Raw genomic sequence first — 230686 nt, 5'->3', positions numbered from 1 at the left:
AATGGTGCCTCCTGGTTGCAATGGAATGCAAATCCTACCTCCTCAAGTTTTTATGAAAAGATTGGCTATCAGCCAATTCCAGAGGAAGAAGAAGGGTATCCGTTTTATGAGATTACATTTACAAGTTAAACCCTTTCTGTAGACAAGCCGAATGTGGTCCTAGCAACTATAGAATGAAAAACATGCTTGGATGAGTACCCAAGCATGTATTCATTCCATTATCGCACCAATTTTCTAGCCTTCTCCGTATTAGCAAAATGGACTTTTGCAATCTCAGGAAGAATTCCTTCACCCTTCGTTTTAATTAATTGAGCGGCTATTTTATCGACTCCAGCCCCTGCCCCTTTCTGCAAGGTCATGCCTGCTTTTTCACTCAATTTATCGAATTCTGTAACGAATACGTATCTTGCTATAATAGAGGCAGCAGCAACAGCTAGGTGAACACCTTCTGCTTTTGTACTAAAGTAAACTCGCTCTTTAATAATTCGTTTCTCATTTTTAACATGATTAAAATAAACACCCGGTTCAGCAAATTGATCGATTAAAATTCCATCGGGTTGTTCAGGTTCAATTTTATCAAGAACATGTGCGAGGGCTTTATTATGGAGTAATGCTTTCATTTTTCCCTGAGTCATGCCCTTTGCCTGAAGATTGTTATATTTTTCATTATGTAAAATCAGGATACTATGTGGGATGACCTGTCTAATATCTCTAGCAATCTTTATGATTTGGTCATCTTTTAACCCTTTTGAGTCCTTTACACCTAATTCCTTTAACAAGGGCATATGAGAAGGTTTGACATAAGCCGCCACGACCGTAATAGGTCCGAAATAATCGCCTGTTCCTACTTCATCTGAACCAATAATCGCCATATTCTCAATTCCTTTTGGGACAGAATATTGGTCTGTTCGTACTTTAGGCTGAGTACTTTTAGCTTTAGACTGCACCTCACTTGATTGGCTTTCCCAAACACTGGCTTCTTTATCAGCTTGACCACCTTGAAACATCACTTTTCCTGATTTATAGGCTGTTACCATACAAGAAGAGAGTTTGGCAGCAAAAACCCCACCTGGTGGAACCTTCTCTAATAAGCTAGCCTTATAATGAGCTTGCATTTGATTCATCGTTTCTTGTGTGACTTTAATAACTTTTGTCGACAAGTTACTCCCTCCTATAATCTAGTAATATTTCTTCAATAGAACCATCTATACATAATCCCCAAATATATGTAATTCCATAATTACTCTATCATACCGTAATTATACTAGTTCTTTCCAATCAATACTGTTCATGTTATCATATTATGTAGGATTGTAAGTTACAGGAGGCCACTATTATGTCTGAACAGAAAAAAACAAGGACAACAGTAGATATATATGGTCAACAGTACTCGATAGTAGGAAGCGAGAGTACTAGTTATATCAGATTGGTTGCCTCAATCGTTGATGATAAAATGAGAGAGATTAGTGAGAAGAATCCTAATTTAGATAGTAGTAAGCTTGCTGTATTAACAGCTGTTAATGTGGTGAATGACTATTTAAAGGTAAAGGATGAACTAGAATCTCTACAGCAAAAAATCAAGAATGAAGAGGGTTGACAGAAAATGCTAGACCTAGCAATTATACTTATTCTAGGAATCGGTTTTTTAATCGGTTTAAGACGTGGCTTTATCCTTCAAATGGTACATTTAACAGGGTTCATAGCTGCTTTTGTAGTGTCCTATTTATATTTTGATGATCTAGCCCCAAAGCTGGAGTTATGGGTGCCATACCCTGTTATAAATGAAGGCGGAATGATGTCACTTATATTTAATCATGAGGACCTCGAAATGGCTTATTATCGTGCCATCGCATTCGCTATGCTATTCTTTGGAACGAAAATTATGATGCAAATCTTAGGTTCCATGCTAGATTTTCTTGCCCATTTACCAATCTTAAAGCAAATTAATGGCTGGGCTGGAGCAGTATTAGGATTTGTCGAAGTGTACTTAATCGTATTTATTCTACTTTATATAGGTGCCCTTGTGCCAGTAGAAATGGTTCAATCACATATGCAGGATTCATTTATGGCAATGACGATTGTTCAGCATACACCTGTTTTTTCAGGGACAATCTATGATTTATGGATTGAAAATATGAATTTATAAGAAATGTACCTCTCATTACCTGGTAGTGAGGGGTTTTTAATTGGTATTGGTATGTTTATTGTACTTTTTCTGATTTTCTTAGTATCATTTTTATAGAATGAAATAGGACGGTGTCTATCATTGAATAAAAAAGATGTCATTAGACTTTTGGAAACCATTGCAATCTACATGGAGCTTAAAGGTGAAAATACATTTAAAATCTCTGCTTATCGGAAAGCAGCACTAGCCATTGAACAGGATGAACGTCCTTTAGAGGGAATTACTGATATCACAAGCCTCCCAGGTGTTGGAAAAGGAACTGCAGCAGTGATCCAGGAATACCTTGACCATGGCTATTCTACAGTTTTAAAGGAATTACAGGAAAGTGTACCGCAAGGATTAATTCCTTTATTAAAACTTCAAGGTTTAGGTGGCAAAAAAATTGCTAAGCTCTATCAGGAATTAGGCGTAACAGATTTAGCAAGCTTACAGAAAGTATGTGAAGAAGGAAAAGTAAGAGCACTTGCTGGTTTTGGCGAAAAATCAGAGCAAAAAATATTACAATCGGTGAAAGAAGCAGGAACAAGACCAGAGCGCCTACCTATTGCTTTCATGCTGGATATTGCTGAAGAGATTGAACAACAATTAGCAACCATGAAAGATATCACCTCCTATTCACGAGCTGGTAGTCTAAGAAGAATGAGAGAGACGATTAAGGATTTAGACTTTATTATTGCAACAGAACAACCAGAGTCAATAAAGGAACAATTACTAAACATTAATCGAATTAAAGATATTATCGCTAGTGGAAATACAAAGGTTTCTTTACTCCTAGATTATGAGTATGAAGTTTCTGTTGATTTTCGGATCGTAGAGCCAAAGGCTTTTGCAACCACACTCCACCACTTTACGGGTTCAAAAGAACATAACGTTAAAATGAGACAGCTTGCAAAGGAACGCGGCTTGAAAATCAGTGAGTATGGAGTAGAAAACACGGAGACGGGTGAAATGATTACCTTTGACTCGGAGGAACAGTTTTTTCAATACTTCGGTAGAACGTTTATCCCTCCTGAGCTTAGAGAAGGAGAGCGAGAGGTTGAGCAATTTCAGGAGTCTATTCACTTAATCCAACGACATGATATTGTCGGAGATCTTCATATGCACTCTACATGGAGTGATGGTGCCCATACGATTGAACAGATGGCTAAAGCTTGTATGGAAAAAGGGTATTCGTATATGGCTATCACAGATCATTCAAGATATTTACGAGTAGCAAATGGTCTAACGGTGGACCAGTTAAAGCGGCAGCATGAAGAAATAAGAAAATTAAATGAGCAATTTGATAACTTTACCATCTTGACTGGGGTAGAAATGGATATATTACCAGATGGTTCGTTAGACTATGATGATGAATTGTTAGAAGGAATGGATATTGTGATTGCTTCCATCCATTCAAGTTTCTCTCAAGATCAAGCAACCATCATGAAAAGGCTAAAAACGGCATTAGATAGTTTTCATGTGGATATTATTGCTCATCCTACGGGAAGAATTATCGGTTCAAGGGAAGGATATGACGTAGATATCGATCTTCTTATTCAATTGGCAAAGGAAACGAATACCGCTCTTGAATTAAATGCAAATCCGCATCGTCTTGATTTAGCATCACATTATATTCAAAAAGCACAAGACGCAGGAGTGAAAATCGTCATTAATACAGATGCGCATCACACACAACAGCTTGACTATATGGATATAGGAATTGCAGCTGCGCGAAAAGGATGGATTAGAAAAGAAAATGTCATTAATACGTTTGAACTTCCGAAGTTAATGGAGTTTTTACGTCGACATCATGAGTAAGGTCTTAAAGGATAGGAGTGAACAAGTTATGCTAGCACGGACCTTAAAGGTATTAGAATATGGAAAAGTAAAAGAGCAGTTAGAAAAACATGCGTCTTCATCACTTGGGAAAGAAAAGGTACAACAATTGCTTCCGACTACGAACTTTGAAGAGGCAGTAGAATGGCAGGAAATGACTGATGAGGCAGCTACAGTACTTAGGTTAAAAGGAAATGTACCATTAGGTGGAATTTACGATGTTCGCCCATATGCGAAACGTGCCAAGATCGGTAGCGTACTAAGTCCACATGAACTTCTAAGTATTACGAGTACTTTATATGCAAGCAGGCAAATCAAGAAATTTATTGAAGATTTACTTGAAGAGGAGTTAGATATCCCGTTTCTTCAAGCCTATTCAGAAAGACTGTTTCTTTTAATAGAACTTGAAAGAAAAATAAATTTCTGTATTGGTGACAATGGAGAAGTGTTAGATGGGGCTAGTGAAAAACTGAAGTCATTAAGAAATCAGTTGAAAACATTAGAGTCTAGAGCGAGAGAAAAGTTGGAGAATATCATCCGCTCTACATCGATGCAGAAGATGTTATCTGATGCCATTATTACGATACGAAATGAGAGATTTGTCATTCCAGTTAAACAAGAATACAGAGCTTCATTTGGTGGAATGGTACATGACCAATCTGCATCAGGTGCAACATTATTTATTGAGCCACAATCTGTAGTGGATATTAATAACTCTTTAAATGAGACACGCTTAAAGGAAAGGCAGGAAGTAGAACGAATTTTGGCCGAACTGTCTAACCAAGTAGCGGAGGAAGCCGATTCAATCTTAGAAAATGTCGTTGTGCTAACTGAAATTGATTTTATGTTTGCAAAAGGGTCATACAGCCAGAAAATCAAAGCATCCAAACCCAACCTAAATAATAAAGGCTATATTAAGCTTCTAAAAGCTAGGCACCCTTTAATCCCTAAGGATGAAGTAGTTCCAAACGATGTGGAACTTGGACGTGATTTTACGAGCATCGTCATTACAGGTCCGAATACAGGTGGTAAGACGGTGACGTTAAAGCTTGTCGGATTATTTACGTTAATGGCTCAATCTGGCTTACAGCTCCCAGTACTTGATGGTTCAGAAATGGGTGTGTTTGATGCGGTATATGCAGATATCGGAGACGAACAATCAATTGAACAAAGCTTGAGTACCTTTTCCTCTCATATGGTCAATATCGTAGATATATTAAAAAAGGTGGATGGCAACAGTCTAGTTCTTTTTGATGAGCTTGGTGCTGGTACAGATCCTCAAGAAGGAGCAGCTCTTGCTATATCCATACTGGATGAAGTGTATAGACGCGGTGCAAGAGTCATAGCAACGACACACTATCCTGAGCTTAAAGCATATGGATATAATCGTAAAGGTGTCATTAATGCAAGTGTGGAATTTGATGTTGAAACATTAAGTCCTACATATAAGCTACTTATCGGTGTACCAGGTAGAAGTAATGCATTTGAAATTTCGAAGCGTCTCGGTCTAAATCATGATGTCATTGAAAACGCAAAACTTCATATTAGTGCCGAAAGTAATCAGGTGGAAAATATGATTGCGTCTCTCGAGGATAATCGTCGTAAGGCAGAAAAAGACCTAGAGGAAGCAGAAATTACTCGGAAGGATGCGGAAGAACTTCATAAGGAACTTCAACGCCAGATTATTGAGTTTAATGAAAAACGTGAGAAAATGTTTGAAAAAGCGGAGCAAAAAGCTGCTGCCTCTATAGAGAAAGCGAAGCAGGAAGCAGAAGAGATTATTCGCGATTTACGAAAGATGCAAAAGCAGCAGTATGCAACGATTAAGGATCATGAGTTAATTGAAGCTAGAAAACGACTAGAAGGAGCAACACCCCAGCTAGCAACAAATAAGCAAGCATCTGTCGCAAAAGCCGCTACTAAACAAAAGCTTCATCCTGGTGACGAAGTAAAGGTCCTGTCCTTAGATCAAAAAGGACATCTCATTGAACAGGTGGGCTCGGGAGAATGGCAAGTCCAAATTGGGATTATGAAAATGAAAGTGAAAGAGAAAAATCTTGAGTATATCAGTAGGCCGAAACCTGTTGAAACAAAGCCACTAGCGACAATAAGAGGAACAGACTCTCATGTTAAACTTGAGCTTGATTTAAGAGGCGAAAGGTATGAAGATGCGTTACTTAGAGTCGAGAAATACATTGATGATGCATTGCTTGCGGGATACCCACGTGTATCCATCATCCATGGAAAAGGGACAGGTGCTCTTCGAAAGGGAGTTCAAGAGTATGTAAAAAACCATCGTTCAATTAAGAAGGTTCGATATGGTGAAGCCTCTGAAGGAGGAACTGGAGTAACCATTATTGAGCTAAAATAAGGGGAGAATGAATAATGAACGGTTTTTGGGAAAATGCTTATGTCCAAACTGCCGCATACTATAGTGTAGCTGTTTTATGTGCTGTCGTCTTTCTAACCATTTTTGAGCTTGTCACGAAATATAAGAATTGGGAACAAATTCAGAGGGGAAATCTCGCAGTAGCAATGGCAACAGGTGGAAAAATCTTTGGAATCGCCAATATTTTTCGCTACTCCATTGAAGATCACGATACACTACTTACGATGATCGGTTGGGGAGTCTGTGGATTTGTACTACTTTTAATCGGTTATTTTATATTTGAGTTTCTTACTCCAAAGTTTAAAATAGATGATGAAATTGAAAAAGATAATCGTGCAGTCGGATTGATATCCATGATGATCTCAATTGGATTATCTTATGTAATTGGTGCGGGGATTGGATATTAAGGAGAGAATAGATGGAAACATTAGCAAAAGTGTTACTTGTACTTTGTGGATTGTTTTTTACAATAGGAATTGTTTATATGTTGTTTTTTGCATAGGGGACAAATTTGTCTCCTATTTTATTTTAACTCTGTTTTTGCTGCATGAGTCTCGCTTTGTCGCGGTCTTCCTTACCATGCTCTGCCGCTGGAGTCCCTCAAAAAATTAACAATGTTCTATAACAGAGCTTTCAATAGGGAATAAGAAAAAGTTCTTTAGAAACATGGACAACCATATTTCAGAATATTAAAATTTATTATAATTGTCATGAAAATGATTGTGTACTATAATAAAGGAAATGAAGTTTGAAGGAGGAATATCAGATGGATATGCCTTGGAAAAAGAACTACCCCTCAGCAGTCCCACAATCAATCCCATATGAAGGAAAGACCATTCATCAGTTTTTAGTTGAAACCGCAAAATCTTACCCTAAAAAGAAAGCGCTTAACTTTTTAGGGAAGGAAATGACATTTGAACAACTTTATAATGAATCCATGCAATTAGCCAATTATTTCAAGGAATTAGGATTACAAAAAGGCGAGAGAGTATCAATTATGCTTCCTAACTGTCCACAAGCTGTCATTGGCTATTATGCAACACTCTTTGCGGGTGGTGTAGTTGTACAAACGAATCCGTTGTACACGGAAAGAGAATTAGAATACCAACTTAATGATTCAGAATCAAAGATTATTATCTGTCTAGATTTGTTATACCCACGTGTTCGAAAGGTTAAGGCTGTAACAAAAGTTGAACACATCATTGTAACCGGTATCAAAGATTATTTACCTTTTCCGAAAAGTGTAATCTATCCTTTCATTCAAAAGAAGCAACACGGAGTAGTTGTGAATGTGGAACACAAAGGTAGAAACCATTTGTTCAAAAAGGCTTTACAAAATAGTAGTACTGAGAACATTGAGGTTGAAATAGATCCTAAAGAGGATTTAGCGTTACTACAATATACCGGAGGGACGACTGGTTTCCCTAAAGGTGTCATGCTTACCCATGAAAATCTAGTAGCGAATACATTAATGTGTGCAAGTTGGATGTATAAGTGTAAAAAAGGTGAGGAGAAAGTATTAGGAATCCTGCCATTCTTCCATGTTTACGGCATGACGACAGTTATGAATCTATCAATCATGCAAGCTTTTGAAATGATACTTCTTCCTAAGTTTGATGCCGAAACGACACTAAAAACAATTGAAAAACATAAACCGTCCTTATTTCCAGGAGCTCCAACGATCTATATTGGGCTTTTAAACCATCCTGACATAAAAAAATATGATCTCTCTTCCATTGAGTGCTGTATTAGTGGTTCCGCTCCGCTTCCATTAGAAGTACAACAGAAATTTGAAGAAGTAACAGGTGGAAAGTTGGTTGAAGGATACGGATTAACAGAAGCTTCTCCAGTCACTCACTCCAATAACCTCTGGGACAAGAGAGTAAATGGAAGTATTGGACTACCGTGGCCAGACACAGAGGCTAGAATTGTTTCAATGGAAACAGGAGGAGAAGCGGAAATTGGTGAGATTGGGGAATTGGTTGTAAAGGGTCCTCAAGTGATGAAAGGTTACTGGAATAAGCCTGAGGAAACAGAAGCCGTTCTGAGAGATGGTTGGCTTTATACAGGAGATTTAGGCTATATGGATGAAGAAGGCTATTTTTATATTGTAGATCGTAAGAAAGATATGATTATCGCGGGTGGCTTTAATATTTATCCACGAGAAATAGAAGAAATACTATATGAAAATGAAAAAATTCAAGAAGCAGTAGTAGCAGGTATACCAGATCCTTATCGCGGTGAAACGGTAAAAGCATTTATCGTCCTTAAAGAAGGGGAACAATGTTCAGAGGAAGAACTAGATGCATTTGCAAGAAAGCACCTTGCTGCTTATAAAGTGCCGAGAATTTATGAATTTAGAAAAGAACTACCAAAAACAGCAGTTGGTAAAATCCTACGAAGAACATTAATTGATGAGGAAAAAGAAAAACTCTCAAAAATTCAGTAAATAAGTGCCTTTCGAGGGAAGTGTTATTCCTTTGAAGGGCTACTATTTACTGAAATACATCTCTTGACAGCTAAACATATGTCATTTAAAATAAAACCATGAATGAATAATCATTCATTTTTAGCTTTATTTGCATAAAGCTATTAAAGGGAGATCATTACATTGAAAAGAAATAAACCAAAGTATATGCAAATTATTGATGCGGCAGTTATTGTTATTGCCGAGAACGGATACCATCAAGCACAGGTATCTAAAATAGCCAAGGCAGCCGGAGTTGCAGATGGGACAATCTATCTGTACTTCAAGAATAAAGAAGATATTCTTGTCTCACTCTTTGAAGAGAAAATGGGTTCCTTTGTCGAAAGGTTAGAGGAAGAAATAAAGGAAGTTCCGAATGCTGCGGATAAACTTTTACACTTAGTGAAACTACACTTTGAAAATTTAGCATCTGATCGATATCTGGCAATCGTTACACAATTGGAATTAAGACAATCCAATAAAGAACTTAGGTACCGCATTAATGACGTTCTAAAGGGGTACTTAGCCGTAATAGATCACATTGTAAACACTGGAATGGAAAGTGGAGAGTTCCGACCTAATCTTGATGTTAGGTTAGCAAGACAAATGATATTTGGAACGATTGATGAGACTATTACTAGCTGGGTTATGAACGATCAAAAGTACAGTTTAACACAGCTTGTTGAACCGGTTCATCAATTACTTATACACGGATGTGGATTCTCTCATTCTAAACAATAGGATGAGAGAATATAATAATCATCATGCAGGAGGTGGATGGTTTGGGAGTTTTTAAAGTTGACATTAAGGACTTTGTTGCAGTACTTACACTACATAGTCCTCCAGCAAATGCTTTATCATCTACTATTTTGAAAGAGCTTTCAACAGTATTAGATGAGTTAGAACAATCAAACGATGTAAGAGTATTAGTCATTCATGGAGAAGGTCGATTCTTTTCTGCAGGTGCTGACATTAAAGAATTTACTACAGTACCTGACGGAGAAGCTTTTGAACAACTTTCTTCATATGGTCAAGAGTTGTTTGAAAGGATGGAAAACTTCCCTAAGCCAATTATTGCAGCGATTCATGGTGCAGCTCTAGGGGGAGGACTTGAGCTTGCAATGGGATGTCACATCCGTATTGTAACGGAAAATGCAAAGCTTGGTCTTCCAGAACTACAGCTTGGTCTTATTCCCGGATTTGCTGGTACACAGCGTCTAACCCGTTTTGTAGGAGCAGCTAAAGCTGCCGAACTGTTGTTAACAAGTGATCCTATAAGTGGTATAGAGGCTGTTACATTAGGACTTGCTAATCGAGCAGTTGAAGAGGACAGACTACTAGAGGAAACTCTTAAACTAGCAAACAAAATAGCGAAAAAGAGTCCTGTATCAGTAAAATCAACCATAAAACTTCTAAACTATGCTAAAACGGAGAAGTTTTATGAGGGAGTTAAGCTTGAAGCAAAATTGTTTGGTGAAGCATTTACTTCTGAAGATGGAAAAGAAGGAATCACTGCTTTTATAGAAAAACGTCAACCAGAGTTCAAGGGAAGATAATAGTTGAGTAATAGCTAAAAAATAGAACAATAAATCTACTAATTGCTAATTCTAAGGAGGTTTAACCATGAACATTTATGTAATTATGAAAAGAACTTTCGATACTGAAGAAAAAATCACATTGTCTAACGGCAGAATTGCTGAGGATGGTGCAGAATTTATTATCAATCCTTATGATGAGTATGCAATTGAAGAAGCCATCCAACTTCGCGACGCGAATGATGGAGAAGTTACGGTTGTGACAGTTGGTGGAGAAGAATCCGAGAAAGAACTTCGTACAGCTTTAGCTATGGGTGCGGATAAAGCAGTCCTAATTAATATTGAAGACGATGTAGAAAATGGTGATCAGTTTACTACAGCGACAATTTTGGCTAAATTCTTCGAAGATAAAGAAGTAGATATTATTTTAGGTGGAAATGTTGCAATTGACGGTGGATCAGGTCAAGTAGGACCACGTCTAGCTGAGTTATTAAACATTCCATATGTGACAACTATTACAAAGTTAGAAGTGAATGGAACATCAGTTAGAATTGAGCGCGATGTAGAAGGTGACTCAGAAGTAATCGAAACTTCATTGCCAGTACTTGTAACAGCTCAACAAGGACTTAATGAGCCTAGATATCCATCCTTACCAGGTATTATGAAGGCAAAGAAAAAACCTCTTGAAGAATTAGAATTAGATGACCTTGATTTAGATGAAGATGATGTTGAAGCAAAGACAAAGACAATTGAAATTTTCCTACCTCCAAAGAAGGAAGCTGGGAAAGTACTAGAAGGCGAACTAGAAGAACAAGTTAGAGAGCTTGTCTCACTTCTTCATACTGAAGCAAAAGTAGTTTAATAGACTGTAAAAATACTTACTCATAATTGTTCAAGGAGGTAATTATAATGGCTAGAAAAGTTCTTGTTTTAGGAGAAGTTCGTGACGGTGGATTAAGAAATGTTTCGTTTGAAGCAATTGGAGCGGCAACACAAATTGCTGAGGGCGGAGAAGTCGTTGCGCTATTAGTTGGAGATCAAGTTACCACTTTAGCTGAAAAACTAATTCATTTCGGAGCAAACCGCGTTGTAACGATTGAAGCTGAGAAGCTACAATCTTACACTCCAGATGGATATGCTCAAGCAGTTTTAGCTGCTGTTGACGCAGAGCAACCAGATGGAATTGTGTTTGGACATACCGCATTAGGAAAAGATTTATCACCTAAAATTGCAGCAAGACTACAATCAGGTTTAGTTTCCGATGTTACTGATGTAGAAGTTGCTGGTGGAAATATCGTCTTTACACGCCCAATCTATTCAGGGAAAGCGTTTGAAAAGAAGGTTGTAACAGATGGTTTAATCTTTGCTACGATCCGTCCAAATAATATTGCACCTTTAGCAGAGGATACTTCTCGTACAGGTGATGTGACTTCACTTTCTGTTGATATTAAGGACTTACGTACAATAGTAAAAGAAGTTGTCCGTAAGGCTTCTGAAGGTGTCGATCTATCTGAAGCGAAAGTAGTAATAGCTGGTGGACGTGGAGTAAAGAGTTCAGATGGGTTTAACCCACTAAAAGAATTAGCAGATGTTCTAGGAGGAGCGGTTGGTGCTTCCCGTGGAGCATGTGATGCTGAATACTGTGATTATTCATTACAAATCGGGCAAACAGGTAAGGTAGTAACACCAGATTTATATATTGCTTGTGGTATTTCTGGAGCTATTCAACACTTAGCTGGGATGTCTAACTCAAAAGTTATTGTGGCAATTAACAAGGATCCAGAAGCAAACATCTTTAAGGTTGCAGACTACGGTATTGTTGGTGACTTGTTTGAAGTTGTTCCACTATTAACGGAAGAGTTCAAGAAGTTAAAGGTACATTCCTAATTGTAGCTATTGATTGTTAGTAACGTGAGCCACTGATCTCAGTGGCTTTTACTATTATGTATGACAGGCTAAAACTCAGTTGCTTTTTAGACTACTTTATCTGAAGGTACGCTTATACTAAACAATAAAATGACATATTTATCGTTTAGAGAAGAGCGGCTTTCTAGATAAGAAGTAGAAGACATTATACATACTATAAAGTAACAATCTTTACGAAATAAGCACTTAGGTTAAAAGTAATATATACACCTCTTGTTCTATACAGGATGAAAAAGTGAAACTGTGGATATTATAAGAGTGAGCAAAAAGTTAGCCAGTCATATACTGTGATGGTATACTTTGGTTATAATTAAGACCCTACAAGAAGGGTTTTACATTATGGCAGTAGATTATATAGGAGGAATCACAATGGCAATTTCAAATGTTAATGACCAAAACTTTTCAACTGAAACAAGTGAAGGTGTTGTTTTAGCTGACTTCTGGGCACCTTGGTGCGGGCCTTGTAAAATGATTGCACCTGTTCTTGAAGAACTTGATGGAGAAATGGGCGAAAAAGTAAAAATCGTTAAATTAGATATCGACCAAAATCCAGAAACTGCAAGCAAATATGGTGTTATGAGTATCCCAACACTATTAGTAATGAAAAATGGTGAAGTAGTAGATAAAGTAATTGGCTTCCAACCTAAAGATGCACTTGCGGAAGTATTAGAAAAGCACGTTTAATAAACGGAAAAAATGACATCCCAACGGGGTGTCTTTTTTTAAGCCTCTTTTCTAAAGGTTGTTTTCATAAAGATTGTTGCTTTCGTGAAAATCCCAAAGGCTAGATTTTTACTCGGTAGTAGAGTGTTCAGTGTTTTAAAAACAGAGAGTTGCTCTTCTCTAACAATGATCACTTAGGTTTTACGTATTATATAGTTTAGTTTTTTTAGAATAAGTAGCTTGAAAAACAACAAAGTGTTAGAAAAGAGCCTTTCTAGTACTTTCTTGCTTTTTACCCTACTTTTCCCGAAGTAAAAGTAGATGCATTGTACTTGAAAGCTACAATTTATAAGATCTCGCTTAGAAAAATGAAAAGCAATAAAGCGCGAATATTTTTAATTCCATGTAATTTTTTTTAAAGAAAATGACAAGAAGAAACAAAAACTTTTAATATTTCTTGGGAAATGATGTCGAAGTCTTGTTTGAACAGGCAAGTTTTGCTAATAGAAGTTTAAAAATAAAAATCATGGTACAATACAATAAGAATGTTGTCTGTTTTTCCTAGACAATAGTTAATTCATATATTTCTTCGATATAGAAGGGAGGTCGTACTTGATGAATTCTTTGCTAAAAGAAAAGTTAGCGATTTTGCCAGATCAACCTGGTTGTTACTTAATGAAGGATCGGCAAGGTACTATTATTTATGTTGGAAAAGCTAAAATACTAAAAAATCGAGTGCGATCTTATTTTACAGGTTCTCATGATGGAAAAACATTACGTTTAGTAAGTGAAATAGATGATTTTGAATACATTGTTACATCATCTGATATTGAAGCACTAATTTTAGAAATAAACCTAATTAAAAAGCATAATCCCAAATATAATATAAATTTAAAGGATGATAAGACCTATCCTTTTATAAAGATTACGAACGAAAAACATCCAAGACTTCTTATTACTAGACAAGTAAAAAAGGATAAAGGGAAATATTTTGGACCTTATCCTAATGTATACTCGGCCAACGAAACAAAGAAGGTATTAGATCGTATCTATCCATTAAGAAAATGTGTGACTATACCTACTAAGGTTTGTTTGTATTATCATATAGGTCAATGCTTAGCCCCTTGTGTCTATCCTGTAACGGATGAACAGAATAAAGGAATGGTTGAAGAAATCATCCGATTCTTAAACGGCGGTTACAAGGAAGTTAAAGAGGACTTAACCAGTAAGATGCTTCAGGCGTCAGAGAATATGGACTTTGAGAGAGCGAAGGAATATCGCGATCAAATTGCTCATATAGAAGCGATTATGGAAAAACAAAAAATGATGATGACAGACCTCATAGATCGAGATGTATTTGGCTATTCATATGATAAAGGGTGGATGTGTGTACAGGTATTTTTTATTAGACAGGGGAAACTAATTGAAAGAGATGTTTCCTTATTCCCTGTATATGCAGATCCAGCGGAGGAATTCACTACATTTTTAGGTCAATTTTATGCAGAAAACCATCACTTCAAACCAAAGGAAGTACTAGTTCCAGATGAAGTAGAAAAAGAGTTAGTTGAGCAATTATTAGAAGTAACAGTTCATCAACCGAAAAAAGGTAAAAAGAAAGAATTACTAGAATTAGCTAGTAAAAATGCTGCAATCGCCTTGCAAGAAAAATTCTCTTTAATCGAACGTGATGAAGAAAGAACAATTAAAGCAGTAGAAAACTTAGGCAAAAAACTCGGAATTGCCACTCCGTATAGAATTGAAGCATTCGATAACTCCAATATACAAGGGACAAATCCAGTGTCTGCCATGGTCACATTTATTGACGGTAAGGCAGATAAAAGAGAATACCGTAAATATAAAATTAAAAGTGTAGATGGACCAGATGATTATGCATCTATGAGAGAAGTAGTTAGAAGAAGATATTCAAGAATTCTAAAAGAAGAGTTACCATTACCAGATCTAATTATTATTGATGGTGGAAAAGGTCATCTTGCCTCTGCCCGAGATGTTCTTGAAAATGAGTTAGGTCTTGAAATTCCTATCGTTGGCCTTGTAAAAGATGATAAGCATAAAACGTCAGAATTAATTATTGGAGATCCGATTGAATTTGTTCATCTAGATCGAAACAGCCAGGAATTTTATCTTCTGCAAAGAATACAAGATGAAGTTCATCGGTTCGCGATTACCTTTCATCGTCAACTACGAAGTAAAAATGTTTTCCAATCTATTTTAGATGATATTCCAGGTATTGGAGAAAAAAGAAAAAAAGCCTTACTAAAGCATTTTGGCTCTGTTAAAAAGATGAAAGAAGCTTCAATAGATGATTTTATTAAGGCTGGTATTCCTAAACCGACCGCACATCTAATCGTAGCGAAGATGGAAGAACATTAATAGGCATCAAGATTTTCATTGTATTGCGAAACAAGGTCTGCTAAAATAGGGATTAATTTAATACACACTTCAAAATGTTGAAGTGAAGGTAGAGGTGCGAACTTCAAAAGTACGTAATCAGAAGAGTATGAGCTCTTATGAAGATTATCGAAAGGGGAGCGTCGCCGAAGTATAGGGAAGTCTCATAACTCCTTTGCTGGTCTTGCGTTTAATAGATGTAAGATTGTCAAACAGGTCACTGTTTGGAGAGCTATCTCACTCGCGCGAACGTTACCATATTCGTTCAAGCAATGAGATACTCTCATTGCTTTTTTTTATTATATTTATCAAATATATTATTAAAATAAAAAGGATGAGATGTGTGGGAATCATTGTACAAAAGTTTGGTGGAACATCTGTAGGTTCTGTGGAAAGAATCCAAAATGTAGCTAACCGTGTTATTCAAGAAGTTGCTAGAGGGAATCAGGTTGTCGTAGTTGTATCTGCAATGGGAAAGACAACAGACGAATTAGTAAAATTAGCTAACCAACTCTCCAAAAATCCGAGTAAACGTGAGATGGACATGCTACTTACAACTGGTGAGCAGATATCAATTGCACTACTCACAATGGCACTTCAATCAAGCGGGCATGACGCCGTTTCTTTAACGGGTTGGCAAGCAGGAATTAAAACAGAGGCCATTCACGGTAATGCAAGAATAGTAGATATTGATCAAGAAAAAATGCTGAAACACTTAAATGAAGGAAAAATAGTTGTGGTTGCCGGATTCCAAGGACTTGCTGTAGAGTCAGAAATTACGACTTTAGGTAGAGGCGGCTCTGATACGACTGCTGTTGCTATTGCGGCTGCATTAAAGGCAGATAAATGTGATATTTACACTGATGTAACAGGTGTCTTTACAACTGATCCACGTTATGTGAAAAATGCTAGAAAACTTCAATCGGTTTCTTACGATGAGATGTTAGAACTTGCTAATTTAGGTGCTGGAGTATTACATCCGAGAGCCGTAGAATTCGCTAAAAACTTTGCAATACCACTAGAAGTTCGGTCAAGTATGGAGATAGAAAATGGAACAAGAGTTGAGGAGGAAGTATCAATGGAAAATAATTTAGTAGTAAGAGGAATTGCTTTTGATAAAGAAGTTACAAGAGTTACAGTTATTGGGGTAACGAATGGACTTCACTCGTTATCAACCATTTTTACGACTCTTGCCAAGAACGGAATTAATGTTGATATTATCATTCAAAGTATGACTAGTGCAGATCAAACGAATATTTCATTTTCAATTCAATCAGTAGATCTCGATGAAACTTTATCGGTACTTGAAGAAAACAAGGAAAGTCTTGGTTTTGTATCGGTTGAACATGAAAGTGGCCTAGCGAAAGTTTCAATTGTAGGATCTGGCATGATTTCAAATCCTGGGGTAGCAGCTCAAATGTTTGAAGTGTTAGCTCAACATGGGATTCAAGTCAAAATGGTAAGTACTTCTGAGATAAAGGTATCAACTGTTGTGGAAGATGCTCACATGTTAAAAGCAGTTGAGGCATTACACGCAGCTTTTGAACTAGAGATAAATGTAGAACAACCAGTTTAAATAATGTGAGACATAAGTGTGCTAGCAAATAATAAACCCGAACTATTAGGCGATACATAGATGTATCATTCATCTAGTAGTTCGGGTCTTTATTTATTGTTTTTATAAACTTTAGCTGTTTCTTCTTTTAATGTTTAACTACCTAAGGTTTAACTACCTAAGAAAACGTCTATATACTTAGATAGAAAATTAAAATTAATATCTTTCTTACCTAAACGATTGGGTCCTTTTTGTCCCACCGTGCAATAAAGATTACCTTGTTGTTTCGTTTCTTTTGTTCTTCAAATGCTTCTGTAACCAATTGATGAATAAATTCAAGTTGCTGAGCAATAAAGCCTGCCTCAAGCTGATAACTTGTAGGTTTTCTTGATTGATTGCGTGCAGTGATAAATTCACCTGAAAGTTCAAAGTGTATTTCAGATGATTTCTGTTCTAGTATGGATAAACTGCCCCATCCGGCATATTCAAAAAATGAAATAATCTCGTCAACAGAAGTTAAAGGATATTTTCTTGCCATATTTTTTCCTGACCAATAAAGAATAGATGGGAGTTCTTGACCTAACAGATCAGGTAATAAAACTTCCCTTATTAATTCATAGGCTAATCCAGATGTATGTAAATGTTCAAATTGTGATAATTGTTCTTTAATGGAAGTTTGTTTCATCCTATCCTCACTCTTTCTTTTTATCTATTTTATAAAGCTCTTTTCTAAAGCATACATTCCTCTTATAAAGTTATATGGCAATCTACATGGATTATTATATTACATAAATTGGAGCAATACTCAACAATTTCAACTATTAGCTATAGAAAGAAAGTGCTAAAATTATACGTAAGTAACAAGTTATTAAATAGTAATTGTTTCCGTTTTCTTGACTCCATTATGGGCGAGGAGTAAAATAAACACTGTGAAATTCTTTCATTCTATTGATATAATTTGCAAGGGGTTTCAATTTTTAGTATTTTTAATGTTTTCTACTTAGTTGTAACACTTTGAGGGGGGTAAAACATGGCTGGAAATCGTGAGTTTTTTAATCGCAGATTGCATTCACTACTTGGTGTTATTCCTGTAGGAATATTCCTAATTCAACACTTAGTGGTCAATCATTTTGCAACAAAAGGTGCGGAATCCTTTAATAAGGCTGCACACTTTATGGAACAACTACCGTTCCGTTATGCATTAGAAATTTTAGTTATCTTTCTACCATTAATTTATCATGCAGTTTATGGGCTATATATAGCTTTTACTGCTAAAAACAATGTGAGTAATTACGGGTATCTTAGAAACTGGTTGTTCTTAGTTCAACGTGTTACTGGTGTAATCACGCTGATTTTCGTAGCTTGGCACGTATGGGAAACAAGAATTGCAGCAGCATTTGGGCAAGAAGTAAATTATGAAATGATGGAAGCCATTTTAAGTAATCCATTCATGTTAGTGTTTTACATTGTTGGTGTTGTTTCAACTACATTCCACTTTGCTAATGGTTTATGGTCTTTCTTTGTTAGCTGGGGTATTACGGTTACACCTCGCTCACAAGTTATTTCAACATATGTGACACTTGGAGTGTTCGTAGTTTTAACAGTTGTCGGACTTAGAGCTATTTTCGCATTCGTATAATCGTACATGATAGGTTTATAGGTTACAGGAGCTAATAGAATTATATTTTAACAATTTAATCTCTTTTGGTTTGATCAAACACCAAAAGGATTCCATAAAAGGAAGTGAGTCAAAATGAGTAAGGGGAAAATTATAGTTGTAGGTGGAGGCCTTGCAGGTCTAATGGCAACTATTAAAGCAGCAGAGGCTGGCGTATCAGTAGATTTATTTTCACTTGTACCAGTAAAACGTTCTCACTCAGTTTGTGCGCAGGGTGGTATTAATGGAGCTGTTAATACGAAAGGTGAAGGAGATTCACCTTGGGAACACTTTGATGACACGGTTTATGGTGGAGACTTCTTAGCTAATCAACCTCCTGCTAAGGCTATGGCTGAAGCAGCACCTGGAATTATTCACCTTATGGACCGTATGGGAGTAATGTTCAACCGTACTCCAGAAGGATTGCTTGATTTCCGTCGCTTTGGTGGAACACAGCATCACCGTACTGCATTCGCTGGTGCAACAACTGGTCAACAGTTATTATATGCACTTGATGAACAGGTTCGTCGCTATGAGGTAGCAGGTCTTGTGCAAAAGTACGAAGGCTGGGAGTTCTTAGGATCTGTTTTAGATGATGAAGGTGTTTGTCGTGGGGTAGTAGCACAGAACTTAACTTCAATGGAGATAAAGTCATTCCCTGCTGACGCTGTCATTATGGCTAGTGGTGGTCCTGGTATCATCTTCGGAAAATCAACAAACTCTGTCATTAACACTGGTTCTGCTGCGGCAATCGTATACAGACAAGGTGCTTATTACGCAAACGGAGAATTCATTCAAATTCACCCAACGGCAATTCCTGGAGATGACAAGCTTCGTTTAATGAGTGAGTCTGCTCGTGGTGAAGGTGGACGAGTATGGACGTACAAGGATGGTAAGCCATGGTATTTCCTTGAAGAGAAGTACCCAGCATACGGAAACCTTGTTCCACGTGATATTGCAACTCGTGAAATTTTTGATGTATGTGTTGAGCAGAAGCTTGGAATCAATGGGGAAAACATGGTGTATCTTGACCTTTCTCATAAGGATCCAAAAGAGCTTGACATTAAGCTTGGTGGAATCATTGAAATTTATGAAAAGTTCATGGGTGATGACCCACGTAAAGTTCCAATGAAAATCTTCCCTGCTGTTCACTATTCAATGGGTGGATTATGGGTAGATTACGATCAAATGACGAACATTCCTGGTTTATTTGCAGCTGGTGAATGTGATTACTCTATGCACGGTGCAAACCGTTTAGGTGCTAACTCATTACTTTCTGCCATTTACGGTGGTATGGTAGCAGGGCCTAAAGCTGTTGAATATATGAATGGTTTATCTAAATCTGCTGATGACATTAGTTCTTCTGTATTTGACCGTTATGTAAAGCAAGAAGAAGAAAGAATCCAAAACATCATGTCGATGGATGGAAAAGAAAATGCATACGTTCTTCATAAAGAGCTTGGAGAGTGGATGACAGATAATGTAACGGTTGTTCGTACAAACTCTAAACTTCAAAAGACAGACGAGAAAATTCAAGAACTATTAGAGCGCTATAAGAATATTAACATTAATGATACAGCGAAATGGAGTAACCAAGGTGCTTCATTTACTCGTCAATTAGAAAACATGCTACAATTAGCGCGTGTTATTACAATTGGTGCTCTTAACCGTAATGAGAGCCGTGGGGCTCACTATAAGCCTGAATTCCCTGAAAGAAACGACGAAGAATTCTTAAAGACGACAATGGCTAAGTTCGATGAAAGTGCACCACAATTCCATTACGAGGACGTAGACACTTCATTAATTGCACCACGTAAGCGTGACTATTCAAAGAAAAAAGAGGGGGAAAAATAAAATGACCGAAACTAAAAAAGTCCGTTTTATTGTTAGCCGTCAGGATAGTCCTGAATCTACCCCTTATACACAAGAGTTTGAATTAGATTATCGCCCAAATATGAATGTAATTTCAGCTCTTATGGAGATTCGTAGAAATCCTGTTGATGTGAATGGTAAAGAAACATCACCAATCACTTGGGATATGAACTGTCTTGAGGAAGTTTGTGGAGCCTGTTCTATGGTCATTAACGGAAAGCCAAGACAATCCTGTACAGCTTTAGTTGATCAATTAGAACAGCCGATCCGTCTTGAGCCAATGAAGACTTTCCCGGTTGTGCGTGACCTTCAGGTTGATCGTAGCCGTATGTTCGACTCACTAAAGAAAGTGAAAGCATGGATTCCTATCGATGGTACGTACGATTTAGGACCAGGACCACGTATGCCGGAGAAAAAGCGTCAGTGGGCATATGAACTTTCTAAGTGTATGACTTGTGGTGTTTGTTTAGAGGCATGTCCAAATGTAAACAGTAACTCTGATTTCATTGGACCGGCTCCATTATCACAAGTACGATTATTCAACGCTCATCCAACTGGTGCCATGAATAAGTCAGAGCGCCTAGAAGCAATTATGGGGGATGGAGGACTTGCAAACTGTGGTAACTCACAGAACTGTGTTCAATCCTGTCCGAAGGGTATCCCATTAACTACATCAATTGCAGCATTAAACCGCGATACAACTGTACAGATGTTCAGGAACTTCTTTGGTAGTGACGAAGTCTAATAAACAAAGGCTCTTTTCGTATAGATTGTTGCTTCCGTAAAAATCCCTAAATCCGGATTTTTACTCGGTAGTTCAGTGGTCAGTGCTTTAAATAGAGACAGTTGCTCATTTCTAACAATTATTACTTCGATTTAAAGGTATTCGAAAGGAAACTTATTTGAAAATTAGTTTGAAGAGCAACAAAGTTTTAGAAAAGAGCCTAAACAAATAACAAATGCCTCTTCATGTGATGACATGAAGAGGCATTTTTATGTTTGGCTGTTTTCGTATAAATTGTTGCTTTCGTAAAAATCTCAGGAAGCCGGATTTTTACTTGGTAGTACAAAGTCTATGCATTAAATCTAGAGAGTTGCTATTTTCTAACCTTAAATAAACAGTTTAAACGTATTATATAATGGCGAAATTGCTGAAAAATAATATTGAAAAGCAACAAAGTTTTAGAAAAGAGCCTTATGTTTAAACAAGCTTTGGCCGAGTTGGCACACAATTGATACAGATGACATATAGTAAATACTTCAAAGAGTAAGAGTATTACGCAATAAGCCATAAACTTGGGATGAAGAGTGGATTTGCTGATCATACTAGATAAAATAATTTTTGTAGACTATTCCCTGATTGTGTAACAGCTTTTGAAGCTCCTACATAGTATATGGTGACTAATATATAACCATCCCAACATCCAGCTCGAACCTAGCAAGGAGGGTTACAACAATTGAAGGAGAAAGACTTTCAACCAAAGCCATTGCTCACCAAAAGAGAAAGAGAAGTTTTCGAACTGTTAGTTCAAGATAAAACAACGAAGGATATCGCCGGAGAGTTGTTTATAAGCGAAAAAACGGTCAGAAATCATATTTCCAACGCTATGCAAAAGCTTGGAGTTAAGGGGCGTTCACAAGCGGTTGTAGAGCTCCTTCGTATGGGGGAACTAGAGCTTTGAAAATGTCCGGCTTTCCGTTAACACAGGAAGCCGGTTTTCCTACATAAGGTCACGGTGTCTACCCATTCATTTTCAATAAATAATCAACATTTATCCCCTCAATGAAGCATAAAACTGAGTAATCATATTGATTTTCTGCATAACAACCAAAGCTTTCTCTTGAAATTTTGTCAAAAAAAGTAGAAAATAAAACTAATAGACTATTTCTGAGGAGGAGAGTGTTATGGAACCAAAACAAGAGAATGAAATTGACATCCTAGTAGGAGAAACCGAGAAATCGTTAAGATATATTGCAGCAATTATTAAACAAAAAGGTAGAGAGATACTTAACCAATATACAATTACCCCTCCACAATTTGTGGCACTTCAATGGCTACTTGAAAATGGAGATATGACAATTGGTGAATTATCAAATAAAATGTACCTTGCTTGTAGTACAACAACAGATTTAATTGACCGTATGGAAAAAAATCAGCTAGTTGTTCGAGTAAAGGATGAAAATGATCGACGTGTTGTTCGTATTCATTTACTTGAAGAAGGTGCAAGAATTATCGAGGATGTAATTGATAAGCGCCAAGGCTACTTAGCAGAAGTACTTTCTTCATTCACGAAGGATGAAATTGTCGTTCTTGAAAAACTTTTAAGCAAACTACATCATGAAATGAAATAGAGAAGGCTCTTTTGGTATAAATTGTTGCTTTCGTACAAGTATAATGTCTTCTACTTTTATCTAGAAAGCCGATTTTCTCTAACGATAAATACGTTTTCTTATCGTATTGAATAAGCTTAACTTCAGATAAAGTAGTCTAAAAAGCAACAAAGTTTTTAGAAAAGAGCCTAAAAGAATGAGGCGATTTTTTGAATAATCCGATTGCTGTCATTGACTCAGGTGTTGGTGGACTTACAGTTGCCAAGGAAATTATGAGGCAGCTGCCAAAGGAGAAAATTGTTTACTTAGGCGATACCGCTAGATGTCCTTATGGACCTAGACCGCTAGAGGAAGTAAAGAAATTCACTTGGGAAATGACGAACTATTTGCAGGCTTTTGATATCAAAATGCTTGTTATTGCCTGTAATACAGCGACAGCAGCTGTATTGGAGGAAATTCAACAAAGCTTGAGTATCCCGGTCCTTGGAGTCATTCATCCAGGAGCTAGATCAGCAGTGAAGGTGACTAAAAATAAGCAAATTGGAGTAATCGGTACGGTCGGGACCATAAAGAGTCAAGCATATGAAACAGCGTTACACTCTATTAGTAGTCAACTAGATGTAAGCGTGTTAGCTTGTCCGCGATTTGTTCCCATTGTCGAATCCGGGGAATATGAAACCGAGGAAGTCTTTCAAATCGTGAAGGATGAGCTTAAACCTTTAATGGGAGAAAGCATTGATACACTGATTCTTGGTTGTACACACTATCCTCTTCTAAGTCCAATTATACAAGAAGTGATGGGAAACCAAGTACAACTAATCTCTTCTGGTACTGAAACGGCTAGAGAGGTCAGTACCATTCTTCATTACAATAAAATGCTAAATAATAGTAATGGCCCCTGTCAAGATCATCTGTTTCTAACTACAGGTACGAAGGAAGCTTTCCAAAAGGTAGCTAATAAGCTATTTCAACAAGAAATAGAAAAAATTGAAGTTATACAATTAACGTGATTCCCATTGGGTATCACGTTTTTTAGTATCTTAGCTAATGCTCTGCATTCATTCTATAACTTTGTCCAAAAAAAATGCTGACAAGCGGTATAAATGTTTAGATGGGCTCGTATACATGATAGTACAAACCATCTTGGGAGGGATAATAATGTCTAGATTACCAAAAGCAAAAATTGCTACAACCGTACTTGCATCCACTGTATTGCTTTCTGGTTGTGGATTATTCGGAGGGGATCAAGCAGCAAAGGAGATTGATCCGCCTCAAGTCGTATCATATGAGGATGATGTGACATCAGTAGAAGAAGGAACAGAAACAGAAAATACAGCAACTGATAATCAAGAGGATGCTACAACAGAAACAGTTACAAGAGAATTATATTTAATTGATTCAAAAGGGCTAGTCGTGCCACAAACATTTGAATTACCAAAATCACAAAGTGCAGCACAGCAAGTACTTGAGTATTTAGTCGATGGTGGCCCAGTTAACAACATGCTACCTGATGGATTTAGAGCCGTTTTACCACCAGACACTCAAATGTCAACTAATCTTTTAGAGGATGGAACATTAGTTGTTGACTTCTCACCGGAGTTTGCTCAATATCAGGCAGCAGATGAATCTAAAATCCTTCAATCTATTACATGGACACTTACTCAATTTGATTCTGTGAAAAATGTAAAGATTAAGATTAATGGTCATGAGCAGGATGTAATGCCTGTGAACAATACTCCAATTCATGACGGATTAAGTCGTGCAGACGGAATCAACATTGATAACTCAGAGGTTGTTGATGTGATGAAGAGTGAGTTAATGACACTATACTTCTTAGCACAAGAAGGAGAAAATACGTACTATGTTCCAATTACGCGCCGTGTAAGTGAAATTAGCGGTGACAAGATTGCAGCAACTGTAGATGAACTGATTGAAGGACCAAGCTTAATATCTGGACTTTTAACTGAGTTTAATCCAGAAGCGAAATTACTTTCTGAACCAGTTTACAGTAATGGAGTACTAACATTAAACTTTAACGAATCCATCTTCTCTAACTTAGACAAGACTGAGATTTCTAATCATGTATTAAAATCACTTGTTTTATCTCTAACAGAGCAAGAGGGGATTGAAAGTGTAGCCATTCAGGTAAATGGTAAAGGTGAATTAATTACAGACTCTGGCGAAAAAGTGACTGAGCCAGTAACAAGACCAGAAACGGTTAACACTGGAGAATTCTAGAATTATTGGCTTCTACCCCAAAATAACATATACTAGAAAAGAGGATAGGCAGATGTTGCCTCCTCTTTTCTTGCTTTTTAGCACTCTTTTTAAGTGGAGTTCATTTAATCAACAATCTATAAGTAAACAAGAAATTCATCTGAAGTTTTACATCAAGATGGGCAATACTAGTGATGAATCATACATATGAGGAGGAAATAGTTGATGCGATATGATGGTCGGGAGCACCAACAGTTAAGAAATGTACATATTGAAACAAATTATATCAAGCACGCTGAAGGATCCGTGCTTATTGCAGTTGGAGATACGAAAGTCATCTGTACAGCAACGATAGAAGAAAAGGTCCCACCATTCATGCGAGGGGAAGGTAAAGGGTGGATCACAGCCGAATACTCTATGCTGCCAAGAGCAACGGAATCTCGTAATATTAGAGAGTCAAGCAGAGGTAAGGTCTCAGGTAGAACGATGGAGATTCAAAGACTGATTGGAAGAGCACTACGTTCTGTTGTTGATTTAGAAAAAGTCGGAGAGCGTACGGTGTGGATTGATTGTGACGTAATCCAAGCAGATGGTGGAACGAGAACTGCATCCATTACAGGTGCTTATGTTGCAATGGTTTTAGCTTTTTCGAAGCTCATTGAAAGAAAAGCAATGAGCAAATATCCTTTAAAAGACTTTTTAGCTGCTACTTCTGTAGGAATTGATGAAGAACATGGTCCGATTTTAGATTTAAATTATGTAGAAGATTCAAAGGCAAATGTTGATATGAATGTTGTGATGACTGGCAAGGGTGAGTTTGTAGAATTACAGGGCACAGGAGAAGAATCAACATTCACAAGAAGTCAACTAAATGACTTACTTGAGCTAGCTGAAAAAGGTATTAATGAACTGATACAATATCAAAAAGAAGTACTCGGAGAACAAATCAGTAATCAAATAATGAATAGGTAAGAGGAGTAAAAGGTGAAACGTATTGTAGTGGCAACTAAAAATAAAGGTAAGGTAAGAGAGTTTCAAGATCTTTTTCAAGAAAAAGGGTATAAGGTTGTGTCTTTGTTAGATCTTATCAATGCACCCGATATTGAAGAAACCGGCACAACCTTTAAACAGAATGCTATTTTAAAAGCTGAAGGCATAAGCTCTATAATAAATGAGCTTGTTATTGCAGATGATTCAGGGTTGTCTATTGATTATTTAGGTGGTAAGCCTGGAGTTTACTCTGCGAGATATGCTGGTGAGGAAAAAGATGATAATAAAAACGTAGAAAAAGTACTACATGAAATGGTAGGAGTTCCAGCTGAAGAGCGGACTGCTAGATTTCATTGTGCCCTTGCACTCGCCATTCCAAATCAGCCAACTGTTGTGGTTGAAGGTACTTGTGAAGGTAGGATAACAGAAGAAGCAAAAGGAAGTAACGGGTTTGGGTACGACCCTATTTTCTTTGTTGAAGAACAACAAAAGACGATGGCTCAATTAACAAAAGAAGAGAAAAATAAAATTAGCCATAGAGCAAATGCTCTTGCTTTATTAGAGAAAGAGATTCATTCTTTGGATATTTTATAGGGGAAATACGATGAAAATTTTAATTATTAGTGACTCACACGGGTATGAGCAAGAACTTGCTGAAATAAAGGAACGATATGCAAATGAAGTACAATTAATGATACATTGCGGAGATTCGGAACTTCCATCTGATCATGAGGCTCTTCAAGGTTTTTCTGTTGTGAGAGGAAACTGTGACTTTGATGTAAAGTTTCCGAATGAGGTTGAGCATAATGTAAATGGATGTAAACTCTTTGCCACACACGGGCATTTATTTAATGTTAAAATGAATGTAATGAGTATCGGGTATCGAGCAGAAGAAGTAGGGGCGCAGATTGTTTGTTTTGGTCATTCTCATCTAGCGGGAAGTGAGCAAATTAATGGGAGATTGTTTATTAATCCAGGTAGTATCCGATTGCCAAGAGGCAGAAAAGATGCCACGTATTGTATCCTAGACGTATACAATCAGGGAGCACATGTGTTATTTTATAATAAGAATCACGAAATGCTAGATGATCTAAGTACAAAATATTCAATGTAGAATTTTTCTGCATTGAATATTTTTTATAAAAGTGTTGACTTCTGATTTGAATCTATATATAATAAAAAAGTCGCTAATAAAGAAACACATAAAAAACACATAAAAACATTCAAATGCGGGTGTAGTTTAATGGTAAAACCTCAGCCTTCCAAGCTGATGTCGTGAGTTCGATTCTCATCACCCGCTCCATAAATATGTCCCAGTAGCTCAGCCGGATAGAGCATACGCCTTCTAAGCGTACGGTCGGGAGTTCGAATCTCTCCTGGGACGCCATTACATATAAATTAAACCTTTTCTACTTTGAAAAGGTTATTTTTTATTTTCTTCTGAAAACAAGAAATTCTTCATAAGCTTGTATTGCTAAAAAGTTGCTGATACACTGTATCTAAAAAATGAGATAAGTTAAAACAGTCACAGGTTCATTTGAGGAGATATATATGAAACAGCCGAATCCGAATCAACCAGGTAATCTTGTGCCCTTTCCTAATTTAAAACAGCGTTTGTTGGATAAAGGCATGGATGCTCTAAAACATAAGAAATACCAAGAAGCTCTAGATTTATTACAGCAAACCATTGAGATGGACCCGGATTTAGAAGAAGTCCAGCTTGGTATTGTTGTCTGTTTATTTGAGCTTGGTCAATTAGAGGAAGCAAAGGAAAAGTGCCAGGTGATGCTAAAGCAGGATATTGGTGATTATTTTGAGGTGCTTCAAATCTACTTGACGATTCTCGTGCAGCTTGGCCAGTATAAAGAGGTCGAGTCTACAATAGAAGCGGTCTTACAGGAAGGGGATTTTCCTTCTCAAACGGTAGAAACTTTTTATAGACTTTTAGATTTTAGCCGGAAAATGAATGTAAATAAAGAGGTAGAACAGACGCAGCCAGAGTTTGAAGTTGAACAGTTATTAGAAGATATATCCATAGCCGATCAATTAAGTATCATTCAAGCGTTACGAAGTGAAAGTCACGGAATTTCTTTCTCGTATGCAGTCATCGATTCATTTCTGTTAGATGAAACGAAGCATCCTTTAGTGAAAACGGCCATTCTCCATATGTTTATGGAGAAGGAAATTAGTCGAAGCTTAGAGATAGAGAAATTTGGCAGAAGGATGACAATACAGACAGGGGAGTTGCAAGAAGTTTCGCAACATCCATTTACTTTAGCGGTATTAACTTTGCTAGATGATACTCTAGGAAATGAAAATCCTAGCCTGTTTGAGGTCGTTAAAGAGATATGGTATCGCCAATTGTCCGTCTTGTATCCATTTTTGCCGTACCCTGAAGAAGAAGTGATTTGGGCTGCAGGTCTCCATAAAGTAGGATATGATTTTCATGGAATTGATATTGAATCTGAAGAAATAGCTGAACTTTACCAAATCGCAGCTAGAGACCTACGCTTTGCTAGCAGTCAGATTCGAGAAATAGAAGAAATTTCATTTTTGCCCCTGTAAAAAAGTGTAGTAAGTTTTTATACAAGAATATTAGCGAACAATCAGTAAGTTTTTTATCCGTTAAGGGTTCCATTATTGAAAGGAATTTATTCTATGGTATAATGGAATGGTTGTAATCAAGATAACTGCTTTGCCATTACATATTCGAGGGATCGTAATAACATAGTTACTACATATGGACAAGTTTCACATATCCTTGAGGTGGCTTAGAGAAATAGATGATGGAGGGAAAGTATAAATGTCAGTAAAATGGGAAAAGTTAGAAGGTAACGAAGGAGTTTTAACAGTTGAGGTTGATGCGGAAACTGTTAACCAAGGTTTAGACGCTGCATTCAAAAAAGTTGTAACGAAGGTAAATGTGCCGGGCTTCCGTAAAGGGAAAATTCCTCGTGGTATGTTTGAAAAGCGCTTTGGTGTTGAATCACTTTATCAAGATGCTCTAGACATTTTATTACCAACTGCTTATGAAAATGCTGTAAAAGAAACGGGTATTGAGCCAGTAGATCGTCCTGAAATTGACATCGAGCAAATCGAAAAAGGGCAAAACTTAATCTTTACTGCAAAGGTTACTGTTAAGCCAGAAGTTCAATTAGGTGATTACAAAGGCTTAGAAGTAGAAAGCATTGATACGAATGTAACAGATGAAGATGTTGAGCAAGAACTTAAGCAATTACAAGAGCGTCAAGCTGAGCTTGTTGTAAAAGAAGAAGGAGCAGTTGCAGAAGGTGATACAGCTGTAATCGACTTCGAAGGATTTGTTGATGGAGTTGCTTTTGAAGGTGGAAAAGGTGAAAACTACTCATTAACAATCGGTTCTGGCACGTTCATCCCAGGCTTTGAAGAACAATTAATTGGTGTTGAAGCTGGTGGAGAAAAGGATGTTGAGGTTACATTCCCAGAAGAGTACCACTCTGAAGATTTAGCTGGAAAGCCTGCTACATTTAAAGTAAAAGTACATGAAATTAAAGCTAAAGAACTTCCAGCTCTAGATGATGAGTTTGCAAAAGATGTTGATGAAGAAGTTGAAACATTAGAAGCTTTAAAGGCAAAAACAAAAGAACGCTTAGAAACTGCTAAAAAGCAAGAAGCTGAAAACACAGTAAGAAATGCACTTGTTGATCAAGCAACTGCTAACGCAACGATTGATTTACCAGAAGCAATGGTGAAGTCTGAGCAAGACCGTATGATTCGTGAATTCGAACAACGTCTTCAATCTCAAGGTATGAACCTTGATTTATACTTCCAATTCTCAGGTACTGACGAAAATGCGTTACGTGAGCAAATGGCAGAAGATGCACAACAACGTGTACGTATGAACCTTACTCTAGAAGCAATTGCAAATGCAGAGAACATTGAAGTTACAGATGAGGAGCTTAACGAAGAGCTTGAAAACATGGCTTCTATGTACCAAACAACAGCTGAAAATATCAAGAACATGCTTGGAAATGTAGATCTTCTTAAAGAAGATATAAAAATCCGCAAAGCAATTGATTTCTTAGTTGATAACAGTAAGGCTACTGCATAACATAGTAGTAATAAGATAAAAGGCGCGACTTAGTTCGTGCCTTGTTTTTACTCTGATTCATGGAGTCGAAACAATATACATACATATCATAAGTAGATTATTGGTAATACGTTTAGCGCAAAATGCACTAATAAAAAAGGCATTTTTGACAAATACATACTTAATAAAGGGTTATCATTACCTCTCTTATCCGCTAATATGTTAAAATGCTAATACATAACAAGAAGTTAGAAAAATCTCAAAGTTTTGAATGAAGAGATTTAATTTAAGGCTCTTTTCTAAAACCTTGTTGCTTTTTAACCAAAATTATTTGAAGGTAAGCTTATTCTAAACGAAAAAATGAAGTATTTATCGTATAGAAAAGAGCGACTATCTAGCTAAAAAGCCAGAAGTATACTAGTTATAAAAATCCGGATTTTGGGATTTTTCCTAAAGCAACAATCTATATGAAAAGAGTCTAGTTTACAAAGACATACAGTAGTAATGTAAGGGGTGAGATAGTTGTTTAAATTTAACGACGAAAAAGGTCAATTAAAATGTTCTTTCTGTGGAAAAACGCAGGATCAAGTTCGAAAACTTGTTGCTGGACCTGGTGTTTATATATGTGATGAATGTATTGAGCTTTGTACGGAAATCGTAGAAGAGGAGCTTGGAACGGAAGAGGAAGTAGAGTTTAAGGACGTTCCAAAGCCAATGGAAATTCGCGATATTTTAGACGAATATGTCATTGGTCAGGATAGTGCTAAAAAGTCTTTAGCTGTTGCCGTTTATAATCATTACAAGCGTATTAACTCCAATAGTAAAATCGATGATGTAGAGCTATCTAAGAGTAATATTGCTATGATTGGTCCAACTGGTAGTGGTAAAACATTATTAGCTCAAACATTAGCAAGAATTTTAAACGTTCCGTTTGCCATTGCCGATGCAACTTCTCTAACAGAAGCTGGTTATGTAGGGGAAGATGTTGAAAACATCCTTCTTAAGTTAATTCAAGCTGCTGACTACGATGTAGAGAAAGCTGAAAAAGGAATTATTTATATTGATGAAATTGATAAAGTAGCTCGTAAATCTGAAAATCCATCCATTACGCGTGATGTTTCAGGTGAAGGGGTACAGCAAGCTCTATTAAAAATTCTTGAAGGTACGGTTGCAAGTGTTCCTCCTCAAGGTGGAAGAAAGCATCCACATCAAGAGTTTATCCAAATTGATACAACGAATATCTTATTTATCTGTGGTGGAGCGTTTGATGGAATTGAACAAATTATTAAACGCCGCCTTGGTAAAAAAGTAATTGGATTCGGTGCTGGTACGGTTAAAGAAGAGGGCGATGAAGTGTCACTTCTTTCAAAAGTACTACCAGAAGATTTATTACGATTTGGTTTAATTCCAGAATTCATCGGTCGTCTACCGGTAATTGCTAATTTAGAGCCATTAGATGAAGCAGCGCTAGTAGAAATTTTAACAAAGCCTAAGAATGCTCTAATTAAGCAATATCAAAAATTATTAGAGCTTGACGATGTGGAGTTAGATTTTGAAGATACTGCTTTACTCGAAATCGCGAAAAAGGCAATTGAACGTAAAACAGGTGCTCGTGGTCTTCGTTCAATTATTGAAGGAATTATGCTTGATGTTATGTATGATCTGCCTTCACGTGAAGATATCGAAAAATGTATTATCACATTGGAGACAGTAAAAGGTGAGAGTACGCCTAAGCTTGTCTTAAAAGATGGTACAGTAGTGACTGGTCAAGATAAAAAGGATTCGGCATAAAAATCGTGGATAGAGGATTTTCCTCTATCCATTTTTTTATGATTGGAGTAGAGTAACTTTATATAGATACTTTTTTGATTTTTAGATAAAATCAGGAATTTCGTTGATAAGATGTATAAATTCGTTGATAACCATTCCGGCTTGTTCGATAATAGTTAAATTTCGTTGATAAATCTTTAGAACTTGTTGATACAAAAGCGGTTCTCAAGTATCCTTTCCTCAAGTATACCTCCCCGAATAACACCTTCCCCAAAAAAGAAAATCAATCCCAGTAAAAGTACACAAGCAAATACTAATTTTTGGTTTACTTGAACTATTAGAGGGAGATACTAATGTGTAACAGACAACATTGGATCTCAGGAGGGTAAAACATGAGTTGGACTGGTATTGCTTTATTTGTACAATTATTCTTTGGGGTAATTATTGGATTATATTTTTGGAATTTACTCCGAAACCAGCGTACACAAAAGGTGTCAATTGATAGAGAGTCCAGAAAAGAGATGGAACAGCTACGCAAATTGAGAGCTGTGTCTTTAACGGAGCCACTAGCTGAAAAGGTTAGACCAACTAGTTTTGATGATATTGTAGGACAAGAGGATGGTATCCGTGCCTTAAAAGCTGCATTATGTGGACCGAATCCTCAGCACGTAATCGTATATGGACCACCGGGAGTCGGAAAAACAGCCGCAGCCCGTCTAGTTCTAGAAGAAGCAAAGCGAAATTCAAAATCTCCATTCAAAAAGGATGCCGTATTTGTAGAGCTAGATGCTACAACAGCTAGATTTGATGAGCGTGGAATTGCCGACCCTTTAATCGGTTCTGTTCATGATCCAATCTATCAAGGAGCGGGAGCAATGGGCCAAGCAGGGATACCACAGCCTAAGCAAGGTGCGGTTACACATGCCCACGGTGGAGTGTTATTTATTGATGAGATTGGAGAGCTACATCCTATTCAAATGAACAAGATGTTAAAAGTACTAGAAGATCGAAAAGTATTTTTAGAGAGTGCGTATTACAATGAAGAAAATACTCAAATTCCAACCCATATTCATGATATTTTCCAAAATGGCTTACCGGCTGACTTTAGAATGATTGGGGCAACAACTCGAACACCTAATGAGCTGCCACCAGCCATTAGATCTAGATGCTTAGAAGTCTTTTTTAGAGAGTTGGAGCCTGAAGAGCTTGCAACGGTTGCTAGAAAAGCAGCTGCTAAGATTAATATGAATGTGACTGAAGAAGGAATTACATTCCTGTCTACCTATGCAAGAAATGGGCGTGAGGCTGTTAATATGGTCCAAATCGCAGCGGGACTTGCGATCTCAGAGGACAGAAATCATATTAAAACAGATGATATAGAATGGGTCATCCATTCAAGCCAGCTTTCTCCGCGACATGAAAAGAAAATAAATGAAGCACCAAAGGTTGGGCTCGTAAATGGACTTGCTGTGTATGGTCCAAATACAGGAGCATTATTAGAAATTGAAGTAACTGTTATGCCTACTACTGAAAAAGGTTCTATAAATATCACAGGTATCGTTGAAGAAGAAAGTATTGGTGACCGAGGTAAATCCGTTCGAAGAAAAAGTATGGCAAAAGGCTCTATTGAGAATGTGCTCACGGTGTTACGTTCGTTAGGAGTTCCAGCATCTGACTATGATATTCATGTAAACTTCCCAGGTGGAATTCCAGTAGATGGGCCATCGGCAGGTATTGCAATGGCAACTGGGATCTATTCTGCCATTTATAATATTCCGGTTAAACACACCCTAGCAATGACAGGGGAAATTAGTATTCACGGATTTGTTAAGCCAATTGGCGGGGTTTTTGCAAAAGTTAAGGCTGCCAAACAAGCAGGAGCAACGAAGGTAATCATTCCAAAAGATAATGTTCAATCCATTCTAAATGAAATTAATGGAATTGATATTATTCCGGTGACACATCTATCAGAGGTTTTTGACATTGTCTTTGAAAATAATGAGATGAAGCATGGTTTATCTCATGAAGCAATCCCAGCTTCCTCGCCTATTATTGATATCAAGACAGAATCAGTTTAATAAGGTAACTCCGGTTTAGGGAGACTAAATCGGAGTCTTTTTTTGAGTCTTTATTTAAGCGAATTAAAAGTCAACTCCTATAGTGCTAACTGTCTGACGAAGCTCATTCCTCAGCGTCATGCGGTGAAATGTAAAGAATATCAGAGCTTTTCTAATAAAATGTCCATGGAAAACGCACCTTAATAGACAAAGGTAAAACAAATACGATAGAATTGAACAATACTCTAAACCGATAATAAATGACACTGCTATCACGTGGAGGTGCAACAGAGTGGCAAAAAATCAAGAAATGACCGTCCCTCTCTTACCTTTAAGGGGATTATTAGTCTATCCAACAATGGTGCTTCATTTGGATGTAGGCCGTGAAAAATCAGTACAGGCTCTTGAAAGAGCGATGATTGATGAGCACCTTATCTTTTTAGCAACACAAATTGATGCAGGAATTGATACTCCTGAAGAAGACGATATTTATCATGTTGGGACATTATCAAAGGTAAAGCAAATGCTAAAGCTCCCAAATGGAACCATTCGTGTCTTAGTTGAAGGATTAAGCCGTGGTGAAATTCTATCCGTTATTGACCAGGACGAATATGTATCAGTACAAGTAAATATCTTTGATGACCCGAATACAAAAGATATAGAAGAAGAAGCCTTAATGCGTTCCTTACTGGACTATTTTGAACAGTACATAAAACTATCTAAAAAAGTGTCTGCTGAAACCTATGCGACGATCTCGGATATTGAAGAACCAGGGCGTATGGCAGACCTAATTGCGTCTCATCTTCCATTAAAGATGAAGGATAAGCAAGATATTTTAGAAACGTTTGAAGTGAAGGAAAGACTTAATAAGCTAATCAGCATCATTCATAATGAAAAAGAAGTCTTAAACCTTGAAAAGAAAATTGGTCAACGAGTAAAGCGTTCCATGGAGCGTACACAAAAGGAATATTACCTCCGAGAACAAATGAAGGCTATACAAAAAGAACTTGGTGATAAAGAAGGGAAAACAGGAGAAGTTTCTACTCTTAAAGATAAGATTGAAGAAGCCGGAATGCCTGATTCCGTTAAAGAAACAGCACTAAAAGAGTTAGATCGCTTTGAAAAGATTCCTGCAAGCTCTGCAGAAAGTGCTGTCATTCGTAACTATATTGAATGGCTGATTTCATTACCTTGGACAAAGGCGACTGAAGATCAAATTAATTTAAAACACTCAGAGGAAATACTAAACGCTGATCATTATGGTCTAGATAAAGTAAAAGAACGTGTACTTGAGTACTTATCTGTTCAAAAACTTACTCAATCACTAAAAGGACCTATTTTATGTTTAGTAGGACCACCTGGTGTTGGTAAAACGTCACTTGCGAAATCTGTTGCAAAGTCACTAAATCGTCATTTTGTTCGTGTTTCTTTAGGTGGTGTACGTGATGAGTCTGAAATTAGAGGTCACCGTAGAACCTATGTTGGGGCGATGCCAGGGCGAATTATTCAAGGGATGAAAAAAGCAGGCACCATTAACCCTGTGTTTCTTCTTGATGAAATTGACAAGATGTCAAGTGACTTTAGGGGAGATCCTTCTGCAGCAATGCTTGAGGTATTAGACCCAGAGCAAAATCATAATTTTAGTGACCACTATATTGAAGAACCTTATGATTTATCCAAGGTTATGTTTATAGCGACAGCAAATAATCTTTCTACCATTCCAGGACCTCTTCTAGATCGAATGGAGATTATATCAATTGCTGGTTATACAGAGCTTGAAAAGCTTCACATTGCGAAAGAACATCTACTTCATAAACAAATGAAGGAACACGGTCTTTCTAAGAGTAATTTACAACTACGAGAAGATGCTTTATTAAAGCTAATTCGTATGTACACAAGAGAAGCGGGTGTACGTAACTTAGAGCGACAAATCGCAACGATTTGTAGAAAATCAGCAAGAATAATTGTAGCAGAAGAGCAATCTAAAATTATTCTGACAGAAAAGAAGCTTGAGGAATTTTTAGGGAAGCCGAAGTTCCGTTATGGTCAAGCTGAATTTGAGGATCAGATTGGTGTGGCTACTGGACTAGCTTATACGGCCTTTGGAGGAGATATTTTATCCATTGAAGTGTCAATTAATCCTGGTAAAGGTAAGCTCATTCTAACTGGTAAGCTTGGCGATGTGATGAAAGAATCGGCTCAGGCTGCCTTTAGTTATATCCGTTCACGAGCGGAAGAATTGAAAATTGATCCTGAATTTAATGAAAAGAATGATATTCATATCCACGTACCTGAAGGAGCAGTTCCAAAGGATGGACCTTCTGCTGGAATTACGATGGCGACTGCGCTCGTGTCGGCATTAACAGGTAGGGCGGTAAGAAGAGAAGTTGGAATGACAGGTGAAATAACGCTACGTGGGCGAGTGCTACCAATTGGTGGCCTAAAGGAAAAATCACTAAGTGCTCATCGGGCAGGTCTAAAAACGATTATTATTCCGAAAGAAAATGAGAAGGACTTAGATGATATTCCGGAAAGTGTGAGAGAAGATTTAAACTATATTCTTGTTTCGCATTTGGACGAAGTATTAAAGCATGCATTAGTAGGGGAGTAAACATGAAAGTAAATACTGCTGATATCGTAATCAGTGCTGTAAAGCCTGAGCAATACCCAAATGATGGGTTACCACACATTGCCCTTGCAGGTAGGTCAAATGTGGGGAAGTCTTCATTTATTAATAAGATGATTCAACGTAAGGCTCTTGCCAGAACATCATCTAAACCGGGAAAAACCCAAACCTTAAATTTTTATATCATTAATGAAATGCTATATTTTGTGGACGTCCCAGGATACGGCTATGCGAAGGTATCAAAATCAGAGCGTGCTGCGTGGGGGAAAATGATTGAAACGTATTTGACAAAAGGAGAGCACCTGAAGCTTGTTCTTCTTATTGTAGACTTACGTCATGCTCCTTCTAATGATGATGTCATGATGTATGATTTCTTAAAACATCATAATATCCCGACCATGGTGGTTGCGACAAAAGCTGATAAGATTCCAAAGGGGAAATGGCAAAAGCATTTAAAAGTTGTAAAAGAAACGTTAGATATGGTAAAAGGAGATCCACTTGTTATGTTTTCTTCAGAAACTGGCATAGGTAAAGACGAAGCATGGTCAACCATATTTAAATATATCGGAGAAAAAGGAGAGCAGTAAATCTGCTCTCCTATTTCTTTTTTATAAATAATAAGTAGATTCCCGCTGCAATCAGTACAATCGGCCAGTACTTTTCAACGATTGACACAACTGAACTTACCCAGCTTAGCCACCCTACAACTTCCTGATAAAATAAGGCAACAATGGATAATACTAATAGTACTAGACCAGGGAGCAGTCCTGACTTTGTTTGCTGATAACGCAATAAGAAAGCTAGACCAATAATTAATGTGAACATTGCCCAATGATCAGGCCATATTGAGAAGAGAGTGATGAGATGAAAATGAACACCAATTCCTGTAAGAATTACTCCAGGTATAATATTTTGGTAATCTCTTGATGTATATGCTTGAGCAAGAAAAGCAACACCTATAATCACTAAGAGGGTTGGCCAGGAATAAAATACCTGCAGTGCAGTAAAATGTAGTTGATCTAGTAAAAAATATAGACCAATCCCAATAAGGACAATGCCTGGGAACACGCTTTGCTTTTTCATAAGCTCTCCTTTCTAAAATTGATAGCTTGATTAACCTCTGTCTTTTTGATATTGTGTTTTTTGGAGCTATTTTAAATTAGCATAATAATAGCGTTATGTATGTTAAGAGCATTTATCTTATATTATCATAGGATTTCATACTCTGTTCACAAATTTGAGCAGGAATTCATAAAAGACATGTTATAATGAAACTACAATATTTATGGGGGTGAACATACAAATGCATATGATCGTAGTAGGCGTCAATTACAAAACTGCCCCTGTTGAGATTCGTGAGAAGTTAACGTTTAATTCAACTGAGTTGCCTTTGGCTATGAAAAGATTAAAAGAGCAAAAGAGCATACTTGAAAATATCATTGTATCAACCTGCAACCGTACGGAGATTTATGCAGTTGTAGATCAACTTCATACAGGACGTTATTATATTAAAGCATTTTTAGCAGAATGGTTTGGAGTTACGAAGGAAGAGATTTCTCCTTTCTTGACTATTCATGAGGGCGAGATGGCTGTTGAGCATTTATACAAAGTGTCAGCTGGATTAGATTCAATGATACTTGGAGAAACACAAATTCTCGGTCAAGTTCGCTCAAGCTTCTTACTAGCACAAGAAGAACAAACTATTGGTACGGTGTTTAATCACTTATTTAAGCAAGCTATTACGACAGCTAAGCGTGCCCACTCTGAGACAGAGATTGGAGCAAACGCTGTATCTGTTAGTTATGCGGCCGTTGAGCTTGCGAAGAAGATCTTCGGCAGTTTAGCAAATAAGCACGTTGTGATCCTTGGTGCAGGTAAGATGGGAGAGCTTGCTGTTCAGAACCTGCATAGTAACGGTGTACAAAAGGTGACGGTGTTAAACCGTACACTTGAAAAAGCAGATACTCTGGCATCTCGTTTTTCAGGTGTTGCTAGACCGATGGAAGAACTAGAAACGGTGCTATCAGAAGCTGATATTGTCATTAGTTCTACAGGTGCCAAGCATTATGTGATTACAGAGTCAATGATGTCAAAGGTTGAGAAAAAGCGTAAAGGCCGCCCTATCTTCATGGTGGATATCGCAGTACCACGTGATCTTGACCCAGCACTTTCAAACGTTGATAGTGTGTTTTTATATGACATAGATGACTTGCAAGGTATTGTAGAAGCGAATATACTAGAGCGCCAAGCTGAAGCGGAAAAGATTGAACTCATGATTGAACAAGAGATTGTTGAGTTTAATCATTGGTTACGCACTTTAGGTGTGGTGCCTGTTATTTCGGCTCTTCGTCAAAAAGCTCTTTCTGTTCAAGAAGAAACGATGCAAAGTATCGAGCGCAAATTGCCTAACTTAACTGACCGAGAAAAGAAGGTATTAAGTAAGCATACAAAGAGTATTATTAATCAGTTGTTACGTGATCCGATTCTAAAGGCGAAGGAGATGGCTGGAGAGCCAAATGCCGAAGAATCACTAAAGTTATTTATGAAGATTTTTGACATTGAAGAAGATGTTGAAATTCAAAAGGCAAATGAAGCTTTAAAAGCAACTGTCGGTAAAGCTGACGGAAAAAAAGTAAACTGGCAGGTTTCGACGACTGCACAAGAAGTTTAAGGATGAGGACTATTATATTATGAGTTGGATTTATGATCTAACAGTATTAATATATGCACTGAGTGTGCTCTTATATTTCATTGACTTTTTACACAACAACCGGAAGGCGAATCGCATAGCCTTCTGGTTGCTTTCTATTGTCTGGATTTTGCAAACCTTCTTTTTAATTCATAGAACGATTAATACAGGACAAATCCCGTTACTCACCATATTTGAGAGTTTATATTTCTATACTTGGGTTTTAATTACTCTCTCATTGGTTATCAATAGACTTGTAAGGGTTGACTTTATTGTGTTCTTTACAAATGTGCTTGGGTTCTTCATTATGTCCCTTCATACCTTTGCACCGACCCAACATCAGTCCACTATTCTTGCTGAGCAATTAGTATCAGAGTTGCTGATCATACATATTACAATGGCTATCCTCTCTTACGGAGCCTTCTCCATTTCTTTTATATTTTCTATTCTCTATGTGTTGCAATATAATCTGCTTAAAAAGAAACGATGGGGTAAGCGTCTGATCCGGATTGGGGATTTGTCAAAGCTTGATCATATGTCTTACGTGTTAAACGTTATTGGAGTACCTATGCTACTGTTATCGCTAATACTTGGAGTCTTATGGGGGTATATCACGCTAGACCCATTCCACTGGTATGATGTAAAGGTTATAGGCTCATTCATCGTATTACTCACTTATAGTTATTATTTGTACTTACGTGTTGGTCGAAATATTGAAGGCAAAGCCGTTGCAATGTGGAATATTGCAGCATTTTTAGTACTATTAATTAATTTCTTTTTATTTGGAAGCCTATCCCGTTTTCATATATGGTATTCATAATACTTAAACACATCTGTGTTTTAAGGAGGATTTTATTAAATGAGAAAAATCGTTGTTGGATCAAGACGAAGTAAGCTAGCCATAACTCAAACAAACTGGGTTATTGAGCAGCTAAAGGCGCTTGGTGCTCCTTTTGAGTTTGAAGTGAAGGAAATTGTGACAAAGGGAGATATCATCCTTGATGTTACGTTGTCTAAAGTCGGAGGAAAAGGCCTATTTGTTAAGGAAATCGAACAGGCAATGTTAGATAAGGAAATTGATATGGCTGTTCATAGTATGAAAGACATGCCAGCCGTTCTTCCAGAAGGACTAATGGTAGGTTGTATGCCAAAGCGTGTGGATTATCGAGATGCACTTATTTCCAAAGATCATGTTCCTTTAATGGAGCTAAAAAAAGGTGCTATCGTCGGAACAAGTAGCTTAAGAAGAAGTGCGCAACTACTGGCCGTTCGACCGGACTTAGAAATTAAGTGGATTAGAGGAAATATTGATACTAGATTATCAAAACTTCAAAATGAAGAGTATGATGCCATTATTTTAGCAGCGGCAGGATTAAAGCGTATGGGCTGGGATGATGATGTCGTAACGGAATACTTAGAAGCAGATCTTTGTTTACCTGCGGTAGGTCAGGGTGCACTTTCTATTGAATGTAGGGAAGAGGATCATGAGTTACTAGAGCTTCTACAGAAACTAAATGATGAGACAACTGAAAAAACGGTTCGTGCCGAGAGAGTATTCCTTCATGATCTAGAAGGAGGCTGTCAGGTACCGATTGCAGGATTAGCGACATTACTAGAAGATGGAAATGTAGAGCTAACTGGTTTAGTTGGTTCACCAGATGGGAAAACGATACTTAAAGAAACCGTTACAGGTGCCGATTACGAAGAAGTCGGAAGACAGGTAGCAACGATATTACGTAATCAAGGGGCTTCTGAATTAATACAAAAAGTAAAACAGGAGCTTGATTCTCAGTGATCACTTCTCCATTACTGGATAAGAAAATTGTTCTAACTCGTAATGAAGAGAAAAGTAACGAGCTGGCAACGAAAATCAAGGAGCAGGGCGGAATACCCATTATTATGCCTCTTATTGATTTTCGGCCAGCTACACTTACAAATGTAGAAAAAAAGATGTTAACTCAATTAGAACAAGTTGATTGGTTAATCTTTACAAGTGCCAACGGAATACACTACTTCTTTAAGGCTTTAAAAAACTTACATATTCAACTTAATAACAACATTAAAATAGCAGTTGTTGGGACTAAAACTGAAGCTGCTTTACATAATATGGGCTATCATCCAACATTACTACCCAAGGCCTTTTCAGCTGAGGGGATTGTTGAGGCGTTTCAGGGGAGAAAAGTTTACAATCAATCTTTTATCTATGTGAAAGGAAATCTAGCGAGAGATGTAATTTCAACGGAATTAACGAAGCTAGGTGCCAGCATTCAAGAGTTAACTGTTTATGAAACATATTGCCCAACAAAACAGGATGATATCCTACGTTTGTTGCATGATAAAATAGATGCCATCACGTTTACCAGTCCTTCTACTGTTCGTCATTTTGTTCAGTTATTGGAAGGAAGGGAATGGAGAAATTGGCTTAATGACTCTGTTGTTTGCTGTATTGGTCCAATAACAGAAAAAGCTGCACGTGACGCGGGTATGTTTCCTGCTATTGTTCCATCTACATATACCATGACTCATCTCATGAATGAATTAAGTTCATACTTTCAGAAAGAAGGGGAATCAGATGACTTATTTTAATCGCCATCGTCGTTTAAGACAGTCTGCTAATCTTCGCACTATGGTTAGAGAGACACACTTACATAAAGAAGATTTCATTTATCCAATCTTTGTTGTCGAACAGGAAAATGTAAAACATGAAGTGCCTTCTATGCCGGGAGTTTACCATTTTTCACTTGACCTTCTGCTAGAAGAAGTAAAAGAAGTGGTGAATCTTGGTATCAAGTCTATTATTTTATTCGGTGTACCGAATGAAAAAGACGAAGTAGGTTCTTGTGCTTATGATGAGAACGGTATTGTTCAACAGGCAATTCGTCTAGTAAAAGCAGAATACCCTGAGTTAGTTGTGGTAGCGGATACATGTTTATGTCAATATACCTCTCACGGACACTGTGGTGTTGTAGAGAATGGATATGTCCAAAATGATGTAAGTCTTGAGCTACTTGCCAAAACAGCTGTAAGCCAAGCGAGAGCAGGCGCTGACATTATTGCCCCTTCAAACATGATGGATGGCTTTGTAGCCGCAATACGTCAAGGATTAGATGAAGCAGGCTTTGTCGACACACCCATCATGTCTTACGCGGTGAAATATGCTTCTTCTTTCTATGGTCCATTCCGTGACGCAGCACATAGTACGCCACAGTTTGGAGATCGTAAAACCTATCAAATGGACCCTGCTAATCGTTTAGAGGCTTTACGTGAAGCTGAATCTGATCTAGCTGAAGGTGCTGATTTCTTAATTGTTAAGCCGGCACTGTCCTATTTAGATATTATTCGAGATGTAAAAAACAATTTTAATGCACCTATTGTTGCTTATAACGTAAGTGGAGAATATTCCATGATAAAAGCAGCTGCTCAAAATGGATGGATTTCTGAAAAGGAAATTGTGCTAGAAAAACTAACAAGTATGAAGCGTGCGGGTGTTGATTTAATCATTACCTATTTTGCAAAAGATGCTGCCGCGTGGTTATCTGAGAACGATTAACGGGAGGCTATACAAATGAAGCAATTTACAAAATCAATCGAAGCTTTCAAAGAAGCAAAAGAGCTTTTACCAGGTGGAGTAAATAGCCCGGTTCGTGCTTTTAAGTCTGTAAAAATGGATCCTCTTTTCATGGAAAGAGGAAAGGGCTCAAAAATTTATGATATCGATGGAAATGAATATATTGACTATGTGCTCTCTTGGGGTCCACTTATCCATGGTCATGCTGACGATGAAGTGGTAGAAGCGATCAAAAAGGTAACCGAATCTGGAACAAGCTTTGGAGCTCCTACCCTGATTGAAACAGAACTGGCACGATTAGTACTTGAAAGAATTCCTTCTATTGAGATGGTCCGTATGGTTAGCTCAGGAACGGAAGCTACAATGAGTGCTCTTCGTCTTGCTCGTGGATATACAGGCCGTAATAAGATTATGAAATTCGAAGGTTGTTATCATGGACATGGTGACTCTTTATTAATTAAAGCAGGTTCTGGAGTAGCCACATTAGGCTTGCCTGATAGCCCTGGTGTGCCTGAAGGAATTGCCCAAAATACAATTACTGTTCCTTACAATGATCTTGAAAGCGTTAAGTATGCGTTTGAGCAGTTTGGTGATGATATTGCGGGTATTATTATTGAGCCAGTTGCTGGGAATATGGGAGTAGTGACGCCACTACCAGGATATTTAGAGCAATTAAGGGAAATCACATCACAGTACGGAGCGTTATTAATTTTTGATGAAGTAATGACAGGATTTAGAGTAGGGTATCATTCTGCTCAAGGTAAATATAACGTAATACCAGATCTAACCTGTCTTGGAAAGGTTATAGGTGGAGGCTTACCTGTTGGTGCCTATGGTGGAAGAAGAGAGATTATGGAACAGATTGCCCCTGCTGGACCTATTTATCAAGCAGGAACGTTATCAGGTAATCCACTTGCTATGACAGCAGGTTTGGAAACACTAAGAAAACTAACGCCGGCTTCATATGAAGAGTTCGAAAGAAAAGCTGACCGACTAGTCGAAGGATTAACAGCGGCAGCGAAGAAACATGGAATTCCTCACTCTTTAACAAGAGCGGGTTCTATGGTAGGATTCTTCTTTAAAGATGGAGAAGTAACTAATTATGACCAAGCAAAAGAAGCAAACTTAGATATGTTTGCAGATTATTATCAGTTAATGCTCCAAGAAGGTGTTTTCCTGCCACCTTCTCAATTTGAAGGAATGTTCTTATCAACTGCACACTCTGATGAAGACATTGAACATACGATTCAAGCAGCAGAAACAGCATTTTCTAAACTTACAAAATAAAGTAAGGCTCTTTAAAAACTTTGTTCCTAGTACTGGACATTGTACTACCGAGTTAAAATCCGGCTTTTGGGATTTTAACGAATATAATCTTTACAAGAGCCTGAAGAAAAAGACATTGCAAAATTCGCAATGTCTTTTTTTATGTTACAAAAGATTCAGTAGACTAACTAAATGTTTTTCCCCTTACATAAATTTGTTGCATATAGGCAAAATGATAGAAACAAATCAAATTGGAGAAAAACATCTATGATCTTTCTTGCTATAACGTTAATGTTAGCCGGGTTATTTGTAATCAATGCTATATACGCGTATCACACGAAGCATGTTGACGCTCATTTCTTATCTACTTTATGGTACTATGTTAAAGTTTCGCCTTTTTTCCTATCAGCGAGTTTAATGATAGGATATGGAGTAAAATTCTTAACCAAAATAGTGGATCATTTAACCTTCTCTCTGATTGTATCTAAAGGACTGGAGATTTTAGTGAGTGTGGCAATTGGATATATCTTTTTGAAAGAAGTTCCAAGCTGGAGGACAATTCTTGGAATCACGATTATAATAACGGGTTTTTGGATAGTAAAAGGTAAATAGAATTTACTTAGTTATACATGTAGAAAAACTTCTTCATAATTGAAAGGGTCCTAATCGTCTTAATGATTAGGACCCTCAATTTTTTAACCTTTTCTCCATTCTATCCCTCTCATAATAAATCCACTTTCAGGCAGAGTGGCATTCAAGATGAATAAATGATGTCAAATGTTGTACACATTGTCTTTATAGTATTCTTCTGTAATAAGTTTGTAATGGATTAGATACCAAAATTTCACACTAAGCTACTAATTAATCTGCTATATTAAACGGGGAGATTAAGAGTCTCTCAAATAATAATAAAGGATGGATCTTATGAAATTGAGGAGTACAATGATTGGTCAAAAGATACTGTCGAGTACACTTGCACTAACTCTTCTGGTAACACCTTTTATGTCAACTAATGTAAGCGCTACAAAAACGTCTGTGAGTAAAGTGCAATCAGAGGTTGAACTTCGTATCATGGAAACAACAGACATACATACGAATCTAGTAAACTTTGATTACTACAAGAATGCTGAAGCACCAAAGCTTGGACTTGCGAAGACTGCCACTTTAATTAAACAAGCTAGGGCAGAAGTAAAAAACACTGTGTTAGTAGACAACGGTGATCTCATACAAGGTACTCCACTTGGCACATACAAAGCTAAAATAGATCCTTTAGAGGATGGGGAGTTACATCCTGTTATAAAGGCTATGAATTTAATGGGCTATGATATGGCGACTTTAGGAAATCATGAGTTTAATTATGGACTAGAATTTCTAGACGAAGTATATGATGATGCCAACTTTCCATTCGTCAATGCAAATGTATATGTTGATGACCGAGATCAAGACCCAACTAATGATGTAAACAAATATGCTCCTTATAAGATCGTAAATAAAAAAGTAACTGATAAATCTGGGAAAACAAATGTAATTAAAATTGGATACATTGGTTTTGTTCCACCTCAAATCAATGAATGGGACAAAGCTCATCTTGATGGAAAAGTCATTACAAAAAATATCGTAGAAACAGCTAATAAATTTATTCCGCAGATGAAAGAAGAAGGAGCGGATGTCATTATTGCTCTAGCTCATTCTGGATTTAGTGGAAATGAAGCTAATACAGAAGATACTGTTTATGCACTTAGTAAGGTAGAAGGAATTGATGCTATTACTTTCTCTCATACTCATAAAACGTTTCCTGGCATTAATTTAGATCCTTTATTTAAAGATGCTTCAGGACAACTATTACCAGGAGTAGACAACAATAAGGGAACCATTAATGGTGTGGCAGCAGTACAAGCTGGATTTGGAGGTAGATCGTTAGGAATTATCGATCTAACACTTCAAAAAGTAAAGGGAAAATGGTCGGTAGCCAATTCTCAATCTTTTACTAAAGAAATTGACAAGGTGCAGCCTGATCAAGCAATATTGGATGCTGTGCAAGCTGATCATGCGGCAACAATTAAATATGTAAATACACCGATCGGTACGACAACTGATGATATCTACAGCTACTTTGCTTTAGTTCAAGATGATCCATCCATTCAAGTAGTTACGAACGCTCAAAAGTGGTATGTTGAGAAATACATTGAATTGAACAAGCCAGAGTATAAACATCTCCCTATTTTATCAGTTGGTGCTCCTTTTAAAGCGGGGCGTAATGGTGTTGATGAGTACACTGAAATTAAAAAAGGTGATTTGACAATCCGAAGTGCTGGAGATTTATATTTATACGATAATACCTTAAAAGCTATTAAGGTTAAAGGTTCAACTGTTAAAGAGTGGCTGGAAATGTCAGCAGGAAAGTTTAATCAAATTGACGTTTCAAAAACAGATACTCAAGAGTTATTAAATCCAGCTTTTCCAGTCTATAATTTTGATGTGATAGATGGAGTAGAGTATCAAATTGATGTTACACAACCTGCTAAGTATGGTTTAAAAGGTGAATTATTAAATCCTGACTCAAGCCGTGTCGTGAACTTAGAATATAATGGAGAATCTTTAGATTTAGATCAGGATTTTATTGTGGTTACAAATAATTACCGTGCTGGTGGTGGTGGGAACTTCCCAGGTGTGAAGGTCAGTGAAATGGTTGTAGATTCTGCAGATGAAAATCGCCAAATCTTAATGGATTATATTTCTGAAGTTAAGGAAATTACTCCAACAGCCGATAACAATTGGGCTATTGCACCGATCTCAGAAGAGGTAAATGTCACATTTACAACTTCTCCAAAAGCAGAGCAATATATTACTGAGAGAAGTCCATTTACTTTTACCGGTACTACAGATGCAAAAGGTTTTGGAATCTTTACGATTGACTTAAACCGAGGTGTAAAAGTTCAAATCTTAGGTTTAAATGATTTACATGGACAGCTAGATACGACTAGTTTAATAGGAAAAGATAAAATTCCTGCTGGTAAAATTGAATATACAGCAGCAGCATTAAAAGAAAGAGAAGCAACGAATCCAAACACTTTACTTGTTCATGCAGGTGATATGATTGGTGGAAGTCCATTAATTTCTGCTTTATTCCAAGATGAGCCAACTATTGAAGTACTAGAAGCAATGGGCTTTGATGCAGGAACGCTTGGAAATCATGAATTTGATGAGGGAATCGATGAGCTTCGTCGCATTCTTTACGGTGGAGATCATCCAAATGGAAATCCAGGTTATGATGGTACCGATTTCCCTATGGTTGCAGCAAATGCATTTGATACAAGAGATGGTCAACTAATTACAGCACCTTATACAGTTCACACTCTTGGTGGACAGAAAATTGGATTTATCGGAGTGGTCACACAAGAAACACCAGATATGATCGTTCGTAAAGGAAACGAGACATTAAAAATCACGGACGAAGTGCAAGCGATTAACAAGTATACGGCAGAACTAAAGAGCCAAGGTGTTGAGGCAATCATTGTATTAGCCCATAATCCAGCAGCTCAAACGGGATATACAGATGCATTTGATGCGAGTCGAATTGCTGAACAAATTAATGATGAAGTGGATGTCATTTTTGCTGCACATAACCATGTAAAAGTTAATAGAATCGTAGATAATAAATTAATTGTTCAAGCTTATTCTTATGGATCTGCATTCTCAGATGTTGATATTGAAATAGATCCATTTACTGGTGATATCTATCATAAGGTAGCTGACATAGTTACTGTATACCAAAGTGATTACACACCAGACCCAACAGTTGCTGCTATTATGGCAAAGTACGCTGCTAAGGTTGAGCCAATTAAAGCAGCAGTAGTAGGTGAATCTTTATATACTCTTGAAAAGAGTTATCCTACTGTTACACGCGAATTTGGTGATTTTGGTCTTGGTAATCTAATTGCAGATGGTATGAGAGCTGCTATGAATGCTGACTTTGCTTTAATGAATGGTGGAGGAGTTCGTGCACCAATGGAAGCAGGAGAAGTAACGTTTGGAGATGTGTTTGCTGTCCAACCATTCGGTAATGTCCTTAATAAGATTAGTTTAAGTGGACAGGATTTATATGAGATTATGAATTTACAGATTTCTGCAAAGGGACTTGATTATTTCGTTTCTGGGTTCACGTATACGTATACGTATAATGACGCCACAAAGACTGGAAAAGTAGGAGATCTTTTCTTACCAGATGGAAGTAAGATTGACTTAGAAAAAGAATATACCGTGGTTATCAATAGTTTTATGTATGGTAAAACGGAATTTAGTTCAAGAGCTACAAACATGGAAGTGGGTCCTGGAGATTTAGAGGCGACAATGGAATTTATAAAATCCCTCCCTAAGCCTTTTGAATATAAGAGTGAGGGACGAATCAAAAGAATATATGAATAATAAAAAAGCTGTAGTGGTCCAACAGGGCTCCTACAGCTTTTGTTATACATATTCTTAAATTTCCGTCATACAAAGTGAAAGTAAACCAGTTAAAGTAAAAAAACGTTAAGAAGTTTCTCTTGAATATAAAATTTTTCTCATAAACAAGCGTAGACTATCATAAATTCATAATGACATCGTAAATATTTAGGAGGGTTTGAAAGGAGGAACGGACTTTGACAGTTGAAAAGCAATCGGCGATACGATTTTCTGTAGAAGAGTCCATTTGGTTTGAAAGAGGACAGGAAGTAGCAGAATTGTTGTCAATGTCACTTGATCCTGAAATCATCATCCAAGAGCATGATCAATATATATCTGTTAGAGGTGGGCTAATGTTAACAGGGGAGTATCATGCAGATGATTCAGAGAGAGAAGGCTCGTCTTTACCAACTGGTGCCAGAACGGTCCAAGAGGTTGCGACGAACGAAGAAGGATTATCTATCTTAAAACACAAGTTTCCAATTGATATCACTATCCCTAAAAACAGAATTCAAAGCTTAAACGATGTATATGTGACCATTGAGAGCTTTGATTATGAATTGCCACAAAGAGGAAATCTCTTACTGGAGGCAGAGCTTTCTATCACTGGAATTTATGAGGATGTAGATCGAAGTGAGGCTGCACCAGAGCAACCACAACCACTTCAACCAATTGAAAGCGTGATAGAGGATGTGGAAGAAGAAGTAGAAGATAAAGTAGCAGAAGTAGCAGAAGTCGTTGAAGAGAAAGTAGCAGAAGTAGCAGAAGAGGTTAAAGAGAAAGCACCTGCAACACCAGAGGTTCCTGTAGCAGTAGAGGAAGAAGAAGAAGAGCTTGTACAACCTCTTATGAGAGGATCTCTGTATAAGGAGAATGATGTGGAGGAGGCTGAGGAACAAGATCCATACACTCCTTTCGTTGTTGAGGCAAAGAGAGATCCTGAGTTAGATGCTGCTGAGGATCAGGCTGAAGAAACAGTTGAAGCTATTGCGGAACAGATAGAAGAGGAAGTAGAAGAAGAGGAAGTGCCTGTACTAGCAAGAAATGCAGGCCCACAATTAGAGTTTAAGAGTCGTGTCGAAACACCTGCTGTGAAAGCTTCGGATGATCAAGAAGAAGGTACAACAAAGCGTGATGAAAATGCGTTATACCTAACTAAGATCTTTGCTAAGGAAGAAGAAGCAGAAACGACGCGATTAAAGATGTGTATTGTTCAAAAGGATGAGACTCTTGAAATTATTGCGGAGAGATACGATGTACAGGCGCAAACATTAATAAGAGTCAATCATTTAGACCGAGAGCATCTTGCAGAAGGACAGATTCTATATATCCCTGTGGCTGTAGGTAACTTAAGATAGTACAAGAAAACGTGAGAGAGTGTTAGCTCCTCACGTCTTTCTTTAGTATAAAGCAGCTTTTAGAAATTAAGAGGATAATAGTTTGTTAATGTACTAACTGGTAAAAAGGAGGTGCAGACATGACCACTAAATTAGACTTTGCGATTCAAGCTTTATTAAATGAATATGGAATAAAGGCCGATTATGTAGAGGATAGGGGCTCAATAAAGAAGGTGTATTCCCAACATGGCACACTAGCTGTGAAGAAAACAACTCTGTCTCCTACTGAACTTCAACAATATGAACGTACATTGAAGTTTTTACATTATAAAGGTTATGGTATGGCGGTACCTGTTTATCGAACAACAGCGGGTTCTTATTTTGTGTTTGACCAACAACAGTCAGCTTATTATGTAATGCCTTGGTTGTCAGCTAACCAAGAGGAAGAACGAAATGATCATGCGTTTAAGCTTTTTAAGCAGCTCGGAGAACTTCATGCTAAAACTTCTAAAGATGAACAAGTCTCAGAAGAGGAAATTGAAAAGCTTGTTGAAACGGAGAAAGATAAGTGGAAGAAGAGAAAAATAAACTTAGAGAGATATGTGGAACAATGCGAGGAAAAGACGTATATGTCTCCTTTTGAGTTGTATTTTTGTACGTACTACCATGAACTAACTCGTGCAAGTGACTTTGCTTCACGGAAATTAGACGAATGGCATGAACAAATGAAGGAAAAAAAGAATTATAGAACGGCGTTTACCCATGGAAAGCCATCTTTTCAGCATTACTTATATAATGTTGAAGGAAACGGGTATTTGATCAATTTTGAGCGCGCTAAGAGAACACCAGCTATTTATGACCTTCTGTATTTCTTCTATCGTTCTTGTAAGACTTTTCCGTTTCAAAATGACGACAGGTTTCAATGGTTTCAAGCCTATCAAAAGCAATATCCACTTCGAGAAGATGAACTTACACTCTTCATGGCTCAACTTGCCTATCCCGAAAGCCTATATAAAGCTGTACAAGAATATCGAAAAAATAAAAAAGGGAAATCGGAAAGAGAGCATGTCCAACATTTACAAAGAGCATATTGGCAAATGAAGAATATTGAATACTTCCTGACGAATGTGATGATGCATGAGGAAAAAAGAAAGCAGCAAGAAGCGCAGGAGGCACAAATAACTTGATAGAGTTAATCTTGTAGTGAAACGCATGGATATTTTTATATCTATGCGTTTTTTATTGCAGATTAAGAATCCAAAGCCACAATAAAAAACCAAATCATTACGCGATTTGGTTTAGGTGACTTGCATGCAGGGTATTATAGTTGGCCTTATATTAAGGCTGTTTTCGTATAGATTGTTGCTTTCGTAAAAATCCCAAAAGCCGGATTTTTACTTGGTAGTACAAAGCTTCTGCTTTAAATTTAGATAGTTGCTCTTTTCTGTGAAAATAATTATAGGGTTTAAACTTCACCCGAACTGTTTATCCTAATACTAATTAAATTTTACAATAGGAAAGTAGAGCTACCTTAATTTAAGGTTTCTCGTATAACTTTTTTATTGTTTGTCTATACTGCTAGTTTACGGGTGTCTCGTGGTAGGGTTCCTTGTTTAAAAGCATGTGATAGACAATCGTAAGCATTCGGTGTGCTATCGCAACGAGTGCTTTTTTCTTTCCTCTTCTTGCAGCCAATGACCAATATTTAGTTGATAATCTTTTATTTCGACTTCGTGAAACAGCCCAGGCAGCTTCACATAAAGCAGATTTTATGTGTGGATTTCCATTCATCGTTCGTGAACTCTTTCGTTTCCCTGCACTTTCATGATTACCGGGTGACAAACCTGCCCAAGAGGCGAGGTGTTTAGAGGTTGGAAATTGAATCATATCCACACCTATTTCAGCCAAGATAACCGCAGCTGTGTCTTTCTTAATACCTGGCATTGTAATAAGAAGATTTACTTCTTTTTGATACTTTACTAAAACGTCATCGATTCTTTTCTCAATTTCAGCTATTAATTCTTCCAGGTTTACAATGTGCATCCAAGATTGCTTGATAAGAAAAATCTGATGATCATTCAATGTTCCAAATAATGAATCGGTAATTAATTGTCTCTTATGTGCCATCTTTCCGTGGATTCTCTGTTCAACTTCTTCCGAATCTATATAACCTTCCGTCATTAGTTTTTCTAAGAGCTTTCTTCCTGAAACTCCAAATACATCTGAAATAACGGTTCCCAATTTGATGTTTGAAGCCTCGAGTACTTTCTGAATCCGATTCTTTTCAGATGTCATATGACCAATCCACTTCTTTCTAAGACGTGTTAAATCACGAAGATTACGAAAGTCTTCAGGAGGAACAAAGCTTTTTTCAATCAAGCCATGTCTTAATAATTTGGCGATCCATTCTGCATCTGAAACATCTGTTTTTCTACCTGGAACGTTCTTAATTCTTTGTGCATTAGCTAAGGTAATATCAAAGAAATCTTCTAAAATATTGTAAACAGGTTTCCAATAAATCCCGGTGCTTTCCATCGCAATATGGGTAACCTGTTTTTCCTCTAGCCACTTTAATAGGCGAAATAAATCTTTCGTTAAAGTAGGAAAGGTTTCAATCTCCTTTTCCATGTCAGTTTCAGATTCACCCAACAATACACAAGCTACAATTGTTTCTGCATGAACATCTAAACCCGCACACCGTTTGTATAATAGTTCCATTCCACTCTTCCTTCATAAAGTATTCCACAAACAGTGGAACGAATTTGAAATTGAACATTTTTCTGTTCGTAGTCATCTCTCATAAAAGAGAGAGCTAACAATGGGTTGTGCACCAAATTCATTCCAACAGTTTTCTAAACAGGGTCAAACCACCATTAAGAGCCACGTTATATACTCACTGTTTGTAGTATCTACATTATGGTAAAGAGAACCTATTTTCATTCCCGGGTTGAGAGCGAGAGATCATGAGATGTTTTCTAACCTTAAAAAGTTAGTTTACTCGTATTAAATATGGTGAAATTGCTGAAATATAAGATTGAAAAGCAACAAAGTTTTAGAAAAGAGCCTATATTAAAGCCATTCCAAGTGAAAACTAACTGCCAATAAGATGAAAATAGCTAAAAGCATGACATCAAAGGTTGTCGGTAAAAATATCGTACGAATCCCTTGAAATATTGTGATAGGAATAATAAACTGTACCGTTATCGATCGACAATATCGTAGCCAAGGGGGAAGAGAATAGGGATTATAACGTCTTCTCATCATATACCCTCCTAACGCATTTATAATTAGGCTTTTTACATATAGTTTGTTGCGTAACAAGTTTAGAAAGAGCCTATATCTACTATTAAGCTTATGTTGGTACCCAGAGGATGGTGAGAACTTTTAGAGCAGTTATCCTCCTCATTTTCCAATTAATGAATAGAGTGTTGTTGAACGATTAATACGGCATTTTTCGTTGGCTCTGTTAAACCTTGTTGTTGATTTTCGTTCCAGAACACTCGCTTTCCGTGGGCAGTAAATGAAGGATATTTTCTCTATCGCGAAAAATCCCACTCCTCGGCGATAACCGTGCCTGTGGGGTCTACAAGGACAAAGTGAACTTCCTTTGTCCGCGACCCGCTCTCCCACAGGAGTCTCGCGTCCTTCCACTTCAATCAACTCTACTAAAAATCAACACTGTACTTTAACACAGCATTTTTGTAAAAGTGAGCTTAACTATTAGATATAGTGGGTGAAAGTAACAAAGGTTTAAAAAAGAGCCAAAGAATAAGAGTTAAAAAATATGGCAATACTTATTGACGATTTAGTGGCAATTTCGTAGACTATGTTATATATTAAATAAACTGAACTACGTTTATATTCGTTACATGCAAAGATAGGGAAGAGTACAGTTAAGCTCCTTCAGAGAGAGAAACCAGTGAGGACAAAGATTTTGGCCACTGCTGTGAGGTTTCTTAGGTAAGTGAGACTGGAATGTCGCCCTTAAGCAGCTCTTTTGAACAAAAGTAGGAAGAGCCGGTTCACAGCCGTTACCTGTTTGAGTGTGCAGACTAATAAAGCAAACATTTGCTTATTGCTCTGCAAAAAAAGGTGGTACCGCGAAAATTCAGCTCCTTTCGTCCTTTTATTGGATGAAGGGAGCTTTTTATTTTTTTTAGGGGAATAGGTGCCTGTCACTTGTCGAATTCGACAAGTGACAGGCACCACCCGAATTTTGTCGATAGGAGGAATTAGAATGGAAGCAAATGGGCAATTATCAACAAAGTATGATCCAAAGTCGATTGAAGCCGGAAGGTATGACTATTGGTTAAATGGAAAGTTTTTTGAGGCAAAGCCGGAGGAAGGGAAGGAACCATATACGATTGTCATACCACCACCGAACGTTACAGGTCGCCTTCATTTAGGTCATGCTTGGGATACAACGCTACAAGACATTATCACGAGAATGAAGAGAATGCAGGGATATGATGTGTTATGGCTTCCTGGAATGGACCATGCCGGAATTGCTACTCAAGCTAAGGTAGAGGCAAAGCTTCGTGAGGAAGGGAAGTCACGCTATGATTTAGGGCGTGAGAAATTCCTAGAGGAAACATGGAAGTGGAAAGAGGAGTATGCTGGCCATATTCGTGAGCAATGGTCAAAGCTTGGACTTGGCCTTGATTATTCTCGTGAGCGCTTCACAATGGATGAAGGACTTTCTAAGGCAGTTCGCGAAGTATTCGTTTCATTATATGAAAAAGGACTTATCTACCGTGGTGAGCGAATCATTAACTGGGACCCTGCTACAAAGACCGCTTTATCCGATATTGAGGTAATTTATAAAGATGTTCAGGGTGCTTTCTATCATATGTCTTATCCTTTAACAGATGGATCTGGGTCTATTGAAGTAGCGACAACAAGACCAGAAACAATGCTAGGTGATACAGCCGTAGCGGTTCATCCTGAGGATGAGCGTTATAAGCACTTAATCGGAAAGACAGTTACATTACCAATCGTTGGCCGTGAGATTCCAATCGTTGGTGATGATTATGTAGATATGGAATTTGGATCTGGTGCTGTAAAGATTACACCTGCACATGATCCAAACGATTTTGAAATTGGAAACCGTCATCATTTAGAGAGAATTCTTGTGATGAACGAAGATGGTACTATGAACGGGAATGCTGGTAAGTATCAAGGCTTAGATCGCTTTGTATGTAGAAAGCAAATCGTTAAGGACCTTCAAGAAGATGGAATCCTCTTCAAAATTGAGGAGCATACTCATTCAGTTGGACATAGTGAGCGTAGCGACGCAGTCGTAGAACCATATTTATCTACACAGTGGTTTGTTGATATGCAGCCGCTTGCTAATAAAGCAGTTGAATTACAATCTTCAGATGAAAAAGTAAACTTTGTGCCAGATCGTTTTGAAAATACGTACCTACGTTGGATGGAAAACATTCGCGACTGGTGTATTTCTCGTCAGCTTTGGTGGGGCCATAGAATCCCAGCTTGGTATCATAAAGAAACAGGTGAGGTTTACGTTGGACGTGAAGAACCAAAGGACGCTGAAAATTGGGAACAAGACAATGATGTTCTTGATACATGGTTCAGTTCAGCCTTATGGCCGTTTTCAACAATGGGTTGGCCAAATGAAGAGGCAGAAGACTACAAGCGTTATTATCCTACAAACGTGTTAGTAACAGGATATGATATCATCTTCTTCTGGGTGTCTAGAATGATATTCCAAGGCTTAGAATTTACTGGTAAGCGTCCGTTTAATGATGTATTAATTCACGGATTAGTTCGAGCAGCAGACGGCAGAAAGATGAGTAAATCACTTGGTAACGGTGTGGATCCGATGGATGTTATTGATGAATACGGAGCAGATTCACTTCGTTACTTCCTATCAACGGGCAGTTCACCAGGTCAAGATTTACGATTCAGTATGGAAAAGGTAGAAGCAACATGGAACTTTGCCAATAAGATTTGGAATGCTTCTAGATTCGCGTTAATGAATATGGATGGATTAACATACGAAGAGATCGACCTATCTGGTGAAAAATCAGTAGCGGATAAATGGATTTTAACCCGTTTAAATGAGACCATTCGCGAAGTAACAAAACTTGCGGATCGATACGAGTTTGGAGAAGTTGGTCGAATTCTTTATAACTTCATTTGGGATGATTTCTGTGACTGGTACATTGAAATGGCAAAGCTTCCTCTATACGGTGAGAATGAAGCAGCTAAACTTACGACACGCTCTATATTAGCGTATGTACTAGACAATACAATGAGATTACTTCATCCATTTATGCCTTTTATTACAGAAGAAATTTGGCAGGCTCTACCTCATCAAGGAGAATCTATTACAGTTTCCGATTGGCCAACGGTTCGCCCAGAGCTTACAGATGATCAGGCTGCAAATGAAATGAAGTTACTCGTTGATATTATTCGCGCTGTTCGTAATATAAGAGCTGAAGTGAATACTCCAATGAGTAAGCAAATTAAGCTCCAAATTAAGGCGAAGGATGAGCAAATAAGTGCAACTCTAGAAAAAAATCGCTCTTATATAGAAAAGTTCTGTAACCCTAGTGAGCTTGAAGTTGGAACGACGATTCATACTTCTGAAAAAGCGATGACAGCCATTGTAACAGGGGCTGAGCTGTCACTACCATTAGAAGGTTTAATCAATATTGAGGAAGAAGTTAAGCGACTAGAAAAAGAACTCGACAAGCTTGAAAAAGAAGTAGAGCGCGTTCAAAAGAAATTAAGTAATGAAGGATTCGTTAAAAAAGCACCTGAAAAAGTAATTGAAGAAGAGCGACAAAAGGAAAAAGATTATACGGATAAACGCGATACGGTTCGATTACGTATAGAAGAACTGAAGCAACTTTAATCTAAGGTGGGGGCGAATTTCGCCTCCACTTTCTATAGGTTACAGAGATGGAGGCAATGGACATGTTTACTTCCTATGAAGACACATTGGATTGGATACATTCACGTTTAAAATTTGGGATTAAACCAGGGTTAAAAAGAATGGAATGGATGATGGAACGTCTTGGCCATCCTGAACGTACGATTCGAGGAATTCACGTGGCAGGTACCAATGGTAAAGGTTCAACGGTTAGCTACATTCGTTCCATTTTACAAGAAGCCGGATACTTAGTGGGGACGTTCACCTCACCTTATATTGAAGTATTTAACGAAAGAATCAGTATGAATGGTGTACCTATTTCAAATGAAGAGATGATTACACTGGCAAATAAAATTAAACCTCTAGTAGAGGAGCTTGAAAGTACTGAACTGGGCTCTCCGACTGAATTTGAGGTCATTACAGCCATGTCATTTTACTATTTCGGAAAGATTCGTCCTGCTGATTTTGTTATATATGAAGTAGGGCTGGGTGGCAGGTTTGATTCAACTAATATTATTAAACCGATTGTTACGGTGATTACGACGATTGGAATGGATCACACTGCTATTCTAGGTGACACAATCGAACAGATTACTTTCGAGAAGGCAGGAATCATTAAATCAGGTGTACCGGTCATATCAGGAGTCCATCAACCGCAAGCAATTACTGTTATTGAAGGAATAGCAAAGGATCATAAAGCAAAGCTTTATCTAGCTGAGCGAGACTTCTTTGTGTCAAAACACCTTTCCACGCCACAAGGCGAGTTCTTTACTTATCAATCAGAGCGAAACCATTATAAGGAATTATTTATCACGATGAAAGGCTCTCATCAGGTGTTAAATGCCTCTCTTGCTGTAAAAACAGTAGAGTACTTAAACACGTATCTATCAGTTTTAGTTGACGAGCAGCACATTCGAAGTGGACTAGAGAAAATGCGTTGGATTGGAAGGTTCGAAACGATTGCGGAAGATCCAACGATTATTGTTGATGGAGCTCATAACCCTGAGGGAATCAAAGAGCTAGTGAAAACAGTAAAAGCTCATCTATCAAATCAGCCTATTACTGTTATTTTTAGTGCACTAGAGGACAAAAAACTAGATGAGATGATAAAGCAATTGAGTGAAATCGCAGCAAACATCACTTATACGTCGTTTGACTTTCCACGTGCTTCATCAGCTGAAAAGTTACTGGCAATATATCCAGCTGAACATGCAAGTGCTGTGGAGGATTTTAAACAAGCTATAGACCTTGCGAAAACAAAGGAAGGTCATGTCATATTAATTACGGGTTCTCTTTATTTCATCTCTCAAGTAAGACAATATGTGAAAGAAAATGTATAAAATTCGTAAAGTTTTTATGACAGGTATCTGAATATTTGATAAAATAAAGTATAATTTTACAATCGATGTAGGAAGAAGGGGGACTATGGAAGTAACGAGACAAGCTAGACTAGTTATTTGGATGACGTGGTTACTACTATTTCCTGTTGTAAGCTGGTACATCTACTATCAATATCCCCCTGTCATAGCCGGATATGAAATAGATATATTTGTATTATTAGTATTAATGTGTATTGTGGCAACTTTACCAATTATAGTAAACGATACACCTATTTTCTTTACACATGGAGTATCGTTAGCTGTATTCCTTGTATTTGGGTTATTTGTGGAACTAGTTTTAGTGCAAATTGCTATTCTAGTTTTACTTCTAAAAGTTCATATAACTAGAAATAATTTATATAGAATTCCATTAAATTCATTGATGTTTATGTTGGTATCAATCATAGGGGCTCTTGTTTATTATTCTTTGGGTGGAGAAAATGGGATTATTGAACTTCAGTCGTTTGAAAGTTTTGTTCCCATTTTAGGTTATATTATCGCGACATTCCTGTCAAATAATGTAATTATCTATTTAATTAGAAAAATACTTCATCGTTCTAATGAAAGATTTTTCACAAAAGATCTCTTATGGGAAGCGATGACAAGCTTGTTGATCTATCCTGTTGGGATTGTATTATATTTACTTTACGTTGAAATTGGACTAGTTAGTACATTCTATCTTGGTATACCGTTTTTAAGTATTGCACTCATTCTTAAGCTTTATCATTCTAGCCAACAGGTGAATTCTTACCTGCAGAAGGTCAGTGAAATAGGTCATCAACTGACAGAAAGGCTGCAAGTGAATGAGGTATTATCTCTGTTTCTGGACAAGTTAACTAAAACGTTAAACGTGGATTATGCGTATATTGTTGACGTAAGAAAAGATCAAAAGTTTGAAGTGCTTCGTTATTCCGAGCTAGGCGAAGAAAAAGACGGAAACAAATACACATTTGATACAGAAAAAGGTATTAGTGGATATGTGTATTTAAAAAATAAACCAGTCCTTTTTAAAACGAGTCAAGAGTGGATTCATATGGCTCATCCAGATGTGCCAAAGGGCGTAGAAAGTTTAATCGGGGTTCCCATTAAACGAAATCAGCGTACGGTAGGAATTATGATCCTACTTTCCAAGAAGAAACGAGCTTACGAAAGCTTTCATCTAATGATCGTTGATATATTAGCAAACTATTTCGCAGTTGCGATTGAAAATGCAAGGCATTATGAAGAAACTAGAAAAACTAGCGAGCGCTGTGCCCTTACTAAGTTATATAATTATCGATATTTTGAAAATACGCTCGAAGAAGAGTTTACGAAGTTGATGACAACAAGAGTGAAGCTAGAACTTTCACTAATCTTGTTAGATATTGATCATTTTAAATCGATTAATGACACCTATGGTCATCAAGCTGGTAATGAGGTACTCTACGAATTAGCAAGAAGACTAGAGAAGATTCTTGGTTCAGAAGGAGTTCTTGCTAGATATGGAGGAGAGGAATTTGCCATACTTCTTCCAAATTTTGATCGTGAATCAAGCTACCGTCTAGCAGAATCAATACGTCAAGGTATATCCAACGCTCCATTTGTCATTAACCACCACTTGGCTGATATGCCTAAAAGAGTAGAAGTAACGATTACAGCTAGTATAGGAGTTGCAACAGCACCAGATGATGCAGAAGACCCAATGACACTCATTCGCCACGCTGACCGTGCAATGTATACGGGTGCGAAGCAGAAGGGTCGTAATAAAGTTGCGCAGTATGTAAAATAGAGACAGAGACCTAATTAGGATCTCTGTCTTTTTTAATATTGGCTGTTTTCGTAAAGATTGTTGCTTTCGTAAAAATCCCAATTGCCGGATTTTTACTCGGTAGTACAACGTCCAGTGATTTAAAAAGAGAGAGTTGCTCTTTTCTAACAATTATCACTTTGGTTTTGAGTACAAAATAGGGTGGGTTTTAGAAAAATTAGCATGAAAAACAACAAAGTTTTAGAAAAGAGCCTTTATATTTACTAGATTTTACAAAGAAATACTTCTAAAAGCATATTGATTCTATCGAATAATTGATATAATAGAGAGAATAAGTGTAACGATAGAATTATTGGTCGATATACTAACTGGAGGTGTCTGTTTTGAAACGAAAGTCCTTAATTTCTCTCTTTTTAACGATCGTTATTTTAGTTTCTCAAAGCATGTTTTATCAACCATTAGTGTTTGCAGACGAATCAGATGAATTTCAACTCCTAGTTATTATTGACCAAGAGAATGATCAATCAAGTTTACCAGATTTTCCAGATTACATAGAGCCAACTGTTATTAGAATGAAGGCATTTGTAGCATCAAGAGAAGAGCTTGATGGAAAGTATGATGGAATCTATATTCACAATGGTAGTTATTCCTCTGACGTACCGACGATAGACCCACCATTGGGACAAGATACACTTCTTATAACTAGAACAGAAGATAGGCGAAGTCATTATCAAACTACTAACAAAATGAATGATATTACTAGTCTAAAAGCTAACGAAATTATTAATGACTTTATAAAAAAAGGTCAGCCAGTAATACTACATTCAAACATCTTCAATCAGTCATGTTCAAGTACAACATTGCCTGCTGAAGGAACATGTGTCTTAAAGAAATCATTTGAACCTTATCGAAACAACAGCACGTATCCAAACGTAAAGGTCTACAATAACAATAGCAGCATCTTCTCTAACTTGGTAAATACAAGACCTATAGTAAACTTAGTCACATCACCTATTCCGTATGAAAACGGAGAAAGTAATAAGAAGTATGTGGCAGGAGAAGAAATTAACTTTACATTCACAGTAGATTCACAGAATACAAGTAGTTTAAAAGCGCAATTATATATAGATACAGATTATAACAGTAGATTTGATAATCACGATCTTATTGTTGAAAAGAATTTGAGTGCCTTACCTAAAAACGATAATGAATACACATTAACTTATAAAGTACCTAAGGGTTTTTCCGGAATACGTATTTGGAAGTTAGAAATTATTGATCCTGTCCATAAAAACTTAAAAGATTATGAAACGGGTGTTTTTCGATTTGATGGGGAAAAAGTAGAAGTGCGCGTTCTGCAAATTACTCAGGATAGTAATAATGCAGGTAGTTTAAAGAATGTGCTAAAAGAAAACATCATCTCTGGTAAGAATGGTAATGTCATAGAAACAGATTTTATGAAGATTACGATAGACGTGACGGACCTATATAAGTTTAATACTGGTGGGTATAGAAATATTAATGGTGCCTATAATATGCTCATCTTCGGATTTCAAGACGAGTATGGGAAGGTAGATATTAGTTCAGAAGCAGCTAATGAAGTTAAAAAATTTATTGAAACAAAACAAAGTGTATTCTTCACCCATGATACACTCCGTCGTGACAGAAGAAATGGAGGAAATACCCTACTAGATTCGAATAACTGGTTCAGGGTATTTATGGACATCTCAGGTCAAACTGTTCCTGTCAATAACAATTCAAAATCAAGAAATGATACACCAACTGAGAAACCGGCAGCCTTTTACTTAGAAACAAACCTTGGACGAGGTGGATCTGGTGTATATAGTGTGACTAAAGCAAACCAAGTAAACAATGGATTACGAACAGAATTTCCATACGATATTGGAGATATCTCAATTGTTTCCACCCATGCGCAATATTTTGCCCTAAATCTAAATGATAAAGATGTCATGACTTGGTATAATCTGGACCATTCTGGATTAGATAAAGAAGATAGTTGGAACCTTTACTATGCTTATTCAATTGGATCGTTAACTTATTCAGGTGCTGGTCATACAAATAGTAGCTTTAGTGCAGAGGAACAGAAGTTATTTGTTAACTTAATGTATCAGTCATTCTTAGGTTCTAATCATGCGCCAGCGATTACTTTATATACTCCACTTGAAAACGGTGCTGCAGTAAAGCCTACTAAAAATTTAGATGTGGTGTATAAGTTAGAAGACCTTGACTTAAATGATTTCAACTTACAAACGAGAGTTTATGTTAAAGGGCAGCAGGATCCCAATAAAATCCCTTTTGAGCAAGCCTACACGGGTGCAGTCATTAATAAGACGATTGATAAGTCTTTATTAAAAGGAGACTCTATTACAATAGTAATTGAAGCGACTGATGAATCGGGTGCTAGAGTGGTAAAAGAAGTAGTGGTTAAAATTGACCGAAGTACGCCGACTGTATCTGCAGACCGAGTTTTTGCTCAGAATAATGGAACATATCTTAAAACAGCTACTTCATCACAAGCTGTCATTAATTATTCAGTTCAGTCACAGAACTTTAGTATGGAGGGATTTGTAGGAGAGGTTCTTTATCCCTTTGCGCTTGATTCTTTTAACAAGCCAGTCGGTTCTACGATTACGTTGCCTGACGAGCCTTTTGGTGGCTGGAATAAGGCCATACTCGATCTTGATGAGAGAGCAATAGATTTAGAGGTCTTAAATGGTTATCGTGGACCTGAGTTCAAAAAAGATCAAAAAGTTAAGTTTGAGCAGGGATATCATACAGGTGATTGGCATAAAAACTTGGATAAATTAATTGGTAAGGAACTCATTATTCCAGTTATAAATACACTTACTGATAAAATTATTAAATTTGCTAAAGTAAAGGTTACTGAAACGATTAAAAACGGCTCGAACACAAGAGCGAGAGCAACCGTAATTGGCTATCAGGATGCCTATTACTCTTCACCAAGATTATCAAATGTAACCATAAAAGAAGTGTTTCCAGAAGGTATTGAGGTTGTCAACATCCCTAACGGATTTACAAAAACAATACAAAATAAACAAACTGTCGTTACAGGTAACATTAATCCGTTTACTTTTGACCTAGAAGGTCGACCTACTGGGGTGACCACTCAGACATTTTCAATTACAGTGAAACCAACGAAGGATCAGGTTTACTTATTAAATAACTCAAATGTGACATTTACGAATCCTAGTGGTGAAAGTACAAGTTCCGCTTTTGATACATTAACACTAGAGTCATATACAGCTGTAGAATCCGTAACGATACTAGACGGTGATCAAAGTTTAAGAGCTACTGATCCAGCTAAATTACTAACTGTAGAGGTTAAGCCTACGAATGCTGCTCAAGGTGTTATTTGGTCATCATCTGCTCCAGATATCGTAAGTGTTGATCAAAATGGTAGTATTAAAGCTTTAAAGCCTGGACAAGCTACGATTACGGTAAAATCTGTTGAATATGATCCGATTTTAAGGCCAAATTTACTAGACTCTATTCAAGTATCAGTTGATATCCCTGTTGAAAGCATTAGCATTCAGCCAGGAGAATTAAAACTGAAACAAGGAGATACAGAATCTATTCAAGCCATTATTAACCCATCCAATGCAACCAATCAAAATGTAAGATGGAGTGTACAAGATACTAATATTGTTTCAATTAATCCTTCAGGAAAAACTGCGAATTTAACTGGTAAGGAATTAGGAGAAACAACGATTACTGTCACGTCAGATGATGGAAATAAGCAAGCTCAAATAAAAGTTACGGTAGTCCCAAACATCGTCATCTCTCCTGATGTGATGCGATTACAGGTTGATGAAACCAAGAGTTTTAGTGTAAATCTTTCAGACAAATCACTTGTTACTTGGTCTATAGTAGATTCAAGTAAGGCAACGATTGACTCTAAAACTGGAGCCGTGAAAGGATTAAAGGTAGGAGAGACGAAAGTCCGTGCTACCTACACTAAAGATTCATCTGTGTATGATGAAGTCACGCTCATTGTTGAAGCTAACTTAGAAAGTATTAGGTTACCACAGAATGTAAATATTCTAGTTGGTGAAACGGTTACACTAGTACCTGAAGTGAACCCAGGAAGACCAAGTGATTATGAATTAATCTGGAGTTCGGGCAATACTAACATTGCCACGATATCAAATAATTCAGGGGTATTGACTGGAGTTTCATTAGGTAAAACGATTGTAACTGTAAGAGAAAAAATTACTGGCAAAACGGCACAAACTCAAGTAACAGTAGTAGAAGAATATACAGAAGAACACCCTCCTTTAGATGATCGTTCTGTAAGGTGGTAAAAAATGAAGCCATAACAACTTTGTTATGGCTTCAAGTTTGAACTGAATAGGTGATAATACATGCGCAAATCCAAATACGGTGTGAGAATAAAATGGGTAGTCGGTTTTGCTTTACTACTTAGTGTAACTGGTGTTCTTGCTTGGTATCTTGTTAGTGGACAGTCCATGTCCATACAGAGTAATCAACTTGAACAAGACTCTCATTTAATCCAAGCCGTTGTAGAAAACAATATAGAAAAAGTCAGAAGCTTACTAGAAGAAGAGGCTAGTCTAAATGTACAAATGGACGAAGGGTTCTCCGTTCTCACATATAGTATAAAGAGTAATTATGTTGAAATAGCTACTCTATTAATTGAAAGTGGTGCCGACCTTAACGAAATAGTCTTTGAAGGGAATACGCTTTTAATGGAGGCAGCCTATGTAGGAAATGATGTCCTTGTCTCACTTCTCATTGAAAAAGGGCTGGACAGCAATCAAGCAAATGATTATGGGTGGACTCCCTTACATGCTTCTATTTCTACAGGTTCTCAATCAGTTCTTTCACTTTTACTAGAAGCTGGTGCTGACATCAACGCTGCTGATGAAGATGGCTGGACCCCATTTATGGAAGCTCTATATTATGATTATGATGATATTTCGAATTATCTATTACAAAATGGTGCAGATATTCATGCAGTAGAAAGTAATAATCGTTCCCCGTTAATGATTGCTGCTATGGCGTCCAATAATGAGAATATCCTAGAAAAGCTGTTATCATTAGGAGCTGACTTGAATTTACAAGATCAGGATGGAAAAACAGCCCTCATGTGGGCTGTGGAATTTGGTCATGAGGAAAATGTTCAGTATCTTGTAGATGCAGGAGCAGATCAAACATTACAAACGACAGAAGGTAGTACTGCGTTGGATTTAGCCAAAGCAACAAGTAATATTAGTATTCTAGCTATATTGGAACAATAAAAGACAAGTGGGCTTCCACTTGTCTTTATTGTTAATTGATATAGAGATTATCTGGAACGACCTGAAGTCTTTCAACCCTAGGTAAAGCATCAAGCTGATCAATAATTACATTTTTATCATATAGGACATTAAAACGTGACGGCCTATTTAACTGCTCGACAATATCTGGCACAGATATCTTTTTATCTGTTAGTTGTGTTGTATTCCAGCGAGTGGCGTTAATCACGAGTTTATCGCGGGCGAATACCCCTCCATTAATATAGAATAATGAACCTACTCCATACAGCTCAGCGTCTGCATCTGTATAGAAGAAGGCTTTTAATGGCTTAATATTCGTAGCTTCTTCAAGAGCTAACACATGCTGTTCAAAATCGGTAAACTCATTAATTCTAGTAATCGTTAAGGTACCCAATGAAAGCAAAACTAACTGTTTATCATTAAACCCTTCTATGTTAGTGTTCAAAATCGTTGATGTACCTAAAGAGTAAATAGTAGAGTCAAAGGAAACAACATCGTTTTCCTTTTCATTAATCGATTCTTCATTACCCGCAATGATGACATTCCCAGTCACAAGAATATTTCCATCAATTGTTAATGGTTGGTCTTTATTATCAAAAGGAAAGATAGTTAAATCGCCATGGACTACAAGCCATTTATCTTCTGGAATCGTTATATCTTCAGTCAAAGTTAGACCGTTACCACTAGAATACACGACATAATCTGGCACTGATGCAAGTTTCTGATATAAATTTGCTTTTGACCTAGCAAGATGGGTTGAGTCGGAAACGTACTTATTTATAAGACTTTCTATCTTACCGTTGCGATTAGGATCATTTATGGCAGGAATTTGTTCTTCAGTAATGGGAGTTACCGTGTTTGTGATTTCATTTAACTTCTCAGCGAATGATTTTCGGAAATTCACATCAATAAATTCTTTTTGTTCGGTTTTTATGGTAGGTGCTTGCTGTTGATAGAATAGATTTCTAATATCATCTGTATCGTATTCTTCTAGATTTAAGCCGTTCCAAAAACGTTGTACATATACATTTCCATTAATAGCAGGAAACATCGTGTCCGCTTCTTGTTGTTTTATACTATCTGTATAGTTCGCAATACTTCGCAGGTAAATGTCATTTGCATATACGTTTCCATAAGTATAAGACGACCCATTAAGGAACAGCCCTTGATTATTGTCCATACCTATACTTCCAACTGCATACTCTAAAAAACTTGGTGTCGGTGATAAGATAATATTTTGATGAACCTTCCTTCCATTTGCATCTACAGCTAACTCAAGGACCCTTGTAAAATAACGATCTGTTTTAATATAATCATAGCTTCGACCCGCTATTGTTAAATCGGTTATTTGAATTTGTGGACCATTGTACTTCTGCTCCATACTATTAATAAATTCTTCAATTTTGGGATTAAAGTCACTTGTTATTTCATCGTCTAGTAACGGGTATTTTTCTTTATTTTGCATTTCTACTCTAAATTCTGCAATAACTTGTTCAATCGTATTAATTGCATCCTGTGTAGACACGATCTCAGCATTTCTATACGCAGTTCTCTTAGAACCTCCTACACTTGCTGAAATAATGGAAAGACCAAGTACCATAAAGACGAGGCTAACTAATAAAACTATTAATAAACTTGAACCTCTCTCGTTCGTCATTTTCCTCGCCTCCTTAATATCCAAACTTACTTGTTAAAGTAAGGGGCTTTACATATAAATCGTTATTTGGTCCATAATCTTTATTTTCTAGAGTTAATTGAATGTCAAAGATACCATTAATACAGCGTTTTTCGTTAGAACTCAAATCTATTTCATAATTGGTGCAAGAAAATTGAATATAAGAATCATCTATGCTACTTGAATCACCATCCGTTATGGAAATGTTGGTGACGTTTAAAGGTTCATTGTTTAACAGAATTTGTTCACTCTCTAGCTTTAATTCATTTACTGTTACTTCATCATTGGATTTTTGAACTTCTTCTACTAACTGATTATCACTCGATGAAACCGTAAGCTTCTGATCATTAATAAATCGATAGCAGTTGTCTATTTCGACTCCGGCTTCTGTTGTACATGGTCTAATTGTATCAGGTGATAACTCATAAATAGAGTTCATGATTCTGGCAATAACATAATCCGCCTCGTCTCTTATCTGGCCCTCTACCCCAATTACTTTATAGGCTTTTATCCCAGTAAAATAAACCCCATAAATAGAAGTGATAACAATAGAAGAGATTGCTAGTGCAGCAAGTAGTTCTATTAAGGAAAACCCTTTTTGGTCTATGAAGAGAAGTTTTATTTGGTTAATTAATTTCATTAGAGACGACCCCTTTAATTAGAATCGGTGCTGAACTTCCCCAATTCACCTCTACATCAAAATGTAAAAGATAATCAGTTAAAGGATCCCGATCACCAGAAGGCAGTAACGGTGTGGGTCGGAGTTTGACAGTAACAAAATATTCATCCGAATTATAAGTACGACCGTTAATTGTCGGAGTCAACACAAGCTCACAGCTGGAGGTCTCCTGAAAAAGTGAGAAATTGTATGTCTGACCATTTTTATTAATATTGATTCGATTGTCACAGGATTCGCCGTTTATCCGAACGAATGCTCCTTTTTCGTCATTTTCCGTATTACTAGCGGTTACCTGTTCTTCAAGAAAAGTTTGTAAGTATTGAAAGTTTTGCTTTTCTATATAAGTCACAACACTTCTAGCAATGTTTAACGCGACTGTTTTATCTTTGTTTATGTTAGTAAAAGAGTAAGCTTGTGTAAAGAAGGCCAGAAGGGTAATTAACACAATACTCAATATGGTAATGGAGACAAGAACTTCAAGCAGCGTAAACCCCTTTGAATTACTTTTGACAATATTAAGCATAATATGACACCTTCTTTCAAATTCCATAAGTTTATTATACAATAAGATTAAGTGAAAAATAGTAAAATAGTTTGATGTTACTTACTAGTTTAATTGGAAAATTGAGGTGTAGTTATGAGTGAAATAATGTTCTTCTTTGCAGGAGCTTTATTACTTGGTATTATTCTGTTTCTTGTCCCCAATAAATATAGTACGCATGGAAAAACGGTAATCCTTGTAATAGCACTTTTATTGTCTGGCTTTGGCCTGATAGCGAAAAGTTTAATTCCGATTTGGCAGGCTGTGCTAATAATGATTGTCCTTGCCTTGCTTGTAAGTTATTTAGTAGAGCAAAAAATAGGTGGAAAAATACGTAAACAAGAAGAAAAAACGAAAGTAAAAGGCAAACTGCAGCCGTTAAAGAATGTAGCAGAGGAAGAAGAGCAATCATCTTCAATTGTTGATGAAGATGTTTTAGTTGAGAAGGAAAACTTCGGTGAAGAAAAAGAGAGTGTAACTACAATCATTAACCCTATCATGGAAGAAGAGGTCGAACTGCCTCATATTGAATTCGAAGAAGAGTTTTTACAAGCGAGAGCAGAAGCGGCAGTTAGTATAAGTGAAGAGGTAATAGATTCAAAATATGATGAAGAATCTATACCTGAGTTAACGGAATTCCCGGAGGTAAGAACTGAAAAAGTAACCGAAACTTTAAACGAAGATGTAGCTGATTCCGAACTCGATGATGAAGAACTTCGTTTGTACAAGGAATTATATAAAGAAGCTGTAAATCAACAGATAGAAAGTAAAGATACAGAAGTTGAAATAGAAGAGTTAATTTTTACTGATAGTAATAAAAGGTAGATTAGCTCTTAGGAGGAGTATAGGTGGATACCTCAAGTTTTCTAAAACTATTTAGTAGTATGGCAATAAGCACCCTGTTTTTATTTTCAATATCACAAGTTGGTCATGCTGTGTATACAACCGTTTCAACACAAGGAAAATTCTATGAAGAAAACACATATGTAGGGCCGGTTAATATTTCCGGACTGACGGATGTGGAAGCTCTTCAAACCCTTACAGAGAAGACCAACGTTTGGAAGGAACAAGAGGAACTGATCCTTTCTTACAATGGAAAAAGTTATACCGTTCAACCTGACTTCTTTACGTTCCTTATCGATCAAAGCTTGGTTACTATTGAACAAGGAAAACAAAACAAGCTCATCGTAGCTGTCTCACGTCAAGAATTAGAGTTTGAAATAGTAGATTTACTAAATCCTTTAAGCATAGAAGAAATTAATATAGAAGGCTTACTTCAAGACCTAGAAGATGCAGCTTCAAACTTAGAGGATGTCAAAACTCTAAAGATAGAGGACTTTTTCCATTCAGATACTCTTGCTACTACGACAGTATCTGAAGCAAGCGTGAAGAATATCCCTAGTGAAATTGACACTAACACGTTTTTAAGCTCTTTCTCAAAAATCAGCATACCGGCCAATAGTGAGCTTTCAATCCAAACACTATTAAATGACCAAAATATATCGAACGATACGGCTAGTGTTATAGCTACACTTATTTACAAGGCGATCCTCCCAACTAATTTTACCATCGTGGAGCGTCACTTGAGTCCAGAGTTACCTACGTACGCGGAACTTGGATTTGATGCAATGGTGACAGACACCTACGACTTTGTTATCTATAATCCTAATACGACTGAATATGTAATAGAAATTCAAACGGTTTCGGACGGATTGAAGGCAGCTGTTATTGGTCTACCATTATTATATCAGTATAAGATTGAAGTCATAAATGTGGAGACTCATGAACAGAAGGTGATTATTCAGTACGATCAAGATCTTCCGTCGGGTCAAAAGAAGATTGTAAATAAGGGAAAGCAGGGCCTATCAGCAACGATTATGCGTCACAAGCTTGATCAAAAGGGGCAACTTCTAGAAAAGCAAGAAGTAGCCATGGATTACTATTCACCTATTCATACTGTGGAGTCCCATAGTCTGAAATCAGCAGTTAAAGTTGGAACAAGCTCTGATGCGGACTCGGACGAAGAACAAGATGAGAATTCAGAAACGGAAAACTCTGAAGATGAACAACAGGAAACAGACGAACAGCAAGATTCGGAGCAACAGACAGAAGAAGATGAACCCATTGAAAAATAATAACCTAGTTAAAGAAGGGATTAAATGAAACAGACGACAAGGAAGCGATTAGGGGATTTACTTGTTGAAGCGGGGCTTATAACGGAGCAACAGCTGGAGCAAACCTTACGTGAAAAAAGCGATGGTCAAAAGCTTGGAGATGCTCTCCTCCAACAAGGGTATGTAACCGAAACACAGCTCATTGAGGTACTAGAGTTTCAGCTAGGGATACCTCATGTAAGCTTATATCGGTATCCCTTTGATCCTAAATTAAAAAATCTTGTCCCAAAGGAAGTAGCAAAACGACAGCTCATTATGCCATTGAAAAAAGAAGGTGATAAACTCTTTGTCACAATGGCAGACCCTATGGACTTCTTTGCTATTGATGATTTGCGTTTATCAACAGGATTCCAAGTAGAAACGGCGATTTCCTCAAAGGATGATATTTTAAGAGCCATTACAAAGTACTATGAAATTGATGAAAGCCTAGAAGAAATGCTCTCTGATATGTCATCTGGCCCTAACATAGAAGAGGAAGAAGTAAAAGACCAAGATTCCCCAATTGTAAGGCTTGTAAACCAAGTTCTACAAAATGCGGTTCAGCAAAAGGCAAGTGATATTCATATTGACCCTCAAGAAACGAAGGTGCTTGTTAGGTACCGAGTGGATGGGGTGCTTAGAACGGAACGAACATTACCAAAGCATATGCAAAGTGTGCTAATCGCTAGAATTAAGATTATGTCTAATCTTGATATTACAGAGCACCGAATTCCACAGGATGGAAGAATTAAGCTTAATTTAGATTTCCATCCTATCGACTTACGTATTTCTACTCTCCCAACTGTTTACGGTGAGAAAGTAGTAATGCGTATATTGGATCTAAGTAGTGCCTTAAATGATATAGAAAAGTTAGGGTTCAATAAGTTGAACTTAAAACGTTTTTCACAAATTATTGAGAAACCGACTGGTATTGTATTAATTACAGGTCCTACTGGGTCAGGGAAATCTTCTACATTATATGCAGCTTTAAATAAGCGAAATTCAGAAGAGGTTAACATTATTACGATTGAGGACCCGGTAGAATATCAACTAGAAGGTATAAACCAGATCCAAGTTAACTCTAATATCGGTATGACTTTTGCCAAGGGATTACGAGCCATTTTAAGACAGGATCCTAACATCATTATGGTCGGGGAGATTCGTGATAAAGAGACAGCAGAAGTAGCCATTCGTGCGTCACTAACGGGTCACTTAGTGTTAAGTACCCTGCATACCAATGACTCTATTGGAACCATTACGAGATTAATAGATATGGGAGTCGAGCCGTTCTTAGTTGCTTCTTCGTTAACTGGGATTGTAGCTCAGCGATTAGTTCGTAAGGTATGTCGTGACTGCAGTTCACCAGAACCTGCTACAAAACGAGAGCAAGAGATTTTCCAAAAACGTGGGTTAACCATTGATACGGTTGTCCGGGGAAAAGGCTGTCCAACCTGTAATATGACTGGATATAAAGGGCGTATGGCTATTCATGAAGTACTCGTTATGAATGACGAGCTGAGAAAAAATATACTAAATGCAGAATCATTCGCTAACATAAGAGATTTAGCCCTTAAGCATAAAACGATCTTTTTAATTGATGATGGGCTACTAAAGGTAAAGCAAGGTTTAACAACAACAGAAGAAATATTACGTGTTGTACTTCCAGAGTAGGTGACGATATATGAAAGATCGGATTGAACATATTTTACGCGCAGCTTTTGAGTTGAGAGCATCAGATATCCATCTAACGGTTGGAATACAGCCGATTATGAGGATAAACGGGGAATTAAAAAGATACGGAAAAGAGACACTGAAGCCTGAAGATACAGAAGGTATGGCGAAGGAAATTATCCCTAGTGATACGTGGAATTCTTTCTTAGAAAGAGGAGAACTAGATTTCTCTTACGGTATTCCAGGTATCTCTAGATTTCGTATTAACGCCTATCGACAACGATCATGTGTAGCAATGGCGGTTAGGATTGTACCGACAAATGTCCCATCTTTAGACGAGCTTGGGTTACCAGATATTTTAAAGAAGGTAGTAGCCAAGCCACAGGGATTAGTATTAGTAACGGGACCAACAGGAAGCGGGAAGTCAACGACTCTTGCTGCCATGATTCAATACTTAAACCAAACCTACAGAAAGCATATTATTACACTTGAAGATCCGATTGAATATTTACACAAGCATGGAAACTGTATTATTGATCAGCGTGAAATAGGCTTTGATACAAAGAACTTTGCAAATGGATTAAGGGCTTCACTGAGACAGGATCCAGATGTCATTTTAGTCGGTGAGATGCGGGATTTAGAGACCATTCATACAGCGATAACGGCCGCTGAAACAGGTCATCTTGTGCTTGGTACACTCCATACGTCTAGTGCACCTTCTACGATTGATCGAATCATTGATGTCTTTCCAGCTAATCAGCAACCACAAATTAGAATCCAGTTAGCCTCTGTGTTAGTGTCCATTATTTCACAGCGTCTTTTTCCGAAAAAGGATGGAACTGGGAGAGTGGGTGCCACTGAAATTTTGATAAACAATTCAGCGGTGGCAAACTTAATTCGTAACGAAAAGATCCATCAAATTAAGAGTGTCATGCAAACAAGTCGAGCAGCAGGAATGCACACCATTGAGATGAGTATTAAAGAGTACTTACAAGAGGGGTTAATCGCAAGAGAAATAGCAGAACAATATCTACAGGAGTATGATATAGATGCCTAGATATAAATACCAAGGACGCTCATCCTCCGGTAAAGTAGAAGGAGTCGTTTCAAGTCCTTCTAAGCGTGAGGCAATGATAAAGCTTCGTGAACAAGGTTTTCGTATATTTGAAATACAGGAAGTAAAAGAAAACTTCCTTACAAAAGAATTAACCTTCGGAAACCCTGTTAAGCTCGAACATTTTGTTATCTACTTACGACAGTTTGCTACTCTTTTAAAGGCTGGAATTTCCGTTGTTGATGCTACGAAAATATTAGCTCAGCAAACAGCAAGTAAAGCTCTAAAGAGAATTCTTCTTAATGTAGAAGAAGACCTGCAATCGGGACTTGCTCTATCCCAAGCAGCAAACAAGTATAAAAAGGTGTTCACACCCATGTTTATTAATATGGTCCGAGCTGGAGAAGCAAGTGGTACCCTTGATGAAACGCTAGAAAGACTGGCAGATCATTACGAGAAGCAGCATTACACAAAGCAAAAAATTATATCTGCGCTTGCGTATCCGTTGGTTGTAGCTGTTATTGCGCTTGCGGTGGTTATATTTTTACTTGTACAAGTCGTACCAACATTCGTGAGTATGTTTGAAGGATTTAATGCAGAGTTACCGTTAATTACGCAGTTTGTCTTAGGTGCTAGTGAGTTCATGCAACGTTTTTGGTGGTTGGTCGTGTTAGTCATCTTCCTAATGTACGGTCTAGTAATGCTGTTACGACAGGAAAAGAGTACAAAGTACTATCTAGATTATATTCAGCTTAAAATCCCGATTTTTGGACCTATGTTCCAAAAGGCAGCCATTGCCAGAATGACGAGAACGTTGAGTTCACTCTTTTCAAGCTCCGTTCCAATACTGCAGGCCATGTCCATTGTAGAAAATGTCGTTGAAAATGAAGTGATGGCAAAGGTCATTAGTGAATCTAGAAACTCGCTTGAGAGAGGGGTTTCTTTAACAGAGCCGATGAAAAAACACTGGGCTTTCCCACCACTTGTTACACAGATGATTGCAATTGGTGAAGAAACGGGATCACTCGATGCGATGTTAGGAAAAGTAGCAGACTTCTATGAAAAAGAAGTAGAAAGTACTACAGACCGTCTAAAATCATTAATTGAACCTATCATGATTGTTCTTTTATCTGGAATTGTAGGAACCATCGTAACAGCCATTATTGTGCCGATGTTTGACATATTTAATAAAATAAACTACTAATTCCACAAAATATTAGTTTTTTCTACAATTTCATTGTTGTATAATGAGGTCAATAGACCTAGTTTTCTATAAAAATTAAAAACTATTAAAGTTAAAAAGGGAGAGAGCGCGATGTTACGTAACCTACGTAAAATGTGGAAAAACCAAAAAGGTTTAACACTCATTGAATTACTTGCTGTTGTTGTTATTTTAGGAATTATTGCTGCGATTGCTGTGCCGGCTATTGGGAAGATTATTGACAATACTAAGAAAGATGCTGTAATAGCAGAAGCTATCCAAATTATTAATGGTGCTAAGATTGCATATGCTGCAGATCCTTCTAAAGCTCCATATGACCAAACTGAACTTGAAGCTTATGTAGATAATGCAGAAGATGATTCATTTACAGTTAATGTAAATGACGGAGTATTTTCAATTCAAGGACATGATGTTGCTCCTTTACTTAAATATAGTGACACGGACAATATAACAGAAGATGCATTAATTAATAAGACTGAAAAAGTAGTGACACAACAATAAAATTAATAATGATCTCAACAAATTAGCCCCCTAAAAGGGGGCTTTCCCATAACCCAGGAGGTACCCCATGACACTATTCCTCTACACCTACATCTTCATCATCGGACTCGTCCTTGGTTCCTTCTACAACGTAGTCGGCCTTAGAGTGCCACTCAATCAGTCGATTGTGACACCAAGATCTGCCTGTCCGAAATGCCATCAAACGTTAACTCCCCTACAACTAATCCCCGTGATCTCCTATTTAGCTCAACGAGGTGCTTGTCGTTCCTGTGGTGTGAAAATATCACCGTTATACCCTGTTATGGAGCTTACAACAGGGATTTTGTTTGTTCTTGCCCCACTCCTTCTTGGTTGGAGTGTTGAACTTTTTATTGCGTGGGCCTTTATTTCTCTATTAATGATTGTGTTTGTATCCGATATAAAGTATATGATTATCCCAGACAAGGTTTTACTAGTGTTCGCAGTGATTCTTTTACTCGCACGAACTATTCTATCACCATTAACACCTTGGTGGGATTCATTACTAGGCGGAGCAGTTGGAATTCTACTACTCATGATAATTATCCTTGCTAGTAAAGGTGGCATGGGTGGTGGCGATATGAAGTTATTCGGTGTTATCGGACTTGTTCTAGGTTGGAAGCTCGTGCTCGTTGCTTTCTTTTTATCTACTCTCATTGGGACGTTCATCGCTTCAATCGGACTAGCCCTTGGTAAAGTAAAGCGAAAAGAACCGTTCCCGTTTGGTCCGTCGATTGTGCTCGGAGCGCTAATTACTTACTTTTTCGGTGAAACCTTAATAACCTGGTATATTACTTTTATTGTAAATGGATTTTAGTTAGGAGGTCTTATCAATGGTCTTTTCCATTATGCCTAGAGGACATAAGCCCATCAATATTATTATTAAAGATCATGTCATTCGCTTTGTTGAGCTAAAAACGGTTTCACCGATCTCTGTGTTAAAGAAAGGTGAACGTTATTTACCGGATGGCTTAATTAAAGAAGGTAGAATCATAGACCAAGAGACCCTTCTCATGATATTAGAAGAGTGTATTCAAGATTGGGGTATTAAGAAACGCAAAATTCGTTTCGTTGTTCCTGATTCATTTGTTGTTATTCGGAAAGTAGATGTTCCGACGGACCTTGCGGATGAAGAAATACACGGATACTTACAATTTGAGTTAGGCTCCAGCATTCATCTTCCGTTCGAAGATCCTATACTTGACTTTGAAGTAGTGGAAGTAAGCGAGGAGAAAAAATCGGTTCTTTTATTTGCCTCTCCAGAAGAAGTCATTCAAGAATATGTAGAGATGTTTCAAGAGCTTAGACTTAAAGCAATCGCCGCTGATATCTCACCACTCAGCTTATATCGTCTTTATTATATAATGGACCAGGCAGCGACAGATGAACGTTTATTACTCGTTCAGTATGATCAGAAATCTGTTAACTTCAGTATTTTTGAAGAATATAAACCTATCTTTATGAGACATCTTGTCCTTGATAATCCTTCAAAATTATGGAGGGTAGAAGAAGGCAAATATACGTACTTAGGGGACCCTGTTGAGTTAAAAAGTCAAATGAATGATACGTATAAGGAAATCGAGAGGATTTTAAGCTTCTATCGATTCTCGTTAAATCAGGGGCGAAAGCAAGTAACGAAAATTGTGGTAACGGGAGACCATCCCAAAATTAGAGAGATCACAGGAGACCTTCAGGAGAGAGTGGAAGTACCCATCGCTCCTTTAGTAATGTCGAGAGCTCTGCGTGAACATGATCTTACAGATGGGTTTCAGCTGGCTGTAGGCCTAGCATTAAAAGAGGTGTAGCACCATGTTAATAGATATTAATCTACTACCTAAAAAAGAGTTGAAAAATTTTGCTAGTGTCGTGTTAATCATTGTGCCGATTCTTTTACTTTTCGTGCTTATTGGTCTCTTTTTTGTACAAAAAAATGAGGCACAACAACAAATAGAAGCTTTACAAGATTCCGTACACAAACAGCAGCAGTTAAAAATTACCTATGAACAAAAGCTAGCAAGCTTTGAAATTTCTGAGTCGGTTGACCAATTGGAGCAAACGATTGAGTGGATGGATGCAACTTCAGTTAAATCAGTTCCGATATTGGAGCATCTAACAGCGTTGTTACCACAAAGAGGATATATTTCAACTTATAGCTACAGTGACCAAGACCGTATGCAGTTAACCATCCAGTTTGATACATCTATTGAATCTGCGTATTACTTAAAAGAACTGAAGGATTCTGACTATTTTAGTGAGGCAAAAATTATTAGTTTGTTAACCAACCCTTACCTAGAAAATACTGATCAAATAGTCATTAAAGAAAACGTAACAAATGAAACTTATATTCCAAGATACGTGGCAGTTTATGACCTTTCTTTAAATATTCCTAGTATTCTAGAGTTGCAAAGGGAGGGAGAATAATGATACTCCGTTTTACACCAAAGCAAATTAAAGTTCTGATGTTTGCTGTAATCGTGATTGCACTTATTTATACAGGTATTTATCTTTTATTCTCATCAAAATGGGATAGCGAGCAGGCCGTTCTCTCCTCATCATTACAGGTAGAAGAACAGCAAGTACAACAATTACAAAAAAAGATTGAAGCTGTTGAGGAACAAACTCTTAGTAGCACAATTCTTTTACAGGAAAAGTTGCCTGTCGATCCGTTAGTTGAACAGCTCATTCTTGATTTGGAGAAAGCTGAAACAATATCTGATAGCTTTATCTCTAGTATGAGTTTCTCAGATGGTACCTTCTCCGTAGAAAATACGTTAGAGCAATATCAACAATTCCTAGAGAAGGATCAGGCGCGTTCTGAAAGATCGGAATCATTGACAGAAGATAAGGAAGAAAGCCAGGAAGAATCGACAACGGAGCAATCAGAGCAAACTAAAGAGGAGACTGCTCTAACTACTTTAGGGCTAGAACAAGTAGAAGTAACCTTAAATGTAGAATCACCGACTTTTTTTGAAATGAAGGAGTTCCTCAAGCAGATTGAGTTATTACCTCGTATTGTTAGGGTGAAAGCCTTAACATTTGCAGGTATACCGGAGCTAACTTCTGAGGATCAGACCATTAATACATTAAAGTATACCGTAGTTATCTCCACTTACTATTTTCCAGGATTGGAAGATTTGAAGGATGAGTTACCACCATTAGAGACACCAGAACCAAGTAAAAAGAAGAACCCTTTTCTCCCATCAACTGAAGAAGAACAAGAAGTCGAGGAAAGTGAGTCAAGTAATACCTCTAGTAATAGTAGCACGAATGTAATTGAGCATACTGTTCAAGCCGGTGAAACATTGTATCTGATTTCACAGAAATATTACCAAGATCGAAGTGGCGAAAAAAAGATTAGAGATTACAATGATTTATCTAGTAATTATTTAGTAGTAGGACAAGTCTTAAAGATTCCACTAGACTAGTTTTGCAAATATTGACGAAAACCTTCTATAACAAGACGACAAATGTCTTGTTATTTTTTTTTTCTAATATGGTACAGTTGGAAAAAGTATTCTCACGATTTTCCGACACATTAGGAGGTGTGTAACATGGACAAGCCTAGAGTGACCATTAAAATTAATGGGAAAGAACGGTCGTTTTATGAGGCGACAGCGGAAGAGGTAAAGGTAACGAAACCAAAGGAATTTCCCAAGCCTGAACAACATGAGGACCGGGAACCTCCTGAATTCGTTTATGCTTCTGAACTAGCAGAAGATGAAATAGCTGCAGCAAATGAGGAAAGAGAGTTTGAATGGATTCTACCTGAGCATCAAGAAAAGAAAGAGTTTCAATACGACAAACTTGTTCCTATTGAAAATAAACGGAAAAAGCCGATTATTGGAGCTCTTTCCATTCCAGGAAAGAAAAAAAGCAATCATCCTAAATATCCTTATAAAGCGCTAATCCTCTCTATTTTATCAGCGTTAGTCATCGGGACAAGCTTTGGTATGGTGGTGCTTCATCTATTTACGGAAGATGGGGCACAACAAGCAATTGGTACAGTTCAGCCAGGTGAGACGAAAGAAGGTGAGGAAACGGATGGAACACCTGCAAACGCTCCTGCCGCTTCTGCACCTATTACGATACCAGCCATAGATGTATTTGTTGTACAAGGTGGAGTTCTCTCATCAGCAGAAGCAGCTACGCCTGTTATTGAGGATTTAAAGGGAAAAGGCTTTGCAGGTACTGTTATTCAGCAGGATGGTAAATACTTGCTTTTTTTAGGGGTAGGAATATCCGATTTAGCGGGGAAATCAATGAGTACCCCTTATGAAGCAATAGGACAGGACACCTATGTGAAGTCCTTCACCTTCCCAGAAGTGAGTAAAGAAGGTGACCCTGCTATACAGGAAGCAGGGAAATTGCTACATCAGTTAGTCGTCTTTACCTCTAATAAATATACAAACATACCTGAGACTGAAGCTTGGGCAAACATCAAGATTACATATGATCAACTGGCCTCTGTAGAATCAGAATCAAACTTTGTAAAAGCGGTAAAAGTGGCATTTCCAATCGTTGAAGCTTACCAACAATCATCGGCTGATGCAGATTTTTGGAAATCACAGCAAGCTCTGTTAACAGGGTTACAGGAATACCAAAATTGGATTTTGAGCCAAAAGAATTAACAGAATTTGTCGAAATACGGACATATTCAAGATGGGAAAAGCGTATATTATGACGTTTTTCCCTTTTTTTATGTCTTTTTATCATAAAATAGGGTAGTCTTGAAAAGACTAAAATGTGGTAAAAATCGATTTTTGATAAATTGTAAGATTGAAGAAGGAATGTTACGATATGCTCGTATCTTCCTTCATAACTAAACAGTAAAGTAAGGTGATGACATGCAACACCTCGTTTTAGCCTCTTCATCTCCAAGAAGAAAAGAACTACTGACAAACCTCGGCATTACATTCGATGTTCTTTCAAGCTCTATTGAAGAAACAATAGATCCATCTGTCACACCGGAAGAAACCGTTCTTTCGTTGGCAGAGCAAAAAGCCATGGACGTGGCAAAACAGTATCCGTCTTCCTATGTGGTAGGGGCAGATACAATCGTTGTGTATGACTCACAGATATTGGGTAAACCCAAAGATGAGCAGGATGCTAAACATATGTTGCGAATGCTTTCAGGAAACACTCATTATGTGTTAACGGGAGTGTCTATCGTAGTAAACGGACAACCTAGCTCTTTTTACGTTAGGACTGATGTCACCTTCTGGCCGATTTCTGAGGATGAAATAAGTCAATATATTGAAAGTAGAGAGCCGTTTGATAAAGCAGGCTCTTACGGAATCCAAGGCTTAGGTTCACTTTTTGTGAAAGAGATAAAAGGGGATTATTTTTCAGTCGTTGGGCTACCCATTTCTAGATTAAAACGGGAATTAGCGAAAATAGGATTTACAGTATAAAAGGAGGGAATTGGTTACTTGGTTCAAAGCTCTTCATTGATGATTCGCGATTTTCCACAAAACGAACGACCACGTGAAAGACTAGTGCAGGACGGGGCAACAAGCCTTTCTAATCAAGAGCTGTTAGCGATCTTGCTAAGAACAGGTTCAAAAGAGTCATCGGTTATACAACTTGCAAACCGATTGTTAACTCAGTTTGAAGGGTTACGATTACTAAAAGATGCTACTATTGAAGAACTTACTTCTATTAAAGGAATAGGCGAGACAAAAGCGATTCAAATTATGGCTGCACTAGAACTTGGTCGAAGAGTCGGTAGGCTGCAGTATGATGATCGTTATGTCATAAGAACCCCAGAGGATGGGGCGAATTATATGATGGAAGAAATGCGCTTTTTGTCTCAAGAGCATTTTGTGTGTCTATACTTAAATACGAAGAATCAAGTTCTTCACCGTCAGACTATTTTTATTGGTAGTCTAAATGCATCGATTGTTCATCCGCGCGAAGTGTTTAAAGAAGCGTTTAAGCGCTCGGCAGCTTCTATTATCTGTTTGCATAACCATCCTAGTGGTGATCCCTCACCAAGTAAAGAGGATATAGAAGTGACCAAACGGTTATCGGAATGTGGAAAAATTATTGGTATTGAACTGCTAGATCACTTAATTATTGGTGATCAAAAGTATGTCAGTTTAAAAGAAAAAGGATATGTGTAAGTACTATGCTTTTTAGGACACTTCCTATATAATACTAGTTATGAGTTTTTTCGTGAACAGATAGTATCATACATAGGAAGTAAACATACCTATAGTTATAGAACATACACTTTAAAGAAGAGCATGTCAGGTGCCATCATCACATTATAATGGTTAGGAAAGGAAGATACATACATGCTTGGTACTCGAGATCTTGGTATTGACTTAGGAACGGCTAATACCCTCGTATATGTAAAAGGAAAAGGGGTTGTTGTACGCGAGCCCTCTGTAGTCGCGGTACAGACAAACTCTAAACAAATTGTTGCAGTTGGTAATGATGCGAAAAACATGATTGGTCGTACACCAGGAAATGTCATTGCAACTCGTCCGATGAAGGATGGAGTTATTGCTGATTATGAAACAACGACCACCATGATTAAATATTATATTAGACAAGCTCTAAAAAATAAGAGCCTTTTTTCAGGTAAGCCATATGTGATGGTATGTGTACCATCTGGTATTACAGAAGTTGAGGAAAGAGCAGTTATTGAATCAGCGAAACAGGCTGGTGCTAGAGATGCGTTTACGATTGAAGAGCCATTTGCTGCAGCAATTGGAGCAAATCTTCCTGTTTGGGAGCCTACTGGTAGTATGGTTGTTGATATTGGTGGAGGAACAACTGAGGTTGCGATTATCTCACTAGGTGGTATTGTTACAAGCCAATCCATTCGAATTGCTGGAGATGAGATGGATGAGGCCATCATGCAATATATCAAAAAGAACTATAACCTCATGATTGGTGAGAGAACAGCTGAAATGTTAAAGGTAGAAGCGGGATCTGCCGGAATACCAGAGGGAATTGAAGATATGGAGATCCGTGGTCGTGACCTTCTTACAGGATTACCGAAAACAATTGCCATTTCTGCAAATGAAGTAGCAGAAGCTTTAAAGGATACGGTAACGGCTATTGTTGAGGCGGTAAAGGTAACACTAGAAAAGACACCGCCAGAATTAGCAGCAGACATCATGGACCGTGGAATTGTTTTAACAGGTGGAGGCGCATTACTTCGAAACCTTGATAAAGTAATTAGTGAAGAAACAAGTATGCCTGTACTAGTAGCAGAGAATCCTTTAGATTGTGTAGCAATTGGGACTGGAAAATCACTTGATAATATTGATATATTTAAAAATAAGGCAAAATATAGCAATCGAAAGTATTAGCAGAGTGACCTAAGATCTTTCTTAGGTCTCTTGTAGTGTCAGAAGGTGTTGGTAAACAAGCTCAAGCACCTAAAACATTTGCTAGTCGAGGCTAACCGGGGCGCTTGCGCCTTTTGTTTTTAATTCGGGGATAAAGAGGGTGTTAATCATGCCACAGTTCTTTCTAAATAAACGACTTATCATTTTGCTGGTTAGTATTATTATTTTAGTGGCATTGATTGGTTTTTCTATAAATGACCGGGAGAAGTTAACCTTACCAGAACAGTTTTTAAGAGATTCCATGGGCTGGGTTGCCGGAATTTTTCATTATCCAGCTAACGGCTTGAAAGATTTCTTCCAAGATGTAAATGAACTAAAAGATACATATAAAGAAAATGAAGAATTAAAAGCTAAGCTGGAAGAGTACGTAGAGCTATCTGTGAAAGTTTCCACGCTAGAGGCAGAAAATAAAGAGCTTCGTAATTTGCTTGGCAAAACCGAGAGTATCCGAGACTATACACCCATACAGGCAACTGTCATTGCTAGAAACCCTGATCGTTGGCATGAAATTTTGACTTTAAATAGAGGAAGTAACCACGGAATTGAAGCAAATATGGCGGTCATTACGTCAGAGGGATTAATAGGGAAGATACAGGATGTTTCACCCTTTACATCTACTGTACAGTTATTAAGTGCGCCTGCTCGAACAAATCGAATTTCTGCGATTATTCAAGGAAAGGACAGAGAGAAAACGTTAGGCGTTATTGAAGGTTATGATAACGTAAGAGAAGCTCTGTTATTCAAAAGGATTCCATATGACGCAGATGTTCAAGAGGGAGATATCGTTATTTCATCTGGTTTGGGAGGAGTGTTTCCTCAAGAATTGGTTATTGGTACTGTACTTGAGGTATTTCCAGCTGATGATGGACTGACGAAAACGGCATATGTCGAACCAGCAGCAAACCTCTATGATATCAATCATGTGATCGTCGTAGATCGAACGATGGTTAGTGATGCCGACACAACTGGGGAGGAAGAGGTGGAAGAGAATTGAGAAAGTGGCTTCTCCCAACTCTAGCTCTTCTTTGCTTTTTCTTAGAAAGTGTTTTTGTTCAAGTACTACCCTCTGAGATGTTTAATATGGAACGCGTGATGGTTCCAAGGTTTGTCATGATAGTCATTGTAATAGTAACAATGTTCACTACAACCACTAAGGGGATGACCTACGGATTTATTCTTGGCCTATTATATGATTTGATGTACACCGATTTAATAGGTGTTTATCTTTTTGCTTATACGTTTTTGGCCTATGGTGTATCAGTCATCATGAAGCTTTTCCATATTAATATTTTTACGGTTACGTTAGTGAGCTTGCTTAGTATAAGTGTATTAGATTTTTTCGTTTATGGCATTATGCTGTTAATTAAAACGACAACGATAACGCTAGAGGACTTTCTCATGATTCGCTTACTCCCTACGTTAATCTTAAATTTTGCTTTTGTTATTTTATTATTTGTCCCTCTCCGAAAACAATTTTTTAAAATTATTGATACAAATAAGGACGAGTAATGTAAAATAAAACTTGGCGGGTAGCCAAGTTTTTTTATACGTAGGAAATGATAAAGGCTGTTTTCGTATATCATTTGGAATAGTAAGTAGATAGAGATGGCTAAAAGCTCTGTCTTTATAGACTCAGCTTTATTCTATATTTTTGGCTGTGTTAAGGAATGAATTTGAGATAGACAGCTAAAGATTTTGTGATGGGAAAAAGGGAAATACAGTCCGCCTGTCGAATTTTATTGTATGAGGTGAGCGTAAGTGATGGGGACTAAGCAACAATATGTAACAATCAAAGGAACAAAGGATGGCCTAACGTTACATCTCGATGATCGCTGCTCGTTTCAGGAGCTATTATCAGAAATTGAGGAAAAGCTGTCAGCAAATCAACAAACACAACCAGACAGACCTCATATTGTCGTTCATGTAAAGGTTGGGACTCGATACATATCAAAAGAACAAGAAGAAGTACTAGGTTCTCTCATTGGAAAAAAGAAGAATCTAGTCATTGGTTCTATAGATAGTGAAGTGGTCACTGTAGCTGAAGCGCTAGAATGGAAAAAGCAAACAGAAGTAAGCACAGTGTGTAAAATGATCCGATCCGGTCAAGTGTTAGAAGTTCCGGGTGATTTATTATTAGTAGGTGATGTCAACCCTGGCGGAACTGTCATTGCAGGTGGTAATATTTTTATCATGGGGGCGTTACGTGGACAAGCCCATGCGGGAACCGGTGGAAATGAGGAAGCAGTCGTTGTTGCTTCCGTGATGAAGCCAACACTGCTCAAAATTGCAAGCATTATCAATAGAGCACCAGATCGTTCACAAGAAGAACGAAATGAAATGGAATGTGCCTATATAAATAAAGATGAACAAATCGTGATCGACCGTTTACAAGTTTTATCACAACTTAGACCGAATTTGACGAGATTAGAAAGGGGAATGTAATGTGGGAGAGGCTATTGTTATTACATCTGGTAAGGGTGGAGTAGGAAAGACAACTACTTCAGCAAATATCGGCACGGCGCTAGCTTTATCAGGAAAACGTGTATGTTTAGTGGACACTGATATTGGATTGCGTAATTTAGATGTTGTGATGGGGCTTGAGAATCGGATCATCTATGATCTTGTTGACGTAGTGAATGAGAGATGTAAAGTTCATCAGGCGTTAATTAAAGATAAGCGTTTTGAATGCTTATACTTACTTCCAGCTGCTCAAACAGTTGATAAATCGGCTGTAAAACCTGAGCAAATGAAAAAGCTTATTACTGAATTAAAACAAGACTATGATTATATTATTATTGATTGTCCTGCTGGAATCGAGCAAGGCTATAAAAATGCAGTAGCAGGTGCAGATAAGGCAATCGTCGTTACAACACCAGAGGTTTCTTCTGTACGTGATGCAGACCGCATTATCGGTTTACTTGAGAAGGAAGACCTTGAATCACCAAAGCTAATTGTCAACCGTATAAGAAACCATATGGTGAAAAGCGGAGAAATGTTAGATGTAGATGAGATTGTGTCAGTGCTTGCTATAGATTTAATCGGTATTGTAGCAGATGATGATAGTGTTATTAAAGCATCTAACAGTGGTGAACCAATCGCGCTTGATCCAACAAGCAAAGCATCAATAGCCTACCGCAATATTGCAAGACGAATCCTTGGTGAGTCGGTACCACTTCAGCTATTAGATGAAGAAAAGGGCGTATTTACAAAGGTGAAAAAGTTCTTCGGAATAAGATAAATAGACGTAAGACTGCATGGACATGAGTGCCGGCAGTCTTTTTTTGTTGTTAGGAGGGTTTACAGAGTAGGTGTGATGCGGGATATGCGTGAGTTTCGGAAAATATGCGTCGATTTCAACATTTATGCACCGACACCCGCAAGTGCAACTACCTCAACCTCCTCAACTAACTCACAGTCCACCCCGTTTATGAATATGCTATAGCAAACAAATTCGGTGGTGGTTAGATGAAACTTCCTAAGATCCTCTCAGGACCCATTCTAAGGAGAGTAGACAAATCGAGTGTGACCATTTGGATTGCGACGAGTCGTCGTTTTCAAATGGGGGCTGAACTTTACGAAATTGAACGAAGAAATAAAGAAAATGTATATCACCTCATAAGTGACCGGACCCATACAGAAACGATAAAACTTGGTAAGCGACTTTATATCCACCTCATTACGATTAAGCCAATGAATCAACTTTTTCCAACGAATACATTATTAGGATATAATCTGTTGTTTACTCGGAGGTCTAAGACGGTAGATTTGAATAGTTTTGGTTTGCTAGATTCCGAGAATCCGCATTCAATTGTGTATGGTGATATGAACTATCCAACCTTTCAAATACGCTCAGGGAATAGTGGGAGTTTCTTATACGGTTCCTGTAATAAGCTGCATGGAAAAGGGGAGCATGCTCTAGCAAGTGCCGATCTTCAGTTGGAGGAGACGTTTAATCAACTTCAAGAGCGTCCTCATTCTCTGTTCTTACTGGGGGATCAGATTTATGCAGATGATGTTGCTGATCCAGTCTTTCCACTTATCAGATTACTAAGTAAAAAACTAGTCGGCCCACAAGAATCTCTCTCGTTAGTTGATCAACGACTTGATGAAGAACCATACAATAGTTCTATTAACTACATTCATGGAAGACAGTATGTGATGGAACATTTTTGTCAGTTTACATCCATGCATGCACATAATCATTTAATCAAGTTTGGGGAATATGCTGCTATGTATTTACTATCTTGGGGGCCACAGCTATGGGAATATGCAGTAGAAAATGAACTATTGCTGAGCTTTGAAGATTGTATGGAGAAGGAGCTTTATCATTTTATATTTCCTAAAGAAGAAGGAACCCTTTCAGAGCATCAAAAAGAATACGAGCAGCATAAAGAACGATTTCAGGAGCAATGGACAGATATACAGGAGAATCTGCATGTTTTACCAAGAATTAGACGATTACTTGCCAATACTCCGACTTATATGATGTTTGATGACCATGATATAACAGATGATTGGAATCTATCGCATAATTGGAAGAAAAATGTTTGGAGCTCTGAACTTGGACGTCATGTAGTAGCGAATGGTTTAGGGGCCTACTGGGCATTTCAAGGGTGGGGCAATGAACCTGATTCATATAGTGATCCTTTTCTAAGTACCATAGAAAGGTACTGTCATTCTTATTCTGTTCAATCCAATGAGTACAGAAGATGGATTCATGATCTATGGAACTATGATTCTTGGCACTTTGTTACACCTACAGAGCCAAGGGTATTGTTCATTGATACTCGAACAAAGCGGGAATACACCTATCCCCCAAAGCCTGTAAAAATCGGTGGCATGATGGAAGAGACAGTCAGGGGACCAAATCTAGTAAGTGAAGAAGCATGGAAGAAGCTCTCCCATTCACTACGTAGAAGTGGATGGATAAGCGGTGAGCGTCTTATTATCGCGTCACCCCCTCCGTTATACGGAATTGGGTTAATTGAATCAGCACTTCATTCTTATGCCTTACCATTAAGAGCAATTGGTATTCCGATTCATGAGGTTATAGACTATGAAGCTTGGAAATATAATGGAGAAGGTTTCACTGGATTTATTGATCAGATTCTTCACTGGAATCCTAGTGAGTGTTTCATCTTATCTGGTGATGTTCATTATGCTTCAAATGTGACATCCCACATCAAAACTAGTAATGGACAGAAGGCTCATGTACTTCAGTTTACAAGTAGCCCTATGCATAATTTAAGTTTTACAGGATTATGGGGAAGCCTCGTTAAAGGGGTAATCCGTTTAAATGCATTAAAACGAAAAAACAAAGAAATCCATCGTTATTGTACTGAAGCTTTTCAGCTTAAGAAAGAGGATGAGCCAGGAGATCTATCATCTTATCGTTGGAAAGAGCTAATCCGTTATCATTCAACGGAAAATAAACAGATACTAGATACAGAGAATAATATAGGGTTGATTCAATATACAGAAAAGAGAGTTCAGCATCAATTGTTACACTATAAAAAATTAGAAAAAAGAGTAACTACTTTTCATCCCATTAACTTAAACCTACAATCAAAAAAATGATTGTGGGTTTTTCTTGTGTTTTTTCGCATATCTGTAGAGGACAAGTCATAAAATGTACAAACTCTAGCTAAGGGAATGATGTGTTCATGAGCAGAAGTGCGGATGAAATTCGTAAGCGAATAGCAAAGCGAAAAAAGGAGAGACAACCAACTCAAAGTCAATCTCCTCGCAAAGGAAAAGGACAACCAAACTTTTATGTAAGAGATGAGGAACGTTTTGGAGTTGCACCGTTTGATACATATGAAGGTGGAGGTGGTTCTAACCAGCATCCATTATTTCAAAAAGAATGGTTTATGTTTAAGATACTTGGTGCAGCTTGTTTGTTGTTAATTATTGCCATTATGTTTAAGGATGGGTCTTCACGCTTTGATTCCGCCCGTCATTTTGTTAACAAAGCGATGGAAAGTGAGTTTCAATTTGCAGCCGTGACAGAATGGTATGAAGATCAGTTCGGAAGACCATTAGCATTATTACCAACCACAATTGATAAGGAAACGCCTGCTGGGAATGCACCTAATTATGCGCTACCCGTGTTAAGTACAAAAATTCTTGAGAATTTCGAGAAGAACGGCCAAGGAATTATGATTGAAACAACCGGTAATAATTCACAGGCTGAAGCCATTTACGAAGGAACTGTTGAGTACATCGGAACGAAACCTGAGGTTGGTGGGATTACAGTTATCATCCAACACAGTGATGGAACAGAATCTTGGTATGGAAATCTAGAGAAAACAGACGTGCTACTTTATGATTATATTGAAAAAGGCACAAAGATAGGAACTGTTACAAACAATTCTGATGGAGTCAATGGTATGTTTTATTTCGCAATCAAAAAGGGGGATAGTTTTATCGACCCTATTCAGGTGATCAACTTTGAGTAAACATGTTTGGTTATTAGCGCAAAAATGGAAAGTACACCCATTATTCTGGTTTATTATCGGAATTAGTATTATAACCGCCCACTTCAAGGAACTGTTGATGGTTTTTTTGATTGTAATTTGTCATGAAATGGGCCATGCTTCAATGGCTCTTTTTTTTCGTTGGAGAATTAAGAGGATTGAGTTGCTTCCATTTGGTGGAGTGGTAGAACTAGATGAGCATGGCAATCGACCATTAAAGGAAGAACTGCTCGTTATTTTAGCTGGTCCGTTGCAACATGTTTGGTTAACTGGACTTGCTTTTCTTCTGTATGAGCTGGAACTGATTACTTCCCACAATTTTGAGCTATTTATGTATCATAATATCATTATCTTAGTCTTTAACTTACTCCCAATTTGGCCACTTGACGGGGGAAAGCTACTTTTTCTTCTTTACTCAATGAAGTTTTCCTTTGCCAAAGCACACCGTTTAACGATTCTTTCTTCTTGCTCCGTTTTGCTAATTTTAGCTACTGTTGCTTTTATCATAGAGCCTTATCAGCTTAATATGTGGGTCATTTTTATGTTCCTGGTCTTTTCCCTCTATACAGAATGGAAGCAATGCTCCTATGTATACATCAGGTTCTTGCTAGAAAGGTACTATGGAAAGCAGCGAAATATCTTGAAGCTTAAGCCTTTAATTGTAAAAGAAGCAGACTCAATTATTGATGTGCTCTCAATGTTTTGTCGTGGCTATAAACACCCGATTGTCATTGAAGAAAATAATAAAAAACGGTTTGAACTGGATGAAAATGAATTATTGCATGCGTATTTCTCAGAAAAGCAAACGTCAGGCAGTATCCGAGATCTTATTCATGATTATTGACTTTCCCTCTATACAACCAGTAAAGTGAAACTACTTACTTTGCTGGTTGTATTTTTTTATCAACCTTTTAATCAAGAAATGTGGTGATGTAATGAAACGAAAAATAGTGATGAATGTTAACAGCTCTGAAAAGAGGGTTGCCGTATTAGAACATGATCAGCCAGTGGAATTTTATTTTTCGCATCCAGGCCTTGAGGATATTAGTGGAAATATTTATGCGGGTCGCGTGACAAAGGTACTACCAGGGATGCAGGCTGTTTTCGTAGATATTGGATTAGAGCGAAATGGTTTTTTACATAGAGATCAACTTTTAAGCTATCATTTACTCTCGTTATCTTCAGAAGAGAAAAGGAAGAAAAACGTGAGTGAATTTGTCCGTGAAGGCGAATTACTTCTTGTACAGGTCGAAAAAAATAGTGTAGGGAACAAAGGTCCTAAGCTTTCCAATATCATAGAACTATCCGGACAATGTGTTGTCTATCTTCCTAACGGACAGTACATAGCTGTGTCTAAGAAAATGAACGAAGAAATCCGCTTGAGTTTGAAAAAAGAACTTCAATTATATTTAACGGAGAACGAAGGTGTGATCGTTCGAACGGCAGCTGAACAAGTGGAACTTTCTCAAATTAAAGATGAACTTTCTAGACTTAGAATTGAAAGTGAGAAGTTGCAGCAGCAATATAAACAGCTAAAAAAGCCAACGCTATTAAAAAGTAAATCCAATCAATTTGAAAAAGTTATACATGAAGTTGGGATAAACAGCATTGAGAAGATGCTGGTTGATGATTTTAATGTGTATCAGGAGCTAAAAATCATGTATCCGCATCAAGAGGTTGTGTATTACCAAGAGCGAGAGAATATATTTAGCCATCATCAAATTGAGGCAGAGCTTGAGCGATTGCAAAGTAAAATTGTTTGGCTATCGAACGGAGCTTATTTAATTATTGAACATACTGAAGCTTTAACAGTTATTGATGTAAACACAGGGAAATTTACGGGGAAAACAAACTTAAAGGATACTGTTCTAAAAACAAACGAGCAAGCAGCGCTTGAAATTGCGCGGCAAATACGTCTACGTGATATAGGCGGAATGATTTTAATTGATTTTATTGATATGAAATCAGAAGCCGAAAAGAATAAGATTCAGAAAGTCTTCAATCAGGAGTTACAAAAAGATCGAACGAGAACCATCGTGTACGGATTTACAAGACTCGGAATCTTAGAAATGACAAGAAAAAGAGTGAGGGAGAATGTGAACTTCCAGCAATCACAAGATTGTCAAGTATGTGGAAATGGGCATGTTCCTGCAAAGGAAGTTTTGGCGTATAAGCTAGAACGAGAACTGCTTGAATTAAGAGGCAGAGATGAAGAAGGGATATGGGTTGAGGCAACGGAAGATGTAATGACAATTTTCCAACAAAACCAAGGGATTCTTATTGAAGGATTGAAAAATAAACTCCATATGGAGATTGTAATGACCAGTCTAATCGCACCAAAGCCAAGCTATCATATTCGGCATATCGGTTCAATTGCAGACATACAATCCCGTTTGAAAAGGATTGACTAGTCGATTATCTTATGATAACATCGATATGTTATTGTTTGTAGCGCACCCGTGCTACAACCGCACAGAACAGGTAATAAATGTTGGTGAAAGCCTACATACCTGCGATGGCGAGTCTGGGTATAATGAGGAGGTGCAAGTATGTACGCAATTATTGAAACTGGCGGTAAGCAAATTAAAGTTGAAGAAGGTCAAGCAGTTTACATTGAAAAATTAAACGCTGATCAAGGTGAGACTGTTACATTTGACAAGGTTCTTTTCGTTGGTGGTGACAATGTTAAAGTTGGTAGCCCACTAGTTGAAGGAGCTACTGTAACTGCTACGGTTGAAAAGCAAGGTCGTGGAAAGAAGTTAACTATCTTCAAGTACAAGGCTAAGAAGAACCAACACCGTAAGCAAGGTCATCGTCAACCTTACACTAAAGTTGTCATCGAAAAGATCAACGGGTAAGGTTTAACTGAATGATTAAAGTTACAATTAACCGAGCCTCTACTCAGCAGCTAAAGTCGGTCACGATTTCTGGTCATGCTGAATATGATGAGCCTGGAAAAGATATTGTTTGTGCAGGGGTATCTGCTGTCACATTTGGTGCAGCAAACGCAGTAGAAATACTGTGTGGTATTGCACTTCATGTTGAACAAGGAAAGAGTGGTTTTCTTCATTTTGTTATTCCGTCTATTACTGATGGGGACAAGCTGGAGAAGGTTCTTTTCTTAATGGAAGGTATGCTTGTTTCACTAAGGACAATAGAGAGATCCTATACGGATTTTATAAACATTACGGAAGAAGTTAGGTAGGAGGTGGAAAGAATGTTAAGATTAGATCTTCAGTTTTTCGCATCTAAAAAGGGAGTAGGTTCTACAAAGAACGGACGTGACTCTATCTCAAAGCGCCTTGGTGCTAAGCGCGCTGATGGACAATTCGTTTCTGGTGGTTCAATCCTATACCGTCAACGTGGTACTAAGATTTACCCTGGTTTAAACGTTGGTCGTGGTGGTGACGATACACTATACGCAAAGGTTGATGGAGTGGTTAAGTTCGAACGTCTTGGCCGTGACCGTAAGCAAGTAAGTGTATACCCAGCTGCTCAAGAAGCATAAAATTTACCCTATCATAAACTCTAGCCTTGTTAGGTTAGAGTTTATTTTTTTCTTATAGATTGTCTGTTATAATATCAATATTAAAGCGTTGTTTACATATAAATTTTTGTTAAAGCAAACAGATATAGAAAGCAACTATCTTAATAAAATAAACCTAATATATAGAACGGCAAAAAGTTTTTCCTGCGCTGGACGATAAGGGGGGAGACCATGAATGAGAAGGATTGGAATATTGTAGATATTTTAAGACACTCTCGCCATGATTGGTTAAATAAATTACAACTGATAAAGGGGAATTTAGCCCTACAACGAGTTGACCGAGTGAAAGAAATTATCGAAGAAATTGTAATAGAAACACAAAATGAAGCGAAATTGACTAATCTACAGCTCCCAAACTTAGCAGGTTACTTGCTAACATATAATTGGGATTCGCATCATTTCTCTCTTGAATTCGAAGTACTAGGGGATACATATAACTTAGAACATGTTGATGAATTGATAAAAGATTGGTGTAAACAATTTTTTACAATATTGGACCAATCCGTTCAAAATGGTACAGAGAATCATTTGAGTATTTCCATCCATCCGACAGACACAGAAGTTCGTTTCTTTTTTGATTTTAGTGGAACAATAATAGATACCGGTTTATTATCGGAATGGTTGGACTCCTCAAATCAAGATGAGTCCATCGTTATACAAGATACACATGTTAGTAATCTTGAGCTTACAGTAGAGCTCATGGTTCGTTATAAGTAAAATATATAGACTGTTTTTGTATGAGGTACAAAACGTCTAAGATCACACATAGAAAAAGAGTGGTGGTAAAAAGTGTTTGTCGATCAGGTCAGAATATATGTTAAAGGCGGAGACGGCGGGAATGGCATAGTTGCCTATCGCCGAGAAAAATATATACCAAAAGGTGGACCAGCTGGTGGTGACGGAGGTAAAGGTGCTGACGTCATTTTTGAAGTGGAAGAGGGCTTACGTACCTTAATGGATTTCCGTTTTAAAAAGCATTTTAAGGCAAGCCGTGGGGAACATGGTATGTCTTCTAATCAGCATGGAAAAAATGCTAAGCCGATGGTTGTAAAAGTTCCTCCGGGGACAGTTGTTATTGATGAAAAAACAAATGATGTCATTGCTGACTTAGTACAACATGGCCAAAGAGCGGTAATTGCTAAGGGAGGAAGAGGAGGAAGAGGAAACTCTAGATTTGCTTCTCCTTCAAATCCAGCACCTGAAATAGCCGAAAATGGTGAACCAGGTCAAGAACGTAATGTTACGTTAGAGTTAAAAGTCTTAGCTGATGTCGGATTAGTCGGTTTTCCGAGTGTTGGAAAATCAACCTTACTTTCGGTTGTTTCTGCAGCTAAGCCAAAGATTGCTGAATATCATTTTACGACCATTGTACCGAACCTAGGTGTCGTACAAGTTGAGGATGGTAGAAGCTTTGTTATGGCAGATTTACCAGGACTAATTGAGGGCGCTCACCAAGGTGTTGGGCTTGGCCATCAATTCCTTCGTCATATTGAAAGAACAAGAGTTATTGTTCATGTAATTGACATGGCTGCAACAGAAGGAAGAGATCCTTACGAAGATTATGTCACGATAAATGCTGAATTAAAAGAATACAATCTACGACTAACAGAGCGTCCACAAGTCATTGTAGCTAATAAAATGGACATGCCTGGTGCTGAAGAAAATCTTCAAGCATTCAAAGAAAAGCTAGAAGAGGATGTAAAGATCTTCCCGATTTCAGCTATTACAAGACAGGGGACAAGGGAACTACTCTATACAGTCGCAGATATACTTGATCAAACGGAAGAGTTTCCATTATATAAAGAAGAAGAAGATACAACAGATAATCGTGTTGTATATAAGCATGAAGCAGATCCAAGGAAGTTCTTTATTTCTCGTGATGATGACGGTGCTTATGTCCTTACAGGTGAAGAAATTGAGAAGCTGTTCAAAATGACGGACTTCTCTAGAGATGAATCTGTTCAGCGGTTTGCAAGACAACTCAGAACGATGGGTGTCGATGACGAGCTTCGTGAACGTGGTGCAAAGGACGGCGACACAATCAGGTTGTTAGAATTTGAATTCGAATTTGTTGATTAATCAGGCGCTTTTCTAAGATTATTTTGCTTTTTAGTGATAATCGTTAGAAAACAGCTCTTTGTTGGAGATACTTTTTTTACTATTCCTTAAGGATAAAAGGGAGAATCCCCTCTTATCCTTGAGGAATATTTGTTATATCTAGGGAAATTGAGGGCGTTAGCGCCTTTGTTCTAGGGGGAGTTTACGTGATTACGGTTGGCTACTTAGGTCCAAAAGCTACTTTTACTGAATATGCGGTGAAAAACTTATTTAAAGAGGAAAAAAGAATACCTTTTGCTTCTATTCATGGTTGCTTAGATGCGGTGAAAAATGGTGATGTTTCTTTTGGTGTGGTTCCACTTGAAAATACGATTGAAGGTTCTGTCACCCCTACGTTAGATTATCTGATTCATGATCATCCATTGACCATTGTTGGAGAAATTGTGGTCCCTATTCAACAACATTTTATGGTGCATCCTAGTCATATTCACCAGCTGGAACAGCTAGAGACCATTTACTCTCATCCACATGCACTAGCTCAGTGTAGGAAGCACTTAGCTTTGAACTATAAAGATGCGGAGCAAATCCAGACTTTATCTACAAGTGCTGCTGCACAACTAGTGGCCAATCATCCTACTCAATTAGCGGCAGCGATTGCAAACGAGCTAGCAGCTGAGGAATATGGATTAACGATTGTTGAAAGAGATATTCAAGACTACAATATTAATCATACTCGTTTTATTATTGTTCAAAATGAGGAGAAAGAATTTCCATTCTCTAGTAAACCTCACGAGAAAACAACCCTTATTATTACGCTCCCACTTGATCAATCAGGTGCCTTACATCAAGTACTGTCCGCATTTGCTTGGAGAAAGATAAATCTCACCAAAATTGAATCTCGTCCTATGAAAACAGGTTTAGGCAATTATTTATTTATCATTGATATTGATCAAGCCATTGACGAAGTGCTAATCCCAGGTGCGATTGCTGAACTCGAAGCATTAGGATGTGGAGTTATCTCACTTGGAAGTTATCCAGTTTTTGAAGTGAAGTAGTACTTTCTGTGGAAGAGCTCAGTTATATATGGATAAAAAAGAACCGCCTGGATATCCAAGCGGTTCTTTTCTATATAGTAAGACTATCAATTAAGCTTCTATTAAAAATCCTCGTTCTTTTAATGCCAGACAGGCACTTGTGATTTTCTCCTTAGCATCTGCTTCTACCGTATGAAGATGTAGACCATCCGTTAGCTGTGACAATAGTGGTGCATTTGTTACCTTTAGCTTTCTTAGGAATTGCTCTACTTCCATTCGATTGCTTACCCGAACTAATGCAGATAAGTCACCATATACAGGATGTTCAATTCTAACATCTTTTACCGTTACACCATGGTCTACCATTATAAACAATTCCTCCATTGTTTCCTCTGGTGTATGCTGACAGACAATCACCTCTTGAAATAATCCTTGCTCCTGTGTTGAGGTAAGGTATATATAGCCTTCAGAGGTAGCGACGATCGGTTCGTCCTTTGCTTTTAACAGCGAGATATCTTGTACAATCACCTGGCGACTGACATTGGCTCTATCTGCTAGGTCTGAACCTGTTAGGGGTGTTTCAGCTGTTTTTAACCATTGTAATAATAATGATCTTCGCTCTTCACCTAAGAGCTTTTTCTTCATAGACTACACCTACTTTTTTTGGTAAGTTGAAATGATATTTTCTAATGTTTGCAGTGTTTGGTCAATCTCTAATGTTGTCGTCCATTTTCCAAAAGAAATACGAACGAATTGCTTTGCAGATGAAGCATCCTTTCCAATCGCAATCATTGTCTTGGAAGGAGCCTGTTTTCCTACTGAACATGCACTTCCTGTAGATATCGCTAACCCATGTCGATTGCATTCTAGCATTGCGTATTGCCCTTCCATTCCTTGGATAGATAAACCAAGAATATGTGGAAGTGTATGTGTTGAGTTACCTTCAATTTGTATAGGTAGTTGTCTTTCTATTATGCCATTTAAAAAATGATTTCTTAGCTGTAGTAAGCGGTCTGTTTCTTTTTCTAAATCCTCATGAATGAGTTGTGCTGCGCTTAAAAAGCTCGCGATCCCAGGCACGTTAACCGTTCCTGGTCGAAATCCCTTTTCATGGGATGTGCCTTCAAAGTAAGGTGTCCATTGAAGTTGAGGATTTATATAACAAGCTCCTACTCCTTTCGGTCCATAAAGCTTGTGACTAGATATAGATAAACTATCTATATAACTTGTTTTAACATTTATAGGTAGCTTCCCAAAAGTTTGGACACAATCACTATGAAACAAAACATTATGTTCGTGAAGAAGTCTTCCAATTTCTTCAATGGGTTGAATAGTCCCTATCTCGGAATTGGCATGATGAATAGAAGCTAGTATGGTAGTTGGTTGAATGGCTTGCTTTAACTCATCTATATTAATTTGTCCTGTTGAATCAACAGAAAGATAAGTAACTTCAAAACCTTCTTTTTCTAATTGTTGAAATAAGTTGAACACAGAAGAGTGCTCAATTTTAGTTGTTATAAGGTGATTTCCTTTTTTTACATTGCCATGAAGTAAAGAGCGGATCGCAAGGATATTTGATTCAGATCCTCCACTTGTAAAAAATACTCCTTGTCCTTCTCCTGAAATTAGCTTAGCTAATTCTCCTCGACATGTTTCTAATAAATTTGAAGCTTTTGTTCCTATATCATGTAAACTACTTGGGTTTCCATAGAAATGCTTATTCGCTTCTGTAAGAGCTTGTATCGCTTCTTCTCTCATGGGAGTAGTTGCAGCGTAATCTAAGTAAATCAACATGATCATCCTTTTTCATAAATTTTATGAGTAGTATCTATACGTAATTGTTTCTCTATCATATCAAAATCCAAGACCATGTTGTAAAAAAAACTCTTGTCATTAGTTTAAATATATGTAAATATAGGTGTCAAGACAGAAGTAAACACTTAGCTGAATAGGAGGCATTTTTATGCCCAAATCAGATGTTGTGATTGTTGGTAGTGGTTTAGCCGCCCTAGTGGCAGCAAGCCGTTTATGTATGGAGAAGAATGTGATTATTTTCACAAAGTTAACAATAAATAACAGCAATTCTATGCTCGCACAAGGTGGCGTGGCAGCTGCTTTTGCTGAGAACGATAGCTGGAATTCTCACTTTGAGGATACAGTAAATGCTGGTTGTCATCACAATGATGAAACAGCTGTTAGGACGTTGGTACAATATGGTCCACATTTCATAAGAGAGTTCATTGAAAAAGGCATGATTTTTGATAAGGATTCGTTAGGTAACATTCAACTCGGGCAAGAAGGTGCACATTCCAACAGACGGATTTTACATGCTGGTGGGGATGCCACAGGTAAGGCTCTGATTCAGTTTTTTAAACAAAAGTTATCTACTAACGTGCAAATGATTGAGCAAGAGTTTGCAGTGGATTTGATGATTCATGAAGGACGCTGTATTGGAGTAAAAACTGTTAATCAACAAGGTCAGATCATAGACTACTATGCTAATCATGTCATACTTGCGACAGGTGGTTGTGGAGGTCTATATGAGCACTCTTCTAATGATGAAACGGTAGTAGGCGACGGATATGCCATGGCCTTCCGGGCAGGTGCTGAACTTGTAGATATGGAATTTGTACAGTTTCATCCAACACTACTATATGTAAATGGTCGGTGTCCTGGTTTAATTTCGGAAGCAGTTAGAGGTGAAGGGGCAATACTTGTTACAAAAAATGGACGTAGAATCATGGAAGGTGTACATCCTTTGCTTGACTTGGCACCGAGAGATATTGTATCAAGGGCGATTTATGAAGAGGTCAGAAACGGTGAAACGGTTTATTTGGATATTACAATGATTGAGAACTTTACTACACGTTTCCCGACCATCACTGATTTATGTGAGAAAAACGGGGTATCAATTACTGAAGGGAAGATTCCAATTGTGCCTGGTGCTCATTTCATGATGGGAGGAATAAGAGTCAACGAAAATAGTCAGAGTTCCATTCCGGGGTTATATGCAGTAGGTGAAGCTGCCTGCACAGGTGTGCATGGTGCAAACCGACTTGCCAGTAACTCATTACTTGAAGGAATTGTGTTCTCAAACCTCATGGCAGACTACATTTTACAAACAGAAGACCGTCCGATCGAAATGACAAGTCTATCAACAAGTAGAGCTAGTTTGTATAGTCGTAACCTGCCAACCAAGTCTTTTATTCAGAAAACGATGATGAATGCAGTTGGGATAGTCCGGAAGAAAGAGGAACTTGAAAAAGTGGTCAAAGTATTTGAGCCCTATGTTTACCATGGACCAAGTATTCATCCATCTAATCAAGAACAGATTGAATTATTAAATATGGTGACCACTGCTTGGCTTATTGCAAGTTCTGCATTAGAGAGAGAAGAGAGCAGAGGTGGACATTTTCGGTTGGATTTCCCAGAGACTATTCTAAGCTTTGAGAAGAAACGAATTACGCAAGTACTGAAGAAACAAGCTGTTGTCAATTAGGGGGCATATATGAATATCATTAAACTTCGTGAAGAGCTTAAACGGTTTTTAATTGAGGACATTGGTGAGCATGATGTGACCACATCATCCATTTTCCCTACTACTCAGGTTGGTGAAGGGAATATCATAGCAAAAGAGGCTGGAGTACTGGCAGGTGTTGAAATTATTAAGGAGTGCCTGCATCTATTTGATCCAACCATAGCAGTTACTTTGTATAAGCTTGATGGAGAATCTCTTGAACCTGGAGATGTGATTGCTAAGGTAAAAGGGCCGATTGTGCATTTATTAACGGGAGAACGAATTATTTTAAATTTACTTCAACGCATGAGTGGCATTGCTAGTTTAACAAGAACGGCAGTAAATGCTTTAAATAGCGAGCATACAAAGATATGCGATACAAGAAAAACAACACCTGGTCTTCGTATGTTTGAAAAGTATGCCGTTACATGTGGTGGGGGCTCAAATCATCGGTTCGGGTTGTATGATGGTGTGATGATTAAAGATAATCACATTGCGTTTAGCGGGTCTATAACAAATGCAGTGAAAGCAGTTAGAGCGAAGACAGGCCACATGGTCAAAATTGAAGTGGAAACTGAATCTAGGGAAGATGTATTAGAAGCAATCGAGGCGGGAGCAGACGTTATTATGTTTGATAATAGAGAACCGAGTGAGGTTCTGGAGTTTGTCAAATTAGTTCCAAAGCATATCGTCACAGAGGCTTCGGGGGGAATTACAGTTGATCGCTTAGCAGAGTATGGAAAAACAGGAGTGGATTATATTTCTTTAGGCATGCTAACTCATTCGTACAAAGCACTTGATATAAGTTTTGTGACAGGATGGAAAAGTGAGGGGGAGAAATAAATGAACATATTAGAAGCGTTAAAAACAACCGAGCATCAATTGCCAGAAAGATATAGAACGATGTCAGTTGAAGAAATGGAAAATCGCGTTCGAGACATCAAGAAAGCATTTGGTGAGAAGCTCTTTATACCAGGACATCATTATCAAAAAGATGAAGTAATTCAGTTTGCTGATGCTACAGGGGATTCCTTACAATTAGCACAAGAGTCCGCTGCTAATACTTCAGCAGAATATATTGTTTTCTGTGGAGTTCATTTTATGGCAGAAACCGCGGATATTTTAACCACTCCAGACCAAAAGGTAATCCTTCCAGATATGCGAGCCGGTTGTTCTATGGCAGATATGGCAGATATCCATCAAACAGAACGAGCTTGGGAAAAATTAATGAATATATTTGGAGATACAATTCTTCCACTTACGTATGTAAACTCGACAGCTGCGATTAAAGCTTTTTGTGGAAAGAACGGGGGAGCTACGGTAACTTCTTCTAATGCCACCAGTATGGTTGCATGGGCGTTCACCCAAAAAGAACGTATCCTATTCTTACCAGATCAACATTTAGGCAGAAACACGGCCTTTGACTTAGGTGTTCCACTAGACCAAATGGCAATCTGGGATCCAATCAAAGATGAACTAGAATATGAAGGTAACGTGGAAGACATTAAAGTAATTCTGTGGAAAGGCCACTGCTCTGTACATGAAAACTTTACCGTCCAAAATATTGCATCTATAAGAGAACAACAACCAGACATGAATATTATCGTACATCCTGAATGTAGCCGTGAGGTCGTCGCCTTATCTGACTATGCAGGATCAACAAAATATATTATCGACACCATTGAGAAAGCCCCAGCAGGCACCAAATGGGCAATCGGAACAGAGATGAACCTAGTAAAAAGAATCATCTCAAACCATCCAGATAAAGAAATTATCTCGCTCAACCCATATATGTGTCCATGCCTAACGATGAATCGTATCGACCTACCACATTTACTATGGTCACTTGAAACACTCGAAGCAGGAAACATACAAAATCAAATTACAGTCGAAAAGTCGATTGCTGATCACGCCATCCTCGCATTAAACAGAATGTTAGAACGCGCCTAAAAGCCAGGGAACTCCTGGCTTTTTTTGTTCATTCGACAAAATTCGGGTGGTGCCTGTCACCTGTCGAGGTGACATATTTTCTCTTGTTCGTGCATAAAGTTGTGATGAGAAAGAGTGGCAATTAGGCGAATGTTGCATAGACTGATAAAGAATTTGCCATGGGAGGGATATTTCGTGAAAATCCATATTGTTCAAAAGGGTGATACTCTTTGGAAAATCGCGCAAAAGTACGGTGTTGATTTTGAAGAGTTGAAGCAAATGAATACTCAATTAAGTAATCCAGACATGATTATGCCCGGAATGAAAATAAAGGTACCTACTGCAGGAGTACCGGTGAAGAAAGAAGCTCCTGTATCTCCAGTTCAAGAAGCACCAGTGAAAGAAATGCCTGTTGCTCCAATTCAAGAAGAAGTGAAGGAGCCTTTTAAAGATTTATCTCCTGCTCCGACACCAGTTGTGAAGGAAGCACCTATTCAGACTGAAGCACCAAAGCCTAAAATGCCATATGTACCAAAGCTGCCACAGCTTCCTCAGTTAGAAATGGATATTAATAATTATTATGTGAACATGGCGTACCAAAATGCACCAATTAATATGGCACCTCAACCTAAAGCACCAACTCAAGTAGCTGGTGTGGAAGATGAAGCAGATGAGCCAGTAACACCAACTGCTCCGGCACCTGAATTGCCAACACAACAAGCTCCACTTGGAGAAGGTTATTGTGTACCAGTAACAGGTATCATGCCAGGTGATGGTTTTAATACAAGTCCGTATGGTCCAGTTCCTTCATTTGGACCAGGCGCTATGCCAACACCATATCCGGGTCAACCAGGTTATCCTACGCCAGGTTATCCTACCGGAGTTGCAGGGGTAGAAGACGAATTTGATGATATGCCAGAAATGCCTGCATATCCAGGATTCCAACCAGGATTTGCACCACAGCCATTCCCACAAGGGGGAGGAGCATTTCCGGGCTATCCAGGAGCTCCAGGGGTAGCACCATATCCAGAAGATGATGACATGGACGGAGTACCAAGTTATGGTTATCCAGGCTCACAACCAGGTCATGGATACCCTATGCAACCAGGTTATCCAACTACACCAGGTTATGGAATGCCTAGCTACGGGACACCTTATCAACCAGGATTCCAAGCTCCGGCACCTGGCTATGGATATCCGACAGGAGCTCAACCTTCTGGAGCAGAAGAAGGTTTTGATCCTACTGCTGGTGTACCAGGCTATCCAACAATGCAACCAGGTTTTGGTGGAGCCCCAGGCTATCCAACAGCACAACCAGGATACGGTGGAGCCCCAGGCTACCCAACAGCACAACCAGGTTTTGGAGGAGCCCCAGGCTATCCAACAGCGCAACCAGGCTTCGGAGGAGCCCCAGGCTATCCAACAGCGCAACCAGGCTTCGGAGGAGCCCCAGGCTATCCAACAGCACAACCAGGTTACGGAGGAGCCCCAGGCTACCCACCAGCACAACCAGGTTTTGGAGGAGCCCCAGGCTACCTAACAGCACAACCAGGATACGGTGGAATACCAGGAGGCTACCCATCAACGCAACCAAGCTTCGGAGGAGTACCAGGTTATCCAACAGGTCACCCAGGTTACCCTGCACAAGGTCCATTAGGAATGCCAGATTTTAATGATGATGATGATGACGATTTTAACTTATAAAGATAAGATTAATAAATGCGGTTCTTAGAATACCGGAATCGGCAAAATATATTAGCGAGCGTGAATTCACATACGAATTCACGCTTTTAATTTTTTTCAATGTTTTTGGGATGTCATCATCATTGCTTTATGAATTGGGAGATACTATGTGCGAAACAGGTGCTCAACGTTGCAGACGAGGCTGTAACGCAATGGAATGAAGTAGTTATTATTATAATCTCCATATTAGCGAAAACAATTAAGTGAAAAGGAAATGTGTATTATTCTTTTAGAATAATTATCCATTATGATAAGATATGAGAAACAAGATCCGGAAGGGAAGAAAAGAAATGGAGCAAAAGATTGAGAAACTGGTACAGTGGTTACAAGACAAAGTAAAAGAAGCAGGATTAAACGGTGCAATAGTTGGGATTAGCGGAGGCATTGATTCTGCAGTGGTTACTCATTTAATTAAGCGTGCATTTCCTGAACAGTCTTTAGGACTAATTATGCCGTGTAAAAGTAATCCTCACGATCAACAAGATGCGTTAAAGGTTGTTGAAAGTAGTGGGATTAATCATTTAGTAATAGATTTAACCTCTACTCATCAAACACTTTTTTCTCAAATTGAGGAACAACTTAAGCAAACTAGTCAATGGAATGAGAAGGCGGCAAAATTGGGTGACGCAAACACAAGAGCGAGATTGCGTATGACTACCTTATATGCCGTTGCTAATAATTTTGGCTATTTAGTAGTAGGGACCGATAATGCAGCCGAATGGCACACTGGTTACTTTACTAAGTATGGGGATGGCGGAGTTGATCTTGTTCCTTTAGTACATTTCACAAAGGGAGAAGTACGTGAACTTGCGGTTGCCCTTGGTGTTCCTGAAGATGTAATAACAAAAGCTCCAAGTGCTGGGTTATGGGAAGGCCAAACTGATGAAAATGAAATGGGCACCACTTACAATATGATTGATAAGTATTTAAAAGGTGAGGAAGTGCCAGAAGAAGATCGACTAATTATTGAGAAGCTACATAATCAGTCACATCACAAGCGTGAGTTAGCTGCAGCGCCACCAAAATTTTAATTAGTGGAATTACTTCACGATACTACCGATATATAACAGATTAAATACCTCTCATACATGCCAAGATAGTAAGGAGTGTTTAACACACTCAAATACGATCTAACATCACTGTGGGGGGTATTTGCGTTGAATAAAAAAGTAATATACACACTGTCGACTGCCTTTTTATTAAGTGGACTAACTGCATGTAATAATGCAGATGAAGGGGCTATGGGGAACGACTATAACGGAACAAGACAAGTGGGATACTACTCTGACGAAAATGCAAATGGGAATGCCATTTTACCAGAACGTGATAACGATGGACCTGTAACAGAAATGCTAGATCGTACCGCTGATAATGATGATTATGACCGTGATAGAAATACAAATAATCGCGGTGTTGGTAACATCGGAACAAGAGATGATGGTTTTATTGATGATCGAGGGAATAATGGGGCACGTAATGTAGGATTTAACAACAATCTTACTCGTGGAAACTACGGGCAGTATAACAATTACACCTTAGATGATTATGGAAATAATCAGGGTGTAAATAATCCTACAAGACCTTATGGGAATGACAATGGGATGGCCCGTAATAATCAGTATTCTCGCACAGATTATAACTATCATGGTCAAATGGCCGATAGAGATAATAACAAGAAGTCTTCCTACAACAATAACTACAATGGTCGTTTAGCTGAGGAAATTTCAAATCGAGCTGAACAAGTAGCGAATGTTGAGGATGTTAGAACCATTATCAGTGGAAATGAAGTACTAGTTGCAGTTGATACCAATGACCGTAATGATGTAAGAGTAAAAGATAAAGTAAGAGCTGCCATTCAATCAGTTGCAGCTGGTAAAGATGTAAAAGTGGTAACAGACGAATCCATTTTTACAAGAGCTCGAAATATCGATAATGAGTTACAAGATGGTGGCCCAACAGATGATCTTGATGCAGATGTACGTGACATGTTCCAAGAAATTGGAGAAGAAATTGATGATGCTGTCCGTACACCATTCCGTGACACAAAATAACAATAACAATAACAATAACAATAACAAAAAGAGCAGGCAATGCCTGCTCTTTTAATTTGTCTATTCGTTAATGAATTTTTTCCATGCTTCGTAATAAATTTTGGCATCCGAATGAAGCCAATTTTGTGCGGCTTTCATCTCGAACAGCTCAACATGGTTTTGGTAGACACGCTTGGCAAAATGTAAATTAGAATCTCTTACATACATATTAAACAAATTAAGAATTTTTTTATCAGACATGGTCAAGGTTTCAATGGATCCATCTTCCTTTTCTGCTTTAATAATCATGACGAATTCTTTAGCATTCTTGCTTAATAAATTATATGTTTTAGCCTCGGTTAATCGGTCCCACTCTTTATAAATGATTTCCCTTGCTTTTGTATATCGAGATTCATCGCACATTTTATTAACTAAAATGATTACACTTTCTGTTTTCATAAGTTCACCTCATAATGAGACTCTAACATTCTAATTATTGATGTAAAATAGTGGATAGTCAATCATTTTTATGGAGACAATATAGATATAAACATGATTGGATAAAATTACATTGGATGGAGAGACTATACTACTGTTTACCTATTTATTAGATTAGATTATTAGGAAAAAAGAGGTGTATACCATGAAACTTAGTCAGTATACAAAAATCCTCTGGTTAGGACTTCTACTATTTAGTCTTACAGGGATTCTAATCACAGCAGCAGAAGAATCAAAGAGCCCCGTTCCAACTAACAATGAAGCTCAGGAAGTAACAGGGCCATTAACCATTACAGTTATCTTAGAACGTGTATACTTAGACGGTGAAGTGAGTGAAGAAATCAAAGAAGAAACAATATGGTCCATGGAAGACTTTTGGTCTGAATATGAATCTTGGCAGCTTGTTGACCAAGATGAAGATTTAGTTGTCTTTCAGCAAAATATAGATGATATTTCACCATTGTTAAAAGCAAATGGTTATTTTGGCATAACAAGTAACGGCACATTAACGATCTTTAACGGAAAACCAAGTATCGACAATGTTATCCAATCTTTTTATCAAATTGATGTAAGTAGATTAGAAAGCAGACAGCATGAAGAACTAAAACAGGGAATACCTATACAGTCGAAGGATAATTATGTAGAGGTATTAGAGGTGTTTAAGCCGTTTTCCACCTCCCCATAAAGCAGCAAGGTGAACCTTAAAAAGGTTCGCCTTGTTTTATGTTGTAGTTTAGTTTTTATGCTAAAATAGATACAGCTTAAATAGGGGAGAGAGTAAGTTGATTGAGTTTATTAGAGGAACAGTTGTAGATATTAATCCAGAGTATGTTGTGCTGGATCATCAAGGAATGGGCTACTTAATTCATGCACCCAATCCTTATATATATGAATTAAATAAAAGTGAAACAGTTATTTATACGTATCAGCATGTAAGAGAAGATGTATTAGCTTTATATGGTTTTCCGACCCGAAAGGATCGCGCATTATTTATGAAGCTTTTAAATGTAACAGGTATTGGACCAAAAGGTGCTCTTGCCATTTTAGCCTTCGGAAGACCAGATCAAGTCGTGACTGCAATCGAAGAAGAAAACGAAGCCTTCTTAATAAAATTTCCTGGCGTTGGAAAGAAGACTGCCAGACAAATTATTCTAGATTTAAAAGGCAAGGTGGCAGAGCTTGTAGATCTAGAGTTGGTTCCAAGTATCTTTGCAGTAAACGATCAGAAGGAAGAAACAAACCAAGCAATGGAAGAAGCACTAGAGGCATTAAAAGTACTTGGTTATGCTGAACGTGAAATACGTAAAGTTATTCCTTATCTTGAGAAGGAATCTATGACAACTGACCAATATATTAAGCTTGCTTTGCAGAAGCTTGTACAAGGGAAATAATAGAAGAAGGGAGGGACTACGATGGACGAACGCCTAGTATCCGTCGATGCTACCTATGAAGAAGAGTCATTAGATCAAACTCTTCGTCCTCAATTGTTAGAATCTTATATCGGACAAACTCAGGTAAAGGAAAACCTAAAAGTATTTATTGAAGCCGCTAAAATGAGAAATGAAACATTAGATCATGTCCTTTTATATGGACCACCAGGGCTTGGAAAAACGACTCTTGCCACAATTATTGCGAATGAGATGGGAGTTCAGATTAGAACGACTTCTGGACCAGCTATTGAGCGACCTGGTGACTTAGCTGCTATTTTAACGGCACTTGAGCCTGGTGACGTCCTGTTTATCGATGAAATTCATCGATTGCAAAGATCTATTGAGGAAGTTCTTTATCCAGCTATGGAGGATTTCTGCCTAGATATTGTCATCGGCAAAGGGCCTTCAGCGAGATCTGTAAGAATTGACCTCCCTCCATTTACTCTGGTAGGAGCAACCACGAGAGCAGGGGCATTATCCGCTCCTCTTCGTGACCGATTTGGTGTTTTGAGCCGCTTAGAATATTATAATGTAGAACAGCTATCAGGCATTGTAGATAGAGCCGCTTCCATCCTACAGGTTGATATAGATAAGGAAGCAACGGTTGAAATTGCAAGGAGATCTAGGGGAACACCTAGAATAGCTAACCGTCTTTTAAGGAGAGTTCGTGATTTTGCACAAGTTAAAGGAGACGGCTCCATAAAGGATGATATTACAAAAGAAGCGTTAGAAATGCTTCAGGTCGACCGATTAGGACTTGATCATATTGACCATAAATTAATAATAGGGATCATTGAAAAGTTTCGGGGAGGTCCGGTCGGACTTGATACAATCGCAGCAACGATTGGAGAGGAATCACACACGATTGAAGATGTCTATGAACCGTACCTTCTTCAAATTGGATTCTTGCAACGAACTCCTCGTGGACGAATTGTAACGGATCTTGCTTACCGCCATTTTAATATGGAGGTGCCAGAATAGTGGAAATGCCAAAACTGTTAATGGTAGCAGGATTTGTTTTATTAGTCGTTGGGATGCTTTGGCATTTTGTCGGAAGGTTACCAGGTGACTTTGTGTTTAAAAAAGGAAATGTTACATTTTATTTCCCAATTGTTACTTCTATTGTTGTCAGTATTGTATTGTCGCTACTATTTTATCTAATTGGACGATTTAGATAAATAAATTTTAATTGAAATAGGTGAATGTATTTGAAAGTCGATTTATTTGATTTTGAACTTCCAGAAGAGCTAATTGCGCAGACTCCGTTACAAGACAGGGAAGCGTCAAGGCTAATGGTTCTTGATAAAAAAACAGGTGAAATTCAGCATGAAACAACGTTTAGATCTATTCTTTCTTACTTAAAGAAGGGAGATTGCCTTGTATTAAATGATACTCGTGTTCTTCCTGCTAGACTATATGGGTTAAAAGAAGAAACGGGTGCAAAGGTTGAAGTGCTATTATTAAAACAGTTAGGTGAAGACCAGTGGGAAACACTAGTGAAACCGGCAAAGCGAGTGACGGAAGGGACCGTTATTACGTTTGGAGATGGAAAGTTAAAAGCAACATGTGTTGGGTCTAGTGAATATGGTGGACGAATTTTCAAGTTCTCCTATGAGGGGATTTTTTATGAGGTTCTTGAAGAACTAGGTGAAATGCCGCTCCCACCTTATATTCAAGAGCAATTAGGTGATCAAGAACGATATCAAACCGTTTTTTCTAGAGAAATGGGTTCAGCGGCCGCTCCAACAGCGGGCTTGCACTTTACAGAAGAGCTTCTACAAGATGTAAGAAACATGGGTGTACATATAGCGTTTATTACTCTTCATGTAGGTTTGGGAACATTTAGACCAGTTACCGCTGAAACTGTTGATGAGCATGATATGCACGCTGAGTTTTATCAGATGACAGAAGGGACTGCTCGCTTACTAAATGAAGTAAGAGAACAGGGCGGTCGCATCATTACGGTTGGAACAACTTCTACTCGTACGTTAGAAACCATTGCGGGACAAAATGATGGAAAGTTCGAAGAATCATCTGGTTGGACAAGCATATTTATTTTTCCAGGGTATGAATTTAAAGGTATTGATGGGATGATTACCAATTTCCATCTTCCAAAATCAACGTTAATTATGCTAATAAGTGCACTAGCGGGCAGAGAGCATGTCATTCATGCCTACAAAGAGGCAGTAAAAGAAAAGTATAGATTTTTCAGCTTTGGAGATGCCATGCTTATAATTGAAGGGGGTAAACAACAATGACAGCAATCAAATATGAATTCATAAAAGCATGTAAACAAACAGGAGCACGACTTGGAAAAGTCCATACCCCACACGGCTCTTTTGATACACCAGCCTTTATGCCTGTTGGTACATTAGCGACGGTAAAAACGATGGCCCCAGAAGATTTAGAGACAATGGGAGCAGGTATTATCTTAAGTAATACGTATCATTTATGGCTTCGTCCAGGACATGAAATTATTAGAGAGGCTGGCGGATTACATAAATTTATGAATTGGGACCGGGCCATTTTAACTGATTCAGGCGGTTTCCAAGTATTCAGTTTAAGTGATCTTCGTAAAATTGAAGAAGAAGGAGTTCACTTCCGCAATCATTTAAATGGTGAGAAGCTGTTCCTTTCTCCTGAAGGAGCTATGGAGATTCAAAATGCATTAGGATCGGATATCATGATGGCTTTTGACGAGTGTCCACCTTATCCAGCAGAATTTGATTATATGAAAAAATCAGTAGAACGAACGAGTAGATGGGCAGAACGTTGCTTGGCAGCTCATCAACGACCACATGACCAAGGCCTATTTGGAATTATTCAAGGTGGAGAGTATGAAGAGCTTCGTAAATTAAGTGCAAGTGATCTAGTATCAATGGATTTCCCAGGCTACGCCATTGGTGGTTTATCCGTTGGAGAGCCTAAAGATGTAATGAATCGCGTGCTAGAATTTACAACTCCACTTATGCCAAGTAACAAACCTAGATATTTAATGGGAGTGGGTTCTCCAGATTCACTTATTGATGGAGCTGTACGTGGAATTGATATGTTTGATTGTGTATTACCGACACGAATTGCACGTAATGGTACATGTATGACAAGTGAAGGACGACTAGTCGTGAGAAATGCAAAATATGAGCGCGACTTTGGCCCAATCGATCCTAATTGTGACTGTTACACATGCCGAAATTATTCAAGAGCTTATATTCGTCACTTGATTAAATGTAGTGAAACATTCGGAATGAGATTAACGACTTATCATAATCTCTATTTTCTGTTAAAATTAATGGAGCAGGTTAGACAAGCAATACGCGAGGATCGCTTAGGTGATTTTAGGGAAGAGTTTTTTGAAGCATACGGATTTAATAAACCAAATGCAAAAAATTTCTAGTCATGAGCTTGGCCAACTTTGAGTATACAATAGAAAGGGGTGAAATAAATGGAAATGCTAACATCTATTGGACCATTAATTTTAATGTTTGCTATTTTTTATTTCTTGTTAATTCGTCCTCAGCAAAAAAAGCAAAAGGCAATTAGACAAATGCAAGCGGACCTGAAAAAAGGTGACAAGATTGTAACAATCGGTGGTTTACACGGTATTGTTGATGGAATTGATGAAGGAACTATCGTTATTAAGGTAACTGACGGTTCTAGACTTGCATTCGATCGTGCAGCAGTGCGTGACGTAGTACAAAACTAACACATGAAAGAGCGGGTAGTGTTTCCGCTCTTTTTTTGTTGTAGAAAAAGTGGTTTTGTGCAATTAAGCGCTAGTTATGTGCAATTTCTAGCCATTAGTGTGCAATCCTTTATCAGAACTGTGCAATTCTGGTCAAGTTCTGTGCAATTATACCTATTAGGGTATGCGGCGAACACAAAAAAAGTGGGGAACTCCGCCCCACTTTGCTAGTACTATTAAGTAGTTGGTTTACCACCTGCAATATTTACCCCCATAATGCCACCAAACACCGCAGTTGCAAGGTAACCTAGATGATAAAAGGTTTGTTCTGTTGAAAACCCAGATTCCTTACCAAGGAATTGATACAACATCACAATGCATGTAAATACTAAGGCAGTTGCACCGCCCATCATCCAACCTTTCTCTTTACCTTTGCCACCGGAAATAAATCCTCCCGCAAATAAAGCGAAGAATGATAATGTCATGATTACCCATTGCAATGATGTCTCCTGTAAATCAGTGAATCGTAATAATAGCGAAAATACTAAACTACATGTAAGGATAATCAAAAGAATTGTTAAAACACCAAACATGACTGCAGTGACCATATTTCTTGCATTCATCCTGACTACTCCCTCCCTAAGACATTCTATTAGCCAGATATGCCTAGCCAAGCTCTTTAGAACAAGCATATTCAGGAGATCTACATTTTAGAAGGTTCTTTTATAAAACTTTGTAGCTTTCTACTCATACTGAAGAGAAAGTAACTATTCGAACAGATTAGTTTTAAGCATGTCCCTACTTTTCTTATCATAGGATGAGATATAGGATACTTGAAGGCTAGGGGTGGAAGAGAAGTGATCACGGTCTTAACATGCATAATCTTTATCGTAAGTTATCTGATCATTATTACAGACAAGATAGACCGTACATTAGTAGCAGGTATGGGTGGAGTTTTAATGCTGATTGTTGGAGTTTTTGATACTGAAAAAGCATTTATCTCCTACATTGATTGGAATACAATTGCTTTGTTATTTGCCATGATGATCTTAGTATCGGTTACAAGCAAAACAGGGATTTTTGAGTTTGTAGCCATTTATATTGCCAAGGTAGTCAAAGGTCATGCCATTCCACTTTTGTTTATGATTTCTCTAGTGACAGCGCTTGGTTCTGCATTTTTAGCTAATGTTACAACTGTTTTATTGTTAGTTCCGATTCTTTTCAAAATTGTGCGTATATTGGAAGTACCAGCTCTCCCTTATTTAGTCGGCATTATTTTATCCGCAAACATAGGTGGAACTGCCACTTTAATTGGAGACCCACCAAATATGATGATTGGCCAATCTGTAAAGCATTTGACGTTTAATGCATTCCTCCTGCATTTATCACCTATCACTATTCTTATTTTTCTAACAATCATGACAGGTATGATCTATCTATATCGTGACAGGCTTTATGTTAGTGAAGCAAATCGATTAAGGCTTTTGGCCTTAGATCCAAAGCAATACATTAATAAAGACTCTTCCTTACTTCCTTCACTACTTGTTTTATTTGTTACAATAAGTGGCTTTGTCTTAAATCCCCTTTTGCATATTGAGCTGACAAGCATTGCATTAGCTGGTGCGGTCTTAATCCTATTAGTAACTCGTGAAACCATTAAAACGGAAGATATATTCAAAGAGGTTGATTGGGCAACCTTGTTTTTCTTTATTGGTTTGTTCCTTTTGGTCGGTGGAATCGAAGAAGTAGGTATTATTGATGAACTTGCCAGAAGCATTATTTACTACACGGAGGGAGATTTACCTAAGACGGCTATTCTTATTTTATGGTTAACCGGAATATTTTCAGGGATTGTCGATAACATCCCGTTTGTAGCTGCGATGATCCCAGTCATCTTAGAGTTTAAGGATTATGGAATGACTAATCTTGATCCACTCTGGTGGTCGCTAGCTTTAGGAGCATGTCTTGGAGGTAACGGAACGTTACTGGGAGCATCCTCCAACTTGGTCGTAGTAGGATTAGCGTTGAAAGAAAAGGTTCATATTCAATTTATTGATTTCTTAAAAATAGGTATTCCCGTAGTTTTTGCTTCACTGATCATGTGTACCATCTATATCTATTTCCGTTATCTGTTACCATTTTTATAGCATATTGGAAAATCCTTTAGCTCATGAAATTGTGATGGTGGTGAAAACTAATCATGAACTCATGAGAAAAAGGCCTTTTTAAAGGAGGATTTTAAAGAAAGTGGAGTATGTCTCAATTATTATTCGTACTCTCTTTTTATATGCGCTTATCGTTTTTATTTTTCGAATGATGGGGAAAAGGGAGATTGGGGAGCTTAGCATACTGGATTTAGTTGTGTTCATTATGATCGCAGAAACTGCGGTCGTGGGGATTGAGGCAACAAATAAACCGATTTTCGAATCTATCTTACCCATGCTATTATTAATGCTCATCCAAATATCGTTAGCAACCATCTCGTTAAAAAGTAAAAAAGTAAGAGAGTTACTTGATGGAAAACCTACTATGCTCATTGAAAATGGTAAAATTAAAGAAAAAGAAATGCGAAAGCAACGCTATAATTTTGACGATTTACTAACACAGTTACGCGACAAGAATATTAACAACTTGGCAGATGTAGAATTCGCCATTCTAGAACCGACAGGAAAGTTATCTGTGTTTGAAAAGGATCATAAAAAACAGAGTACACTTCATCTTCCACTCATTGTGGATGGGGTCGTACAAGAGCAACATTTAAAAATACTAGATCAGACAAATCTTTGGCTCCGCCAGCAGCTCCGTGATCTTGGTTATCGAGATATTAAGAAAATCTCCTTCTGTAGCTTTGACAACGGCACCTTCTATATTGATTTAATTGATGAGTAATAACCACACCATTCGCTACATGATGGTGTGGTTATTCTTTGTTAACAGGTATTCAAACACACAGAAAGGGTAAGCATAATGCTTACCCTTGGTTACTGTCAATTTTACCTCCCAATATACTTCCCGATAAAAGGAATCCTTCGTAATTCATCTTTGTGAACAAGTTTAAAGAAAACAAGAAGAATGATATAAACGATGGATGTCACAACAATTGCAAGTAGTGTACGCGTAACTAGTGAAGAGCTGTTTAACGCATATAAGAAGAAATAATGTCCCGCCATTCCAGCAAGAATCATGGTAATAAAACTTTTAACATACTCACGTACATAAATGGTATAAGAAATCACTTTTATGACGGTGGAGAAGTGTAATAGTGTAACCAACATGATACTAACAACGATGGCTAAGGCTGCCCCCATAATTCCTAACTCTGGTCGCGTAGCTAATGCGAAGATGACAGCAATTTTGATAACAGCTCCAATTAAGCTGTTAATCATCGCTGCTTTTGCTAAATCAAGTGCTTGTAAAACAGCTTGTAATGGCCCTTGGAAATAGAAGAAGATAAAGAAGGGTGCCATTACCTTTACATAGATGGCAGCAGAAGACGAACCATACATTAACTGCATCACTGGTTCTGCAAACACGTATAGAACAACAACGGCTAATCCACCTGATACAAAGGATAATCTTAATGCTTGTTGAAGTCGATGCTCAATTAAGGTTGTTTTATTTTTCGCTGCTGCTTCACTAATTGCAGGAACGAGCGAAACAGATAAGGAATACGTAATAAATGATGGTAAAAATAATAGTGGCAAAGCATAGCCAGTAAGTTCTCCATATTGCTTTGTTGCTATAGCAGTAGTTAAACCTGCAATCGCCAAACTCTGTGTCACAACAATCGGTTCAAAGAAATAAGCGACCGATCCAATTAAACGGCTGCCGGTTGTAGGAACTGCAATCGCCATCAGACTATTAAATGTTTCTTTACCAGATTTAACTGATTGAAAAAAGTTTTTTCGAACCCTTACTCGCTTTTTTAATTTAAACATCATAACCATATACAGAAGTGAAGCTAGTTCACCAAATACAACAGAGATCATAGCTCCGGCTGCAGCAAATTCTACGCCATACGGTAGAAAGGCCTTTGTGAAAACAGCAACTAATGTAATTCTCACAATTTGTTCTATAACCTGCGAGTAGGCAGCAGGCCTCATATTCTGTCGGCCCTGGAAATATCCTCTTAACACAGCTGAAATAGCCACAATTGGCACAATCGGTGAGATGGCGATTAACGGATAATACGTTCTCTCATCTGTTAACAATGTCTGTGATAAAAGAGGTGCTAGTAAAACCATACCGGTTGTGAAAAGGATACTCAACCCACCTGTTAGAGCTAATGAAACGACGAGGATTTTTTTGATTCTTCTTTTGTCGCCTACCGCTTCAGCCTCAGCCACTAGCTTTGAGATGGCAACTGGTAACCCCATTTGAGTGAGTGTAATGGTCAGGAGTAATGTAGGTACCGCCATCATATAGAGACCTACGCCTTCCTCACCCATAATTCTTGCAACCACAATTCTATTCACGAAACCGAGAACCCTTGTGATTAATCCAGCTAAAATTAAAATTAATGTACCTTGTAAAAAGGTTTGTTTCGACATGTGCTACCCTACCTTCTCAAACGCAGTGTAATCATATACAATAACTATATGCGTGATAGAGGGCCAAGCATGACAGAAAGAGGACAACATATGTAGGAATATATGTGGGAGTTTTTATCGCTGAATGAACATGCTATGGAAAGCTGCTCTTTTTCAACGTTATATCTATTAAAGGTTTAAGTAAGTTTTAGAATAGAACGTATGTGAATATAATCTCCATATCTATTTCTAGTCGAATGATATACCTACTACCAAGAAAGGAGATTTTTAAAATGAAAGAAAAAATTAGTGATTACCTTGTTCAGAATCTTACGTTTCTTCCACCAGAATTAATTGTTTTAGTCGTATCAGCTATGCCGATCCTAGAATTAAGAGGAGGACTACCACTAGCCTATCTTCATTATGACTTTTCTCTTGCTAAGTCCTTTATATTAAGTGTGATAGGTAATATACTTCCAATCATACCAATTCTTTTATTATTTCAACCGGTTAGTAAATGGTTATTACGATTCAACTGGTATAATAAGCTGTATAACTGGTTACATAAGCGTACAATGAGGAAAAGTAAGGACATTGAAAAGTACGGAGCATTAGGTTTAATGCTATTCACTGCAGTGCCCCTACCGACAACAGGCGCGTATAGTGCGTGTGTGGCTGCATTGCTGTTTTCAATAAGATTCCACTATGCATTCTTCGCTATTAGTCTTGGTGTAGTGGTTGCAGGAATTTTAGTTAGCCTTGGTTTACTATCTTTCTCCATTTTTTAATTAGGCTCTTGCAACAATCTTTAATATTCCAGCCTTTAGCTAAAACAAGGAGATTGTTGAGAGAAAATAGAATCTATACATCATATGAAAGTTAGACTAGGAGGATTTATATGAATTGGGATGAGTTGCGAGAATATATTCAGCCTGCCATTCAAAGTAAGGTTGAAGAATTTCATCTGTATGGCTTCAACCGTGCCAATGAAAACGAGGTATGGGACTGCTTAAAGAAAAAGAAATGGAAAAAGCTTGAGGAGCCTAAACCCCTGCGTGACATGGTAAACGATGTTTTAAGATTATCGACGACAGAGTACATGAGTTTTATAACGGTTGAAGCATATAGAGAGCCTTTTGTATTTCCTTCTTCTCCTTAATTCAGCAAGGACAAATTGACAGGGCATATAGATTCTTCCATAATGAAACGGTACATACTTGTAGGTAGCAATTATATTTTTATACGAAGGCTCTTATATGCCTAGCATTTTTTAAGGAGGATTCTTTCTAGCATGGTCAAAAAAGGTCGTATTGTTATATTTTTTCTATTAGTCCTTTTATTAGGCGGACTAATCGGTACCACCACAAATGGTGTGACCGACAATATTAAACTTGGTCTAGATCTTCAAGGCGGTTTTGAAATCCTTTATGAGGTACTGCCTGCTGAGGATGGAGATGAGATTACTCCAGAAGTGTTAATAAGCACAGTTAAAGCACTAGAAAAGCGTGTCAACGTGCTTGGTGTAAGTGAACCCCGAATTGATATTGAAGGTGATAATAGAATTAGGGTTCAACTAGCTGGAGTTGATGATCAAAATAAAGCAAGAGAAATTTTATCAACAGAAGCGAAACTGACATTTAGAGATGTTAATGACGTGGAATTGTTAGATGGTTCTGATCTAGTGGAAGGTGGAGCATCGCAAACCTTTGATCCTAATAATCAACCAATTGTAGCCTTAACTTTAAAGAGTGCAACTGACTTTGCGGAGGCTACGAAGCATGTTCTTGATCTCTACCCACAAAATATCATGCCAATCTGGTTGGATTTTGAAGAGGGTGACTCGTTTACAGCAGAATCAGCAAAGCCGAATCCTAAGTATTTATCGGCACCTACAGTTGGACAGGTGTTTAACGATACGACAGTTACGATTACGGGTTCTTTCACCTTAGAAGAAGCAAAAGAACTTGCAGATCTTCTAAATGCTGGATCGCTTCCGGTGGAGTTAGAAGAAATTTATTCAACTTCAGTAGGGGCACAATTTGGTGAAAAAGCATTACAGAATACGGTATTTGCTGGGATTATAGGAATCTTATTTGTTTTCTTATATATGCTATATTTTTACCGTTTCCCGGGAATCATTGCGGTTGTTACACTGAGTGTGTATATCTATCTAGTATTATTAGTATTTGATTGGATGAACGCGGTTCTTACGCTACCAGGAATTGCAGCTCTAATCCTTGGTGTGGGGATGGCAGTTGATGCGAATATTATCACCTACGAAAGAATTAAGGAAGAGTTAAAGACAGGTAAATCGGTCATGTCAGCTTATAAAGCTGGTAATCGTCGTTCTTTGGCTACTATCTTAGATGCAAATATTACTACATTATTAGCAGCTGGCGTTTTATTTGTTTATGGGACAAGCTCTGTTAAAGGGTTTGCCACTATGTTAATTGTTAGTATTCTATTGAGCTTTATTACCGCAATCTATGGTACTCGTTTATTCTTAGGTCTTTGGGTAAACAGTCGATTCCTGAATAAAAAAGTTGGGTATTTCGGTGTGAAGGAATCTGACATTCAAAACATAGAAACTGGCGACACTGATTACTATATTACTACGAAGTATGATCGCTTTGATTTTGTTAAACATCGTAAAAAGTATTTCATGTTCTCTGGAGCAATGATTGTGATTGGAACAATTCTACTTTTAACGATGAAACTTAACCTAGGTATAGATTTTGCAAGTGGAACACGAGTTGAGATTTTATCAAATAGTTCATTAACGACGGAAGAGATTCAGTCAGAAATCGACGAATTAAATCTTGGCATTGAACCTCGTGATATTACATTATCAGGTAACAACAATGAAATTGGTGTGACACGCTTTATCGGAGTATTAGAGGAAGGTCAGATTGCTGATTTAAAAGATCATTTCAAAGAAAAGTATGGTTCAGAGCCGAATGTTAGTACGGTTTCACCAACGGTTGGTAAGGAACTTGCTAAAAATGCATTCATCTCAGTTATGATTGCTTCCATTGGTATCATTATCTACGTCACGATTCGCTTTGAGATTTATATGGCAATTGCAGCCATTGTTGCTTTACTACATGATGCTTTCTTTATCATTGCTTTCTTTAGTTTACTTCGTCTAGAAGTAGATCTAACATTTATTGCCGCTGTCCTAACCATTGTTGGTTATTCGATCAATGATACAATTGTAACCTTTGACCGGATACGAGAAATCTTAAAGATACGTGGGAAAAAGGTTAAGAACTTTGATGATCTAGCTTCTGTTGTAAATGATAGTTTACGTCAGACTTTAGGCAGATCTGTAAGTACGGTTTTCACAGTTGTGATTGTAACGGTAGCGTTACTATTGCTAGGTAGTGAATCAATTACAAACTTCTCATTAGCCTTATTAGTGGGGCTCGTTGCAGGTACGTATTCTTCACTATTTATCGCATCTCAGCTATGGTTAATATGGAAGAGTAAAACCATTGGTAAAAAGAAAGTAAAACCAGTAGAAGAGGATTTAGAGCCTTAAAATAAGAAAAGAGCTTGGATTTTCCAAGCTCTTTTCTCTGTTTTATTCACCTAATCACTTTGGCTCTATGTGGATATGAGCATATTGGATGTTATGTTTATTAAAAAGGTTACGTTCAATGTCTTCGGTGATTTGGTGGCTCTCTAGTACGTTTAAGTTATGATCTGTGACAATTGTAATATCAGCAAAGATTTGGTTACCGTGCATTCGTGCTTTTACACTCTTCACTTTTTCAATATTGGGATTGTCTTTGACTGTTTGCTTAATCTCTTCAAGTTCTTGGATTTCAAAGCCGTCTGTTAACTCGAGAGTTGCTTCTTTAAATACTCCAATACCAGTTCTAATGATGATGAGACCTACCAAAATGGCAATGACGGTATCGAACCAGTACAGTCCAAACTGTGAGGCGCTAATTCCGATAAATGCACCTAAGCTTACAAGTGAGTCAGAAAAATTGTCTTTTGATGCAGCCTTTAGAGACTGACTTTTAATCTTATGGGATAAGTTTTTATTATATAAATAGACAGAAAACATGATGAGAGAACTTCCTAAAGCAACCCAGCCAGTCAACATACTTGGCGCTACATCATTCGTGTTGTTTAGATTTTTTATTCCCTCTATAGTTACTTGTAAACCCACAGAAACCATAATAAAGGCTGCCACAAGTGAAGCTATTGTTTCAGCCCGATAGTGGCCATACTGGTGATTTTTATCAGGCGGTTTTCTGGCTATTTTTAACCCAATTAATACAGCAACCGAAGCGATGACATCTGTGGAGTTATTTAATCCATCTGCTAATAAAGCTTTAGAATTACCTAGATATCCAATAACTAACTTTGATATAGATAATACAATATACGTACAAATGCTTAGCCAAGCACCTTTTTCCCCTTGTTTCAGATTATCATAAGATTCCATGCGTTACCTCCTATCTCTTTTTCGCATTCTTACTCTACACGTATTATGACTTTATTTATTTTTAATTATCCTGCCTTTAGAAATTGAGTGAACATTGGTATACTACAGAAGCAAATATTTTCATCGATACATAAGTAAAAAGCACACCAGTCAATCATTTCATTAAATTAGGTTACAATAATAGTGTCATTACCTGTAAGAAAAGGATGTGAAGTAATGAAGGAACAGAAGGATCGCTTTAAAGAGGCAGAATTTGCTGCGATGGTAGGTGTCGTTGGAAATATCGTGCTAGCCTTGTTAAAAGGGATCGTCGGTGTCACGAGTAATAGTAGAGCGTTAGTTGCGGATGCTGTACATTCTGCTTCTGACATTGCAGGCTCATTTGCTGTATACATAGGCTTACGTGCTGCCAAGCAGCCGCCAGATGAAGATCATCCATACGGTCATGGAAAGGCGGAATCAATTGCAGCTATAATCGTAGCTGTATTATTATTTTTAGTTGGTATCGAGATAGGTAAATCCTCAATTGAAGCTTTTTTTCATGAAATAGAAGCACCCAAAATGCCAGCAATCTACGCAGTCGTGTTCTCCATTATTGTTAAAGAATGGATGTTTCGATATAAGTATAATTTGGGTAAAAGAATAAATAGTGATGCCATTATTGTAAATGCCTATGAGCATCGGTCAGATGTATTTTCTTCTATTGCCGCATTAATTGGTATTGCAGGAGCCATTATCGGTGACTACTTGGGCCTAGAGTGGCTTGTTTATGCTGATCCTGTGGCAGGTCTAGTAGTAGCATTGATGATATTGCGCATTGCATGGAAGTTAGGTTCAGAATCGATACATAATACATTAGATCATGTTTTACATGATGAGGATACAGAGGACTTAAGAGAAATAGTTTTGACGGTTGATGGTGTGAAAAAAATCGATGGGCTTCTTGCAAGGGAGCATGGTCATTATGTGATTGTAGACTTGAAGATATCTGTTGATCCTTATATAACAGTTGAAGAAGGACATCGTATTGGGAAAAACGTTAAGGAACAGCTCATACAACATGCACATGTTCAAGACGTATTTATACATGTAAACCCATATAATGAAGATGAATAACAGAAAGGGGAGGAGAACATGATGAAGGGACAATGGACGTTAATTATTGCTTTAATCTTTGCATTAATCGTTGCCATTTTCGCAGTGATTAATGTAGATCCTGTTAAAGTAGATTATTTATTTGGTACAGCTTCATGGCCATTAATTCTAGTTATACTAGGATCAGCTGTAATGGGGGCTTTTGCCGTAGGCGCGGTCGGCTTATTTAGAATTCTTTTATTACAAAAAAGAGTGAGACAGCTTCAAAAGGAAAAAGAGCAACTAACGAAAAAGGTTAATGAACATGTTCAGAACGAAGATTTGCGAAAACAAAACTATGAAAGAAATAATGAAAAGCAGAGTAATGAATTAAAAATCGAAGAGGAAACGAAAGAAATCAATCCATCGAATGAATAATTGTTTCCATTGTCACCCCTTGGCTCCTCCTGTATAATGAGTGGGTCAAGGGGTGATTTCATGCTTGCATCCAGAACAAGATGGATTCAAAAGGAAACAAACGAACAATTGGCTATGCAATTATCAACGGATTTATCGATCTCTCTCATGGTAGCCAAGTTATTAGTTAGTAGAGGTATCACCACTGCTAAAGAGGCCGGTCAATTCTTAAATATAGAACAATCTGCTTTTCATGATCCCTTTTTACTAACGGGGATGGATCGAACAGTAGAACGAATATATCAAGCTATCGAAAAGAATGAAAAGATATTAGTTTTTGGTGATTATGATGCGGACGGGGTAAGCAGTACCACGGTTATGATGCGTGCTTTACAAGCAAAAGGGGCTCAGGTTGATTTTTACATACCTAATCGCTTTCGCGAAGGTTATGGACCTAATAAAGAGGCTTTTCAATGGGCATTCAATGAAGGTTATTCGCTAATCATTACGGTTGATACAGGTATATCGGCTTTAAGTGAAGCTGCGTTTGCGAAAGAGCTAGGAATGGACCTTGTTATTACGGACCACCATGAACCCGGACCAATTCTACCAGATGCTTTTTCCATTATACATCCCAAGCTGCCAGGGAGTGAGTATCCTTGCAAGGAGCTTGCTGGAGTTGGAGTGGCTTTAAAGGTAGCACATGCTCTGTTAGGAGAGTGCCCGACCGAATATGTAGGAATTGCTTCAATTGGAACGATTGCGGACCTAGTTCCTCTTCATGACGAGAATCGATTAATTGCCATTAAAGGAATAAAGGCCTTAAGGGAAACGACAAACCCAGGTCTAAGAGCTTTATTATCTGTATGCAACGTGGATCAAAAAGAAATTACCGAAGAAACAATCGGTTTTTCAATTGGACCACGAATAAATGCTGCTGGTCGACTTGGAGATGCTGACCCTGCTGTCCACCTCTTCTTAACAGATGACGTGGAAGAAGCTGAACAGATTGCGTCCGAAATTGATCAATTAAATAAGGAACGAAAAAAAATCGTTAACGAAATGACACAAGAAGCCATTGAGCTTGTAGAGAGTGACTTTCCGTTAGAACAGAATCCGGTTTTAATCATCGGTAAAAAAGGTTGGAATGCAGGAGTAATCGGGATTGTTGCATCTAGATTGGTCGAGAAGTATTACCGTCCGACTATTGTTTTGAGCCTTGACGACGAAGGGGTTAAGGCTAAAGGATCTGCCAGAAGTATTGAAGGGTTTGACCTATTTGAAAATTTATCTACTTGCCGTGATATTCTTCCTCATTTTGGTGGACATACAATGGCAGCTGGTATGACCGTTGAAGTTCCCCATATTGAAGAATTAAGGGAGCGGTTAATCAAACTAGCGAATGAAACACTAACTGCAGAGGATTTTGTGCCTGTCTCTCATGTTGATGTGGAATGTAAGCTTGAGGATATATCCATTCCAACTATTGAAGAGCTTTCTAAATTGGCGCCATACGGGGTTGGAAATCCAAAGCCCAAAGTAACCATTCCAATGACTTCAATATCTCAGATCAAAAAAATTGGTCAAGATCAAAGCCATTTAAAGTTACTCTTAGAGCATGAGGGTATCAGTTTAGATGCTATTGCCTTTGGATTTGGTCATATATATGATGAAATCTCAAGCATTGCAAAAGTTTCAATATTAGGTGAGCTTTCCATAAATGAGTGGAACAATTTTAGAAAGCCGCAAGTGATGATTCAAGATATTTCCATTAAAGAATGGCAACTGTTTGATTGGAGAGGATTAAAGAACTTTACCAAACAATTGGAAGGAATCCCCTCTAATAGAAGAAAAATAATTGTCTTTCAGGAAACAACCATCGAAAATTTATATTTACATGATTTTCAGGAACACATACTAATGGTGAAGGATGAAGAAGATTTATCTAAGCTAAACAAAGAAGAGTATTTAATTGTAGCGGATCTTCCGTCATCACTATCCCTATTAGAAAAGTTGGTCCAAACAACAAATCCAGCAAGAATTTACACTGTTTTTCACCAGTCAGAATCTCACTTTTTTAATACAATTCCAACTAGAGATCATTTTAAATGGTTTTATGGATTCTTAGGGAAAAATAAGGAATTTAATTTCCAAACGCAAGGCGAACGATTGGCTAAACATCGAGGCTGGTCAAAAGATTCTATTCAATTTATGTTAAACGTGTTTTTTGAATTAGAATTTGTTACAATAAACAATGGCGTTATTTCATTAACTGATCAACCGAAGAAACGTGATTTAACAGATTCACATACGTATACGCAAAAACAAAACCAGATTGAGATTGAAAATATGATGATCTACTCATCCTATTCACAATTAAAAGGTTGGTTTGATCATGTTTATAGAGGATTGGTAACAGTATAGGAGGCAATTGAATTTAATGGATTACAAAAAATATGTCACAATCGTACCAAACTGGCCTAAAGAGGGTATTCAATTTAAAGACATTACGACGTTAATGGACAATGGAGAAGCTTACAAGAGTGCAACGGATGAAATTGTTACTTTTGCAAAGCAACAAAATGTTGACCTTGTTGTAGGACCAGAGGCAAGAGGATTTATTATCGGTTGTCCAGTTGCGTATGCTTTAGGTGTTGGGTTTGCTCCAGTACGTAAGGAAGGCAAGCTGCCAAGAGAAGTCATTAAGGTTCAATACGGACTTGAGTATGGCTCTGACGTGTTAACAATGCACAAAGATGCGATTAAACCAGGTCAACGTGTGTTAATCACAGATGATCTTCTTGCAACAGGTGGTACTATTGAAGCAACAATTAATCTTGTTGAACAGTTAGGTGGCGTAGTAGCAGGAATTGCATTCTTAATTGAACTAAGCTATCTTGATGGTAGAAAGAAATTAGATGGCTACGACGTATTAACATTAATGACTTATTAATATACGAGAGAAAAAGAGTGTGTAGTTGACACTCTTTTTCTTTTAGGCTTACAGAGTAACTAGTGGTCAACATACAAATTTCACCGAAATCCTTTACATCTATAAACATTTTCATGATAATAGTAACAATAATAATTTTAATCTAATAGAGTGAGATAAAGAGAAGGATGTTTAGACTTCTCTTTATTTTAACCTTATAATCAGGTGATTTTATGGCGAATGAACAGGTACTAACAGCTGAGCAAGTAATTGAGAAGGCTGCTAAATATTTAACAGAAGAAAAAGACATACAATTTATTCAACGTGCGTATGAGTTTGCCAAACTTGCTCACCAAGAGCAATATCGTAAGTCAGGTGAACCATATATTATCCACCCCATTCAAGTAGCTGGGATCTTAGTTGATTTGGAGATGGATCCTGTCACCATTTCGGCAGGGTTTCTTCATGATGTAGTAGAGGATACATCTGTTACCTTACAGGATCTTGAGGATGAATTTAACAAAGAAGTTGCGATGCTAGTCGATGGTGTGACGAAGCTTGGAAAAATTAAGTTTAAGTCACAGGAAGAGCAACAGGCTGAAAACCATAGAAAAATGTTTGTTGCAATGGCACAAGATATACGTGTTATCTTGATCAAATTAGCAGATCGTCTTCATAATATGAGAACTCTTAAGCATTTGCCACAGGAAAAACAAAGACGTATTTCAAATGAAACATTAGAAATTTTTGCTCCACTTGCTCATCGCCTTGGTATATCAAAGATTAAATGGGAGCTTGAGGATACGTCATTACGTTATTTAAATCCGCAACAATATTACCGAATTGTAAACCTGATGAAAAAGAAACGGGCAGAACGTGAGGAATATTTAGAAGCGGTCATGAATGAAGTACGTGAAAGACTGAAAGAAGTCTCGATTAGTGCTGATATAAATGGTAGACCTAAGCATATTTATAGTATTTATCGAAAGATGGCTATTCAAAATAAACAGTTTAATGAAATATATGATCTTTTAGCTGTCAGAATTGTTGTCAATAGTATTAAGGACTGCTATGCCATTCTTGGAATCATTCACACTGCTTGGAAACCGATGCCTGGTAGATTCAAGGACTACATTGCGATGCCAAAGGCCAATATGTATCAGTCACTCCATACGACCGTTATAGGACCTCAGGGAGATCCGTTAGAGGTTCAGATTAGAACGAGTGAAATGCATCATATTGCTGAGTACGGTATTGCTGCGCACTGGGCTTATAAAGAGGATAAGCAGGTTGGTGAAGGACAAAGCTTCGAGAATAAGATTAAATGGTTTAGAGAAATCCTTGAATGGCAAAATGATGCAAGTAATGCCGAAGAGTTTATGGAATCATTAAAGATTGACCTTTTTTCAGACATGGTGTTTGTTTTTACACCTAAGGGAGATGTGTTTGAGCTTCCATCCGGGTCAGTCCCAATTGACTTCTCCTACCGAATACATTCTGAAATTGGGAATAAAACCATTGGTGCTAAAGTAAATGGCAAAATGGTGACTCTTGATTATAAGTTGAATACAGGAGATATTGTTGAAATCCTAACTTCTAAGCATTCGTACGGCCCAAGCCAGGATTGGTTAAAACTCGCGCAAACCTCACAGGCGAAAAATAAGATTAGACAATTTTTCAAAAAACAGCGTCGTGAGGAAAATGTAACAAAAGGTAAAGAATTAATTGAAAAAGAAATAAAAGCGATGGACTTAGATCCAAAGGAAATACTAGTAAATGACAATCTTAGACGAGTAGCAGATAAATTTAATTTTGCAAATGAAGAGGATATGTATGCGGCTGTTGGGTATAACGGAATTACGGCTGCCCAAATCGCGACTAGACTGACAGAGAAGTTGCGGAAAAAGCGTGACATGGAGCAAGAAACTTCCATTGCAGAAGCTGTACAAGATCTGAAAAAATTCTCTGTCACGAAAAAGCGGGACAGTGGTGTTAGAGTTCAGGGGATTGATAATTTATTAGTCCGACTTTCTAAATGCTGCAATCCGGTTCCAGGTGATGACATTGTAGGATTTATTACAAAAGGCCGTGGTGTTTCTATTCACCGAGAAGATTGTCCTAATATCCATACCGATGAAGCAAAGGAACGTCTATTGCACGTGGAGTGGGAAGGAAATGCTAAAGAAGGTAAAGAGTATAATGTTGAAATTGAAATATCAGGCTATGATCGACGTGGTCTGTTAAATGAAGTACTTCAAGCTGTAAATGAAACAAAGACAAATATCACTGCAGTATCTGGACGTTCTGACCGTAATAAAATGGCAACCATTTCAATGGCAATCTCCATTCATAACGTGAACCACTTACAAAAAGTAGTGGACAGAATTAAGCAAATTCCAGATATATATGCGGTAAGAAGAATGATGCATTAAGGTGGATGTATGAGGGTAATTGTACAAAGAGCAAGAGATGCAAGCGTAACAGTAGATAAGAAAATCGTAGGACAAATCCAAAATGGGTTCATGCTGTTAGTAGGAATCACACATGCTGATACCGCAGAGGATGCCGCATATGTCGCGGATAAAATTGCGAATCTTCGAGTGTTCGAGGATGAAAGTGGAAAGATGAATCACTCCCTGTTAGATGTTCAGGGTCAGGTTTTATCGGTCTCTCAATTTACTTTATACGGTGATTGTCGAAAAGGGAGAAGACCTAACTTCATGGAAGCGGCAAAACCTGAGCATGCCAACACTATTTATGAATTATTCAACAATGAGCTACGAGAAAAAGGCGTGCATGTAGAAACGGGGTCCTTTGGTGCCATGATGGATGTCCAACTTGTTAATGTCGGACCTGTCACTTTGATTGTAGAAAGCAAATAAAGAAGCCTTCATTGAAGGCTTCTTTATTTTGGTTTAATCTCCACACTTTTTTCTAATCATTTTTTGTTTTAATAATTTTTATCTGAAGGAATTAAGCCACTTTTTTACAATTAATCATATAGACAAATTGTGGAATGAAGCGGAAGACACTTGACTCCTGCGGGAAGAAGAGGAAAAGTCGAGACCCCGGAAGCGAAGATGAGGAGGCTCGACTTTCTCCCCGTGGAAAGCATGTGTCTGAAACGAATGGAACAAAACTTGGTTCAAACAAAGTAATGTACTTGAATGCCCTATTTCTTAAATTCATACGCTAATCCATTAAAGATAGCCGTAGTAATTTGCTCCTGGTAATGAGAGGTTCCGACCAGAGCCTCCTCCGTTATATTACTCAAGAATCCAAGTTCTAATAATACAGAAGGACGATTATTCGTTCTGAGAATATGGTAATTACCATATTGGACTCCTCGATCTCTTAAAGTCGTATATTTGACTAATTCGGTTTGAATCGATTGTCCTAATGAATAGTCTTTAGATTTATTATAATAATAGGTCGTTACTCCGTTAGCAGAAGGATAAACAGAGCTGTCAAAATGTAAGCTTACAAAAGCATCTGCTTGATAGTAGTGTGAAAGGCTAACTCGATTGTTTAAGCTGACATACACATCTTGATTTCTAGTCAATACTGGATTTGCTCCGGCAGCACGAAGCTTCTCATCAAGAAGTTTCGCAGCTCGCAGTGTTAGAGCTTTTTCAAATGTACCTCTAACTCCTTTAGCGCCACTATCTCTTCCTCCATGCCCTGGATCAATGACGACTGTTTTACCCGTCAAATATTGATTCATTCCAGGTCGTTCCACTTTCGCTACCTCTCCAGTAGTCGATACGATCCAACCGGCAACATAACCGGTACTTCCGTCAGAAAGAGTAATCTTATACCAATCATTCACTTTTTCTACAATAGTAAAGCTGTCTCCTTGCATAGCACGATGAATGATAGAATCCTTCGTTGAAGGGCCACTTCGAATATTGGTTGTGTCATATATTATTGATACAGTTGAAGTTTTGTTATCACTAGAATCTGAATGTGAAGGCGGAGTGCTTGTCTTTTTTTCTACATACCATCCAGCCACCCAGCCTGTCTTACCATCAGGAAGCTTTACTTGACACCAGTTATTTTGTTCACTGACAACTTCAAGTTGATCTCCTTTTTTTACTTGAGCGATCACTTTTCCCTTTAAGGAAAAATCATCTCGGACATTTAAGGAAGTAGCTGTTACAACAGCTATTTGACCAGTGGAAGTGGTGTCATCGTTCTCATCGTTCTCATCATTATTACTTGGTGCGTCTTCTGAAGTTAACTTTACATAATCTTTATGAACCCAGCCGGTTTTATTTCCTATGTTTATTTCATACCAATCATATTTCTCAGCATAAATGTTAACTAGCTCGTCCTGCTTAAGTGAACCAATCGCTACCGCATTTAATGAAGGAGATAATCGAACATTTAAGGAAGTAGCAGTAATTTTCCCTTTTTTTATAATAACCTTCTCATCTTTAGAAGGTGTCGTAGTTTCAGATGGTAAGCCCTTCACATAATCACGATGAACCCATCCTTCAAACTGTTGATAAGAAATTTTTACCCAGCTCTCGCTTCTTTCTTTAAATTGAAGTAGATCCCCTTTATTGACAGAACCTACTACTTGGAAGCTAGTACCAGGACCTTTTCTAATTCTAAGTCCATCTGCAGTAGATTCCAATTTTTCTTCTTTTACACTCTCTGTTTGTTTACTCTCCTTTTTCTTTTCAGTTACTAACCAGCTAGCAACCCAACCGCTTAGACTATTAGAGATTTTAACTTTAATCCAGTCTCCCTCTTTTGCTAGTACTTCAAGTTCTTGATTTTGAGTAAGACCAGCTACTACAGAATATGATAATCCTGGACCAGACCGAACATTTAATGAATCAACATTAATGACTACCTTATTATTTTCAGCAAAAATGGTGGTTTGAGGTATAGATAGACAGAATAGAGATAAAACTAACATTAATATAAAACCCTTTTTCATGATGAAAGATCCTCCTTATTGTAAAGGTTAATACTTACCGTTAATCTACAATACTAATCCTTAAGAGTAACGCTCTTACTAGAGGAGTAGTTTTTTTAGTATTTTATTGTAATTAAATGTCACTACTATTGAAAAAGATTCTTTTGATATGTATCTTAAAATGGCTTTAATTCATTCTTATACCTTACCAAATTAGTAGAATCCTGTACATGTAAATGTCAGTTCAATTTGTAGGTAAGCCATAGATATACTTCTAGGAAAATAATTAAAATCCTTGTCGTTTTATGAAAAAAAATGATGTTTTTGGGCAATATAGAAAGAGATTTATTTACAAGAAAGGAAGAGCGTAATGAGATTCAGTGAAAAAGGCGGACAAGCTAAAGGAACACAACATATATTTGGGGTTAATTTTCATGATTTCATTGAGAAGGAAAATAATACACCAAGTATGGAATTAGCATCAGAATTTGGGCTAACATTACGAGAAGTAAAGCAGCTAAAAAAACACCTAGGAAGATCATAAAATTTTCTTGACATTCAATTTAAACATTCGTATGATAAATAACAATTATTAATATAGTTGTTTTTTATTACTTGTTGCTTTCTTGTAACTAAGTATGTAAATAAGAACCATATAGGATAGAACCGTTAATGGAGAAAAGTAATTAAGATCCACTTGCACAGAGAGGGAATGTCTAGGCTGTGAACATTCTTACAAGCTGACTTAATGAAAGACACTCAGGAGGTTCCACTTCGAAAGGTACGAAACTAAGTAGAAGTCGGACGTGACAGGCGTTAACTGTCAAAAGTGGAAGTTTGTTGACTATATCAAGTAGTCACAGCTTCAATTAGGGTGGCACCACGGGAATAATAGCTCTCGTCCCTACTTCTTGATGAAGTAGAGACGGGGGCTTTTTTGTTTTTACAGCTGTTGTTGATAAGTAACATAGTGCAAACAAGCTCTCAATTGAAAAATTATAGGAGACAACAGGAGCGACTGTGCTTAAGGAGGAACTAATATGTCAATTCAAATTCCAAGGGGAACGCAGGATATTTTGCCTGGAGAGGTCGAACGCTGGCAATATATTGAAGAAAAAGCTAGAGAGCTTTGTAAGAGATTTAATTATAAGGAAATTCGTACACCTATTTTTGAACATACAGAATTGTTTTTAAGAAGTGTTGGGGATACGACGGATATCGTTCAAAAAGAGATGTATACCTTTACGGATCGAGGAGATAGAAGTATTACTCTTCGCCCTGAAGGAACGGCGTCGACTGTTCGTGCCTATGTGGAGCATAAGATGTATGGTCTTCCAGATCAACCAACTAAACTTTATTATATTGGCCCAATGTTTCGCTATGAAAGACCTCAGTCAGGTCGTTACCGTCAATTTGTTCAATTCGGAATTGAAGCGTTAGGTAGTGCAGATCCTGCGATTGATGCAGAAGTTATTTCCTTAGCGATGGAAATGTATAAAGGATTAGGATTACAGAAATTAAAGCTAATCATTAATAGTTTAGGTGATCAGGAGAGCAGAATTTCCCACAGAACAGCACTGACTGATCATTTTGCTCCACATATTGAAGAGTTTTGCTCAGATTGCCAAAAGCGTCTAGAGACCAATCCGCTTCGTATATTGGACTGCAAGAAAGATCGTGAACATCCACTAATGGAAACAGCACCATCAATTTTAGATTATCTTAATGAGGAATCTGCTCACTATTTCCAAAAAGTGCAGCGTTACTTACAGAGTATGGGGATTGAGTTTGAGGTCGATTCTCGTTTAGTTCGTGGTTTAGATTACTATAATCACACTGCTTTTGAAATTATGAGTGATGCTGAAGGCTTTGGAGCTATTACTACCTTAATGGGTGGCGGACGTTACAACGGTTTGGCACAGGAAATCGGAGGTCCGGAGACACCTGGTATTGGCTTTGCGTTAAGTATAGAGCGATTACTATTAGCGTTAGCGGCAGAGGGCATTGAACTTCCACTTGGAAAAGGAATTGATTGCTATGTTGTAGCGCTTGGAGAAGAAGCGAAGGACGCGTCTGTCACACTAGTAAATGAACTTAGAAAATCAAATATAACCGTTGAAAAAGACTACTTAGATAAAAAAGTTAAGGCACAGTTTAAAGCAGCGGACCGCCTTGAAGCAAAATTTGTTGTCATTCTTGGCGATGATGAATTAGAAAGAAAAGTAGCCTCTATTAAAAATTTACAAACAGGTACACAAGAAGAGGTCGCACTAGACAGCATTGCAAGTTACCTAATGGAAAACAGAGACAGGTAAAAGGAGGAGAATATACAATGGAAAGATCTCACTATTGTGGAGAAGTAACAGAAGAATTTGTTGGTCAAACAGTTCAATTAAAGGGCTGGATTCAAAAAAGACGTGATTTAGGTGGACTTATCTTTATTGACTTAAGAGACCGTTCTGGCTTGGTTCAAATTGTGTTTAATCCAGAGTTGTCAGAGGATGCTCTTAAAAAGGCAGAGGGAGTTCGAAATGAATATGTCATTGCTGTAACCGGTAAAGTCGTTGAAAGATCTCAACAAACGATTAATCCTAACTTAGTTACAGGAAAGATAGAAGTAAGTGCCGAGACGATCGAAGTATTAAATGCAGCTAAAACGCCTCCTTTTACAATCTCTGATCAAACAGATGCAGCAGAAGAAGTTCGTTTACGATATCGCTACTTAGATTTAAGAAGACCGGTTATGCTTGAAACGTTCAAACTACGACATCGTGTTACAAAAGCAATGAGAAATTATTTAGATACTGAGAACTTCATAGAGGTAGAAACGCCAATCTTAACGAAGAGTACGCCAGAGGGAGCAAGAGATTATTTAGTTCCAAGTCGTGTGCATCCAGGAGAGTTTTATGCTTTACCACAATCCCCACAAATCTTTAAGCAACTATTAATGGTTGGTGGTTTTGAACGTTATTATCAAATTGCACGTTGCTTCCGTGATGAGGACCTTCGTGCTGACAGACAGCCTGAGTTTACTCAGATTGACATTGAGACTTCCTTTATGACACAGGAAGACATTATCTCCATGACTGAAAATATGATGAAACAGGTACTAAAAGAAGCAAAAGATATGGATATAACAACTCCATTCCCAAGAATGCCTTATCAAGAGGCGATGAGCCGTTATGGATCTGACAAACCTGATACTAGATTCGGAATGGAATTAATTGATGTTTCAGAGCTTGTAAAGAATTCTGGATTTAAGGTGTTCAGTGGAGCTGTTGAAAATGGTGGCCAGGTCAAGGCAATCAATGTAAAAGCAGGTGCACCAGATTACTCTAGAAAAGATATAGATGCACTTACTGAATATGTAAATCGTTATGGTGCGAAGGGTCTTGCTTGGCTAAAAGCTGAAGCTGACGGTTTAAAAGGACCTATTTCAAAGTTCTTTAATGAAGAAGAACAACAAACTATTTCTAAAGTACTTTCAGTTGAAGAAAATGATTTGTTACTATTTGTAGCTGATCAAAAGTCTGTAGTAGCAGATTCTCTTGGTGCTCTTCGCTTAAAGCTTGGAAAAGAACGTAAACTCATTAACGCAAGTCAATTTAATTTCCTTTGGGTAACAGACTGGCCACTACTAGAATTTGATGCAGAGGCAGATCGATATTTTGCTGCACATCATCCATTTACAATGCCAGTACGTGAGGACCTTGAAAAATTAACTTCCAATCCAGGAGAAGTTCGTGCTCAAGCATATGACCTTGTCCTAAACGGTTATGAACTTGGTGGGGGCTCATTAAGAATTTACGAGAGAGACATTCAAGAGAAAATGTTTGATACGCTTGGCTTTACTTCAGAGGAAGCAAACGCGCAATTCGGATTCCTATTAGAAGCGTTTGAATATGGTACTCCTCCACATGGCGGAATTGCTTTAGGTTTAGACCGTTTAGTTATGCTTTTAGCGGGGCGTACAAATCTTCGGGATACCATTGCCTTCCCTAAAACAGCGAGTGCAAGTGACTTGTTAATGGAAGCGCCGGGAATGGTTTCAGAAGCTCAGCTTGGCGATTTACATCTGAAGTTAAATGTAAAGGAATAGTTAGTTATTAGGGGGACAATTGTCCTCCTTTATTATTTAGAAAAAGGCTATTCCACAAGCTTGATAACGCTTTCAAAAGATGGTATGATAATGCTACATAAAGTCCTGATGTGTTTGTCGTATAACCTATTGTTTTGACCGAACAATAAGTTATACGGGAGCCCGGGTTTTCAGACAGCGTACACGCCTCATTCAGGAGGACTTACAATCGTTTGAAACAGGGCACCCACCTGCCTAGAGCGGGTTCAAAACGAAGGCCTCGACGGCACAATTGGGACTTTCCTACAACTCATATCATAGTAACCCTATGCTTCTGTAGCATAGGGTTTTTAAATTTCTCCTAGAAAAAAAGTGTTTCCCGATGAAGAAATCTGTTAATCCTATTGAAATACTCTACATTAAAGTGTAGTATGATATCGTTAAAAACGGGAAAAACAAGCATAATAGTAAATCATACAGAAAGTGGTGCAGGTATGTTACATCAGTTTTCCAGAAATGAACTAGCATTAGGAAAAGAAGGACTAGAGCTCTTAAAGAATAGTACAGTTGCTGTTCTTGGAGTAGGGGGAGTCGGAAGTTTTGCTGCAGAAGCTCTTGCCAGATCCGGAGTCGGAAGAATTATCCTTGTAGATAAGGATGATGTAGATATCACAAATGTAAATCGTCAAATACATGCTTTATTATCAACAGTAGGTAAGCCGAAAGCTGATTTAATGAAAGCACGTATTGCAGATATTAACCCAGAATGTGAAGTCATTGCCCTTAAGATGTTCTATACAGAAGAAACATATGAACAGTTTTTCAGCTATGGATTAGACTGGGTAATTGATGCGTCTGACACGATTTCTTATAAGATCCATTTAATGAAAGAATGCCTTAAGCGAAATATTAAGATTATCTCTAGTATGGGAGCGGCTAATAAAACAGATCCTACTCGCTTTAAAGTAGCAGATATCTCCAAAACTCATACAGATCCAATGGCAAAAGTAATTAGAACGAAGCTTAGAAAAGAAAGAATTGTGAAAGGTATTAAAGTTGTATTTTCGGATGAGAGTCCAATCGTCATTCGTGAGGACATCCGAAAAGAAATTGCCCCTGAAGGAGCGAAAATTCGTAAGGCAAAGATGCCACCTTCCTCAAATGCCTTTGTACCATCAGTAGCGGGCCTCATCATGGCTGGACATGTCATTACTGAGATTACGAAGGATATTAAGGTAAGTCGTGTACAAGATTAAAGTGAAAGCTGGCGATCAACATTGGTTGATCGCTTTTCACTTTGAAAGTTTTGTGCAATTATCTTAGGTTTCTGTGCAATTCTCAGGATTTTGTGTGCAATTATCCTAGATTACTGTGCGATTTTCTCTATTTACTGTGCAATTCTACTGCAATCATAAAAAAATCGCTAAGTATGGCTACCAACTCCCATACTCAGCGATTCATTATTTTGCTACTTGTTCTAAATTTCCATTCTTGTCCATTCTAAATACAGGAGATGTACGCTCCTCAGTATCATCAAACATTACCATTCTACGAGCTCGATCCATAATTTGGACGAGCGCTTGATAATCCTCTTGAATAGTTGCATGTTGTTCAGATAGTTTCTGAACTTTTCGCTCTAATTCTTCGTTTTTACGTTTTAAATCATTATTTTCCGAGCGTAATCTCTCATTTTCAAGCCTTGCTTGTGAACTTTGTGATCCTTCTAGCTTAAGCTTTGTTAAAAATCTTATCACATCATCAATTGATAGATTTAGATTATTAGAACCTACTGTTCCTCCATTTCTAGGTGCCATTACAGGTGTAATCTCTGCAGCTGCTTCGACTTGATACGCAGAAGCACTAGCTTGTCTAGAGACTTCGGTTGCTTCAACTTGATAGGCAGGTACAGTTGGTCTGGATTCTTCAACTGTTTTAACTTGATAAGCAGGTACAGTCTGCTTGGTTTCCTCCATTGGTACATTGTTTCTTGTAGGAAGACTTGAGTTTGAAGATTTTGAAGCAGGTGTAGCATTGGCTAATGCGCGTTTTCTTTCTTTTCTTTGTTTCTTTGCAATAGAAATTGCCTGATCATATTGTTTTCTTACTTCTGCATTCCATCTGAAACCACATGCGGCCGAAGTACGATTTAATTTATCTCCTACTTCTTCAAATGCTTGTAGCTGTGTACCTCCTTCACGAATATAGCGAAGTACCGTTTCTGCTAATAATAAATCATCTTCATGTGACCATGCATCTGATCTTACTTTCATGTGTATCAACTCCTATCGTTTCGTAGGGTACTATTTTTATCTAGCATTTACAGAAGAATAGGATTTTATACGTTTTAATAGTTTTCATTACATAAACAAGCCATATATGCGTGAAAAAGGATACAAACTGGTAGCTACATTTTCATAGATTGCTCTTAAATAAACTACCCTTTAAAGGGAGTCTAAGCTAAATTGATAGGCTGGGATAAACAATAGAAGTAGGATTTTTGGCAACACGTATTTTTTCCATATATAATAGAGTTAGGACAGGAGGCATTTGAAATGAGCTTTGAGCCACTAGCGTATAGAATGAGACCTACTACTATAGATGAGATCGTGGGGCAAAAAAAAATAATCGGTCCATCTACTAGTTTATATAAAATGATAAAAAATGGTCACGTACCTTCCATGTTGCTATATGGTGAGCCTGGGATAGGGAAGACGTCGATAGCGAATGCCATAGCAGGGACAACGAAACTTCCTTATATTGCATTAAATGCAACGACAGCTGGTAAAAAAGATATAGAAGCTGTTGTCGAGGAGACAAGATTAACAGGCCAAGTACTCTTGTTTTTAGATGAGATTCATCGTTTTAATAAAGCGCAGCAGGATTATCTGCTTCCACATGTTGAACGTGGAGATATCATATTAATTGGTGCTACAACTGAAAACCCCTTTCACGATGTAAATCCCGCCATTCGTAGTCGGTGTGGACAAATAAAACAATTACAACGTCTGACGCCTATGGATTTGCTAGAATTATTACAGAGAGCCTTGAAGGATGAAAAAAAGGGGCTTGGTAAACTGCCTATAGAAATATCAGAACACCAGTTACACAAGATTGCCTCTGGCGCAAATGGTGATGCAAGAAAATCCTTAACTCTGCTAGAATCCATTGTTTATTCTTCTAAGTCGGGAAATGGTAATTATAGTGTAAAAGACGAAGTGATAGATGATTTAATTGAAAATGTAGGAGTATATGGAGATAAGAAAGGGTCTCATTTTTATAATCTCTTATCTAGTTTACAGAAAAGTATTCGAGGAAGTGATGTTGATGCAGCCCTGTATTACCTTGGCCATCTGTTAGAGACAGGAGATCTTGTTGCGTTGAATCGTAGATTGCTAGTCATTGCCTATGAGGATATTGGATTGGCAAATCCTACTGTAGGAAATAATGTATTGGCTGCTGTCCTTTCAAGTGAAAGACTGGGTCTACCTGAAGCTAGAATTCCCTTATCTGTAGCAGTCGTAGAAATGTGTTTATCTTCTAAGTCAAATTCAGCTTATTCGGCATTGGATAAAGCGATTGCCGACATTAGAAGTGGAAGAGTAGGAGAAATTCCTAAACATTTACGTGATGCTCACTATGCCGGTGCAGAAGCACTTGGACATGTAGGATATAAATATCCCCATGATTATCCCATTGGTACCTTTGGAGGTTGGGTAAAGCAGGATTATCTACCGAAAGAATTACTTGGTACCCAATACTATGTACCAAAAGAGGCTGGGGAAGAAAAGAGACTAGCGGGGATTCATAAGAAATTGAAGGAATTTAAAGATAAATAAACGGAAGGGAAGTTTACGAATAAAACTGTAAATTAATTCTTAAAGGACTCAACCTTTTCCCATACATGTTTTTAATTCAGATTCATGTATTCCATAATGAAGTGTGCTATAATGCTTATATTTGATTAAGGCTCTTTTTGTTATTTTTCACATTGTACAATGTGCCCAAAGATACGAAAAAGAGACTTTAAAAAAGCATCAAAGATACAGAGTGAAAACAACAATGTGAGATGAGAGAAGGTAGACTAGTTTGAAGCAGGGGAAGTTCAACCGCATGATTCGTGGCTCCTTGAAATGGATGGTTTTTTTATTTGGACTGTTAGTGATGTCATTTGGAATCGTGTTAATGATTAAAGCAGACATTGGCAGCGCGCCATGGGACGTTTTTCATATTGGTCTATATAAGCAATTTGGATTGAGTATCGGAACATGGTCCATTATCGCCGGATTTTTTATTCTGTTACTTGCCAGTCTCTTATCAAAAGCATGGCCGCAGCTTGGCGCATTTTTAAACATGTTATTAGTTGGTATTTTTATTGATCTTATAATGATGATTCCATTTCTGAAAACACCAGATAGCTTGCTTGAGCAAATTATGATGCTAGTAATAGGGATTATAGTTATTGGTTATGGTATTGGCTTATATATATCAGCAAAATGTGGAGCAGGTCCTCGTGATTCTTTAATGCTTGTGCTGACACAAAAAACAGGCTGGAAGGTTCAATATATTCGTGGGTCGATTGAAGTCGTTGTTTTATCATTAGGATTTCTTTTAGATGGACCTGTGTTTGTTGGGACGATTATTTTTTGTTTTTCAATAGGGCCAATTGTAGGCTATACGCTCCCACAATGTGAAAAGCTTGTGAATAAAGTATTGGCACCACTCTATTTGGATGCTGCTGTTGCGCATGAAGTTGGAGTCGGAAATTAATTACTGAGAATGGTCCCTACTGGGTATAAAGGAGTGTAAAGAATGAAAATATCTACTAAAGGGAGATATGGCTTAACCATTATGATTGAGCTTGCCAAACAATTTGGTGAAGGTCCTATTTCTTTAAAATCAATTGCACAAGCACATGACTTATCAGAGCATTATCTTGAGCAACTAATTGCACCACTACGAAATGCAGGGTTAGTGAAAAGTATTAGAGGTGCTTACGGAGGATATATGCTTGCAAATGAACCAGCATCTATAACTGCAGGGGATATTATTCGAGTGCTAGAAGGACCTATTAGCCCCGTTGAAGTATTAGATGAAGAAGAACCAGCAAAGCGAGAATTATGGATCAGAATAAGAGATGCTGTAAAAGAGGTATTAGATAACACTACCCTAGAAGATTTAGCTAGCTATTCTGATGGAGATCAAGATGCTTACATGTTTTATATATAGGTAACAATATTAAAGTCTGTTTTTGTATACATTTTTAGAACAGAACCTACCGTTAGAAAGTGAGAAAGGAGTAAAAGGTATGAAAGAACCGATTTATGTAGACCATGCTGCAACATCACCAATCCACCCAGTTGTAGCAAATGAAATGCATACCTTTATGACCACTACATTTGGAAATCCTTCAAGTATACACTCCTTTGGACGTAAAAGCCGACATGCGTTAGATGAGGCAAGAGAAGTTATTGCAAAGTCAATTGGTGCAAAAGAAAGTGAAATTGTATTTACTTCCGGTGGTACGGAAGCGGATAATTTAGCTATTGTCGGGATTGCACGTGCAAACAAGGACAAAGGTTCACATATTATTACCACTTCTATTGAACATCATGCAGTCCTACATACGTGTCAATTTTTAGAGCAACAAGGCTTTATGTTGACTTATCTACCAGTAGGAGAAGACGGCGTGGTGAGCGTAGAAGAGGTAAAAAAAGCATTAAGGGACGATACCATACTTGTTACGATGATGCTAGGTAATAATGAAGTTGGCTCTATTCAGCCAATAGAAGAGATTGCAGCATTATTAGAAGACCATCAAGCGTATCTCCACACAGATGCTGTTCAAGCGTTTGGTGCCATTCCAGTATCAGTTGCTAATCTAAAAGTCGATGCTTTATCTGTTTCAGGACATAAAATAAATGGTCCTAAAGGGACAGGCTTTCTTTATCTAAAAGAAGGAACAAAAATTACTTCTGTTACACATGGTGGAGAACAAGAGAGAAAACGCCGTGCAGGTACTGAAAATGTGCCAGGGATTTTTGGTCTGAAGCATGCAGTTACCTTATCCCTTCAAGAAATGGAAGAGAAAAGGGATAAATATGTAGAGTTTAAAAAGATTCTTACGACTACCTTTAAGGAGCAAGAGATTTCTTTTGCCATTAATGGTCACCTTGATAAGACGCTACCACATATTATTAATATTCATTTTCCAGGCATAAATGTTGAGTCTTTTCTCGTGAATTTAGATTTGGCTGGGATTGCCGCTTCTAGTGGTTCTGCATGTACCGCAGGCTCAATTGACCCTTCACATGTTCTAGTAGCCATGTACGGTGAAGATTCAGAACGTGGAAAAACGTCTATTAGATTTAGTTTTGGGTTAGGCAATACAAAAGAGCAAATTCAAACTGTTGCAGATGAAACTGTAAAAATAGTAAAACGAATGACAAGGAGGTGACGACCATGACAACAAAAGCTCCAAGTGAAACTCGAGTTGTAATTGGTATGTCAGGCGGAGTGGACTCAAGTGTGGCTGCACTTCTTTTGAAAGAGCAAGGCTATGATGTGATTGGAATCTTCATGAAAAACTGGGATGATACAGACGAGTTCGGGGTGTGTACCGCAACAGAAGATTATAATGATGTGATAAAAGTGTGTAACCAGATTGGTATACCTTATTATGCCGTGAACTTTGAAAAGCAGTATTGGGAAAAAGTCTTTACTTACTTCTTAGATGAGTATAAAGGTGGAAGAACTCCAAATCCTGACGTGATGTGTAACAAAGAAATAAAGTTTAAAGCATTTTTGGAGCATGCTCTTGAACTAGGGGCCGACTATTTAGCAACCGGACACTATGCTCAAGTTGACTACCGCGATGGAGAATATAAAATGCTTCGTGCAATAGATCAAAATAAAGATCAAACGTATTTTTTAAATCAGCTAGGACAAGCACAGTTATCAAAAGTGATGTTTCCGCTAGGGAATCTTACAAAACCAGAAGTCCGTGAACTGGCAGTTAAGGCTGGACTTGCTACTGCTTCTAAGAAAGATAGTACTGGCATCTGCTTTATAGGTGAACGGAACTTTAAAGAATTCTTAAGTCAATACTTGCCTGCCCAGCCTGGAAGTATGCAAACTCTATCTGGAGTTGAAAAAGGAAAGCATGATGGTCTCATGTATTATACAATTGGCCAACGTCAAGGTTTAGGAATTGGGGGCAGCGGTGATCCGTGGTTCGTGGTTGGAAAAGATTTAGAGAAGAACATCTTATTTGTGGAACAAGGCTTCCATAATGAGCTCCTTTACTCAGATGAAATTACGGCTACCAATATAAGCTGGGTAACAGATCAACCTGTTCAAGACCCGTTAAAATGTACGGCCAAATTTCGATATCGTCAAGAAGATCATGGTGTAACCGTACACCGTTTGGATGATAACAATGTTAGAATTGTATTTGACCAACCAGTTCGTGCAGTCACACCTGGACAAGCAGTAGTCTTTTACCAGGGAGATGAGTGTTTAGGTGGGGGAACAATTAATGATATTTTCCGTGAATCCAAGGAACTTTGGTATGTGTAAAAGCCTCAGCCATTTTGGTTGAGGTCTTCTTTACTTCATAAGAAAAAATCCACTAGGAAAGGAAGAGTACTGTGACAGATAAAAATAAATTGGGTATTCAATATATGCAAGAAGGAAAGTTAGAAGAAGCAGCGAAAGTCTTTACAGAGGTTCTTGAAGAGAATCCAAACGATGCAATTGGGAATGTGAATTTTGGGAACTTATTGGCAGCTGTAGGTGAGATTGATAAGGCATTAGCATTTTATAAGCGCGCAATTGAGATTGACTCGGAACTGGCAACTGCCTATTATAGTGTCGGCACCATTTACTTTGAGCAGGAAGAGTATACAAATGCTGTGCATTATTTCTCAATGGCCATTGAAAAAGGTTTAGATAACGCAGATGTATTTTTTATGTTAGGTATTACCTATATGCAACAGGAGTTATTCAAACATGCCTTGCCATACCTTCAACGTGCAGTTGAATTAAACGGTAACGATGAAGAAGCAAAATTTCAATATGGACTATGCTTAGCACAGTTAGAAATAATTGATGAAGCCATAAAGCAGTTCGAGGAGTTAATTGAGATGAACGTTGAAAATGCAGATGTCTATTTTAATCTAGGCGTTGCGTATGCACATAAAGAAGATCAAGTTAAATCATTAGAGATGTTTAATAAAGCTCTTGAGATCCAACCAGATCATCTGTTGGCAGGAAACGGAAAGAGGTTATTAGAACAAGGATTACAATAAAACTAATCAACTTATGTAAAGGCTCTTTTCTAAAACTTTGTTGCTTTTTAACCAATTTCATCTAAAGTTGAACTTACTTTTAACGTTAAATGTAGTATTTATCGTTTAGAAAAGGGCCTATGTAAAGAGAGGAGGGGAGCCCTGATGACAGAAGAGAAATACATAAAAGGTCATCCGCTTGTCACCATATTCCACAATGATTCTAATCTTTATACGGTACTTAGAATACGCATTGAAGAAACAACTGAAAACTATGAGGACAAGGAGGCCATTGTCACAGGCTATTTTCCTCTTTTACAGGACCATGAAACGTATACCTTTTTTGGGGTATTTAAAGACCATCCTAAGTTTGGGATTCAGTATCATGTGAATCATTTCCAAAAAGAGATACCTAAAACAGAGCAAGGAATTATCTTGTATTTATCAAGTGATCTCTTTAAGGGAATCGGAAAAAAGACCGCTGAAAAAATTGTAGAGGCTCTTGGGGAAGATGCAATCAATAAGATACTAAACAATCCAGATATATTACAAAAGGTTCCTCAATTAGCAGCAGACAAGGCTAAGGAACTGGCAAAAACCTTGTTGGAACATCAAGGTTTAGAGAAGGTCATGGTTACGTTATCTCAATACGGGTTTGGTCCACAACTTTCCATGAAGATTTACCAAACTTACCGTGATCAAACGTTAGAAATCATTTCAAAAAACCCTTATCAATTAATCTCAGACGTAGAAGGCATCGGGTTTGCAAAAGCTGATGAACTTGGTAAGGGAATTGGAATGACAGGAAAGCATCCAGAACGTATTAAGGCAGCTTGTCTGTATGTCATTGATCAATTTAGCATGCAAGAAGGCCACGTCTATCTATATGGTGAGCAGTTAATTGAACGTGTAAAGCATTTACTTAACGCTAATCCATATGAACAAATGCCAACAGAAGATATCTCGTTACAACTTGAATTTCTAGTGGAGGAAGGAAGACTTATTTTCGAGGACAGTAGATATTATTTACCTTCTCTGTACTTTGCTGAAAAAGGATTTGTAACAAGTATTAAACGTTTACTGAGTCAGGAGGAGTATGTAGACTCATTTCCAGAATCAGAGTTTTTACTTGCTCTTGGTGGGTTAGAAGAGAGGTTAAAAGTACATTATGCTCCTTCACAAAAGGATGCTATCCAAAAAGCTCTTTCTTCTCCTATGCTGCTTTTAACGGGTGGACCTGGTACGGGTAAAACTACAGTGATTAAAGGTATTGTTGAATTGTATGCAGAGCTTCATGGATGCTCATTAGATCCAAAGGATTATAAAAAGGAAGAGCCTTTTCCGTTTGTGCTCGTCGCTCCGACTGGAAGAGCAGCAAAGCGAATGAATGAATCTACAGGACTCCCTGCTGTAACCATTCATCGACTACTCGGCTGGAATGGTGTTGATGGATTTGATCATGATGAGGATAATCCGATTGATGGAAAAATACTAATTGTGGATGAAGTTTCAATGGTTGATATTTGGCTAGCCAACCAACTGTTTAAATCGCTGCCACAGCATATTCAAGTCATCTTAGTAGGTGACGAAGATCAGCTTCCATCAGTAGGCCCAGGGCAGGTATTAAAGGATTTGTTACATACAGAACAAATACCTACCGTCCGTTTAGTTGATATTTTCCGTCAGTCAGAGGATTCAACCATTGTAGAACTAGCACACGATATTAAAAAAGGCACATTACCGCATGATATAATGGCAGCCAAATCTGACCGATCCTTCCTTAAATGTAATCAGTATCAGGTCATTGATGTTGTCAAAAAAGTATGTGCAAATGCCGTGAAAAAAGGCTTTGCTCCAAGAGATATACAAGTATTAGCACCGATGTATCGTGGACCTGCGGGAATTGACAAATTAAACGAAGAGCTTCAAGGATTATTTAACCCTAAGACTGACCAAAAGCGAGAAATATCATTCGGTGATAAGGTCTACCGAACGGGTGATAAAGTGTTACAACTGGTGAATCAGCCTGAACAAAATGTATTTAATGGAGACATGGGTGAAATTGTTTCAATCTTTTATGCAAAAGAAAATATAGAAAAAGAGGACCTTGTGGTTATTGCGTTTGAAGGAACGGAAGTAACCTATAAAAAACAGGATCTTAGTCAGATTACACATGCTTATTGTTGCTCTGTACATAAATCTCAAGGTAGTGAATTTCCGATTGTTATTTTCCCAGTCGTGAAAAGTTATTATCGAATGTTAAGAAGAAATCTGATTTACACGGCGATTACACGTAGTAAGGAGTTTCTAATCTTATGTGGCGAAGAAGATACGTTATTACAGGGTATACAGAGAACAGAAGATAAAACACGTCAAACATCGTTAACAGATCGTGTAAAGGGTATGATTGGAAAAGGTGCTTTAGAGGTTGAAACAGCAGAGTTTGAGCTATCTGTAGAGGCAGAACGAGCGGCTATGGTAAACGTTTCTCCGTATGACTTTATGGATTAATACAAAGGATAAAAATGTTCGGAAAGGCGGGGAGTACTTTTGCGAACGTTTAGTCTTTTAAAAGGTCAACCTGTATTTGATTCAGTCACTGGAAAAACGATAGGTGTTGTTTCAGATTTACAAGTCTCAGATGAAGGTTCCATTGAGGCTGTCATTGTTGATGTTAAGGGCTTCTTTGAACGTGATCGATTTATTCATTTTAATGATATCCTCTCCTTTGGTAAAGATGGTGTTATGATTAACAAGGAAACTCTTCATACAGGGTTTACAAAAACTAATCATTATTTATGTCACCATCATGGATTACTGGGACAACTCCTTTATACAACAGAAGGAGAGAAACTGGGCATTGTAGACGATGTATATTTTGATGAAAATTTGGGCACTATTGTAGGGTATGAAGTATCGGAAGGTTTCTTCGCTGACTTGTCAGAGGGAAAACGAGTAATTAACAGTAAACATCCGTTACAGTTCGGTGAGGATATCGTCATGATTGAAATTGACACGTGATAAATAAGGAGGCCCCAGAAAAATCGTGCAGTGCCCAAATTGTAAGAGTAAAGATATAGGTAAAATAGGTGTAAACCAATACTATTGTTGGAACTGCTTCATTGAGCTTTCCATATCTAAAGGGATTATGAACGTTCATCAGGTAGAAGAAGATGGAACGTTGAGCTCACTTGATGATTTATTTGGTGAAGAAGAACGAATTATAAATATGTAATGAAAGAGGAGTGGATACAGCATGAATCGAACATTAACATCTTTAATTGCAGCTGGAATTGGTGCCTATGCATTTCACAAGGCTCAAGAAAACGATATGATGTCTAGCAGACCCGTAAGAAAACTCCGTCGACGTATTTCAAAAATGTGGTAAACCAAACCTGTAGGATCCCTTTTGGGGGATCCTTTTTTTAGTTGTTTGAGTATGGAAAATGTGGTTTTGCAAGACATCCGTTCTCTCCTTCCGCTAACAACTCCAAATCTACATGTATAATTGCGCGACCTCCGTTTCACATTAATACTGGGAGGGAGTGTCAGTGAAGAAGATCAATACAGAATGGCTAGTTCGTATACTAACCTTATTGTTATTTTTATTATGTATTTATGTATTCATTATGCTCGAACCAATATGGATACCCATTTATCGTGTCATTATCGCGATATTCATTCCCTTCTTAGTTGCTTCTTTCATTACGTATCTCCTCCATCCGTTTATTGAAAAAATTCATAATTATAATATCCCTCGTCCGATCGCAATTTTAATTATTTACGGTTTGTTCTTTGGGGGTATTGCTCTTGGAATTTACAAAGGAATTCCACAAGTGGTTATTCAGATTAGAGAATTTGCTAATAATGTACCTGAGCTGTTTGAAAAATATCGACAGTGGTCGAATGTAATTCACCAACAAACGGAACAGTTGCCAGACGGTGTTCATGCACGGATTGAAGAATTTCTTAATGGCGGGGAAGAAGCAATTGAAGTAATTCTAGAGAATGTAATTACTACGCTTAGAAGTATCATAAATTATGTATTAATTATTTTGATTATCCCGTTTATCGTCTTTTACATGTTAAAGGACTATGACCAGATCAAAAAAGCTGCTTGGTACTTAACGCCGAGACGTTATCGGAAAAGTGGGATACGTTTCTTAAAAGATATTGACCAATCTTTAGGGAACTATATTAGAGGGCAATTGCTAGTCTGTGTAATGGTAGGACTTATTTCTACCTTTGGGTTTTGGTTAATAGGAATGAAGTACCCCTTACTGCTTGGTATTATTGTAGGAATTACGAATATCATCCCTTATTTTGGGCCTATTATAGGAGCAGTTCCAGCTGTTTTCATTGCTGTGACGATATCAGGGAAAGTCGTGGTATTTGTAATCATTCTCATTTTTGTCATTCAGTTTATTGAAGGTAACCTATTGTCCCCACTCATTGTCGGTAAAAGCTTGCATATGCATCCAGTATTTATCATGTTTGCTTTGTTGGCCGGTGGAGAAATTGGAGGAATAATTGGGTTAATACTTGCTGTCCCCATGCTTGCCATTTTAAAGGTTATTTTACTACACGCAAAAGCCCATTTTACAAAACATTGACAAAGGGTAGAAGCTTTGTCTATAATAATCGGCATAATACATTAATACTATGAAGGAACGAGTAAGCTACAGCCCATCTATTAGAGAGGATTTCCCTAGGCTGAGAGGAAATCTAGATGAAGAGTAACCGAAGGCTATTCCAGAGTGCAGATTTAAAACCTGCCGTCATTTCTACGTTACAGAAAAACTGAGTGATGGCAACATGTGTTGTCATAATCAGGGTGGTACCGCGAGTAACTCTCGTCCCTGTTTTTTAACGGGGATGGGAGTTTTTTTGTTGTTCAAGAACTTAGCAACAATTTAAGGAAAAAAAGCTTGTTATCAAAAAACTAGGAGGACGAAACAGTGAAACATTTATCATCTGCTCAAGTTAGACAACTATTTCTAGATTTCTTTAAAGAAAAAGGTCATTCCGTTGAGCCAAGTCGCTCACTTGTACCACATGAAGATCCTTCATTACTATGGATTAATAGCGGGGTCGCAACTTTAAAGAAATACTTTGACGGGCGTGTCATTCCTGAAAACCCACGCATCTGTAATGCACAAAAATCAATTAGAACAAATGATATTGAAAATGTAGGGAAGACAGCGAGACATCATACTTTCTTTGAGATGCTTGGTAACTTCTCGATTGGTGATTACTTTAAGAAAGAATCCATTCATTGGGCTTGGGAGTTCTTAACGAGTAAAGATTGGATAGGGTTTGACCCAGAAAAACTTTCTGTCACTATTCATCCTGAAGATGAAGAAGCATATCAAATTTGGACAGAAGAAGTAGGGATTCCAAAAGAACGTGTTATTCGTTTAGAGGGGAACTTCTGGGACATTGGAGAAGGCCCAAGTGGACCCAACACAGAGCTTTTTTATGACCGAGGAGAAGAGTATGGAAACGATCCAAGTGATCCGGAACTTTATCCTGGTGGAGAAAATGAGCGTTACTTAGAGGTGTGGAACTTAGTATTCTCAGAATTTAACCATAATCCAGATGGTACATATACGCCACTTCCTAAGAAAAATATTGATACAGGTATGGGCTTAGAGCGTATGTGCTCGGTTATTCAAGAAGTTCCTACTAACTTTGATACAGATTTATTTATTCCGATTATTGAAGCAACGGAGTCAATCTCTGGACAAAAATACAGAGAATCAAAAGAAAAAGATGTAGCATTTAAAGTCATAGCGGATCATGTTCGTACTGTAACGTTTGCAGTTGGAGATGGGGCATTGCCTTCGAATGAGGGAAGAGGTTATGTTTTACGTAGACTATTAAGACGTGCAGTTAGGTATGCTAAGCAACTTGGCATTCAACGTCCGTTTATGTATGAACTAGTTCCTGTTGTTGCTGAAGTAATGGTTGATTTCTACCCAGAGGTAAAAGAGAAGACAGAGTTTATTCAAAAGGTAATTAAAAATGAGGAAGAACGATTCCTAGAGACATTGAATGAAGGATTAGCCATTCTTTCTGCAGTGGTTCGTTCTCAAAAAGAGAAAAACGAAACCGTCATACCTGGTGCTGACGTTTTCCGATTATATGACACGTACGGATTCCCAGTAGAGTTAACGGAAGAATATGCGGAAGAAGAAGGTATGAAGCTGGATGTTGAAGGCTTTGAAAGAGAAATGAATAACCAAAGAGAACGAGCTAGAGCAGCAAGACAAGAGACAGGCTCTATGCAGGTTCAGGGCGGGGTACTAGGAGATATTAAAGTAGAAAGTAGCTTCGTTGGATATGATAAGCCTGAAGAAGAGACTACGGTTGTTGAGATTGTGGCTGGTAATGAATTTGTAGATGAGCTGCATGCAGGGCAAGAAGGGCAGATTGTTTTAACTGCTACACCATTTTATGCTGAAAGTGGTGGACAAATAGCGGATAAGGGTCTACTTGTGAATAATCAAGGAGTAAAGGTCCTTGTAAAAGATGTTCAGAAAGCTCCGAATGGTCAACATCTTCATAAAGTGGTTGTGCAAGAGGGAACCATTAAAAAGGGAACAGCTGTCCAAGCTACCATTGATCAGGAGCTTAGAAGTGGTATTATTAAGAACCATACGGCAACCCACCTTCTTCACCAAGCTCTAAAGGATGTACTAGGAGAACATGTTAATCAGGCAGGGTCTCTAGTCACAACGGACCGCCTACGTTTTGACTTCTCTCATTTTGGACAAATTAAGCCAGAAGAATTGGAGCAAATTGAAGAAATCGTCAATCAAAAGATTTGGCAAAGTCTTGAAGTTGATATTTCGAACCGCTCATTACAAGAAGCGAAGGAAATGGGAGCAATGGCCCTATTTGGTGAAAAGTATGGAGAGGTTGTCCGTGTTGTAAAAGTAGGTGACTATAGCCTTGAACTTTGTGGTGGTTGCCACGTACCAAATACTGCAGCAATCGGACTATTTAAAATTGTTTCAGAATCAGGAATAGGAGCTGGAACAAGAAGAATAGAAGCTGTAACAGGTAAGGCTGCTTATGGTGTGATGAATGAGCAAATACAAGTATTAAACGAGGCAGCTGGAAAACTTAAAACAAACCCTAAAGACCTTGTAAGTCGTATTGATACATTACAGCTTGAAATGAAACAATTACAACGCGAGAATGAATCACTAGCAGCAAAATTAGGTAATATTGAGGCTGGCAATCTAATAAATCAAGTGAAAGAAATTAATGGTGTGAAGGTTTTAGCTAGCAAGGTTAATGCGACAGATATGAATAGTTTACGTTCAATGGTTGATGACCTGAAAGGTAAACTAGGTTCCGGGGTTATTATCCTTGGAGCAGTAGCAGGAACTGATAAAGTAAATCTACTGGCAGGAGTAACGGAAGACTTACTACCAAAAGGGTATCATGCTGGTAAATTGATTAAAGAAGTAGCAAGTCGTTGTGGCGGCGGCGGTGGAGGCCGACCTGATATGGCACAAGCTGGCGGTAAAGAACCTAACAAATTGACAGAAGCCCTTCAGTTTGTTGATGAATGGGTAAAGTCTATTTAAACCAAACTAGGTCTAGTAAGGTAAGCTTTTCTTACTAGACCTATACATAAAAAGAGAAAAAAAGTGTTATTTTTATGGTTTGCTTTATTTATGAATAGTTGATAGTGTACAATATAGGTAAATGTTGACAAGCTTTTTGCTTGAGAGTGAGGTGTAGACATGAGCTCTTTTGATAAAACAATGAAATTTAATTTTCAAGATGAGCAGCTAGATACTAATGTAGATGATGTTCTGTTTACTGTATATGACGCCCTTCAAGAGAAAGGCTATAATCCCATTAATCAAATTGTAGGCTATCTATTATCTGGCGATCCTGCTTATATCCCGAGACATAAAGATGCTAGAAACATTATTAGAAAGCTTGAACGGGATGAGATTATCGAAGAACTAGTGAAATCGTATCTAGTCAACCGCAAAAAATAGGTAAGAATTTATCACCAATGGGGTAACAAATGAGAATATTAGGTTTAGATGTTGGTACAAAGACAGTAGGCGTGGCAGTAAGTGACGAAATGGGCTGGACAGCTCAAGGACTTGAGACCATCCAAATTAATGAAGAAAAACAGGAGTTTGGTTTTAAACGTTTAGAGGAAATAATAAAAGAGTACAACGTTGATTCCATTGTCGTTGGCTTTCCCAAAAATATGAATGGTACGATTGGTCCTCGCGGAGAAGCTTGTCAAAAGTATGCGGACTTATTAGTTGACACCTTTCAGTTACCAGTTCAATTATGGGACGAGCGATTATCAACAATGGCTGCAGAGCGAATTCTTATATCGGCTGATGTAAGCCGGAAAAAAAGGAAGAAAGTAATTGATAAGCTGGCAGCTTCTGTTATTCTTCAAAATTATTTAGATAGTAAAAACTAATGAGGTGAACATTAATTATGACACACGGTGAAAAACAAATTACAGTAATTGATGAAGATGGAAATGAACAATTATGTGAAGTTCTATTCACATTTGAATCAGAAGAGTTTAAAAAATCATATGTACTATACTATCCATTAGGTTCAGATGATGATGAAGAGGATATCGAAATCCATGCTTCTAGCTTCACAGCAAATGACACGGAAGAGGGAGAATTATCTCCTATTGAAACAGAAGAAGAATGGGATCTTATTGAAGAAATGTTAAATACGTTTCTTGATGAAGAAGAAGAAGAGTAATATAAGATTAAGAAAGATGAGCTGTTAAAGCTCGTCTTTTTTTTGGGCTCTATTTCTAAACTCTGTCAAAATAAAAGGAATTGCTATAAATTTTGTATTTAATTGACGAATTAGATGGAAAATGTAGTATAATAGTTCCGTTGAGGGGGAGTGTAACTATGTCTTCAATTGGATCTGAATCCAATCAGGATCAATATAAAAATGAATATAAAGAAAAGCTAATGGAAAAGCACAGCGAAGCTAAACTTGTAAGAAGAATCGTTTTAATAGCTTCTCTAGTAATTTTTATTTCACTTACTGCTGGAGTTATTTTCGGTTATAAATATATTGAATCAGCTTTGCAGCCAGTAAATCCTTCTAATAGTGAGCCTGTAGAAGTTACCATACCGATTGGGTCTTCTACTACATCAATTGCAAATATTTTAGAGGAAAATGAAATAATCAAGAATGCTAAAGTCTTTAAATATTTTGTTAAATTTAAAAATGAATCCGGGTTTATGGCAGGAGATTATGTACTTAATCAAACGATGACATTTGAAGAGATTATCGCTAGTTTAAAGACAGGTAAAATCCTCCAGGATGCTGTATTTACGTTAACCATTCCTGAGGGAAAGACAATTGAGCAAATCGTAAAGATTGTGTCTGAGAAAACTGGATATCCAGAAGAAGAATTAATGGCAAAAATGAACGACGCTGAATATATCACAAGTTTAATTGAACAATATCCTTCGGTTTTATCAGAAGAAATATTACAAGAAGATATTCGATATCCATTAGAAGGATACTTATTCCCGGCCACTTATCCATTCTACACAGAGAAGCCATCTATTGAAGAAATAGTCCAAGTGATGCTTGATAAGACGGAGGATGTTCTTTTCACGTATCAGGATGAGATGACGGAAAAGGAAATGACAGCACATGAACTGTTAACGTTTGCTTCTTTAATAGAGGAGGAAGCTACTGCAAAGACAGACAGAGAAGACATTTCTAGTGTATTCTATAATCGTATGGAAGCAAATATGCCTTTGCAAACAGACCCTACTGTTCTTTATGCATTAGGTGCACATAAAGATCGTGTTTTATATGAAGATTTAGAGATTGACTCTCCTTATAATACCTATGTTATTAAAGGGTTACCGATTGGACCAATTGCCAATGCTGGACAAATGTCCATTGAAGCTGCATTAAATCCATCTGCTACAGATTATTTTTATTTCCTTGCTACAAAAGAGGGAGAGGTTATCTTTACCAGAACGTTGGAAGAACATAACCGCGAAAAAGCAAAACACATAAGTAATTAAACTCTAATATAGAGAAAGAAAAAAACGCTTGGATTCTGAACTGAACCCCGATTGTTAGACATAAACACTAACAAGTGGAGGTGCAGTTCATTCCCAAGCGTTTTTATTTACTTACCAAAAGTGAATATTATAAAGTTCGTCTATCGATAAAGAGCCAACACCTGACAATGTTAATCCAAGTGCCACTGCAATGATAACCAAGTTATATTCAATGCCACCTTTATCAGCAAACCAACCATTTTTGCCATGTACTTTGATGATGGCTACAATCATCGGAACAATCATTAAAAGTGCAGCTAATGGTGTAAGAAAGCCCAATAAGAATAGTAAACCTCCCACTATTTCTCCGATTCCAGCTATGAAAGCCATCATTTTTCCTGGCTTTATACCTACGTGTTCAAAGAATGCACCAGTACCATTTAGTCCATTACCACCAAACCAGCCAAATGTTTTTTGTGCTCCATGTGCTGCAAAGTATAATCCAACAATAACTCGAATGATTAATACACCGATATCTTCCATTTTTATATTCCTCCCATTCATTTAGTTGTTACAACAACTATTTAAAATATAAACATCATTTTAGGAGAAACTAGTTGTATATGCAACTAGTTTGTTTCGCTTATTTATATACTATTCCATCTTTTTTTATTACTTGGCTCTGATAAACATCATTATTGGTTCAAACACAAAAATTACATATAAAAAAATTAGCATTACCTAAATGATTATGATAAAATATATCGAGTTGTATAGAGATGGAGGCATCGTCAATGATACCATCGGAGATAGAATCCTATTTACATTCATTGATACCGGAGCGAGAATCCGTTCTGTTAGAGATGGAGCAGTATGCTAAAGAACATCAGGTACCAATTATGGAGTTGGTCGGAATTGAAGCCTTGTTACAATTTATTAGGTTAATCGAGCCCAAATCCATTCTAGAAATTGGTACGGCTATCGGTTATTCGTCAATCCGAATGGCTAAAGCTGTTCAAGATGTGAAAGTAGTAACCATAGAACGTGATGACGAGCGCTATCAGAAGGCGCTTTATTATATTAAACAAGCGAATATGGAAGAACAGATACAAGTCATCTTGGGAGACGCACTAGAGGTAAATCTAGAGCAATCCTTTGATGTTATTTTTATTGATGCGGCAAAAGGTCAGTATACGAGGTTTTTTGAGAAGTATGAAAAGCTTTTGGCAAAAAACGGAGTGATCATTTCTGATAATGTCCTATTTAAAGGGCTTGTCGCAGAGAATAATACAGAGAACAAAAGAATTAAATCTCTCGTTAAAAAGATACAAGGTTATAATGAATGGCTTATGAACCATCCTGATTATCATACAACGATATTACCAATTGGAGATGGAATTGCAATTAGTAAGAAAAAGAGGTGAGTCCATGAAAAAGCCTGAACTTTTAGTTACTCCTACAAGATTAGAGGATATTGATCCATTAATTAAGGCAGGGGCAGACGCTTTTATCATAGGTGAAGAGAAATTTGGATTAAGACTTGCAGGAGAATTTTCCCGTTCAGATGTGAAAACGGCAATCTCACTTGCACATGAGCATGGTAAAAAAGTGTATGTAGCCATAAATGCTATTTTTCATAATGACAAAGTTGATGATGTATCAGATTATCTATCATTTCTTAAAGATTTGAATGTGGATGCAATAGTTTTTGGCGATCCTGCAGTTTTAATGCTGGCTAAAGAGGTTGCCCCCTCAATTCCCCTTCACTGGAATACAGAGACAACCGCTACAAACTGGTTTACCTGTAATTACTGGGGAAGAAAAGGTGCTAAACGCGCTGTATTAGCTAGAGAAATTAATATGGACGCAATTGTTGAAATGAAAGAACATGCAGAGGTTGAAATTGAGGTGCAAGTTCATGGTATGACTTGTATGTTTCAATCAAAACGCACGCTTCTAGGTAATTATTATCAATATCAAGGAAAGACAATGGAAATAGAAAAGGTTAAGGAAGATAAAACTTTGTTCCTTCATGACAAGGAAAGGGAAAATAAATACCCAATCTTTGAAGATGAAAACGGCACTCATATTATGAGTCCAAATGATATCTGTATTATAGATGAGCTCGAAGAAATGATAGATGCCAAAATAGATTCTCTTAAAATAGACGGTATATTAAAAAGTCCAGAATACATCATTGAGGTAACTAAACTATATCGTCAAGCTATTGATTTATGTGTTGAGCAACGCGAACAATATGAAGATCAAAAAGACAACTTACTGGCTCAAGTCGAAGAAATACAGCCTACAAACCGTCCATTAGATACAGGGTTTTTCTTTAAGGAAACGGTGTACTAAAAGAGGCTAACAAATTTACTGTAAAAGGAGGAGAGAGTATGGCAGTTGCACAAATATCTGAAATGAAGAATGGCAAACGAGTCATTACAAAAAAACCAGAGCTCTTAGCACCAGCTGGTAACCTAGAAAAGCTTAAAATCGCCGTTCGATACGGTGCAGATGCTGTTTTCATTGGTGGACAAGAATACGGGCTCCGTTCAAATGCAGATAATTTTTCATTTGAAGAAATGGCTGAAGGTGTTCGTTTTGCCAAGGAATACGGAGCAAAAATTTATGTTACAACTAATATTTTCGCCCATAATGAAAACATAGACGGATTAGATGACTATTTAAAAGGAATTGATGAGGCAGGCGTTCATGGAATCATTGTTGCAGATCCTCTTATTATTGAGACCTGTAAGAGAGTCGCACCAAGATTGGAAATCCATTTAAGTACTCAGCAATCGCTCTCTAACTGGAAAGCTGTTCAGTTCTGGAAGGAAGAAGGATTGGAGCGTGTGGTATTAGCACGTGAGACAAGCTATGAAGAGATTCTAGAGATGAAATCAAAGGTTGACATTGAGATAGAGACCTTTATTCATGGAGCGATGTGTATTGCTTATTCCGGACGTTGTACGTTAAGTAACCACATGACTGCTCGTGATTCAAATCGTGGTGGATGCTGTCAATCCTGTCGTTGGGATTATGATCTATATAGTCTTGGAAGTGCTAATGAAGAACAGGCACTTTTTAGTGAAGAAGATTCACCATTTGCCATGAGTCCAAAAGACTTGAATTTAGTGTTATCTATTCCCAAAATGATTGAAATTGGTATTGATAGCTTGAAAATTGAAGGTAGGATGAAGTCTATTCACTATGTTGCAACAGTAGTAAGTGTGTATCGTAAGGTCATTGATGCCTATTGTGCTGACCCAGACAATTTTGTGATTAACCCAGAGTGGATTAAGGAACTAGATAAATGTGCAAACCGTGAGACGGCTTCTGCATTTTTTGAAGGAGTTCCTGGGTATAATGAACAAATGTATGGAAACCATAGCAAGAAAACAACTTATGATTTTGCTGGTCTTGTTATTGATTTCGATATCAATACCAATATCGTCACATTACAACAAAGAAATTACTTTAAGCCAGGTGATGAGGTAGAATTCTTTGGTCCAGAAATTGATAACTTTACGCAAAAAATTAATGTTATTTGGGATGAAGAAGGTAATGAGCTTGATGCTGCACGACATCCGTTACAAATTGTAAAGTTTAAGGTTGACCGACCAGTTTTCCCTTACAACATGATGCGAAAGGAGAATTAATAATGGGAAGTAAACCCATTGTAATTGGAATCGCTGGAGGATCCGGTTCAGGGAAAACAAGTGTAACTAAAGCGATTTATGAGCATTTTAAAGGACATTCTATTTTATTATTAGAACAGGACTATTATTATAAGGATCAAAGTCATTTGCCAATGGAAGAAAGATTGCTAACCAATTATGATCATCCATTAGCGTTTGACAATGATTTATTAATATCTCATATGCAGGAGTTATTAGCCTATCGTCCAATTAATAAACCTGTATATGATTATAAGGTTCATACTAGATCGAAGGAAGTCATACACGTAGACCCCAAGGATGTTATTATCCTTGAAGGAATTCTGGTTCTTGAGGATGAGCGTCTCCGCGACCTAATGGATATTAAACTTTTTGTAGATACTGATGCAGATATTAGGATTATTAGAAGAATGCTGCGTGATATTAATGAACGTGGCCGTACACTTGATTCGGTAATTGAGCAATATATATCAGTTGTAAGGCCGATGCATAATCAATTCATCGAGCCTACAAAGAGATATGCTAATATCATCATTCCTGAAGGCGGCCAAAATCATGTCGCGATTGATTTAATGGTAACGAAAATTCAAACAATTCTTGAAGAAAAAGTCATTTTGTAATAGCATATATAAAGACAGGTTTAGCATGTAAGAAAATTAAGTCCATAAAATTAGCTGGTTAGGGTATAATTACTCTAACCATGCTTTCATGATGGACAGAGTTAGGGTCTATATGGAGCCACTCTAGAGTCGACTAAAAAATGACTCATTACATACGAGCTACCTCATGATTAAACATAGAACATTTGAAGGAGTGAAGGTCATGTCAGCAGAAAAAACATACCCAATGACGAAAGCGGGAAAAGAAAAGATAGAGCAAGAGCTTGAACATTTGAAAACGGTTAAACGTAAAGAAGTAGTGGAACGTATTAAAATTGCACGTGGGTTTGGTGACTTATCCGAAAACTCAGAGTACGATGCAGCAAAAGATGAGCAGGCATTCGTTGAAGGTCGTATCAGTCTATTAGAAAATATGATTCGTAAAGCAGTTATTATTGAAGATGTCGCTGAAGATACGAATACGGTCTCTCTTGGTAAAACGGTAACATTCTTAGAGCTTCCAGATGGAGAAGAAGAAACGTATACGATTGTAGGTAGTGCTGAGGCTGATCCATTTGAAGGTAAAATTTCAAATGATTCTCCAATTGCAAAAAGCCTAATTGGAAAACAAGTGGGCGACCAAGTAAGTGTTCAAACTCCTGGTGGAGATATGCAGGTTAAAATAGTTTCAATAAAATAAATTTTAAATAAGCTCCAACATCACGGTTTGCCTGAAGGAAAATTGATTTTGTTTTTCTTTCGAGGGGCTGGGTGCTGGATTATTACAGAACAATACTAAAAAACTTATATTTACTATACTTATAAAATAACGATACCTCGTCGACAATGTTGACGAGGTGTTTTTTATGATTATAAAAAAGAGAGCAATTAGTTTTGCCATCATTACAATTATACTTTTGCTTGGCTTAATTTACAGATTAGCCGATATTCAACTTCTTCATTCAGAGTCTTTCTCAGCCCATAAAGTCAACTTAATCGAGGAAAGTGTACGACAACGAACGCAGGTAATGGTTCTCGACCAAGGTAGAGGAAGGTTTGTGGACCGAAGTGGTAAAGCATTGACGCATGATTACCATCCGAGTCTCATTCTGTTCCCTTTCTTAAAGAATATGGATTGGCCAATGGAAGAGGTAGCCTCTATTCTTCAAATACCTAAGATGAGTTTACATCGTGTAGTAAAAGAGATGGAGGATCCAATCGTCTATGGGGAGCCAAATCCTTTTCCATTGACCGAGCAACAAATGAAGAGGATTAATGATTTAGAGATCCCGGGCGTGTTTGCAGTTTATCGACAATCAAAGGTAGAAGAATTGGTTGCAGAGCACTTAATTGGTATTGTGCGCGAGGATAAGGATCAGGTCATTAATAGATATTCAGATAAAGTAGAAGAAGGAAATCTTTCCGTTCATACGCCAATTGGTATATTAGGGCTAGAAAAGGTTTTTGATGAATTCCTTCTTCCAGAAGGGGAGTCTAAACTCTTATATCATGTTGATAATCAAGGGGGACCGCTTTTTGGTATAGACGTGAAATATACGGAGCCAGCAAATCCGTATTATCCGATCTCCATTCAAACGACAATTGATAAAGAACTACAAGTGACGGCAGAGAAAATTGTGACAGATGCAGGCTTAAAAAAAGGAGGCATTGCTCTATTAGATGTAGAGAGTAATGAAATATTGGCGATGGTTAGTAAGCCGAGTCTAAACCATAGTAATCCTTATTCAGATGACGGAGGAGCGCACAATTACTTACTAGAGCCTCAAATACCTGGATCTGTGTTCAAAACTGTTACAGCAGCTGCTGCTATTGAGAATAATATGATTCATCATAACAGTGAATTTAATTGTGATTTAGATCTATATGGCGAGCCTGATGAGAATCATCAAATGGGAGTCCTAAATTTTGAAGATAGTTTTGCTCAAAGCTGTAATTTTACATTTGCTAGTCTAGCGAATGACTTATTACAAAAGCAGCCAGAAGCAATTGAAGTGTTTGCTGATAAGTTAGGTCTCATTCAAGAGATTGGCTGGACGGGTGATGTCTTCCATTTTCAAAATTTTAGTCAGCTTCCTGTGAACCAAGAGGGTAAGATTTGGGGAGATCAATATGAAAAATCATCTGAAGATGCCATTAGCCAAACGGCAATTGGTCAAAAGGAAGTGAAAGTTACGCCATTGGCTGTAGCTAATATGATGGCAACAATCGCAAGAGGCGGAGAAAAGAAAAAAGTAAAAACGGTTTCCAAAATTCTATATAAAAATGGATCAACCTTATATGACTTCCATGACCAAAAGTTAGAAGGAGATAAGCTTGCTCCTTACACAGTCATGAAATTACAAGAAATGTTACGTAAAGTAGTCACAGATCCAAAAGGTACGGGACGTAGATTTCAATCTCTACAAACGGAAGTGGCCGGGAAGTCTGGTACGGCTGAGACGGGTAGAGAAACAGAAAGAGGGGGACTCGTCAATAAATGGTTTGCGGGGTATTTCCCTGCTCAAGATCCGAAATATGCTCTGGTGGTCGTAGAGCTTGATGTAATTGGAAGTGATTCGGTTACAAATCAGGTATTTTATAATATAGCAGACTCAGTTTCAAAGAAATAGGGAAAAGGTCCTTACGCAGGCTAAATGAATGCAAAAAATAGTCCTTCATGAAAAATCTGAAAAATGATAAAATAGTAGTTAATGTTTTGATTAATAGGAGGACTATATATGCGAGTAAAGCTTGAAGACCTATATGAAGGGCCGCGCTACGAAAAAAGAGCAAAGAATCGTCGATACAATAAAGTATTAAATGTTAGTATTGTGCTAGTTGTTTTACTGATTCTCTTCTTCTCATATAAATTAATCTTTGGTGGAAGTAAAGAAGCAGCTTCAACTGCTCCTGAAGAATCAACAGTTAATAATGAGGAAGCAGTGGCTACCGAAGAGGGAGAAGCGGAAGAAACAACTAATACATCAGAAACAACAGAATCTTCAGAAGTAGAAGAATCAACAGAAAGCTCCTCAGAGGAAGAGTCAACAGGGGTAGCAGAAGAAGAAGAAGAGACAGAGGAGACTACTGATTCTAGTAATGAGGTTATTGAGACGGATAGTGAGGATCCCCTTGTTAAGCAAACAGTTGTTAATAAAGCGTGGAAACCAGTAAGCACAGAGCAAGCTGAACCACATGTAGCATCCTATGAAAAAAATTCAGTAGACTGGCAGGAAATGATGCGTGCGCTAGAGCAAGCAACTGATCTGACAGAAAATGATTGGATTCTTTGGAAAGTTGGCAATGCTGGTAGTGAACATAAGGCACAAGCTGTCATTTCTACAAAAGATAAAAAATATGTATATAGAGTTTATATAGATTGGATTTCAAATGAAGGATGGAAACCTTCTAAAATGGAAGTCCTTCATGAAGTTCCTGCAGAATATAATGGTAGTAAAACAGAGGAAAGTTCATCTGAAGAGGAAGATAACAATAACTAATGAGTAGGCAATCAAGTGATTTCACTTGGTTGCCTTTTTTCATAAGCGAGATTCGTTAAGACTGTTACTTACATTTTATTGCCTTTACTTTTAAAATGAACAACGGCAGTATAAAATGGTTGTCCTGTTTTAGGGTCTAGTACAACCTGATGCGAGACATGATATACATTTAATAAAATAGCCCGATTCTGATCGATTTTCTCCTGAATTTTCTTTTCTAATGCTGGTAAGCTAGTCGCCTCAAAAAACTCGACTTTATCATCTATTTGTTCTAAAGAAAAGTTCATAGGTAGTTCTCTCCCTTTATATAAAAATATTCTAAAGAAATTCTAAAGGATGCGATAAATAAAAACAAATAGATTGATGAAAAAAATGAATTATGATAAATTGATAGCAATTATTATTTTTATTCATAGTATACAGATAGGAATTATTATAATTGGAGAGTGAACAAGATGGGGAGAGAGTTTCTTGAACTATTTGAAGATTGGGCAAATCACTATGATGAATCAGTAAATGGGCATGACCAAGAGTATCAAGAAGTTTTTAGGAATTACGAACATATCCTTGATACAGTGGTAGAGCGTTCGGTTGGAACGGTGTTAGAGTTTGGTGTTGGTACAGGTAATCTTACCAATAAATTTATTCAAAAAGGATTTAAAATATATGGAATTGAACCGTCTGAACCTATGAGAAGTTTAGCCCTAGAAAAGCTTCCTGAAACAGTCGTTGTTACGGATGGGGACTTTCTCGAATTTCAATGGCCCGAACAGACAGTAAATACAATTGTTAGCACATATGCATTTCATCATTTAACAGATGAAGAAAAAGGAGCAGCAATAGCTAAGTATGGAAACTACCTCCAAAAAGGTGATAAAATAGTATTTGCAGACACAGCCTTTGAATCAAGAAAGGCTTACGAGGAAATAGTAGAAAAGTCAAAAGAACGTGGATTTCATAACTTAGCTGAAGACCTATTAAGGGAATATTATACAACACTACAAGTATTGGAAGAGCTATTCATAGAAAATGGTTTTACAGTCAGCTTCATGCGTTGTAATGAGTTTGTTTGGGTTATGGAGGCCGTGAAACAGTAGAAAGCGAGGATGTAGGAATGAAGGTAGCAATTATCGGGGCAATGGAAGAAGAGGTACAAATTCTAAGAGGAAAACTTGAAAATAGAACAGAGCAAATCATCGCCAATAGTGAGTTTTCAACTGGTCAGCTAAATGGCTTGGAGGTAATCCTGTTAAAGTCTGGTATCGGAAAAGTGAATGCAGCCATGAGTACGACCATTTTATTACAAGAATTTAAGCCTGACTACGTAATCAACACAGGTTCTGCAGGTGGTTTTCTTCATTCTTTAAATGTAGGTGATGTGGTCATCTCAAGTGAAGTAAGACACCATGATGTTGATGTAACAGCATTCGGATATGAATATGGTCAAGTTCCAGGCTTACCAGCAGCATTTAAAGCAGATCAAAAGCTCGTGGATGCAGCAGTGCAAGCGGTGCATGAGCTCTCAGGTGTACAGGTGGTAGAAGGAACAATCGCGACAGGAGATTCATTTATGAACGACCCAGCTAAAGTTGATTATGTTCGTTCAAAGCTACCAGAATTATATGCAGTGGAAATGGAAGCGGCGGCTGTTGCTCAAGTATGTCATCAATTTAACGTACCTTTTGTCGTCATACGTGCTTTATCAGACATTGCCGGAAAAGAGTCGAATATATCCTTTGACCAATTCCTACAAAAGGCAGCTTTACACTCATCAGAGTTAGTTGTATCTATGATTCAACAATTAAAAGGAAAACAATAATCATGAAAGTCTATAAGAACGTTCATGAGTTAATTGGAAATACTCCTTTAGTGGAATTAACCCATTTTAACTTGCCTGAGGGTGTGCGACTATTTGCGAAACTTGAATTCTATAACCCAGGTGGAAGTATTAAGGACCGCCTTGGACTGGAGCTTCTACAGGAAGCGATTGACAGTGGGAAAGTGAAAGAAGGAGGGACCATTATCGAGCCTACTGCAGGTAATACTGGTATTGGTCTTGCCTTAGCTGCAATTGGCAGAAACATCCGAGTGATGTTCTGTGTACCTGAAAAATTCAGTATTGAAAAGCAGGAATTAATGAGAGCGTTAGGTGCAGAAGTAGTAAATACACCTACATCTGAGGGAATGAAGGGAGCCATTAAGAAAGCACAGGAATTATTGAATGAAATACCTGGTTCCTATTGTCCACAGCAATTTGGTAACCCTGCAAACCCTAATACTTACTATAAAACACTTGGCCCAGAGCTTTGGGAGCAATTAGATGGCGACATAGATGTATTCATCGCCGGAGCAGGTACAGGCGGTACCTTTATGGGAACTGCGAGATATTTAAAAGAACAAAATGCGAATATAAAAACCGTTATCGTTGAACCAGAGGGCTCCATCTTAAATGGTGGAGAATCTGGCCCACATAAAACAGAGGGAATCGGAATGGAGTTCCTACCGGAATATATGGATACTGCTTATTTTGACAATATCCACACAGTAACTGATATTGATGCGTTTCATCTTGTAAAAGAGCTAGCTTCAAGGGAAGGTTTATTAGTAGGAAGCTCGTCTGGTGCCGCTTTACATGCTGCATTGCTTGAAGCGAAAGAGGCAAAGCCTGGTACGAATATTGTCACGATTTTTCCAGATAGCAGTGAACGTTACCTTAGTAAGAAAATCTACCAGGGAGGGATTTAAGAAATGAGAAGAAAGACAAAATTAATACATGGTGGTATTGCGGGAGATCCTCATACAGGAGCAGTATCTGTACCCATTTATCAAGTAAGTACGTATAAGCAAGAAGCTGTTGGAAAGTTTAACGGATACGAATATTCAAGAACAGGTAACCCTACTCGTCATGCACTAGAAGAGCTAATTAAGGATCTAGAAAATGGAGAAGCGGGATTTGCATTTGGTTCTGGTATGGCAGCAATTACAGCGGTTGTTATGCTGTTTAACAGTGGAGATCATATCGTGCTAACAGATGATGTCTATGGTGGTACATTCCGCGTGATGACGAAAGTGTTAAACCGCTTTGGCATTGAGTCTACTTTTGTGGACACAAGTAATCTAGCTACGATTGAATCAGCGATTAAACCTAATACAAAAGCAATCTATATTGAAACACCGACAAATCCACTTCTAAAAATAACAGATATTGAGGCAGCGAGTCAGCTTGCTAAAGAACATAACCTATTAACAATCGTTGATAATACATTCAGTACACCTTACTGGCAAACACCAATTACTCTAGGTGCTGATATTGTTCTCCACAGTGCAACGAAGTATTTAGGTGGCCACAGTGACGTTGTAGCGGGCCTTGTAGTTGTGAACAGTAAGAAGTTGGCAGAAGACCTTCACTTCGTTCAAAACTCTACTGGTGGCGTGCTAGGGCCTCAGGATTCATGGTTACTAATGAGAGGGATTAAGACACTCGGAATTCGAATGGAAGAAACGGAAGAGAATACGAAAAAGCTTGTGGACTTCTTACAAAATCACTCAAGTGTTGAAAAAGTATTTTATCCTGGAATAGAAACACATCCAAACCATGAAACTGCTAAGAGGCAAGCAGGTGGTTTCGGTGGAATGATTTCATTTGATGTAGGCAGTGGTGAAAAAGCAGATCAGTTACTAGCTAAATTAAAGTACTTTACGTTAGCGGAAAGCCTAGGTGCTGTTGAAAGCTTAATTTCGGTCCCAGCAAGAATGACACATGCATCTATTCCAGTAGAGCGTCGTGCAGAGCTTGGTATTACAGAAGGTCTAGTACGTATTTCGGTTGGTTTAGAGGACGTTGAGGATTTAATTGAGGATCTACAGCAAGCCTTGGCATAAATTGTTGAAAGAGTCTTCCTTAATGGAGGGCTCTTTTTTGGGGTTGTGGATTTATGCGTCTATTATGTTTCGGCGGTAGACGCATATATCTCGAATTTCACGCATATATTCTGATTTTGGTGCATAAATTTGAAATTTCGCGCATATATTCTAAATTTGACGCATATATCTCAAACTTCGCGCATAAAAGCGAAAAGCACTATTCCCAACCAATCAAATGCAAGCAGTAAATGGTAGTTTAGGAATCAAAAAGGACAAATTAGCTCCATTTCTCCCCAAAAAACCATAAGCCTTCTCGTATAACCCCAGACAAAGGTATTGGATTTATTTACATCCCAGTATCCCCTTTTTTCTATGATAAAATAGGTTATAAGATTCATAGAAAAGAGGAACCCAACAGTGAATTTAAAAGAAATAAAAGATAAAATAACTGATTTTAACCGTTTTGGAATGGTGTTATTAGCTGTTAGTGTCTTTTTATTTATTGGGGTGTTAATTCCTTCTGAAGAGGGAAGAGAGATGACCCAAATGACTGTGATGATGGCGTCCACAATCGTGTTGTTGATCGCATCATTTCTCTTCTTTAAAAAGGCGGTAACATATAAAAAGAAAATTAGTGAACTAGAAGAATAGTTATCATAATATAGGCTAATGTTAGCCAAAAAAAGACTAATTTGGGGAAAGCATCCCTTAATTAGTCTTTTTTCTGTTATTGATTTTGCAGTACTGCATTCAATGATTCCTGCCACTTTTGATCATCTAAAATGATCTGGAATGAAATTCTTCGGTTTTTTCGGAGGTCCTCTGGTGAGTTTCCTTCTACAATAGGTTTAAACTCAGAATAACCGGTTGCTGCCAAGTATTGTGCATATTCCTTTGTTGCAAGTTTAGGATTCGCTTCTAATAGATTCTTCACAACAGAAACGGCACGGTCTGTTGATAACGTCCAGTTATCAAAAGGAACAGAATCGGTATGTCCTTCAATTAAAATGATATATAAATACGGTTTAAGTTCAGGATCATTTAGGATGGTCATAATTCCGTCGCTTAAAGAGGCTAATACTTTCTTACCTTCTTCACTCACCTCAGAACTACCTGTATCAAAAAGAATATCACCTTCAATGGAAATAGTATTGTTAGGTCCTCTTGTAACCTTATCTTTACCAACGTTCTCTTCTAGACGTTGTTCAATTAAGTCAGAAATCTGTTTTTTGATGTTAGCGGTTTGTTCGAGCTCTTGCTTAATTTCAGCTTGATCATAGGCTGTATAGATCGCTTGCACGAAAGCGATAATAGCGATAAATAAAATAACCAGTACCACCATCGCCATCATATCAGTAAAAGAAGGCCAATAATAATCTAGGTTTTCTTCCTCTTGAATTCTCGCCCTTTGTCTACTCATATTAGCACCTACTCATTAATCCGTGTTGGAATTTGGTTTCTTCTCGGAGTATTTGCTACATACTGTTGTTGCTCTAACATTTTCAATAAAACCTGATAAACTTCCGTTAAGTATTGCTGTACTTGATTTAATTCATACATAGATCGCTCACTCATCATCTCAATCGTTCGGATTAGCTCGCGGTTTTCATTATTCATAGAATTACCTCTTGCACGAGATTGTTCCATCTTTGAATCCATTAATTCTCTCCGGAACCTCTCTAAACAATCATTCCACGCTTTTTCTAGCTGATGAACAGAAGAAGAAAAGTCTTGAGCAGCATGAATGTATTGTGAATGTTTATCTTGAAAAGCATAAGTCATTTCTTCTTGTTTTTGATAGAGTCTACGTTCCATTTCATCTTGCTTAGTATAGGCACGGTTCATTTGGTCCTCCAAGCCTTTTAAAAAGAGCTGACTAATCTCTGCTGTTTTAGTGGAAGAGTCTTTAAGAAGCTGGTCAGATCGTTGAAGCATTTGTTCAAAACGACGTTGCCCGGCTTCCTGTTTATCCATGGAACCTTGTATGTGTTTTTCAAGGCCTTTTATTGCACGTTCAAGCGTCTGAAGCTCCGAATCAATACCCGTTCTCACATGTTGTAAAGAAGAGATGGAACTAGATAGTTCATGACTAAATTCTTTTAGTCGCTCAGCAGCTTCTGAAAAAGCAACAGTAGCCCGTTCTTGTTCCGTCAACATGTTTTTTACCTGTCCAGTAATCTCTTTTAATTCATCTGTTAAATGAACCATTCGATGACCAAAAGCAGACACAGACGTTTCAAAAGCTTCCTGAACTTTCTCAGAGAATCGATCTAAAATCTTCTCCATCAAATCTTTTGGTTTGTCATTTTGAATTTTACTAGCTATTGAGTGATCTAATAAACTTTCTGCTTCCGCCAGGATACTATTCTTGTAATAGCTAATCGAGGTGCCTCCTGATAAAAAACCAGTCTGGAATAAATTTAACAACAGAGAACTTCCAATTCCAGCGATACTCGTGACAAAGGCTAAGCTCATTCCTTGAAAAGGAAGAGAAATTGCTGAAACAATACTATTCATCGTCACTTCACTTGAAGGAGAGCTAATCGTGGTTAAAATCTCCTGCATCGAAAACATCGCTATGGTTAGACCGATAAATGTACCAAGTATTCCGCAAATAATGGCTGTCATCGGTAACAGTTGTTGAAGTTTTAACACATTACCTACTGGAGATGTAAGGAATCCAAATAAACGAATCCTTTCTTTTAGGAAATGCTTCTCCACTAGTGAGATGGTATTTATATGTTCATGCTGCTGTTCCTTATACGTTTGATATTCTTTTACGACGTTTTGAATCCATGTAACGGATGAGGTTGTTGTAGTAGATTGATCAAGCTTCTCTAATTCGTTTAGCCAACTTCTAAAAGTAACCATGACTTGAAAGTGGCAGACAACACCGAATAAAGTAATACAGCCAATGATAATCAGAATCAAAGATGATGTTTCCATGATGATCCCCCCTTATATTATAGGTATGGGAGAGGAATGGTGGATTTGCCTATTTTTGTCCAAAAAAAATTTTTATTTAAAAAGTGGTTTACACCTTCCACTATTTTGGATATAATTACCACTGTAAACAAATTTAACCAAAGGAGGTCGAAACACATGTTATTGAATGGAACGGTTTTAATTGCTTCTCTAACTTCATATGTAAATAGCTATTCGACCATTTCTGGATTGGTTAAAACAAACTAACATTGTCTGTTAACATCCACAGGGCGAATAGTATCCTGTGGTTTTTTTATGCCTAAAACCACAGGATCTACCTGTGGTTTTTTTGTGCCAAAAAAACAGCCATTGAAATGAACTAAAGGAGGTGTTCATATGACCTTAAATATTTTATTCTTTACAATTACAATTAACAGAAGAATACGTTCAGAAAAAGAAGTTTATCGAGAACAAAACTTTGAACAAATTACAGAGCAAATGCATGAACTTAAGCGAACACTTAGGCACTTTATTTAATCTTAATAAATCTGAAAAGAAAGCGAGGTTTTATTGATGTGGAATAGCAAGAAGAGTTCAATAATTGTTTGGTTATGGGTGGAGAAGGATTCCACCTGACTAATGAAGTATTAAATTAGGAGGAATTAACATGGTACCATTTCATTTATTTTTGTTTGCTTTCTTTAAAAAAGCAGATAAAGAGATGTCTATGTCTGACTATCATCAAAGTCAGTTATCGAAGAAGATTCAAGAACGATCTAAAGATATTCAATACAATATGAGACATTATCTATAATAAAAAGGGCCCCGTTATGTAAAACGGGGCCCTTTAACTTATGCTCTTTTCGGGTTGAAAAACAACAAAGTTTTAGAAAAGAGCCTACACTTAAGACCTTCGACGCTCCTTTTCAGCTCGATAAAACTCATGAAACATCTTCATTAGCGCTCTCTTCTCAATTCGAGAAACATAGCTTCTAGAAATACCTAGCTCTTTTGCAATCTCTCTTTGTGTCTTCTCTTTTTGCAAATCAAGACCAAAGCGACCTGTAATAACCTCTCTTTCTCGCTCATCCAAAATATCAATATATTCCTTGATTTTTTCTAATTCCATATTCAATTGTATAGTCTCAATGATGTCCTCGGATTCAGATTTTAGAACATCAATTAGCGATATTTCATTACCTTCTTTATCCTGGCCTATTGGGTCATGAAGGGAAACATCTTTCTTCGTTTTCTTTAGAGCTCTTAAGTGCATCAATATTTCATTTTCAATACATCTTGCTGCATAAGTTGCTAGTTTTGTACCTTTACCTTGTGAATAGCTTTCAATGGCCTTAATCAGACCAATTGTTCCTATGGAGATTAAATCTTCCGCATCTTCACCTGTATTCTCAAATTTTTTGACAATATGAGCAACCAGTCTCAAGTTATGTTCGATGAGAAGATTTCTAGCTTCATCATCTCCTTCGGCCATAAGGTTTAAATATTTCTGCTCCTCACTTGAAGATAAAGGCTGAGGAAATGCATTGTTCTTAACATATGTGACGAATAATACTAGCTCTTTGACAAAGAACCCGAGTGCAGCTAATAAGCCCGCCATTTCCGTTCACCTCCAAAAGGTATGTAGGCATGTGCCTATCTTATACCTATGTACCAGTAGGCTTGTTTGTGTCTGTACACAAAAAAAAGGACTAGCCTTTCCTTGGAAAGTCTTTTCCTTTTGTTTATTTCAATTAAGGTTGTCACTTCATTTTTTACGTATTAAATAGGGCTTTATTAATGCAGTTTAAATTGTTTTGTGATGGTAGCTAGTGAGTTGGCGAGCTTTTGCAATTCTACTCCAATCCCATGAGTGGATTCCATTTTCTGAATTTGTTCATCACTCGCAGCAAGCATTCTCTCTGAGCTTGCTAACGTTTCTTGAGATACAGACGCACTACTAATCGTTGTCTGTTCTAAAGCTGGTAAGGCGTGCTGGAGTTCGAATAGGACCCCTTTCATGTTTACGAGACGATCATTGAGTAGGTCAATTTCTTTCATAAGCTCATCAAATGACATTTGTGAATCGGTTGCAATTGAAAGATTGGATTTAATTTTTTTTAGCATGGATGTAAATTCATTTGAAGCTTTATGTGTGATCCCTTCCATGTTCTGTATGGAAGCAATGATTTCCTCAGTTGCTAGGGCTGATTGGTCTGCGAGCTTTCTTACTTCGTTAGCTACAACAGCAAACCCTTTCCCAGCCTCACCTGCTCTGGCGGCCTCAATCGTAGCATTCAGGGCAAGTAGTTTGGTCTGTTCAGCAATTCCCTTTATTAAACCAACCATGTTCGAGATCGAGGCAGAATGCTCGTTAACTTCCTGAATAGTTGTGGTCATGTGAGCAAAATCTGCTTCATAACTATGGAACGTTTGGATTAATTCATTTATTTTGGTTTCACCTTGCTCGGCTGATTGATTCATATCTTGAGAGCGATTAAATACCTCGTCCATATTGGAAATAAGATTTTCTGTTTGGTCTTTCATAGCTTGAAAATCATTTACACTTTCTTCAGAGCTGCTAGCTGTTTGGACAGCACCTGCTTTTACAACTTTAATGGATTCCACTAGTTGAAGACTATATGATAGTGCCTCTTCTGAGGAGCCACTTAAATTTTCTCCTGTTTTTTCAAGTTGTTTTGTAGTTTCATCTAATTCAAGAATAACAGTTCGCATCTTCTCAACCATCATACGATAGCTCTTGTTTAAGGATACGAGTTCTGGAATGGTTGTACGAATGGACTCAGGATCATTGAGATTACCTGATCTGATTTCAACCATGCTTTTATGTAAAGCAGATAGTGGGCTTGTAAAGCTTCGAACAAAAAAGAAAATAAGAACGGTAGATATGACTAAACTAATGATTATAGTAAAAAGTGTAAACTGAGACATCTTGTTAATTGGACCTAAATAAGATTGCATAGGGACTAGAAGCACATAGTGTCCGTTAATCTCATCCATCTCTTGCACTGCAACAGAATAACGTTGACCACTTATTGTCGCTTCAAATACACCATTACTAACCTTTGCAACCTTTTGAATGAGTGTATCAGAAAATAAGAGAGTATGATCCTTACTTACTTGAAAAGGGAGAATTTGGTTCTCGGAGATATAGAAAGCATCAGATTGCATCCCGTCTTTTTCTAATTGCTTCTGTTGGGTACGAATAGCAATCTCTAATTGTTGTTTAAAGTATTGTTCATCACTTACATATAGAAATTTTAGGTTTTCCGCCATATAGGACATAATCTCAGCTTCACGATTTAACCGATTCTCAATCGTCTTAATAGTTGTTTCTCTTGCCTGAAAATAAGAGCTTAACCCAACTGTGGTAACAGAGACAATGACTAAAAAGATGAATAAGAATAAGAGTCTGTTTCGTAAGCTGAACTTTTCTAATAATTTGGTGGTAGTTTGAGTCAATGGGTTGCGAGTAGCTAACGTCTGTTTCTTTCTTAACATCTTAAGTTTTTTGAACTTCATGTCGGCCTCCAATTAAAATATACTCTCTCTACATAATAGGACAAATTCCAACACGTTGTTGTTAAGATATTGTAAAGATTAGCTAAATTACTGGTTAATAAGTCCTGAATATTTTAAAAATGCATGGTGCTTATAACGCTCGCAATATTTTTACTTCTAACTAAACGAATGTCCTATACACTTTTTCACTAGTTACATAGACTAAAGTATAAGTAACTTATAAGGAGTGAGAAGGATGTCTTACTATGGATATAGCCCTTATCCTGTGTATGGTTATCCAGGGTATGCTGCTGGTTCTTATGGTGGTGGAGGATTTGGTTGGGGGTATGCCCTAATCGTCGTGTTGTTAATTTTGTTAATAGTCCTTGGTGGAGGATATTATTACAACAATGTATATCGAAGATAAATAGGCTTATGCTACAGGCATAAGCTTTTTTTAATGGCTTATTTTTAGAGTTATGGCAGAACAAACTTCATATTTAATAATTTAAAATAGAAATATCTGATTTATTTCGATATACTAAATATATAGATTTTTTAGGGGGGATTAGAGTGAGTACATATTCATTAACATGGGATTTAGACAGGTTCTTTAATGGTGGGAGCGACTCTCCTGAATTTAAAAAGTATATTGAAAGTTTAGCTCAAAATGTAGAAGGATTAAATACTCAGTTAGATTCGATTCATGAGGTAAATGAGCTGCCTGAAGTTATTGAAACCATTCAAGTGGTTATGAATCAAGTAAGAGAGGCTAGCGCGTTTATTTCATGTTTACAGGCACAAAATGTCGCAGATAAGAAAGCTGATGAATTAAGAGGCAAAACCACAAGTCTTTCTGCATCCTTTCAAGCTGCATTAGGAAAGTTTGATCAGTTCCTATTATCAGTTGATGAGAATGACTGGAACGATTTCTTGAATAGAGAAGAACAACAATCGTTACGTTTTATCTTAGAAGAACGTAAAGAGCGTGCTGCTGAAATGCTAGATGTCAATCAAGAATCTTTAATACTTGGGCTTGGAGTAGACGGCTATCACGGATGGTCACAAATGTACGATACCATTACAGGGAAAATTAAGATCCCATTTGAAGAAAATGGAGAGGTAAAACAATTATCTATTGGTCAAGCTGCAAACAAGTTTTCGCATCCAGATCGAAATGTAAGAAAAGCTGTTTTTGAGAGCTGGGAACAAGCTTGGGAAGAAAGTGGAGATCTCATCTCTCAGACGTTAAATCATCTAGGGGGCTTCCGTTTAACGACTTATAAAAACCGTGGTTGGGAAGATGTTTTAAAAGAACCACTATTTATTAACAGAATGAATAAAGAAACATTAGATACAATGTGGAACGTAATCGATAAGTATAAGCCAGTATTTGCAGAATACTTACAAAAGAAGGCATCATTACTTGGTCTTGAAAAATTAAGTTGGTATGATCTAGATGCGCCACTGGCCTCTTCTTCAAGTACAGTTTCTTACCAAGAGGGAGCAGAATTTATTCTTGAAAACTTTGCTCAATTCGGTCCTAAAATGGCGGAGTTCTCTCGTAAGGCTTTTGAGGATCGTTGGATTGAGGCGGAGGATCGTAGTGGGAAGAGACCAGGCGGTTTCTGCACAAGTTTCCCTGAGAAACAAGAATCCCGAATCTTTATGACTTATTCTGGTACACCATCTAATATTTCAACGCTTGCTCATGAATTAGGTCATGCTTTCCATCAACACGTCATGAATGACTTAGAACCTTTAAACCAGCGCTATGCCATGAACGTTGCAGAAACAGCATCAACATTCGCAGAAATGATTGTTGCGGATGCAGCGGTTAAAAATGCTAAATCAGAAGAGGAAAGATTAGCTCTACTCGAAGATAAAGTACAACGAAGTGTAGCACTATACATGAACATTCACGCAAGATTCCTTTTTGAAACTTCCTTCTATGAAGAAAGAAAACAAGGAATGGTCAGTCAAGCAAGACTAAACGAACTAATGGAAAACGCGCAGAAAACATCTTACTTAGATTCTTTAGATACGTATCATCCAACTTTCTGGGCTTCCAAGCTTCATTTCCATATTACTGGAGTGCCATTCTATAACTTCCCATATACGTTTGGATACTTATTCTCTCTAGGCATCTATGCAAGGGCTTTAGAAGAAGAAGGATTCGAGGAAAAGTATATTGCGTTGTTAAGAGACACTGGTCGTATGACAGTAGAAGATTTAGCACAAAAACACTTAGGTGTTGACTTAACAAAGCCTGATTTCTGGGAGAAAGCTTTACTTCTATCTGTTCAGGACGTACATGATTTCTTAGAAATGACGAAGTAAACAATAAAGAGGTTGGGACATAAGTATTCCAGTTTATTAAAAACCCAAACTATTTAGTGGATTTTTCACTTTATAGTTCGGGTCTTTTTTTTGTTAATGCAAACTATATTTAATAAATTAGTGAAATGAAGCGGAAGACACTCGACTCCTGCGGGAAAAAGAGAAAGGGTCGAGACCCCGCAGGCGAAGCCGGTGTCTAGCTGCAGTGCCCAACTCCTCGAATCAAATAACCCTACATTAAGCAAAGGGAAAGACCACCCTTTTCTTAATGCAGGAACATTTGCTTGTCGGAGTTAACCAGGGCACTTCCGCTTTTCAATGAGGAGGCTCGACTTTCTCCCCGCGGAAAGCGAGGGTCTGCAGCGCAATGGAACGCATTTGTTTTTCAAGGTAAGCAGATTAATAAGTAACAAAAGTATCCAAAAACAAATATATATGAACAATTAAATATTCGTGTTTGAGGAAGTCACAATTAGTTATGTCCAACCTCTTTTTTAGTGCCAGGCTTTAAGTAGAGAGAGTGCGCTTTTCTACCAATAATCACTTAGGTTTGACAGTTAAAAAGGTTAGGTTTTTAGAGAAAGTTTCCCTGAAAAGCAACAAAGTAGTAGAAAAGAGCCTTATTAATACTCAATAGTTAATCGTCTTCATTTCCTCACGTTGACTAACCTTCTCAATCTTATCAACAAACATTTGAAATACTTTTCTCTGTTCTTCTAAATCTTTAATATCTTCTTTTAATTTTGTATATTTTTCTTCAAATGGCTTATGATAGCTTTGTTTAATTACTTTAGTGATTTCCTCATTAGAGGTTGATTGAATAACTTGGTTTGTAATGCCATACTTAAACGAATATATATGTAATTCACGTTTCACCAATTCATATTGCTCATTCACTTCATTTAAGTACTGAACAATTTCTTTCTTCCATTCGTCTAGTGATTGTTTAAGATAACTTTCCATATCCATCTCCTTATACGTAAAATATTTCTACCTTATTTATCTATATTATTCGCTGGATTCTATTCATTTCTGAGGGCGAGTGCTAACAGATTCATATTTGTTATTTTAGATGGTACATTGTATCATCTAATTATTAGTATTATCTTTGGATTGTTCAGGAGGAAGAAGTTTGATTAAGTTCTTTTATCGTTCACTTATTGAATTAACAAATAGACCATTTCTGTCAAAATGGTTAGAAAGAGTAACAAGATCTAAGTTTAGTAAAGTATTAGTCCCTTCTTTTACACGTGTCTATCAATTAAACATAAAGGAAATGGAAAAACCTCTTTCTGAGTACCAGACCCTTCATGATCTTTTTACACGTAGGTTAAATCAAACAGCACGAAATGTACACTCGGATGTAGATTCGCTTGTAAGCCCTGTTGATGCTGTATTAGCAGAACATGGGACAATTTCAAACAACCAGACGTTTGTTGTCAAAGGAAAGACTTACTCCATAGCAGAGATGCTAGGGGATCTGCAAGTCGTGAAGAAATATCTTAATGGTCAATTTATGATCCTCTATTTAAGTCCAAGTCATTATCATCGAATTCATTCACCTATTACAGGTAACATCCTGAATTCTTGGTCACTAGGTACATCCTCATATCCTGTTAACCAGTTAGGTGTAAAATATGGAAAGAGTCCATTCACTAAGAACTATCGTGTAATAACGGAAATGAAAGGTGAACATGGCCACCTAGCATTAGTAAAGGTAGGGGCTATGTTTGTTAATAGTATTGATATCACTCATCGTGGAGAGTTTATTCAAAAAGGAGAAGAAATCGCTTATTTTTCATTCGGCTCTACAGTCATTCTTCTATTTGAAAATGATACCTTTCTGCTCGCTGATGATATAAAACTAGGGCAGGAAGTTAAACAAGGTCAATTATTGGGGAAGATGATAAATAGAAAGTAAACTTCTTTATTATCTTGGGTTAGACTAGAAGTAACCCAGCCCTAGTAAATACCACTCGAAAAAAGGGACACTATGGATTTTTGACATCCATATGTGTCCCTTTTTTTTAGTTTGGCTCTTTTCGTATAGATTGTTGCTTTCGTAAAAATCCCAAAAGCCGGATTTTTACTCGGTATTACACTGGTCAGTGCTTTAAATAGAGAAAGTTGCTCTTTTCTAACAATTATCACTTCGGTCTTATAGTATTAGAAGGGATGTTTATTATAAAATTAGGTTAAAAAAGCAACAAAGTTTTAGAAAAGAGCCTTAAGTTTTATTTGCTTTCTTCACGGTCTTTTATCTCTAATTCATTTTTTACACTTTTATGCCATAAAGGAATTCCGCTATTATAAGCAGCACGAGCAATCATATGTCCACTAACAGGTAGAGTAATAAGAACAAAGATAATTCCAAGAATTAAGGAGCTACTAAGTTCCCCTTCTACGAAAAGAAAATAGAAAAAAGTTCCTAAGAGGATACTCGCAATTCCAAGTGTTGCCCCTTTCGAAGCGGCATGTGATCGTGTGTAAACATCTGGTAAACGAATCATTCCAATGGAGCTAGAAAAGATAAAAAAGGTACCGAATAAAAGAAGAAAGCTTATCAATAAAGTGAAAAAGGGATTAAGACTTATCTCTGTCATGTTCAATAATCACTCCCTTTTCAATAAATTTTGCAACAGCGATTGTTCCGATAAACGCTAGAATACCGATTAAGAGAATAACCTCATTGAAAAATGTTGTATTAAGTTTAATTGCAACTAATGCAGCTAGTGCGATCAAACTAATTCCTATACTATCTAAGGCAATAGCACGGTCAGGATTTGTTGGTCCTTTAATTGTCCGATATAGCAGCAGTAAGATAGATATAGAAACAATAACGAGAGAAATTACGATAGACCAATGAAGAATCGAATTCATGATTTGATCCATTATCTGGTCACCTCCATAATTGCAACCTCAAACGTGTCTTTAATTGCCTTAACGGTTTCATCTTTGTCGCGTATATCCATTGCATGAATATAAATGGTCTGATTGTCAGGAGAAACCGTCATGGATAATGTTCCAGGTGTTAAGGTAATTAGATTAGCTAACAAGGTAATTTCCCAATTTGAACGTAATACAGTCGGTAAGGCGATGATACCTGGTTGTATATCAAGCGTTGGCCGATATACAACCTTTACGACCTCTAAATTAGACAAGATTAGTTCTCTTATAAAAATAAAAATTAGTTTAAGTATCGCTTTAACCTTTTTAAAGTAAAAGGTACCAGGGATAAACCTCCTAAAAAGAAACAGGAGGACGGCTCCAACTAGGAAACCAAGAAAGAAATACCCGAACGAAAAATTCTCTAAAAGAAACATCCATATAAATGCGATTAAAATATTTAAGATTAATTGAAAAGCCATATGCACCTACTCCTTCAAGACATTCTCAATATAGTAGGAGGGATTTGCAAGCGTATCCCCTATATATTGGATGTAAGGGTATATATAATCGGCACCGACACCTAAAACAACTGAAAACAGTAATAAGAAAATGATAGGTGCTAAATAACCAGTAGTAGAGACGATTGGTTTTGACTTTTCTTGTTCGGCTTCTTCACCCCAAAATACTCCAATAAATATTCTGAAGACAGAAAGTAAGATTAACAAACTAAGAAGGAGTGCTACAATTAATGCAATATAATTACCCGTCTCAAATCCACCTCGTACTAGTAAGTATTTACCGATGAACCCACTAAAAGGCGGGATACCAGCTAGCACAAGCGACGATAGGAAAAATGACCACCCTAAGACTGGATAGCGATGAATGAGTCCACCCATCTTCCGTATGTCACTAGTACCTGTAATGGCTATAATCGTTCCTACTAATAAAAAGAGTGCGGCTTTAATGATCATGTCATGAACTAAATAATAAACAGCTCCAGCTAAAGAGGTGACACTATAGACCCCAATCCCAATCATGATAAAGCCAACCGCAGGGATAATATTATAGGCAATAATTAATTTAATATTGTAGGTAGATAGAGCACCGGCAACACCGAACAATATCGTTAAGACACCTAAAATAATAAATAGCTGATGTGTAAAGTCTGCTTGGTGGCCAAAAATAAGGGTAAACGTTCTTAAGATAGAATAAAGACCTACTTTTGTTAATAATGCCCCAAACAAAGTAGAGACAACAGGATGTGGAACAGCATACGATTTCGGTAACCAGAAATACAAAGGAAAGATCGCTCCTTTTGTAGCAAAAACAACAAAAAGCATAATTCCGATTGTTGTTAATATTCCTGACTGCCCTGCTTCTCCTACTCTAACAGCTAGTTGTGCCATATTGACTGTACCCACTACCGAGTAGAGGAAAGCAACCGTTGTTACAAATAAAACAGAAGAGAATACATTGATTAATACATACTTTATAGATTCTCTGAACTGCTGTTTCTCTCCACCTAGAATAATAAGACCATATGAAGCCATTAACAATACTTCAAAAAACACAAAAAGGTTAAAAAGATCACCGGTTAAGAAAGCACCGGAAACACCTGCAATTAAAAAGTGGAAAAACATGTAAAAGTAAAACTTTTGTTCTTTTGCATGGACTGTTTTAAATCCATAAAAAGCAGCAGCTATCGCAATAATACTCGTCGTTGTTACAAGTAGCATAGCTAATTCATCTGCTACGATAATAATTCCGTAAGGTGCAGGCCAATCACCAGCTTCTAGAATAATAGGTCCATTCTGCAAGACATAAGCCAGTAAGCTAAATGCAAGGATGGATTGAACAATGACAAAGATTCCCGTCATCCATTTTGTCATGGTCGTTTTTTTATTCAAAAATACTGAAAGAATGGCTGCTATAATTGGCAAAAGGATAGGTAAGATCGCTAAGTTGTTAAAATTACTCATGCTCTGTACCTCTTAATTCTTCTAAATTATCTGTTTTGTTCGTTTTATATGTTTTATAAGCTAATACAAGTAAAAAAGACGTTACTCCAAAGCTTATAACAATTGATGTCAAAATAAGTGCTTGAGGAAGTGGATCACGGTAAAACTCCACACCTTCTTTTAAAATAGGTGGAGCTCCTTCCGGAAATCCCCCCATCGTTAAGATAAACAAGTGCGCCCCGTGAGAGAGCAACCCAGTCCCGATAATGACTCTTAAAAGCTGTTTTTGTAGTAAAAGATAAATACCACATGTAAAGAGTATTCCAGAGAGAATCGACATAATGATTTCCATTTACTCTACATCTCCCTTCCTGCTGTATTTAATCATGGCGAGTATACCAAGAGCGGCTATTCCAAGGACACAAATTTCAAGCATTGTATCTAGTCCCCTCATATCAACAAGAATAACGTTTACAACGTTATCGCCCCCACCTAATTTATAGGAGTACTTTAGAAAATAATCTGAAATAGATTCAAACCATTTTGAGCTATGAGATGCAATTCCTATAAACGTAATCATTAATCCAAATGCAACTGACACAATGATATTAATGAGTTTACTTCCAGAAGTATCTTTTTCTGGCTTAAGTTTAGGTAGGTGATAAAAACATAATAAAAATAATGCAACGGATACGGTTTCAACACTCAGCTGTGTTAAAGCTAGGTCTGGCGCAGAGAAGAATACAAATAATAATGATAGACCATACCCGACAACTCCTAGAGCTAGGATTGCTGCAATTCGATTGGATATAAATATTATTGAAATGGCCGCAATCATCATCGTAAGAGCAATAATTAATTCTGGTATCGCTAATGCTGAATTTGTCACTTGATCAAATTTAAAACCAGTTGTTATATAAATCGTATACAGACCAAGAATCGCGATAAAACCAATGATAATTCTAAAATAATTTCGTAGAGATCCTGTCATATAAGTATTTGTTAGTGTTGCTGAACCTTTGAAAATACCACCGACAATACTGTCATAAGCTTTATTCATGCTCCAACTTCCAGGGAAGCGGTCATACACATGAACCCATTTGCTTCTAGTAAAGTATAAGAGTGTACCAGTAAACAACACAATTAATGACATAAACAATGGTGCATTAAAGAAGCCATGCCAAAAATATATCTTTGTATGTGGGACTTCACTTCCCATAACTGCTGCAACAGCAGGAGTCAAAAGGTAATGATTAAATGGTCCCGGAAATAAAGCAATGACAATAATTAGTACAACTAAGACAAAAGGAGATAGTAACATCCCAAGTGGAGGATCATGTGGTTTTCTCTCAAGCTTGGAAAGCTTCAATTCACCTGTAAACGTTTGAAAATATAGAATCATGGAATATACAAAAGTGAAAATGCTTCCTATCACTGCAATTACCGGGAAAAATGGAGCTACCATTTGATAAATGGATCCACTCTCTAACCGTAAATCAACGGCTGCATCAAAGAACATCTCCTTACTTAAGAAACCATTAAGTATAGGGAGAGGAATACCTGCCATAGAAAATACCCCAAAAATTGCTAAGGTTGCTGTAATAGGCATTAAAGTGAATAATCCACCAAGTCTTCTTATATCTCTGGTACCTGTTTCATGGTCTACAATTCCAGCCACCATGAACAAGCTACCTTTAAACGTAGCATGATTTAAAATATGAAAAATGGCAGCAAATACAGCTACTCCTGTTCCAAAACCTAGCATAGCCATAATCATGCCTAGCTGACTAATGGTGGAATAGGCTAAGATTCCTTTTAAGTCAGTATGTTTTACTGCATTATAAGATCCCCAACAAAGAGTTAATAACCCGAAACCAGATACTATAAGGAAAAATTCATCTGTACCAGAAAATAAAATGGATAATCTAGCAACTAAATAGATTCCTGCTTTTACCATTGTCGCCGAGTGTAAATAAGCACTAACAGGTGTTGGGGCTTCCATAGCATCTGGTAGCCAGGTATGAAATGGAAATTGTGCTGATTTCGTGAAAGCTCCTAACAAAACTAATAATAAAATTGGTAGGAAATAATCACTCTGAATAATGACATCTGCATGTTGAATAAGCCCTCTTATACTGTTTGTCCCCACTACTATTGACATCCAGACTAAACCAGCAAGCATACTCAATCCACCAAAAACGGTAATTAGCATAGATTTCTGGGCACCGTATCTTGACTTTTCTCGGTGATTCCAAAAACCGATTAATAAGAATGAGGATAAGCTGGTAAATTCCCAAAACATATAGAAGACAAACAAATTATCAGAAAACACTACCCCAAGCATAGCGGTCATGAACATGAGTAAATACACATAGAAATGACCTAATTTTTCAGTCTTATGTAGATAATAAATCGAATAAAAAACCACTAAAGAACCAATACCAGTAATAAGTAGCCCAAATAACATACTTAATCCATCAACATAAAGATCAAAATTGATCCCAAGTGATGGCATCCAATTCAATTGTAGGAAGAGTGGTTTATGTATTACGGTACTAACTAAGGATAGTAAATAAATAAAGATGAATAGCGGTACTACAAGGATAAACCAACCAGTATGAACTCCCTTAATTTTTTTGAAGAGGATTGGAGCAAGTATAGCCATTATTAGAGGGGCGATAATAAGAAAGTGAAGCATTTCTATAATCCTCCTTTTTTCTATTGTGTATGAGTATGATGACTCATCAGTTGTTGCCTAGGGTTTAGTATGCTTTAGAAGTGAATTCTTATTAATTGTACCCACATTTTATATAGAACTTCAACTAATATCTATTAAGTAAAAAAAGTATGAAAACCTAATTCTCTTCACATATTAAATAGGAAAGGATGTGCAAAAATGAAATATTTTATTCTATATATTTTTATCATTTCTTTAGTAGCATGTAGTAATGGAAATGACACCGATATATCTTTATTACCTAGAGAATATTATCGTCCATTACTTACAGAAAAGGAAATTGGCGTGGCGTTTTCAAAAAACAAGGAATCTCTAGATGACTTGATTCCTCAAATCATTCAACATGAGAAAATAAGTGAAGCCATATATGTAACGCATGAGGGGGAAACGGTGATTGGACTTAGATTAATGCCGTACCACCGGAAGGCTAGTCATGAAGTCATTAAAGAAATTGCAACCCTCTCCATGATAGAAGAAACAAATATCATTGATGATCCAAGAAAATATCGTATAATGGAAAAGCTTAATCAAGATAAAAAGATCTATGGAATAACGACTAGTTGGATAGATGAGTGGATGAGTTTAAAAGAATAAGGAAGATTTCTTTTCCGCAACTTTGATAGCTAGTAGAACATTAAGCGAGGGTGGGACCACTTATAATAGTAAAGAAAAGGGCAATAAAAAGAAGCTGTTTTCTTATAGATTGTTGCTTTCGTAAAAATCCAAAAAGCCGGATTTTTACTTGTTAGTACAAAGTCTCTGCTTTAAATATAGAGAGTTGCTCTTATCTAACCTAAAAAATCAGTTAATCATATGAAATATGGAAGAATTGCTGAAAGATAAGATTGAAAAGCAACAAATTATTAGAAAAGAGCCTAAAAAAAAGAGCCATGTATTGGCTCTAAGTTATGAAGAGATTTTTATTTGATGAGTTAAAGATCTTCTTTTAATTTCGCTCTCAATTAGAAAAATAAATTCAGGGCTAAGTCTTAACTCTCTAGCTTTGTAATACGATTCAATTAGAAGTTCATCTGATAATTTTCTCATAATTTTCTGCCAAAATGGCAGGTCCACCTCCTAATTTTTTTGTGGGGAAAACAGTTCTATTTTTAATGAGATTTACATATCATAGTTGATTAGGTATTTAATGTAAGTTAACTCTATCATGATTCAAAATGGAGAACAACCGTTCTGTTATCCACAGAAATTTGTGGGTAAACTGTGGATGATTTGTTCATAACTATAAAATTACCAGTTATTACAATGTGTAATATGTGCATAAAGTTATCCACACCTGTTGAAATGAAGATGAATTTGTCGAAAAATATTTTTTAGATGTGTATTTTCTTACGAATTTTTATCTGAAATGAAGTTGTTTTATAGTTGGGAATACACTTAAAGGTATAAAAGAGCAACATTCTATCTGTAAACTTTATTATTTTTCATTTTACTTTTGAAAGTTTTCCTAAAATTCGATATGATGAATTTCTATAATAGAAGAAATAAAATAAGCAGAGTTAATTGAGGTGTTTTCGTTGTTAGGTATGTTTCTACCAAATGAACATGTTAAGAGTATATTTGATATTAAAGCAAATGCTTTGAAAGAAAGAGGAATAAAGGGGATTATTACTGATTTAGATAACACACTTGTCGAATGGGATCGACCATTTGCAACACCTGAACTTCAAGAGTGGTTTCAATCAATGGTAGATGCTAATATAACGGTCACAATCGTTTCTAATAATAATAAGGATAGAGTGGAAGCATTTGCTGCTCCAATCAATGTCCCGTTTATCTTTAATGCACGTAAGCCAATGACAATCGCTTTTAAAAGAGCTTTACAACGTATGAATTTAAAAGCAGAAGACGTTGTTGTAATAGGAGATCAGTTGCTAACAGATATACTTGGTGGAAACAGAATTGGTTTACATACTATATTAGTTGTACCCGTTACACAAACTGATGGATTTATTACAAAGTTTAATAGAAGAATTGAACGCTCAATACTTAAGAAATTAAAGCAAAAAGGTATGATTCAATGGGAGGAGTAACAGGTGACTGAACAATATAAATGTATAGGCTGCGGAGTGGGGATTCAAACAGATGAACCTAAAAAACTTGGGTTTGCCCCACCTTCTGCTCTTAAAAAAGAGGCTGTTATATGCCAAAGATGCTTTCGTTTAAAACATTATAACGAAGTACAGGATGTCTCATTAACGGATGATGATTTCCTCAAAATATTAAATGGACTTGGTCAAAAAAATGCTCTTATTGTAAAGCTTGTTGATATCTTTGACTTTACTGGGAGCTGGCTACCTGGACTTCATCGCTTTGTTGGTCAAAACGAAATCATATTAGTAGGAAACAAGGTAGACTTACTACCAAAATCCATTAAAACTCAGAAGCTTGTTCAATGGATGAAACACGAAGCAAGGGAATTGGGGCTGAAGCCTAAAGATGTTTTCTTAATCAGTGCTGCAAAAGGACAAGGGATTGAAGAATTAGTATCAGCTATTGAGGAATATCGAAATGGTAAGGATGTTTATGTTGTAGGAAGTACAAACGTTGGTAAATCTACGTTCATTAACAGGATTTTAAAGCAGTATGGTGGGGAAGAAGAACTTATTACAACTTCTCACTTTCCGGGGACAACCCTTGATGTCATAGATATACCAATTGATGATCAATCATCATTAATTGATACTCCAGGCATTATTAATCACCATCAGATGGCCCACTATGTCCACAAGGATGATCTTAAGATTATTACACCTAAAAAGGAAATTAAACCAAAGGTGTTCCAGCTAAATGAGGAGCAGACACTATTTTTTGGTGGACTAGCTCGACTGGATTTCGTCAGTGGGAATAGACAGCCATTTGTTTGTTATGTATCGAATGAATTAAACATTCATCGAACAAAACTTCAGAATGCTGATGATTTATATAAGAACCATCTTGGTGAACTATTACAGCCGCCTAGAATAGATGAGTTGGAACATTTTCCTCCATTACAAGCTCATGCCTTTACGGTAAAAGATGAAAAAATTGACATTGTCTTTTCAGGACTTGGATGGGTAACACTTCAGGAACCAGGTACGAAAATTGTAGCGTATGCTCCAAAAGGTGTGGGCATAACGATCCGACGATCACTCATATAGGAGGAATAGGCCATGGAGAAATTATATGGGGTTATCGGAGATCCAATTGGGCAGTCAATGTCACCAGATATGCATAATACTGCATTTCAATCTCTCGGATTACAGGCAGTTTATAAAGCTTTCCATGTGACTCCGGAGCGTCTACAATCAGCCATAGAGGGAGTTAGAGGCCTGGGGATTGCAGGTTTAAATGTAACAATTCCTCATAAAATTTCGGTGATGAAGTACCTAGATGAGATTGATCCACTTGCCTCTAAAATTGGAGCAGTGAATACTATCGTGAACAAAAATGGGAAACTAACTGGTTATAATACAGACGGGATAGGCTATGTAAACAGCCTAAAAGAGGTTTTAATAGATAAGAAACTGGAAAACTGTTCAATATTATTAATTGGAGCGGGTGGAGCAGCGAGAGCTATCTATTTTTCACTTTTAGAAGAAGGGGTAGCAAGGCTCGATCTTGCAAACCGAACAGTTGAAAAAGCTGAAGCGTTGGTAAATGAACAGCTTTCTTCTCAATCAAGGGCCTTGTCTTTAGCTGAAGCAGAGGGTGTTATTAACACATATGATATATTAATAAATACAACCTCTATTGGGATGTATCCAAATCTTGAAGAAATCCCAATCTCTCTTGAAAACGTAAACGAGAACACGATTGTAAGTGATATCATTTATAACCCCATGCAGACAAAATGGCTAAAAGAGGCAAATGATAAGGGTGCTATCACTCATAATGGACTTGGCATGTTCGTGTTCCAAGGAGCAATAGCATTTGAAAAATGGACAGGTATATATCCGGATATTGATATAATGAAAAGTGTAATTACGAGAAAACTAGGAGGCATTTCATAATATGCTTACAGGCAAACAAAAAAGATTCCTTAGATCAAAAGCACATCACTTAGACCCAATCTTTCAAGTTGGGAAAGGTGGAGTAAATGAAAATATGATTAAACAAATTAATGATGCACTAGAAAAAAGAGAACTACTTAAGGTTAGTGTTCTTCAAAATTGTGAGGACGACTGCCGTGAAGTGGCAGAACAGCTAAGCTCAGGCGCACGTGCAGAACTTGTTCAGGTTATAGGACATACTATTGTTTTATATAAAGAATCAAGAGAAAACAAACAACTTGTTCTTCCATCATAAATCATTTGATAATCAGTGAGGGATTCCACACTGATTATTCAGCATGTTTAAAGAAGGCTCCTTTCTAACAATTATTACTTCGGTTTAATAGCATTAGAAGGTTAATTTATTTGAAAATTAGACTGAAAAACAACAAAATTTTATAAAAGAGCCTTAAAGAAGGATCTCTTGTATATGAAAACAGCCTTAATGGAGCATTTAGGAAGGGTTTTTCAAAATGAGGAAAATTGGAATACTTGGAGGAACATTTGACCCTCCACATAACGGCCACTTATTAATTGCCTATGAAGTACTTAACGCGCTCAATCTTGATGAGGTTTGGTTTATGCCAGCTCATGTTCCACCTCATAAGCAAGACGACCATGTTTCTTGCTCCATCCATAGATTGGAAATGGTGAAAAAGGCGATTTCAGGTCATAAACAATTTAAACTTCAACCGATTGAATTAGAAAGAGAAGGAAGTTCCTATAGCTACGATACCATTAAAATTCTAAAGGAAACCTACATCGAGGATGAGTTATTTTTTATTATTGGCGGAGATATGATTGAGTATCTTCCTAAATGGTATAAAATTGAAGAGTTAGTCAAGATGATTACTTTTGTAGGTGTTGGTAGAGCTGGATACTCTAATGATTCAATTTATCCTATCATACATGTAGAGATGCCGTTGTTTGAAGTGTCCTCTTCTTTTATTCGAGAAAGGTATAAGGCAGGGGGTAACACGGAAGTCTTAGTACCTCCTCTTGTAAAAAAATATATTGAGGAGAACCGGATCTATGAATAGAGATAGAGCGTTAGCCATTGTAAAAGAGCATTTAACGGATCATCGTTACATACATACGGTTGGTGTCATGAATACGGCAATCGAACTTGCAAAGCTATATGACGCGGATGAATCCAAGGTAGAGCTTGCGGCTATTTTTCATGATTACGCAAAGTTCCGTCCTAAGGAAGAAATGGAGTCAATCATTAAAAGTCAGCCATTACCTCAGGATTTACTTTTATTTGATAAAGAGCTTTGGCATGCGCCGGTTGGGGCTTATTTAGTTGAAAAAGAAGTAGGAATCTCTGACTTGGACATACTAAATGCTATAAAATATCATACGTCAGGCCGCACGAATATGACGTTGTTAGAAAAAATCATCTATTTAGCAGACTATATTGAGCCAGGTAGAAACTTCCCGGGTGTAGAAGAAGTGAGGGAGATTGCGTCTACTGATCTTGATTTAGCTGTTATCTATGCTTTAAGAAATACTATTCAATTTTTATTAAAGAAACAACAAACCATTTATCCAGATACCTTTAATACGTATAATGCGATGGTCCAAGAATATAAACTGAGAAGGAGTTAATTGAATGAGTGAAAAGGATCTATTACTAATTGCAGCACGCGCTGCAGATGATAAGAAGGCTGAAAATATTGTGGCATTAAATATGAAGGGGATTTCTTTAGTGGCTGATTATTTTTTAATCTGTCACGGAAATTCTGACAAGCAAGTTCAAGCAATTGCTAGGGAAATGAAGGAAAAGGCTGAAGAAAATCATATACAAGTAAGAAGAATGGAAGGCTTTGATGAGGCGAAATGGATACTAGTCGATCTAGGTGATGTAATTGCACACGTCTTCCATAAGGATGAGAGAACGTATTATAATCTAGAGCGTCTATGGGGAGATGCTCCTACAGAAGATTTACAAAGCGAACTTCTACAATGACCTATCAGCATTTTGCAAGCTTTTATGACCGTTTAATGAATAATGTACCCTATCACTTATGGCTGGAATATTTTGATCGGAGAATTCATTCAACTAATCAAAAAGTATTAGATTTAGGCTGTGGGACAGGGGCAATTGCCATTCCTTTGGCTCAAAAGGGCTTTCAAGTTACTGGACTAGACTTATCAGAAGAGATGCTAACAATCGCAGATGAAAAGGCTAGAAAAGAACAGGTTGATATTCATTTCTTACAACAAAGCATGACCGACTTATCTCTATTACCTGCTCATATATTTGATACCATTATATGCTTCTGTGACTCCCTGAACTATCTTACTGATGAACAAGACGTCATCAAGACAGTGAAGGGTGTTCATCACCTATTAAAGCCTGGTGGAGCGTTTATGTTTGATGTTCACTCCATTGAAAAAATAGAGAAAATCTTTCTAGATCAGACGTTTGTTAGCACAGATGATGATATTTCATTTATATGGAATTGTTTCGAAGGGGATGAACCATACAGTATTGATCATGAACTGTCATTTTTTGTTTATCAAAAAGAAACTGGATTGTATGAGCGTTTTGATGAGGTGCATTCACAACGCACATTTTCAGTTGACTACTATAAACAACTACTAGAACAATTGGGATTCATTAACATTGAGATTAGCTCTGATTTTCAGGAGCAACTTTCCACAGGTGAAAAAGAGAGGATCTTCTTTTCTTGCATAAAAAAATAAACCATCTTTTTGATGGTTTATTTTTTTTTTTTGTTGAAGGAGGAGTTTGCTGTTTAGAGAAGAAATAGTTAAATATGGTCCTTTTTGTAGTCAAATTGCTCTGTTACTTCTCTAATATCCTCATAATACTTTTCATGCGTTTTATGAAAAAGGTGATTAAACATTTCACCGAGTTCTTGCTCCATCACCTTAATTCCTTCACCTGTTACGCCACCTTTTACACAAACCTTTTCCTGTAGAGTAGGTAAAGTGAAAATTCCCTTATCTATTAATTTGCCCATCCCTACAATCATTCCACTTGCTAATTCAGTTGCTTGTTCTTTGGAAATCTCAGTTTCTTCAACAGCGCTAATAATAAATTGTTGTAACAAGTAACTGAAAAAAGCAGGACCACAACTAACAATGTCTGAAGCTACCCTTGTCACCTTATCTTCAATAAGAACTGGTATAGAAATGTGCTGAAACAATTCTGATAAATACTCTTGATACTCACTCGAACAATTTTCTCCAAACGTTAAGAGTGAGACCCCCGATAAGGCGCGATTTGTAATGCTCGGAATAGCTCTAGCTACATTACAATTTACCACTGATTCTATTTGTCTTACACTTAATGGACTTGTGATGGAGACAATACATTGATTAGGCCTCAAAATTGGAGCAAGTTTTGTGAGTAATGGATAAATGTCTAAGGGCTTTATACAAATAAAAACGACATCTGCTACAGCCACAATATCCTCTGCACATTTTTCTATAGTCAGTTCTGGATATTGATTTTTTAGCTTGTCAGTTTTGGATAATGTCCGATTCGTTATATATAGGCTTGAAGGTGCAACGGCCCGAGATTCTATGAATGACTCAATTAGTATTGTCCCCATGTTTCCTGTTCCGATGATCCCTACGTTCATTACAATGCCCTCCTCTCTCAGTTCTCTCATAAACATATATGTTGCAAAATCCCATTTTATGAGTTTAGTTCGTATACTTATTATCTTATTCTTAATAAGCCCGGAGGTGTACCGGATGTACCATATAAAAAAATATTGGTTTGTCATTTTACTGGCATTTATCGTTATATTGGGAGTGAAGTTTTTTTCTAGCAACACTAAAACAGAAACTGATCATGTTCCAGAGTGGGAACAAGTAGTTGAAGCAGAAGAAAGCAATCAACCCAATCTAAATCAAGATGTAACAACTTCTATGTTCGTTGATATAAAGGGGGAAGTGATGATGCCTGGTGTGTATGAGGTAGACGCTACTAGTAGGGTTCTGGATCTCATAAAACTTGCAGGAGGATTTACAGCGAATGCCGAACAAAATGCCATTAATCTTGCACAAAAGTTAAAAGACGAAATGGTCATTTATGTTCCTGCAGTTGGAGAGGAGACGTCGTTACAAGTTAGTGAACAAGAAGATGGGTTAATAAATATTAATGAAGCAGATCAATCAGAGCTAGAAACCTTACCAGGAATAGGCCCTTCAAAAGCTGCAGCTATTATCGCCTACCGTGAAGAGAATGGACCTTTTCAGTCTATAGATGATTTAGGAAATGTTTCAGGGATTGGAGAAAAGTCATTAGAAAAACTTAGAGATTTAATCCGTATTCAATAGCGGATTGACGAGCTCTTTAAAAACCGATTACACTAATAAAAAGATTATATTGTGGGAGAGTTTAAAGACTTGTGATACACAACTACAGCATAAAATAGGAGGGGTATCTTGAACAGAATTTCTTGGGATCAATATTATATGGCACAAAGTCATTTACTTGCATTACGAAGCACTTGTACGAGACTTGCTGTTGGAGCAACAATCGTAAGAGATAAGAGAATTATCGCAGGAGGATATAATGGTGCAATCTCTGGTGGAGTACATTGTATAGATGAAGGTTGCTACGTTATTGACCACCACTGCGTCAGAACGATTCATGCTGAAATGAACGCAATCATACAGTGTGCGAAATTTGGTGTTCCAACAGAAGGTGCGGAAATATATGTTACTCACTTTCCTTGCTTACAATGTTGTAAGGGAATTATTCAAAGTGGAATCAAAGCAGTTTACTATGCAAAGGACTATAAAAATCATCCATATGCTATTGAGTTATTTACCCAAGCCGATATACGAGTAGAGCAAGTAGAACTGCAAGAAATGGTGATTGATACGAAAAATAAAGAAAAGCTCGAGTTACTAGACAATTTGATTGGAAAGTTAACTGAAGCAGGAGTAGAAGATGAAGAAGTAAAGGAATTATATAATCGAGCGAATCATTTGTTTAAGTCCTATTCGTAAGAGGAACGCAAATGATTAATAAGTGGATCTATATATCGCTGTACAGTGTAGCGGGAATAACATTTGTCTCACAAGGTTATTCCTTGCCTTTTCTTTTCCTCGTTTTATTGAGCATAGGTTACATCATCTTTAAAAGAAGGAAACTAGCATTGGGATGTGTAGTGATTTTTTTATTCGCTTCTGTGTACTACTATTATTATGATCGTCATAATGTCACATATGTAACGCAGGATACTACTTATTTTAGGGGAAAGATAACGAGTACCCCCAAAATAGAAGGAGATCGTTTTACTGCTCAATTTACTTTAGAAAGTAAAGAGAAGCTGTATATGTCCTACAAGATTCAATCACAAGAAGAGAAGTTCTTACTTTTGAAATTAACAAACCGTATCTCCTGTAAGTTTCAAGGGCAGCTATTGAAACCCGAGCCATCAAGGAATTTTAACAGTTTTGACTTTAGAAAATATTTATATCGAAATAAGATTCATTGGATTGTTGCACCATCCTCCATTTCTACTCTACAGTGTCAACCACCTCAGTTAACAATGACTGACTCCCTTTATCAGACTAGAGACCGAATATTACTAGATATTGAATCATCACTTCCAACTCCATTGAACGGGTTTGTTCAAGCTCTTGTTTTTGGAGGGAGAGCCAATATTGATGAGCAACTATTAATCGCTTATCAAGAGCTTGGCCTTATCCATCTATTAGCGATTTCTGGCATGCATGTCGGTTTAATTAGTGGAACGGTTTATTTACTATTAATTCGAATAGGAGTGGTAAAGGAAAGATCCATTTCAATCATCATGCTACTGATCCCTATATACACAATCTTAGCGGGTGCTGCTCCTTCAGTGGTTCGAGCTGGGATTATGACCTTGTTAGTGCTAATAAAGGCACGATTTCGGTTTATACCGTTCACTACTTTAGATTTAATAAGTATTGCCTTCTTGATTATGGTGATGGTTAATCCTTATTATGTATTCGATGTGGGGTTTCAACTTTCATTTGTAGTAAGTTTAGCATTAATCTTATCAAGTCAAACCATTATTGCGAAGGTGACTCAACCAGTTTACCAGCTACTTCTCGTAAGTACAATTGCTCAAATAAGCTCTACCCCCTTAGTGCTCTACCATTTTTACCAATTCTCCTTATTGAGTATCCCGCTAAACCTTCTGTACGTACCCATTATCACATTTATTCTTTTACCGTTATGTGTGTTATTGTATTTTTTCTTGCAATGGGATATCGTTTTGAGTCCCTTTATTGAATATGCGAATCAATTTTTATTATATTTAAATAAGTTTGCTCTGCTACTATCATCAAATGATTGGCACATAATAGTACTCGGGAAACCTACTAGTTGGCTGTTAGCTTTGTACATACTTGCCGTTTGCATCACTTTTATTTTATTGGAAAAGACCTTGAAATGGTCTTCTTTTATACCAATATTACTTGTCCTAATTTTTCACTACTTTATTCCTTTCGTTGATAGCAAAGGGGAAGTAACAATGATGGATGTTGGACAAGGTGACTCTATCTTAATTGAACTTCCGTTTAGAAGAGAGGTTTATTTAATTGATACCGGGGGTACTGTTACCTATGGTTTAGAGAAATGGCAAGAAAAGTCTCATCCCTATTCAATAGGGAAAGACACCATTATTCCTTACCTTAAATCTAGAGGAATCAGAAAAATTTCAAAGCTTATTCTTACCCACCCTGATCAAGATCATATAGGAGAAACCCTCATTTTAATGGAATCCTTACGTATGGAAGAACTATTAATTGGGAGTTACCATACTCTCACCGAGTTAGAAGTAGAAATCTTTAAAGAGGCAAAGAAAAGAAAGATAGTAGTGAAAAGGGTCAAGGCTGGGGATAGCTGGGGAATTTCTGACAGTAGATTTCAGGTGCTGGCACCATTTAAAATACATGAGCAGGAAAATAATGCATCTATCGTGCTAGCTGCAATTCTAGGGAATAAAACTTGGTTATTTACAGGTGATATTGAAAAGGAAGCAGAAGAAGATTTAATAAAGAGATATCCCAAGCTAGATGTTGATATTCTAAAGGTTGCTCATCATGGAAGTCAGACGTCTACAAATAGTGAATTTCTCGCTGTTACAAAACCGGAAATAGCCATAATATCAGCTGGTAATAAGAACAGGTTCGGGCATCCTCATCCAAGTGTTATTGAAAGACTTAGCGAACTGGATATCGTTCAGTTTAGAACCGATCAACAAGGAGCCATACAATTTATTTTTTCTTCTGAAAATGGTGGAACCTTTCGTACAAAACTTCCATAAAATAGCGTTAGGTGATTGTTAAGGTCAATGATTGTAGTGGGACGGACCTGAAACAGTCAATAAAAAAGAGACTGTATGTATACAGTCCCATTAGGCAGCGACTAACTTAATAACCGTTGCAATGATAAATAATGTAGCGAAGAAACCAAAAGATACGACAAAGCCGACTCCAGAATCTACAGCGTCATTACGTTTACTTTGAACACTCTTTTCAAATTGATTCACTGTAATCCCTCCTCATTCGTACTTAGTATAAGCTATAAGTAGAAAAAAATCTACACTTCAACGTCTTTTTCCTATACTGACAAGAGTTAACACAAATACATGCGATTCATGTGGACATTCTAAATAATACACCATGAAAAATCGTAACTGAGACTGACACCCGGGGCTTTCTCAGTGCGTTAACATAAATAAGGGGGTTGTATTTGTTGCAACTCCCTTGCTTGCAAAAAAACACTTTTCCTTTTAGGATGTATGTAGTAGTTGAAAGGGAGAGTACATAATTGTATGAATATAGATCTACATAAGAAAATAAAAGCCCAAAAATTTTCTTCACTATACCTTCTGTATGGTAAAGAAACATACTTTATTGATGAAACGATCCAATTGCTAGTAAGCAATGTTTTAAATGATGAGGAACGTGATTTTAATTTATCCGTGTATGACTTAGAAGAAGTGCCAGTTGACGCGGCCCTTGAAGATGCACAGACTCTTCCTTTCTTTGGAGATAAGCGGGTTGTCATTTGTAAGAATGCCGTCTTTTTAACAGGTGCTAAAGAAAAATCTAAGATAGATCATAATCTTCAATTGCTAGAAGAATATATCACTTCGCCTTCACCTAATGCTATTCTCATATTTATGGTAGATGCAGAAAAATTAGATGAAAGGAAAAAAGTGACTAAGCTACTAAAAAAAGAAGCCGAAGTCTTTGAGGCAACCATGAATGATGAGAAGTCTTTGATTTCTTGGATTCATTCCGAAGTTAAGCAATTAGAGGTAACTATTGAGGAAGAGGCAGTTGGAATCTTGATTCAATATGTGCGGGGAACCGTTACATTGCTCGTGCAAGAGCTACATAAAATGGCTATGTATGTAGGAAAGAATGGGAATATAACTTCAGAAGTTGTCCAACTCTTATCGTCACGTACGATTGAGGATAATATCTTTGAATTAATTGATTGCGTATTATCAAATAAAGTACCAAAAGCAATGGAAATTTATCATGATTTACTCAAACTTAACGAAGAACCGATTAAAATTCTCTCCTTATTATCCTCACAATTTCGGTTACTATATCAGGTGAAGGATTTATCTAAGCGTGGTTATGGCCAACAACAAATTGCTACTCACCTAAAAATTCATCCATATCGTGTTAAGCTTGCAGCACAAAAAGCAACTCAATTCTCCAATGAGTATTTAACCACATCATTAAATGAGTTAGCTGAAATGGATTATAGAATTAAAAGCGGTCAAATCGATAAGAAGTTAGCGATTGAACTGTTTATTTTAAAACAATACCGACGATAATTTAAACGAAGCACCTGTTTATTAGGTGCTTCGTTTTACTGTGTAAAAAGTAAATGATAGAGGGAATGCTCTTTTCTAATGATTATCACTTCGGTTTTAAAATATTGTCTCTGTTAGACTTGGTTGTTGATTTTCGTTACGGGACGCTCGCTTTCCGCGGGCGGGAAATGAAGGATATTTTCACTATCGTGAAAAATCCCACTCCTCGGCGCTTCACGCCTGTGGGGTCTCCCTTACCGCGCTCCTCCCGCAGGAGTCTCGCATCCCTCCACTACAATCAACGCTGCAAAATATCAATATTGTTCTTTAACAGAGCCAAAATATTAAAAAGGGACGGTTATTATAAGAATCAGCCTAAAAAGCAAAGAAATTTATAAGAGCATAAAAAAAGAAACTTGACGATACCTAAGTATTCGCCAAGTTTCTTTATAAGTAGATTAAGCGTTAGCTCCGTTAACTTTCTTAGTTAAACGTGATTTTTGACGAGCTGCAGCATTTTTGTGGATTAAACCAGTACGAGCAGCTTTATCAAGCTTCTTGCTAGCTTCTACAAGAGCATTCTTTGCAGCATCAAGGTCGTTGTTTGTTACAAGTGCTTCTACGTTCTTAACAGCTGTACGCATTGCAGATTTAGTAGAGTTGTTTTGTGCACGACGCTCGTTGCTTGTTTTTACGCGCTTAATAGCAGATTTAATGTTAGGCATTTACTTTCACCTCCCTAAAAAGTTACAATCAGAAATCTTTGTTATGCTTGATTTCATATTACATCATTAGTCTTGTTTCAAGCTTCAAGACTAATATTGCTTACATTTTGGTCAGACTGAATAAAAAAATTCCGAAGTCAGAACAAAAAATATTCTATCAAACCATGCTCATAATTGCAATAGATGTTTAGTGAAAACCCTAAAATGATGCTTGTTTTATTTGGAGAGAGAGGACAATCAGTCGTCCCTAATGAATGAAACTCTATTTAACTGGTAAAACTAAGCAATATCGTACATAAAAGGGGGATCTTCATCATGAGTGATAAGCTAGATTTGAGTCAATATTCAGTGAGAACGGACTTGGCCCTTGAAGCAAGGGAAATGATTGTTGAACAAAATCAGAAGGCCAAAAAAGAAACAGCTGAAATTGAAGGAGTTATTGTAAAAGAAAGAGATGTCCGTGGGGTTAAAGTTTCATATGTTGAAATTACCGACCAAGGAGCAGAACTGATTAATAAGAAAAAAGGTAGATACTTAACGCTTGAAACACAAGGAATAAGACAGCATGATACGGAGCTTCAGCAAGTGGTAGAAGAGGTATTCGCTAAAGAATTTGCAAACTTTATAACTGAGCTAGGAATTAAAGAGGATGCTAGCTGTTTAGTGGTAGGGTTAGGAAACTGGAATGTTACTCCTGATGCACTTGGTCCAATGACCATTGAGAACCTCTTAATTACAAAGCACTTATTTGATTTGCAACCGGAAAATGTAGCAGATGGTTTCCGTTCGGTTAGTGCTATTTCGCCGGGGGTAATGGGAATTACAGGAATTGAAACGAGTGATATTATCCACGGTGTAATAGAGAAAACAAAGCCGGATTTTGTGGTCGCTATTGATGCGTTAGCAGCAAGGTCTATTCAACGTGTAAACTCTACAATCCAAATTTCCGATACTGGTATTCATCCTGGTTCAGGGGTAGGAAACAAACGAAAGGAATTAAGTATAGAGACGTTAGGTATTCCCGTTATTGCAATCGGTATCCCGACAGTAGTGGATGCAGTCTCTATAACTAGTGATACCATTGATTTTATCCTTAAGCATTTTGGTAAAGAGATGAGAGAAGGCAGTCGTCCATCCCGTGCACTCGCACCTGCCTCGATGACATTCGGAGAGAAAAGAATTCTAACAGAAGAGGACCTTCCTGAAGAAAAGGATCGTTCTACCTTTTTAGGATTAGTTGGCACACTTCCAGAGGATGAGAAGAGAAGATTAATCTATGAAGTTTTATCACCAATCGGTCACAACTTAATGGTGACTCCAAAGGAAGTCGATACCTTTATTGAGGATATGGCTAATGTCATTGCGGGTGGATTGAACGCAGCTCTTCACCATGAAGTTGATCAAGATAATTATGGTGCTTACACACACTAATAGTGAAAATTTATGGTTCTATTTCTTATAGCTTGTTCATAATGTTTAAGTAGACAAGCTGTAAGGAGTGGAAGCATGAACTTTAATCGTAGTCACAGTATGATGGTTTCGCTAAATCGGACAAGCATCACAAAAATAATATTAGGATTTGCATTCTGCTTATTTTCCATGTTTACTTTAACCGGAATCCTGACATCCTTAAAACCAGAATATAGAATTTCGTCTTCTTCCGTTTACTCTTTAACTAATAATATTACAGAGCACTCACTTGTTTACTTGCTTGGATATGAAAATAGATATTTTCTTCAAGCGATCCCGGAAGGACAACAGCCTCCGCAAATTACAAATACACTCTTTCAAAAAGCTACAAGTATTAACCTAGATGACCCACGTAGCCTGTTAGGAGGAGAACTCCCAGGCTTTCAATACTTTGATGGAGAGCTTTTAGTAGCTGGGGATGGAACTGATTACACAGATATTCCTATGGAATCTGCTCCGCCTATGGAAGTGTTACTAGCTGAGAGGGAAGCAGCCGTTCAAGCTGTTGAAAATGTGGACAAGCAGAATGAAGATAAACCGGTACCACCTGCCGTTACAACGAATGGTAAGAAAGTAGTGTTTATTTATCATACACATACTAGAGAATCCTATTTACCTCTTCTAAAGGACGTCACAAACCCCAATGAAGCATTTCACTCTTCAGCTAATATCACTCTAGTGGGTGAAAAGTTAGCAAGTGAGCTTGAAGAAAGAGGGATTGGAACATCTCTTGATAAAACGGACTTTACAAACGTTCTAAATGAAAAGGGCTGGAAATATGGGAAGTCATATGATGCTTCAAGACCGGTAGTTCAGAGTGCGATGGCAGCAAATCGAGATATTCAGTTCATTTTTGACCTTCATCGTGATTCGTTTCGAAAGGACAAAACGACCGTCTCAATTAATGGACAAAATTATGCAAGATTGTTCTTTGTTGTAGGTGGGGAGCATGCTAAATATGAACAAAACTCAAAAGTTGCTTCTGATCTTCATAAGTTAGTAGAAAGTAAGTACCCAGGATTAAGTAGAGGGGTAAGAGTTAGTAAGGGACCAGGTACAAATGGTAAATACAATCAAGATTTATCTCAAAATGCTCTAATCATTGAATTTGGTGGGGTTGATAATACGATGGAAGAGCTTAATAATGCAGCAGAAGCTATGGCGGATGTGTTTAGTGAATATTACTGGCAGGCGGAAAAAGTAAACGCCGAAGCAGAAACAGATACAACAGAACAATAAGGTGTGAGAGCATGGTCAAGTTTTCATTTAAATTCTTTTTGTTATTCACCTTTCTTTTCTTCGGAGTTCTTTTAGGTATGCAGCAGGCAAATGAAGGAATCAGGGAAATGAAGGGATATGATGATCCACAATTTAGAGGTGCCTTTAACTTAGCAGCAGGTGAATCAGGCGAGTTGGAGGCAGCTTTACTTGGTGAGCATATTACAAGTCATGATATACGTGAAAAACAAGAGAGATTAGAGAAAATGGAAGCATTTAATGTTTTCTCTTCCATGGGACATAAATTGGCCGAAGGGATAACTGCTCTATTCCAGAAACTAATGAGTTTCATATAAAGCCTTTAGAATGGCTGGGCTGGCTTATGAAGTATAGGGTACATACAAGAAAAAAGCCAATAAAAAAGTATTGTATTTCTAACCTGTGAGGATCACAGGTTCTTTTTCATAGTAGGGAATCTTGTTGTAGTAGTCAGGCACAATTATCTTCACTTAATTAATTGAGGCTCTATGCCAATCTTTAGTTCTATTCATTCATGATTAAAGCAAGCGACATTGTAATTGGATAGGCCCATCCTAATTTTCATTGAATCTTTTTTTACGTATTGCTATAATCAAATCTAATGGATGTTGGTAGGAATGTAGGAGTGATAAATATGACGATGAGTAGTGAAGAACGACGTAATAGACAATCTAGAATAAGGAATTTCTCCATCATTGCTCACATTGACCATGGGAAATCAACATTGGCCGACCGTATTTTAGAGAAAACGAGTGCATTAACAGCTCGTGAAATGAAGGACCAATTGTTAGATTCAATGGACTTAGAGCGTGAGCGTGGAATCACCATTAAATTAAATGCTGTACAATTACAATACAAAGCGAAAGATGGCGAGATTTATACTTTCCATCTTATTGATACTCCGGGGCACGTTGATTTCACTTATGAAGTTTCTCGTAGCTTAGCGGCGTGTGAAGGAGCAGTTTTAGTTGTAGACGCAGCTCAAGGTATAGAAGCACAAACATTAGCAAACGTATATCTAGCTCTTGATAATGATCTGGAGATTGTTCCGGTTATTAATAAAATTGATTTGCCAAGTGCAGAGCCTGAAAGAGTTCGACAGGAAGTAGAAGATGTTATTGGACTTGATGCATCTGAGGCTGTTCTTTGTTCTGCGAAAGCCGGAATTGGAATTGAAGATATTCTAGAACAGATTGTTGAAAAAGTTCCTGCCCCGCAAGGTGACCCAGATGGTCCATTAAAAGCATTAATCTTTGACTCCTTATACGACCCATATCGTGGTGTAGTAGCTTACATTCGTGTGGTAGAGGGAAGAGTTAAAGTTGGTGACAAGATAAAAATGATGGCAACTGGTAAAGAATTTGAAGTGAATGAAATTGGGGTATTTACTCCTAAGGCAGTAATGAAGGATGAATTAACAGTTGGAGATGTAGGTTTCCTTACAGCTGCTATTAAAAATGTTGGTGATACACGTGTGGGTGACACCATTACTAGCTCAAAAAATGGCGCAACAGAAGCATTACCTGGTTACCGTCGTTTAAACCCGATGGTATTCTGTGGTCTATATCCAATTGACTCAGCTAAATTTAATGACCTTCGTGAAGCATTAGAGAAGCTTGAGTTAAATGATGCTGCTCTACAATTTGAACCAGAGACCTCTCAAGCACTAGGATTTGGGTTCCGTTGTGGGTTCTTAGGATTACTACACATGGAAATTATCCAAGAGCGAATTGAAAGAGAGTTTAAAATTGACTTAATTACGACAGCTCCGAGCGTTATCTATCATGTGTTCTTGACTGATGGAGATGAGCTTCGTGTTGATAATCCAGCAAATATGCCAGATCCACAAAAGATTAACCGTGTGGAAGAGCCTTATGTAAAAGCAACCATGATGGTGCCTAATGACTATGTTGGTGCGGTAATGGAACTTTGTCAAGGAAAGCGTGGAAACTTTATTGATATGCAATACTTAGATGAAAATCGAGTAAGCATCGTCTATGAAATTCCATTAGCTGAAATTGTGTATGATTTCTTTGATCAATTAAAATCAAATACAAAAGGCTATGCGTCGTTTGATTATGAATTGATTGGTTATAAGGAATCCAAACTGGTGAAAATGGACATTCTTCTTAATGCTGAAAATGTTGATGCTCTATCCTTTATCGTTCACCGCGATTCTGCCTATGCACGCGGTAAGGTTATTGTAGAGAAATTAAAAGAATTGATTCCAAGACAACAGTTTGAGGTACCAATTCAAGCAGCAATCGGACAAAAAATTGTTGCGAGATCAACTATTAAGGCAATGCGTAAAAACGTATTAGCAAAATGTTACGGTGGAGATATTTCTCGTAAACGTAAGCTATTAGAAAAGCAAAAAGAAGGAAAGAAGCGAATGAAGTCAGTTGGTTCTGTTGAAGTTCCTCAAGAAGCATTTATGGCTGTCCTTCGGATGGATGATTCTAACTCTAGTAAATAAAAATGAAAATACCGCAGATATCTGCGGTATTTTATTTCATATATAAGAAAAAGTTGGGTTCTGCACAAACTTCGTCTATTTTTGCACAGAAACTTCATTTTCTGCACGTATTTGTACTTTTTTGCACGAAAATTAAAATTTCTGCACGAAAACCAAACTATATGCACATTCTCAAAGTACGTTCAAAATCAAAAAAGAAAGCAGTGGTAACAAAATGATTAAAGCAGCTTATATTCATATCCCTTTTTGCCACCAAATTTGTCACTACTGTGATTTTAATAAAGTTTTTCTAAAAGGACAGCCAGTTGAAGAGTATTTAGACCACCTAGAACTCGAGATGAAGTATACTCTACAACAGGTTCCAACGAATGAAGTAAAAACTATTTTCATTGGTGGTGGAACACCAACGGCGTTAAACGAAGCTCAGCTAGAAAGATTACTAAAGATAATAAAAGAACAACTGCCAAGCTGGTCGAATGATCTCGAATTTACAATAGAGGCTAATCCTCAGGACCTAACAAAAGAGAAGCTTACTGTGTTGAAAGAAGGAGGCATTAACCGATTAAGTATAGGAGTTCAATCCTTTAACAATGAACTATTAAAGAAGATCGGTCGCACTCACCAACAAAATGACGTGTTTGAAGGAATTAAACGGGCGCGAGAGGTTGGCTTTGAAAATATTAGTATCGACCTAATCTACAGCTTGCCTAATCAAACCATTGATGACTTTAGAGAAACATTAACACAAGCCTTTAGTCTAGGAATTGAACACTTCTCTGCTTATTCACTTATTATCGAACCTAAGACTGTATTTTATAACTTAATGAAAAAAGGGAAACTGCCGCTTCCTTCGCAGGAGAGTGAAGCGAAAATGTTTGAATTATTAATGGATGAGATGCAGTTACATGGATATCATCAATATGAAATCAGCAATTTTGCTAAAGAGGGTTATGAAAGTAAGCATAATATAACGTATTGGAATAATGAGGAGTATTATGGCTTTGGAGCAGGGGCACACAGCTATGTAAATGGAAAAAGAGTGGCCAATGCTGGACCGTTGAAAAAATATATGACTTTAGTTGCTGGACAAGGTTCACCTCATGTTGAAGAACATATTGTATCCAATCAAGAAAAAATGGAAGAAGAATTGTTTCTAGGACTTAGAAAATCAATGGGTGTCTCTATATCTTACTTTAATGAAAAATATGGAATATCCCTAAAGGACATATTTAAAGAAGCAATCAACGAAAACATAGAGCGGAACTTGTTAATGATTGAAGATGATTACCTACGATTGACAAGAGAGGGAAAACTTCTTGGTAATGAAGTGTTTCAGTCCTTTTTGGTTTAATCTATATACTCAACGGTTCGACATACCGAGAAAGTAAAACTTTCTAATTCAACAAGGCTTAAGCATTGACATTGATGATGACTTTTGATAATTTATTATTAGATTTAGCACTCGTTTCAATGGAGTGCTAACAGAGGTGATAATGGATGTTAACTGATCGTCAGCTTTTAATTCTTCAAGTGATCATTGATGATTTTATCCGTTCAGCTCAACCTGTAGGCTCAAGAACTTTATCAAAGAAGAGTGAGATTACGTTTAGCTCTGCAACGATACGAAATGAAATGGCTGACTTGGAGGAACAAGGTTTTATAGAAAAAACACATACTTCTTCAGGGCGTGTCCCTTCGGAAAAAGGATATCGTTTTTATGTTGATCATCTCCTTTCTCCGCAGACATTACATCAAGAGGACTTATCGCGTGTGCAGTCTCTTTTTGCTGAACAAGTGGTTGAAATGGAAAAGGTTGTTCAAAAGTCTGCGCAAATTCTCTCTGATATTACGAACTATACATCAATCGTTCTAGGCCCAGAGGTAAATAAGCATCATTTAAAACGTATTCAAATTGTACCACTGAGCAATACGGCAGCAGTTGCCGTTATCGTTACAGATACAGGACATGTGGAACATAGAGCCCTTACGATACCAGAACATATAGATGTTTCTGATATTGAAAAGCTTGTTAATATTTTAAATGAGAGACTTATTGGTGTTCCCCTTGTAGATCTTCAAAACAAGATCTATAAGGAAGTAGCAACGGTTCTTCGTACTCATATTAAGAATTATGAAAAGCTAATAAATGCCTTCCAATACCAAGGGACATTTTCTGCTCCTAATTCAGAACGAGTGTATTATGGTGGAAAAACAAATATGCTAACTCAGCCTGAGTTCCACGATATTAGTAAAGTGAGATCCTTATTTAACATTATTGAACAAGAACAAGAAATCTATAAACTCTTGCGCTCGAAGGACTCTGGAATTAATATCACAATCGGAAAAGAAAATAATAACGAAGCCATGGAAGATTGTAGTCTTATTACGGCAAGTTACTCCATAGGTAATGAAAAGATTGGAACAATTGCCATTTTGGGCCCAACCAGAATGGAATATTCAAGGGTTATCAGTCTTCTTCAAGTCATATCTAATGATTTTACAAAAGCATTAGAAAGGCTGTATCAAAAATAAGACAATGGTGAACAATAATAAAGTTTGAGTTCTAAAAGAAGGGGTCTTCCCTTCTTACATAATAACTTGTTCATCAGGCTAATTATATTAAACAAATACTTAAAAAATAAACAAACCTTTAAGGGAGGTGAAACTAGTGACTAACGAAAAAGATATACTAGAAGAGGAAGTAAAAAATGAGTCATCCAATTCAGTAGAATCAGCTAATGAAGAAGCTACAGTGGAAGAATCAAGCAGCTTACATAATAAAGAAGTAGAAGAAGACGAGCTTACATTAGCTCTAAATAAAGTACAAGAACTAGAAGCTGCGCTTGATGAAAAAGAAAATAAACTATTAAGGCTTCAAGCTGACTTTGACAATTATCGCCGTCGGGTAAGACTTGATCAAGAGGCGGCTCAAAAATATAGAGCGCAAAGCCTGGTTTCCGACATTTTACCAGCTTTAGATAATTTCGAAAGAGCCCTTAAAGTGGAAACTGAAGATGAAAAGATGAACTCCATTCTTCAAGGGATGGAAATGGTCTATCGCCAACTTGCAGAGGCTCTAAAGAACGAAGGAGTCGAAGCAATTGAATCGGCAGGTCAACCATTTGACCCTCATCTACATCAAGCAGTAATGCAGGTAGAGGATTCTAACTATGAATCTAATACTGTTATAGAAGAATTCCAAAAAGGCTATAAGCTAAAGGATCGAGTGATTCGACCTTCTATGGTAAAAGTAAATCAGTAATATAAAAAATGTTAAAAAATAGTATTTTTTCTGCACAGTTGATTGAAGTGGAGGGATGTGAGACTCCTGCGGGAGAAGCGTGGTAAGGGAGACCCCGCAGGCGTGAGCGCCGAGGAGGCTTCCGAACCCGCCCGCGGAAAGCGAGCGTCCCGTAACGAAAATCAACAACCATGTTTAACAGAGTCATTGAAAAAATAAATCTTAAACGCACACTTATAGAGGAGGCCTGAAACAAATGAGTAAAATTATTGGTATCGACTTAGGAACAACAAACTCATGTGTTGCTGTATTAGAAGGTGGAGAACCAAAGGTAATTCCAAATCCAGAAGGCAACCGTACAACACCATCAGTTGTTGCATTTAAAAATGGCGAGCGTCAAGTTGGAGAAGTAGCGAAGCGTCAATCTGTAACAAATCCAAACACAATTATCTCCATTAAGCGTCATATGGGAACAAGCCATAAAGTGGAAGTGGAAGGAAAAGAGTATACTCCACAGGAAGTTTCAGCAATGATTCTTCAATATTTAAAGTCTTATGCTGAAGACTATCTAGGTGAGCCTGTTACAAAAGCAGTTATCACTGTACCAGCTTATTTTAATGATGCTGAACGTCAAGCTACGAAGGATGCTGGGAAGATCGCAGGTCTAGAAGTAGAACGTATTATTAACGAGCCAACTGCTGCTGCACTAGCGTATGGTTTAGATAAGACTGATGAAGATCAAACAATCCTTGTTTATGACCTAGGTGGAGGAACGTTCGACGTATCTATCCTTGAACTTGGGGACGGAGTATTTGAAGTTAAATCTACTGCTGGGGACAACCGTTTAGGTGGAGACGACTTCGACCAAGTGATCATCGACTATTTAGTAGCAGAGTTCAAAAAAGAGAATGGTATTGATTTAGGAAAAGATAAAATGGCGTTACAACGTTTGAAGGATGCTGCTGAAAAGGCGAAGAAGGATCTTTCAGGTGTAACATCTACACAAATTTCCTTACCATTTATCACAGCAGGTGAAGCAGGACCACTTCACTTAGAAGTATCACTTTCTCGTGCGAAATTCGATGAATTGTCAGCAAACCTAGTTGAAAGAACAATGGGACCTGTTCGCCAAGCTTTATCAGATGCAGGATTATCTGCTAGCGAAATCGATAAAGTAATTTTAGTAGGTGGTTCGACTCGTATTCCTGCTGTTCAAGAAGCAATTAAGAAAGCAACTGGAAAAGAACCACATAAAGGAGTTAATCCAGACGAGGTAGTTGCTCTAGGTGCTTCAATCCAAGGTGGAGTTATTACAGGGGATGTAAAAGACGTTGTCTTATTAGATGTAACGCCTTTATCACTTGGAATTGAGACGATGGGTGGAGTATTTACAAAGCTTATTGAGCGTAATACAACAATCCCTACAAGTAAGTCACAAGTATTCTCTACAGCAGCTGATAACCAAGCAGCAGTAGATATCCATGTGCTTCAAGGTGAGCGTTCTATGGCTGCAGATAACAAGACACTTGGACGTTTCCAACTTACTGATATTCCTCCTGCTCCACGTGGTGTACCACAAATCGAAGTGACATTTGATATTGATAAGAACGGTATCGTAAATGTACGTGCAAAAGACCTTGGTACAAATAAAGAGCAATCCATTACGATTAAATCTTCAACTGGTTTATCAGACGAAGAAGTAGAACGTATGGTGAAGGATGCTGAAGCAAACGCTGAAGCGGACAAGAAACGTAAGGAAGAAGTAGATCTTCGTAATGAAGCGGATCAGTTAGTATTCACAACTGAAAAGACATTAACAGACTTAGGCGACAAAGTGTCTGAAGAAGATAAGAATAAAGCAGAAGAAGCAAAAGAAGCTCTAAAAACAGCAATCTCTGAAAATAATCTTGATGACATCCGCACTAAGAAAGATGCACTACAAGAAATTGTTCAACAACTATCTATGAAGTTATATGAAGAAGCTGCGCAACAAGCTCAGGCTGCAAACGGTGCTGCAGGTAAGAAAGATGACGGAGTTGTTGATGCAGAGTTTGAAGAAGTAAATGACGATAAATAAGTAAGTGAGAAAAAGTCTTAGTCAGGCCTGTCTTGGCTTAGACTTTTTTCTATGTGGTAAGCATTAAAGTTTGTTCACAGATTTCAATTAGTGTTACAATATAATTTATGTGAATGCGGGAGTCTATCTTCCAGGATGAAGCATGGGAGTGGAAAAAGATGAGTAAACGAGACTATTATGAAGTACTTGGACTAAGTAAAGGTGCCTCTAAAGATGAAATAAAAAAGGCATACAGAAAGTTATCCAAGCAATACCATCCAGATATTAATAAGGAACCAGATGCAGATGCAAAATTTAAAGAGATTGCAGAAGCCTATGAAGTGTTAAGTGATGAACAAAAGAAAGCGCACTATGATCAATTTGGTCATACAGATCCAAATCAAGGCTTTGGTGGCGGAGATTTTGGTGGATTCGGTGGCTTTGAGGACATCTTTGATACATTCTTTGGCGGTGGCGGTCGTAGAAGACGTGATCCTAATGCACCACGTCAAGGGGCAGACTTACAATATACCATGTCTCTTGGTTTTGAAGAAGCCGTCTTTGGTAAAGAAACAACAATTGAGATTCCTCGCGAAGAGGAGTGTGAAACGTGTGATGGATCAGGTGCAAAGCCTGGTACGAAACCTGAGACTTGTTCACATTGTAATGGATCAGGTCAATTAAACGTTGAACAGAATACTCCATTTGGTCGAATTGTGAACAGAAGAGTATGTCACTATTGTAGTGGTACAGGTAAACAAATTAAAGATAAGTGCTCAACATGTGGTGGAACAGGTAAGGTTAAGAAGAGAAAGAAAATTAATGTGAAGATTCCAGCTGGTGTTGATGATGGTCAGCAACTAAGGGTGACCGGACAAGGAGAACCAGGCGTTAATGGTGGACCTTCAGGTGATCTATACGTTGTTTTCAGTGTTAGAGAACACGAGTTCTTTGAAAGAGATGGCGATGATATCTATTGTGAAATGCCATTAACTTTTGCACAAGCAGCACTTGGTGATGAGGTGGAGGTTCCTACTCTTCATGGTAAAGTGAAATTGAAAATACCAGCGGGTACTCAAACAGGTACAAAATTCAGATTGCGTGGTAAAGGTGTACCGAATGTTCGAGGATATGGACAAGGTGATCAACATATTCATGTTCGTGTTATTACACCAACTAAACTTTCTGCAAAACAAAAGGAGCTTATACGCGAATTTTCTTCACTAAGCGGTGTAGAAGCACCTGATGAGCAACATGATAGCTTTTTTACAAAAGTAAAGCGTGCCTTTAAAGGAGAATAATTTGGAATGGAGTTGGTAGAGGGTGAAATGGTCGGAAATTAGTATTCATACAACAAATGAAGCAGTAGAGCCTATTTCAAACATATTACATGAGGCTGGTGCTAGTGGAGTTGTTATTGAGGACCCAGAAGAGCTGCTTAAAGAGCGTGAACAGCAATTCGGAGAAATCTACCAACTCAATCCTGGTGATTATCCAGAAGAGGGCGTTATGATAAAGGCTTATTTGCCACTTAATAGCTTTATCCAGGAAACAGTAGATGAGATAAAAGAGGCGATTAATAGTCTCGTATCATACGATATTGACCTTGGTCATAACAAAGTAACAATCAATGAGGTTAATGAAGAGGAATGGGCAAGTGCTTGGAAAAAGTACTATAATCCTGTTAAAATCTCAGAAAAATTCACAATCGTTCCGACATGGGAAGATTATGAAAAAGTAAGTACAGATGAGTTGATTATTGAACTGGACCCTGGAATGGCTTTTGGGACAGGAACCCATCCAACAACGGTGATGTGTATCCAGGCACTTGAGGACACAGTAAAGTCCGGAGATCGCATCATTGATGTTGGTACTGGTTCAGGTGTTTTAAGTATCGCGGCTGCCCTTCTAGGCGCTAGTGGCGTTAGAGCTTATGATCTAGATGAAGTGGCTGTCAAAACAGCGATTGAAAACGCAAAGCTTAATCAAGTTGACAGCTTAATTACTGTTAAACAAAATAACTTGTTACATGATGTAAACGAACCAGCGGATGTCATCGTGGCAAATATCCTAGCTGAAATCATTTTGCTTTTTGTTGAGGATGCATATAAACTGGTCAAGCCAGGAGGTTTATTCATTACTTCTGGAATTATCCAACAAAAAAAGCAAACTGTAAAAGATGCACTTCTTCAAGCAGGATTTGAAATTGTAGAAACATTAACGATGGAGGACTGGGTTTCCTTTATTGCGAAACGTCCTTAACACATTTACAAAGAACCGGACAAGGTGGACATTAGACCTTGTCCGGTTCCCACATACACAAAAATTAAGGCTTTTTTATATTAAAAATATAATAATCTTAGGTTGGTGAAAGTTGTGCAACGTTATTTTGTGCCATCAGACCAGTTTACAGAACATCAAGTTACCATTTTGGGTGATGATGCTCATCATATACAACGTGTTATGAGAATGAATGAGAATGACAAGGTATTATGCTGTAATGATCAAGGGCAGGTTTGTTTGTGTGAAATTACGGAATTTACCAATGAAGGCATATGCCTAACTATTGTAGAATGGTTGAAGGAATCTAAAGAGCTACCTATTCAAGTCACGATAGCGAGTGGGCTGCCTAAAGGGGATAAGCTCGAGCTCATCATTCAGAAAGCAACAGAGCTTGGGGCCTTTAAGTTTGTCCCTTTTAATGCTGCCCGTTCAATTGTAAAATGGGATGAGAAAAAAGGCGATAAAAAAGTAGAGCGCTGGCAAAAGATTGCGAAGGAAGCAGCAGAGCAATCTCATCGAAATATAGTGCCAACTATATCAAAACCTTCTTCTATTGAAGAGTTAATAAAAATAAGTGAACGTTATGATGTAAAAGTGGTAGCATTTGAAGAAGAGGCAAAGCAAGGCGAGCAAACTCAGTTTGCAAAAATGATGAACGAAATGCAACCTGGAAGTTCTTTAATAACCGTATATGGACCTGAGGGTGGATTAACAGATAAAGAGGTTAATCAACTAAAACAGCATGGATTTATTTCCTGCGGTCTAGGCCCAAGGATATTAAGAGCGGAAACAGCACCATTATATGTGCTTTCTGCTATTTCGTATCACTTTGAATTACAAGGAGTGAAGTAAGATGCCAACAGTGGCTTTTCATACATTAGGCTGTAAAGTAAACCATTATGAAACTGAAGCAATTTGGCAATTGTTTAAGGAATCAGGCTATGATCGCACTGAATTTGAACAAGCGTCTGATGTATATGTGATCAACACATGTACAGTCACAAACACAGGTGATAAAAAGAGTCGACAAGTTATTCGGAGAGCGATTCGTAAAAACCCCGATGCCGTTATTTGTGTGACGGGCTGTTATGCTCAAACTTCTCCAGCAGAAATTATGGCGATTCCTGGGGTGGACATTGTTGTTGGAACTCAGGACCGTGTGAAGATGCTTGAGTATATTGAACAATTTAAACAGGAAAGACAACCGATAAATGGTGTTGGAAACATCATGAAGGCAAGAGTCTATGAAGAGTTAGAAGTACCTGCATTTACTGATCGTACACGTGCTTCTTTAAAAATACAGGAAGGCTGTAACAATTTCTGTACATTTTGTATTATTCCTTGGGCACGTGGCTTAATGAGATCTCGTGATCCAAAGGAAGTAATTAAGCAAGCACAACAGCTTGTCAATGCTGGTTATAAGGAGATTGTCTTAACGGGTATCCACACAGGTGGATATGGTGAAGACATGAAAGATTATAACTTGGCCATGTTACTAAGGGACTTGGAAGAACAAGTAGATGGATTGAAGCGAATCCGTATATCATCTATTGAAGCAAGTCAAATTACGGATGAAGTGATTGACGTGTTAAATCATTCAACAAAGATTGTGCGTCACCTTCATATCCCACTGCAATCTGGTTCGGATACAGTATTAAAGAGAATGCGTCGTAAATACACAATGGAGTTCTTTGGTGAAAGACTTGCTCGTTTACGTGAAGCATTACCAGGACTTGCTATTACATCTGATGTAATCGTTGGATTTCCTGGAGAAACCGAAGATGAATTTATGGAAACTTATCATTTTATTAAAGAAAATGGATTCTCTGAACTTCATGTATTCCCTTATTCAAAACGAACGGGTACACCAGCAGCAAGAATGGACGACCAAGTGGATGAGGAGATTAAGAATGAACGTGTTCATCGTCTCATAGCACTGTCAGACCAGCTTGCAAAAGAATATGCCTCCCAGTTTGAAGATGAAATATTGGAGGTAATTCCAGAAGAAGAATTTAAAGATGATACTCAACAAGGACTATATGTAGGTTACACTGATAACTATCTAAAAGTAGTATTTGCTGCGACAGAAGAGATGATTGGTCAACTCGTAAAAGTAAAAATTACAAAGGCAGGATATCCTTATAACGAGGGGCAGTTTGTTCGAGTAATGGAGCAACACGAGTTGTTAGAAGAAAGCAAAATGAAAGTAAGCTCATAAGCATAACGCTTGTGGGCTTTTTTACGTATTTATTATAAATATTCTTCACACATGTTAATTTTAATCTAAGGAAATACTAATCTCGACTAGAAAATTTTTTATAACATGATATGATGGAGAGGTACGGACAACTTATTTTTTTGGAGGGTAATAGAGCATGACAACAGATGTAGCTAAAATGATTGATCATACATTATTAAAGGCTGATGCAAAAAAAGAAGAGATTGATAAGCTATGTGCCGAGGCAAAAGAATATAATTTTGCATCCGTTTGTGTAAACCCAACATGGGTAAAGGCTTCAGCAGAGCTTTTACAAGGTACTGAAGTTAAGGTTTGTACGGTTATTGGTTTTCCTCTAGGGGCGACAACTTCTGAGACAAAGGCATTTGAAACAAAAAATGCAATCGAGAATGGTGCAACTGAAGTTGATATGGTCATCAACGTTGGTGCATTAAAGGATGGACAGAACCAACTTGTTCAAAGTGATATTCAAGCAGTAGTAGATGCTGCAAAAGGGAAGGCTTTAGTTAAAGTTATTATTGAAACAGCGCTACTTACAGACGAAGAGAAAGTTCGTGCTTGTGAGCTTTCGGTTAAGGCTGGAGCTGATTTTGTTAAAACTTCAACTGGTTTTTCAACTGGTGGAGCAACACTAGAAGATATTGCGCTTATGCGAAAGACAGTAGGACCTGATATTGGAGTAAAAGCTTCAGGTGGAGTTCGTGATGCAAAATCAGCATTTGCTTTAATTGAAGCAGGAGCGACAAGAATTGGCGCTAGTTCTGGAATTGCAATCGTGAAGGGTGAAACAGGAACTTCAGCTTATTAAACAATATAAATAGTCTAAATATCAACTATTATAGATGTGAAGGGCAAGAGCCTATACATAAAAGCCACCGTAGAACTCTCGGTGGCTTATTTGTTATAGGTTTTCATAATAAAGCTAGCTAACGCATTTACAAGAGGAAGAGCAATAAGAGAACACGCAATATTAAAAATAACACTTGCATGTGCTAATTGTTTTTCTAAAGATGGTGAAAGAGTGGCAACAAATTGTGATAACAAATCAATAAAAGGAAGAAATAGTAGAACACCGAAAACATTTAACCATACATGTGCATAGGCGGTCCATTTCGCTTCTTTTTTTGCCCCGATACTAGCTAGTAAGGCTGTTACACACGTACCAATATTGGCGCCAAGCATAATGGCAATGCTTGCATCAATCGTAATATGTTGATGATGAAGAAACCCCATTGCTACGCCAATTACGGCTGAGCTTGATTGAATAATGGCAGTAAGTACGGTTCCAACTAAGATTGCAATTACATTATTTTGATCAGAATAAAGTAAGATTGATTTTACAAAATCATAACTGTAGATAGAATCAGCAAGAGAAGTAAATCCTCGCATAGCTACAAAAATACAACCTAATCCTAAGAGAGTAGTTCCGATTGAAAAACATATTTTCCTTGGAATTAAAATAAAAAGAACACCAAGTATGACAATAGGAACGGCTAATTCTCCAACCTGTATTGTCATTAATTCAGCTGTAATAGTTGTGCCAATATTAGCCCCAAGCATGATGCCGATACTCTGTTTAAAGCTTAATAAACCTGCCGCCACAAAGCCTATCGTGATAACCATTAAGGCTGAACTGCTCTGCAGAAGGGCAGCAAGAATCGCACCTATCAATAAGCCTTGGACAGGGGTTCTAGTTACTAAAAGTAATTGTTTTTTCAGATTATCGCTTGATAACTGATCAAGGCCGATTCTCATTACGGTTAAACCATACATAAAAATTGCAATAAACACACCAAACCAAATAATTTCTTTGGACATGGACTCACCTCTAGTATATCTTATGGACAAGAGTTTAATTTAAGAACTAGGAGTGAATTGTATGTTAAGGAGTAGGCAAGAAACTGTTATGCATAGCTATCCAGGGATGGTTGCGCTCGTTACAAGTAGTTCTGAAGGTAAAGAAAATATTATGGCTGCTGGTTGGCACTCTTATATTTCTTATGAACCAGCCATATATGGTGTGGCGATTGCAAAAGAAAGATATAGTCATAGCCTTATTTCTTCTTCAAAAGAGTTCGGAATTAATTTTATTCCAGGACATTTGGCAGCATTTATCCAAGAAAGTGGCACATTGTCAGGCCATGAAGAAAATAAACTTGCGAAATTAAACTATATTAAGGGTGAAACAATAGATTGTCCTATCTTGTCAGATGCTTATGTTGCGTATGAATGTAAAGTGATTGATCAGCGCACTTACGGGGACCATGATTGGATTGTAGGGGAAATTACAAGGTTTCATAAAGACGACTCAAAGTTTTTAGATAATGGACTTCCTAACTTCACTGAATTAACCATTCCTCTTTATGTAGGAAGGTCACAGTATTTAATGGTAAATAACAAAGTTGAAACAAAGAACTTCTACAATAAATGAGATAAAGTTGACGCTTAACTTATGTTATATTATAATGGCAAAAGACATGTTTTAATAAATTAATGTCCATGTCTTAATCTTTTATTGCACGTGATTGTTCGGAGGGAGGGAAATAGAATGACTAAAACAGTCGTACGTAAAAATGAGTCTATCGAAGATGCTCTACGTCGTTTCAAACGTTCCGTATCAAAAACGGGTACACTTTCTGAGGCAAGAAAGCGTGAATTCTATGAGAAGCCTAGCGTAAAGCGTAAGAAAAAGTCTGAGGCAGCTAGAAAACGTAAATTCTAATAGAGGGTGTAATTTTATGAGTCTTCTTGAACGTTTAAATAACGACATGAAACAAGCGATGAGGAACAAAGAGAAAGATAAACTTTCGGTTATCCGAATGGTTAAAGCAGCAGTCCAGAATGAGGCAATCAAGTTAAAAGCTGATTCTCTTTCATCGGATGATGAATTAACAGTGCTTTCTCGTGAAGTTAAGCAACGTAAAGACTCCCTCCTTGAGTTTATAAAAGCTGGTCGTGAAGACCTTGTTGATAAGTTAAAGGCTGAATTAGTTGTGTTGGAAGAATATCTTCCTAAGCAACTTTCTGAAGAAGAATTAACGGAAATTATTAAAGAAACGATTTCGGAAGTTAACGCCTCTTCGAAAGCAGATATGGGTAAAGTGATGGGTGCAATTATGCCTAAAGTAAAAGGTAAGGCTGATGGTAGCCTTATTAACCGTTTAGTCCAACAACATTTATCCTAACACCTTCATTCTTGAAGGTGTTTTTTGCGTTTACAAAGGATAGGCTCGTATTACTTGTGTCAAATTAGTAGTGAAGAAAAATATTTTATTCTAGTTGAAACCTACCTCTACATAATTCGTATTACTTTTAGGAGGAACTACTTCTTTAGAAAGGAGGTAACTATGAGGATTAGAAGTACAATTTTTATTTTATGTTTATTGCTCCTACTTTCTTTCGTTCCGTCAGGCTTTCAGCAAAGCACGTCGGCTAATGAATCTGAGAAAACTGTGTATGTCATTCCGGTACATGAAACGGTTGAAAAAGGATTACTTGCTTTTATTAATCGTTCTATTGAAGAGGCAGAGGAAATGAATGCTGAATTAGTCATCCTTGATTTAAACACACCCGGGGGTGCCGTTGATGCTGCATCTGATATAGCAAAAAGTGTAACCTCGACTCATATTCCGTTAATTGCTTTTGTCAACAAGCAGGCGCTTTCTGCAGGTGCTTATATTGCGCTTTCTGCCGATGAGATTTATATGACGCCTGGTTCGACAATGGGATCAGCAGCAATCATTGATCAGCAAGGAAATGCGGCGGGAGAAAAGGCAGAATCGTTCTGGCTTGCTGCTATGAAAAGTGCTGCCGAATTAAATGATCGAGACCCTATTTATGCAATGGCTATGGCTGATAAGGATATAGATCTACCAAAACTAAATGCAGGTAAAGGTGAATTACTAACGTTAACACCAACACAAGCCTTAGATGTAGGATATTCCGAAGGGACTTTTAATAACCTGGATGAGCTGCTTGTACATTTAAACGTTGAGAATCACACAATTGTCCAATCAGAAGTAAGCATATCTGAAAGTATAGCGAGATTTATCACACATCCAGTCGTTGTACCCATTTTACTGTCATTAGGAAGTCTTGGATTAATACTTGAGCTTTATTCTCCAGGGTTCGGTATACCAGGTTTTGTTGGGATCTCTTCTCTACTACTATTTTTTTATGGTCATACAGTAGCGGGATTAGCTGGAATGGAAGCACTTCTTCTTTTTGTAGTTGGTTTTATTCTGTTGGTTATAGAACTGTTTGTACCTGGTGGGATTTTAGGGATTATTGGTCTTGCCGCTATCTTAACAAGTGTGTTTATTTCCACAGAGAGTATTGAGCTGGCAGCTATATCCGTACTAATTGCATTCTTGGTTTGCATTATTGTATCGGTTTTATTGTTTAAGGTTTTTGGTAAGAAAGTAAAGTTATTCGACAGGCTGATATTAAAAGATTCTACTCATACTGACCAAGGCTATGTCTCCACTGTGAATCGCATAGATCTCATTGGGAGGGAAGGGAAAGCTTTAACTCCGTTACGACCATCAGGGACGGCTGTTTTTGCCGACGAATATGTGGATGTAGTAACTGAAGGTGTCTACCTTGCAGAAAATACTTCTGTGAAAATTGTCAAAGTAGAAGGAGCCAGAGTGGTTGTTAGAGAAATAAGTAAATTGGAAGAATAAAAAGGAGGAAAAGAAATGATTGATCAATCAACGATTTTAATTTTACTTGCAGTCGCAATTGGATTTATCTTTTTAGTAGTTTTATTAACTTTTGTTCCGGTTATGCTGTGGATTTCTGCTTTAGCAGCTGGAGTCAAAATCAGTATTTTCACATTAATTGGAATGAGATTACGTCGAGTTATTCCAAATCGTATTATTAATCCTTTAATTAAAGCACATAAAGCAGGCATTGATGTTACGATTAACCAACTAGAGAGTCACTATTTAGCAGGTGGTAATGTTGACAGAGTGGTAAATGCTCTTATTGCAGCCCACCGTGCGAATATCGAACTTACATTTGAGCGCTGTGCGGCGATTGACCTTGCAGGTCGTGACGTACTTGAAGCGGTTCAAATGAGCGTTAATCCAAAAGTTATTGAAACACCATTTATTGCAGGTGTAGCAATGGACGGGATTGAAATTAAAGCAAAATCTCGTATTACAGTGCGTGCAAACATTGATCGTTTAGTCGGTGGTGCAGGTGAAGAAACAATTATCGCGCGTGTTGGTGAAGGGATTGTTAGTACAATTGGTTCACAAGCAGAACATAAAAAAGTATTAGAAAACCCTGATATGATCTCCCAAACTGTCTTGAAAAAAGGGTTAGATGCGGGTACTGCTTTTGAAATCCTGTCAATTGATATTGCGGATATTGATATCGGTAAGAATATTGGTGCTGTACTACAAACTGACCAAGCAGAGGCAGATAAGAATATCGCTCAAGCTAAAGCAGAAGAAAGACGTGCAATGGCTGTTGCACAAGAACAGGAAATGCGTGCTCGCGTTCAAGAGATGCGTGCAAAAGTAGTAGAGGCCGAAGCAGAAGTTCCTCTTGCAATGGCAGAAGCTTTACGCTCAGGTAATATTGGGGTCATGGACTATATGAACATTAAGAATATCATGGCTGATACAGATATGAGAGATTCTATTGGAAAAATTAATGAAGAATCCGAAGAGGAAGATAAATAATGGACTTTTCTAAAGGAGGAATCTAGATGGGTGAGTTTCTTCCAATCCTTGTTGCAATCGCTTTTGGTATCTACAGCTTTTATAAAAAGAACATTGCACAAGAGGACCAAGAAAAAAGAAAGCCGATGTTACCACCTAATTTAGATCCAATGCATCCAAAGCATTATGAGAGCCGTAAACCAGTTGAAGTATCAAGGCCTCAGGAGGCTCCACGAGAGAAGCCTAGAACAGAGACATATACTAGGCCGATCCCCGTCCAAATGATTCAGGAGCAGCCTGTAAGGGTTCACGAAAATCATGTGAAGGTAAAGTCAATCAAAGAAAAGAGTGAAGGGAATCAACACCCAGCTAAGATGCCCGCCTTTACAAGAGAAAGACTTGTAGAGGGAGTTATTATGGCAGAAGTGTTGGGCCCACCACGAGCGCATAAGCCGCATCATACGAATAAAGTGTCAAAGCTGTCGAGATAGTCGACAGCTTTTTTTTGTACAGCGGAAACAGTAGCTTCCTGTGATTCATTTGCTTATTGTTTTTTAGTCTTTTGTGCAATTATCCCCTAGTTCTGTGCAATTCCGGAGAATTTCTATGCAATTATCTATGTTAACTGTGCAATTATTGTCTACTTCTGTGCAATTATACCTACAAGGGTATAATATAAGAAGCAACAAAAACACGATAACAAATTGCCGAAACATATACTTTTACTAAATGTATGTGCATTAGATTAAAAAAGGTAGTTAAAATCTTTTAAAAAACCTCTCTATCCCTCCTAATTCTGTTAAAAATCAGTAAATTAATACCTCTCCCCAAAATCATTTCCCAATCTAAATGAAAAAGCTGTGATACATAGCCTCCTTTTATCATAAATATGAGATGAAAGGGGGTCCATTTATGAACAAATGGAAACATAAAATGAAACGATGGATTACACAGCAAATGGATTTACCTGCTGACGTAATGATGGACTTACCAAGAATTACGATGATCGGTCAAATACATATATATATTGAAAATCACAAAGGTTTGCTTTCATTTTCTGACCAGGAGCTTAGGTTATTGTTAAAGCAAGGTCAGCTCCTCATAAAGGGAAAATCCTTTGTCATTAAAACAATACTTCCAGAGGAAATCCTGCTAGAAGGAAAAATTGACCAAGTAATCTATTTAGAAAAGGTGTAATTGTTAGAGGGGGAGTATTTTCAGGATGAAAAATCATTGGACAATCTTTTTTGGTGGTCATGTCAAAATAAAAGTGGTTGGCAAAGGGATAGAGCGATTTATTAATGAATGTGTTAGGCAGGAAATCTCCTTATGGGAAGTGAAAAGAATACCCGATGGGAGTATTACAGCGTCACTCCCTTTAAAGGATCTACACAAAATACGTAGAATTATTAGAAAAAGTCAGTGTAAGCTTTCTTTTGTAGGAGGGAAGGGATTTCCCTTCTTATTTAAGAAAGCACTTTACAATAGTGGTTTTGTTATTGGGCTAACATCTTGTTTGATCCTGTTATTTATTCTGTCTAATATGATCTGGGGAATTCAGATTGTCGGGGCGAAGCCAGAAACGGAGCACTTAATTAGGAAAGAGCTGCAGACAATAGGAGTAGAAACGGGAAAGTTTCAATTTTTGGTGCAGAATCCAGACGAAATCCAAAAACATCTATCAGAGACCATTAACGCCATTACATGGGTTGGTGTGGAGTTAAAAGGGACGACCTTCCACTTTCGTGTAGTTGAGAAAAACCAACCAAAGGAAGTTGAATACTTTAGTCCACGACACTTAGTGGCCAAGAAAACAGCGATTATTGCGAATATGTTTGTTGAAGAGGGCCAGCCAATGGTAACCATTCATGACTATGTCAAAAAAGGGGACTTGCTTGTATCTGGCTTTATTGGCCAAGAAGGTAAAATTGAAGTCGTGAGTGCTCGTGGTGAAATAATGGGGGAAACTTGGTATGATGCGAACGTGTCAGTTCCATTAAAAACAAATTTTAATGTGTTAACTGGGAAATCCAAAACTACACATTATGTGAAGGTATTCAATTGGAATATCCCAATCTGGGGATTTGGTAAGCATGAGTTTAAAGAGGTTGAGACGACTACTGATGAAAAGACCTTTAATTTTCTTAAATGGAAAGTACCACTTGGATATCAGAAAGTAGTGATTAGAGAAAGTGAAGAAGTGGAAAGAAGTTATACGAAAGAAGAGGCAGTCAAAGTTGCCCTGCAAAACGGTAGAAATGAATTAAAAGAGCAACTAAATGAACAAGCTAAGATTAAGGGTGAAAAAATTTTGCACCAAACTATAGAGAATGGTAAAGTTAAGTTAACCATTCATTTCCAAGTAATAGAAGAAATATCAACCGTACAACCAATTATTCAAGGAGACTGAGAATGCCAGAAGAATTTATCACAATTACTCAAGAAATAGATAACCCGAATGAAGCAATAGCACTATTTGGTAATCAAGATTCCCATCTAAAACGAATTGAAGAACTTTTAAATGTTTCAATTGTGACAAGGGGGCAATCAGTACTAGTTTCGACTGATTCAGATAAATATGAACTTGTCGAAGAAGTTCTTGATGGTCTACTGACAGTCATTAGAAAAGGAATTACGATTTCCGAAAGAGACGTTGCTTATGCGGTTCAATTAGCATTGGCAGGCAAAATGGAGCAGTTTAGTCAGTTATATGAAGAGGAAATCACTAAAAATGCACGAGGAAAATCCATTCGAATAAAAACCCTTGGCCAAAGACACTATATAAACGCGATTAAACGTAATGATTTAGTATTTGGTATTGGACCAGCCGGAACAGGTAAAACCTATTTAGCTGTTGTCATGGCAGTTACAGCCCTAAAAAATGGCCAAGTGAAAAAAATTATCCTGACGCGACCAGCTGTTGAAGCAGGAGAGAGCTTAGGGTTTTTACCTGGGGACTTAAAAGAGAAAGTAGATCCCTATCTAAGACCTTTATATGACGCGTTGCACGATGTTTTAGGACAAGAGCATACGTTACGAATGATTGAGCGTGGGACGATTGAAATTGCTCCTCTAGCGTATATGAGGGGAAGGACGCTTGATGATGCTTTCGTCATCTTGGATGAAGCTCAGAATACGACTGGGGCTCAAATGAAAATGTTCTTAACGCGTTTAGGATTTGGATCAAAAATGGTGATTACAGGTGATATCTCACAAGTAGACTTACCAAAAGGAGTAATGTCCGGACTTTCAGTTGCTCAACGAATTTTAAAAGATATCTCAGGTATAGCCCATATTTATCTAGAACAATCTGATGTTGTCCGTCATCCGCTTGTACAAAAAATTATTAAAGCTTATGAAGATACACGTGAGTAAAGAGTCCTTGATATGAGGGCTCTTTTGTTTTCGGTACGAGGCTCCTATGGATCACTCCCGTTTTTAGGTCCATACGAGGAAAATTGCATTCGTTCATAGATACTTTGCCAATTTTGGAAAACACTACTATAATAGAGAAAACATTAAGCTTAATATCTTTAATTACTAAATTTATCCAGAATAAATATAGATTTCATTTCTTATCATGTTATTCTTGTACTATGGAAAAGTTTGGGAGGTGTCTCCGTGAAGAGAATTGAACAATTATTTAAATCAATGACTGTACTAAAGAATGATCACTTCTTACTAACGCTCTTATATCTGCTTTTTGCCTCGATTTTATTCTTCTCAATGTACAGTAATATTCGTCCTGAAAAGCTTAACCTGAAATTATATGCTGATGCTGAAAAGACCATCGTGTCCCCTGCACTAATACAAGATGTAGAAAAAACAGAGGATAAGAAGAATGATGCCATTCAACAGGTTAATGATATTTATTCAATGAAGAAAGATTATGCACAAAATCAAATTGATATCATTGATGCTATTTTTAAAGCAATCAATACAGTTGAAACAAATATTATTAATGAAGGCATGAATGAAGCTGTTGAAGACGAAAGCGAAACACCTACAAGGGAGACATTACTTTCCCAAGTTTCGAAGGAAGAGAAGATTAAAAGATTGAATCAGGCTATTCCTGGAGAAGTACTTCTTCATAAAGAGTTATCAGAGGATACGTTGATTGCTCTTATTCATGCGACCCCTGAACAACGTGTGCTGGCAAGAGACAATGCGGTAACGGCAGTAAATAATATTATGTCTCAACGAATTGAAACACAAGAAGTGGACGCAGCTCGGGAGCGTGTCAATCAAGAATTACGTTATATGAATGTAAACAGTAGCCTAAAACAGGCAACTATTGAATTATGCAGATATGCAATTGTGCCGAACGTAGTATTTGATAAGGAAGCGACGAATGCCAAAAGACAGGCTGCTGCAGAATCTATTCAGCCGGAATATATACTTCAGGGACAAATAATTGTTCGTGAAGGTGAACTGATTGATGAGGAAGTATACCGACAACTAAGTTTGGCTGGATTTTTAGATGCCAAGGATACGAGCTTACCTTTTATCGGTTTAGTCTTGTTAATTCTCCTTTTCATAAGCGCTATCTATTTTTATTTTAAAGATAGTAAAAAGAGTGAGCTGAAATTTACAACAATCTATATCTTAATCTGTTCAATTAGCGTTATTTTGATGAAAATCATCAGTCTTTTTCAGCAGATAAACTTTTCTGAGATAGGCTATGTGGTTCCAGTTGCAATGGGGGCAATCTTAATTAAGTTATTGGTTAATGAGAGACTTGCTATGCTAGCAAGTATGATCCTAGCAATAAGCGGGAGTGTAATTTTCAATGGTGGGATCTCAAGCTCATTTAATTTCTCAATTGGTATCTATTTCTTAATTAGCTGTATAGCCGGAATATTATTTCTTGGGAAACATAATCAAAGAGCTAAGATTTTACAAACAGGTTTATTTGTAGGTATCATAAATTTTATTGTTCTTAGCGCATTAGTCCTGTTAAAGAACGGTCATCTAGTAAGTTTTGAATCTACACCATTTTTTATCATGTCCCTATTATCAGGTATTGTGTCAGCTGTTTTAGCAATTGGACTATTGCCATTTTTTGAAGCAGGGTTTGGAATTCTATCCACAATGAGATTAATCGAGTTATCAAATCCAAATCATCCATTACTTAGAAAAATTTTGACGGAAACTCCTGGAACTTATCATCACAGTGTTATGGTAGCAAATCTTTCGGAGGCTGCCTGTGAGGCAGTTGGAGCAAATGGTTTACTTGCAAGGGTTGGATCATATTATCATGATATCGGCAAAACAAAGCGACCACAGTTCTTTATTGAAAATCAGATGAACCGTGAAAATCCTCATGATAAGATATCTCCACAATTAAGTAAAACCATAATAGTCTCACATGCTACCGATGGGGCAGAACTCCTTCGAATGCATAAAATGCCAAAGGAAATCGTGGATATAGCGGAACAGCATCATGGGACTACATTGCTCAGATATTTCTACCACAAGGCTACTCAAAACAGTGAGAAAGAAATTGAAGAAAATGATTTCAGATATGCTGGTCCGAAAGCTCAAACGAAAGAAATTGCTATTATTGGAATTGCAGACAGCGTAGAAGCTGCTGTCCGATCAATGAATCATCCGTCCCCTCATAAAATTGAGGCAATAGTAAATGGTATCATTAAAGAGAGATTACAGGATGGCCAACTTGATGAGTGTGATATTACGATGAAGGAGCTAGACATAATTGCTAAGTCATTTTGTGAAACGATGCAAGGCATCTTCCACTCTCGTATTGAATATCCAGAAGTAACAAAACAGAAGGTGAAGGAAGCATGAGATTAAATATTGACTTTATAGACGAAACAGAATCGTTGGAGGAGGCTCTACTAAATCAAATAGAAGAGCTACTTCAGCTCGCAGCAAAATTAGAAAATGTAGTAGAGGAGACTGAAGTTTCAGTCACATTTGTAACTAACGAGCGTATACAAGAAATAAATAGGGATTATCGCGATAAGGATCAGCCAACAGATGTCATCTCGTTTGCAATGGAAGAAATGGGTGAAGGCGAAATAGAAATTTATGGTGAAGAACTTCCAAAACATTTGGGTGATCTAATTATTTCGCTTGAGAAAACAAAAGAACAGGCAAATGAATATGGTCATTCCTTTAACCGTGAGCTAGGCTTTCTAGCTGTTCATGGGTTCCTACACTTACTAGGGTATGATCATATGAATGAACAAGATGAAAAGAAAATGTTTAACCGACAGGAAGAGATACTTCAGGAATTTGGACTCGTGAGATAATGATTAGAGATTGGTCCAGATTATGGAGAAGCTTTAAATATGCTACCTCAGGAATTCTTCATGCTTTTAAAACAGAGCAAAATATAAGGATCCATGTTATAAGCTTTATCGTAGTATTCGGTTTAGCAGCCTTGTTAAAGGTAAATAAATATGAATGGATGATTCTTCTTTTGTTAGTTGGAGGAATGATTTCATTAGAATTAATTAATACAGCCATTGAGAGAACAGTGGATCTCATAACAAATAAAGAAATCCATCCACTTGCCAAACAGGCAAAAGATGTTGCTGCTGGAGCTGTATTCATTTATGCCATCATTTCTGTGGTTATTGGAATCATTATTTTCTTAGGTAAATTCATTAATTTACTAAATTTTCTTACTATTCAGGGTGAAATTTTTATAAAAATAAGGTAAAATAATAGATAGTCGCACGCGATTAGGTGAAAGGAAGTAAAAGATTGAATATTGAACAATTAGTCGAAGAAGCAAAGAAAGCAAGAGAAATGGCATATGTACCATACTCTAAATTTAAAGTGGGAGCAGCCTTACTAACCAAAGATGGAAAAGTGTACCGAGGCTGTAATATTGAAAATGCAGCTTATAGCATGACAAATTGTGCTGAGAGAACAGCTTTGTTTAAGGCTGTTTCTGAGGGTGACAAGGAGTTTAGCGCAATTGCTGTTGTTGCAGACACCGAACGTCCAATTCCTCCTTGTGGTGCATGTCGCCAGGTTATTTCTGAGCTTTGTGCAAGTGGGATGAAAGTATACTTAACTAATCTACATGGTGAAATACATGAACTAACAGTTGCAGAATTACTACCAGGAGCATTTTCAGCGGAGGATTTAAAAGATGACAAAGGAAACATATAAATCTGGGTTTGTATCTATTATTGGTCGACCGAATGTAGGGAAGTCTACCTTCTTGAACAGGGTAATTGGCCAAAAGATTGCAATCATGAGTGACAAACCTCAAACCACTAGAAATAAAATACAAGGTGTTTATACTGAAGAACAGTCACAAATCATCTTTATTGATACACCAGGAATACACAAACCTAAGCATAAGCTGGGCGACTTCATGATGAAGATGGCTCAAAATACCTTAAAAGAAGTAGATATTGTTTTATTCATGGTAAACGTGGAAGAAGGACTTGGTCGTGGAGATGAGTTTATTATCGAGAGATTAAAGACAACCGATCAACCAGTCTTCTTAATTCTTAATAAAATTGACCAAGTTCATCCAGATGAGCTATTTACAGTGATTGAAAAATATAAGGAACTATACGAGTTTGCTGAAATTGTACCAATCTCAGCACTGCAAGGAAATAATGTTGAAACGCTGATTGAACAGATAAAAAAATATTTACCAGAAGGCCCACAATACTATCCTGAAAACCAAGTGACAGATCATCCTGAAAGATTTATTATTACCGAACTAATTCGTGAAAAAGTGTTGCATTTAACTAGAGAAGAGATACCACATTCAATTGCAGTTGTCATGGATTCGATGGAGAAGAAGGAAGGTAAAGACACGGTCTTTATTAATGCTACTGTCATTGTAGAACGCTCCTCTCAAAAAGGAATAATTATCGGTAAGCAAGGTGCGATGTTAAAGGAAGTTGGAATGAGGGCAAGGCAAGATATCGAGGCATTATTAGGTTCAAAAGTGTTTTTAGAGCTCTGGGTAAAGGTTCAAAAAGATTGGAGAAACCGCTTGTCGAACCTACGAGATTTTGGATTCAGAGAAGATGAATACTAAATAAATAATAATTTACAAAATTTATCTCACATGAAACTAGGGTAGAAGGGTCATCATAAATGCTAAGGATTCGGATTTAGTAGTTGCTAGTTTTTAATAACAGAAAGGTGGGGTTCTTATGCTACATTTTACTTGGAAAGTGTTTAGTGAGACAGGTAACATCGATACGTACCTTCTTTTTAAAGAGCTTGAAAAGGATCATGAACCAAGAACCGAAGAATTTAGTGAGGAGCTAGCAGAATTAGATTCACCTATATCCTGACTCTTCCATATACTCATGGAAGGTGAACAACTTGCTTCAAAAGGTTGAAGGTATTGTAATTAGAACAAATGATTATGGTGAAACAAATAAGATTGTCACCGTTTTTACTCGAGAGTTTGGAAAGATTGGTGTAATGGCACGAGGAGCAAAAAAGCCTAGTAGCCGATTATCCTCCATCTCTCAATTATTTACTTATGGGTATTTCTTAGTCCAAACCGGCAAGGGTCTTGGCACTCTCCAGCAAGGTGAGAGTATATCAAGTATGAAGTATATAAAATCAGATATTATAGCAACCGCCTATGCTTCATACGTTGTTGAGTTAACAGATAAGGGAGTAGATGAGAAAACACCAAATCCTTATCTGTTTGAACTTTTATACCAGACTCTCAATTACATGAACGAGGGATTAGACTTAGAAATCTTAAAGATGATTTATGAATTAAAAATGTTGCAGGTTATTGGACTCTATCCTCATCTTTCAAGCTGTGTCAGTTGTGGTGAAACGGAAGGGGCCTTCTCTTTTTCAATAAGCGAAGGAGGATTTCTCTGTCATCATTGTAGCGGTAAGGATAGGAACCGAATTCAAATCTCTCCTGCAACTGTAAGACTACTTCGTCTATTTTATACCTTTGACCTTAAGAGGTTAGGTAACATATCAGTAAAAGATGAAACAAAAGCTGAACTTAAAACTGTTATCTCTCGATTTTATGACGAGTACTCAGGTTTAATGTTAAAGTCTAAAAGATTTTTAACTCAGCTAGATACTTTTAATAATCCTCTTTAAGGTGAGTTATAATGGCTTGCAGTCACTCTCGGAAAGAATAGCCGAGAGTTTTTTATTGGCTATTTTCGTATAGATTGTTGCTTTCGTGAAAATCCCAAAAGCTTGTTAGTACAAAGTCTCTGCTTTAAACCTAGAGAGTTGCTCTTAGAGTGGCTGTATCTACATACATAACAAATCTTGTGTGAGAGATCTAATGAGTGACAAAATTTATAGAAAATAGGATTTTATAAGGCTTTCCCGGTAGCCAAGTTTTATATATATGCTATATAATAACGAATAGTATGGCACATATTGACGGCGTTACATAAAGGTGGTGTTACCAATCGAACTGAACAAAAGACAGGAGTTAATTCTTCAAATCGTTAAAGATAATGGACCAATCACAGGTGAAAGTATTGCCGATCGGTTAAATCTAACAAGAGCAACTTTGCGTCCTGATTTAGCAATCCTAACAATGGCAGGTTACTTGGATGCAAGACCAAGAGTCGGATATTTCTACACGGGTAAAACCGGGTCACAGTTATTGACAGATAAAATTAAAAAGCTGCAAGTAAAGGATTATCAATCTATTCCTGTTGTAACAGATGAAAATGTCTCCGTATACGACGCTATTTGTACGATGTTTCTTGAGGATGTTGGGACATTATTTGTAGTAAACAGAGAAGCTATTTTAGTAGGAGTACTATCAAGGAAAGATTTACTACGTGCAAGTTTAGGCAAACAAGAACTTACGAGTATCCCTGTGCATATTATTATGACAAGAATGCCCAATATTACGGTTTGTCGAAAAGAAGATCTGATGTTGGATGTAGCAGTTAAATTGATTGAGAAACAAATTGATGCAGTACCTGTTGTAAAAGATACAAACAAGGGCCTTGAGGTTGTTGGTAGACTGACGAAAACAAATATGACGAAAGTACTTGTTGATCTTGGACACGATGAAATGTTTTAATTTCTTCTAAATAAATAAGTTAGAGACGAACTAGCTAACGAAAATAAAATGGAGGGATGAGATGAGTAACCAGATCATCTATGTAGTTTCTGATTCAGTTGGAGAAACAGCAGAATTAGTAGTAAAAGCAGCCATAAGTCAATTTCAAACCACTGATACGAATATCAGGAGAATTCCATTTATTGAAGATAAATCCACAATAAAAGAAGTCATCCATCTAGCAAAGTTAAACAATGGTATCATTGTGTTTACACTTGTCATCCCTGAACTCCGACACTATTTAATGAGTGAAGCACAAAAAGAGGGTGTAATCGTCGTTGATATAATCGGTCCACTTATTGATCGAATTGAGGAAACGACAGGACTGCCTCCTTTATGTGAACCAGGAAATGTTAGAAAGCTTGATGAGGACTACTTTAAAAAGGTAGAAGCGATTGAATTTGCTGTTAAATATGATGATGGTAGGGATCCAAGAGGTATCTTAAGAGCTGATATCGTTTTAGTAGGAGTATCTAGAACATCAAAAACCCCACTATCACAATATCTTGCTCATAAACGTCTGAAAGTAGCGAATGTACCTATCGTACCTGAAGTGGACCCACCTGAAGAATTATTTAAGGTACCACAAAGCCGCTGCTTTGGCTTAAAAATCAGTCCAAATAAACTGAATGATATACGAAAAGAAAGACTAAAAGCTTTAGGGCTTAATGATGAAGCAAGCTATGCAAACATTGAAAGAATAAAAGACGAATTAGAGTATTTTGACAAGGTTGCTGACCGAATTGGCTGTAAAGTCATTGACGTATCTAATAAAGCTGTAGAGGAAACGGCTAACGTTATATTAAATATTTATCAATCAACATATAAAATATAGGCTCTTTTCTAAAACTTTGTTGCTTTTCAATCTAATTTTATGATAAACATCTTTTCTAATGCTCCTAGACCGAAGTGATAATTGTTAGAAAAGAGGATCTCTCTCTATTTAAAGCACTGGTCAGTGTACTACCGAGTAAAAATCCGGCTTTTGGGATTTTTACGAAAGCAACAATCTATACGAAAAAGAGCCAATGTATAAGTTCTTCTCTATCCTTATTATTACGGCTAGGAGAATCAATCCTTAGAGATAACAAGCTAAACGAAATCAGACATTCTTAAAACACACCATTTACAAAAAAAGGTGTGTTTTAATCATGCGCACATTTTAAAACTATATTGGTAATAAAATTAAGAAACTGATGGAAATTTCACATAAACTGTACTATAATGAAAAATTGTTGACAAAAAAGAACAAAATTAGGTTTAGAGTTGGGTAAAACCGAATAAACTAAAAGTATAGCATTTGTCAAGAGAAAAAATATTTTTTTGTGATTGCATACTACATTCATATATACGTTGTAGCTACGTTAAAAAGAAGAATGTAATATACTCCAGAGATAATAGGTCTATACTCCCGAATATGGTTAAAGGCAATGATATAAGGAGGTCTACTTCAGCACAGAGTATCATGTAGAATAACGAGAATGTTTTTTTCGCCAATTGACAAAACTCAGAATTTAAAAACTTTGCATATAGATTGAAGGATTATTCGGAGGGATGTAGAATAGTGAAATATGACGAAAAAAATAGCTCAACTTTTTGTGGACGCAGATGCGTGTCCTGTTAAAAATGAAATCTTACATATAGCTGCTTCATACGAAATTGATGTGATATTTGTTGCATCATATTCCCATGTTATGACAAATTCTATAGGTGGCACCTGGATTTATGTTGATGCGAACAAAGAAGAAGTTGATATGTATATCACTAACCATTCTAAAAGGGGTGATATTGTTATCACACAAGATATTGGTCTTGCCAGTCTTCTGTTAGGAAAAGGTATTAAAGTCATCTCTCCTCGGGGAAAAGAGTATCTAGAGGAAACAATAGGATTTGCTCTAAACATGCGATACATATCGGCAAAAGAAAGACGAAAAGGTAATTTCTCAAAGGGGCCAAGCCCGTTTACAAATCAAGATCGGAATCAATTTATTCAAACCCTTGAAAAAATTTTGTCGAATCTTGAAGGAAAAAAAGATTTTTTATAGAAATAATAAACAATGGAGTTGTTAATCAGTGAATCGAATTTCAGAAGATATCATCGAAAAGATTCGCAATACAATAGACATTGTAGATGTAGTTAGTGAATATGTTCAATTGAAGAAACAAGGTCGAAATCATTTTGGACTCTGTCCCTTTCATGGAGAAAAATCTCCTTCCTTTTCGGTTTCCTCAGATAAACAGATTTATCACTGTTTTGGCTGTGGGGCAGGTGGGAATGTATTTTCCTTCTTAATGGAAATTGAAGGTGTTTCCTTCCTTGAAGCAGTCCAACAAGCTGCAGAACGTACCGATGTTGAACTACCTGAATTCGAACAGCCAGTAAGCACTCGGCTAAACACTCACGAAGCAAAAATGATCGAGGCTCATGAGCTCTTAAAGAAATTTTACCATCATTTATTAGTAAACACAAAGGAAGGTCAGGATGCATTAGCCTACCTCTCAAATCGTGGAATAAATAAAGAGGTTATTGAAACATTCGGTATTGGTTATGCTCCTTCGTCTTGGGACTTTGGTACTAAATTTCTTCAAAAGAGAGGATTCACATTAGACTTACTCGAAAGTGCAGGTATTTCAATAAAAAATTCAGAAGGTAAATACTTTGATCGTTTTCGTAATCGAATCATGTTTCCTCTATGGAATCATCAAGGACAGGTAACAGCGTTTAGTGGTCGGATTTTAGATGATGGAGAACCTAAATATTTAAACAGTCCGGAATCAGATGTTTTTCAAAAAAGTAAAACTCTTTACGCTTTCCACCTCGCGAGGCAGCAGATTCGAAAGAAGCAGCAAGCTATTTTACTAGAAGGATTTGTCGATGTTATTGCCTTACATAGGGCTGGACTGACTAATTCAATCGCTACGATGGGAACAGCATTAACCGAGGAACAAATTAAGATTCTAAAGCGAAATGTAGACCATGTAACAGTTTGTTATGACTCAGATAAAGCGGGTATTGAAGCGGCCTATAGAGCATCCGCAATGCTTAAAGCTGCAGGCTGTGAGGTAAGAGTTGCAATGATGCCTGATGGGCTTGATCCTGATGACTACATAAAGAAATTTGGAGAATCCAAGTTTAGAACTGATGTAATAGGGGCAAGTTTAACGTTGATGGCATTTAAGCTTCAGTATTTTAGAAGGGGTAAAGACTTAAAGGATGAAGCTGACCGGATTTCTTATATTGACCAAGTGGTAAAAGAGATCTCACATATAGAAAAACCAGTTGAAAAAGACCACTACTTAAGACAGCTTGCCGACGAGTTTTCAATCTCACTAGATGCGCTTAAATCACAAGAATTTCAATTAAGTAAGCAAGTTAAAAAAAGGGATAATGAAGGTGCATCAAGAAATACTATATTCAATAGACCGATGTTACCAGCTAAGAAAATGCTACCAGCCTATCATAACGCAGAACGGCTCTTACTTGCTCACATGCTAAGAGACCAGGACGTTGCTTTTAAGGTTCAAGATGCGTTAGGAGGTTTATTTAATATAGAGGAGCATAGTGCAATTGCAGCCTATCTTTATGGATACTATGAAGAAGGACATCAACCTGATGTAAATGCATTTCTAAGTAGGATTGAGGATATATCGCTTCAGCGTGTTATTTCTGAAATTTCCATGCTTCTAATAAATGAGGAACTTTCCTCACAAGAGCTTCATGATTATATTAAGCAGGTTCTGAATTACCCTAAAAGTCTAAAAATAAAAGAAAAAGAAGCAGAAAGAAGAGACGCTGAGCGTCGCCAAGAATTTGTGAAAGCTGCTCAAATTCAAATGGAAATTATCCAAATGAAAAAAGAGCTTAAATAATAGAAACCAAGTAGCACTTATTGGAAGGAGGGGATCTTATGGCTGAAAAACCTACACAATCTAAACAAGTTGAGACTGATACAGATGAATTAACGATTGACCAAGTTAAGGAGCAACTTACTAGTTTAGGAAAAAAACGTGGAGTTTTAACGTATGAAGAAATAGCCGATAAGATGTCTGGATTTGAAATAGAATCGGATCAAATGGATGAATATTATGAATACCTAGGTGAACAAGGTGTCGAGATAATTAGTGATGGTGAAGAAGAAGATCCTAGTATTCAACAGTTAAATAAGGATGAAGAGTTTGATTTAAATGACCTAAGTGTTCCTCCTGGAGTTAAGATCAATGACCCTGTTAGGATGTATTTAAAAGAAATAGGTCGTGTTGATTTACTTTCTGCTGAAGATGAGATTGAGTTGGCCAAACGTATTGAAAAGGGAGATGAAGAAGCTAAACGCCGTCTGGCAGAAGCTAATCTACGTCTAGTAGTAAGTATCGCTAAAAGATACGTTGGTCGTGGAATGTTATTTTTAGATCTCATTCAAGAAGGTAATATGGGTCTAATTAAAGCTGTTGAGAAATTTGATTATGAAAAAGGATATAAATTTAGTACGTATGCCACTTGGTGGATTCGACAAGCGATTACGAGAGCCATTGCTGATCAGGCACGTACAATACGTATTCCAGTGCATATGGTTGAGACCATTAACAAACTAATTAGGGTCCAAAGACAGTTACTTCAAGATCTTGGTAGAGAACCTTCTCCAGAAGAGATTGCTGAAGATATGGATCTTACACCAGACAAAGTGAGAGAGATTCTTAAGATTGCACAGGAGCCCGTATCGTTAGAAACACCAATTGGTGAGGAAGATGACTCCCATCTAGGCGATTTTATAGAAGATCAAGATGCTACCTCTCCTTCAGAACATGCTGCTTATGAATTATTAAAGGAACAGTTGGAAGATGTGCTAGATACTCTAACTGATAGAGAGGAAAATGTTCTTCGCCTCCGTTTCGGATTGGATGATGGGCGCACTAGAACCCTTGAAGAAGTCGGGAAAGTATTTGGCGTAACGCGTGAGCGTATTAGACAAATTGAAGCAAAAGCGTTAAGAAAACTTCGTCATCCAAGTCGAAGCAAGCGATTAAAGGACTTTTTAGAATAAATCTATTTACATGAAATAGTTTACTTCTTACAATGAAGTAGACTATTTTTTATATTTTTATATATAGAAGAACAGGTGACTTAAATGAACCAACATCGAAAAGAAATTATTCTAAAGGAAATAGAATATTGGAAGAAAAATCGATTATTACCTGAACAATACTGTAATTATTTATTAACTTTATATTCGGAAGGGGAACACGAAGAAAAAAGTAAAAGAAGCAAAAGCGTGTTTAACTGGTCATTTATTATTCCGAATATTTGGTTCGTATTATTCTTAACGACTCTTCTTGCTAATTATTTTACTGAAATGTCATTTCATTTGCAAATACCCCTAAATATCATTTTACTTATATGTTCTATAGGTTTTTCTGTGTATTTTAGCAAGAAAAAGGATGTTTACTATAAGGTTTTTATGATTTTATCTTTTTTTATATTTTTTATCACTACGACAGAGATGGTAGAATTCATCTCTCCAACTAATCATATTTTGCTCGGATTTATAGTTATTTTTAATTGTTTATTGTGGTATCTACTAGGAAGAAAACTAATGTTTACTTACCTGAAATGGGCTGGTTTAATAGGCTTTTTCTTAGTTATTTTGTTACTCATAAAGAATCTATTTTTTACCTTATAGACTATATTATTTATTATAAATGTTTTAAATGTTGTGAAAATACCCTGTCTACATTTATAATAAATGAAAACGCATACAAAAGTCTAGGGGGGAAACGAAGTGAACTTTGATCTAAATTCAGAACAAATTCTTTTGCAAAAAATGATTCGAGAATTTTCAAATGAGGAAGTTGCTCCAGGTGCAGAACAGCGAGATAAAGAAAAAAGGTTTCCAGTAGAGATTATGAAGAAGCTTGGAGAACTCGGAATGATGGGGCTACCTTTTGAAGAAGAGTATGGAGGTGCTGGTGCCGATACGACCAGTTTTGCCATTGTAGTTGAAGAGTTAAGTCGTAACTGTGGATCAACAGGCATTACATATTCAGCTCATATCTCATTAGGAGGTGCTCCAATTCATTTGTTTGGAACAAAGGAGCAGAAAGAGAAATACTTGCCCTCTATTTGTTCAGGTGAGTCATTAGGTGCATTCGGTTTAACAGAACCAAATGCAGGTTCTGATGCAGGTGGCACCCAAACTGTTGCGGTAAAAGATGGTGAGGACTTTATTATTAATGGGAATAAATGCTATATAACAAATGCTAGCTATGCTGATTTTCTTGCATTAACAGCAGTCACTTCCCAGAAGGATCATAAAAAAGAAATAAGTGCCATCATTGTTCCAACGAATACCCCAGGATTCACGGTTATTGATAATTATGAAAAGATGGGTCTACACTCCTCAAATACAACTGAATTAGTGTTAGAAGACGTCAGAGTTCCTCAGGAAAACCTTTTAGGTGAAAGGGGAGAAGGATTTAAACAGTTCTTGAAAACGTTGGATGGAGGCAGAATAGGAATTGGAGCAATGGCAGTAGGGATTGCACAAGGAGCTTATGAAAAATCATTAGCTTATGCAAAAGAACGAAAGCAATTTGGTTCACCACTCTCAAAATTTCAAGCTATACAGTTTAAACTAGCTGATATGGCGATGAAAATTGAACTTGCTAGAAATATGGTTTATAAAGCTGCATGGTTAAAGGATCAAGGAAAGCCTTTTTCAAAGGAAGCTTCTATGTGTAAGTTATACGCTTCTGAGATTTGTATGGAAATCACGAATCAAGCCGTTCAAATACATGGCGGAAACGGATATATGCGTGACTATCATGTAGAAAGATATATGAGGGATGCTAAATTACTTGAAATAGGAGAAGGTACTTCCGAAATTCAAAGGATGGTTATTGCAAGGGAGATTGGCTGTTAAAGAGGAGACTTCATCGTTCACTCGATGAAGTTTTTTTGTCTATTTCGTGAAATTCTTATCATCTTGTACATTTGTACTTTTACTTCTGGTGAATTTCAAGTAAAATAGAGATTGTTTGTATAAAATAAAAGTGAATACTTAGATCTAGCCCTCGAAGTAAAAGAAGGGACAAGATCAACACGTTTCAGTAACCGTAAAAACTGAGATGATGACTTTAGGCATAGTTTAAATTTACATAAGGAGGTAATACACATGAATCGTAATCCATTAATACCTTTTGCACTTATTGCAATTTTAGGAATTGGTGCAATGTTCCTTTTTTCATTCATAGGTTTAGACAATGCGGATGAAATGGCACATGGTGGTGAAACAGAAAAAGCTGGAGAAGCTTTAACACCAGAAGAGCTTTACGCTGCTAATTGCTTAAGCTGTCATGGTGACCAACTTCAAGGTGGATTTGGTCCAGCACTTGCTAACATTGGAAGTCAATATGATGCTGCTCATATTGAAGGAGTTATCAACAATGGGCAAGGCTCAATGCCAGGGGCAATTGTTAATGCTGAACAAGCAAAAGCTTTAGCTGCATGGTTAGAAGAGAAAAAATAATATCTTAAAAGGTCTTTGCAAAAGCAGAGGCCTTTTTTTATCGGTATATTTCAATAAA

At 37.4% G+C, this 230686-nt stretch carries 217 protein-coding genes, 2 tRNA genes, 1 other RNA gene, 1 pseudogene, 1 riboswitch and 4 other annotated features (1 of these 226 cut by a window edge); of the genes and pseudogenes, 187 read left to right on the top strand and 34 right to left on the bottom strand.

What is annotated here, in order from left to right:
- Window positions 1–129, top strand: partial view of a GNAT family N-acetyltransferase gene (locus LT143_RS05745; protein WP_246941032.1) — the end only. 318 nt of this gene lie to the left of the window's left edge; the window shows 129 of its 447 coding nt (coding positions 319–447); its start codon lies off the left edge, out of view; the stop codon is at window positions 127–129.
- 89 nt (window positions 130–218) lie between these two features.
- Here LT143_RS05745 and rnhC read toward each other — a convergent pair whose 3' ends face one another.
- The gene (rnhC, locus tag LT143_RS05740) at window positions 219–1160 is read right to left on the bottom strand and encodes a ribonuclease HIII (RefSeq protein WP_272495696.1); all 942 of its coding nucleotides are present in this window, start codon (window positions 1158–1160) and stop codon (window positions 219–221) included.
- A 176-nt stretch (window positions 1161–1336) separates the two neighbouring features.
- Between rnhC and zapA the strand changes: the two genes are divergently transcribed.
- The 13 genes from zapA to LT143_RS05675 all read left to right on the top strand — a co-directional run bounded on the left by zapA (window position 1337) and on the right by LT143_RS05675 (window position 16965).
- The gene (zapA, locus tag LT143_RS05735; RefSeq protein ID WP_246941029.1) at window positions 1337–1597 is read left to right on the top strand and encodes a cell division protein ZapA; all 261 of its coding nucleotides are present in this window, start codon (window positions 1337–1339) and stop codon (window positions 1595–1597) included.
- Between the two features lie 6 nt (window positions 1598–1603).
- Window positions 1604–2146 carry a CvpA family protein gene (locus tag LT143_RS05730; RefSeq protein ID WP_246941026.1) on the top strand — a complete coding sequence of 181 codons (543 nt, stop codon included), beginning with the start codon at window positions 1604–1606 and terminating at the stop codon, window positions 2144–2146.
- 120 nt (window positions 2147–2266) lie between these two features.
- Entirely contained in the window at window positions 2267–3982 is a 1716-nt protein-coding gene (gene polX / locus LT143_RS05725) for a DNA polymerase/3'-5' exonuclease PolX (protein WP_272495695.1), read from the top strand.
- Between the two features lie 28 nt (window positions 3983–4010).
- Complete coding sequence (locus LT143_RS05720; protein WP_246941023.1) at window positions 4011–6371, top strand: endonuclease MutS2; 2361 nt, start codon at window positions 4011–4013, stop codon at window positions 6369–6371.
- A gap of 14 nt (window positions 6372–6385) precedes the next feature.
- Complete coding sequence (locus LT143_RS05715) at window positions 6386–6796, top strand: DUF350 domain-containing protein (RefSeq protein WP_246941021.1); 411 nt, start codon at window positions 6386–6388, stop codon at window positions 6794–6796.
- A gap of 359 nt (window positions 6797–7155) precedes the next feature.
- A complete protein-coding gene (locus tag LT143_RS05710; RefSeq protein WP_246941018.1) occupies window positions 7156–8838 on the top strand; it encodes a long-chain-fatty-acid--CoA ligase in 1683 nt (560 codons plus the stop codon).
- A gap of 162 nt (window positions 8839–9000) precedes the next feature.
- Entirely contained in the window at window positions 9001–9597 is a 597-nt protein-coding gene (locus LT143_RS05705; RefSeq protein WP_246941015.1) for a TetR/AcrR family transcriptional regulator, read from the top strand.
- A gap of 41 nt (window positions 9598–9638) precedes the next feature.
- On the top strand, window positions 9639–10412 hold the full coding sequence (locus LT143_RS05700; RefSeq protein WP_246941012.1) for an enoyl-CoA hydratase: 774 nt from the start codon (window positions 9639–9641) through the stop codon (window positions 10410–10412).
- A gap of 67 nt (window positions 10413–10479) precedes the next feature.
- Window positions 10480–11253: an electron transfer flavoprotein subunit beta/FixA family protein gene (locus tag LT143_RS05695; protein WP_246941009.1), complete on the top strand. Its 774-nt coding sequence runs from the start codon at window positions 10480–10482 to the stop codon at window positions 11251–11253.
- Between the two features lie 47 nt (window positions 11254–11300).
- A complete protein-coding gene (locus LT143_RS05690) occupies window positions 11301–12278 on the top strand; it encodes an electron transfer flavoprotein subunit alpha/FixB family protein (protein WP_246941006.1) in 978 nt (325 codons plus the stop codon).
- 408 nt (window positions 12279–12686) lie between these two features.
- Entirely contained in the window at window positions 12687–13001 is a 315-nt protein-coding gene (gene trxA, locus LT143_RS05685; RefSeq protein ID WP_246941004.1) for a thioredoxin, read from the top strand.
- Window positions 13002–13595: 594 nt separating this feature from the next.
- Entirely contained in the window at window positions 13596–15371 is a 1776-nt protein-coding gene (gene uvrC / locus LT143_RS05680) for an excinuclease ABC subunit UvrC (RefSeq protein ID WP_246941001.1), read from the top strand.
- Between the two features lie 81 nt (window positions 15372–15452).
- Window positions 15453–15632: riboswitch (Lysine riboswitch) on the top strand.
- Window positions 15633–15732: 100 nt separating this feature from the next.
- The gene (locus tag LT143_RS05675; RefSeq protein ID WP_246940998.1) at window positions 15733–16965 is read left to right on the top strand and encodes an aspartate kinase; all 1233 of its coding nucleotides are present in this window, start codon (window positions 15733–15735) and stop codon (window positions 16963–16965) included.
- A 211-nt stretch (window positions 16966–17176) separates the two neighbouring features.
- Here LT143_RS05675 and LT143_RS05670 read toward each other — a convergent pair whose 3' ends face one another.
- Window positions 17177–17629 carry a YslB family protein gene (locus LT143_RS05670; RefSeq protein WP_246940995.1) on the bottom strand — a complete coding sequence of 151 codons (453 nt, stop codon included), beginning with the start codon at window positions 17627–17629 and terminating at the stop codon, window positions 17177–17179.
- A gap of 345 nt (window positions 17630–17974) precedes the next feature.
- On the opposite strand from LT143_RS05670, the gene LT143_RS05665 reads away from it, so the two are divergent.
- From LT143_RS05665 to yihA, 18 genes are all read left to right on the top strand, one after another.
- On the top strand, window positions 17975–18583 hold the full coding sequence (locus LT143_RS05665; RefSeq protein ID WP_246940992.1) for a succinate dehydrogenase cytochrome b558 subunit: 609 nt from the start codon (window positions 17975–17977) through the stop codon (window positions 18581–18583).
- A 114-nt stretch (window positions 18584–18697) separates the two neighbouring features.
- On the top strand, window positions 18698–20455 hold the full coding sequence (sdhA, locus tag LT143_RS05660) for a succinate dehydrogenase flavoprotein subunit (protein ID WP_246940989.1): 1758 nt from the start codon (window positions 18698–18700) through the stop codon (window positions 20453–20455).
- A 1-nt stretch (window position 20456) separates the two neighbouring features.
- Entirely contained in the window at window positions 20457–21218 is a 762-nt protein-coding gene (sdhB, locus tag LT143_RS05655; RefSeq protein WP_246940986.1) for a succinate dehydrogenase iron-sulfur subunit, read from the top strand.
- Window positions 21219–21930: 712 nt separating this feature from the next.
- The gene (gerE, locus tag LT143_RS05650; RefSeq protein ID WP_163179253.1) at window positions 21931–22155 is read left to right on the top strand and encodes a spore germination transcription factor GerE; all 225 of its coding nucleotides are present in this window, start codon (window positions 21931–21933) and stop codon (window positions 22153–22155) included.
- A gap of 223 nt (window positions 22156–22378) precedes the next feature.
- Entirely contained in the window at window positions 22379–22825 is a 447-nt protein-coding gene (locus LT143_RS05645) for a MarR family winged helix-turn-helix transcriptional regulator (RefSeq protein WP_246940982.1), read from the top strand.
- A 188-nt stretch (window positions 22826–23013) separates the two neighbouring features.
- Window positions 23014–23814 carry a glutamate racemase gene (racE, locus tag LT143_RS05640; RefSeq protein ID WP_246940979.1) on the top strand — a complete coding sequence of 267 codons (801 nt, stop codon included), beginning with the start codon at window positions 23014–23016 and terminating at the stop codon, window positions 23812–23814.
- A 148-nt stretch (window positions 23815–23962) separates the two neighbouring features.
- The gene (locus LT143_RS05635; protein ID WP_246940976.1) at window positions 23963–25042 is read left to right on the top strand and encodes a GerMN domain-containing protein; all 1080 of its coding nucleotides are present in this window, start codon (window positions 23963–23965) and stop codon (window positions 25040–25042) included.
- A 204-nt stretch (window positions 25043–25246) separates the two neighbouring features.
- Window positions 25247–25993 (top strand): ribonuclease PH, encoded by a 747-nt coding sequence (rph, locus tag LT143_RS05630; protein WP_246941521.1) that lies wholly within the window; start codon window positions 25247–25249, stop codon window positions 25991–25993.
- A 12-nt stretch (window positions 25994–26005) separates the two neighbouring features.
- Window positions 26006–26605 (top strand): XTP/dITP diphosphatase, encoded by a 600-nt coding sequence (locus LT143_RS05625; protein WP_246940973.1) that lies wholly within the window; start codon window positions 26006–26008, stop codon window positions 26603–26605.
- A 10-nt stretch (window positions 26606–26615) separates the two neighbouring features.
- The gene (locus LT143_RS05620; RefSeq protein WP_246940970.1) at window positions 26616–27125 is read left to right on the top strand and encodes a metallophosphoesterase family protein; all 510 of its coding nucleotides are present in this window, start codon (window positions 26616–26618) and stop codon (window positions 27123–27125) included.
- A 115-nt stretch (window positions 27126–27240) separates the two neighbouring features.
- Window positions 27241–27314: transfer RNA gene (locus tag LT143_RS05615), tRNA-Gly, on the top strand.
- A 7-nt stretch (window positions 27315–27321) separates the two neighbouring features.
- Window positions 27322–27398 (top strand) — tRNA-Arg (locus tag LT143_RS05610).
- Between the two features lie 164 nt (window positions 27399–27562).
- On the top strand, window positions 27563–28576 hold the full coding sequence (locus LT143_RS05605; protein WP_246940967.1) for a tetratricopeptide repeat protein: 1014 nt from the start codon (window positions 27563–27565) through the stop codon (window positions 28574–28576).
- 238 nt (window positions 28577–28814) lie between these two features.
- Window positions 28815–30101 (top strand): trigger factor, encoded by a 1287-nt coding sequence (gene tig, locus LT143_RS05600; RefSeq protein ID WP_246940964.1) that lies wholly within the window; start codon window positions 28815–28817, stop codon window positions 30099–30101.
- A gap of 501 nt (window positions 30102–30602) precedes the next feature.
- Window positions 30603–31871: an ATP-dependent protease ATP-binding subunit ClpX gene (gene clpX / locus LT143_RS05595; protein ID WP_246940961.1), complete on the top strand. Its 1269-nt coding sequence runs from the start codon at window positions 30603–30605 to the stop codon at window positions 31869–31871.
- Window positions 31872–32242: 371 nt separating this feature from the next.
- Window positions 32243–33928 carry an ATP-dependent protease LonB gene (lonB, locus tag LT143_RS05590; protein ID WP_246940958.1) on the top strand — a complete coding sequence of 562 codons (1686 nt, stop codon included), beginning with the start codon at window positions 32243–32245 and terminating at the stop codon, window positions 33926–33928.
- Window positions 33929–34217: 289 nt separating this feature from the next.
- A complete protein-coding gene (gene lon / locus LT143_RS05585; protein WP_272495709.1) occupies window positions 34218–36518 on the top strand; it encodes an endopeptidase La in 2301 nt (766 codons plus the stop codon).
- Between the two features lie 2 nt (window positions 36519–36520).
- Window positions 36521–37120: a ribosome biogenesis GTP-binding protein YihA/YsxC gene (gene yihA / locus LT143_RS05580; RefSeq protein WP_246940953.1), complete on the top strand. Its 600-nt coding sequence runs from the start codon at window positions 36521–36523 to the stop codon at window positions 37118–37120.
- Between the two features lie 10 nt (window positions 37121–37130).
- On the opposite strand, the gene LT143_RS05575 is transcribed toward yihA, so the two are convergent.
- The gene (locus LT143_RS05575; RefSeq protein ID WP_246940949.1) at window positions 37131–37616 is read right to left on the bottom strand and encodes a LiaI-LiaF-like domain-containing protein; all 486 of its coding nucleotides are present in this window, start codon (window positions 37614–37616) and stop codon (window positions 37131–37133) included.
- Between the two features lie 220 nt (window positions 37617–37836).
- On the opposite strand from LT143_RS05575, the gene hemA reads away from it, so the two are divergent.
- The 10 genes from hemA (at window position 37837) to ysxE (ending at window position 51023) form a co-directional block, all read left to right on the top strand.
- Window positions 37837–39204: a glutamyl-tRNA reductase gene (gene hemA / locus LT143_RS05570; RefSeq protein ID WP_246940946.1), complete on the top strand. Its 1368-nt coding sequence runs from the start codon at window positions 37837–37839 to the stop codon at window positions 39202–39204.
- Window positions 39205–39223: 19 nt separating this feature from the next.
- Window positions 39224–40042 carry a cytochrome C assembly family protein gene (locus LT143_RS05565; protein WP_246940942.1) on the top strand — a complete coding sequence of 273 codons (819 nt, stop codon included), beginning with the start codon at window positions 39224–39226 and terminating at the stop codon, window positions 40040–40042.
- Between the two features lie 39 nt (window positions 40043–40081).
- Entirely contained in the window at window positions 40082–41017 is a 936-nt protein-coding gene (gene hemC, locus LT143_RS05560) for a hydroxymethylbilane synthase (RefSeq protein WP_246940938.1), read from the top strand.
- A complete protein-coding gene (locus tag LT143_RS05555; RefSeq protein WP_246940935.1) occupies window positions 41014–41808 on the top strand; it encodes a uroporphyrinogen-III synthase in 795 nt (264 codons plus the stop codon). The genes hemC and LT143_RS05555 overlap by 4 nt, the downstream gene beginning before the upstream one ends.
- Entirely contained in the window at window positions 41795–42772 is a 978-nt protein-coding gene (gene hemB / locus LT143_RS05550; protein WP_246940932.1) for a porphobilinogen synthase, read from the top strand. The genes LT143_RS05555 and hemB overlap by 14 nt, the downstream gene beginning before the upstream one ends.
- Window positions 42773–42787: 15 nt before the next feature.
- Complete coding sequence (hemL, locus tag LT143_RS05545) at window positions 42788–44077, top strand: glutamate-1-semialdehyde 2,1-aminomutase (protein ID WP_246940929.1); 1290 nt, start codon at window positions 42788–42790, stop codon at window positions 44075–44077.
- Between the two features lie 246 nt (window positions 44078–44323).
- Entirely contained in the window at window positions 44324–44668 is a 345-nt protein-coding gene (locus LT143_RS05540) for a hypothetical protein (protein ID WP_246940926.1), read from the top strand.
- A 312-nt stretch (window positions 44669–44980) separates the two neighbouring features.
- Window positions 44981–48481, top strand: a complete 3501-nt coding sequence (locus tag LT143_RS05535) for a bifunctional 2',3'-cyclic-nucleotide 2'-phosphodiesterase/3'-nucleotidase (protein ID WP_246940923.1) — start codon at window positions 44981–44983, stop codon at window positions 48479–48481.
- 215 nt (window positions 48482–48696) lie between these two features.
- Window positions 48697–49857, top strand: a complete 1161-nt coding sequence (gene spoVID / locus LT143_RS05530) for a stage VI sporulation protein D (protein ID WP_246940919.1) — start codon at window positions 48697–48699, stop codon at window positions 49855–49857.
- A gap of 119 nt (window positions 49858–49976) precedes the next feature.
- The gene (ysxE, locus tag LT143_RS05525; RefSeq protein WP_246940915.1) at window positions 49977–51023 is read left to right on the top strand and encodes a spore coat protein YsxE; all 1047 of its coding nucleotides are present in this window, start codon (window positions 49977–49979) and stop codon (window positions 51021–51023) included.
- 391 nt (window positions 51024–51414) lie between these two features.
- On the opposite strand, the gene LT143_RS05520 is transcribed toward ysxE, so the two are convergent.
- Window positions 51415–52554, bottom strand: coding sequence for an IS110 family RNA-guided transposase (locus LT143_RS05520; protein ID WP_246940912.1), 1140 nt, complete (start codon window positions 52552–52554; stop codon window positions 51415–51417).
- 351 nt (window positions 52555–52905) lie between these two features.
- Window positions 52906–53097, bottom strand: a complete 192-nt coding sequence (locus LT143_RS05515) for a hypothetical protein (RefSeq protein ID WP_246940909.1) — start codon at window positions 53095–53097, stop codon at window positions 52906–52908.
- A gap of 604 nt (window positions 53098–53701) precedes the next feature.
- Window positions 53702–53965: a binding site (T-box leader), on the top strand.
- Window positions 53966–54073: 108 nt separating this feature from the next.
- On the opposite strand from LT143_RS05515, the gene LT143_RS05510 reads away from it, so the two are divergent.
- From LT143_RS05510 to LT143_RS05490, 5 genes are all read left to right on the top strand, one after another.
- Entirely contained in the window at window positions 54074–56716 is a 2643-nt protein-coding gene (locus LT143_RS05510; protein WP_246940907.1) for a valine--tRNA ligase, read from the top strand.
- 62 nt (window positions 56717–56778) lie between these two features.
- On the top strand, window positions 56779–58074 hold the full coding sequence (locus LT143_RS05505; RefSeq protein ID WP_246940904.1) for a bifunctional folylpolyglutamate synthase/dihydrofolate synthase: 1296 nt from the start codon (window positions 56779–56781) through the stop codon (window positions 58072–58074).
- Between the two features lie 85 nt (window positions 58075–58159).
- Window positions 58160–59881, top strand: a complete 1722-nt coding sequence (locus LT143_RS05500) for a sensor domain-containing diguanylate cyclase (RefSeq protein ID WP_246940901.1) — start codon at window positions 58160–58162, stop codon at window positions 59879–59881.
- A gap of 362 nt (window positions 59882–60243) precedes the next feature.
- The gene (locus tag LT143_RS05495; protein ID WP_246940898.1) at window positions 60244–64203 is read left to right on the top strand and encodes an Ig-like domain-containing protein; all 3960 of its coding nucleotides are present in this window, start codon (window positions 60244–60246) and stop codon (window positions 64201–64203) included.
- Window positions 64204–64263: 60 nt separating this feature from the next.
- Complete coding sequence (locus LT143_RS05490) at window positions 64264–65160, top strand: ankyrin repeat domain-containing protein (protein WP_246940895.1); 897 nt, start codon at window positions 64264–64266, stop codon at window positions 65158–65160.
- 31 nt (window positions 65161–65191) lie between these two features.
- Here LT143_RS05490 and LT143_RS05485 read toward each other — a convergent pair whose 3' ends face one another.
- The 3 genes from LT143_RS05485 to LT143_RS05475 are packed head-to-tail and all read right to left on the bottom strand — an operon-like array spanning window position 65192 to window position 68055.
- Window positions 65192–66835, bottom strand: a complete 1644-nt coding sequence (locus LT143_RS05485) for a hypothetical protein (protein WP_246940892.1) — start codon at window positions 66833–66835, stop codon at window positions 65192–65194.
- A gap of 13 nt (window positions 66836–66848) precedes the next feature.
- Complete coding sequence (locus LT143_RS05480) at window positions 66849–67493, bottom strand: PilW family protein (protein WP_246940889.1); 645 nt, start codon at window positions 67491–67493, stop codon at window positions 66849–66851.
- Window positions 67480–68055 (bottom strand): type IV pilus modification PilV family protein, encoded by a 576-nt coding sequence (locus tag LT143_RS05475; RefSeq protein ID WP_246940886.1) that lies wholly within the window; start codon window positions 68053–68055, stop codon window positions 67480–67482. Before LT143_RS05475 ends, LT143_RS05480 begins: the two co-directional genes overlap by 14 nt.
- Before the next feature lie 114 nt (window positions 68056–68169).
- Here LT143_RS05475 and LT143_RS05470 point away from each other — a divergent pair, with 114 nt between their 5' ends.
- The 28 genes from LT143_RS05470 to pheA all read left to right on the top strand — a co-directional run bounded on the left by LT143_RS05470 (window position 68170) and on the right by pheA (window position 95189).
- Window positions 68170–68898, top strand: coding sequence for a hypothetical protein (locus tag LT143_RS05470; RefSeq protein WP_246940883.1), 729 nt, complete (start codon window positions 68170–68172; stop codon window positions 68896–68898).
- A 23-nt stretch (window positions 68899–68921) separates the two neighbouring features.
- The gene (locus LT143_RS05465; RefSeq protein ID WP_246940880.1) at window positions 68922–70208 is read left to right on the top strand and encodes a VanW family protein; all 1287 of its coding nucleotides are present in this window, start codon (window positions 68922–68924) and stop codon (window positions 70206–70208) included.
- A gap of 24 nt (window positions 70209–70232) precedes the next feature.
- Window positions 70233–71897 (top strand): GspE/PulE family protein, encoded by a 1665-nt coding sequence (locus tag LT143_RS05460; RefSeq protein ID WP_246940878.1) that lies wholly within the window; start codon window positions 70233–70235, stop codon window positions 71895–71897.
- A 10-nt stretch (window positions 71898–71907) separates the two neighbouring features.
- Window positions 71908–72954, top strand: a complete 1047-nt coding sequence (locus LT143_RS05455; protein ID WP_246940875.1) for a type IV pilus twitching motility protein PilT — start codon at window positions 71908–71910, stop codon at window positions 72952–72954.
- Window positions 72947–74155: a type II secretion system F family protein gene (locus LT143_RS05450; protein ID WP_246940871.1), complete on the top strand. Its 1209-nt coding sequence runs from the start codon at window positions 72947–72949 to the stop codon at window positions 74153–74155. Before LT143_RS05455 ends, LT143_RS05450 begins: the two co-directional genes overlap by 8 nt.
- 111 nt (window positions 74156–74266) lie before the next feature.
- Entirely contained in the window at window positions 74267–74674 is a 408-nt protein-coding gene (locus LT143_RS05445; protein ID WP_246940868.1) for a prepilin-type N-terminal cleavage/methylation domain-containing protein, read from the top strand.
- Between the two features lie 67 nt (window positions 74675–74741).
- Window positions 74742–75509: a prepilin peptidase gene (locus LT143_RS05440; protein ID WP_246940865.1), complete on the top strand. Its 768-nt coding sequence runs from the start codon at window positions 74742–74744 to the stop codon at window positions 75507–75509.
- A gap of 16 nt (window positions 75510–75525) precedes the next feature.
- Window positions 75526–76497: a type IV pilus biogenesis protein PilM gene (gene pilM, locus LT143_RS05435; RefSeq protein WP_246940862.1), complete on the top strand. Its 972-nt coding sequence runs from the start codon at window positions 75526–75528 to the stop codon at window positions 76495–76497.
- A gap of 4 nt (window positions 76498–76501) precedes the next feature.
- Window positions 76502–77113 carry a PilN domain-containing protein gene (locus tag LT143_RS05430; RefSeq protein WP_246940859.1) on the top strand — a complete coding sequence of 204 codons (612 nt, stop codon included), beginning with the start codon at window positions 76502–76504 and terminating at the stop codon, window positions 77111–77113.
- A complete protein-coding gene (locus LT143_RS05425; protein ID WP_246940856.1) occupies window positions 77113–78117 on the top strand; it encodes a LysM peptidoglycan-binding domain-containing protein in 1005 nt (334 codons plus the stop codon). Before LT143_RS05430 ends, LT143_RS05425 begins: the two co-directional genes overlap by 1 nt.
- 126 nt (window positions 78118–78243) lie before the next feature.
- Window positions 78244–79320 (top strand): hypothetical protein, encoded by a 1077-nt coding sequence (locus LT143_RS05420; RefSeq protein WP_246940853.1) that lies wholly within the window; start codon window positions 78244–78246, stop codon window positions 79318–79320.
- Window positions 79321–79536: 216 nt separating this feature from the next.
- On the top strand, window positions 79537–80103 hold the full coding sequence (locus tag LT143_RS05415; RefSeq protein WP_246940850.1) for a Maf family protein: 567 nt from the start codon (window positions 79537–79539) through the stop codon (window positions 80101–80103).
- A gap of 39 nt (window positions 80104–80142) precedes the next feature.
- The gene (radC, locus tag LT143_RS05410) at window positions 80143–80814 is read left to right on the top strand and encodes a RadC family protein (RefSeq protein ID WP_246941519.1); all 672 of its coding nucleotides are present in this window, start codon (window positions 80143–80145) and stop codon (window positions 80812–80814) included.
- Between the two features lie 174 nt (window positions 80815–80988).
- Window positions 80989–82014: a rod shape-determining protein gene (locus LT143_RS05405; RefSeq protein WP_246940847.1), complete on the top strand. Its 1026-nt coding sequence runs from the start codon at window positions 80989–80991 to the stop codon at window positions 82012–82014.
- Between the two features lie 148 nt (window positions 82015–82162).
- Window positions 82163–83047: a rod shape-determining protein MreC gene (gene mreC, locus LT143_RS05400; protein WP_246940844.1), complete on the top strand. Its 885-nt coding sequence runs from the start codon at window positions 82163–82165 to the stop codon at window positions 83045–83047.
- Window positions 83044–83562 (top strand): rod shape-determining protein MreD, encoded by a 519-nt coding sequence (mreD, locus tag LT143_RS05395; RefSeq protein ID WP_246940841.1) that lies wholly within the window; start codon window positions 83044–83046, stop codon window positions 83560–83562. Before mreC ends, mreD begins: the two co-directional genes overlap by 4 nt.
- 252 nt (window positions 83563–83814) lie before the next feature.
- Window positions 83815–84495 (top strand): septum site-determining protein MinC, encoded by a 681-nt coding sequence (minC, locus tag LT143_RS05390; RefSeq protein WP_272495694.1) that lies wholly within the window; start codon window positions 83815–83817, stop codon window positions 84493–84495.
- 1 nt (window position 84496) lies between these two features.
- On the top strand, window positions 84497–85291 hold the full coding sequence (minD, locus tag LT143_RS05385; protein ID WP_246940836.1) for a septum site-determining protein MinD: 795 nt from the start codon (window positions 84497–84499) through the stop codon (window positions 85289–85291).
- Window positions 85292–85518: 227 nt separating this feature from the next.
- Entirely contained in the window at window positions 85519–87630 is a 2112-nt protein-coding gene (locus tag LT143_RS05380; RefSeq protein ID WP_246940833.1) for a metallophosphoesterase family protein, read from the top strand.
- 86 nt (window positions 87631–87716) lie between these two features.
- Window positions 87717–88511, top strand: coding sequence for a M23 family metallopeptidase (locus LT143_RS05375; protein ID WP_246940830.1), 795 nt, complete (start codon window positions 87717–87719; stop codon window positions 88509–88511).
- Window positions 88504–89373: a M50 family metallopeptidase gene (locus LT143_RS05370; RefSeq protein ID WP_246940825.1), complete on the top strand. Its 870-nt coding sequence runs from the start codon at window positions 88504–88506 to the stop codon at window positions 89371–89373. The genes LT143_RS05375 and LT143_RS05370 overlap by 8 nt, the downstream gene beginning before the upstream one ends.
- Window positions 89374–89464: 91 nt before the next feature.
- Complete coding sequence (locus LT143_RS05365) at window positions 89465–90940, top strand: Rne/Rng family ribonuclease (RefSeq protein WP_246940824.1); 1476 nt, start codon at window positions 89465–89467, stop codon at window positions 90938–90940.
- A 45-nt stretch (window positions 90941–90985) separates the two neighbouring features.
- Window positions 90986–91065: a sequence feature (ribosomal protein L21 leader region), on the top strand.
- Window positions 91066–91078: 13 nt separating this feature from the next.
- Window positions 91079–91387 (top strand): 50S ribosomal protein L21, encoded by a 309-nt coding sequence (gene rplU / locus LT143_RS05360; RefSeq protein ID WP_246940820.1) that lies wholly within the window; start codon window positions 91079–91081, stop codon window positions 91385–91387.
- Window positions 91388–91398: 11 nt separating this feature from the next.
- Window positions 91399–91734 carry a ribosomal-processing cysteine protease Prp gene (locus tag LT143_RS05355; RefSeq protein ID WP_246940817.1) on the top strand — a complete coding sequence of 112 codons (336 nt, stop codon included), beginning with the start codon at window positions 91399–91401 and terminating at the stop codon, window positions 91732–91734.
- 12 nt (window positions 91735–91746) lie between these two features.
- A complete protein-coding gene (rpmA, locus tag LT143_RS05350) occupies window positions 91747–92037 on the top strand; it encodes a 50S ribosomal protein L27 (RefSeq protein WP_246940814.1) in 291 nt (96 codons plus the stop codon).
- 210 nt (window positions 92038–92247) lie between these two features.
- Window positions 92248–92793 (top strand): Spo0B C-terminal domain-containing protein, encoded by a 546-nt coding sequence (locus LT143_RS05345; protein WP_246940811.1) that lies wholly within the window; start codon window positions 92248–92250, stop codon window positions 92791–92793.
- A gap of 72 nt (window positions 92794–92865) precedes the next feature.
- Window positions 92866–94155: a GTPase ObgE gene (obgE, locus tag LT143_RS05340; RefSeq protein WP_246940808.1), complete on the top strand. Its 1290-nt coding sequence runs from the start codon at window positions 92866–92868 to the stop codon at window positions 94153–94155.
- Window positions 94156–94343: 188 nt separating this feature from the next.
- Window positions 94344–95189 carry a prephenate dehydratase gene (gene pheA / locus LT143_RS05335; protein WP_246941517.1) on the top strand — a complete coding sequence of 282 codons (846 nt, stop codon included), beginning with the start codon at window positions 94344–94346 and terminating at the stop codon, window positions 95187–95189.
- A 90-nt stretch (window positions 95190–95279) separates the two neighbouring features.
- Here pheA and LT143_RS05330 read toward each other — a convergent pair whose 3' ends face one another.
- Together LT143_RS05330 and LT143_RS05325 are read right to left on the bottom strand one after the other, a co-directional pair.
- Window positions 95280–95813 carry a transcription repressor NadR gene (locus LT143_RS05330; RefSeq protein WP_246940806.1) on the bottom strand — a complete coding sequence of 178 codons (534 nt, stop codon included), beginning with the start codon at window positions 95811–95813 and terminating at the stop codon, window positions 95280–95282.
- 9 nt (window positions 95814–95822) lie between these two features.
- Window positions 95823–96962, bottom strand: a complete 1140-nt coding sequence (locus LT143_RS05325) for an IscS subfamily cysteine desulfurase (RefSeq protein ID WP_246940803.1) — start codon at window positions 96960–96962, stop codon at window positions 95823–95825.
- 169 nt (window positions 96963–97131) lie between these two features.
- Here LT143_RS05325 and nadB point away from each other — a divergent pair, with 169 nt between their 5' ends.
- From nadB to LT143_RS05295, 6 genes are all read left to right on the top strand, one after another.
- Window positions 97132–98667, top strand: a complete 1536-nt coding sequence (gene nadB / locus LT143_RS05320; protein ID WP_246940800.1) for an L-aspartate oxidase — start codon at window positions 97132–97134, stop codon at window positions 98665–98667.
- A gap of 9 nt (window positions 98668–98676) precedes the next feature.
- Window positions 98677–99528, top strand: a complete 852-nt coding sequence (gene nadC / locus LT143_RS05315; protein ID WP_246940796.1) for a carboxylating nicotinate-nucleotide diphosphorylase — start codon at window positions 98677–98679, stop codon at window positions 99526–99528.
- A complete protein-coding gene (gene nadA, locus LT143_RS05310; protein ID WP_246940793.1) occupies window positions 99529–100635 on the top strand; it encodes a quinolinate synthase NadA in 1107 nt (368 codons plus the stop codon). It begins immediately after the preceding gene.
- A 174-nt stretch (window positions 100636–100809) separates the two neighbouring features.
- Entirely contained in the window at window positions 100810–102318 is a 1509-nt protein-coding gene (safA, locus tag LT143_RS20360; protein WP_336296590.1) for a SafA/ExsA family spore coat assembly protein, read from the top strand.
- A 329-nt stretch (window positions 102319–102647) separates the two neighbouring features.
- Window positions 102648–103388 carry an NAD(+) synthase gene (gene nadE / locus LT143_RS05300; protein ID WP_246940790.1) on the top strand — a complete coding sequence of 247 codons (741 nt, stop codon included), beginning with the start codon at window positions 102648–102650 and terminating at the stop codon, window positions 103386–103388.
- Between the two features lie 126 nt (window positions 103389–103514).
- Window positions 103515–104408, top strand: a complete 894-nt coding sequence (locus tag LT143_RS05295; RefSeq protein ID WP_246940787.1) for a YhcN/YlaJ family sporulation lipoprotein — start codon at window positions 103515–103517, stop codon at window positions 104406–104408.
- A 60-nt stretch (window positions 104409–104468) separates the two neighbouring features.
- On the opposite strand, the gene LT143_RS05290 is transcribed toward LT143_RS05295, so the two are convergent.
- Window positions 104469–104846 (bottom strand): hypothetical protein, encoded by a 378-nt coding sequence (locus LT143_RS05290; protein WP_246940784.1) that lies wholly within the window; start codon window positions 104844–104846, stop codon window positions 104469–104471.
- A gap of 184 nt (window positions 104847–105030) precedes the next feature.
- Between LT143_RS05290 and LT143_RS05285 the strand changes: the two genes are divergently transcribed.
- From LT143_RS05285 to yajC, 7 genes are all read left to right on the top strand, one after another.
- Complete coding sequence (locus tag LT143_RS05285) at window positions 105031–105570, top strand: BofC C-terminal domain-containing protein (protein ID WP_246940781.1); 540 nt, start codon at window positions 105031–105033, stop codon at window positions 105568–105570.
- A gap of 97 nt (window positions 105571–105667) precedes the next feature.
- Window positions 105668–106276, top strand: a complete 609-nt coding sequence (gene ruvA / locus LT143_RS05280; protein ID WP_246940778.1) for a Holliday junction branch migration protein RuvA — start codon at window positions 105668–105670, stop codon at window positions 106274–106276.
- Between the two features lie 21 nt (window positions 106277–106297).
- Window positions 106298–107296 carry a Holliday junction branch migration DNA helicase RuvB gene (gene ruvB, locus LT143_RS05275; RefSeq protein WP_246940775.1) on the top strand — a complete coding sequence of 333 codons (999 nt, stop codon included), beginning with the start codon at window positions 106298–106300 and terminating at the stop codon, window positions 107294–107296.
- Window positions 107293–107493 carry a DUF2905 domain-containing protein gene (locus tag LT143_RS05270; RefSeq protein WP_246941515.1) on the top strand — a complete coding sequence of 67 codons (201 nt, stop codon included), beginning with the start codon at window positions 107293–107295 and terminating at the stop codon, window positions 107491–107493. The genes ruvB and LT143_RS05270 overlap by 4 nt, the downstream gene beginning before the upstream one ends.
- Before the next feature lie 30 nt (window positions 107494–107523).
- On the top strand, window positions 107524–108573 hold the full coding sequence (queA, locus tag LT143_RS05265) for a tRNA preQ1(34) S-adenosylmethionine ribosyltransferase-isomerase QueA (RefSeq protein WP_246940772.1): 1050 nt from the start codon (window positions 107524–107526) through the stop codon (window positions 108571–108573).
- A complete protein-coding gene (gene tgt, locus LT143_RS05260; RefSeq protein ID WP_246940769.1) occupies window positions 108570–109709 on the top strand; it encodes a tRNA guanosine(34) transglycosylase Tgt in 1140 nt (379 codons plus the stop codon). The genes queA and tgt overlap by 4 nt, the downstream gene beginning before the upstream one ends.
- A 48-nt stretch (window positions 109710–109757) precedes the next feature.
- Window positions 109758–110018, top strand: coding sequence for a preprotein translocase subunit YajC (yajC, locus tag LT143_RS05255; protein WP_246940766.1), 261 nt, complete (start codon window positions 109758–109760; stop codon window positions 110016–110018).
- A 215-nt stretch (window positions 110019–110233) separates the two neighbouring features.
- On the opposite strand, the gene LT143_RS05250 is transcribed toward yajC, so the two are convergent.
- Complete coding sequence (locus LT143_RS05250; protein ID WP_246940761.1) at window positions 110234–110620, bottom strand: TIGR04086 family membrane protein; 387 nt, start codon at window positions 110618–110620, stop codon at window positions 110234–110236.
- A 234-nt stretch (window positions 110621–110854) separates the two neighbouring features.
- Here LT143_RS05250 and LT143_RS05245 point away from each other — a divergent pair, with 234 nt between their 5' ends.
- Together LT143_RS05245 and LT143_RS05240 are read left to right on the top strand one after the other, a co-directional pair.
- Window positions 110855–112144, top strand: a complete 1290-nt coding sequence (locus LT143_RS05245) for an ArsB/NhaD family transporter (RefSeq protein ID WP_246940758.1) — start codon at window positions 110855–110857, stop codon at window positions 112142–112144.
- Between the two features lie 100 nt (window positions 112145–112244).
- Entirely contained in the window at window positions 112245–112886 is a 642-nt protein-coding gene (locus LT143_RS05240) for a DUF421 domain-containing protein (protein WP_246940755.1), read from the top strand.
- Window positions 112887–112990: 104 nt separating this feature from the next.
- Here the strand turns inward: LT143_RS05240 and spoVB are convergent, their stop codons facing one another.
- A complete protein-coding gene (gene spoVB / locus LT143_RS05235) occupies window positions 112991–114547 on the bottom strand; it encodes a stage V sporulation protein B (RefSeq protein ID WP_246940752.1) in 1557 nt (518 codons plus the stop codon).
- 272 nt (window positions 114548–114819) lie between these two features.
- Here spoVB and LT143_RS05230 point away from each other — a divergent pair, with 272 nt between their 5' ends.
- The 3 genes from LT143_RS05230 to secDF all read left to right on the top strand — a co-directional run bounded on the left by LT143_RS05230 (window position 114820) and on the right by secDF (window position 118067).
- On the top strand, window positions 114820–115314 hold the full coding sequence (locus tag LT143_RS05230; protein WP_246940749.1) for a COG2426 family protein: 495 nt from the start codon (window positions 114820–114822) through the stop codon (window positions 115312–115314).
- 110 nt (window positions 115315–115424) lie between these two features.
- Window positions 115425–115685 (top strand): post-transcriptional regulator, encoded by a 261-nt coding sequence (locus LT143_RS05225; RefSeq protein ID WP_246940746.1) that lies wholly within the window; start codon window positions 115425–115427, stop codon window positions 115683–115685.
- A 132-nt stretch (window positions 115686–115817) separates the two neighbouring features.
- Window positions 115818–118067, top strand: coding sequence for a protein translocase subunit SecDF (gene secDF / locus LT143_RS05220; protein WP_246940743.1), 2250 nt, complete (start codon window positions 115818–115820; stop codon window positions 118065–118067).
- Window positions 118068–118121: 54 nt separating this feature from the next.
- Here the strand turns inward: secDF and LT143_RS05215 are convergent, their stop codons facing one another.
- Window positions 118122–118985 (bottom strand): cation diffusion facilitator family transporter, encoded by an 864-nt coding sequence (locus LT143_RS05215; protein ID WP_246940740.1) that lies wholly within the window; start codon window positions 118983–118985, stop codon window positions 118122–118124.
- Between the two features lie 216 nt (window positions 118986–119201).
- Here LT143_RS05215 and LT143_RS05210 point away from each other — a divergent pair, with 216 nt between their 5' ends.
- The 6 genes from LT143_RS05210 to dtd all read left to right on the top strand — a co-directional run bounded on the left by LT143_RS05210 (window position 119202) and on the right by dtd (window position 126290).
- Window positions 119202–120101, top strand: a complete 900-nt coding sequence (locus LT143_RS05210; RefSeq protein ID WP_246940736.1) for a cation diffusion facilitator family transporter — start codon at window positions 119202–119204, stop codon at window positions 120099–120101.
- Between the two features lie 21 nt (window positions 120102–120122).
- The gene (locus LT143_RS05205; RefSeq protein WP_246940734.1) at window positions 120123–120497 is read left to right on the top strand and encodes a LapA family protein; all 375 of its coding nucleotides are present in this window, start codon (window positions 120123–120125) and stop codon (window positions 120495–120497) included.
- A gap of 60 nt (window positions 120498–120557) precedes the next feature.
- Window positions 120558–122900, top strand: a complete 2343-nt coding sequence (gene recJ / locus LT143_RS05200) for a single-stranded-DNA-specific exonuclease RecJ (RefSeq protein WP_246940731.1) — start codon at window positions 120558–120560, stop codon at window positions 122898–122900.
- A gap of 16 nt (window positions 122901–122916) precedes the next feature.
- Window positions 122917–123429: an adenine phosphoribosyltransferase gene (locus LT143_RS05195; protein ID WP_246940728.1), complete on the top strand. Its 513-nt coding sequence runs from the start codon at window positions 122917–122919 to the stop codon at window positions 123427–123429.
- A gap of 212 nt (window positions 123430–123641) precedes the next feature.
- Window positions 123642–125840, top strand: coding sequence for a RelA/SpoT family protein (locus tag LT143_RS05190; RefSeq protein ID WP_246940725.1), 2199 nt, complete (start codon window positions 123642–123644; stop codon window positions 125838–125840).
- Window positions 125841–125849: 9 nt separating this feature from the next.
- Window positions 125850–126290 (top strand): D-aminoacyl-tRNA deacylase, encoded by a 441-nt coding sequence (gene dtd, locus LT143_RS05185; protein WP_246940722.1) that lies wholly within the window; start codon window positions 125850–125852, stop codon window positions 126288–126290.
- Between the two features lie 290 nt (window positions 126291–126580).
- Here dtd and LT143_RS05180 read toward each other — a convergent pair whose 3' ends face one another.
- Window positions 126581–128356, bottom strand: coding sequence for an N-acetylmuramoyl-L-alanine amidase family protein (locus LT143_RS05180; protein WP_246940719.1), 1776 nt, complete (start codon window positions 128354–128356; stop codon window positions 126581–126583).
- Between the two features lie 349 nt (window positions 128357–128705).
- Between LT143_RS05180 and LT143_RS05175 the strand changes: the two genes are divergently transcribed.
- The 5 genes from LT143_RS05175 (at window position 128706) to LT143_RS05155 (ending at window position 133669) form a co-directional block, all read left to right on the top strand.
- Window positions 128706–128879, top strand: coding sequence for an RNA polymerase subunit sigma-70 (locus tag LT143_RS05175; RefSeq protein ID WP_246940716.1), 174 nt, complete (start codon window positions 128706–128708; stop codon window positions 128877–128879).
- Between the two features lie 116 nt (window positions 128880–128995).
- Window positions 128996–129244, top strand: a binding site (T-box leader).
- Window positions 129245–129375: 131 nt separating this feature from the next.
- The gene (gene hisS, locus LT143_RS05170) at window positions 129376–130650 is read left to right on the top strand and encodes a histidine--tRNA ligase (RefSeq protein WP_246940713.1); all 1275 of its coding nucleotides are present in this window, start codon (window positions 129376–129378) and stop codon (window positions 130648–130650) included.
- Window positions 130651–130667: 17 nt separating this feature from the next.
- On the top strand, window positions 130668–132434 hold the full coding sequence (gene aspS, locus LT143_RS05165; RefSeq protein ID WP_246940711.1) for an aspartate--tRNA ligase: 1767 nt from the start codon (window positions 130668–130670) through the stop codon (window positions 132432–132434).
- A 99-nt stretch (window positions 132435–132533) separates the two neighbouring features.
- A non-coding RNA gene (ssrS, locus tag LT143_RS05160) (6S RNA) lies at window positions 132534–132716 on the top strand.
- Window positions 132717–132907: 191 nt separating this feature from the next.
- Complete coding sequence (locus tag LT143_RS05155) at window positions 132908–133669, top strand: tRNA threonylcarbamoyladenosine dehydratase (protein WP_246940708.1); 762 nt, start codon at window positions 132908–132910, stop codon at window positions 133667–133669.
- A gap of 204 nt (window positions 133670–133873) precedes the next feature.
- On the opposite strand, the gene LT143_RS20355 is transcribed toward LT143_RS05155, so the two are convergent.
- Window positions 133874–134683 (bottom strand): RsfA family transcriptional regulator, encoded by an 810-nt coding sequence (locus LT143_RS20355; protein ID WP_272495691.1) that lies wholly within the window; start codon window positions 134681–134683, stop codon window positions 133874–133876.
- Window positions 134684–134965: 282 nt separating this feature from the next.
- On the opposite strand from LT143_RS20355, the gene LT143_RS05145 reads away from it, so the two are divergent.
- The 16 genes from LT143_RS05145 to mltG all read left to right on the top strand — a co-directional run bounded on the left by LT143_RS05145 (window position 134966) and on the right by mltG (window position 150765).
- Complete coding sequence (locus LT143_RS05145; RefSeq protein ID WP_246940705.1) at window positions 134966–136249, top strand: replication-associated recombination protein A; 1284 nt, start codon at window positions 134966–134968, stop codon at window positions 136247–136249.
- A gap of 274 nt (window positions 136250–136523) precedes the next feature.
- On the top strand, window positions 136524–137180 hold the full coding sequence (locus tag LT143_RS05140; RefSeq protein ID WP_246941513.1) for a YczE/YyaS/YitT family protein: 657 nt from the start codon (window positions 136524–136526) through the stop codon (window positions 137178–137180).
- 42 nt (window positions 137181–137222) lie between these two features.
- Entirely contained in the window at window positions 137223–137639 is a 417-nt protein-coding gene (gene cymR, locus LT143_RS05135) for a cysteine metabolism transcriptional regulator CymR (RefSeq protein WP_246940703.1), read from the top strand.
- A gap of 79 nt (window positions 137640–137718) precedes the next feature.
- Window positions 137719–138867, top strand: a complete 1149-nt coding sequence (locus LT143_RS05130; protein ID WP_246940700.1) for a cysteine desulfurase family protein — start codon at window positions 137719–137721, stop codon at window positions 138865–138867.
- Window positions 138868–138872: 5 nt separating this feature from the next.
- Window positions 138873–139988 carry a tRNA 2-thiouridine(34) synthase MnmA gene (gene mnmA / locus LT143_RS05125; protein WP_246940697.1) on the top strand — a complete coding sequence of 372 codons (1116 nt, stop codon included), beginning with the start codon at window positions 138873–138875 and terminating at the stop codon, window positions 139986–139988.
- Window positions 139989–140059: 71 nt separating this feature from the next.
- The gene (locus tag LT143_RS05120) at window positions 140060–140719 is read left to right on the top strand and encodes a tetratricopeptide repeat protein (RefSeq protein ID WP_246940694.1); all 660 of its coding nucleotides are present in this window, start codon (window positions 140060–140062) and stop codon (window positions 140717–140719) included.
- 144 nt (window positions 140720–140863) lie between these two features.
- Window positions 140864–143209: an SF1B family DNA helicase RecD2 gene (gene recD2, locus LT143_RS05115; protein WP_246940691.1), complete on the top strand. Its 2346-nt coding sequence runs from the start codon at window positions 140864–140866 to the stop codon at window positions 143207–143209.
- A 39-nt stretch (window positions 143210–143248) separates the two neighbouring features.
- The gene (locus LT143_RS05110; protein WP_246940688.1) at window positions 143249–143719 is read left to right on the top strand and encodes a PRC-barrel domain-containing protein; all 471 of its coding nucleotides are present in this window, start codon (window positions 143249–143251) and stop codon (window positions 143717–143719) included.
- A gap of 22 nt (window positions 143720–143741) precedes the next feature.
- Window positions 143742–143933 (top strand): hypothetical protein, encoded by a 192-nt coding sequence (locus tag LT143_RS05105; RefSeq protein ID WP_246941511.1) that lies wholly within the window; start codon window positions 143742–143744, stop codon window positions 143931–143933.
- Between the two features lie 21 nt (window positions 143934–143954).
- Entirely contained in the window at window positions 143955–144086 is a 132-nt protein-coding gene (locus tag LT143_RS05100) for a YrzQ family protein (RefSeq protein ID WP_246940685.1), read from the top strand.
- Window positions 144087–144249: 163 nt separating this feature from the next.
- On the top strand, window positions 144250–145311 hold the full coding sequence (locus LT143_RS05095) for an AI-2E family transporter (protein WP_246940682.1): 1062 nt from the start codon (window positions 144250–144252) through the stop codon (window positions 145309–145311).
- A gap of 40 nt (window positions 145312–145351) precedes the next feature.
- Window positions 145352–145562: a binding site (T-box leader), on the top strand.
- Window positions 145563–145656: 94 nt separating this feature from the next.
- The gene (gene alaS / locus LT143_RS05090) at window positions 145657–148296 is read left to right on the top strand and encodes an alanine--tRNA ligase (RefSeq protein WP_246940678.1); all 2640 of its coding nucleotides are present in this window, start codon (window positions 145657–145659) and stop codon (window positions 148294–148296) included.
- Between the two features lie 159 nt (window positions 148297–148455).
- Entirely contained in the window at window positions 148456–148719 is a 264-nt protein-coding gene (locus tag LT143_RS05085; protein ID WP_246940674.1) for an IreB family regulatory phosphoprotein, read from the top strand.
- A gap of 29 nt (window positions 148720–148748) precedes the next feature.
- Entirely contained in the window at window positions 148749–149165 is a 417-nt protein-coding gene (gene ruvX / locus LT143_RS05080) for a Holliday junction resolvase RuvX (protein ID WP_246940672.1), read from the top strand.
- A 17-nt stretch (window positions 149166–149182) separates the two neighbouring features.
- The gene (locus LT143_RS05075) at window positions 149183–149464 is read left to right on the top strand and encodes a DUF1292 domain-containing protein (protein ID WP_246940669.1); all 282 of its coding nucleotides are present in this window, start codon (window positions 149183–149185) and stop codon (window positions 149462–149464) included.
- Window positions 149465–149685: 221 nt separating this feature from the next.
- Complete coding sequence (gene mltG, locus LT143_RS05070; protein ID WP_418909806.1) at window positions 149686–150765, top strand: endolytic transglycosylase MltG; 1080 nt, start codon at window positions 149686–149688, stop codon at window positions 150763–150765.
- Between the two features lie 111 nt (window positions 150766–150876).
- Here mltG and LT143_RS05065 read toward each other — a convergent pair whose 3' ends face one another.
- Window positions 150877–151287, bottom strand: coding sequence for a DoxX family protein (locus tag LT143_RS05065; protein ID WP_246940662.1), 411 nt, complete (start codon window positions 151285–151287; stop codon window positions 150877–150879).
- Between the two features lie 251 nt (window positions 151288–151538).
- On the opposite strand from LT143_RS05065, the gene LT143_RS05060 reads away from it, so the two are divergent.
- The 7 genes from LT143_RS05060 (at window position 151539) to LT143_RS05030 (ending at window position 158523) form a co-directional block, all read left to right on the top strand.
- Complete coding sequence (locus LT143_RS05060; RefSeq protein ID WP_246940659.1) at window positions 151539–152168, top strand: O-methyltransferase; 630 nt, start codon at window positions 151539–151541, stop codon at window positions 152166–152168.
- A gap of 4 nt (window positions 152169–152172) precedes the next feature.
- Complete coding sequence (locus LT143_RS05055; protein WP_246940656.1) at window positions 152173–153102, top strand: peptidase U32 family protein; 930 nt, start codon at window positions 152173–152175, stop codon at window positions 153100–153102.
- 38 nt (window positions 153103–153140) lie between these two features.
- Window positions 153141–154406: a peptidase U32 family protein gene (locus LT143_RS05050; RefSeq protein ID WP_246940652.1), complete on the top strand. Its 1266-nt coding sequence runs from the start codon at window positions 153141–153143 to the stop codon at window positions 154404–154406.
- Between the two features lie 2 nt (window positions 154407–154408).
- On the top strand, window positions 154409–155044 hold the full coding sequence (gene udk, locus LT143_RS05045; protein WP_246940649.1) for a uridine kinase: 636 nt from the start codon (window positions 154409–154411) through the stop codon (window positions 155042–155044).
- Window positions 155045–155246: 202 nt separating this feature from the next.
- Entirely contained in the window at window positions 155247–155723 is a 477-nt protein-coding gene (greA, locus tag LT143_RS05040) for a transcription elongation factor GreA (protein WP_246940646.1), read from the top strand.
- Window positions 155724–155889: 166 nt separating this feature from the next.
- Complete coding sequence (locus LT143_RS05035) at window positions 155890–157653, top strand: peptidoglycan D,D-transpeptidase FtsI family protein (RefSeq protein ID WP_246940643.1); 1764 nt, start codon at window positions 155890–155892, stop codon at window positions 157651–157653.
- A gap of 108 nt (window positions 157654–157761) precedes the next feature.
- A complete protein-coding gene (locus LT143_RS05030; protein ID WP_246940640.1) occupies window positions 157762–158523 on the top strand; it encodes a YrrS family protein in 762 nt (253 codons plus the stop codon).
- Between the two features lie 68 nt (window positions 158524–158591).
- Here LT143_RS05030 and LT143_RS05025 read toward each other — a convergent pair whose 3' ends face one another.
- Complete coding sequence (locus tag LT143_RS05025) at window positions 158592–158810, bottom strand: YrzA family protein (protein ID WP_246940637.1); 219 nt, start codon at window positions 158808–158810, stop codon at window positions 158592–158594.
- 168 nt (window positions 158811–158978) lie between these two features.
- On the opposite strand from LT143_RS05025, the gene LT143_RS05020 reads away from it, so the two are divergent.
- The 5 genes from LT143_RS05020 (at window position 158979) to LT143_RS05000 (ending at window position 163038) form a co-directional block, all read left to right on the top strand.
- Window positions 158979–159620, top strand: coding sequence for a class I SAM-dependent DNA methyltransferase (locus LT143_RS05020; protein ID WP_246940634.1), 642 nt, complete (start codon window positions 158979–158981; stop codon window positions 159618–159620).
- A gap of 17 nt (window positions 159621–159637) precedes the next feature.
- Window positions 159638–160342, top strand: coding sequence for a 5'-methylthioadenosine/S-adenosylhomocysteine nucleosidase (mtnN, locus tag LT143_RS05015; protein ID WP_246940631.1), 705 nt, complete (start codon window positions 159638–159640; stop codon window positions 160340–160342).
- Between the two features lie 2 nt (window positions 160343–160344).
- A complete protein-coding gene (locus tag LT143_RS05010; protein ID WP_246940627.1) occupies window positions 160345–161268 on the top strand; it encodes a PLP-dependent cysteine synthase family protein in 924 nt (307 codons plus the stop codon).
- A 3-nt stretch (window positions 161269–161271) separates the two neighbouring features.
- Window positions 161272–162405 (top strand): bifunctional cystathionine gamma-lyase/homocysteine desulfhydrase, encoded by a 1134-nt coding sequence (locus LT143_RS05005; protein ID WP_246940624.1) that lies wholly within the window; start codon window positions 161272–161274, stop codon window positions 162403–162405.
- 399 nt (window positions 162406–162804) lie between these two features.
- Entirely contained in the window at window positions 162805–163038 is a 234-nt protein-coding gene (locus LT143_RS05000) for a YrhC family protein (RefSeq protein WP_246940621.1), read from the top strand.
- Between the two features lie 76 nt (window positions 163039–163114).
- On the opposite strand, the gene LT143_RS04995 is transcribed toward LT143_RS05000, so the two are convergent.
- Together LT143_RS04995 and LT143_RS04990 are read right to left on the bottom strand one after the other, a co-directional pair.
- Window positions 163115–163807, bottom strand: coding sequence for an OmpA/MotB family protein (locus tag LT143_RS04995; protein ID WP_246940618.1), 693 nt, complete (start codon window positions 163805–163807; stop codon window positions 163115–163117).
- Between the two features lie 8 nt (window positions 163808–163815).
- Window positions 163816–165333 carry a coiled-coil domain-containing protein gene (locus LT143_RS04990; protein WP_246940615.1) on the bottom strand — a complete coding sequence of 506 codons (1518 nt, stop codon included), beginning with the start codon at window positions 165331–165333 and terminating at the stop codon, window positions 163816–163818.
- Window positions 165334–165708: 375 nt separating this feature from the next.
- Here LT143_RS04990 and LT143_RS04985 point away from each other — a divergent pair, with 375 nt between their 5' ends.
- Window positions 165709–165849 (top strand): YrzI family small protein, encoded by a 141-nt coding sequence (locus LT143_RS04985; RefSeq protein WP_246940611.1) that lies wholly within the window; start codon window positions 165709–165711, stop codon window positions 165847–165849.
- Between the two features lie 130 nt (window positions 165850–165979).
- Window positions 165980–166126: a hypothetical protein gene (locus tag LT143_RS04980; RefSeq protein ID WP_246940608.1), complete on the top strand. Its 147-nt coding sequence runs from the start codon at window positions 165980–165982 to the stop codon at window positions 166124–166126.
- 90 nt (window positions 166127–166216) lie between these two features.
- Here LT143_RS04980 and sigK read toward each other — a convergent pair whose 3' ends face one another.
- Window positions 166217–166930, bottom strand: coding sequence for an RNA polymerase sporulation sigma factor SigK (gene sigK / locus LT143_RS04975; RefSeq protein WP_246940605.1), 714 nt, complete (start codon window positions 166928–166930; stop codon window positions 166217–166219).
- A gap of 176 nt (window positions 166931–167106) precedes the next feature.
- Window positions 167107–168852, bottom strand: coding sequence for a methyl-accepting chemotaxis protein (locus LT143_RS04970; RefSeq protein ID WP_246940602.1), 1746 nt, complete (start codon window positions 168850–168852; stop codon window positions 167107–167109).
- A gap of 235 nt (window positions 168853–169087) precedes the next feature.
- Here LT143_RS04970 and LT143_RS04965 point away from each other — a divergent pair, with 235 nt between their 5' ends.
- Window positions 169088–169258, top strand: a complete 171-nt coding sequence (locus LT143_RS04965) for a hypothetical protein (protein ID WP_246940599.1) — start codon at window positions 169088–169090, stop codon at window positions 169256–169258.
- Window positions 169259–169398: 140 nt separating this feature from the next.
- Window positions 169399–171171, top strand: coding sequence for a M3 family oligoendopeptidase (locus tag LT143_RS04960; RefSeq protein WP_246941509.1), 1773 nt, complete (start codon window positions 169399–169401; stop codon window positions 171169–171171).
- 630 nt (window positions 171172–171801) lie between these two features.
- Here the strand turns inward: LT143_RS04960 and LT143_RS04955 are convergent.
- Window positions 171802–172134, bottom strand: coding sequence for a hypothetical protein (locus LT143_RS04955; RefSeq protein WP_246940596.1), 333 nt, complete (start codon window positions 172132–172134; stop codon window positions 171802–171804).
- A gap of 169 nt (window positions 172135–172303) precedes the next feature.
- Here LT143_RS04955 and LT143_RS04950 point away from each other — a divergent pair, with 169 nt between their 5' ends.
- The gene (locus tag LT143_RS04950; protein ID WP_246940593.1) at window positions 172304–173092 is read left to right on the top strand and encodes a phosphatidylserine decarboxylase; all 789 of its coding nucleotides are present in this window, start codon (window positions 172304–172306) and stop codon (window positions 173090–173092) included.
- 313 nt (window positions 173093–173405) lie between these two features.
- Here the strand turns inward: LT143_RS04950 and mnhG are convergent, their stop codons facing one another.
- The 6 genes from mnhG to LT143_RS04920 are packed head-to-tail and all read right to left on the bottom strand — an operon-like array spanning window position 173406 to window position 178716.
- Entirely contained in the window at window positions 173406–173774 is a 369-nt protein-coding gene (gene mnhG / locus LT143_RS04945) for a monovalent cation/H(+) antiporter subunit G (protein WP_246940590.1), read from the bottom strand.
- Window positions 173755–174063 (bottom strand): Na(+)/H(+) antiporter subunit F1, encoded by a 309-nt coding sequence (locus LT143_RS04940; RefSeq protein ID WP_246940587.1) that lies wholly within the window; start codon window positions 174061–174063, stop codon window positions 173755–173757. The genes mnhG and LT143_RS04940 overlap by 20 nt, the downstream gene beginning before the upstream one ends.
- Window positions 174063–174539: a Na+/H+ antiporter subunit E gene (locus tag LT143_RS04935; protein ID WP_246940584.1), complete on the bottom strand. Its 477-nt coding sequence runs from the start codon at window positions 174537–174539 to the stop codon at window positions 174063–174065. Before LT143_RS04935 ends, LT143_RS04940 begins: the two co-directional genes overlap by 1 nt.
- Before the next feature lie 6 nt (window positions 174540–174545).
- Complete coding sequence (locus LT143_RS04930) at window positions 174546–176039, bottom strand: Na+/H+ antiporter subunit D (protein ID WP_246940581.1); 1494 nt, start codon at window positions 176037–176039, stop codon at window positions 174546–174548.
- Window positions 176032–176370: a Na(+)/H(+) antiporter subunit C gene (locus LT143_RS04925; RefSeq protein WP_246940578.1), complete on the bottom strand. Its 339-nt coding sequence runs from the start codon at window positions 176368–176370 to the stop codon at window positions 176032–176034. Before LT143_RS04925 ends, LT143_RS04930 begins: the two co-directional genes overlap by 8 nt.
- Window positions 176371–178716 (bottom strand): Na+/H+ antiporter subunit A, encoded by a 2346-nt coding sequence (locus LT143_RS04920; RefSeq protein ID WP_246940575.1) that lies wholly within the window; start codon window positions 178714–178716, stop codon window positions 176371–176373.
- A gap of 198 nt (window positions 178717–178914) precedes the next feature.
- Here LT143_RS04920 and LT143_RS04915 point away from each other — a divergent pair, with 198 nt between their 5' ends.
- Entirely contained in the window at window positions 178915–179349 is a 435-nt protein-coding gene (locus tag LT143_RS04915; protein WP_246940572.1) for a hypothetical protein, read from the top strand.
- 312 nt (window positions 179350–179661) lie between these two features.
- Here the strand turns inward: LT143_RS04915 and LT143_RS04910 are convergent, their stop codons facing one another.
- Window positions 179662–179802, bottom strand: coding sequence for a sporulation histidine kinase inhibitor Sda (locus LT143_RS04910; protein WP_246940569.1), 141 nt, complete (start codon window positions 179800–179802; stop codon window positions 179662–179664).
- Between the two features lie 497 nt (window positions 179803–180299).
- Between LT143_RS04910 and LT143_RS04905 the strand changes: the two genes are divergently transcribed.
- From LT143_RS04905 to LT143_RS04870, 8 genes are all read left to right on the top strand, one after another.
- Window positions 180300–180806 (top strand): YqeG family HAD IIIA-type phosphatase, encoded by a 507-nt coding sequence (locus LT143_RS04905; RefSeq protein WP_336296589.1) that lies wholly within the window; start codon window positions 180300–180302, stop codon window positions 180804–180806.
- Between the two features lie 3 nt (window positions 180807–180809).
- Window positions 180810–181913 (top strand): ribosome biogenesis GTPase YqeH, encoded by a 1104-nt coding sequence (yqeH, locus tag LT143_RS04900; RefSeq protein ID WP_246940563.1) that lies wholly within the window; start codon window positions 180810–180812, stop codon window positions 181911–181913.
- Between the two features lie 12 nt (window positions 181914–181925).
- Window positions 181926–182765: a shikimate dehydrogenase gene (gene aroE / locus LT143_RS04895; RefSeq protein WP_246940560.1), complete on the top strand. Its 840-nt coding sequence runs from the start codon at window positions 181926–181928 to the stop codon at window positions 182763–182765.
- 1 nt (window position 182766) lies between these two features.
- A complete protein-coding gene (yhbY, locus tag LT143_RS04890) occupies window positions 182767–183060 on the top strand; it encodes a ribosome assembly RNA-binding protein YhbY (RefSeq protein WP_246940557.1) in 294 nt (97 codons plus the stop codon).
- Between the two features lie 217 nt (window positions 183061–183277).
- Window positions 183278–183844, top strand: a complete 567-nt coding sequence (locus LT143_RS04885) for a nicotinate-nucleotide adenylyltransferase (RefSeq protein ID WP_246940554.1) — start codon at window positions 183278–183280, stop codon at window positions 183842–183844.
- On the top strand, window positions 183837–184412 hold the full coding sequence (yqeK, locus tag LT143_RS04880) for a bis(5'-nucleosyl)-tetraphosphatase (symmetrical) YqeK (protein WP_246940551.1): 576 nt from the start codon (window positions 183837–183839) through the stop codon (window positions 184410–184412). Before LT143_RS04885 ends, yqeK begins: the two co-directional genes overlap by 8 nt.
- Window positions 184413–184416: 4 nt before the next feature.
- A complete protein-coding gene (gene rsfS, locus LT143_RS04875; protein WP_246940548.1) occupies window positions 184417–184773 on the top strand; it encodes a ribosome silencing factor in 357 nt (118 codons plus the stop codon).
- Window positions 184770–185513, top strand: coding sequence for a class I SAM-dependent DNA methyltransferase (locus LT143_RS04870; RefSeq protein WP_246940545.1), 744 nt, complete (start codon window positions 184770–184772; stop codon window positions 185511–185513). The genes rsfS and LT143_RS04870 overlap by 4 nt, the downstream gene beginning before the upstream one ends.
- 68 nt (window positions 185514–185581) lie before the next feature.
- On the opposite strand, the gene comER is transcribed toward LT143_RS04870, so the two are convergent.
- The gene (gene comER / locus LT143_RS04865) at window positions 185582–186418 is read right to left on the bottom strand and encodes a late competence protein ComER (RefSeq protein ID WP_246940541.1); all 837 of its coding nucleotides are present in this window, start codon (window positions 186416–186418) and stop codon (window positions 185582–185584) included.
- 115 nt (window positions 186419–186533) lie between these two features.
- On the opposite strand from comER, the gene LT143_RS04860 reads away from it, so the two are divergent.
- The 3 genes from LT143_RS04860 to LT143_RS04850 all read left to right on the top strand — a co-directional run bounded on the left by LT143_RS04860 (window position 186534) and on the right by LT143_RS04850 (window position 190108).
- Window positions 186534–187121, top strand: coding sequence for a helix-hairpin-helix domain-containing protein (locus tag LT143_RS04860; protein ID WP_246940538.1), 588 nt, complete (start codon window positions 186534–186536; stop codon window positions 187119–187121).
- 108 nt (window positions 187122–187229) lie between these two features.
- Window positions 187230–187799, top strand: coding sequence for a ComE operon protein 2 (locus tag LT143_RS04855; protein WP_246940534.1), 570 nt, complete (start codon window positions 187230–187232; stop codon window positions 187797–187799).
- A gap of 11 nt (window positions 187800–187810) precedes the next feature.
- Window positions 187811–190108 (top strand): DNA internalization-related competence protein ComEC/Rec2, encoded by a 2298-nt coding sequence (locus LT143_RS04850; RefSeq protein WP_246940529.1) that lies wholly within the window; start codon window positions 187811–187813, stop codon window positions 190106–190108.
- A 90-nt stretch (window positions 190109–190198) separates the two neighbouring features.
- Here the strand turns inward: LT143_RS04850 and LT143_RS04845 are convergent, their stop codons facing one another.
- A complete protein-coding gene (locus tag LT143_RS04845) occupies window positions 190199–190333 on the bottom strand; it encodes a YqzM family protein (RefSeq protein WP_246940527.1) in 135 nt (44 codons plus the stop codon).
- A gap of 285 nt (window positions 190334–190618) precedes the next feature.
- Between LT143_RS04845 and holA the strand changes: the two genes are divergently transcribed.
- Window positions 190619–191638 (top strand): DNA polymerase III subunit delta, encoded by a 1020-nt coding sequence (gene holA / locus LT143_RS04840; protein ID WP_246940523.1) that lies wholly within the window; start codon window positions 190619–190621, stop codon window positions 191636–191638.
- A gap of 437 nt (window positions 191639–192075) precedes the next feature.
- Here holA and rpsT read toward each other — a convergent pair whose 3' ends face one another.
- Window positions 192076–192342, bottom strand: coding sequence for a 30S ribosomal protein S20 (gene rpsT, locus LT143_RS04835; RefSeq protein WP_246940520.1), 267 nt, complete (start codon window positions 192340–192342; stop codon window positions 192076–192078).
- Window positions 192343–192657: 315 nt separating this feature from the next.
- On the opposite strand from rpsT, the gene gpr reads away from it, so the two are divergent.
- From gpr to deoC, 13 genes are all read left to right on the top strand, one after another.
- On the top strand, window positions 192658–193773 hold the full coding sequence (gene gpr / locus LT143_RS04830) for a GPR endopeptidase (RefSeq protein ID WP_246940517.1): 1116 nt from the start codon (window positions 192658–192660) through the stop codon (window positions 193771–193773).
- 75 nt (window positions 193774–193848) lie between these two features.
- Window positions 193849–195051: a stage II sporulation protein P gene (gene spoIIP / locus LT143_RS04825; RefSeq protein ID WP_246940515.1), complete on the top strand. Its 1203-nt coding sequence runs from the start codon at window positions 193849–193851 to the stop codon at window positions 195049–195051.
- An 11-nt stretch (window positions 195052–195062) separates the two neighbouring features.
- Window positions 195063–195386, top strand: a complete 324-nt coding sequence (locus tag LT143_RS04820) for a DUF3679 domain-containing protein (protein WP_246940512.1) — start codon at window positions 195063–195065, stop codon at window positions 195384–195386.
- Between the two features lie 323 nt (window positions 195387–195709).
- The gene (gene lepA, locus LT143_RS04815) at window positions 195710–197545 is read left to right on the top strand and encodes a translation elongation factor 4 (RefSeq protein WP_246941506.1); all 1836 of its coding nucleotides are present in this window, start codon (window positions 195710–195712) and stop codon (window positions 197543–197545) included.
- A 214-nt stretch (window positions 197546–197759) separates the two neighbouring features.
- Window positions 197760–198896 carry a radical SAM family heme chaperone HemW gene (gene hemW, locus LT143_RS04810; RefSeq protein WP_246940509.1) on the top strand — a complete coding sequence of 379 codons (1137 nt, stop codon included), beginning with the start codon at window positions 197760–197762 and terminating at the stop codon, window positions 198894–198896.
- A 146-nt stretch (window positions 198897–199042) separates the two neighbouring features.
- Window positions 199043–200077 (top strand): heat-inducible transcriptional repressor HrcA, encoded by a 1035-nt coding sequence (gene hrcA / locus LT143_RS04805; RefSeq protein WP_246940506.1) that lies wholly within the window; start codon window positions 199043–199045, stop codon window positions 200075–200077.
- Window positions 200078–200204: 127 nt separating this feature from the next.
- Window positions 200205–200807, top strand: coding sequence for a nucleotide exchange factor GrpE (grpE, locus tag LT143_RS04800; RefSeq protein ID WP_418909804.1), 603 nt, complete (start codon window positions 200205–200207; stop codon window positions 200805–200807).
- A 235-nt stretch (window positions 200808–201042) separates the two neighbouring features.
- Window positions 201043–202863 carry a molecular chaperone DnaK gene (gene dnaK / locus LT143_RS04795; protein WP_246940501.1) on the top strand — a complete coding sequence of 607 codons (1821 nt, stop codon included), beginning with the start codon at window positions 201043–201045 and terminating at the stop codon, window positions 202861–202863.
- A gap of 158 nt (window positions 202864–203021) precedes the next feature.
- On the top strand, window positions 203022–204143 hold the full coding sequence (gene dnaJ / locus LT143_RS04790; RefSeq protein ID WP_246940499.1) for a molecular chaperone DnaJ: 1122 nt from the start codon (window positions 203022–203024) through the stop codon (window positions 204141–204143).
- 22 nt (window positions 204144–204165) lie between these two features.
- Entirely contained in the window at window positions 204166–205104 is a 939-nt protein-coding gene (gene prmA, locus LT143_RS04785; RefSeq protein ID WP_246940497.1) for a 50S ribosomal protein L11 methyltransferase, read from the top strand.
- A 114-nt stretch (window positions 205105–205218) separates the two neighbouring features.
- The gene (locus LT143_RS04780; RefSeq protein WP_246940493.1) at window positions 205219–205977 is read left to right on the top strand and encodes a 16S rRNA (uracil(1498)-N(3))-methyltransferase; all 759 of its coding nucleotides are present in this window, start codon (window positions 205219–205221) and stop codon (window positions 205975–205977) included.
- 1 nt (window position 205978) lies between these two features.
- Window positions 205979–207343, top strand: coding sequence for a tRNA (N(6)-L-threonylcarbamoyladenosine(37)-C(2))-methylthiotransferase MtaB (mtaB, locus tag LT143_RS04775; protein ID WP_246940490.1), 1365 nt, complete (start codon window positions 205979–205981; stop codon window positions 207341–207343).
- 157 nt (window positions 207344–207500) lie between these two features.
- Window positions 207501–208172 carry a deoxyribose-phosphate aldolase gene (gene deoC / locus LT143_RS04770; RefSeq protein WP_246940487.1) on the top strand — a complete coding sequence of 224 codons (672 nt, stop codon included), beginning with the start codon at window positions 207501–207503 and terminating at the stop codon, window positions 208170–208172.
- 86 nt (window positions 208173–208258) lie between these two features.
- Here the strand turns inward: deoC and LT143_RS04765 are convergent, their stop codons facing one another.
- Window positions 208259–209182, bottom strand: a complete 924-nt coding sequence (locus LT143_RS04765; RefSeq protein ID WP_246940484.1) for a Na/Pi symporter — start codon at window positions 209180–209182, stop codon at window positions 208259–208261.
- Window positions 209183–209243: 61 nt separating this feature from the next.
- On the opposite strand from LT143_RS04765, the gene LT143_RS04760 reads away from it, so the two are divergent.
- The 24 genes and pseudogenes from LT143_RS04760 (at window position 209244) to cccA (ending at window position 230628) form a co-directional block, all read left to right on the top strand.
- A complete protein-coding gene (locus LT143_RS04760; protein WP_246940480.1) occupies window positions 209244–209795 on the top strand; it encodes a flavin reductase family protein in 552 nt (183 codons plus the stop codon).
- Between the two features lie 117 nt (window positions 209796–209912).
- Window positions 209913–210086 (top strand): 30S ribosomal protein S21, encoded by a 174-nt coding sequence (rpsU, locus tag LT143_RS04755; protein ID WP_149218444.1) that lies wholly within the window; start codon window positions 209913–209915, stop codon window positions 210084–210086.
- A 16-nt stretch (window positions 210087–210102) separates the two neighbouring features.
- Window positions 210103–210549, top strand: a complete 447-nt coding sequence (locus LT143_RS04750; RefSeq protein WP_246940478.1) for a GatB/YqeY domain-containing protein — start codon at window positions 210103–210105, stop codon at window positions 210547–210549.
- A gap of 162 nt (window positions 210550–210711) precedes the next feature.
- On the top strand, window positions 210712–212049 hold the full coding sequence (locus tag LT143_RS04745; protein ID WP_246940475.1) for an NfeD family protein: 1338 nt from the start codon (window positions 210712–210714) through the stop codon (window positions 212047–212049).
- An 18-nt stretch (window positions 212050–212067) separates the two neighbouring features.
- Window positions 212068–213057: a flotillin-like protein FloA gene (floA, locus tag LT143_RS04740; RefSeq protein WP_246941505.1), complete on the top strand. Its 990-nt coding sequence runs from the start codon at window positions 212068–212070 to the stop codon at window positions 213055–213057.
- Window positions 213058–213083: 26 nt separating this feature from the next.
- Window positions 213084–213527: a hypothetical protein gene (locus LT143_RS04735; RefSeq protein ID WP_246940472.1), complete on the top strand. Its 444-nt coding sequence runs from the start codon at window positions 213084–213086 to the stop codon at window positions 213525–213527.
- Between the two features lie 421 nt (window positions 213528–213948).
- On the top strand, window positions 213949–214233 hold the full coding sequence (yqfC, locus tag LT143_RS04730; protein WP_246940469.1) for a sporulation protein YqfC: 285 nt from the start codon (window positions 213949–213951) through the stop codon (window positions 214231–214233).
- Between the two features lie 25 nt (window positions 214234–214258).
- Window positions 214259–215446, top strand: coding sequence for a sporulation protein YqfD (gene yqfD, locus LT143_RS04725; protein WP_246940466.1), 1188 nt, complete (start codon window positions 214259–214261; stop codon window positions 215444–215446).
- 2 nt (window positions 215447–215448) lie between these two features.
- Window positions 215449–216411, top strand: a complete 963-nt coding sequence (locus LT143_RS04720; protein WP_246940463.1) for a PhoH family protein — start codon at window positions 215449–215451, stop codon at window positions 216409–216411.
- A 276-nt stretch (window positions 216412–216687) separates the two neighbouring features.
- A complete protein-coding gene (locus LT143_RS04715; protein WP_272495703.1) occupies window positions 216688–218844 on the top strand; it encodes an HD family phosphohydrolase in 2157 nt (718 codons plus the stop codon).
- Window positions 218841–219311 carry an rRNA maturation RNase YbeY gene (gene ybeY, locus LT143_RS04710; RefSeq protein ID WP_246940457.1) on the top strand — a complete coding sequence of 157 codons (471 nt, stop codon included), beginning with the start codon at window positions 218841–218843 and terminating at the stop codon, window positions 219309–219311. Before LT143_RS04715 ends, ybeY begins: the two co-directional genes overlap by 4 nt.
- Window positions 219311–219724 (top strand): diacylglycerol kinase family protein, encoded by a 414-nt coding sequence (locus tag LT143_RS04705; protein WP_246940454.1) that lies wholly within the window; start codon window positions 219311–219313, stop codon window positions 219722–219724. Before ybeY ends, LT143_RS04705 begins: the two co-directional genes overlap by 1 nt.
- A gap of 44 nt (window positions 219725–219768) precedes the next feature.
- Complete coding sequence (locus LT143_RS04700) at window positions 219769–220182, top strand: cytidine deaminase (RefSeq protein ID WP_246940451.1); 414 nt, start codon at window positions 219769–219771, stop codon at window positions 220180–220182.
- Window positions 220163–221071 carry a GTPase Era gene (gene era, locus LT143_RS04695; RefSeq protein ID WP_246940448.1) on the top strand — a complete coding sequence of 303 codons (909 nt, stop codon included), beginning with the start codon at window positions 220163–220165 and terminating at the stop codon, window positions 221069–221071. Before LT143_RS04700 ends, era begins: the two co-directional genes overlap by 20 nt.
- A gap of 118 nt (window positions 221072–221189) precedes the next feature.
- Window positions 221190–221333, top strand: coding sequence for a YqzL family protein (locus LT143_RS04690; protein ID WP_246940445.1), 144 nt, complete (start codon window positions 221190–221192; stop codon window positions 221331–221333).
- 31 nt (window positions 221334–221364) lie between these two features.
- Entirely contained in the window at window positions 221365–222117 is a 753-nt protein-coding gene (gene recO, locus LT143_RS04685) for a DNA repair protein RecO (RefSeq protein ID WP_246940443.1), read from the top strand.
- Window positions 222118–222430: 313 nt separating this feature from the next.
- Complete coding sequence (locus LT143_RS04680; RefSeq protein WP_246941503.1) at window positions 222431–223069, top strand: transcriptional regulator CcpN; 639 nt, start codon at window positions 222431–222433, stop codon at window positions 223067–223069.
- Window positions 223070–223130: 61 nt separating this feature from the next.
- Window positions 223131–223943: a pyruvate, water dikinase regulatory protein gene (locus tag LT143_RS04675; RefSeq protein WP_246940440.1), complete on the top strand. Its 813-nt coding sequence runs from the start codon at window positions 223131–223133 to the stop codon at window positions 223941–223943.
- A gap of 699 nt (window positions 223944–224642) precedes the next feature.
- Window positions 224643–225153, top strand: a pseudogene (locus LT143_RS04670) (YaiI/YqxD family protein).
- Between the two features lie 28 nt (window positions 225154–225181).
- Window positions 225182–226978 carry a DNA primase gene (gene dnaG, locus LT143_RS04665; RefSeq protein ID WP_246940431.1) on the top strand — a complete coding sequence of 599 codons (1797 nt, stop codon included), beginning with the start codon at window positions 225182–225184 and terminating at the stop codon, window positions 226976–226978.
- Window positions 226979–227016: 38 nt separating this feature from the next.
- Window positions 227017–228147: an RNA polymerase sigma factor RpoD gene (gene rpoD / locus LT143_RS04660; RefSeq protein ID WP_246940428.1), complete on the top strand. Its 1131-nt coding sequence runs from the start codon at window positions 227017–227019 to the stop codon at window positions 228145–228147.
- An 84-nt stretch (window positions 228148–228231) separates the two neighbouring features.
- The gene (locus LT143_RS04655; RefSeq protein WP_246940425.1) at window positions 228232–228783 is read left to right on the top strand and encodes a hypothetical protein; all 552 of its coding nucleotides are present in this window, start codon (window positions 228232–228234) and stop codon (window positions 228781–228783) included.
- Between the two features lie 99 nt (window positions 228784–228882).
- Window positions 228883–230022 carry an acyl-CoA dehydrogenase gene (locus tag LT143_RS04650; protein ID WP_246940421.1) on the top strand — a complete coding sequence of 380 codons (1140 nt, stop codon included), beginning with the start codon at window positions 228883–228885 and terminating at the stop codon, window positions 230020–230022.
- Window positions 230023–230274: 252 nt separating this feature from the next.
- Window positions 230275–230628, top strand: a complete 354-nt coding sequence (gene cccA / locus LT143_RS04645) for a cytochrome c550 (protein ID WP_246940418.1) — start codon at window positions 230275–230277, stop codon at window positions 230626–230628.
- The last annotated feature ends 58 nt before the right edge of the window (window positions 230629–230686 follow it).

It is taken from the genome of Bacillus pinisoli (genome assembly GCF_023036475.1).
In the GTDB taxonomy this organism is placed as follows: Bacteria; Bacillota; Bacilli; order Bacillales; family SA4; genus Bacillus_BS; species Bacillus_BS pinisoli.
The sequence above is the reverse complement of the archived record's forward strand: the minus strand, read 5'-3'. Positions and strand labels throughout refer to the sequence as shown.

Coding starts and splice junctions, on each gene's coding strand:
- LT143_RS04925 (WP_246940578.1), bottom strand. CDS start 176,370: ATGGAAATCATTATGTCGATTCTCTCTGGAATACTCTTTACATGTGGT.
- spoIIP (WP_246940515.1), top strand. CDS start 193,849: ATGAACTTTAATCGTAGTCACAGTATGATGGTTTCGCTAAATCGGACA.
- LT143_RS04970 (WP_246940602.1), bottom strand. CDS start 168,852: ATGAAGTTCAAAAAACTTAAGATGTTAAGAAAGAAACAGACGTTAGCT.
- LT143_RS04720 (WP_246940463.1), top strand. CDS start 215,449: ATGCCAGAAGAATTTATCACAATTACTCAAGAAATAGATAACCCGAAT.
- LT143_RS04995 (WP_246940618.1), bottom strand. CDS start 163,807: ATGAGTAGACAAAGGGCGAGAATTCAAGAGGAAGAAAACCTAGATTAT.
- LT143_RS05065 (WP_246940662.1), bottom strand. CDS start 151,287: ATGGAAGATATCGGTGTATTAATCATTCGAGTTATTGTTGGATTATAC.
- LT143_RS05130 (WP_246940700.1), top strand. CDS start 137,719: ATGAAAGAACCGATTTATGTAGACCATGCTGCAACATCACCAATCCAC.
- LT143_RS05145 (WP_246940705.1), top strand. CDS start 134,966: ATGAGCTTTGAGCCACTAGCGTATAGAATGAGACCTACTACTATAGAT.
- LT143_RS05405 (WP_246940847.1), top strand. CDS start 80,989: ATGCTTGGTACTCGAGATCTTGGTATTGACTTAGGAACGGCTAATACC.
- minC (WP_272495694.1), top strand. CDS start 83,815: ATGGGGACTAAGCAACAATATGTAACAATCAAAGGAACAAAGGATGGC.
- LT143_RS05345 (WP_246940811.1), top strand. CDS start 92,248: ATGAATGAGAAGGATTGGAATATTGTAGATATTTTAAGACACTCTCGC.
- cccA (WP_246940418.1), top strand. CDS start 230,275: ATGAATCGTAATCCATTAATACCTTTTGCACTTATTGCAATTTTAGGA.
- tgt (WP_246940769.1), top strand. CDS start 108,570: ATGACAGCAATCAAATATGAATTCATAAAAGCATGTAAACAAACAGGA.
- LT143_RS04760 (WP_246940480.1), top strand. CDS start 209,244: ATGTTAAGGAGTAGGCAAGAAACTGTTATGCATAGCTATCCAGGGATG.
- hemC (WP_246940938.1), top strand. CDS start 40,082: ATGAGAAAAATCGTTGTTGGATCAAGACGAAGTAAGCTAGCCATAACT.
- LT143_RS05490 (WP_246940895.1), top strand. CDS start 64,264: ATGCGCAAATCCAAATACGGTGTGAGAATAAAATGGGTAGTCGGTTTT.
- LT143_RS05605 (WP_246940967.1), top strand. CDS start 27,563: ATGAAACAGCCGAATCCGAATCAACCAGGTAATCTTGTGCCCTTTCCT.
- yqeK (WP_246940551.1), top strand. CDS start 183,837: ATGAATAGAGATAGAGCGTTAGCCATTGTAAAAGAGCATTTAACGGAT.
- LT143_RS05025 (WP_246940637.1), bottom strand. CDS start 158,810: ATGAACTTTTCTTTAGAACAAATAGATGATAAAGTCGAGTTTTTTGAG.
- LT143_RS04850 (WP_246940529.1), top strand. CDS start 187,811: ATGATTAATAAGTGGATCTATATATCGCTGTACAGTGTAGCGGGAATA.
- LT143_RS05665 (WP_246940992.1), top strand. CDS start 17,975: ATGGCTGGAAATCGTGAGTTTTTTAATCGCAGATTGCATTCACTACTT.
- LT143_RS04745 (WP_246940475.1), top strand. CDS start 210,712: ATGAGGATTAGAAGTACAATTTTTATTTTATGTTTATTGCTCCTACTT.
- mtnN (WP_246940631.1), top strand. CDS start 159,638: ATGAAGGTAGCAATTATCGGGGCAATGGAAGAAGAGGTACAAATTCTA.
- LT143_RS04915 (WP_246940572.1), top strand. CDS start 178,915: ATGAAATATTTTATTCTATATATTTTTATCATTTCTTTAGTAGCATGT.
- rpmA (WP_246940814.1), top strand. CDS start 91,747: ATGTTAAGATTAGATCTTCAGTTTTTCGCATCTAAAAAGGGAGTAGGT.
- LT143_RS04715 (WP_272495703.1), top strand. CDS start 216,688: ATGACTGTACTAAAGAATGATCACTTCTTACTAACGCTCTTATATCTG.
- LT143_RS04885 (WP_246940554.1), top strand. CDS start 183,278: ATGAGGAAAATTGGAATACTTGGAGGAACATTTGACCCTCCACATAAC.
- ruvB (WP_246940775.1), top strand. CDS start 106,298: ATGGACGAACGCCTAGTATCCGTCGATGCTACCTATGAAGAAGAGTCA.
- LT143_RS05635 (WP_246940976.1), top strand. CDS start 23,963: ATGTCTAGATTACCAAAAGCAAAAATTGCTACAACCGTACTTGCATCC.
- LT143_RS05535 (WP_246940923.1), top strand. CDS start 44,981: ATGAAATTGAGGAGTACAATGATTGGTCAAAAGATACTGTCGAGTACA.
- radC (WP_246941519.1), top strand. CDS start 80,143: ATGATTCGCGATTTTCCACAAAACGAACGACCACGTGAAAGACTAGTG.
- LT143_RS05020 (WP_246940634.1), top strand. CDS start 158,979: ATGGGGAGAGAGTTTCTTGAACTATTTGAAGATTGGGCAAATCACTAT.
- nadC (WP_246940796.1), top strand. CDS start 98,677: ATGAATATCATTAAACTTCGTGAAGAGCTTAAACGGTTTTTAATTGAG.
- dnaK (WP_246940501.1), top strand. CDS start 201,043: ATGAGTAAAATTATTGGTATCGACTTAGGAACAACAAACTCATGTGTT.
- rph (WP_246941521.1), top strand. CDS start 25,247: ATGCGATATGATGGTCGGGAGCACCAACAGTTAAGAAATGTACATATT.
- LT143_RS05510 (WP_246940907.1), top strand. CDS start 54,074: ATGGAAGCAAATGGGCAATTATCAACAAAGTATGATCCAAAGTCGATT.
- yhbY (WP_246940557.1), top strand. CDS start 182,767: ATGCTTACAGGCAAACAAAAAAGATTCCTTAGATCAAAAGCACATCAC.
- lepA (WP_246941506.1), top strand. CDS start 195,710: ATGAGTAGTGAAGAACGACGTAATAGACAATCTAGAATAAGGAATTTC.
- nadE (WP_246940790.1), top strand. CDS start 102,648: ATGGAGCAAAAGATTGAGAAACTGGTACAGTGGTTACAAGACAAAGTA.
- LT143_RS05290 (WP_246940784.1), bottom strand. CDS start 104,846: ATGAAAACAGAAAGTGTAATCATTTTAGTTAATAAAATGTGCGATGAA.
- LT143_RS04905 (WP_336296589.1), top strand. CDS start 180,300: ATGTTTCTACCAAATGAACATGTTAAGAGTATATTTGATATTAAAGCA.
- sdhB (WP_246940986.1), top strand. CDS start 20,457: ATGACCGAAACTAAAAAAGTCCGTTTTATTGTTAGCCGTCAGGATAGT.
- cymR (WP_246940703.1), top strand. CDS start 137,223: ATGAAAATATCTACTAAAGGGAGATATGGCTTAACCATTATGATTGAG.
- ruvX (WP_246940672.1), top strand. CDS start 148,749: ATGAGAATATTAGGTTTAGATGTTGGTACAAAGACAGTAGGCGTGGCA.
- udk (WP_246940649.1), top strand. CDS start 154,409: ATGGGAAGTAAACCCATTGTAATTGGAATCGCTGGAGGATCCGGTTCA.
- LT143_RS05455 (WP_246940875.1), top strand. CDS start 71,908: ATGAAAGATCGGATTGAACATATTTTACGCGCAGCTTTTGAGTTGAGA.
- deoC (WP_246940487.1), top strand. CDS start 207,501: ATGACAACAGATGTAGCTAAAATGATTGATCATACATTATTAAAGGCT.
- hisS (WP_246940713.1), top strand. CDS start 129,376: ATGTCAATTCAAATTCCAAGGGGAACGCAGGATATTTTGCCTGGAGAG.
- mltG (WP_418909806.1), top strand. CDS start 149,686: ATGGAAAAGCACAGCGAAGCTAAACTTGTAAGAAGAATCGTTTTAATA.
- LT143_RS05205 (WP_246940734.1), top strand. CDS start 120,123: ATGAAGGGACAATGGACGTTAATTATTGCTTTAATCTTTGCATTAATC.
- LT143_RS05450 (WP_246940871.1), top strand. CDS start 72,947: ATGCCTAGATATAAATACCAAGGACGCTCATCCTCCGGTAAAGTAGAA.
- LT143_RS05330 (WP_246940806.1), bottom strand. CDS start 95,813: ATGAAGAAAAAGCTCTTAGGTGAAGAGCGAAGATCATTATTATTACAA.
- spoVB (WP_246940752.1), bottom strand. CDS start 114,547: ATGTCGAAACAAACCTTTTTACAAGGTACATTAATTTTAATTTTAGCT.
- LT143_RS05210 (WP_246940736.1), top strand. CDS start 119,202: ATGAAGGAACAGAAGGATCGCTTTAAAGAGGCAGAATTTGCTGCGATG.
- rpoD (WP_246940428.1), top strand. CDS start 227,017: ATGGCTGAAAAACCTACACAATCTAAACAAGTTGAGACTGATACAGAT.
- LT143_RS04930 (WP_246940581.1), bottom strand. CDS start 176,039: ATGAGTAATTTTAACAACTTAGCGATCTTACCTATCCTTTTGCCAATT.
- LT143_RS05485 (WP_246940892.1), bottom strand. CDS start 66,835: ATGACGAACGAGAGAGGTTCAAGTTTATTAATAGTTTTATTAGTTAGC.
- LT143_RS05060 (WP_246940659.1), top strand. CDS start 151,539: ATGATACCATCGGAGATAGAATCCTATTTACATTCATTGATACCGGAG.
- ysxE (WP_246940915.1), top strand. CDS start 49,977: ATGACCACTAAATTAGACTTTGCGATTCAAGCTTTATTAAATGAATAT.
- LT143_RS05690 (WP_246941006.1), top strand. CDS start 11,301: ATGGCTAGAAAAGTTCTTGTTTTAGGAGAAGTTCGTGACGGTGGATTA.
- LT143_RS05540 (WP_246940926.1), top strand. CDS start 44,324: ATGATCTTTCTTGCTATAACGTTAATGTTAGCCGGGTTATTTGTAATC.
- LT143_RS05520 (WP_246940912.1), bottom strand. CDS start 52,554: ATGGAACTATTATACAAACGGTGTGCGGGTTTAGATGTTCATGCAGAA.
- LT143_RS05445 (WP_246940868.1), top strand. CDS start 74,267: ATGTTACGTAACCTACGTAAAATGTGGAAAAACCAAAAAGGTTTAACA.
- LT143_RS04980 (WP_246940608.1), top strand. CDS start 165,980: ATGGTACCATTTCATTTATTTTTGTTTGCTTTCTTTAAAAAAGCAGAT.
- mtaB (WP_246940490.1), top strand. CDS start 205,979: ATGCCAACAGTGGCTTTTCATACATTAGGCTGTAAAGTAAACCATTAT.
- gpr (WP_246940517.1), top strand. CDS start 192,658: ATGAGTGATAAGCTAGATTTGAGTCAATATTCAGTGAGAACGGACTTG.
- LT143_RS05155 (WP_246940708.1), top strand. CDS start 132,908: ATGTTACATCAGTTTTCCAGAAATGAACTAGCATTAGGAAAAGAAGGA.
- LT143_RS04655 (WP_246940425.1), top strand. CDS start 228,232: ATGAACCAACATCGAAAAGAAATTATTCTAAAGGAAATAGAATATTGG.
- LT143_RS05380 (WP_246940833.1), top strand. CDS start 85,519: ATGAAACTTCCTAAGATCCTCTCAGGACCCATTCTAAGGAGAGTAGAC.
- dtd (WP_246940722.1), top strand. CDS start 125,850: ATGAGGGTAATTGTACAAAGAGCAAGAGATGCAAGCGTAACAGTAGAT.
- LT143_RS05730 (WP_246941026.1), top strand. CDS start 1,604: ATGCTAGACCTAGCAATTATACTTATTCTAGGAATCGGTTTTTTAATC.
- LT143_RS04820 (WP_246940512.1), top strand. CDS start 195,063: ATGGTCAAGTTTTCATTTAAATTCTTTTTGTTATTCACCTTTCTTTTC.
- LT143_RS05475 (WP_246940886.1), bottom strand. CDS start 68,055: ATGCTTAATATTGTCAAAAGTAATTCAAAGGGGTTTACGCTGCTTGAA.
- LT143_RS05075 (WP_246940669.1), top strand. CDS start 149,183: ATGACACACGGTGAAAAACAAATTACAGTAATTGATGAAGATGGAAAT.
- LT143_RS05715 (WP_246941021.1), top strand. CDS start 6,386: ATGAACGGTTTTTGGGAAAATGCTTATGTCCAAACTGCCGCATACTAT.
- rplU (WP_246940820.1), top strand. CDS start 91,079: ATGTACGCAATTATTGAAACTGGCGGTAAGCAAATTAAAGTTGAAGAA.
- LT143_RS05250 (WP_246940761.1), bottom strand. CDS start 110,620: ATGAATGCAAGAAATATGGTCACTGCAGTCATGTTTGGTGTTTTAACA.
- yajC (WP_246940766.1), top strand. CDS start 109,758: ATGGAAATGCTAACATCTATTGGACCATTAATTTTAATGTTTGCTATT.
- hemW (WP_246940509.1), top strand. CDS start 197,760: ATGATTAAAGCAGCTTATATTCATATCCCTTTTTGCCACCAAATTTGT.
- LT143_RS04750 (WP_246940478.1), top strand. CDS start 210,103: ATGAGTCTTCTTGAACGTTTAAATAACGACATGAAACAAGCGATGAGG.
- LT143_RS05460 (WP_246940878.1), top strand. CDS start 70,233: ATGAAACAGACGACAAGGAAGCGATTAGGGGATTTACTTGTTGAAGCG.
- sigK (WP_246940605.1), bottom strand. CDS start 166,930: ATGGCGGGCTTATTAGCTGCACTCGGGTTCTTTGTCAAAGAGCTAGTA.
- dnaJ (WP_246940499.1), top strand. CDS start 203,022: ATGAGTAAACGAGACTATTATGAAGTACTTGGACTAAGTAAAGGTGCC.
- rsfS (WP_246940548.1), top strand. CDS start 184,417: ATGAGTGAAAAGGATCTATTACTAATTGCAGCACGCGCTGCAGATGAT.
- LT143_RS04735 (WP_246940472.1), top strand. CDS start 213,084: ATGGGTGAGTTTCTTCCAATCCTTGTTGCAATCGCTTTTGGTATCTAC.
- mnhG (WP_246940590.1), bottom strand. CDS start 173,774: ATGACAGAGATAAGTCTTAATCCCTTTTTCACTTTATTGATAAGCTTT.
- aspS (WP_246940711.1), top strand. CDS start 130,668: ATGGAAAGATCTCACTATTGTGGAGAAGTAACAGAAGAATTTGTTGGT.
- LT143_RS04705 (WP_246940454.1), top strand. CDS start 219,311: ATGATTAGAGATTGGTCCAGATTATGGAGAAGCTTTAAATATGCTACC.
- LT143_RS05695 (WP_246941009.1), top strand. CDS start 10,480: ATGAACATTTATGTAATTATGAAAAGAACTTTCGATACTGAAGAAAAA.
- yihA (WP_246940953.1), top strand. CDS start 36,521: ATGAAAGTAAATACTGCTGATATCGTAATCAGTGCTGTAAAGCCTGAG.
- LT143_RS05430 (WP_246940859.1), top strand. CDS start 76,502: ATGTTAATAGATATTAATCTACTACCTAAAAAAGAGTTGAAAAATTTT.
- LT143_RS04940 (WP_246940587.1), bottom strand. CDS start 174,063: ATGGATCAAATCATGAATTCGATTCTTCATTGGTCTATCGTAATTTCT.
- LT143_RS05355 (WP_246940817.1), top strand. CDS start 91,399: ATGATTAAAGTTACAATTAACCGAGCCTCTACTCAGCAGCTAAAGTCG.
- LT143_RS05100 (WP_246940685.1), top strand. CDS start 143,955: ATGAATCGAACATTAACATCTTTAATTGCAGCTGGAATTGGTGCCTAT.
- LT143_RS04675 (WP_246940440.1), top strand. CDS start 223,131: ATGAGTAACCAGATCATCTATGTAGTTTCTGATTCAGTTGGAGAAACA.
- hemB (WP_246940932.1), top strand. CDS start 41,795: ATGACTTATTTTAATCGCCATCGTCGTTTAAGACAGTCTGCTAATCTT.
- LT143_RS05425 (WP_246940856.1), top strand. CDS start 77,113: ATGATACTCCGTTTTACACCAAAGCAAATTAAAGTTCTGATGTTTGCT.
- pilM (WP_246940862.1), top strand. CDS start 75,526: ATGGTCTTTTCCATTATGCCTAGAGGACATAAGCCCATCAATATTATT.
- LT143_RS05055 (WP_246940656.1), top strand. CDS start 152,173: ATGAAAAAGCCTGAACTTTTAGTTACTCCTACAAGATTAGAGGATATT.
- LT143_RS05440 (WP_246940865.1), top strand. CDS start 74,742: ATGACACTATTCCTCTACACCTACATCTTCATCATCGGACTCGTCCTT.
- era (WP_246940448.1), top strand. CDS start 220,163: ATGACAAAGGAAACATATAAATCTGGGTTTGTATCTATTATTGGTCGA.
- LT143_RS04910 (WP_246940569.1), bottom strand. CDS start 179,802: ATGAGAAAATTATCAGATGAACTTCTAATTGAATCGTATTACAAAGCT.
- LT143_RS05325 (WP_246940803.1), bottom strand. CDS start 96,962: ATGTTGATTTACTTAGATTACGCTGCAACTACTCCCATGAGAGAAGAA.
- hrcA (WP_246940506.1), top strand. CDS start 199,043: ATGTTAACTGATCGTCAGCTTTTAATTCTTCAAGTGATCATTGATGAT.
- LT143_RS05230 (WP_246940749.1), top strand. CDS start 114,820: ATGAAAGAAAAAATTAGTGATTACCTTGTTCAGAATCTTACGTTTCTT.
- zapA (WP_246941029.1), top strand. CDS start 1,337: ATGTCTGAACAGAAAAAAACAAGGACAACAGTAGATATATATGGTCAA.
- LT143_RS05480 (WP_246940889.1), bottom strand. CDS start 67,493: ATGAAATTAATTAACCAAATAAAACTTCTCTTCATAGACCAAAAAGGG.
- LT143_RS05190 (WP_246940725.1), top strand. CDS start 123,642: ATGGCGAATGAACAGGTACTAACAGCTGAGCAAGTAATTGAGAAGGCT.
- LT143_RS05710 (WP_246941018.1), top strand. CDS start 7,156: ATGGATATGCCTTGGAAAAAGAACTACCCCTCAGCAGTCCCACAATCA.
- LT143_RS04935 (WP_246940584.1), bottom strand. CDS start 174,539: ATGGCTTTTCAATTAATCTTAAATATTTTAATCGCATTTATATGGATG.
- LT143_RS05515 (WP_246940909.1), bottom strand. CDS start 53,097: ATGAGAAGACGTTATAATCCCTATTCTCTTCCCCCTTGGCTACGATAT.
- LT143_RS05005 (WP_246940624.1), top strand. CDS start 161,272: ATGAGAAGAAAGACAAAATTAATACATGGTGGTATTGCGGGAGATCCT.
- LT143_RS05470 (WP_246940883.1), top strand. CDS start 68,170: ATGAGTGAAATAATGTTCTTCTTTGCAGGAGCTTTATTACTTGGTATT.
- LT143_RS05415 (WP_246940850.1), top strand. CDS start 79,537: ATGCAACACCTCGTTTTAGCCTCTTCATCTCCAAGAAGAAAAGAACTA.
- LT143_RS04765 (WP_246940484.1), bottom strand. CDS start 209,182: ATGTCCAAAGAAATTATTTGGTTTGGTGTGTTTATTGCAATTTTTATG.
- recJ (WP_246940731.1), top strand. CDS start 120,558: ATGCTTGCATCCAGAACAAGATGGATTCAAAAGGAAACAAACGAACAA.
- secDF (WP_246940743.1), top strand. CDS start 115,818: ATGGTCAAAAAAGGTCGTATTGTTATATTTTTTCTATTAGTCCTTTTA.
- LT143_RS05565 (WP_246940942.1), top strand. CDS start 39,224: ATGAGTTGGATTTATGATCTAACAGTATTAATATATGCACTGAGTGTG.
- uvrC (WP_246941001.1), top strand. CDS start 13,596: ATGAATTCTTTGCTAAAAGAAAAGTTAGCGATTTTGCCAGATCAACCT.
- LT143_RS04990 (WP_246940615.1), bottom strand. CDS start 165,333: ATGGAAACATCATCTTTGATTCTGATTATCATTGGCTGTATTACTTTA.
- holA (WP_246940523.1), top strand. CDS start 190,619: ATGAATATAGATCTACATAAGAAAATAAAAGCCCAAAAATTTTCTTCA.
- mreC (WP_246940844.1), top strand. CDS start 82,163: ATGCCACAGTTCTTTCTAAATAAACGACTTATCATTTTGCTGGTTAGT.
- LT143_RS04870 (WP_246940545.1), top strand. CDS start 184,770: ATGACCTATCAGCATTTTGCAAGCTTTTATGACCGTTTAATGAATAAT.
- LT143_RS05085 (WP_246940674.1), top strand. CDS start 148,456: ATGAGCTCTTTTGATAAAACAATGAAATTTAATTTTCAAGATGAGCAG.
- LT143_RS05225 (WP_246940746.1), top strand. CDS start 115,425: ATGAATTGGGATGAGTTGCGAGAATATATTCAGCCTGCCATTCAAAGT.
- LT143_RS05720 (WP_246941023.1), top strand. CDS start 4,011: ATGCTAGCACGGACCTTAAAGGTATTAGAATATGGAAAAGTAAAAGAG.
- hemA (WP_246940946.1), top strand. CDS start 37,837: ATGCATATGATCGTAGTAGGCGTCAATTACAAAACTGCCCCTGTTGAG.
- tig (WP_246940964.1), top strand. CDS start 28,815: ATGTCAGTAAAATGGGAAAAGTTAGAAGGTAACGAAGGAGTTTTAACA.
- LT143_RS05030 (WP_246940640.1), top strand. CDS start 157,762: ATGCGAGTAAAGCTTGAAGACCTATATGAAGGGCCGCGCTACGAAAAA.
- LT143_RS05620 (WP_246940970.1), top strand. CDS start 26,616: ATGAAAATTTTAATTATTAGTGACTCACACGGGTATGAGCAAGAACTT.
- ybeY (WP_246940457.1), top strand. CDS start 218,841: ATGAGATTAAATATTGACTTTATAGACGAAACAGAATCGTTGGAGGAG.
- yqfC (WP_246940469.1), top strand. CDS start 213,949: ATGAACAAATGGAAACATAAAATGAAACGATGGATTACACAGCAAATG.
- lon (WP_272495709.1), top strand. CDS start 34,218: ATGACCGTCCCTCTCTTACCTTTAAGGGGATTATTAGTCTATCCAACA.
- LT143_RS04860 (WP_246940538.1), top strand. CDS start 186,534: ATGTACCATATAAAAAAATATTGGTTTGTCATTTTACTGGCATTTATC.
- LT143_RS04690 (WP_246940445.1), top strand. CDS start 221,190: ATGCTACATTTTACTTGGAAAGTGTTTAGTGAGACAGGTAACATCGAT.
- LT143_RS05420 (WP_246940853.1), top strand. CDS start 78,244: ATGGACAAGCCTAGAGTGACCATTAAAATTAATGGGAAAGAACGGTCG.
- LT143_RS05285 (WP_246940781.1), top strand. CDS start 105,031: ATGAAACTTAGTCAGTATACAAAAATCCTCTGGTTAGGACTTCTACTA.
- nadB (WP_246940800.1), top strand. CDS start 97,132: ATGCCCAAATCAGATGTTGTGATTGTTGGTAGTGGTTTAGCCGCCCTA.
- LT143_RS05505 (WP_246940904.1), top strand. CDS start 56,779: ATGTTTACTTCCTATGAAGACACATTGGATTGGATACATTCACGTTTA.
- greA (WP_246940646.1), top strand. CDS start 155,247: ATGTCAGCAGAAAAAACATACCCAATGACGAAAGCGGGAAAAGAAAAG.
- mnmA (WP_246940697.1), top strand. CDS start 138,873: ATGACAACAAAAGCTCCAAGTGAAACTCGAGTTGTAATTGGTATGTCA.
- rpsT (WP_246940520.1), bottom strand. CDS start 192,342: ATGCCTAACATTAAATCTGCTATTAAGCGCGTAAAAACAAGCAACGAG.
- LT143_RS05365 (WP_246940824.1), top strand. CDS start 89,465: ATGAAACGAAAAATAGTGATGAATGTTAACAGCTCTGAAAAGAGGGTT.
- LT143_RS05035 (WP_246940643.1), top strand. CDS start 155,890: ATGATTATAAAAAAGAGAGCAATTAGTTTTGCCATCATTACAATTATA.
- LT143_RS05180 (WP_246940719.1), bottom strand. CDS start 128,356: ATGAAAAAGGGTTTTATATTAATGTTAGTTTTATCTCTATTCTGTCTA.
- yqfD (WP_246940466.1), top strand. CDS start 214,259: ATGAAAAATCATTGGACAATCTTTTTTGGTGGTCATGTCAAAATAAAA.
- LT143_RS04920 (WP_246940575.1), bottom strand. CDS start 178,716: ATGCTTCACTTTCTTATTATCGCCCCTCTAATAATGGCTATACTTGCT.
- LT143_RS05140 (WP_246941513.1), top strand. CDS start 136,524: ATGATTCGTGGCTCCTTGAAATGGATGGTTTTTTTATTTGGACTGTTA.
- aroE (WP_246940560.1), top strand. CDS start 181,926: ATGGAGAAATTATATGGGGTTATCGGAGATCCAATTGGGCAGTCAATG.
- LT143_RS05645 (WP_246940982.1), top strand. CDS start 22,379: ATGGAACCAAAACAAGAGAATGAAATTGACATCCTAGTAGGAGAAACC.
- LT143_RS20355 (WP_272495691.1), bottom strand. CDS start 134,683: ATGAAAGTAAGATCAGATGCATGGTCACATGAAGATGATTTATTATTA.
- LT143_RS05500 (WP_246940901.1), top strand. CDS start 58,160: ATGGAAGTAACGAGACAAGCTAGACTAGTTATTTGGATGACGTGGTTA.
- hemL (WP_246940929.1), top strand. CDS start 42,788: ATGAAGCAATTTACAAAATCAATCGAAGCTTTCAAAGAAGCAAAAGAG.
- comER (WP_246940541.1), bottom strand. CDS start 186,418: ATGAACGTAGGGATCATCGGAACAGGAAACATGGGGACAATACTAATT.
- LT143_RS05375 (WP_246940830.1), top strand. CDS start 87,717: ATGAGCAGAAGTGCGGATGAAATTCGTAAGCGAATAGCAAAGCGAAAA.
- LT143_RS05575 (WP_246940949.1), bottom strand. CDS start 37,616: ATGAAAAAGCAAAGCGTGTTCCCAGGCATTGTCCTTATTGGGATTGGT.
- LT143_RS05175 (WP_246940716.1), top strand. CDS start 128,706: ATGAGATTCAGTGAAAAAGGCGGACAAGCTAAAGGAACACAACATATA.
- recD2 (WP_246940691.1), top strand. CDS start 140,864: ATGACAGAAGAGAAATACATAAAAGGTCATCCGCTTGTCACCATATTC.
- LT143_RS05670 (WP_246940995.1), bottom strand. CDS start 17,629: ATGAAACAAACTTCCATTAAAGAACAATTATCACAATTTGAACATTTA.
- rpsU (WP_149218444.1), top strand. CDS start 209,913: ATGACTAAAACAGTCGTACGTAAAAATGAGTCTATCGAAGATGCTCTA.
- LT143_RS05195 (WP_246940728.1), top strand. CDS start 122,917: ATGGATTACAAAAAATATGTCACAATCGTACCAAACTGGCCTAAAGAG.
- trxA (WP_246941004.1), top strand. CDS start 12,687: ATGGCAATTTCAAATGTTAATGACCAAAACTTTTCAACTGAAACAAGT.
- lonB (WP_246940958.1), top strand. CDS start 32,243: ATGAGTTGGACTGGTATTGCTTTATTTGTACAATTATTCTTTGGGGTA.
- LT143_RS04955 (WP_246940596.1), bottom strand. CDS start 172,134: ATGGAAAGTTATCTTAAACAATCACTAGACGAATGGAAGAAAGAAATT.
- LT143_RS04985 (WP_246940611.1), top strand. CDS start 165,709: ATGACCTTAAATATTTTATTCTTTACAATTACAATTAACAGAAGAATA.
- LT143_RS05010 (WP_246940627.1), top strand. CDS start 160,345: ATGAAAGTCTATAAGAACGTTCATGAGTTAATTGGAAATACTCCTTTA.
- LT143_RS04965 (WP_246940599.1), top strand. CDS start 169,088: ATGTCTTACTATGGATATAGCCCTTATCCTGTGTATGGTTATCCAGGG.
- sdhA (WP_246940989.1), top strand. CDS start 18,698: ATGAGTAAGGGGAAAATTATAGTTGTAGGTGGAGGCCTTGCAGGTCTA.
- LT143_RS05215 (WP_246940740.1), bottom strand. CDS start 118,985: ATGGAATCTTATGATAATCTGAAACAAGGGGAAAAAGGTGCTTGGCTA.
- nadA (WP_246940793.1), top strand. CDS start 99,529: ATGAACATATTAGAAGCGTTAAAAACAACCGAGCATCAATTGCCAGAA.
- LT143_RS05050 (WP_246940652.1), top strand. CDS start 153,141: ATGGCAGTTGCACAAATATCTGAAATGAAGAATGGCAAACGAGTCATT.